The organism is Flavobacterium sp. YO64 (genome assembly GCF_004119505.1).
Lineage (GTDB): Bacteria > Bacteroidota > Bacteroidia > Flavobacteriales > Flavobacteriaceae > Flavobacterium > Flavobacterium oncorhynchi.
In genome coordinates this window covers 115,343-313,885 of record NZ_NRQV01000001.1, presented here as the reverse complement: position 1 = coordinate 313,885, position 198,543 = coordinate 115,343, and the positions used below count along the sequence as shown (strand labels likewise).

The window sequence follows — 198,543 nt, the reverse complement described above, 5'->3', positions numbered from 1 at the left end:
CTCCTTGTGCTCCAGTTTCTCCTTTTGGTCCTGTTAAATTAGAAGTGGTAAAAGTTGTACCATCAGTATAAGTAATTGTAAAAGTTCCGTTTCCATTATCAACTGTAGTTGTAATTCCTTTTCCATTACTTCCTGCTGCTCCTTGTGCTCCAGTTTCTCCTTTTGGTCCTGTTAAGTTTGAAGTGGTAAAAGTTGTGCCGTCAGTATAAGTAATTGTAAACGTTCCGTTTCCGTTATCAACTGTAGTTGTGATTCCTTTTCCTGCTGTTCCTTGAGGACCTTGCGCTCCTGTATCTCCTTTTATGGCCGCTAAGTAATCTGTAATAGTTGCTGTAGTATTATTAGTCGTTTCCTTCCAAATTTCAAAAGCTGATTTTCCATCAATACCATTTGTTCCAGCAATTCCCTGCGCTCCTATCAAGTTAGAAGTGGTAAAAGTTGATCCATCAGTATACGTAATTGTAAACGTTCCGTTTCCGTTATCAACTGTAGTTGTAATTCCTTTTCCTGCTGTTCCTTGTGGACCTTGCGCTCCTGTATCTCCTTTTATAGCTGCTAAATAATCGGTAATAGTTGCTGTTGTATTATTGGTTGTTTCCTTCCAAATTTCGAAAGCTGATTTTCCATCAACACCATTAGTTCCTGCAATACCTTGTGCACCTGTCAAGTTAGAAGTGGTAAAAGTTGAACCGTCAGTATACGTAATTGTAAACGTTCCGTTTCCATTATCAACTGTAGTTGTAATTCCTTTTCCTGTGTGCCTTGAGGTCCTTGCGCTCCTGTATCTCCTTTTATGGCCGCTAAATAATCGGTAATAGTTGCTGTTGTATTATTGGTCGTTTCCTTCCAAATTTCGAAGGCAGATTTTCCATCAACACCATTTGTTCCGGCAGCTCCTTGTACTCCTGTTAAGTTAGAGGTGGTAAAAGTTGATCCATCAGTATACGTAATTGTAAACGTTCCGTTTCCATTATCAACTGTAGTTGTAATTCCTTTTCCGTTAGTTCCTGCTGCACCAGTATCTCCTTTTACAGCCGCCAAATAATCTGTAATTGTTGCTGTATTATTTTTAGTTATTTCTTTCCAAATTTCATAGGCAGATTTTCCATCAACACCATTTTTACCGTTGGTTCCAGGAATTCCTTGAGGACCTGATGCCAAGTTTATTGTAACTGGCAGGCCTTTTTCATTTGTATAGGTAATGGTACCGTTTTTATTGTCTACCAAAGTTGTAATAGTCTCCGTATCAGCACTTCCCATACGGTACCATTTATCTGTATACCAATAATAGTAGCCTGGAACAATGTCACTGATTGTCTGCGTATTAAAAACCAAAAGACTGTTAACATTACCTCCTGCAATAGTCGTTTTGTCTTGTGTGCTGGTTAATGAAACTCTAGGTATAAGTATACCTTTATTTGTTGCCGAAACATCAAGCTGTGTTGAAGCGTTAGGAAGTGAAGTTCCAATACCTACTTGTGCATGACTCCAAAAACTCAATCCTAAAAGGAATAAAAAGTAATAATTTTTCATAAAAAATCTTTTAAAAACGATTAACCTTAATAAGAACTAATTCAAATGAAAAAATTGAACACTGCTAATTCTCATTTCACTGATCATAAATAGGTTGTTTTTTAAGATTTGGGGAACCTCTAAAAAATAAACTGATCTTACATCTATCTGGGGGCAAATGTAAAAGACTAAAAATCAAAAAATTGTAGAACCCTTAACCTTGCCTTGTAGAACTTTTTCTACAGAAAAAACACGCAAAAACAAGTAGTAATTGATAATTACAATGTTATAAACAAACACTCTTAAGAAACTAGATTTCTTAAAAAAGTCCATTACCATATACTGCTGTTTAATCGTTAAAAGCAGAATTTAAAAATCGTATTTTTTAGTGAAGACCTCCATAAATTGAAGGATAAATATTAGAACAAATAAATATTTGTTTGACTTTACAGCATTGCTTTCTAGCCCGCCATATTGTATGATGAAGTACAAATTAATTTGAAAGATTGTTTTGATCGATCTTCGATTGAAGCGTTTGGCGCTTTCTTTTTTAATGCTTCAATTCCTTTATCTCGAGAAAATCTATCTTTAAACATTTTACTTACTCCAATAATTTTTCCGTTGAAAGCCTTCAGATTAAAGTAAGTTTCATTGTTTCGAGATGTCTTTCTAAAAAACTTCACATTATCTTGCGAATTGCGTCTTACAGATTCAATTCCTTTAAAGCACATTAATTTTCTTGTATAAACTCCGCTGCTCAAAATAACCTTTCCTTTATTGTCTATAAAATCAAACTGAAATTCTCCATTTGTTTTTTTATTAATTACAAATTTTTCCATTTTAAAAACTAATCTTTTCTCTTTGTTGCTAATAAATTTAAATTGTAAATCACTTTTAATTAATCGTTAAAAATGATTTTAAAAGTTGTTCCTTTTCCTACCTGACTTTCAACTGTAACCCTTCCGTTCATTGATTCAATCTGGTTTTTTGTAATGTATAAGCCAATTCCATTTGCCTTTTCGTGCTTATGAAATGTTTTATACATCCCAAATAATAAATGACCGTATTTTTTAAGATCGATTCCCAAACCATTATCCTTTATCGTCAATACCTTTTTCTCATTTTCTATGAAAAAGTTAAATTCGATTACCAAAAATTTATCTGGATTCGCATATTTTATGGCGTTCGTACATAAATTTTGCAATACGCTTTCGAGATAAGCAGGATTAAAATTAATCACAGCATCTTCTGGGATATTGTTTATAATTGTCGCATTATTTCGATGGCTGTAAGCACTGACAATGTTAAGCACCCTGTTTAAATAAGTATTCAAATTCAAGGGTTCTACAGCAATTTCTGTATTATTTTGAATGTTGACGATTTGCGATAGATCTTCAATTGTTCGATTTAAATCATTTGAAACCATTCGCAGATACTTTATTGTTTCACGCTTCTCGGCAAAATTTTCTTCTAAATCAATCATATCCAGAAGCAGTTTAAAATTTCCTGCATGCGAATTCAGATTATGAGATGCTATGTGCGAAAAATTCAGCAGTCTGTCATTCTTTTCACTAAAAAGCTCCATTCTTTCCTGCAGCTCCAATTCTTTTCTTTTTTGCGATGAAATATCAGTATGTGTTCCAATTACTTTCAACGGTTTACCATTTTCATCACGCTGAATTACTTTACCTCTGTTTAAAATCCATTTGTAACTTCCATTTAAGGTCAATACACGATGAAAATTTTCATAAAAAGGCGTTTTGTTTTCAAAGTGATTATGTAAAGCCGTATAATATTTTTCGAGATCTTCTGGATGAATAATTTCATTCCATCGTTCTGGAGAATCCATATTTTCTGCAGATTCTAATTCAAGTATTCTTATAGACTGCGGCGAGTAAAAAACTGTATTCTCTTTAATATCCCAGTTCCAAACCCCAGAAGTCGAAGTTTCGAGAGCAAATTTGAAACGTTCCTCAGAAATTTTAAGTTTCGATTCTAATGTTTTTAACTCTGTTACATCAGCAATTCTTCCATATAAAACCAATGTTCCATCGCTGTTTGTTTCTTTTTTTGATGAAACCTTAAACCAGCACAAACCTTTCATAGGCAATTGCACTCTGAAAACCGAGTTCCATTTTTTTCCCTTTTTTAAAGAATCAATTAAAGACTTCCTTACTGAGTTCCTGTCCTCTTTATGAACTCTGTCATAAACAGAAAACATGGTATTGGTAAACAATTCATCAGGTAAAATTTCAAACATTCTATATGCAGAATCAGTAACAAAAGGCAAAGCACAATCATTTTGCGGCGAAATCGTCAGAACAAAAAGCGCATCTTCCATTTCATCAAACAATTTAGATTTCAACTCATTAATTGTTTTATTTTTTCTTGCTTTATAAAAGTCGAATTCCATGATCTAGTATTTAGTAGTTTATGACTAATAAAAACCTGATTACAGTTTCTTTTTAGTCAACAGTAAGGCATTTGGGTATTAAGTATGGTTTCTTCAAAATGAAGATTTAACTGATTTAATATTTGTGATCGTACATTTGAAGTATCAAGTAAGAAAACATCATCCAAATCAATCAATATATTTGATATTCGTTTATTAAAAGAACAAACAACCAGCGGAATTCCTTTTCCGTACACTCTTAAAAAATCAAGAAACTCTTCTTCTGTGTAAACAACAAATACAATTGCTGCATAAACATCTAATTCGTCATTTAAGCTCCTGAAATCTCTACAGATATCAAGCATCAAAACATCTTGAAATTTGCATTTTAAAAATTTTGAAAAACATTTTTGATTACCATATATAAGTGCTCTTTTCTTTATCATCATCATTACATTTTTACAATCAAATTTTTCTTAAAAAAAATCTAATCAAGTTAAAAACCGCATCCTATAACATCATAAAAAACTTCACAGCATAAAAAAAAATTGAAAGGAGAGATTTCTTGAATTCAATTACCACAACGAAATTCATTCAATTCATATCACACACACATTCTCTCTCCCCTAAATTCTTAGATCGTCAATTCTAATTTTCTTTAATTAAATGAACAACTCAATGTTGATCAAACGGCTGTTCTCCAAAAACAAAATTGACTTAAATGTTAAATTCCAAAAAACATAAACAATACTGCCAGCATCAAAAAAATCATTATTAAAAAACAGAAAATTGGGTGTAAATAATTTCAAAAAATACTTTTCAATATTGTCTTTTTTTATTCTCAAATTCTCTTATCTCTTCCTGACAATACAAAAATACTCCCAATAAAATCAATAGCTTATAGAATATTGACCACTCTCTTGTAGAATTATTTCTACAAGGAAAACACTTCTTAAATCGAAACTTTTCTGCAAAAAAAAACAGGGATTTAAAAATCCCTGTTTTTATTAATACTTTGTAATATCTAAATAATTGAATATTAGCTATTCGTCATAATACAATTGAAAAAACCGAATTAAATCAGCTAGATTATCAATCTCCAGCTTTTCAAAAATTCTGTTTTTAAAAGTACTTACTGTCGTTTTTTTTATGTTCAACAATTCTAAAATTTCTAGATTTCCGTATCCTTTTATTAGCAATTGTGCCACCTCAATTTCTCTATTCGACAAAAGATCCAGCGGATTTGTCGGCTTTTTAGTAATGTACGAATCTAGAATCCTGTCTTTAACATTCTGAGTAAGATATTTTCCAGAAAGCATCATCGAATTGATGGCATTTTTCATTTCCTCTTCAGAAGTTTCTTTATTTAAATAACCAGATGCTCCAGCATTTAGATATCGCATTGCATAAATATTTTCGTCATAAGCTGAAAATATTAAGATTTTAATATCAGGCTGAATTGCTTTTATTTCAGACAATACATTTATACTGTTACCATCTGGAAAGTTTACATCTAAAATCAATAAATCGATCTTAACTTCATTCAGTTTACTAAATATATCTTTAAAATTCCCCGCCATATAAATTGATGCATTTAAAAACAACTCTTTTATAATTAGAGAAACTCCTTGTCTAACCACACTATGATCATCGGCAATTAAAAAACTATAGCTATTTGATGATTTCATTTGTATTTGAATAAATTATTTTTTTAGTAGATTTGGTTCTTTACTTATCAACCATCGGTATGCAAAACACCTATCGACGATTTTTTTATTTGCCTTTTAAACTAAATTTAAAATCAAATTGAAACTAACTTTCGTCCCATTTCCTTGCTTGCTTTCAACATGTATTGCCCCGCCAAATAATTCAACAATTTCTTTACAAAGATTCAAACCTAAACCAACTCCTAAATCATTTACTTTTCCAGAAACTGTTCCTTGATAATAAAGTTCAAAAATATTCTTCAAATCATTTTCAGAAATTCCGCTTCCATTATCCTGAATCGCTACTTTTAAGTTAAGCTTTTTGTCTCCAGTTTTTTCAGCATCTATTGCAATCGCTATGAGTCCTTCTTTTGTAAATTTATTGGCGTTACCAATTATGTTATAAAAAAGCTGATGAATTTTTACTGCATCCGAAAAAACTTCATAATCAGCTAAATTTGATGAAACTGCAATTTTGTTTCCTTTGCTTTCAACTAACGATCCCATTGACGAAACAATCTGATTTATCTCTGTTTTTAACTGAAAATTATTATTGTTTAATTTCAGTAAACGATTTTCATCTTTAGAATACTCTAAAATTTGGTTCGCTAACAAAAGCAGCGAATTTGTTGTAAATTGAATAGATTGAAAAGTTTCTTTTATTTCGGCATCTTTTATCGAAGAACTGATCATTTTACTGTAAATAGAAATTCAACTCAGCGGAGATCTGATTTCATGACTGATCATTCCCATAATTCTATTTTTAAAGTTCAAACTTTCTTTAATTTGAGCTTGAGCAATTGTCAATCGTTTTTCATATTGAAATGCCATTCTAGTAAAGTAGAAAATGGTAATCGATATGATAAGCATTAAAACAATCAAGACTGCAAGTGTATAACTTCTGGCAATTTTATTCGAATCATACTGATTCTGCAGCTGTTTTTGAGTACTGTCCTGAAGAGCGCTTAATGACTTATTATAAACCGGCATTATTTCGCTCTCTAAAGCCAATAGTTTATTATTAAGCTCCGTTAATTTCGAATCTTGATTTTTTAAACTTTCAAAATGTTTTTTCAAATTTTTAAACTGCCCTTCGTAGTAGTTATTTGTTGTAGTAAACAAATTAGCGATTTGATCTTCAATACTGCCAGTGACTACTTTATCTTTGTACTTCATTGTAACAGTAACATTTAACTGTTCTTTCTGTACATCAGTTTTTCCAGCCAATGCCGCTCCTAGTCTTGAAAACAATCCTTTTTTAGAAACACTGTCGACTTTTGTATAAGTATCTGTTTTAATACTGTCTAAAATTTTCTTGTATTCAAACTTATTTAATTTGAACACGTTCGAAACACTATTTTTATCAGGATTATGCTGTAAACTAATAATAGAATCGATCTCCGATTTTAAAGTTTGAATATTCGATTCTGAATGTTTTTTCTCCAACAGAATTTTCTCAAACTCTTTATTGTTTTTAGTCAATAAACTCAAGCTGTCAAGCAATCGGCTTATTTCATTTAACGATGCAGTATACTGCTCTAAAGAAGCCTTATTCTTATTGGCCCTATAATTAGTAAAGTTTTTTTGAGAATTTAAAAACGAATTATTTATTTTGCTCGTGAAACTCGAAATCTTATTCATAGAATTCATAGAACTCAATGCTTTTGACATTTCAGATTCATTTGAAGTTTCATTGTTCCAAATAACAATGGCAATTATCTGCAGCAAAATAATACATACCAATAAAGTATAGTGAATTATTTTTCTATGTTTGAATTTTAGCTTTAATAAACTAAATGTATTATTCAAGGAATTCTTTCTAACCAAAATTTTAGATTTTAAAATGATAAAAAAATTAATGAGTTATAAAATCATTAACTCATAAAATTGTTTTAATACTAGGTTACTACAATACCATCATGAATGATGTACTACAACTTAAATAATTATTATTTTTTAGATCTTAAATCAGGACTTCCTATTTTAATTCTCAGACGACAATACTTATCTGTTAAATCAAAACCGCTTTATACAAAAAATAAAGTACAGCCTTGTAAAACCAGCATAAACTATTATCACCAATAAATATTTAAAAGATTTGGGGAGTCTTTTAATTGAAAAAATATGTCCTTAACAAGTTACATATTTTAATTCACTTTTTTTGAAAATATTTAATTTTTATTTTAAATCAACTGCGAAAGTAGTTTGATTTAATAAAATTCTACGTAGAACATTATCACAGTTATTGTAGAATTTGTTCTACAAAATTACTCATTTTTATGAATAGCTTTTTCATAAAAATCGATAAAAAAATGTTAAGCCCCAACAAACAATTATAGATCTTCTATAGAAAGAAGCGAACCAATAATTCTGTTATTCCAAAAAACTTGCCGCAGCAAAAAAAATGAAAAAAAATAACATTTCTCAAACATCAGCCCTAACAAACTGAATAAGTGATTTTTATTTTTCAAATTAATTTCATCTTCCAGCTTGTTTTGCTCTTAAATCCTCTTCAATTTTTACTGCCCATTTTTTGGAACCAACATTGTCTTTTAGTTTTGCCGAAAATTTTAAAAAATTAATGAAAATGAAAAGATTCATAATTACTTTCTTGTTTGCTTCTGCAATAACAACTGTAAGTGCTCAGACTAAAACTGAGAAAACAACGAAAAATGACTTCAATAAATGGTCTATTGAATTAGGAGGAGGATTTAATAAACCACAAAGACCTATGTCTGCAAACTATTTCACTTCTACACCAAGTCCTTATGTAGTAGATTTAGGAGTTAGATATATGTTTAATAACAAATTTGGTCTTAAAGCTGATTTTGGTTACAACAGTTTTACAGGAAAAAACAATTCTATAGATTTTGATACTAAATATTACAGAGCAGACATTCAGGCTGTAGCTAACTTAGGTCGTATCATGAATTTTGAAACATGGACTAACACGATTGGTTTACTTGGTCATGCTGGTTTTGGATTGGCACAATTAGAAGACGAAAATTCGGCTGTAAAAGACAGAATGGGTAACTTCATGGCTGGTATTACTGGTCAAATTAAATTATCAAACAGAGTTGCTTTAACTGGAGATTTTACAACTATCCTTAACGCATCTCAAAACGTAACTTTTGATGCTGCAACGCCTTCTAATTCTAGAGGTTTTTCAGGAATCATTTTTAACGGAACTGTTGGTGTAACGGTTTATTTAGGTAAAAATGAAAAACATGCTGACTGGGTAATCGATAACGGATCTGAGATTGATGAATTGAAACAAAGAATTACTGACATCGAAACTTCTATGCTGGATACAGACAAAGATGGTGTGCCGGATTATTTAGACGAAGAGCCAAACACAATTTCTGGTGTAATGGTTAACACTAAAGGAAAATCTATTGATGTAAACAACAACAATGTTCCTGACGAATTAGAAAGCTATTTATTAAAAACTTACGGAAGCAACACTGATAAATCGCCAATTTTAAACAACAATGAATTGGTTAAAAACTTAATCAACAGCAACTACGTTTGTACTTATTTTGATTTTGGAAAATCTACGCCAACAAATGTTTCTACAGAAGGTATCGATTTTATCTTAACTTATTTAAGAAACAATCCTACTGCTTCAGTTGACATTATTGGGCACGCAGACGAAATTGGTAAATCTGCTCACAATGATAAATTATCAACTGCAAGAGCAAACAATGTAAAAAACACATTGATAAAAGCTAATATTAATCCTTCAAGATTAAATGTTATTGGAGCTGGTGAAGACACTTCAGTAAACAAAGATTCTGATGGAGCTAGAAAACTAGTAAGAAGAGTTACTTTTAGAGTAAAATAATTTTAGGTATTCAATTTTAAAAAAGGGAATAGTCAAACAGACTGTTCCCTTTTTTTATTCTTATTTAAACCTCTATAAAAGCGGCAGTTAAACTCGTAGTTTTTAATCTGCACCTCCGTCAACACTATCAAAAGTTTCTCTTTCTTTAGGTCTTATGCTATATTTCATTGACACGACAGGTCCATAATAAACATCAAATTGAGTTCCGTTTGTGCGCAGCTGCATCTGTCCGATAACTCCAGCTAGAAAGTGCAGGTTTTTTGAAATCCCTGCTGTATAGTAAACTGACATTCTAAAAATATCAAAATTCTCGTTGGCATAATCTTTTGGTGCAAACTTAAGCATCAGCTCTGCATAGTAACCAATATTTGGCGCAACAAACAGCGGTTTTTCTTTCGTTTGGCGCAGAAAGTGATTCACTCCAAATCTTGCTCTTAATCGCGGAATTACTCGATGAACTCCGTTTCGGTCATCAAAAAATTTAGTTTCAAATCGCACTTGTTCAAAGATTGTTCCTTTTGGCATATTCTGCGAAAAAGTCCCCATTAATATAAGTCTTTGCTCTAGTGTTTCGTAGTTTCCTGCTTCTTCAACCTCATATTTTTGATTGTGCGCGTAACCAAGCCAAAATTTCATATTTTCAAAACCTGAATATACAATCCATGGTCTTACTACAACACGCTGCGTATATTCATACGGATTCTTGTTGGTATAAGCACCTTGCGTTACCAATTGAAAATCGGCTTGACCGCTTAAATGCCATTTATCATATATCGGAAAAGCAAAATCTCCCTCTGTAATCGATGCCGGAATAAATCCCATTGTATAAGGCGGCGGCGCAGGTTGTGCCCTTAAAGTTTGCATTGCAGCGACACTAAACAATAGAATAAACCCTTTTTTAATTAAATTCATAACTCTGATTTATTTTTAAGGTGCATATAAGTTCTACACAAAAACCTCAACTATTCGCAAATCATTTTCTACAAAAAAAGCCCTAACTATTCTAGATAAGGCTCTTTCATTATTTTAAAATAAATCTTACGACGTAAATAAATATGCTTGTTTCTAAATTTTCTATTTCTGTAACCAACTCCTAAATTCAGTTTTAAAAAAACAATCTATAATTGTTACAGCCATGATTCTCAAAATTAATAAAATCAAACAGCTAAACAGAAAATAAGATGTTTCAAGTTATAACTTGAAACCAGAAAAACTGGAAACAACAGAATAAAAAAAGCGGCAAATACAGTTCGTAAATTTTACAAAATTCTTCCAAAATTATACAATTGTTTATCCCTTAATATCTTCAACTTTGCAGTTAATTATGAAAAAAGCACTTCTCATACTTCTTTCGGTTTTTTATCTGGTAATGTCGTCAGGCTTTACCACGATCACTCATTTTTGTAAAGGAGTAAAGCAGGAAACAAGTCTTTTTTCGGGCGCGCATACAGGAAAAATATGTCCAAAATGTGCTGCAAAAAATTTACCAAAAAGCAAAAACTGCTGTAAACATAAAACACAGCTGAACCAAATTACTGAAAAAGCACACCAAAAAGTTGTTAAAGATGTTGCTTTTAAAACTTTAGATCTGCCAGTACCTGTTTCGATTCACGAGACAATACTTGGTCTTCTATTACCTAAAGTAAATAAACCACACTATTTTTTTAGTGCATTTATTCCTCTAAAGAGCAATCCTCTTTATATTTTTTACTGCGTTTACCGAATTTGATTTTTAGCAATTGAATAAACTGCAGCATTTTTCAAAGAAATGTTGTCAGATTTCTATTGTCTAATTTTTAAATACACATCATGAAAATGCAATGCTTTGCATTGATAGTGTTCAGTTTTGTCTCAGAAAATCTGCTTGCACAAACGGTAACATTATCTAATGCTCTTGAACGTTCGATTCAGAATTTTGAAAAAATAAAAGCTAAAGAAGCAGTTGTAAAAGCTGCCAAAGAAAATATCTCTTATCAAAAAAGCACTTATTTACCAGACTTTACGGTAATGGCGCAGCAAAGTTATGGTACTATAAATGCCATAAACGGGCCAATGTACAGTTTTGGAGGATTGGGCAGCGCTGCAACGTCTATGCCATTACCCGATCAAAACTGGAATGCCGCTTTTGGTTCTCTTTATCTCGCTAATATCAATTGGAATTTATTCACTTTTGGTAAAATTAAAAACCAAATAGGAATTGCCAAAGCCGATGAAAATAAGGCACAAAAAGATCTGGATCAGGTAAAATTCCAGCATCAAGTAAAAGTGGGTGCAGCATACTTAAACCTTCTCGCCGCCCAGCGTATTAAATACGTTCAAGAAAAAAATCTTGATCGTGCTCTAGTTGTAGAAACTACTACGCAAAGCCGTACTGAAAGCGGTTTACTTCCAGAAGTCGATTATTCGTTAGCCAAAGCTGAAGTTGCCAACACAAAGGCAGCAGTTATAAAAGCGTACGATATGGAACTCGACCAGTCTAAATCGCTGGCGGTAATGTTAGGCGAAGACTATCAAACTTATAAACTCGACAGCCTTTTTACAACTACAACACCTGTCTCACTTTTAGAATCGACTGTAGAACTTAGCAAACACCCCATATTAGAATGGCAGCAAAGCGCGATTTTAAAAAGTGAGAATCAAGAGAAACTGCAAACAGCTCTTGGTCTGCCAAGCATCTCTGCATTTGGAGTAATGCAAGGACGCGGCTCTGGTTTTGAATGGAATTATGTACAAGACAATTCGGCTTTTAATCGATCTTATCTTGATGCCGTGGGAATAGACCGCAGTAATTATCTTGTTGGAATAAACCTAAGCTGGAACCTGACAAATCTATACCGTCAGTCTTCTAAAAAACGGGAACAAAAATTCATAACGCAGTCTTTACAGAATGAATATGAATATATGAGTCAAGAATTAACAGCGCAGCAAAAATTGGCCAACGATAAGCTGAAAAATGCCTACGCCACTTTTGAGCAAAGTAAAACACAAGTTACTGCTGCTGCAGATGCCTATCGTCAACATTCGGCTTTGTATCAAAATGGACTTACCACTATTGTAGATTTAACGCAATCTTTCTACACATTGAACAGAGCAGAAATTGAATACGAAATTGCTCAAAACAATATTTGGCAGGCCTTATGGATTAAAGCTGCAGCTGCTGGCGACTTAAACATTTTACTCAACGAAATACAATAAACCCGAAAATTATGAACTTAATACGTTTTGCCTTGCGCAAGCCTATCTCTATTATGGTGATAGTGCTGGGGCTTTTATTCTTCGGGATTAAAGCTGCTAAAGAAATTAAAGTCGATATTTTACCCGACATGAATCTTCCTGTCGTATACATCGCCCATTCATTTAATGGTTATACGCCACAACAAATGGAAGGTTATTTTACAAAAATGTATGTAAACATGATGCTGTTTACAAGCGGAATCGAAAGTATTGAAACTAAAAACACTCAAGGACTTACCTTAATGAAAATTAATTTTTATGAAGGTACTGATATGGGACAGGCAATTGCCGAAATTAATGCACTTTCTAATCGTTCGCAGGTATTTTTACCGCCAGGTGCTCCGCCCCCATTTATTATTCGATTTGATGCCTCTTCACAGCCAGTTGGACAATTGGTTTTTAAAAGTAATTCGAAAACGAATAATGAACTGCAGGATATTGCCAATTTTACGGCACGACCATTTTTAATTAAGATTCCGGGATTAACAACGGCACCTCCATTTGGCGGAAGCCCGAGAACTATCGAAATTAACATTGATCCTAATAAACTGCGTACACATCAATTAACTCCTGAGCAAATTGTTGAATCGATCAGCAGGAATAATATCACATCGCCATCAGGAAATATTTATGTTAACGACATTAATTACTTAACGCCTACTAACAATACGATAAAAGAAGTAGCGGATTTTGGTAATATTCCAATTTTTAAAGGAGGAGTCGATAACGTTTACATTCGTGATGTAGCAACTGTAAAAGACGGTGCCGATATTACGACTGGTTATGCACTTATTAATGGCACAAGATCCGTATATATTAACATCGCAAAATCTGGAAATGCCTCGACTTGGGAAGTCGTAAAAAATCTTAAAAAAGCGATACCCGCCATTCAGAACAATTTACCAGATGATGTAACTATTTCCTATGAATTTGATCAATCTGTTTATGTAATTAATGCCGTAAAAAGTTTAATTACCGAAGGCGTTTTGGGTGCCGTGTTAACGGGATTAATGGTATTATTATTTTTAAATGACAAAAGAGCCGCGTTAATAGTGGTACTTACAATTCCAATTTCAATCATATCGGGAGTATTATTCCTAAAATTATTTGGACAAAGTATCAATATTATGTCATTATCTGGATTAGCATTAGCCATAGGTATTTTGGTTGATGAGAGTACGGTTACGATCGAAAATATCCATCAGCATTTAGCAATGGGAAAAACAAAATCCAAAGCAATCTTAGATGCTTGTAAAGAAATTGCATTTCCTAAACTATTGATTTTATTATGTATTCTTGCTGTATTTGCGCCAGCATTTATGATGACCGGCATACCAGGTTCCTTGTTTATGCCATTAGCATTGGCAATTGGTTTTTCGATGATATTCTCCTTTATTCTATCGCAGACATTTGTTCCTGTATTGGCAAACTGGTTAATGAAAAGCAATGAAAACCACACGCACAAAGAAGACAAATTTGATGGTTTTAAAAATCGTTTTGTAAAGTTCTTACAATCTATCATGCCAAAGCGAAAACCAATATTAATTGCAAGTTTCATTATTGCCGTGCTTAGTGTATTCTTAATGTACAACATTACAGGAAAAGATGTATTGCCAACCGTAAATTCAAGTCAGTTTCAAGTTCGTATAAAAGCCCCTGAAGGCACTCGAATTGAAAAAACAGAACTAAAAATAAAGCAAGTTTTAAAAGAACTCGAAACCGTTATTGGCAAAGAGCACATTAGCATTTCATCTGTGTTTATTGGACAACATCCGTCTTCGTTTGCAGTAAGTCCTATTTACTTATACAATGCAGGTCCGCACGAAGCATTAATGCAAATTGCACTAAAAGATTATGATGGAAATACCAATGCTTTAAAAGAAATCATCCGTAAACATATGAAAGAGAAAATGCCCGAATTGCATTTTTCTTTCGAACCAATAGAACTTACCGAAAAAATACTAAGTCAAGGAACCAATACGCCTATCGAAATTCGTTTTTCGGGAATGATGAAAAAGATGAACGTTATGTATGCCAATAAACTTTTGGCTAAACTAAAAGAAATTGACTATTTGCGAGATCAACAAATTCCGCAGTCTTTAAACTATCCTGCTTTTGATATTAATATTGATCGTGTAAGAGCTGCTCAATTAGGAATTGATGCGCAAGACATCGCGCGTTCGTTAGTTCCAATCACCGCCTCTTCTCGTTATACCAGCAAAAATATGTGGGTTGGCGGAATGATGGGAATCGCCTATGATGTGCAAGTACAAACGCCGCAAAATATTCTAAATACCAAAGATGAGCTAATGAATGTTCCGTTAGGAAAAAATTCAGACCGCCCAGTTCTTGGTGATGTTGCCACAATTACACCAACCAAAGTGTTGGGCGAAAGTTATAACCTTGGAACAATGGCTTACACTCCAGTAACAGCAAATATTCATGATGCAGATCTTGGCCGCGCTCAAAAAGATGTACAAGCTGCAATAGAATCTCTTGGAGAATTACCAAAAGGAGTAAATATTCAAGTATCTGGAATGGTTCCTGTACTTGATGAAACGATGAACAGTTTAGCAACAGGATTACTAATCGCCGTTATTGTTATCTTCTTAATGCTGACTGCCAATTTTCAATCTTTCAAAGTATCGTTGGTTATTTTAACAACAGTACCATTTGTAATTTTAGGTTCATTGCTTTTAATGAAACTTACGGGATCGACATTAAACCTGCAATCGTATATGGGAATCATTATGTCTGTGGGAGTATCAATTGCAAATGCAGTATTATTAATTAGTAATGCAGAATCGCTTCGTTTACAAAACGGCGATGCTCTAAGTTCAGCCATTCAGGCAGCATCATTACGTATTCGCCCTATTATCATGACAACATTAGCTATGATTGCAGGGATGCTTCCAATGGCAATTGGACATGGCGAAGGCGGTGACCAAGTTGCTCCTTTAGGAAGAGCTGTAATTGGAGGACTTATTGCCTCTTCATTTAGTGTATTGCTTCTGTTACCATTAGTATTTGTATGGATACAAAACAAAACATCTACACAATCCTCTTCACTAGATCCTGAAGACGAAAACAGCATTCATTATATAACATTAGAAAAATAAATCATGAAAATAGTATATTATATCTTAATAGGAATTGTATTTGCATCGTGCAATTCAACACCTCAAAAAGAAGAAAAAATGGCAGCAATGCCAATGATGATGCAAAGTTTTGAAACTATTTCTATAAAGAAAAGCAATCCATTAGTTCCCTTAAAACTTGCAGGCGAATTAATCTCTGATCGAGAAACTTCTATTTATGCAAAAGTCAATAGTTATGTAAAAAAGATGTCAGTAGATATTGGTTCAACAGTTACTGCGGGGCAAGTTATCATGGTTTTGGAAGCACCCGAAATTCAAGCACAATTGGCTGCTGCTAAATCAAAATGGAAAGCGCAGGAAGCTATATATATTGCAACAAAATCAAATTATGACAGAATGTTTAAGGCTAATGAAACAAAAGGTGCAATTGCAAAAGATGCATTAGATCAAATAACAGCTCGAAAACTATCTGATCAAGCACAACTCGAAGCCGCAAAATCAGCTTATCAGGAAATACAAGTCATGAACGATTATTTGATAATCAGAGCGCCGTTTAACGGAATTGTTGCGGAACGAAATGTAGATTTAGGTTCGTATGTAGGACCGATGGGTAAAGGTTCAGACAAACCTTTGTTAGTGATACAAGACAACAAAAAACTGCGTATTTCACTTTCTATACCAGAAGCCAATACACCGTATTTAAAATTGGGAGATTCTATACATTTTAAGATAAATTCTATTCCTAATAAAAAATATATGGCGAAAATTTCACGTAAATCGGGAGTTTTAGATTTCAAGCTTCGTTCTGAGAAAATTGAAGCCGATATTATGCAGGCTCATAAAGAGCTAAAACCATTAATGGTTGCAGAAGCAATGCTTCCGCTGCAGGCAAATGAAGCTACTTTTTTTGTACCCAAAACAGCATTGGTAGAAAGTAATACAGGCGTTTATGTAATTCGAATTGAAAACAGTCTGACTAAAAATATTCCCGTAACCAAAGGGCGTGCTTTAGCCGATCAAGTTGAAGTTTTTGGTGAACTAAATGAAGAAGATAAAATACTAATGAAAGCTACTGAAGAAATACTAGAAGGAACAAATATTAAAAAACAAAAAAATGAAAAGAGTAAATAAATACCTTATTATCGGAGCAATAGCTCTGGTAATCGCATCATGTCAAAAACAAGAGAAAAAACAAGAAACTATTGCGCAAAAAAGCATTGAACTACCTGTAAAAAAAACCTTTGCTGCACCAAAAGGAATTCATGTAACTAATGATGAAGTCTGCATGGTAAACAACATTCATATGGGCAAAAAACAAATGGAAGTTCCGTTTGAAGGAAAAATGTATTACGGCTGCTGCAATATGTGTGTAGAACGAATTTCAAACGAAGAAAGCGTTCGAACAGCCATAGATCCGCATACTGGTAAAAAAGTGGATAAAGCTTCCGCTTATATTATTTCGTTAAACGAAGAAGGAAATGTCGCTTATTTTGAATCAGAAGAAAGTTATCTGAATTTTATTAAATCCGGCAGTTAAACAAAATTGTTCTCAAATTTAAAAAAGCCTGTAAACTAAAAATCTACAGGCTTTTATTTAGTATTAATCGGCTGGTTTCAAATTGTCACCATCTTTAAAATGCAGTCTTCTAAAAACCAATCCAGATAAAATAGTTAAAGAACCTACCACTAGAAAAGTGTATCTAAATGCATTATGAATTTCGTTATGAATAAGTTTTACATCACCTTGAAAAATTTTAAGAACCAGCAATCCAAAAGCGATACCAAACCCAATCGCCAATTGCTGATTTACCGAAATTAATGAATTACCGCTGCTCGTATGATATTGCCTTAAATCGGCAATAGAAATAGAATTCATCGAAGTAAACTGTATCGAGTTAAAGAAACCCAATACCGCAATAATAGGAACATACCAATATATCGAAGTATGAACAGATGGAATAGCCATGCAACAAATTAAAACACCAATAATAAAAGTATTCACCATTAACGTTTTTCGATAACCAAATCGGTTCAAAATACCAATCACCGCCGATTTTCCAAACATGGCGGTCAGAGCCATAGGCGCCACAATCCATCCAGACACAACGGCCGATTGTCCGTAAGCAATCTGAATCATCATAGGTAATAATAACGGAACTGAGCTAATCCCTAAACGGGTAGCCAAATTACCAACTATACCTACTCGAAACGTTCGTACTTGAAATAAATTTAAAGGAAAAATAGGATTATTGTCTTTTGACGCATGGCGATAATACCAATACAACATTAAAAATCCCGACATTAATATTACTAAAACCGGCGAAACACGAACCGTATTACCAAATAATTCCAACGAAATAGACAATAAAAGTGAAGCTGCCGCAAAGATGAAAAAGCCTTTTAAATCAAAATCGATTATCTTAGATTTATAATTGGGCATATACTTCAAACTTAGAATAATTCCAATAAGTCCAAACGGAATATTTATCAAAAAAATCCAATGCCACGACAAATAATCAACCATATAACCTCCTACTAAAGGCCCTAAAACCGGTCCGATTAAAGCAGGGATTATGGCAAAGTTCATCGCCTTAAGTAATTCCTTTTTAGGAAATGTTTTAATGAGTGCCAGCTTTCCTACGGGTGTCATCAAACTTCCGCCGACACCTTGAACGATTCGCGCCAAGACTAAATGTGTCAAATTCTGAGAAAGAGAGCAAAACAAAGAACCAAGACTGAACAAAAACAAAGCAAAAATAAAAACCTTCTTCGTGCCAAATTTATCCGATAGAAAACCACTTACCGGCATAAAAAGTGCCAGTGTTAAAACATAACTGATAATTGCATTTTGCATATCGAGCGGAGACTCATGCAGATCTTTAGCAATAGAAGGCAGCGAAGTATTCAAAATTGTCGAATCCAGCATCTGCATAAAAATAGAAGTCGCTAAAATAATGGGTAACACCTTTTTTATCGCTTCATTATTCTGCTCTGTAGTTACTGTCATCATAGTTACTTTTAGGATTGAGCTCTTTTGTTTTATTCTTTCAGAAAAAAGTTTGACACCCAAACTTCTATTTCATCCTATGAATAAAGATACAAAAAACATTCTTGCCCATTGTAAACTACTTTTGTTTGCCACTTTATCTGCCACTAATTACACTAATTTTCACGAATTATTTTTATTTCACGCAGATTAAGCAGATTTAATTAGTGAAAATTAGTGTAATTCGTGGCAAAAAAAATCATTTTAATCCTTCAATCTGTGGCTGTATTTTCTCACGCAGATTTTCCAGATTAAGCAGATTTAATTCGTGGAAATTTGTGTAATTAGTGGCAAACAAAAATCCATTTTAATCTATTTTATCGACGGCTAACCTTTTATTTATTGATTTGTCTCCAAATTTTGGCACTAAAATCATCTTTATACATTAACCTGTTTGTCCTTGTTGGATTCACGCGATTGGTTAGAATAATCAAAAATCGGTTAGTATCACAATTCATAAAGAAAAAAGTTCCTGTAAAACCAGTATGTCCAAAATCATTCGCTTTAAAAAACTCATCCGGTTTTCGTTTATCAAAACCAATACCGCGATAGATTCCCGCTTTGGCAAGAGGAGAATCTGTAAATTCTTTTACCACTTTTGCTTTTAGGATTTGTTTTCCTTTATAGTTTCCATTGTTCATTAGCATTTTGCAGATAACAGCAATCGATTCTGCATTTGCAAACAAACCTGCATTTCCAGAAACACCGCTAAAAATAGCAGCCGCTTCATCATGAACATATCCTTTAATAGTGTCCTTTCTAAAAAAATTGTCTAGTTCAGTTGGCATTACATTTTCTATCGAAGTCCATTTGAGCGGATTATATCCAATTTTCGAAATGCCTAATTCTGTATAAATTTCATTTGTCAATTGATCCAGTTTCTTTCCTGTTTTTGCTTCGATCATTTGTTTTACCAAAAGCAAATTCAGATCACTGTAAACATATTTCCCTCTTGTATTAGTGTTTGCAACCGAAATTTGCTCGTAAACCGTTTTATAAAATTCAGGATTTAACCACATATTTTTATAAATCTGAATCCAATTTTCTTTAGGAACAAAAGAAAGATAATTCGAATCATAAACAATATTCTTGTTTACATACATTGTATCAAACAATTCGGGATAATTCTCTGATTTTTTATCGCTCAATAAAGGAGAACCGTCAGGCGTTGAAAGCAGACTTTGATAAAAAGTAATACTTGCTTTTAATCCTGAAGTATGCGTTAATAGTTCAAAAAGAGTTAAATCGGCAATGGCTGTATTTTTATAAAACGGAACAATGTTGCCTACTTGGTCTGTAAGCTTTATTTTATTTTCTCCAACCAAACGCATGGTAACAAGCGTTGCACCTAAAACTTTAGACATCGAAGCCAAATCGAAAACATCGTCCGTTTTTACTAATTGTTTTTTAGTATAATCATGGTAACCATAATTTTTGGATATCAGATTAAAATCTCCTGTACCTACAATAATTTGTGCTCCTGGAAAAAAACCTTTTTCAAGCGCATGAGTCATCATCGAATCAATGTAAACTTCGTTTCGTTCTACTTTTGCCGACTCAAATTTCTGTGCTTGTATCGTACTTAACGAAATAAGAAAAACAGCAATCAGTAATACATTTTTTCTCATTGTTTTATTTCTTTATAAATTCGATTGGAGCACTCTCCGTTTGCGTCTGACTTAAAGCGGAAACAGCATAAACATAATTTTCTAAATCAGCATTTGAAACCTCTAATTTTACGGCTGTTGTTACGTAATAAATATTCGCTGGATTAGAAAAATCGGTTATTTTTCCTTTTGGAAATTTATAAACCACATATTTCTTATCATTTATTCCTGCTTTCCATGTAAGCGTTGCATTATCTCCTTTTTGTGCAATCACAGCATTTGTCGGCACTTGCGGTTTTATTCTCGTAATCCTATTCGCTTCAGGCGTTAAAGCAATATACTTGTATTGTTTTTCGATAAGAGCATTTCTTAATGTATCTCCTTTTTTAAGAAATGAATTTGCTGTAAAATGCATCGAACCATCTATTTGAGGCATCGTGCGAATCATTTCAATCTGTTTTACAATTTGATCCGGACTTCTCCATTCTGGTTCTTTTGCCGTTTTTGAAATTTTATAATCGCCGTGACCTATATACACATTAGTTCCGTATTTGTGCGCTGCCCACCATTTTGCTAAAACTTCAAAATTAGCTCTGTCAAAACCAATGTGCCAATACAATTGCGGTGTAATATAATCTATCCAGTTTTCTTTCTGCCATTTCAAGATATCAGCATACAAATCGTCATAATTAGTAGCTCCTGCTCTGGTATCAGAACCATCTGAATCTTTTGCAATATTTCGCCAAACGCCAAAAGGTGAAATTCCGAATTCGACTTCAGGTTTATTAGCAATTATGGTATCTCGAATTTGTTTGATGATTAAATCGACGTTGTCTCTTCGCCAGTCGTCTTTATCTCTAAATTGTCGCGGTTCTTTTGCAAAAGCTTTTTCATCTGGGAACTCTTGTCCCTCGATTTTGTATGGATAAAAATAATCATCCATATGGATCGCTTGAATGTCATAATTTCGAACTATTTCACCGACTACCGAAGCAACAAAATCTCTGGTTTCTTTGTACCCTGGATTAAAATATCTTGATTTTCCATACGTCAAAAATAATTCTGGTTTCTTAAAATACAAATGAGTTTTAGCCAATACTTCTTTAACAGTATCTTTTTGCACACGATACGGATTTAGCCAGACATGAACATTCATCCCTCTTTTTCCAGCTTCATCAATCATCATTTGCAGCGGATCAAATCCTGGAGCAACGCCTTGAATTCCTGTTATCCAATGCGATGCCGGTTCTTTTGTCGACTTGTAATACGCATCGGCAGTTGGACGAATTTGAAAAATAACAGTATTCAAATTATTAGATCGTAAATTATCCAGAATGGTAATCATTTCAGATTTCATCTGCTTGTCTGACAATCCCGGTTTTGATGGCCAATCGATATTGTCTACGGTCGATATCCAAGCGGCACGCATTTCTCTTTTTGGTGATTCCTGACTGAAAAGTTTCGTTTGAAACAGTAGTATTAGGATTAGTAATTTTAGACTTTTCATAAATTATTATTTAAGATAGTTAGTGTATAATATTGTTGTTAGAAAAGGTTAACCGCAAAGATCGCAAAGAGTTACGCAATGTTCGCTAAATTATCTTTAATCTGTTTTTTTCTTTATCCTTTTTTTTCTCACGCAGATTCAGCAGATTTTAATTTGTGGAAATTCGTGTAATTAGTGGCAAACAAAAATCATTCTAATCCCTTTAATCAGTGGCTGTTTTTTTTACACAGATTTAGCTAGATTAATTCGTGGCTAAAAAACCTAACAGGTTTTGAAAACCTGTTAGGATAACCAACCAAAATATATGCGCTCTTTTTCATTTTACAACATCACAACACACAATCTCTTACTTAACTTTAATTTTTCTGATTGAAAAAATTATTAAAGAACAACAATTGAAACTTTAAAGAGTTTTCCCAATATTCTATATTATGCTGTCCTGGGCGTTCGATATAATCGTGATTTATTTTTAACTCCAGCATTTTTTTATTCAGTTCGCGATTTACATCAATAAAAAAATCATCTACACCGCAATCTATAATCAATTTCAAATGGTTGTCTTTTACCAAGTCAAGCATATTAGTAACCGTATTTTTATCCCAATTATCAGGAAATTCGGTTATAGAGCCAAGTCGCTTTTTGATATCCCACTTTTCGGGAAACGGGCGAAAATCTACACCGCCGCTCATACTTCCTGCTGCACCAAATACATCCTGATGTTTAAAAGACAAATACAAAGCTCCATGTCCGCCCATGCTTAAACCTGTTATGGCTCTAGCTTCGCGAGTTGCAACTGTTTTGTACTTTTTATCTATAAAAGGAATTAATTCATTGACAACATAAGTTTCGTATTTGAAAGCAGGATCTATCGGACTGTCAAAATACCAGCTTGAATAATTTCCATCAATGCCAATGGCAATAAAACCGTATTGATCAACTTGTTTACCAACTTCTTTAAAACTTTTTACCCAAGTAGCATAATTCCCGCTGTATCCATGAAGCAAGTACACGACTGGGAATTTCTTTTTGCTTTTTTTATATCCATCAGGAACAATTACACAGGTTTTTATGTTCTTATTCATCGATGCACTAAAAACCTGAATCGTATCAATTTTAGCCGCTTTTGCAGAAAAAAATACGAGTGTCAGAAGTAAAGTGCAGATTGCTTTTTTCATAAAATCTTGTTTTAAACTGTTAGAAGATCAAATTTGAAAAACTTATTTCAAACAATCTCTTAAAATTGTTATGGGATGCATTGCTTTTCTATTTGTCCCGTCAAAAATCTGGTGACGGCAGCTGGTTCCTGCAGCCGCAATTGCCGTTGTCGATTCCGTTGTTCTGATTTTTGGAAACAAAGTGTCTTCTCCCATTTGCATACTAATTTCGTAATGTTCTTTTTCATAACCAAATGAACCCGCCATTCCACAGCATCCTGAATTATAAATTGTAACCGAACTGTTTTTAGGTACATTCAGCATTGCAAAAGAAGCTTCAACGGTGCTTAATGACTTTTGATGACAATGTCCGTGAATCTTTATCGTTTTTGCTGTATCCGAAAATTGTCCAGAATGAATTTTTCCTTTTGTAATTTCTGCTTTAAAAAACTCTTCAACAGTAAAAACATTTTTAGACAGCCTTTCAGCACTTTCTTTATCTTTTGCCAATCGGAGATATTCATCTCTAAACGTCAATATTGCCGATGGTTCGATTCCGATTAACGGAATATCTTCAGATATTAAATCTTTGAAAATAGTCACATTTTTATTGGCAATTTCCTGCGCTTCTTCGAGAAAACCTTTTGATAAAAAGGCTCTTCCGCTTTCTTCGTGATCTATAATTATTACTTCGTAACCTAAAGCCGTCAATAATTCATAGGCATCGATACCTACAGAAACATCATAATAATTGGTAAACTCATCACAAAAAAGGTATAGTTTTCCGTTTTTAAAAGAATTATTTTCTGCTGCTTTTTTATTTTTTTCGTACCATTTTTTAAAAGTTTTGGGTGCCAAAAGCGGTACTTGTCTTTCAGGAGCAATTCCCATGCTTTTTTTAACCAAAGGTAAATTGGCAACAAAATTGGTCATTGATGGTGCAATACTTCCCAACTTATTCAATTTCGAGTTGAAAGCAAAAATTTTATTGCGAAAAGAAAATCCATTTGCTTTTTGATATTGGTATAAAAATTCGGCTTTTAAAGTTGCTACATCTACATTACTCGGGCATTCGCTGGCACAGGCTTTACAGCTCACGCACAACTCAAATACTTTATATAATTCTTCGTGGTCGAATTTATTTTCTTTTTCAGAATTGGTTAAATATTCTCTTAGTGCATTTGCTCTCGCACGAGTCGTATCTTTTTCATTTCGAGTAGCACGATAACTCGGACACAAAGTTCCTCCCGCCGAAGGTAATTTTCGACAGTCTCCAGAACCGTTGCACTTTTCGGCAGCACGTAAAATTCCTAAACTATCAGAGAAATCCTGAATGGTTTTAATTTCCGGTTCTACCCTTCCCGCTTCGAAACGAAGATTTTCATCCATTTTAGAAGCGTTTACAATTTTCCCAACGTTCAAAATGGTGTTAGGATCAAATGCTTTTTTTATTCGTTTCAGCAGTTCATAGTTTTTGTCACCAATCATAAAAGGCAGAAACTCGCCTCTTAAAATTCCGTCACCATGTTCACCGCTTAGCGAACCTTTATATCTTTTCACCAAATGAGCCACTTCTGTGGATATGTTTCTAAACTGGTGTAATCCTTCTTTTGTTTTTAAATTTATCTTCGGACGTAAATGCAATTCTCCCGCTCCAGCATGAGCGTAATAAATTGCGCTTTGCCCGTGTCTTTCCATCATCGCAGCAAAATCAGCAATATAATTTGGAAGATCACTAAGTTCAACTGCCGTATCTTCAATAGAATCGGCTGCTTTATCGTCGCCTACAATACTTCCTAAAAGTCCTAAACCTGCTTTTCGAACCTCATTTACTTTATCTATATCGGCTCCGTAAATTTTAGGTAATGCATATCCAAAGTTATTATCCTCAAGATCCTTAATCAAAGCATCGGCTTGTAATTCGGCATCTTCCATACTAATATGCGATCCTACTTCAAGCATAATAACTGCTTTTGGTTCTCCCACAATAAAAAATCGGTTTTTTGATTGTTCTCTATTCGTTTTGGTACAATCTAAAATCGTGTCATCCATCATTTCGCAAGTATATAAATGATGTTTCATTGCTGTAACTACCGCTTCTAAACTTTCATGAATGGTATGAAAATGTGCTACCACCATAATATTGTTTACTGGCGGCAAATCATCAACTTTTAAAGTAATTTCGGTTGTAAATGCCAAAGTTCCTTCGCTTCCGCAAAGTAATTTCCCTAAGTTGATTGTATCTTCTGTTCCTGAAAAAAGTTCTGATTTCAATAATGCATCAATTGCATAACCTGTATTTCTTCGGTGAATTTCAGGTTTTGGAAATTCTCTCTTAATTTCTTCCTGATTTTCTTTATTCGAAAGTTCCTTGTAAATGGTTTGGTAAATTTTATTTTCGAGCGAATCGCCTTTGGTCTTCTCTATAAATTCTGCCGAAGTCAAATCCTTAAAAACGGCAATACTTCCGTCACTTAAAACTGTTTTTAGCGCTACAATTTTATCGCGGGTAACGCCGTAACGAATTGAGGTTGTTCCTGATGAATTATTCCCCACCATTCCGCCAATCATGCATCGGTTTGTGGTTGAAGTGGTTGGACTAAAAAATAATCCGTGAGGTTTTAAATATAAATTCAATTCATCTCGAATTACTCCGGGCTGAACTGTTATGGTTTTCTTTTCGGCATCAAAAGCAACAATTCTAGTAAAATGCTTAGAAACGTCTACAATAATTCCGTTTCCAACGGTTTGACCCGCCAAAGAAGTTCCTGCGGTTCTTGGTGTTATTGAAATATTGTTTTGTGAAGCAAAGCGAATGATTTTTACAATATCTTCTTCCGTTTTAGGAATCGCAACGGCTTCAGGCATAATTCTATAAGCAGAAGCATCTGTTGCATACAGTTTCTTATGAAGATCATCATACAAAAGTGTGCCTTCTAGGGAATCGGATAATTGTTGTAATTGGAAAGAATCGGGCATTGAATGAGTTTTGTTTTTTAATACAAATGGCAAACTTTAATTTAACAAATATATACAAAAAACAAACCGATTTCATTATTTTGCGTGATTTAACAAAATAAAATCAAAATAACGCAACATAATGCATAAAAACCTAATCGAAAAGTTAGCTACAATATAAAAACGCCTGATTTTTTATATTCTTCCAACCTTGCATCTTCGGGATCCAATTCTGTTACGATAGTGTCTAATTGATTAAGATCGCAAACAACATGCGGCATTTTAGTATTTAATTTATTTGAAGAAAACATTGAAACAACTCTATCAGATGCTTCTATCATAGCTTTCTTAACAATTGAGATCTCATACCCAACTTCCGTAAGACCTTGTTTGATATTAATACTACTGGCGCCAATAAAACAAATGTCGGCTTTAATTTTAGACACAACTTGAATTACGTCCATACCAATTGTAACCATTGCGTTTTTTTGCATTTTACCGCCAATAAATATTAAATCAATATTTGGATGCTGTGACAATTGCATTGCGATTGGTAAACTGTATGTATAAATAGTCGCTTTTAAATCTGAAGGAATTAATTTTGCAAAAACCAAATTGGTACTTCCACCGCTCATTATAATAACTTGGTCATCATGCAATAATGACAATGCCTTAGTTACAATTTTTTTCTTTTCGTCTTCAGCAGAGATTGCAATATTAAAAAGATCAACAGATTTCTCTGTTACCTGAATAGCCCCGCCATACACCTTCTCCAGCTGTTTTTTACTATCCAATTCATTCAAATCTCTTCTAATTGTATCTTCTGACAAATCCAGAGCCAAAGCCAAATCTGTGGTGACAACTTTCTGTTCTTCAATGAGCTTGGTCATTATATATTTATGTCTCTCGGCTTTCAGCATATTTTGAAAATGTTAAAATTCAACACAAATATATCAAATATTTCAATTGTAGGAGGATGTTCCATAAAAAACCGCAATAGTTTGCATTTTACAGCTTAAAAAGTAAAAGCAGAAAAAATAAACACTTAAATTATGCGTTATTTTGCGGTATTTGAATAATTTTTTGAAAAAAAATACACAATCCCGCATTTATTTGAAAATATTTTCTAAATTTCGCCATTCTAACCAAAACAATTAAGCCAATATGAAAAAAAAGTATTTAGTTCTTTTACTTTTCTTTTTCGGAATACTCGCAGGTTATTCCCAAAATTCAACCGTAAAAGGTAAAGTCACAGATGGTAGTGGAAACTCATTACCGGGAGCAAACATTTTAGTGCAGGGATCTAAAGATCAAACTTCTACAGGATCTGATGGAACTTTTACGATAAAAGCACGTCAGGGTGATGTTCTTCAAGTGTCTTACATCGGTTTTAACAACAAAGAAGTTATTGTAAACGGAAATGATTTAAAAATTGTTATTTCTGAAAGTGCACAAACATTAAACAATGTAACAATTGTGGGTTCAATGGGTATTGTGCGCAATAAATCTTCTTTAGGATATGCTGTTCAGGAAGTAAAAGGTAAAGAAATTGCAGACACACAGCGTCCTAACTTTGCTACTGCATTACAAGGTCGTGTTGCAGGTTTAAATGTAACAAGTACTTCTGGTGCTCCGGGTGCTTCGGCAGCGATTCAGTTAAGAGGAGTAAATTCGCTTAGTGGAAGCAACTCTCCTTTATATGTTGTAGACGGATTACCGGTAAGCAACGAAACAATGGATCAAGCTTTGACTATTTCTAATGCTCCAAACAGAACGCAGGATTATACCAACAGAGGTGCAGATATCAACCCAGACGATATTGAATCTGTGGTTATCTTAAAAGGACCTGAGGCTGCAGCGCTTTATGGAATGCAGGCTGGAAATGGTGCAATCGTAATTACTACTAAAAAAGGTAAAAAAGGCGTTGGAAGACTTACTTATTCTACTAATACACGATTCGACAATTTATACCGTTTTCCAGAAACTCAAAAAGTATATCAAAGAGGTTCTGACGGTGTAAACAACCCAGACTATAGAAGACAATTTGGAACGGCTTACGAACCGGGAACTCAATTTTATAATAATGTTGAAAATTTCTTCAAAACTGCAGTTTCAACCAATCATAATCTTTCGTTTGAAGCAGGTACAGAAACTACTTCTTACCGATTATCTCTTTCAAACTTAGAGCAAGAAGGTGTTGTTCCGAATACAGGTTACAGCCGTTTGACTGCTAATTTAAATGCTACTGCAAAATTATCTTCAAAATTAAAATCTGAAGCTAGTTTTAGTTTTACAAAATCAGACAATCAAAAAGCAGCAAAAGGAGCTGGATCTGCTGTACAAATTCCAGGTGTAAGAGATGCAGGATATTTACTTTCGCTTTTAACATGGCCGGCAAATGATGACGCAAGCAATTATTTAAATACCGACGGAACGAGAAGAAAAATTACGACTGGTGTTTTAGATACCGAAACTGATAATCCGTTCTGGGATGTAAACAAAAACTTATCTGAAGATTTTAACAACCGTTTTGTTACCAATGTTGGATTAATTTACGACCCAACTTCTTGGCTTAACTTAACTGGCCGTGTGGGCTGGGATGTCAATTCTGCTCAAGGTTACAGAGCTATTCATCCAGAATCTGCTGCGGGAATTACTCCAGGAGGTTATATAGAATCATACTATTCTAATACTAGTAACTTAAACACTACTTTATTGGTTACTGCTAAAAAATCATTCGGAAAATTCAATACCAAACTTATGGTGGGTAATTCAGTCAATGATAATGATTTTAGAATTTTATCTACAACAGGAAGCCGTTTCTTTGATCCTAACTTCTACTCTATCAACAATACTGATGCTACAACGCAAAGATCTCAAGAGAGAATTATTCAAAGTAAAATTATTGGTTTCTTTTCTGAGGTGAGTTTAGATTATGACAAAACTGTTTATTTAACTTTAACTGGACGTGAAGACTGGACTTCTGTATTACCAGATCCGTTTTTCTATCCTTCTGTTTCAACAAGTTTTGTTTTCACAAACTTAAACGGATTGAAAAATAAAGAAACACTTTCTTATGGAAAATTAAGAGCTTCTTATGCAGAAGCAGCTAATATTCCTTCTCCTTATTCTGCACAACCCGTTTTCAATCCGCAATTAACTACAGACGGTGGTTATGCGTATGGTGTTACAGGAGCAAATGCGAATTTGAAACCTGAATTCCGTAAATCATTTGAATTGGGTACAGAATTAAAATTCTTTAACAACCGCGTTGGATTAGATGTTGCAGTTTACAGCACAAAAACAATTGATCCGATTCTAAGAAATATGCGTTTAAGCTACGGAACAGGATTCGTTGTAACTTCTGCAAACTTCGGAGATTTACAAAACCAAGGTTTAGAGATTACTTTAAACGCATCACCAATACAAAAAGATAATTTTTCTTGGAATGTAAGTGCTAACTTCAGCAAAACACGTTCTGAATTATTAAATCTTCCTTCTGTTATTTCTGAATATTATGTTTCAGACACTTGGCTTTACGGAAATGTCCGCGGCGGGGTAACAGTTGGAAATCCGTTAACGACTTTAACAGGAAATGATTATTTGAGAAATAATGCCGGCGAGCCTTTAATTGATCCAAATAGCGGTTATGCTTTAAAAGATCCAAACTTCAAAATTATTGGAGACAGAAATCCAGATTTTATGCTTGGATTACAAAATACGTTTACATACAAAGATCTTAGTTTATCATTCTTGTTAGACATTAGAAAAGGCGGCGATATTTATAATGCAACTGAATTCTATTTGTACCAAAACGGTTTATCTACTAAAACTTTAGATCGTGAACAAACAAGAATTGTAAAAGGTGTTTTAAGAGATGGTTTAGAAAACTCAGCCACTCCAACACAAAATAATATTCCGGTAAGACCAAGTGTTCAAAACGAATATTACAGAACGGGTGCTATCGACGCTGATTTTGTCGAAAAAGACATCAACTGGCTAAGAATGAGAGATATTACTTTAAGCTATAAAATGCCTTCTGAAATATTGAAAAAAACATTCATTAACGCACTTTCTCTTTATGTAACAATGACCGATGTTTTTATCATTACAAATTATACTGGAGCTGATCCTTCGGTTAATGGAACTAATGCTTCAACTGGAGGTGCTGGAGGAACAGGTTTTGACTTTGGAGTAGTTTCTACACCTAGAGGTTTGAACTTAGGATTAAAAATCGGACTTTAATTAATTGACCATGAAAAATATTAAAACATATATAGCCGCATTAGGTCTTGTAGCCACAATGATTTCTTGCAACGACTTAGAAGATATAAACGTAAATCCAAGTTTTCCTGTTGATGTTTCGGCACCAGCTTTACTGCCTCCAATCGAGCAGCAAATGGCTGTCGGATTACAATTTGACAACAGATGTTTAGGACGATACACTCAAAATTTCAGTACCGCTACGGCTGGTGCTGTAGGAAGTGAATGGGATCGTTTTGGATACCAATCAAATAGTGATACAGGTGGTGAAATCTGGAAAATGGCCTATTTTTCTATTGGTTTAAACTTAACCAAATTACAGGAAAAAGCAGTTTCAGAACAACGTCATGATATTACTGGTATTGCAAAAGTAATTAGAGCTTGGACTTGGCAGGTTGCAACAGATTATCATTCAGAATTAATTAATTTTGACCAAGTTTTTACTTCGCGTCTTTCTTTTGATTATGTTCCTCAGGAACAAGTATATGCTGAAGTGGTTCGTTTATTAAATGAAGGTTTAATAGATTTAAACCGCACTGACGGAAGTGTTTCTCAAACTTACACTGCTGGAGGAGATAAAATGTACGGCGGAGACCGCTCTAAATGGGTTAAGTTTGCTTACGGAGTTTTGGCTAGAAACTTAAACAATCAAATCAATAAAGCTTCGTACAACCCAGATAAAGTAATTGAGTACTGCGATAAATCATTGGCTTCTAATGCAGATAATGCTTTAATTAGATACAACGGAACAGTAGCTGCAGACATCAATTTTTACGGTCCTGGAAGAAATAACTTCAATACTTACCGTCAAACTGATTTTGCTGTGAGAACAATGGACGGAACTCTTTTTGGAGGCGCAAAAGATCCTAGAATCTCTAGAGTTTTAGCACCGTCTGTAGGTCAATCTGAATTAGCTCCGGCATCTTCCACAAATCCAGATCCGAGTAAATATACTTTTAATGGAAACCCGTTAAATACTACAGCTTCTACAGTTGCGACAAACGTAAGCAGAATTCCAAATATTTATGGAACGTATACTGCAGGAACTATTACAACTCCGGGAAGATATATTTTTAGAGATAAAGCGAATTTCCCTTTAATGACGTATTCAGAAATTCAATTTATTAAAGCTGAAGCTGCTTTTATAAAAGGAGACAAAGCTATGGCTTTAGATGCTTACAAGAAAGCAATTGACGCCAATATCGATTTTGTAAATTCAAATACTGTTGTAAGTACAATTTTCCCTATTACATCGACAATTACTGCTGCAGAAAAAACAGCATTTTTAACCAATGTAAATATTGTTCCAACGGCTGCAAACTTGACAATCAGCCAGATTATGCTTCAAAAATATGTAGCTTTATTTGGTTACGGAATGCTAGAAACTTGGACAGATTTGCGTAAATATCATTATAATCCAGATGTTTACAGAACAATGAATTTTACACCAAACGGAGGTTTATTTGTTGACAATAATGGAAATTTACCATACAGAGTTCGTCCGAGATTTAACTCAGAATATGTTTGGAATTTTGATGCTTTAAAAGCGATTGGAGCAGATAAGGTAGATTACCATACTCAAGAAATGTGGTTTTCTAAAAAGTAATTTCTTAAAAACTAAAAATCTATTAGATGAAAAATATATTTAACACCATAAAAAAGTCAATTATTCCAATTCTTGGAGTGCTTGCATTTACATCCTGCGGCGACGAAAACGACCAGACTCCCTATCAGAGTAAAGACGGAATTGCAAATGCTTCTAACGTAAAATTTATTCACGCAGCTGTTGGCCCAAATGGAACTAATTTTCAAATTAATTATTTTACAGGAACTGAAAAAATTTCGGCTGTAAGTTCTACAACCGGAGTGCAAATCGGCATGAGTTATGGCGCTCAATATCCAGTACCAATCAATTATGTTTTGATGAAACCGGGTACACAGCCTTTAAGCGTTTTGACGCCTGCAACTCCTGCAGTTAGCATTTTCAATGGAAATATTACAACTGAAACGGGGAAATATTATACGAGTTTCTTAGTATCAACACCGCCGTCTGTTACGCCGCCGGTATATTCTCTTTATCAATTAAATGATGATTTAGCTGTTGCTGATTTAGACAAGACTAAAGCCTATATTCGTTTTATAAATGTTATCAGCAATTCGGCACCAGCAGGTTATGATTTGGGATTAATTAAAGAAACATCAACTATTGGTGCAACGCCGGTTACCACAAAAGAAGTTTATACTTATAGAAATGTAACATTTAAGGGCGGTAACGAAAAATACATTGCTATTGAGCCGCAAGATCCAATAGACACAAGAGGGTATCAATTGCAGGTTCGTGTTGCAGGTTCTCCAACAAATGTTCCTGGAACAACTACAGGAACTACAATTGCGAATCTTGCCAATTCACCGGCAAATACTGCTTTTGTTCCTAGAGCGGGAAGAGTTTACACAATTTATTGCAGAGGAATTATCGGTGGATTACCATCTGCAACTTTAAATGCTCCATCTGTTACTTTCATAACAAATAAATAAGCTTAAAAATCGAACCACTTTTTGATTAAAGTGGTTCGATTTAATTATCCTATTTTGTTTTTTTTCCTTTATTAAGCGTAATTTTAATTGTAATTTAAACTTTTGTATTATGTTTCAATCCCTTAAAAAAATCACTTTTATTCTATTTTTAATCGTTTCGAATGCTTCGAATGCAAATTCATCAACAGGAACTATTAAAAATAAAATCAATGATATCAGTAATGAAATAAAAACAGGAGCTGATAATTTCGAAAAATATATTCCTTTATTAAAGGATAAAAAAGTTGGCATTGTTACCAATCAAACTGGTCTTTTATCGAACAAAAAACATGTAGTAGATTTTCTATTAGAGAAAAAAATAAACATTCAAACCATCTTTGCACCAGAACATGGCTTTAGAGGAACTGCTGATGCGGGAGAACACGTAGTTGACGGAAAAGATTCTAAAACGGGATTATCGATTATCTCTCTTTACGGAGACAATAAAAAACCTAAACCAGAACAATTATCTGGAATTGACGTCATGGTTTTTGACTTACAAGATGTAGGCGCGCGATTCTACACTTACATTTCATCTTTACATTATGTAATGGAGGCATGCGCTGAAAACAATGTTCCGCTTATAATTTTGGATCGACCAAATCCAAATGGCAGAATTGTAGACGGGCCTCTTTTAGAAAAAGAATTTACAAGTTTTGTAGGTATGCACCCTATTCCGCTGCTTCACGGAATGACTATTGGCGAATATGCAAAAATGATCAATGGAGAAAAATGGCTTAAAAATGCAGCGCAATGTAAACTAACCGTAATTCCTTGCGTTAATTATAACAGAAAAATGGATTATAGTTTATTGGCAAAACCATCTCCAAATTTGCCAAACGATCAATCTATAAATCTATATGCAAGTTTGTGTTTGTTTGAAGGAACAAATGTAAGCATGGGACGCGGAACGGAAAAACAATTTCAAATTTATGGCTCGCCTTATTTGACAAAAACAAATTTCAGTTTTACTCCAAAACCAAATTTTGGAGCCAAAGATCCTGTCTATAATGGCGTAGAATGTTTTGGCGAAGATTTGACATCTTATCCTAAATTACAACAATTGGAATTGAAATGGCTGCTTAAAGCATATCAAAATACCAGTGATAAAACTAAATTCTTTAATCCTTTTTTCACAAAACTAGCAGGAACTAAGAAATTACAACAACAAATTGAAAGCGGCGCTTCTGAAGATACTATCAGAAAAAGCTGGGTGAAGGACTTAGAAGCCTTCAAAAAAATGAGAACGAAATATCTGATCTACCAATAAATTTTAATGCAGTAAAGAAAAATTAAAAATTAAAAAAAATCAAAAATGTCAAAAGCAAATCCAGATACAGAAAGAGAATCTCTTTACTCAAATTTAGATAAAATGAGTACCAACGAACTGCTTTCAAATATAAATAATGAAGATAAAAAAGTAGCAGCTATTGTTGAAGAACAAATTCCGAACATTGAAAAATTAGTCGATGCAATTGTTACAAAAATGAAACTTGGCGGAAGACTTTTTTATATTGGAGCAGGAACGTCAGGGAGAATTGGAGTTTTAGATGCTTCTGAGTGTCCTCCTACTTTTGGAGTTCCAGACAATTGGATTATTGGTATTATCGCCGGTGGAGATTCTGCTATTAGAAAAGCAGTAGAAAATGCCGAAGACGATGTCGATCAAGCATGGAGAGATTTATCTGCTTATGATATTTCGAGTTTAGACGTAGTGATAGGAATTGCAGCTTCTGGAAATACTCCTTACGTTATTGGCGGATTGAAAAAAGCACGTGAAAACAAAATCATAACCGGCAGTATTTCTTGCAATAGCGGCAGCTTGATTTCTAAACAAGCAGATCATCCTATTGAACTAATTGTAGGACCAGAATTCTTAACAGGAAGTACTAGAATGAAAGCAGGAACTTCTCAAAAATTAGTCTTAAACATGATTTCAACATCAGTTATGATTAAACTAGGAAGAATTTACGGCAACAAAATGATCGACATGCAGTTGTCTAATAAAAAATTAGTTCAAAGAGGTGTAGAAATGATCGTTGAAGAACTGCAGATTGATGAAAAAACAGCTTCTGATTTATTAAAAAAACACAAAAGCGTAAGAGCGGTTTTATTAGCTCAGAATAAAAATCTGGAAATCTAATAACCAAACTATTCAAATCTTTTATAGATTTATACAACTAAAAGTTTAAACCTAAACCTAACAGCTTTTATAGTCTGTTGGGTTTAATCTAGAAAGCAGTACTGATTTTTAAACTTTAAGTCTCCCTATTCACAGAACCAAAACCACTAAAACTATAAAATGACACCAAGCACCATCCTCCTTCTTATTATCATTTATTTCGGAACATTATTCTATATCTCGCATAAAGTGAGCAAAAAAGACAGTGGAAATGATGCCTTTTTTACGGCTAATAAAAACTCAAAATGGTACTTAGTTGCTTTTGGAATGATTGGAACTGCTCTGTCAGGAGTAACTTTTATATCAGTTCCCGGAGAAGTTGGAGCAGTAAGCGGCGAGCAGTTTAAATATTTTCAGTTTGTATTGGGGAATGCAATAGGTTTTATAATAATTACAAAATTGTTATTACCGCTATATTACCGAATGAATTTAACCTCCATTTATGGCTATATTGAGCAAAGAATGGGCGTTTACAGCTACAAAACGGCAGCTTTAATTTTCTTGATAAGCAGAACCGTAAGCTCTGCTTTCAGACTTTATTTGGTTGTTATTGTATTGCAGCGATTTGTATTTGATTTTTATAATATTCCTTTTGCATTTACGGTATTCATCTCATTAATTCTTATTTTTTCGTATACCTATAGAGGCGGTTTAAAAACCATAATTATCACAGATACTTTACAAACATTTTTCTTGGTAACATCAGTTTTTCTTACCATTTATTTTATTTGCGACCGCATGGATTTAAGTGCCGTTGGAGCATTTGAAGAAGTTAAAAACAGTAACTACTCTAAAATATTCTTTTTTGATGATTTTATGGGAAGTAAATTCCATTTTATAAAACAAATAATAGGCGGAATGTTTGTGACTATTGCGATGGTTGGATTGGATCAGGATTTAATGCAAAAAAACCTGAGCTGTAAAAATATTGGTGAAGCACAAAAAAACATGTTTACGTTTACAGGAATCTTTGTTATCATCAACATTTTCTTTTTAAGCGTTGGAGCCTTGTTATATATTTATGCTGATAAAAATGGAATCGCAATTCCAACTGACTTAATTACAGGCAAACCAAGAACTGATTTACTTTTTCCTGAAATTGCACTGAATCATTTAGCTGTAGTTCCCGCTATTGTATTTTTACTTGGAATTATTGCTGCTACTTTTGCGACAACAGATTCAGCTCTGACTGCATTAACGACTTCTTTTTGTGTTGACTTTCTGGGAATGGACAAAGCCGAAAACAACAAAAAAAACACTGTAAGAACAAGACATTTAGTACATATTAGTTTTTCAATTCTGATTTTCTTTGTAATCATTATTTTCAATACTATCAATGACAGCTCAGTTGTTGGAATGATATTTAAAGTTGCCTCTTATACTTATGGCCCGCTATTAGGTCTATATGCTTTTGGATTGTTCCAAAAATCAAGACATGTAAATGATAAATTAGTTCCTGTACTATGCTTACTATCTCCTTTCTTCACGTATTTAATCAATGAAAATTCGAAATTATTATTTTCAGGATATGTGTTTGATAATGAATTAATAGTGATAAACGGATTAATAACTTATCTAGGATTATACCTGACAAGTTCACGAAGCAGCGAGAAAATATCTTTTTAAACTATATAAAAAGCAAGCCTAATTTGCTAAATAAAATATAAGCTCACCCATTGAAAATCATCTTTTAATGGGTAGAAGCTAATTAAAACCCATTCGTTCAAAACAAAATATATTATGAAAAATTACTTCATAAGAATCAGCCTATATGCCGCATTTCTTTTTTTGATTACCAATTGTGCTTCTAAAAAAAACACCGCAATTACAGCTGTAAAAACAGATATTCCTGTAAAAGACACAGTTGTTTACAAAGCTAAGCCTGTATCTGAGAAAAAAACTTTTTTTAAAGATTCTGATAAAGAAACGGCTTGGGTTGATAGTATTTACAATAAAATGTCGGCGAGAGAAAAAATAGGTCAGCTCTTTATGATTTCCGCTTATTCAAATAAAGATTCCCTGCATACAAAAGAAGTCAGTGCCTTAATTCAAGATTATAAAGTAGGAGGATTAATTTTTTTTCAGGGCGGACCCGTTCGTCAGGCAAAATTAACAAACTTGTATCAGTCAAAATCAAAAGTACCTCTATTCATTGCTATTGACGGCGAATGGGGATTGGGAATGCGTTTAGATTCAACTTATATTTATCCTTGGAACATGACTTTGGGAGCTATTCAGGATTTGAGTTTAATTGAGAATGTGGGACGAAATATGGCGAATGAAAACAAACGTATCGGAATTCATTTCAACTTTGCTCCTGTTCTAGACATTAATACCAATCCGAAAAATCCAATTATTGGCAACCGCTCTTTTGGCGAAGACAAAGTTAATGTAAGTAATAGAGCCATTGCTTTAATGAATGGTGTGCAAGGTCAAGGTGTTTTTTGCACAGGAAAACATTTTCCGGGACATGGCGATACATCTGTAGATTCTCACAAAGCATTACCTCTAATTGATTTTTCGAAAGAACGACTTGAATTGGTTGAATTATATCCGTACAAAAAAACTTTCGACGAAGGTTTAGTTTCTGTAATGGTGGCACATTTAAACATTCCAAGTTTAGAGCCGCAAACGAACATTCCCTCTTCGGCTTCTTATAACATTGTAACTAATCTGCTTCAAAAAGAATTAGGCTTCAACGGTTTGATTTTTACTGATGGTTTAGCAATGAAAGGCGCTACTGATTTTAAAGGTCCCGGCGATTTAGAAATAGCTGTTCTTCTTGCTGGAAATGATATTTTTCTGGGTCCTGACAATGTGCCCGAAGCTTTTCAGAAATTAGAAGAAGCTTATACTCAAGGTGTAATTACAGAAGAACGTTTAGCGCATTCGGTAAAAAAAATATTGCATTATAAATTTAAAGCCGGATTAAACAAGTACAAACCGATCGATATGAATAATATCAACGGTGATCTTAATCCAGTACAAAATGACGCTTTGCATTATAAACTTTACGAAAATGCGATTACGGTTTTAAAAAATGAAAAAGAAATTCTACCTATCAAAAACCTAGATCAAAAAATAGCGTATGTAAAACTAGGCGATGATGTTAACAGTACTTTTGTAACTACTTTAAAAAAATATACTGAAGTTACAGAAGTATCAAATACTAATATTGACAGTTTAAATCAAGAACTAAAAAATTACGATACTGTAATTATTGGTTTTCATAAACTAAATAAAACTTGGGAAAAGCAGAATTTCACAGATACTGAATTGCTTTGGTTACAAGAAATCGCTAAACACAACAAAGTAATTTTGGATATTTTCACAAAACCTTACTCGCTGTTACCTGTCACTAATTTTGATGATATTGAAGGATTAGTTGTTTCGTATCAAAACTCAGCTATAAGTCAAGTTGTTTCTGCAGAAATACTATTTGGTGCTGTCGATGCAAAAGGAAAACTGCCAGTATCTATTAATGATTCATTTAAGGTAAATGATGGCTTATCTACCGAAAAAATAAACCGTTTAGGCTTTACAACTCCAGAAAATGTGGGAATGAATTCTGCTGTTTTATCTAAAATAGATGCGATTGCCCAAAAAGCAATTGACGGAAAAATGACTCCCGGAATGCAAGTATTGGCTGCCCGAAAAGGAAAAGTTTTTTTTCAGAAATCATACGGTTATCAAACCTATGACAACCAAAAAAAGGTTACCAATTCAGATTTGTATGATGTTGCTTCCATTTCGAAAATGATTTCTACACTGCCAAATGTGATGCAATTGTATGATAAAAACAAAGTAACTTTAGATACTAAACTAAAAGATATGGTGCCGTTTTTTGCACATACAAATAAAGAAAACATCATTTTCAAAGATTTATTAACGCATTACGCAGGACTGCAGGCTTGGATTCCATTTTACAAAGCAACACTAGACAACGAAGGAAAACCCTCTGCAAAATACTATCGCAAAACAGCGGATTCTAATTTTTCGACAAAAGTTGCAGACAGTCTTTTTATTCGAAATGATTATCACGACACCATCATGAAAATCATTGCAAAAAGTCCAGTAGCCGCTAAAAAAGAATACAAATACAGTGATTTTACTTTTATAATTTTGAAAGAATATTTAGAAAAGAAAACACATAAAAAGCTTGAAGATCTAAGTAAAGAAAACTTTTTCAGTACACTTGGCATGAATAATACACTTTACAATCCGCTAAATAAATTTGATAAAAACAGCATCGCTCCTACTGAAATAGATACTTATTTTAGACATCAGCTTATTCAGGGATATGTCCACGATATGGCTGCCGCTATGGAAGGCGGAGTTGCTGGTCATGCAGGAATTTTTTCTAACGCTATGGATGTTGCCAAAATGATGCAGCTGTTTCTACAAAAAGGAAATTACGGCGGTAAACAGTATTTTTCTGAACAAACATTTGATGCTTTTAACACTTGTTATTATAAAGACAAAGGAATTCAGAGAGGTCTAGGTTTTGACAAAAGAGTTGGAAAAGGCGGACCAACTTGCAGTTGTGTTTCTGAGTCAAGTTTTGGTCATACCGGTTTTACTGGAAACATAGCTTGGGTTGACCCAGAAACAGAAATTGTTTATGTATTTTTATCCAATAGAACTTATCCAGAAGTTGTAAATGATGAGAATAAATTATCTAAAGGAAAAATCAGAGAAGATATTCAAAAGATAATTCAGGAAGCTGTTATCAAATAAGGAACATTTCTATTTAGTTAAACTAAAAAAAAAGATCATGAATACAAATTTAGAATCACTGTATGAAATAGCAAAAAAGCCATCCCGAATTATTATTGGGTTAATGTCTGGTACATCATTGGATGGTTTAGATGTGGCTTTATGTAAAATTTCTGGTTCTGGAGAAACTACTGAAGTTCAATTATTAGAATTTGACACAGTCGATTATTCAGAAGAAATAAAATCAGAAATCAGAAGCGTATTTGCAAAACCTACTATTGATTTTCAGAAACTAGTTTTATTAAATGAGTGGATCGGGATTCTTCATGCTAATATGATTCTTGATTGTTTAAATCGTTGGAAAATTCCAGCTTCAAAAGTTGATTTAGTAGCGTCGCATGGGCAAACCGTTTTTCATGCTCCAAAAATCCTGCATCAGTTAGAAAACTTTACAAACGGTACTTTACAAATTGGCGATGGAGATCATATCGCCGTAAAAACTGGAATCATAACTATTTCTGATTTTAGACAAAAACATATAGCTGCGGGCGGCGAAGGTGCACCGTTAGCTGTTTATGGAGATTATTTTTTGTTTAGTAAAAAAGGTGAAAATCGTATTATGCTTAATATGGGCGGTATTGCCAATTTTACTTTTTTACCTTCCAATCATAATCCCGAAGAGGTTTTTGTAACGGATACAGGAACAGGAAACACTTTAATTGATGCTTTTACCAGACTTTCATTCCCTGATAAAGCGTATGATAAAGATGCTGAAATTGCAAAAAAAGGAATTGTAAATCTATCTCTTTTAGAAGCTTTAAAAGCTGATGATTTTTTCCAAGCGCCTTTTCCAAAAACCACAGGACCAGAGCTTTTTAGTATTGAATATGTGAGAAACGCACAAACTAAAAGCGGTACAGAAAACATTTCTATTGAAGACTTATTAGCGACTTTAACGCGATTTAGTGCCGAAACGATAGCAGAAGCAATAAATTCGACAATCAGCAATACAACTTATCCAATAGAAAGTTTTACTATTTATATGTCCGGCGGAGGCGCTCATAATCCGTTGTTGACAGGCTGGCTGAAAGAACTGCTGTCTTGTACTTTTACTAATACTGATTCGCTGGGAATTTCGGGCGATGCAAAAGAAGCAATCTTATTTGCCATTTTAGCAAATGAAACCGTTTCTGGCGGAACCTCTGATTTTGGATCTCGCAAAAGAATTCCATCAGTATCAATGGGAAAAATCTCTTTTCCATCATAAAAAATACTCTAAAAGTCTACCGTATGAACACAAATATTAAAAACAATTTTGAACACAAATTTCACTAATTACCACTAATTTGTTTGTGAAATTAATTTCACAAACAAGATTAACCTATTAAAATTAGTGACAATTAGTGCAATAGTGTTACTTTTTATAATTGTGTCCACACAGCAGCTTTAAAAGTTCTCTTTTAAACAATAAACCAAACCAAAAACCAACCCAATGACAAAAGAACGTTTAACCTCACTGGATGTATTTAGAGGATTTACAATTTTATTAATGACTATTGTCAATAATCCTGGAAGCTGGGCTTCAATTTATCCGCCTTTAGAACATGCTGAATGGCACGGCTGCACTCCTACTGATTTAGTTTTTCCGTTTTTTGTTTTTATAATGGGAACTGCGATACCTTTTGCAATGCCAACAAAGCATTTTGATGCAGCTGTATTCAATAAAATTTTGGTTCGTTCTCTACGAATTTTCTGTTTGGGATTATCTCTAAACTTTTTCAGCAGAATACACTTATTTGATTTAGAAGGAATTCCATTATTACTCGTTCGATTAGCCATAACTTTTGCCGTTGCTTATGCTCTTTTAGGAAACTTTACTTTAAAGGTTAAAACCTATCTTGTTTTTGGAATTTTTACGTTGATGATTTTTCTAGCATACAGCAAATTAGAAGCTTTTGAAGATGTTAGAATTCCAGGCGTTCTTCAACGAATTGGTATTGTTTATTTCTTCGCTTCGTTATTGTATTTAAAAACAAATTTAAAATCACAGCTTTTAATTGTCGCTTCGATATTAGTGGGGTATTATATTTTAATGGCTTTTGTTCCCGTTCCCGGAATTGGCGCTGCCAATTTTGAAAAAGAAACTAATCTTGCAGGATGGTTAGATAATTTAGTTTTAAATGGGCATTTATGGAGCGTTTCTAAAACTTGGGATCCTGAAGGAATTTTAAGCACTCTGCCGGCTATTGGTACAGGAATACTTGGAATGTTTATTGGGCAGATTTTAAACTTACAAATTTCTAAAACTGAAATCATAAAGAAACTTGCCATTTCAGCAGTTGTTTTGTGGGCTCTTGGTTTACTTTGGAATATTATTTTCCCAATAAACAAATCGCTTTGGACAAGTTCATACGTCTTATATACGGCTGGAATTGCAACAATATGCTTAACCTTGCTGTATTATATTATAGATGTTGCCAATTATAAAAAATGGACAAAATTATTCTTGATCTGGGGCGTAAATCCAATGATTGTGTTTTACTTTTCGGGTGTGATTCCAAGAGTAATGAGTTCTATAAAAATGCAAAGCCCTGATGTAACTGGAGAAGAAATCAATCTTCAAACCTTAATTTACAAATTTTGGATTGTGCCTTGTTTTGAGAATCCATTGAATTCTTCACTGGCTTATGCCATCTCATATGCTATTTTCTGGTCATTGATTTTATGGGTTTTCTATAAAAAGAATTTGATTTTTAAGGTGTAAGAGTCTTTGTTTTTTGCCACGAATTTCACAAATTTCCACGAATTAAATTATTTAAATGAATAATCATTTACTTAATTAGAATAAAAAATTAGTGTCAATTCGTGAAATTAGTGGCAAAAACTTTTCACAAAACCCCATCTGAGACTAAAAAAAGTCCGTGTACTATTTTAAAAGAGCAAAATGAATTTGAAACAATTATTTACAGGATTTCTTATTTTAGGGTTTCTATTTTCTTGCTCATCCAATCTAAAAAAAGGGGATCACACGATTATATCCAACCACGATAAAATTGTCATACGATCCGATTTTAAAAAATATTTTGACAACTGCAATGTTGAAGGCTCAATTGCCATTTATGATAACAATAATCATACATGGTTTTTATCTGACACTATCGGCACCAAAAAAGAAACACTTCCTGCATCGACTTTCAAAATTATCAATCTGCTTATAGCATTAGAAACAAATACTATTTCCAGCGAAAATGACATCGTAAAATGGTTGGGAACTACAGATACTATAAAATATGGTTATCGCCCTGAGATTTACCATGACATAACAGTAAAAGAAGCTTTTGAAGTTTCTGCCGGCTGGGCATTTGTGGAGTTGGCAAAGAAAATTGGAAAGGATAATTACAAAAAATACTTATCATTGTGTCATTACGGAAATCTCGATCTGTCGCAAACGGATGCTGATTTTTGGAATTTTGGCAACTTTAAAATTTCACCCCTTAATCAAGTCGAATTTCTAAAAAATCTTTACGATGAAAAGCTTCCATTTTCGAAACGGAATATGCAAATTGTAAAAAAAGTAATGCTGACAGAACAAAACAGCGACTACACTATTTATTCAAAAACAGGCTGGACGAGAGAAAACGAAATCAATACCGGATGGTGGGTTGGCTATATTGTAAATAATAATGGTGCTTATTTTTTTGCAACACGTCTTTTGCAAGATCGAAAAATTAATAGTGCTTTCGGAAATTGCAGAAAAGATATAACGAAATCTGTTTTTAAGGATTTAAATATCGTTAAATAAATTCAGCTTTACAATCCGCCTAATTTCCTTTGTGAGTTTATAAATCTAAAAAAACAATGGTAATGAACACTCCCATTCCTGCAACTTTCGTCGTTGTTAATCAGCGCTGGAACTTGTGCTGCATTTCCTGTAAAATCGAATTGACTGTTATATATTGGGGGAAAACAGTTGGGGCAATAAAATTTTCTACGGTTACCACAGCAGTTCCTAACGCTGAAAAATAAGGCAGCAAAAACATCTCAATTTGCTGCATATACGAGGTTTTTCAAATTCGGATATTGCTTCGGCAAAACTACTCTAGAAAGAATTCATACTATAAAAATTGAGGGGGACAAATGGGGGACATTTTCATCTAGAAATCTAACAAAATCAATACATTCTGTTTTTAGGTTTAACAGACGATTCTTTTTTGTTATTTTTACGTTCCCAAAAACAAAAACCACAACTAAGAAAAAATGTTTTCAAAGAAAATCTACTGCATCATTTTAGTCTTTTTTTGCCTTTCTATTAAAAGCACAAAACGCTCCTATTCAAATTTCTTTTTCCGAAAATGAAATTAAAAATTATGAGGCAGTATTAAATCAGGAAAAATCTTTTGACAAAGATACACTGGCATTAAAAAATTTTTTAAAACCACTGTATCAAAATAAAAACTACAGCGTTTTTTATGAAGCATTACTTGCCAATGGATACAGCAATTTTTATAATACGGTAAATAAAAAAAGTGATTTTCATTATCAGAAGTCGATTAAAATGGCGGGGCTTTTAAAAGAACAAAGCATTGAAATTTGGACACAGCTTAATTATGTAAGCTATCTATATCATTACAGAGATTTCATAAAAATGACTCCGCTTCTTCTTAAAGTAATTGATAAGATTGAAAAACTGCCAGCCGAAAAAATAATCTTACCCGGTGAATCCTTCAAAAAAATTGGATGGATTATGCAAACGCTTGGTGATTATAAAGAGGCGGCATACTATTTAGATCTTGCCAAAAAAAATGCTCCTAAAAAAAGCATCGAATATGCTTCGATAACAAATGCTATTGGCATGAATTATCTGCATACTTCTGATCTTAAAAAAGCTCAATATTATTTTTTACAAACTGCCAAGTTAGCACAGGAAATTCAGGATCAAGTGCGCTATGCTAAAGCTTTGGGAGATCTCGCACTTGTAAAACAAAAACAAGGCGATTTTAAATCGGCAATTTCGTTAGTCAAAAAAGATATCGACATCTCAAAAGCTGAAAAAAGCTACCAGAATACGATGTACGCTTTCATTTTACTAGCAGAACTATATTTAGATGACAATGATTTTATTAAAGCAGATCAAGCTTTAAAAGAAGCTCAGAATATTATATACTCAAAAACCTATTTTGAAAAATCAGAACTTCAAATCATTCAACTTAAATTGAGAATCCTGCAGCATCAAAACAAAGCTGATGAAGAATTGATTTTAAGAAGACGAATGCTTGTTCTTGAAGATTCTCTTAAAAATAAAGATGGCGATATGGCTATCAACAAAGTAAACTGGATGATTCAAAAAGAAAAATTTCAGCAAAATATTAATCGTACCAATGAACAATACAAGAATGAAATTTCGATAAAAAATGTTTATGCTGTAATTATTATTCTTGCTCTTTCCTTATTAATTTTTCTTATTATTAATTTTAAAAAGCATTTAAAAAACAGACAGATTGAATATCGTGAAAAGGTCTTTTCGTTAAAAACAGAGAAAATAAAAAATGAGCAGAAATTATCCGAAGCAAAAGAAAATTTAGATGCGCATGCCGCTCATTTGAAAGAAAAAAACAATCAAATAAAAATTTTAAGATCTGAAATAAATCAAATTAAAAATTCGTCTAACAGCGATTCTGAAAAAGAAAATCTGAGCATTTTACTAGAATCACATTTGATGACAGAGGAAAACTGGAAAAATTTTAAAAGAGAATTTCAAAAAGTACATCCTGAGTTTCATCGTTTACTGGAAGAAGATTTTCCTGAAATTACAGATTCTAATAAGCGAATTTTATTACTGCAAAAACTAAATTTTAATAATACTGAAATCTCTGAATTATTAGGAATAACGCCTGATGCTGTAAAAAAATCGAAACAACGTCTTAAGAAAAAACTCGGTGACAAATTTAATATCCTTTTTGAGCATATCAGTTCTAAAATCTCATAAACGTATAATCTTGAATGGTATCTAATTTAAAATTCGAATATATTCTAAAAGTAAAAAGAGAACTTAATTTTTAACTGTACCTTTATAAAAAATTGCAAAAAATAGAACCTGCATACAAATTTGCATGAGCTTTTTTGCCCGTTAGAACTTTTTTTTTACATAACGAATTGATCAATGAAAAAAAGAGAAAAATTAGAAATCATCCGAAAACACTATCCTTATGCTTTAACTACTATTGATTATATCAATAAAGTAATTGATTATGTTGAAGAGAAACTAGATTTAGAACCTTCGCAAATTATATTGGCTGATAGTATTTGCAGTGATGATGTAAACAGCATTCAATATCCTGCAAGAGCTCTGGAGTTTTTAGGCCCTTTTAAAATGGGCGGTTTAGACGGTTTTCCATTTACGGGATTAAGCGGTATGGCTGCTTTTGCTAGTCATGTGCCTGATGATGGAGCTGTTTTTATTTATTACGGCCCTCATATTGGTATTTCTAAAGAAGGAGTTGTTGGAAAAATTAACCGCATCGGACAAACGGAGAAGTCGCTTTGCTGCGGCGCGGCGACCGGCGCTCTTAACAAATTAGCAGATAATAGCATAAAACTAGGAAATGTAACGGAATTGGATTATCAAATGAATATTATTGAGCAAATTTTATTCAAGCAAAAAGATAAAATTCTAAACTCCGAACTTCCATTGATCGAGGCAACCGAAGTGATCTATCAAGCTATAGACGATCGTATTCAAGAACTGATAGCTGCAACGAAATACAATTGTAAATACATCATTCTTGTTGGAGCTATTTTAATTAACAGCGACAGCGATATTGGTTCGTTTTCGGCGGCAAAAAGATTTGAAATTATCAATCTAAAAACGGGTTTGAGAGAAAACATTATCACGGTTTTAAATCCAGAATAATAAAAACAAACGCTGAACTTGTTTATTGAGTTGAAATAGCTGTTAATGTTATCTAAAATCAATATGAGTACCGTTTTTTAAAGTTATTTTTATAAAATGAATTGGAAAAATTACATCACTTTTTTTCGACATCTTAAACAGCTTTTGTTAGTTGTCAGTTTGGTGTATGCTTTTTCTAATTGTCAGATTAAAAAAACTATTCTGCATTTTACCGCGATTGATTCAATCGAATTTTCTCAAAAAACTCAAACTCAATTACCGCAGTTTGGATCTTGCAGCAGCGGTTTAGTTTATAAAAACACTTTTGTAAAAAAGGTTATTCCTGCACCGCAAATTCCAATTATACCTAGAACACTGTCGCTTTATTCTCCTGTAAATGAGAGTACTGTTTTTACTAAAATTCAAATTCGTCCTGCTTTTGAATTCGGCAAAAAATCTACGACTTATCCTCCTATGTTTATCGTATTTAAAAATCTAAAAATTGCGCTAAAAGCGAATTCAATTACAGCTTAAAAACAATTTTTAATTTTTAAATTTTTACTGCATGATACAGCAAAAGAAATCTTTTGACACTGCGTCTATGGCTACTTTATCGTTACGATTGGTAGTTGGCTGGACTTATTTTTCGGCATTTTGGAGACGTCTTATTTTAGAAAACAAATTAATACCTGAAGAAGCAGGTTACATTGGCGAGAAATTCAATCATTTTTTACCCAATTCGCTGGGTTTAAAACCCATAATCGAATATTTAGTTACGCATCCTGAGGCGTTATGGTACGCCATGGTAACTTTTACTATTGTTGAAGGAATTGTAGGTTTAGCATTAATTCTTGGTTTTTTCACTCGTTTAATGAGTATTGGAATATTTTTATTAGCATTCGGAATTCTGCTTGCTTCCGGCTGGATTGGAACAACTTGTTTAGACGAATGGCAAATAGGAATTTTAGGCTTGGCCGCAGGATTTACTTTATTTATAACCGGCAGTAACTATCTTTCGTTAGATTCTTATTTTATTTCAAGAAAGTTTCCTTTTACTAAAACAAAGTGGTTTAAATTTTTAGGTTCTGGACCTCTAAATTTAGCTGCATACAAACGACTTATTTTGGTAATCGTTGCTTTTATTGCAGGTCTTACTTTGTATACTAATCAATATTTTCATGGAGGCGTTTTTGGAACATTGCACAATAAATCGGTAAAACCAAAACTGGAAATCAGTAATTTTAAAATGCAGAATACAGAAATGAGTTTTGATGTTTATAGAGTTGAAGGCGTTGACGTTTACGGTTCTTTTTTAATTGGTATTTCGCTTCAAGATTCATCTGGAAAATATCTTTTACAATTGCACGGAGCCGATTTAGCAAAATTACCTGCCACGTTTATTGACAATCATTATGTTGCCAAAATAAAACCCGGCGCTCACAGCTTAATTATTCCGCTTGGTGCAAAAGCAACAATGCGTCTTCCGATCGATCGTAAAAAAACATCTGACAAAGAGCATTACACGTTGACTTTAACTGATATAAGCGGTCTAACTTGGAGTGCTAGTATTTAGTATTTATAAAAAAAGCTGTCCGAAATATAATTTCGGACAGCTTTTAAAAATAATATATTCTATAATTGATTATTACGCTTTATAAAGCATACTTGTGGCGCCTAATAAAGCTGCCTTCTCATTATCTGTAGAAATAGAAACTACGATTTCACTTCCAGCTTCTTTAATTTTTTGATTGAAAACAGGCAAAAAGAATTCGCTTGCGTTTGCAATTTTTCCTCCAATGATAAAGCTGTCGGCACCAAATTTTTCTAACCACGGAAGAACGATTTCTGCCAAGTCTTGTCCCATTTGTTCAAATACTTTTGCTGCCATTGTATCACCAGTTTTAGCCAAATTAAAAAGCTCTAAACCATTGTTTACTTTTTTTCCGCTTAAAGCGAAATAACCAGCCAAAAGTCCGCGAACTGAAACATAATCCTCAGCAATACCTTCTTTGTATGGAAGATCGTAAATTTCTCCCTCTTTTGGTACTGAATTACCTGTGCTAATTGATTCTCCTTTGTCTATAAAGCAAGCGCCTAGTCCTGTACCAAGTGTAATTGCCATTACTTTTTTAGAAAGATTTTCTGAGTCTTTAAAAACTTCTCCTTTTCCAAAACAAACAGCATCATTTTCAAAAAGAATCGGAAAATCACTAGAAAGATCTAGTTTGTCCTGAAACAAATCACGTACATTCAACCCATAAAAATGTTCGTACTTAGATTGGTCTTTTATCCAGCAAATTCCGTTTGTATAATCAAATGGCCCCGGCATACAAACTGCTAATCCTGAAGTTTTTTCTACTTTAGAATTTTTGAATGATGTACGAATTGCTTTTTCCCAAATAGTCATAACCTCTTCCACCGGCATATTAGAATCAAAAGATTCTTTGTGCACTGAAAAATCCATCACCTTCATATCTACTATATCAATTATTGCTGCGGTGATATGTGTGCCTCCTATATCTAAGCCAACGGCATACTCTTTATTCATTCTTGTTTTTTTGTTTTTGGAATTGAACCATTTAGGGGTTAACTAAATTTTAGTTTTGATTCTTTTTTACCATTAAGAGATTAAGTCAAACTACTTATTTTTCTTAATCTCTTGATGGCAAATTATTGTTTTAAATGTTTTTGTCTTTTAAAATTTGCGGGTAATGAATACTGGTATGTACAATCATTTCTCCAAAAAGTGTATTTGCCCAAGCAAACCATTTTCTAGTAAATTTTGCTACGTCGTCTTTATGAAAAGATTCGTGCATAAAACCAGTATCTGCATTTGTCTTGATTAAGTTGCTGATACATGCTTTTATTTCTTTTTCATCAACACTTGTAATGGCTCTCAAAACAATACTCATCGGCCAGATTGTATCGGTTCCTGTGTGCGGTCCGCCAATACCTTCACCAGCTTTTCCTTTATAGAAAAACGGATTATTCTCTGAAAGCACTACTTTTCTTGTGTTTAAATAAAGCGGACTGTCTGGTTCAATTGCGCCTAAATATGGTAATGATAATAATGACGGTACATTAGCGTCATCCATCATGTGGAAACTTCCGTATCCGTTTACTTCAAAAGCAATGATTTTTCCGAATTTTGGATGCTCGATAATTGCGTTTTCTTCTAATCCTTTCTGAACTTGCGCTTGCATTTCTTTTGCTTTGGCAACTAAATCTTTATCTAATAAGGCCGGCAAAGAGAAAATTTCCTGGAGGTATCCTAATACTTCGATTGCAAACATATTACTTGGAATTAAATATCCAAATAAAGTGCTGTCGTCACTTGGTCTAAAAGTCGAAACAATTAATCCGCATGGTTTTACTGGATAACCGTAACCTCCTAAAGGTACTCCATCTGTAGCCCAAGCTGTAACTCTTTGAAAATTGTATGGTCCTTTATCTGTCCAGCGCTGTTGTTCTTTAAACGTTTGTAAAACCAACAACATCGCTTCTTTCCATTTACTATCGAACAAACTTATATCTCCAGTTTCTTTCCAATAACCGTGTGCCAGTCTAATTGGGTAACATAAACTGTCAATTTCCCATTTGCGTTCATGAATTCCAGGCTGCATTTTGGTCATGTCATTTTTCCATTCGCTTACCTGATTGAAATCTTTATAAAAAGCATTTGCATAAGGATCTAATAAGATGCATTTTGTCTGACGATTGATTACTCCTTTTACCAACTCAGCCAATTTTTTATCTTCTTTTACAAACGGAATATATGGCCAAATTTGAGCTGTACTATCTCGTAACCACATGGCATCAATATCACCTGTAATTACATAAGTATCTGGTTTACCGTCGATGATTTCAAAATCGACAGTGGTATCTAATGTATTTGGAAAACAGTTTTCAAACAACCAAGCCAGTTCTGGATTAGCTATTTGTTTTTTGATCCTTACAATAGCGGCTTCAATAGCTTTACTTGTAAATTTTCGTTCGGCTACAGGAGGTCTTTTTGTAATAAAATCTTTTAATGCAAAATTGAAAGTATCCGATTGCATTCCGAAAGCATCTGTTTGGATGGCCAATAATCCTGCTGAAAATATCCCAGCGTTTTTTATGAATTTTCTACGTGATTGCATAATATTATTTTGAAGTTGAATAAGAATATGGAAAAGCGTTTGCTGAAGTTCCTCTTTGTAAATTTGGTGTATCGCTCATGTCAAAATTTAATTCGCCGCCTTTTAATACATCAAAATGATTGATATAATTTTTTGAGTAAGCTGCGTTGTTCCATTTTAAATCCTGAGCATATTTATTAGTTTCAGAATTTTTTGGTGCGTTAATCACCAATTCTTTTCCGTTTTCTAATTGTAATGTCAGTTTTTTAAATAATGGTGCTCCTAGAACATATTCTTCCGTTCCCGGGCAAACTGGATAGAATCCCATTGCAGAGAATACATACCAAGCCGATGTTTGTCCGTTATCCTCATCGCCGCAATATCCATCTGGCGTTGGTTTGTACATACGGTTCATTACTTCACGCGACCAATATTGTGTTTTCCAAGGTTCACCTGCATAATTATACAAATAAATCATGTGCTGAATTGGCTGATTTCCGTGAGCATATTGTCCCATATTCATAATCTGCATTTCACGAATTTCATGAATAACTGATCCGTAATAACTGTCGTCAAAAATTGGCGGTGTTGAAAATACTGCGTCTAATTTTGCCGTAAATTTCTTTTGTCCTCCCATTAAATCAATCAAACCTTGCACGTCATGAAAAACGCTCCAGCTGTAATGCCATGCATTTCCTTCGGTAAAAGCATCTCCCCATTTAAACGGATTGAAATCTTTAGGAAAACTTCCGTCTTTATTTCTACCGCTCATTAATCCGATTGATGGATTATAAAGATTTTTATAATTCATCATTCTTTTTTCGAATAAACTGATTTCTTTTTTAGGACGATTTAATGCTTTTGCTAATTTCCAAATAGTAAAGTCATCGTAAGCATATTCTAATGTTCTAGCTGCATTTTCATTGATTTTCACATCATAAGGCACATATCCTAAAGTGTTGTAATACTGTACGCCGCGTCTTCCAACAGCATCCATTGGTCCTTCGTTGTTAGCACCGTGTAATAAAGCTTCGTACAACTTGTTGATGTCATACCCTCGTAATCCTTTGATGTAAGCATCAGAAACTACAGAAGCTGAATTATTACCAACCATTACATTTCTAAAGCCTGGACTTGACCATTCTGGCAAGAAACCGCCTTCTTTATAATCGTTGATTAATGCTTCCTGCATTTCTTTGTTTATAGAAGGATAAACTAAATTCAATAATGGATATAAGGCACGGAACGTATCCCAAAAACCTGTTCCTGCATACATATAACCTGGTAAAACTTTACCATTGTACGGGCTGTAATGTACAATTTCTCCTTTTCCGTTTATTTCGTATTGTTTTTGTGGGAAGCATGCTGTACGGTATAAACAAGAATAGAATGTTTTTAATTGCTCGTCGCTTCCGCCTTCTGCAGTTAATTTTCCTAGAACTTTATTCCACTCTTTTTTAGATTCTGCTACAGTTTCTTTAAAAGAAGCAGTTCCTAATTCATTTTTCAAATTCAACTCAGCTTGTTCTTGACTGATAAAAGAAGAAGAAACTTTTACATTTACTATTTCTCCTTTTTTAGTTTTGAAACCTACAACTGCACCAACGTGATCGTCTTTTAATTCTAATTTGTCTTTTTCTAAAACTTTATCATGCCAAGTATAATTGGTTGTAAAAGGTTTGTCGAACTGCAGTACGAAATAGTTTTTAAAGTTCTCAGGAACTCCGCCGCTGTTGCGAGTGGTGTAACCAATAATTTTATTTTCTGATGGAATAATTTTAATGTAAGAACCTTTATCAAAAGCATCAATTACAATAGAAGATTGTTCATTTTCTGGAAATGTAATCTGAAAATGAGCTGCTCTTTCAGTAGCCGTAATTTCTGTTGTAACATCATAATCTGCAAGATAAACGCTGTAGTAATAAGGTTTAGAAACCTCGGCTTTATGACTGAACCAACTTCCTCTTTCGTCTTCTGCAAAAGTTAATTTTCCAGTAACCGGCATGATCGAAAACTGTCCGTAATCGTTCATCCAAGGCGAAGGCTGATGTGTTTGTTTAAATCCTCTAATTTTATCTGCTGTATAAATGTAAGCCCATCCGTCTCCCATTTTACCCGTTTGCGGAGTCCAGAAATTCATTCCCCAAGGTCTGCAGATTGCTGGATAGGTATTTCCGTTTGAAAGACTATGCAAAGATTGTGTACCCATTAACGGATTTACATATTCTACCGGATCTAATGCTTTAACCTGCGCATTTACAAAAATGCAGCATTGTAATACTCCTAAAAAAATTAAACTTTTTATTTTCATATTTTTATTTTTTTGCTTTATGCTTTAAGCTAAAAACTGTGGCTGAACTTCCTAGTTTCTTTAATCTAAATCTTGTTTGTCTAAACTTTGACAAAGCTGTCATAAATCTAATCCCGATAACTCTCGGAACTGAAATCTAAAATTAAAGCGGTCTGTCTGCTTTTTTAACTCCAAAAGTTGTCGATGGTTTACTTCCCATATACAATTTTAATTCTCCGCCTTTTACAATCATATCATGTGTGATATATGATTTTGTATATGGTTTTCCGTTAAACTCGGCTTTCTGAATATAGATATTGGTTTTGCTGTTATCAATCGCTTTTATTGCAAACGAAATTCCTTCTTTATGATGAATTACTGCTGAATTTACTAACGGACTTCCCATAACGTAAATTCCATTTGCAGGATTAACAGAATAGAATCCCATTGACGATAAAACATACCAAGCAGACATTTGTCCTAAATCTTCATTTCCGCACAATCCATCAGGTTTTGTAGAATAGAATTTCTCATCGATTTCACGGATTAATTTGGCTGTTTTCCAAGGTTGTCCAACATATGCATAAAGATATGGAATATGGTGGTTTGGCTCATTTCCTTGTGCATATTGACCGATTAAACCACTAATATCTGGAGATATTTCTTCGCCTTCTACTTTATCTGTTATTAAAAATAATGAATCTAATTTTTTAATAAATTTATCTTCACTTCCAAATAATTCGATTAAACCATAAGGGTCTTGAGGAACTAACCAAGTGTATTGCCATGCATTTCCTTCTACGTAATCGTCTTTTCTATGTGCTGATGAAAGCGGATTAAATGGTGTTCTCCAATTTCCATCTGTCAATTTACCTCTCATGAATGTAGTTTCTTTATCGAAATAAAGTTTGTACAAATTGGCTCTTTTTGAGAAATAGTTGTAATCTTCTGTTTTACCAAGATCTTTCGCCATTAACGCTACACAATAATCGTCGATCGCATATTCTAAAGCGTTTCCAACAGATTCTAACAATTTATCTGCAGGAATGTATTCTAGTTTTTGCACATAATCCATTCCTTCACGCGTTTGCATCGCTGTTTTTTTGATGGCTTCGTAGGCTAATGCAACGTCATAACCTCTATATCCTTTCATGTAAGCATCAACAATTACAGCAATCGAGTGATTTCCGTTCATTGTATTGGTTTCGTTACCCATTAAATGCCAAACTGGTAATCTGCCTTGCTGCTGATAAATCGCTAAAAATGATTTTACAATGTCGTTAATTTTTTCCTGTTGTGTAATAGTATACAATGGATGTAAACCACGGTAAGTATCCCAAAGTGAAAAAGTAGTGTAGTTTGTAAAGTTTGCTTTTTCGTATACTTTTTTGTCTGTTCCTCTATAATCTCCGTTTACATCATTGAATATTGAAGGTGCAAACATGGTATGATACAAAGCGGTGTAAAAAACTTTCATAGTTTTATCATCTGCTTTGATCTGAATTTTATTTAACGCTGCATTCCATTTTGAAGTTGCTTGTTTTGCTACAGCATTAAAGTCCCAATTTGGAATTTCGGCTTTTATATTGATAACTGCATTTTCATAGCTTACAGGCGAGATTCCAACTTTTACTAAAACTTCTTTATTTTTTAAAGTTGTAAAATCTAAAACTGCTTTCATTTTAAGACCTTCGCCTTCGTTTCCGCTTACAGAAGTTTTATCATCATACAATGCCATATTTGAAATTGGCTCAGAAAATTCAATTGCAAAAAAGACACGTTGATCTGCTGCCCATCCTGCTGAATATCTATATCCTACAAGTGTAGTTTCGTTTACTTTTTTGATAAACGTTTTTACGGGTTTATCCCATCCCACACCATCTGCAAGATCTAATAAAACGTGATTGTCTTGAGCAGTATTAAAAGTATATTTATGAAAACCTACTCTTTCGCTTGCTGTTAACTCTGCTTTAATTTTATATTTATCAAGCAGTACACTGTAATATCCTGCTTTGCTTACTTCATTATCATGAGAGAAATAAGAGCCGTAACCTGTTGCCATGTCTTCTTTTGTTCCTTTTGTCAAAGGCACTTTTCCTGATACTGGTAACAAAAGAATATCGTTTAAATCTCCAATTCCAGTTCCGCTTAAATGGGTATGTGTGAAACCTAAAATAGTATTACTAGCATAATTGTAACCACTGCACCAATCCCAGCCTTCAAAAACATTTACTGGCCCTAATTGCACAGCTCCAAAAGGAACATTGGCACCCACAAATACGTGACCGTGACCGGCAGAGCCAATAAACGGATTTACATATTGGGTATAATCTGAATTTGTTTGTTTTACCTTTTTTTCCTGTGAAATAGCAGGATTGGCAAAAAACAGGTTTAGAGCTAAAATACCGCTAAAAGCAATTTTGTTGTACTTTGTAAACATATTTTTTTATTTAGATTCTGAGGTTCTAAGGTTCTGAGATTCTAAGATTTGCTAATTAAACTTAGCACTTCAGAACCTTAGCTTCTTAGAAGCTTTTTATTTATACTTATTCAAAACATCATATAGAGAATAAACTTTCAGGACTGGCTTTGTTACTTTGCCTTCAAAAGAAATAATTCTTTCCTCACCTGCTTTTAAGTCTATATAATTATCGCTCCATTTTCCTGTATAGCCTTTTATAGAAACGTATACATACTTTGCGGCTTTTGAAGCTTTTAAAATCACTTTATTTCCTTTTACTTCCCAAGTTATTTTTGGGTCTTCCAATTTTAAATCAATTGGGCGAGTAAGATCAATTTCTGGTGTTTTATCATCTCTATACGCCTCTTTCATAGCGTACCAAGCTGCTTTTGGCTGTCTGTCATAATAATCCGTTACGCTCCAGCTTGCAACAGGCCAGCAATCATTAAGCTGCCAAACTAATGTTCCCATATTATAAGGCGCTTTTGAACGATGAATGCCTATAATATTTTTTAATGAATAGTATTGTAAGCATTGTGAGAGGTAAGTATAATCCTCAACATTCATTTTCTTTATTTTGTCTGAACTAATAAAGTAGCGATTTAAATACGAATCTAATTTCATGAATCCTTTGCCTGCTTTTTGATGTGCCTGCAAAATATCTGAATATAAATATCGATCTTCTGGTAATGTAAATTTTTCTATAGAAGAATAATTTGGCATAGCCTGCATTCCGTACTCGCTTACAAAACGTCCTGTTTTATTCTGCACCGCTTCAATATCTTCAAGTCCCCACCAAGTTCCCCAATAATGGCTGTCGCCTTCTGTTATACTTTTTGCTTTTGACCAGTGAAATAAAGGTGAAGAACTTAAGTATGGTCGTTTATTATCGACTTCTTTTACCCATTTTGGAATACTATCTTGAAACAAACGAACGTAGTCTTTCCATAATCTGGTCGAATCTTGTTTCGACATTTTCATGCTTTTTTGCCATCCCCAACTTTTAAAAGCTTCATCGATTTCATTATTCCCGCACCATAAAACTATGCTTTTGTGATGACGAAGACGTTTTACTTGATATTGAACTTCCTTTTTTACATTATCAAAAAAAGCATCATCACCCGGCACCATTGTTCCAGCGAACATAAAATCCTGCCAGACATAGATTCCGTTTTTATCGCATAAATCATAAAAATAATCGTCTTCATAAACCCCGCCTCCCCAAATACGCAGCATATTCATGTTGGCATCTTTGGCAAGTGCAATTACTTTTTCGTATTCTTTTTTGGTTACTCGCGACAGGAATGCATCTGATGGAATATAATTTGCCCCTTTCATATAAACGGGCTTGTCATCAATTTTAAAGTAAAATGATGTTCCTTTATCATCAGGCTGTTGTATCAATTCGATTTTGCGATCTAATACATATGGTTTCTCAGGAGTTTTTACATCATATGCTTCTAATCTTGGTGTTTTCCAAATTCCGCAAGTTGTGAATTTTGGCCCCCAATCCCATCCAAAATGGTATTGTGCTTTACGTACATAGGCACGAGGATTATCTGGAATTACAAACGGAAAATCTTTTTTGGCCAATGAATCAACAACATTTTGTGCTGATTTAAAAACGACTACTAAATCATTTTTTCCCGGCTTTAAATTCTTTTTTACGTCAACACGCCATTGACGAAACATATTGTCCGCTTTTAAAACTAACTGATTGTTTAAATAAACGGATGCATAAGTATCTAATCCGTCAAAAACTAATTCGGTATTTTTTTTATTTAAAGTTGCAGTGCTTATTTCAAAAGTGGTTTTGTACTCCCAATCTTTCTTTTCAATCCATTCCAGTTTTTTTTCATTATCTCTGTAAAATGGATCTGGTATTAATTTATTGTTGAGTAAATCGGTATGAACTTCACCGGGAACAGAAGTAGGATACCATTTTGTTGTTTTGGTTTCTCTGTACTGCCATCCTTTTTTTAATTCCATGTTTTGCGCCTTTGCCACAAATGAAAAATTTGCCAGACAAATACTCAAAACCCAATAAAAGTTCTTTTTAAACTCCATTATAACTCAATACTTAATTATTATGCTTTTGCAACTTAATTGTTGGCAGTTTGAGAAGGAAAACTACGTTTCCACAATTCTCCCTCTCTTTTGGGCTTTTAATACGGAATAACAGTAACTAACAAAATATTCTGAAAATCATTTTCCCTTTTACAGCTGCCAAGTTTTATCTTTAAATTGTTTATTTAAGATTTTCTATTACACTTCAATAATTAAAAAATTAAGATCACTCAATTGTATATTCTTTTTGAAAGTAATTCCATCTTTTTCAGCATAAGCTCTTTTGTCTTTTGCGAAAAAAAGGGTATTAAAACTATAGAACTAATTTTTGATACAAACCCTCTAATTTAATGAAAATTGAAATAGAAAATTAAAAATAAGCCGGGAGGTACTCATACTCCTCCCGAGCTTATTCAACTTAACTAACCAAAATTTTAAAACTACTTATCCCACCAAATTCTAGTTGTCATTAAATCCAACCCTTGGCGTTGTATTGCTTCTTTATAATTTGCATTATTAGTGATTAATTCTGACTGATCATAAATTAATCTTCTAGGAATTGTTCCTTTTGTTTCTCCTGTAGGATCATTAACTGGAACTAAAACTGGATATCCTGTTCTTCTGTATTCTGAAAATGCTTCAAAACCATTAAACAATAAAACAATCCATTTTTGAGTAATAATTTGTTCGATTTTTTGAGCTTCAGTTCCTGATGATTTAAAAGGGTGAGCTGTCATGTAATCGTTGTATTCTGTAAGAGTAACTGCTGGTACTTTGTCTCCAAAAATAGTCAGTATCTGCATTGCAGCTCTTACTCCATCTTCATAATGCTTTTGTGCTGATCCGTTTACATTCCATCCTTTTACAGCTGCTTCAGCCAAAATAAATTCTACTTCAGCATAAGACATAATCAATGTAGGAGCATCTAAACGTAATACTGTAGATGTATTAGGATCAGAGAAAAGTTTTTTGTCTCCGCCTGGAAATTCTCTTGCATCATTTGCAAGACCTTGCTGGCTTGCTGGAGAATTGTCTCCAGTTGCTTCAAGTTTTGCTAAAATTCTTAAACGTGGATCGTTATTGTTTTTCAAATTATCGATAAACGTTTTACTGAATTTTGTATTTGCATCTCCTTTATTCAAGTCATTTATAACCCATGAAGAAGTAATTGGATTTGTTTTAACTCCTTGTGGTCCTGAGTCATGTCTTAAAACTAAACTATCATCATTTGATGTAAAAACACCTTTAGCAACAGCTTTCTCTACATATTGTTGTGCTTTTGCAGGGTTCACTTTAGATAAACGCATTGCAACTCGTAACATCATTGAGTTAGCTAATTTTTTCCATTTAGCCACATCACTTTGATAAAACAAATCTGCATTGCCTACAAATGCTTTATTAGCATCTAAAGCGTCACCTGCTTCATCCAATTCTTTTAAAAGATCATTGTAGATTGCCTCTTGAGTATCATACTTTGGAGCATAAACTCCTCCGTTGTATCCTTTTCCAGCTTCAAAATATGGAATTTCACCATAAGTATCTGTTAACTTTTGAAACAAGAAAACTTTCATGATTCTTAAAGCCTGAATAGCATTAGCATTTTCTGGTGTATCTTTTATAACAGATAATAACTGGAAAATTTGATTTAATCCTTTACCATACGTTTCTCCAAAAAGTGCTCCTGAATATTCAGATGAATAGGTATATTTTGACCCTGAACCACTTAAGGATGAAAATTGCTGTACAATTTGTGCAGCATAAATATTGTTTCCTCTTGTATTAGAAAAGTCTTGTCCGTCAACATAAATCTCAGCAAGTGTAAACATAGATTTTACAGCTGGATCTGTCAAAGCATTTGGATTCTGATTCAATTCTTCGAATCCTTTGTCGCATGAAGCTAGTGTCATTGCACCAACAATTGCAACACAGAATATTTTTATAAATTTATTTTTCATCTTTCAATTTTCGTTATTAGAATTTAACATTAAGAGTTAAACCAAAATTTCTTGTCAATGGCATAGATGCTCTTTCAAGACCTTGTGCATTACTATTAGAGTAGTTAGACTCTGGATCAATGTTTGGCACTTTGTCATAAATTGTCCATAAGTTATGAGCAGAAAATGCTAAACTAACCGATTGAAATGGTGTTTTTGCAAGATTTGCTTTTGGAAAATTATAGCTGAAAGAAACTGCTCTCAACTTGATAAAATCAGCATCGTAAACAAAATTTGATGTCACTTCTGCATAACTTCTCCAGTAATCATATGCAGAAACTGTAGTATTTACAGGATTACCGTTAACATCTGTACCACTTACTGCAACTCCGCCTTCACGACCGCCAAGTGTTTGCTCAGTTAATCCGTAACGAGTTCCTAACTGGTTTGTTGCTGAGTAGATTTCTCCACCAAATTTAGCATCAACAAAAATCGAAAGTGTGAAATTTTTATAAGAGAAATCATTTGAGAATCCCATAGACAATGGTGCAACACCTTGTCCAGCATTAATTAAATCTCCTCTCATGAATCGGCCGTTTGTATCAAGTACAATGTTTCCTTTTGCATCTCTTAAATAATCATAAGCTTTGATTATTCCAAATGGCTGTCCTTTTTCTAAAACTACAGAAGCTTTTGAATCTCTGTTTCCTTCAAGTGTTTTTGTTGTAATTTTATCAGAAAGATTAAGTACTTCACTATCGTTGTAAGCAAAATTATATCCAACATTCCATGAAAAAGCTGGTGTTTTAATCGCTTTTACATTGATTGCAAATTCAACCCCTTTGTTCAGGATTTCTCCCACGTTGATTTTTGTTGTTCTATAACCAGATGCTTGAGAAATATCGGCATCAGTAATATCGTTAGTTGTTTTCTTGCTGTAGAAAGTCAAATCTGTACTCACTCTATTATTGAAGAATGTATTTTCGAAACCAAATTCGATTGTACTAACGTTGTAAGGTCTTAAACCTCTGTTTGGAACTGTATCTCCATTTACTCCTAAAATTGGCTGACCTAAAGAATCTGTTTGTCCATCAGGTGCAGAATACGTTAATGCTAAAGCATAAGCGTCTGGCAAAGCTCCACCAACATTACCCCAACCTGCTCTAATCTTACCGTAAGACATCCACTCTGGCAATTGAATAATTTCAGAATAAATTAAACTGGTACTTACAGATGGGTAAAAAGTACTATTACTTGATGGATCTAAAGTTGAAAACCAATCTTGACGACCTGTTAAACTAACATATAAGAAATCTTTATATCCTAAATCGGCAGAATAGAAAAGTGAGTTAACTTCGCTTTCAGAGAATAATTTTTCTGTTTTTTCAGGTTGTGTATTTCCGTAGAAATATTTGAATGGAACAATAAAATTATTTCCCTTCATTTTAATTCCGCTAAATCTGTTGTGTTGACGGTTAGCTCCAATGAAAGCATCTAATGAAAGGTTTTCTACTATATTACCTTTGTATCCTAAATAAGCAGAAGCATTATATTCTGTACGTCCTTCTACTCTGTTCTCTAATGCCCCTCCAGTCTTGTAGTTAATTCCTGTAGGTTCGATTTCAGTGTATTCGTAGTTAATATCATCCATACCAATAACACCTTTTGCGTAAATTTTATCTGTAATGTTATAATTTACTTTAGCAGAACCGATAAAACGTTTTCTAAGATCACTATTTAAATCTTCTTGCGTTGCAAAATATGGATTCGTTTGGTAAGTGTTTGATCCAAAATAATCAGCTTCACCTCCGTTTTCATCGTAACCATTACTTAACCATCTGATATCTGCTCCAGGATTTAAGAATGTTGTAGTATACGAAGCGTTTCTTGGAGAATCGTTCAAATAAGGTCTATTTTGGCTTTTCTCTGTAATATATTGTGCATTCGTTTCGATACTGATTTTTTTGTTCGGAGACGAGTTTAAACTTAAAGCCACGTTGTTTCTTCCAAAGTTTGTTCCTGGCAAAATAGACTCGTCTTTTGTATTTCCGAAAGACAATCTAAAATTAGTTGTTTCGTTTCCTCCAGAAATTGCTAAAGTATTACTGAAAGAATATCCCGTTCTGTAGAAGTTTTTTACGTTATTTTTCCCATTTGCTTGATATGGTCTAGTAGTTCCATCAAGTGCAATAGTTTGTTTTCCGTCATATTTATCTCCCCAAGCCAATACATATTTTTCTCTAAGCTCTGATAAACTGCCAAATCTTGAAGGAACTCCATTAACAGGCTCACCTGATCCGTATTGATCTTGCCAATCTAAAAGGCTTATAGGTGTATTGAATGTAGAGTTTGTACTAAAATCTACACCAAGACCAGTTCCGCTTTTTCCTTTTTTAGTAGTAATCAAGATAACACCATTAGATCCTCTGTACCCGTAAAGAGCAGAAGCCGCACTACCTTTAAGTACTGACATAGAAGCAATATCATCTGGATTGAAAGAAGACATACCATCTCCTTTATCAGCTCCACCCCACATACCAGCATTACCTTGCTGAGTGTTATCGATTGGAATACCATCTACAACATACAAAGGCTGGTTTGATCCAGAAGCAGAAGTTGCTCCACGAATTACAACACGGCTAGAACCTGATGGTCCAGAAACTGGTGCAGAAACGTTAACACCGGCAATTTTACCCTGTAATGCGTTTCCTAAGTTAATTTCTTTGTTTTTTGTTAGTTCTTCTCCTTTAAGTTCCCCAACAGCGTATCCTAAACTTTTCTTTTGTTTTTTAACTCCAAATGATGTTACAACAACATCTTTTAATTCTTGTACATTTTCTAATAATACAACTGATATTTTATTTTCACCTGGCTGAAGTACTATCGTTTTTGATGTAAAACCTATCGAAGATACATTTAAAGTAACTGCTCCTTCTGGAACATTCATTTTAAATCTACCTTCTGTATCTGTAATTGCACTAAACGGTTTTCCTTGAACCTCGATAGATGCAGCAATAACTCCTCTGTTTTGTGCATCTGCCACTACGCCTGTTATTAATCGATTTTGCGCCACAGCACCTAAGCTGCACAACAATACCATTCCTAACACTGCTAATATTCGTTTCATAAGCTTTTTTTTTGGTAATTGGTAATTTGTTTTGTTTTAACGTGATTGTTTTTAAATAATTAATAAAAATTTGAACTCAATTTTAATATTGCACTCATAAGCTCTACGCCCAACAAATACAATGCTTTAATAGCAACGTAAACATTCCTATAACTCTTAGCAATCGATATAGTAAACAGCTCAAAAAAATAACGCAATGATCGAATATTTTGACCTTAAATTACTAAAACGATTTAGTAAAATTCCTAAAAAAAAACGAATCGTTTTTTTCTTTTTTTATGATTATGCTCTTAAAAATTAAACTGATTCTCTAACAATCAATTCTCCTTTTTTGAGACTTTTTTCTATTTCAAATTTCTCCATATTGGTCATCTGACTCAATAACAACTGTATTGATTTGACCGCAATATCATTAATAGGCTGCGAAATAACTGTTATTTTTGGTGTATGAAGTTTAAAACTGTCATGATCATCAAAACTAATAACCGAAACATCCTCTGGTATTGTTTTCCCAACTTTTTTAAAAGCCTGTAAACCTGCAAGCCCCATATAGTTTGTTAAAAACAAAACGGCATCAATTTGCGGATTTTTTTCTAAAAAACTTACAATTGTAGCAACTCTGGTTTCTTCAGTGCTGTTATACTCCATATGAAGCACCAGCGAATCATTATAAAGACCAGCTTCTTTTAATGCATCTCGACATCCGTCTTCTCGTGATTTCATCTGAATCATTTCAGAAGTGATGTTGACAATAGCTATATTTTTACGGCCTTTATTGATCAAAAATTTTGCTGCAGAATTTGATGCCTCATAATTATCCATTACAACATGGCTCACATTTTGTCCTGCAAAATATCTGTCAATTAATACTACTGGCTTTTTCAATCTCAAAAGCAAATCAATACTGCTTTCAATATTTTGTGTTGGCGTAATAATAAACCCATCCACATTTGCCTGCAGTAAACTATGTATTAACTCCTCAGAACGTTCATCATTACCGCCTGTACTGCAATAAAAAACGCGATAATCAATATTTCTTGCTTCCTCTTCTATTACCCGCGCAAGATCAGCAAAAAACTGATTCGAAATATCCTCAACAATTAACCCGATAGATCTCGTTTTACCTGTTCTAAGACTTGTCGCTATCATACTTGGTCGATAATTAAGTTTTTCAGCAACTTGCTGTACTTTTTTAATCACCGCCGGGCTTATTCCCATCTTCTCTCCTTTATCATTAATAACAAAAGACACCGTAGATATAGAAACCTCAGCTTCTGTTGCAATATCCTTAATAGTTATTTTTTTCATTTAGAGAGTTAATTTTACATTAAGCTGTTATTAACGATATCACAAATATAACTAAAAATAGTTACTAAAACGATTTTGTAGATATTATTTTAAACAAATCATTATTTTAAAGCCAATAATAATCATATTTAACAGTAATTGTATGTGTTTTTAGCATTAATCGTTATTTTTAATCAGATAAAAACGGCATAATATTAATAGAATTCCCTTTTTATTAAGAATCTTTACTGAATTTATGAGCGGGCAATTTAACTCTTTTTTTTGGTTTGCAGTTATTTTAAATCAAATTAACACCTATAGTTTTACGAAATATAAACTTCTAAAATTGAAGCTTCTCCTTCTAACACATAATTACGCATTCCTGCAGGAATTAAAACCGTATCGCCTTTTTTATATTGATAGCTTACATTTTCATATCTAATCTCAAAAGCTCCTTCAATACACATATAAACTGTAAAAGTTTCTCCGTTTTTATTTCCTTCAATCTTACCGTCTAGCGGAATAATGTTTGTTGTAAAATAAGGACAATCTACAATTACATTCGATTGATTAGATACTGTTTCGTACTTTTTATGTGTATCTACTTTATTGTAATTGATTGCATCAAGTGCTAAATCAACATGTAATTCTCTTGTGTTTCCTTGAGCATCTTTTCGGTCAAAATCATACAAACGGTATGTAATATCAGATGTCTGTTGAATCTCTGCAACAACCAATCCCGCTCCAATTGCATGCACAGTTCCTGTTTCTAGAAAAAACACATCGCCTGCTTTTGCTTTTACATCGTCAAGAATCGAAACCAAAGTTTTATTATTTAGATTTTCCAAATATTCTTCTTTACTCGAATCTTCTTTAAAACCAACAATAATTCTTGCATCAGCATCAGCCTGCATAACATACCACATTTCGGTTTTACCAAAAGAGTTATGACGTTCTTTTGCTAATTTATCATTCGGATGTACTTGTATTGATAAATCTTCGCGTGCATCTAAATATTTAAAAAGCAACGGAAATTGATTGCCAAATCGAGCATAAACGTTTTTTCCTAAAATATCATTTGGAGACTTATCAATAAGTTCTGTCAATGATTTTCCTTTTAATTCTCCATTCGCCACCACACTTACATCACCTTCTACTGTAGACAATTCCCAGCTTTCTCCTGTAATAGAAGAAACAATAGGTTTATTAAGAACCGTTTTTAATTTTTCGCCTCCCCAAATTCTTTCTTTCAAAATTGGTTCAAACTGTAAAGGGTACATTTTTGTATTCATTTTTTATATTTTTTACTTTTTATTTTTTTTTCGCCACCAATTTACTTCGTCTATTCGCTGTCGCTCGAGTCACTAATTGTCACTAATTAATTTGTACTTAACTTAAATCTGCTTAATCTGCGCGGAATCTTTTTTTTGCCACAGATTAAAAGGATTAAAATGATTTTAAAAAATCTGCTCAATCTGCCAAATCTGCGTGATTTTTTTTTATGCCACAGATTAGAATGACTAAAAAATCCGTGTTTATCTGCGTTTTCGCGATAGCGAATCCGTGTCATCCGCGTGCCATTTCTCCAACTTTTCTACTTTATAGAAATTGCTGCACCGCCGCTTGATTCCAGTTTTTGTTTCAGTTTTGTTTTACTGTTTACTGTTACTTTTCGAATGTTGTACGATTGCGGATTAGTTTTATAATCTGCCGTTTTTCCATCTTCATAAATTGTTGCTGTAAAGTTTTTTCCTGCTGGAAGAAAACTAAAATCAATTAAAGCTGTACGCGAATTTTCATCTGTAATTGCACCCACAAACCACTCTTGCTTGCCTTTTGTTTTTCTAGCAATAGTAATATAATCACCCGGTTCAGCTTCTAAAATATAAGTTTCATCCCAATCTAAAGCGACATCTTTTATAAACTGAAAAGCATCGTTGAATTTTATATAATTTTCTGGTAAATCGGCAGCCATTTGCAACGGACTGTACATTGTAACATATAATGCCAATTGCTTAACAAGTGTTGTACTCAATTTGTTTTTCTTTTCTCCATAAACTGATAAATCACCTTGAAAAATTCCTGGAGTATAATCCATCGGCCCGCCCATTAATCTTGTAAAAGGCAAAATTGTAGTATGATCTGGATGAATTCCTTCCATCGATTCAAACTCAGTTCCACGAGCTGATTCTTGCGCAAACCAGTTTGGATAAGTACGGTGTAAACCTGTTGGACGAACGGCTTCATGTGAATCTACCATAATTTTATGCTTCGCCGCTTCTTTTGCAACATAAGTATAATGATTTACCATTTGCTGCCCGTCGTGATGTTCTCCTCTTGGAATAATCGGCCCCACATATCCTGTTTTTACAGCATTGTAATTGTTATCAACCATAAAAGCTAAAGCATCTTTCAACTGTCTTTCATATTCAGAAACTGATGATGTTGTTTCGTGATGCATAATGATTTTAACGTTTTTCTTCGCAGCATAATCGCTTAGTTCTTTCACATTAAAATCTGGATATGCTTTAGTAAAACTATAAATGTGTTCTTTTTTAAAAGCAGTATTATCTTCCCAGCCTTCGTTCCAGCCTTCTACCAAAACAGCATCAAAACCATTTGATGAAGCAAAATCTATATATTCTTTTACATGTTTAGTATTCGCTCCATGTGTATTATTTGGTTTTAGCTTAGAAAAATCCGTTTTCCCAATTACAACATCTTGATTGTCTGAATACGCCCAAGTAGATCCGCCTCCTGTAAAGTATTCCCACCAAACTCCAATATATTTTACTGGTTTAATCCAAGAAACATCATCAAAAGCACAAGGTTCATTTAGATTCAAAATCATCTTTGAAGATAAAATATTTCTAGCATCATCGCTTACAACAATAGTTCTCCATGGCGTGAAACTTCCTGTCTGAATATATCCTTTATTACCTACTGCATCAGGAACTAAATGTGAACTTAATGAATACGTTTTATCATTTACATTAAGACACATTGCTGGAAAGTTTTTTAGCGCTGCTTCATGAATATTGATGTAAAGTCCATCATTTGTCTTCATCATTAAAGGCGTTTGAGCTGCTAAATTTTTAATTGTTGTCTGCGCAGCTAATGGAACATGGGTTGCATCGTAAACCAAAGACTGCATTTCTGATATTTTTGAAGTTGAATAACTATATTCATTTGTATCATAATCACCCGGAATCCAGAATAATTTATGATCTCCTGTCAAATTAAATTCAGTTGTTTCTTCTTGAATAATAAAGTGGCGCAAATTGTCTTGCACCGGAAATTCATATCTAAAACCTAAACCATCATTAAATAAACGAAAGTAAATTGACATTTTTCGTTTGCTCTTTTCTTGTACAAGATCAACTTTTAATTCATTGTATTGATTTTGTATTTCTTTTTGCTCTCCTAAAACGGGTTTCCAAGTACTATTTTCTGACTGAAATTTGGTTTCGGCAACTTGAAAACCGCTATTCAACAAAATATCAGATTTTATGACAAAACCCATTTTACTTTCTTGAATTACTGCTTTTTGTTTAAAGTTTAAAGTATAAACCGGTGTTCCGTTTTGATCTAAATGAAATTTCATTGTTAGGTTACCATTTGGAGACTTAAGGTCTTGCGCAGTAACAAATCCGACTAAAAACAATATAAAGAAGCAGCTAAAAAATGTATTTTTCATAAGATAATTTGAGAGAGTAAAAATTCCTAAATCGATTTAGTAAAAATAATAAAATAAATTAAAAAGCAATACTTTGTAGAAAAAAATAAATATAATGGAATAAAAACGCGGTTTAAATTAAGAATAATCTTTCGCGTAAAAAGAGAAAAAGAAATGTAATGTATTGATTTCTATAAATTTTGAAGTCGGCGGTAATCTGTGGGAGAAATAGAAGAATGTTTTTTAAAAAAGCGTCCAAAAGCAGAAACTGAATTAAATCTAAGTCGATAAGCAATGTCGCTTATATTGATGGAAGGGTTTCCTAATAATACAACAGCTTCTTTTAATAAATGGGCATCGATAATTTCGTGTGGGGTTTTGTCTGCCGCTTTTTTTACAATCTGAATCAGATATTTGTTTGAAATGTGCAATTTTTGAGCATAATAACTTACTCCTTTATGCTGCGTTATATTATTCATAACGAGATTAAGAAACTGAAAATAAGTGTCTTTCGGATTATTAGCAATTGAAACTGTTTCAGGTGTTTCTTTTGGTAATAATTCTGCGGTTTCTAAAAGCAGATTGAATATAATGGTTCTGACAATTTCATCCTTAAATTTCAAATCGGCCTCAATTTTACTTTCAAGGTACTTCATCAATTTAATCAGCTTTTTGGCATCTTGTTCTTTCAATTGAATGAGTTCAAATGATCTGTCTTTAAAAAAAGCCAGTCTTTCGATAATAAAAGGATCAGATATGTATTTAAGCAGAAACTCCTTTTCAAAGAACAGCAATTTCATCCGAAAGTCTTCGCTGTTATTATGAAAAGCAATAATGGTTGCAGGCCTTGCGATTAACAAAGTAAATTGTTTGATATAATGCTGATGTCCGTCAATGGCAATATCGATATCTCCTTCGGTACAGATACACAACGAATAATAATCCATCCGAAAAGGCTTCTGAGGGTATTCCATTTGTTTTTTCCCCGAAGAAACATAATAGGGTAAATTGTTATCAACCTCAAAATAGGCCAATGTATCTCTTATTTTATCGTAAGGTTGATCCATCCTATATAAATGCTGCTTAAATATTGTTTTTGGAAAACTAATTTATGCATAAAAATAAGCATTTATAGGTATAATTCCTTATAAAATGTGCTCTTTTAATAATTAATTAAACTTAAATCATACAAAAATGGCGCTAAAGCAAAAGCCTTAACGCCATTTATTTGAATTATGATAGTATATACAATTATGTTTTAATCCCTAATTCCTCCTATCCAGTGTTTTAATTTATTTAATTGTTCATTAAAGAAGGATTCGTGTTCTTGCCCGTCATCAGCATTTTCAACAAGTAGATGTTCGTAGTAAGTTCCTTTTAGAAATTTTCTTAAAAGTCCTTCACCAACTATTGGTTCGTAATCATTTAATGATTGTGCAGCTTTAAGCAAATGACGAATATCGTATTGCAGCGGATTGATGTCTGGTACTTGTTTGTTCAGATTTAATAAGTCATAAACGGCGATTCTGGCTGTTCGCACAGAACTTTCCATTGTAAAAACAATATCATTATTGGTTTCTACAAATTGCCCAACTAATCCCAAATTGGTACAGCCTTCTGGCACTACTTGCGGACGATCTCCTTTTGCTCTCGGCATAAACATAGAAGTAATGTATGGCATATAAGAACTTCTAACAATGGTATTTTCTACAATATTGTCTAATTGATCGATGATTCCTAAATGATACGCTAATTCAGCTAAAATTTCATCTCCGGTACATTGCGGCATTGTTTTTTTGACGTAATCACCTTCTTTGTCCATAAAAAGAGCATACACCCAAATTACTAAAATATCATCTGGCTGGTCTGGAAAATGAGGTTGTCTGTTACAGGTAAAACTCATTAACCATTTTGAATCGCTGATAGTTACAATTCCTCCTGTTGCCGTTTTTCCTGAGTACGGATCGTTGACACAAAGTTCTTTTACTTTTTCTACAAAAGCAGAAGGTTTACAGGTAAGTGTAGCCGATTCCCAAGAAGATTTTGCAATGTTACCGCAGAATTTTTCAGGTTTCCCAAAAACAGGTGATTTAGCTGCTAGATTTTTCCATAATTTCCACCCGGCACTTTGTCCGCTGGTACTGTTGTCTAAACCTATAATTGGGGCATTTTTATTATCTCCATAAAAAGTATCTTCGGTCATTGAACCTGTTGTGGCAATTACATAATTGTCTTTACCTACTGGAATTCTTTCTTCTTTTCCATTTTTTTCGGTAATAATAGCTTCAACCACTTTACCTTCGGTATTGCTGTGAATATCTAAATCTTTAACGAGTGTGTTTAAATCGATCTGCACACCTTTACTCTGAAGAAATCTTCGAAGCGGCGTAATAAAGGTATCATATTGATTGTATTTTGGAAAAACAAGACACGAAAGATCTTTCATTCCGTCGATCGCATGCAGAAAACGGTGCATATACAATTTACATTCTAATAAACTGTGCCAGTTTTCGAATGCAAACATGGTACGCCAAAAGAACCAAAAATTACTTTCTAAGAAAGATTTGCTGAAATAATCCTCAATAGTTAAATCGTCTAGATCTTCTTTCTTTTTTAGGAGTAATTTTATAATTGCCAACTGGTCTTTTTTCTCTAATCCAAATTTGCTGAAATCTTTAATTTGTCCTTTATTATGTATCAATCTCGCTTTAGAATAATTAGGATCATTATCATTTACTAAACGATATTCGTCTAATACACTATACGGTTCAGGAAGTTCCAAAGCAGGAATATCTTGAAAAATATCCCAAAGATTTTCGTAAGTCATATCCATTTCACGTCCGCCGCGAATAATATAACCATCTGTAGTATTTCCAGCGCCATCAAGCGATCCGCCGTCTACGTGAAGCTGATCTAGAAAAATAATATTCTCACCCGGAACATGACCATCACGAATAAAATAATAAGCCGCTGCCATTCCTGCAATACCGCTTCCAACAATATAAATTTTACTGTCTTTATACGATTTTGAAGGAATTCCTTTGTTTCGCTGGTAGTTTCCAATTTGATCTGAAAAAGGCATCGTTTTTTCAGGTGTGTTAATTTGAACCTCTTTACTAGAGTCCGGTTTGTGGTTCACATTTCCATATTCTTGAGAACCATTAAGTAATTTATCGAATTTTGAAGTGGTAGAACTCATAACTAATCTATTTTTGATTTACCCAAAGTTAAGACTAGCCTGAAGATAATGTGCATCCCGAAACTCGCTATTACTATCCCCAAATTCTTACTTTGTAAAACGCACTATAATCTAATAATAACAATAAATTAAACCCGTTAGACGCAATTACTTTTAACACATAGTCCCGATAACTATCGGGACTATGTGTTAGATTATTATTTTTTACAATTACACTCAACGGGTTAAATTAGTATATAAAAACGTAGTACTGTCCTAAAACTCCTTATACATATTAAAAACTCTATTCGATAAAAAAATTAACCAAATCAACTTTTCTTAAAATTAGAAATTCCCGTATTCAGCCATTCTAAATAGTCATCAATATCAGGATTATAAGCTGAAGTTTCGTTTAGCTTTTCTCCTTCATTATTCACCAATACATAAAAAGGCTGTGCATTTGTTTTATATTTTATGGTTTGAAATTCACTCCATTTCTGACCAATATATTTTATTTTTTTACCAGTTAATTCAGAAACCTTTTGTTCATGTGAAGCTAATTCTCTTTTATCATCAACATATAAAGAAATCAAAACCAGATCGCCTTTTAGAATTTTCTGAACCTTATCGTCAGACCAAACGTTATCTTCCATCTTACGGCAATTTACGCAAGCATGTCCCGTAAAATCAATCATAACAGGCTTACCCATTTTTCTAGCATACTGCATTCCTAAATCATAATCTCTAAAAGCCATAATATCGTGAGGCCCCAGCTCAGCTCCTTCCGGCAGGTTTTCTGTTATTTCACGAGATTCGGAGTTACTTAATCCATTCGGAATTTCGCTATAATGCATTGGCGGCGGAAAACCACTGATCATTTTTAAAGGTGCACCCCAAATTCCAGGAATCAGATAAATAGTAAAAGCCAAAACCAAAACTCCTAATCCAAGTCTTCCAACACTAATATTCGAAACCGGACTATCATGAGGCAGCTGAATTTTTCCGAATAAATAAAAAGTTAATGTCCCGAAAATTGCTATCCAAATCGCTAAAAAAGTTTCTCTTTCCAGTAAATGCAATTGCAAAACTAAATCGGCATTCGACAAAAATTTAAACGCTAAAGCCATTTCCAGAAATCCCAAAAATACTTTAACTGAATTCAGCCAGCCGCCAGATTTTGGAAGTGAATTTAACCAACCTGGAAATGCTGCAAATAAGGTAAAGGGCAATGCCAAAGCCAGAGAAAAACCAAACATTCCAACAAAAGGTGCAATCCCTCCGCGCGAAGCAGCTTCAACAAGTAAAGTTCCAACAATTGGTCCCGTACAAGAAAAAGAGACAATCGCCAATGCCAAAGCCATGAATAAAATTCCAACAACTCCGCCTTTATCTGCCTGCGAATCTACTTTGTTTGCCCACGCATTTGGAAGCATAATTTCGAATGCTCCTAAAAACGAAAAAGCAAAAAACATTAAAAGCACAAAAAATATAAGGTTAAACCACACGTTCGTTGAAAGTGCATTTAAAGAATCTGCACCAAAAAACCAAGTTACAATTGCCCCTAAAAAAATATAAATAGCGATAATTGAAATTCCGTAAAAAACAGCTTTTCTAATACCCTGAGACTTAGTTTTACTTTGTTTGGTAAAAAAGCTTACCGTCATAGGAATCATTGGAAAAACACAAGGTGTTAACAAGGCCGCAAATCCAGAGAAAAAAGACAGTAAAAAAATCGACCATAAACTTCTTGATTCCGTTTCAGACTGTTGTTTTTTCAGCTCTTTTTTTGGCGTTTTTTCAACTTCTGTCTGAATTATTTCCTCTGTCTTTTCTTTTACAACAGTGGCAGAAGAATCAATCTCTGCTGTTTTAATTTCTTTCTTCGCATCACTTTCTATTAATGTTACTGCTTTCGCAGACGGACTAACGGTAAACTCCAGTTCGTCTGAACTTGGCGGAAGACAGTTTTCATCATTGCAAACCATAAATTCAACTTCTGCATTGATTTTGAAAGGCTTTGATGAAAGTATTTTAACTCGCTGTCTAAAAGTGGTTTCTTTTTCAAAAAACTTAATCAGCATTTTAAAAATCGGATCATTGATGGTTTTTCCTTTTTCTTCTTTTACGGCACCAATTAACTGAAATTCGGGTGCTTTTGTAAAGGCAAAACGAGTAGGAATCGGACCTCCGTCTGAAACTTCCTGACTGTATAAATGCCAGCCTGATTCGATTATTGCTTTTGCCTGCAACTCGTATTCCGTATCGGAAATTTTCTCGATACTGGTTTTCCATTTTAACGGATTATAAATTTGAGCCTGTGTTATTATTGAAAACAACAACAAAAGACTCCCTAAAAATATGTTCTTGTTCATGGTTATTTTTTTTAAAAAAAAGAGGGTTGAATAGCAAAAAACAACCCTCTTGACAATCCTCTATAACAACTAATTTGCTTACTAATTCAAAATAATAATTGATAGGGAAAACAATTAAACTCTATTATTAAAAAAACTGATGAAATTATTTTAATGGTTTGAAAACTACCTCCATACAATCAGCTTTTTCAAATACTGAATCTGCAAATTCCTGAATATCTTTAGCAGTAACAGCTTTCACTATGTCTTCGAAATTTTTAGGATCATTCATGTTGTAACCCTCTTCAAAATAATTAGAAAGCACCCTCATGCTGTAACTATTAAAGTTTTTACTGTCTTCTCTAGATTTCAAATAATTAATTCTAGTTTTCTCAATATCTTCAGCAGTGATTTCGCCTTTTTTGATTTTATCAATTTCCTTGTATACAATTGGAAGTAAATGTTCTACTTTGTCTGCATCACAATCAAAAGTAATTTCTACGCCTGCCATTGAAACAGGATCTTTTGCCAATTCTGCTTTAACATGGGCGCCATAAGTTCCGCCTTCTTTTTCGCGAAGGCTTTCAGTATAGCGTAAAGTCAGAATGTCGCCGAGATAAGAATTTAAAATTCTGTTTTTTTGTGAATATGGAATCTCTTTTAAGAAAGCAATATTAACCGAACTTTTAGGCGTTTCCATTTTTATAAAAACATCTCGGTCAATTTTCTTTGAAATCCATTTTGGATAATCTTTGCTGAACGTTTCTTTTCTTTTAATGCCCTTTATACTCGCAATATATTTTTCTAATAATGGCTTTAAAACTTCTGGTGCAATATCTCCCACAATGTAAAATTCAAAATTTGATACATCTGCAAAACGCTCGGTATAAATCTTTTTCATTTTATCAAAAGATAAATCATCGATATACTTTTGATCTAATGGACGAATTTTAGGATTGTTTTTTCCATAAACAATATTAGACATACTATCCTGCATTTTGGTATTAATGTCGTTTTCTCTATTTTTTAAAGAGTTTTGGAGTCTTTGCTTAAGAAGATCGTACATCTGAGCGTCGAATCTTGGCTGTACAAAACGCAAATGCACCAGTTCCATCATGGTTTCGATATCTTTCACATTAGCAGAACCAGTTACCTGCTCTTTTAACGAATTAATGGTAACAAAAGAATTCGCAATTTTTCCTTTTAAAACCTTCTCCAAATCTACACTAGAAAGGTCCCCAACTCCAGACATCATGGCCAAACTTGTTGAACGATAAGCAGAAGGTAAATCTTCTGTTTTATACAAAGACATACCACCCAAACTTTCTGCTACTAGATTAACTTGTTTCTTATTTTTATCAGCAAATTTATAACGCACTTTTACGCCATTACTCAATACAAAAGTAGTTGCGTCAATTGCAGAGGCTTTTTGTTCAGAAATAATTTTTCCGGGTTTTAAAACAATATCACCCATTAACGATTTTCCTTCAAATGTATCTACATAAGGTTGTAACGAAGCATCATTTTCTGCTTTCTCAATAATATCAAAAGCTTTTTCCTGATTCAGATTTTCTTCACCTTCTACACCTGTTAGGGTTACCACTCGATTTTGTTTAGTGTATAATTTTAAAATTTCTTCTTGAAGAATTTTACTGTCCAGATTTTTCAAAATGCTTTTTGTCATTTCAAATTCTGCTGCAGGATCAGCAATAACTTCGTGATTTAAATAATCATCTTTTACCATTCCGATTACTTGTTTATGCGAAATCTCATTTAGTTTTTCTAAATAGTTTTCATAACCAGAAATGGTTTCGGTAACTGCTCTCTCTATTTCTCCTTTTGAAAAACCAAATTTGTAAGCACGAACCCATTCGTTCATCACAGCCGTAAAAGCTTCTGCTTGTTTTCCTGGTTTTGGGCTTATACTTAAAACAAAAACATCATTTAAACGAGAATATTTTTGATATCCTATTTGCGCGCCTTTAAACGGGCATTCTTGTTTTTGAGCCATTTCTCCCAAACGGTTATTCAAAATAGAAAAAGCAATACTTCTTTGTGTTGATTTTTCTAAATCGGCATACGTTCCTGTTGGTTTTTCAGCATTATGACGAATCATGAAGCTGAAATTTGAAGCTGAAATTTCTTTATCTAAAGCCAATTTAAAAGTCGGTTCTACTCGTTCTGGAATGGCAATTTCAAAACGCTTTTTAGGATTTACCGGCGTCGGAATATCAGCAAAAAGCTTTTTTATTTTGGCTTCAATTTCGTCCGCATTAATATCCCCAACAATAGCTATTGCCTGTAAATCGGGACGATACCAATCTTTATAAAAATCTCTTAAAACTTGGTATTTAAAATTCTTTACAATATCCATATCTCCAATCGGCATACGGTCTGCATACAGCGAATTGTTGTAATAATATGGTGCTAATTGATTGTAAATTCTTGCTCTTGCGTTTTGTCTGGTACGCCATTCTTCAGTAATTACACCGCGTTCGGCATCGATTTCTTCATTGGTCAGAGACAAAAAGTTAGACCAATCGTGCAAAACCAATAAACAGGTATCAACAACACCTCCGTCTTTTGACGGAATGTTGTCTAAGTTGTAAACCGTTTCGTCTGTACTGGTGTAGGCATTGATATTTTTCCCGAAAACAGCACCTTGCTTTTGAAGTGTATTCAGAATGCCTTTTCCTTCAAAATTTTTGGTTCCGTTAAACGCCATATGTTCCAGAAAATGTGCCAAACCTTTCTGCTGATCGTTTTCTAAAATAGAACCTACATTTTGAATAATGTAATAACTTGCTGTATTTTTATTTACCTCAGTAGGGTAAATATAATACGTCATTCCGTTTGGTAAAACGCCCTTTTTTATTTTCTGATTGACTGCGATTGGATCTGTTGCTTTATAATTCTGTGCAAATGTCAAGCTTCCAATGAAAAGCAGTAAAACTGATATTTTTTTGGTGTACTTCATAAAGATTATGTATTAACTCTTCAATAATTTATCCAGTTGTTCTCTCAATTCAGGATTAGATGGACGCAAAGCATCGGCATTGATAATGTTTCCTTTTGTGTCAAATAACAAAAATCTCGGAATTGCATTTACATCGTAATTTTTAGCTACATCAGAACTAAAATCTTTATCTGCCATTAACTGAATTCCTTTTAATTGTTCTTTGGTAACAAAATCTTTCCATTTTTGTGCGTCTTTTGGTTTATCTAATGAAAGACTAACGAATACAATATTTTTTCCGTGATAATCTTCTTCAATTTTTTTCATGTGAGGAATCTCTGCTTTACAAGGTCCGCACCAAGTTGCCCATAAATCGATGTACACATATTTTCCTTTGAAATCAGAAAATGAAACTGGTTTATTATTAATATCATTATATGTAAAATCCAGTCCTTTCTGACCTACATTTTTATGAAGTACTTTTTCATATTCTAATAAAAATGATTTGCTTGTCGCAGAAATCATATAAGGTTTTATGCTTGGTGCAATTTTTTCATATTCTTCAATTTTCATTCTTGAATTTGCTACTACATCACGTAAATACACATCTTTTAGCGCAGGATCTGTAATATGATCTAATGTTTCAACAATATCTAAACGCTTTGGAACTGCTGCACCGCTTACACTTACATAAAAGAAATAATTCGACATTAAAGCAACTCCGTTATGTAATTTTAACAAATCTGGATCTGTAAACTTTTTATCTGTCTGCCAAGTTTTTATAACCGCCGGACGATCGTCTTTATCTGGAAATGCAGTTCTAGGCATTCTGAAAAAAGTATAAGTAGATTCTTCAACGTCTGTTGCTACTGCAAGTTTTAATAGCTTATTAAAATTAGCATCTTTTGTATTTATTGTTTTAGAAAATTCATTTGCTTTTGCAACACCTTTATCTAGCCAAGGATAAAAATCTACGTAAGTTACATTTCCTCCAAGTCTTGCAAATGGCGCAAATTCGTTATAAATTTCATTTGCTTTTTGAACCAAAACATTCTGACCCACATTTTTTCCACTCAAAACATAATGTTCTTTGTTAATAACCAAATTGATATCTAATTTTGGTTCTAAATACAAACGAATTAACTGATTTCTTGATTTAAATTGTCCATAATCAACATAATAAAAGCCAGCAGCTGAAACTGGTGTCATAAAGCCAAACTCCCCAAGCGGATTAACTTTTGCGGTAGCAGCAACGGCTGGCTTTCCATCTTCAACATTGTAAAGTGTAACTTCTTTCGCCTGAAAATCTGGAATCGAAATTGTTCCTTTAATTACAGCATATTCTGAAATACTGCCTGCAAAACTCATTTGAACCGTAATAAAGGTCAAAATGAAATAAAAAATGTGTTTTTTCATGATAGTTTATTTGTTTTTTGATTGTTTTTAAATTGAAATACGCATCGACTGATCACCTTGTTCGATAATCAGGTCTTTACTTTCTTTATTGTCTTTTAGTTTTTTAAGATTTTCTGGTTTCAATAAATCTTTGGCTTCAAAATCATTAATCTGAGTGATTTTTGCTCCAATTTTGATTTTCTTCAAGTCTTCATTTTGCTGGTCTATAATTCGTTTTACTATAAGATTCTGATTTTCGTCAAAATCCAAATTAAGTCCGGCGATATAAAATGAAGGTCTCTTTTTAAAGTTTTTATTTGGTTCTAAATAAACGGTCTTATGGAGTACATCAATTGTAAAATTGAAACGTTTTATTAAATCAATTCCCAAAGATCCATCGGCAAAAGCCCAGTTTTTATTAGCTTCGTCATATTCTTGAACTGCAATTGTTACTTCTGAAAAATTATTTCCGTTAATAACAACATTTGGTATTGCGCCGCCTACAATTTTAGTTTGTTTTCCTAAACTGTAATTAACAGATGTATATTCGGTTTTTAAACTGGCTTCCAGATTGTTTTTATGATTAAAAGGTCCGTACGCAATTAAGTCATAACCCGCGCCGGTATCAAAAGTAAAATTGCCTTCGACTGTTTTTTTTTCTTCAAATGTCAGATTCATTTGTACGACCGGAAGCCCCGATTTATAATCAAAAACTAATGGTTTTGCTTTTCCCCAATAATTGAAATTTCCAAAATTGTACAAATCAATTGTCATCGTATCAAAATTGACAGATGTGATATAATTGCGCAGTAAATTGGCGCCAAATAATCCATCATAAACGCCATGTTTTGGAAAAATAACAAGACCTTGATTTTTTAAAACCTGATCGCCAATGTAAATGGTATTGTCTGCGGAGTATTGTACTTGCTGACTTCCGCCAACCACAGATGCCGATTTGCTTTTTGTAACTACAACTCCTGCTTTATAAGCGCTGTCTGGATTTAAAGCCATTCCGTCTGCGCCTGTATCAAACAGCATTAAAAATTCACGATCGGCTTTATTTAACTTTATTTTTATGGCGATTCCGTTTTCTATAATTTCAAACGGAATGCTGGCCATTTTTTTTACCTCAGCATTTCGATCGACTCTGTATAATCCGTCAAAAAAAGTAACATAGCGTATTTTGTTTTCTTTATTGAAAACTATTTGTGTGGGTTTCTTTTCTTTTCCTTTGAAACAAAAATCAGCCGAAACAAAAGTTTCGTCTTTAATTGCGGCCGATTTTCCAATTTGGATAGAATCTAAAACAGGAAAAGCATTAAAAATAGTATTTAAATAAAATTCATTTGAAGATGAATCTCCAGCGCCTACTGTAAATTCGGGCGCCAGAAGATTTTTTATATCATTATAATTTTTATTTTGAAAGGCTTTTTCGAAAGATTCAATAGCTTTTTGAGCGCTGTTTTGAGCGCAAACTGAATATCCAAAAATCAATATCGAAAACAAGAATATTTTTTTCATTTCGAATTACTTTTGTAAAGTATAGGGATTAGTTACCACTTTTTCTACGCCAAAATCTTTCAATAAAATGCCTGAATATTTTGTGAATTCTTCTGATGTATACAGTTCTTTAGCATCATTTACTAATTCTGTAAACCCTTTCAAATCCTTCTTTTTTTCGTACTCTTTTTTCTTGCGTTGCAAAATGTTAAACACATGAGTATTAACACTCCATTTTCCGTAATCTTTAGCTAATTTTTTACTGCTCAAAAGAAATGGATCATCATATTGTTTACCAACTCTTAATCCAGTAATAATTACAAAAGAAACTTCTTCAGTAGCATCTTTAGATTTTAAATATGTATCGATTACTTCAAAAGGAACATTTCTTTTTCCATCTAAATAAGCTTGTTTGTAAAAATCTGGATAGTCTTTTTCTTGAATTTCTGTGCTGTATTTTTTGAAAACACCTTTTTTTGCAGCGTCTTTTGCATTTTGAAGCAAGGCTGTAAATTGCTCAACATTTTGAAAACCGCCGGCAATATCAATTACTTTTCCATCTGCATTCATAAATAAAAATGTTGGAAATCCGGTAACGCCGTATTTCATGCATAGTTTTTTACCAATTTCTTCTTTCAAAATATCCGATTTGAAAGTGACAAAATCTTTACTTAAAACAGCAGCTACTTTAGGATCTGGAAATACCTCTTTATCCATTTGTGCACACGGCATACAACCTGTAAAATACAAATCGACAAAGATTAATTTTTTCTCCGTTTGGGCTTGTTTTTTGGCTGATTCCCAACTTTCTTCAGTAGATTGTGCTTGTGCTTTTAAGGCAATAGTAGGACAGGCAAGCAGCAAAACTGCACTTGCGATTTTAAAAAAACGTTTCATAAAATGTAGTTTTTAGAAACCGAATGAAGAATGTTTTTTTGCTCTTCATTCGGCTTTGTTTAAGGTTTTTAGTTATCTACCACGGTATGCAACATCAACAATTTTGCATAAACCACTGTATGTATCTGTTAAAACTAAATCTCCATTTACTGGAGGAACAGTATATAATTCTAATTTACCAGTTGTTCCGTAACTTCCGACAACTAATTTTTTGTCTGCATTTCTTGCATAAGCATGAAAACCGATATAAGTTATCTCTTCTGATCCTTTGTTTATCATTAATTTGGCAGACTGAGTACCATTATCATATTCATAAACTTTACCTCCCACAGCATAAAATAAATATCCTGAATCCGGGCTTACAGCAAACTTGGTCGCTTTATCAAATTCTGGTGCGTTTAATATTTCTTTATAATAGCTTTGTACTAAAGTTCTTGAAAAACGAAGCAAATTATATTTCCCCGTTGAACGGTTTTTTAAAACCGCAAAACTTTCAAAACCATTAAAACCAGATGTGGTCATGTAAATTAAATCAGAATTGGTATTGTTCCAATCAAGAGTTGTAGTACTTTCAGCTACAGGAGGCATTGGAGAACAATTTCCTTTAGAATAACTAAAACGTACAAAACTGCGAGTATCATTATTGAAGAAAACCGGCATTCCACTCGCTCCACTATTTGTTGCAATAAAAGGTGCAGCATAAAAAGGCTTTGTTTCACTCTCCAATATGTTTTGAGGCAGACCATATTTTATATTGAAAGGGCGATAATAGTAATAAATATTTCCTTTACTATAAACAAAATTCTCTGAACCAGAGCCTGGAGTTTGCATAAAATCAACTCCAAAATCGGTTGGAAATGCGCCTCCCAAAGTCTCATAAGCAAAGTTTTGCGACTGAGTCCATCCAAAAGAATTTGGATCAAGTCTGGCAGTACCACTTTCAGTTGCGGTAACATATACTCCATATGCAGAAGAAGCAGTAGCGGCTCCAAAACAAGAAACTTCAACAGCTGAACCTGACAATTTTAAAGCTGAACCTGAAGCATCCAAAACATCTGTAATAATTCTTGGTTCAGGAATACCTGGTAATATTGAAACCATATCTAAACGTGCCTTTCCATCTACATTTCCAATTGCTAACCAGCCTTCGTAAATAGAAGATATTACATTTAACTCAAAAGGTTTTTGCTGCCAGGTAACACCAGTAACTTTATCTTTTACAAAATAATATACATCATATTTTCCTGAAGGTAATTTTAGAATCCCGTCTAAATCTTTTGTGGTGGCCAAAAGAATTACTGATGTTGGATCAGCTAAGATTTTAGAAGGACTAACTACAACCCATTCATAAGTATAACGATCCGGGTTATTGCCATCGTCTATAGTTGCATTTAAATTGGGTGTAATCTTGAAGTATTCACCTGAATAGGCCGTATACGCTTTTTCGACACCAGTTACTGCAATTTCATTAATTGCGTTATAATTGTAATTTCCTTCATCTTCTGAACAGCCATAGTTTAAAACCAACAGCAAGGACAGAAAAAACTGAATTTTTATATTTTTAAACATAATGTTCTATTTTTAAAATTTAAAGAATATTTTTATGGAAAGATCATTTCTTTTCCATCCTCTTCATAAATGGTATTACCTGCCGCTTTTTGATCGGCCAAGTAACGTTTCATAAAAGCCTGATAATATCCGAAATCAGCCAATCCTAAACCAGGACCTCCTAATTTCTGATTGAATATCTCTGGTTTTAAATCTATCAATTCGCACATTAAATAAAACTTTTTGGCAGTAAAAACTCCTAAAGCCGTTGCATACCATCCTGGTGGCTGTGTCAATTTATCATCTAATGATAATTTGAAAGTGATAAAGCTCATTGTCTTTCCAGTAATTTTATTTAGATGGCTCTTCATCTCAGTCTTGAACGAATCATTCTCTTCTAAATTCAAAATCAACAAGAAAGGTTTTTGTTTCATATCAGGAGTTCTGTGAACTTTTAAAGCTATAGTATCTAGCTCTTTTCCAGCCGAAATTTTTATAGTTTCTGGAAGTTCAAAATGAGTTCCTGCAATTGCTGTACTTTTTGGATCAACTGACACTTTTACATTTCGGTCTACATCACTCACTTTTCCCTGTACACGAATTGGTATTTTATAAATTACTTCGGTAAGTGACGCTTTTTCAAGGGCAAAACTATATCCCGCACTATCTGTAACGGTTTTCATTCCCTGAATTATCATACCGTATACAGAAGGTCCAAAATAAATACTATCCACACCCTCAAAGGTGTCAATTTCATCTCGATTGCATGAAGTAATTCCTAATAGGGATAAAACCACAACGCCTAAAATCAATATTTTTTTCATGTTTAGTATTTTTAATTTTGAAAGTTAATTTCAGCGTCTGGCAACGGTACTACATACTGCGCAGCTCCCATTGTTAAGTTTCCGCTTGTGGCTGAACCGTTTGGAATTGTAACACTATTTTGTCTTTTGTAATAAAAAAATAATTGTCCTTCACCTATAAATTCTTTCTTATATTCTTTTGTAACTTCGGTTGTTACGTTTACTGCAGCTCCTAAATTGGTTAAACCTCTATTAAAACGAAGAGTATTTAAAAAAGCAATTCCATCGGCCGGAACCAGAGCTGTTTCCGCAGCAATAAGATACATTTCTGAAAGTTTGAACATTGGAATCTGCAAACGGAAAAGACTTTTCTTTTCATCTACATCTTCATATTTAAAGAATGTTTTTTGTGTTTTTCCTCCCACAACAGGAACTTTCCAGCTTGGCAGACTTCTATAGTCATTATCATTGGATTCAAAAACAGCTGTTAATCTGCTTAATACTGGAGCATAGATTTGGCTGTCTTTTAAATTTGAATCGAACAAATCTCTTTGTTTTGTGTATAATGTGTAATCACTTAAAGCAAAGAAATTTTCAGAAGAAAAAGTTCGGTCCGGATTAGCAGCATTTGTAGCTTCCAGAAATGGAGTCCATGGAAAAAATGTATTTGATTTAGTAAAATTAATCACTTCATTTGCCACTGCAGAAGCACCTGCTTTATCTCCAGAATATAATAACACACGGGCTTTTAAACACTTCACAGCCAGATAATTCATTCTATTTCCTCTATTCATTGAGTAATATGGATTTGCATCAAAATCTGATGTTGCTTTAAATCTTCCTGTGGTCAAAACCGGATCTTTATGTAATAATACTAATGCTGCATCTAAATCTGCTAATATTTTTGTGATTACTTCTTGTGCAGGAATCAAAGGCTGGTTGGTTGTAATTGCTTTATCGTAATATGGTATTGCTAATACAGAAGGACTTACTTTGTAAATTGGTCCGTATAAACGCAGCATATCAAAATGAAGCATAGCACGAATTCCTAAAGCTTCTCCTTTTAAAAGATCCGCTTTATCCTGCGACACAATACCTGGGTGTTCTTCTATGCTTTCTATAAATTTGTTTGTATATAAAATAGTTTTAAACGCTTCTTGCCAAATACTAGAGAACAAAGCTTTAGGGCTGCTTTCTGTATAAGCATAAGAGGCTATTTTATTTTTATTATGCGAACTTGGCATATTGTACTGCTGCCCTAAAATTTCAACAGCATCCATAGTAAGCTGTTGTCCGTAAAGGTTATTATTTGCCAGACTCAAATAAAGCCCGTTATGCACATTCTGCATTCCGGCTTCATTTTCATAAATTTGAGATTCTAAAATTTTATCCTGAGGCACTACATCCAAAAAATCACTACAACTTGCCGCTGAAAAAGCAATCAGGATGGTTAATGCTATTTTATTTAAATACTGATTCATAATTATGGTATTAAAATGATACATTTAGACTTAAAGAAAAAATTCTTGAAAAAGGATATTCGATACCTCGCTCTGCTTTTATAGTAGAAACTCTAAAAAAGTCATTTGCATAAGCATTGAATCCTAAACCAGCTAATCCGTTCTTACTAAGCCAAGTTCTACTCGTTACACGATATCCTAAGCGAAGAGATTCTCCTGAGATATAATCATCTTTTTGAATGAAACGAGAAGAGATTGGAGTTTCATTCTTTAAACCAATAGCTTTAAATTGCGCTATTTGTCCTGGAGTAGTCCATCTGTCTGTAAAAGCTCTTGCATCTTGATTGTCGAATATATTATCACTGTTAATATTTTCAACTTTATCATATAAAGCGGTATTGAATCGCTCTGCACCAAAACTGTAACGGATGAATACGCCTAAACTGAAATTTTTGTAGTTAACACTTGTAGATACTACTCCTGTTGCAATTTCTCTGGAATTTCCCATTACAACCTCATCTTTTTTATCTAAAATAAAAGTTGCCTCCCCGTTTTTCTTTAAGAATACTTCTTTTCCTGTAGCTGGATCAATTCCTAATGACGGAACTGCCCAAAGATCATTTGAACTTGCTCCATCGTAAAACCTTGTTAAACTGCTTGTTTTTTGAGCCGCTTCATTTAACGAAGCAAGAGCATTATTAAAACCTCCTAATTCGTTTTCATTTGTTGTAGCTGTTAATCCTACTCCCCAATAAATATTTTCTTTTAAATTATTTATAATATTATAATTTGCTTTAAGTTCTAAACCGCGAGTTGTAATATGCCCAACATTTAAAGGATAGGCACTAACTCCTGTAGAAGCTGCAAGGTCTATAGCAACAATTTGTGGTGTAGTCTTGCGTTGGTAAGCATTAAATGTAAATGTTAACCTGTTTCTGTACATTGCCAAATCTATTCCTAAAGACAAATCTTTTGTTTTTTGCGCTTCTAAATCCGTATTTGCTAATTGAGAAACATTTAGCCCCGCTCCAAAAATATTGGTATTAGGATCATATAAATAAATATCATGAGAAGCATATCCTACAAGATTCTGATTTCCTGTTTGTCCGTAGTTAGCACGTAGTTTTAAGACATTTACAATATCTTCATTCATCTTAAACTCGTTGTTGATATTCCATCCAAAACCAATACCATAATAAGGAGAATACTTTTTATTGGTTCCAAAATTGGTTGCTCCTGAGATAGTTTGTGTTAAATCAACCAAATATTTTCTATCGTAAGCATAGTTTAACTGATTAGTAAGGTCAATGCTTCGAACCATTTCATTGTAAGTATTTGGCTTGGAATCTTTCTTAAACCCAAAAGCAAAAGTTGGATTACCGGCAACTCCTAAAGGGAATCCTGTTAACGTAGATCCATAAAAACCATTTTTTGTTTCTAAAGCAGAAGCTCTTAAAGTATAATTAACGGAGTGAACATTATTAAAAACATTTGAATAGGTACCTCCTATATTTGCATTCCATTTATTAGTCAAGTAATCTATTCTCTTGTAACTTCCTTTTTCAGTTGGAATCTTATCTATAAATTCAGTGTTATCCGGTGAGATAAATTCTGTTGTTGTTTCGTCTAATCTTGAAACTGATAATGCTGCTGTCGTTCTGATATGTGGCGTAATATCATAATTGATAGCAAAGTTGTTTGTAAAATTAAACTCTGTGCCTTTATCATAACTATTTAAAAGCATATTATACATAGGGTTTTCTTCCTGATTTACATAGTAATTCACAAGAGGATTTCCTACTGGTATATTAGTTCCATCTAAATAACGTGTTGGAACTCCATTTTCATTATATTTTTCATAATATGGACTTGCTTTTGCCCAAGTAGCAAAAGAGCCATAAGGAGATTTTTGATTATTACCACCAGATACAAAGAAGTTGTTATTGAAACTTATTTTTTTCTTTCTATAAGTTAAATTAGCATTATACCCCCAGGTATTATGCTCAGTACCTTTCATGGTTCCGCTAACAGTTTTATAATTTCCGGCAAGATTAAATCTAAATTCTTCAGATCCTCCACCTACACTTAAACTGTGTCCAGAAGTTATTCCCATCTGGATTGGTTCATTAAGCCAATAGGTATCTACACCGCGACGTACTGCAGCTAAACGCTTGTTATAAACATTTTGCCAGGCAATAGGCACATCATATGAACCATATCTAGTTGGAATATAAGCGCTAGAAAGTCTTTCGAATTCTAGTTTTTGCTCAGCATTCATTAAATTATAAACACTTAAATCAGCCAGCTCATAAGATGAATTGTACACGTAAGAAACCTGCAATTTACCAGCAATTGGTTTAATAGTTTCAATAACTACAACTCCATTTGCAGAGCGAGAACCGTATAATGCAGTAGAAGCGGCATCTTTAAGAAGAGTAATAGTAGCAATTCTGTTAATATCTAAATCGACAACCTGTTGCAATGTCGTTGGAAAACCATCCAAAATAAACAGCGGCTGATTTGGGTCTTCTTTAAATTGATCATTTACCTGATTTACAGATAAACTTGTTTGCCCTCTCACCTCAATAACCGGCAAAACATTCGGATTAGATCCCGCAATATTATTATTTAATACAATAAAAGACGGGTCTAAAGTTTTTAGAGCCTGAACCACATTTTGTGTCGAAACCTGTCTTAACTCTTCTCCTCTATAAATAGAAACTGCTCCCGTAATAAGTTCTTTTTTTCTTACCGTAACTCCAGTATTTACCACAACACCATCAAGTGCTTTAGTTTCCTGCACCAGTACAACGTTGATTACTTTTCTTTTTTGAACCTGAATAACATTTGATCTGTGACCAATATAACTAAACAGAATTTGTCCGTCCTCAGGAGCTGTAACTGTATATTTTCCGTCAAAATCGGTTTGTGTTCCAGATCCTGCTTTTGCTCCTTTTACCTGAATGTTAACTCCAGAAAGCGGTTCATTTTTCTCGTTGGTAACAACACCTTTTATTTCAATTAGTTTTGACTGAAAGACCACTACATTTTCTTTTGGTACTTTTCTAACTATAATGGTATTTCCATTTGAAAAACTAAAATCAAAATCTTTACTGGAAAAGGTGTTTTCTAAAAGGTCATTCACACGGATTTTTCCTTTTTTAAGATGTACTTTAGGCAATTTTTTAAATAAATCTTCCTGATAAATAAAAGTATAATCTGTCTGCTTTTTAATGATTTCAAAAACTTCATCTACAGACACTGTTTTATCAGCGGCAATTACAACTTTTGTGTTTTGTGAAAATAGATTTACGGGCGAAAAACCAAAAATTGTAGTACAAAATAAGAATACAAAAGTTCTCATAATGTTAATAATTAGCCCTTTTCTAAGATAGAAATAGGCACTGGTTAATTTAAATTTCATAAATTTACATGTTAATTGGTTGGTTGGTTATTAAAACTGATCAATGGATTGATACATAGAAAGGGATAAAGTGCTGTACGGTGAGAGGTCTGAACTTTAATCCCTTTTCTTTTTACTTGATAATAATCTTATCGTCTTTTTTCTCATAGGCATTAATAAAATTAATATTCTTAATTGTCGTTAATATGTCTTCTAGTTTTTGATTTTTATTTAAAACACCGTTAAATTTCACATTGCCAAGCGCTGGATCTGCAAATGCAATATCTACATCGTACCATCGCGACAGTACTTTTGCAATCTCCTTAAGCGGCATTCCTTTAAAAACAAACAAGCCTTTTCTCCAGGAAATTTCATTATACACATCGACCTGAGCAATAGCAATATGATCGTTGTTGTTACTAATTGTTGATTGCTCGTTTGGCGTTAAAATTTCTTTATTGTTTGAATTGCTTACGGCAACCTTACCTTTTACCAATGTGGTATAAATTGCGGCTTCGTCTTTGTAGGCTTTAATATTAAACTCGGTACCAATAACCTCAACATTTTGCATTTGAGTTTTTACTTTAAATTTGGAACCTTTATGTTTTGTACTTGGTGACACTTCAAAATAGGCTTCTCCATAAACCAGTTCTACTTGTCTGGTTTCTCCATCAACAAAAGCAACCGGATATCTTAATTGTGATTCTGAGTTTAACCAAACTTTTGTGCTGTCTGCCAGCTGTACAAAAAACTGTCCTCCTCTCGGAATCGTTAAAAAGTTATTTTTAATTCCTGCAGGTCTATTTTCTTTTGAATTGTAAACCAGTTTTTCTCCGTTACTTGAAGCATTTCCTTTATTGTAAGCTTTACCTTTTTCTAATGTAATTACTGAACCGTCTTCTAACGTCAAAGTTGCTTTATCACTTCCTATCAAAATTTCTTTGTGAGCCACAACAGGGGTTTCAATTTTGAGCGGATTGGTTTTATTGACAATTATCGAAATGGAAATCAGCAATAACAATGACGCTGCCATAGCAATAAACTTAAATCGGGTTGTAGTATAAAATGGTTTAAGCGGAATTGTTTTTGTTTCGTTCGACTGAATTGCTTCTTGAAGACGTATTCTCATTTTGTGCTCCAATTCGTCTTTAGAACCCAAAGAATCATCCCATTCTTTTGAAGTCTGGAAACTTTCGTAAAAACGCAGTAATTGTTTATTCTCCTCCCGATTAGTATCACCAGAAAGATATCTGTTTAATAACGTTAAGAATTCTTCTTTTTTCATTTTTTTTACTATTAATGCGGGAGTATATTAAGTAAGTATCTAAAAAGATATTTACCCCCTAGTCCAAATCGTATTTTTTTTATTTTTTTATCTTTTTAAGAAAAGTCTCGTTGTAAATAAGAAAATTCAACGGTTTAAACTTATAATTGGTAATCATTTCAGCTTTCTCCTAAAGATTTTTAGAAAGCCACAAAATCATTGCAACACTCAGAGTACTGCCCATTGACAAACGAATGGTATGAAGTGCTTTTGTTATATGATTTTCGACAGTTTTTGTAGAAATATTGAGGCGCTCAGCAATTTCTTTATGACTTAGCTGTTCTTCTCTGCTTAATTTATAAACCAATTGGCATTTTTCAGGAAGATTCTCAACTATAGAATTAATGTGATACACCAATTCGTCATGCATCAATTGGGTTTCTGGCGTGGTATATTGAAAACGTTTTTCTAAATCATCAAAAAGTTCGACATGAATTTTGTCTTTATTCCTTCTTATATGATTAAAAACCTGATATCGGGCACAGGCATACATATATCCTTTTAACGAAATATGAATTTCAAGTTTCTCGCGATTGTGCCAGATATTCATAAATATATCCTGAATAATATCCTCACACAATTCTCTATCCTTTAACACATTATAAGAAGATATAAACAAAGACTGCCAAAATTTATTGTACAGTTCAGTCAACGCAGTTTCATCCCCATTACGTAAGCGGTCTATTAAAATGACATCTTGATTTAGGTCTGGTTTTGACAATTGTTTATTAGTTTGAATAGGTAAGTTTCAGCAAACATAATAAAATATTTGAATATTTTTAATTTGTTATGAACCAAGAGCTTTTGTTATGTTTTTAACATTTATTTTTGATTTACACCAATTTTACATCTCTTCTAAAATAACCTAAAAATGCATGCCTCAAAATATAAATTTGTCAATCCTTTTGAAATAAAAAAAAGAATTTATTAAAAATTTTAGCAAAACATTAACAGATTTACCCTTAAAATAAAAATGTTAAATCTAATTTTCATGCAGCTAATTTCTTTAAAACTATAAAAACAAATTTGTTGTCATTTCTATTTTGTTTACAAAGCAAGAAAGTACAAAATACAGGATTAAAAAATAAATAGTACCTTATCCTACTTTTTCAAAACTGTATCTTCCTGCTATGACAACAGATATTTTAGAATTACACGATTGTATTGTTTTAATCGAACACTCGAATACCACAAAAACAATAGTTCAAAAATGCGAAATTGACGGTGATGCTCTAGGTTTTGCCTTTTATGGCTCCGGCAATGTCGAGTTGGAAATTAAACACAATAATCAGACAAAATATTTGGTAAACACAACAGGTTTGGCAATTTGCTTTTTTGGAAATCAAAAAGTAGAATTCTCTCATAAAATAGAACCTGATAAACCGCTGCAGTCTATTAGTATTTTTACCAAACTCAAAAATTTAAATTCCCTTCCGCAGGCAGAAAAAGAAATTTTCGAAAATCATTTACCACAGTTATTAAACCCTAAAGAACATTTTGTAAAAGGCCCATCGTTTTATATGACGCTCGAAATGCAATTGGCAGTTCAAAAAATATTTAATACTTCCTATACCGGAAATACACGTTTATTGTTTCTAAAAAGCCAGGTAAATGAACTTTTAGCCCATTTTTATGCACTTTTAGCTTCTGAGAAAAAATCGGAGTTGTCTGAAGTGGATAAAAACAAACTTTTTCACGCTAAAGAAATAGTCACCACCCATTATTCAACACCGCCGTCAATTACTCAATTGTCACAAATGGTGGGACTCAATAGTAATAAATTGAAAAAGAATTTTAAAGAGCTTTTTGGAATTCCAGTTTTTAAATATGTTCAGGAAGAGCGATTAAATAAAGCGTATGAATTACTCCGAGAAAGCGAAAAAACTGTTCAAGAATCAGCATGGGAAGTAGGTTATGAAAGTTTAAGTTCGTTTTCAAATGCCTTTCAGAAAAAATTCGGAATGCGCCCAAATGATGTAAAACACCAATTCTTTTCAAACAAATCATAATTCTTTTACAACAAATGATTCATTCTTAATCTAAGCAACTTTGTATCAGTATTCATTTAAAAAGATATTGATATGAAAAAGAAAATTTTAATTCTGGGTTCCAACGGAAAAACAGGACGCAGAGTTGCCGCAAGATTAGAAAATAATCCTGAAGTCGAAATTCGTTTAGGATCGCGAAACGAAAAAATTCCATTTGATTGGGAAAACTCACAAACATGGGAAAATGCCTTAAAAGATATTGATACCGTTTATATTACTTTTCAACCAGATTTGGCTGTGCCTTTTGCTGCAGAAGCGATAGAAAATTTCACCAAACTTGCCACAAAAAACGGTGTACAAAAAATAGTTTTACTATCTGGAAGAGGCGAAAAAGAAGCTCAGGTTTGCGAAGAAATCGTAAAGAAAAATGCCAAATATTGGACGATTATCCGTGCAAGCTGGTTTAATCAAAATTTTAGCGAAAGCTTTTTCTTAGATCCAATTCTTTATGGAATCGTTGCTTTACCAAGAGCCGAAGCGCTTGAACCTTTTACAGATGCCGATGATATTGCCGATGTCGTTACAACTGCGCTTTTGAATGACAGCCATAACGGAAAAACTTATGAACTAACTGGTCCAAGATTACTGACTTTTAAACAGGCCGTAAATGAAATTGCGGAAGCCAGCGGTAGAAACATAACTTTTCAAAGTTTATCGCTGGAAGAATATACTCAGATGTTAAGAGAATATCAGGTTCCTGAAGATCATATTTGGCTCGTAAATTACCTCTTTGAGCAAGTGTTAGACGGAAGAAATTCTAATATCACTCAAGATATTGAAAATGTACTTGGCCGAAAAGCAAAAGACTTCAGCACTTATGCAAAAGAAACTGCCAAGACTAGAATCTGGAATCCAAAAAACTAAGATCATGCGATTTTTTAGAGCCGTTTTTTCGGGAATTTTAGTTTGGATCGCAGTAAGTCTTTCCTTTTATGTATTAGAAAAAGTTTATTTTCTAGAACAGTCTTTTTTATGGCAGTCGATACTTACCATAGTTTTTATTGTATTTTTTGCCATTGGGGCTGCAAAATTTTATTATCTGAAAGAATGTAAAATGAGTGGTTTACAATTAGGAATTATAATGTCTGTCACAGCATTAATTCTAGATGTTTTTATAACAGTGCCATACGTTGAAATTCCAAACGGCAGGAGTTACGAAAGCTTTTTTACAAGTCCGGTTTTGTGGATCTTAGCTTTTACAAATGCTTTTACAGTTTATATTTGGAAAAAAAGACAAGACCTAAAAAAAACTCCTGTTTAGTGGTAGACAGGAGTTTTCAGAATTAAATATAAATAGTAGTTTGTGGAAAATATTAACCTCTGGTAAGCCATCCTTTTTTACGAGCGGTAATTATAGAATATGGAGCGATCCAAAATAATCCGAAGGTATAAAAAACGCTGTATGAATAAGCCCAAAATGATTCCGCCAAAGAATATCTTTTTGCATAGAACAACATTGAAAAGCTTGACACAATCAATATTCCTAAAAGCGTTGCACTGATAAACAATAAAGGATGCGTTGCTATAAAATAAAACATAAAAATCAAAAACGGATAGGTCATAATGATTCGCAATGTTTGATCTGTACACAATAATCTGGCTCCAAATTTAGATTCTTTTCTAAAATCTTTAAAAACATATTTCAGCATCATAATATTTTCACGAACATTACTTCTGCCCCATCTTATGAACATTTTATATAAACCTGTATAATCTTCTGGAACATTTGTAAGTACAATGGCATTTCGTTGAAACAATACATGTTTTCCTTGTTTTAAAATCATGTTTGTCATAGCGCGGTCTTCGCCAATGTCCGACGGTTGTCCCATAAAAGTTTGCTCAATCCATTCTGGCAGACATTCAAAAACTGCCGTACTGCGATATGCAGCCAAAGCTCCCGGTGTGCAAAGAACAGAACCCAGCATACTTTCGGCAGAACGCATAAACTCAAAACTCATTACAAAACTCACATTCAGCATTTTAGGCAAAATTGCTTTTTTATTATTCAAAACCTGAACATTTCCAGCAACTGCACCACATTTTTCATTGGTAACAAACGGACTTACTAAATTTCTTAAAGTATCTTTTTTAACAATCGAATCACTGTCGACAGTAACAAAAATCTCCCCTGTTCCCAAATTAAAACCACGGTAAAGTGCATGACGTTTTCCTTGATTTTTAGGCTGTTGAAAAATGGCTACACGATCACCTAATTTTACTTTTGCTTGTTGAATCCAATACCAAGTATCATCTTTGCTTCCGTCGTCAATTGCCAAAAGCTGCAATTTATGCTCAGGAAAATCACTATTGGCTAAACTCATCAAAGTATCGTAAACCAATTTACCTTCGTTGTATGCAGGCACAATTACCGTACAAGTTGGTAATAACTCATCAGATACTGATTCTACTGGTTTGTATTTCAAGTACAGAAATAAATTATAAAGAAATATACCGCCTTTAAAGACAAATAGAAATACGGTGATTCCTAAAAATATAAGTCCGCCAGTCGAATTTATTCTTTCAAAATGAAGCTGATCAAAATCAGGTTGAAACTGAAATACGAAAAAAGCTCCAGTAAGCATTAATAAAAAAGTCCCCACAAGAACCATAAATCCAAAAGGACTTGCAGGGCGTTCTATATGTTTTTTTGTTTTAGTATTGTTGCTTGTAAAAATTGAAGTGCTTATTTGTGCGTCTTTGCTTATATCGCTGCCAGCATAAAATTGCTTTGAAATAATTGATTCACTTTCCATGTCTTATTTGTTGTATTAATTCTGTTTATTGGCTTTTATTAAAATGATATTGATTTTGTGCATTTACTTAAATAAGCGCTAAAATTTATTTTTTATAAAAGATTGACATGTACCCAATTTACAAGCCGCGTGCCATAATGGCTTTTAGCTGAATTTTAAGATGTTACAAATTAGGATACAAAAATGAAGTGTGTATTTTTTTTACACATGTAAACACTTTACACAGTAATTGTGTACTGAAAGGGTCGAAAATAAAGGGAGTTTTTAATTACCAAAAGGTGTAATCTAAATGCTAAAACGAAAATTTTATTACAAAATTGCCTAGAATGCTTAGAAAAAAAATAAAGCATCGTTATAAAAATAAAAACGGAAATATCTTAAAAGTCATTTCCGTTTTTATTCAAATTCAAAATAAGTGATGTTATCTGGTATAAACCGTTATTTCACCAGTAGTTTTATCCTTCAATTTTAGTTCCTTATTAGTAAGGTTCATAATGTCGCTGGTTGTACTTAAATTACCAATAGTAATTGTTAAATCATTATGAGATCGTACATAAGTTCCGCTAGTTTCTGTTAAGGTGCATTCAGTACCTTCATAATCGCCTATAACTGCTGTATTACTTAATCTAAGTTCTAAATAATCTCTAGTACATCCTGCTGCATTTTCTGGAGCATCAATTAATACTTCCTCTCCACCAACAATTTTTCCCGTTTTGCTTAAGTTATATTTTCCTTGTATCGGAATTATTGTTTCTCCTTCATTATCATCACTGCTGCAAGAGACAGCGAACATTCCAAAACTTAAGGCTAATGCGAATATTATTTTTCTATTTTTCATGTCGACTTTTCGTTTAAAGTTATAGTGACTAAATTAAAAGTATATACTTACAAAAAGTTTCACGATTATAAGAATGATTTACATAAATCGCATTTTAGTTATGTTTTCAAAAACAAAAAAAACAGACTGCAAAAAAAGAGCTAAATACAATTTAATCATTTGATAATAATCACTTTACAATAAATTCACATTAGTTTTATTAATTTGATCAAAACTAAATATCATGAAATTCTTTAATCTAAATTTTCTAGTTTCATTCAAAGAATGGCTTTTTTTAAGAGCGATGCAGTCCTCTTTCCTTCATTAATAAATAGACTTTAAATAAAGGAAAATCCGATTGAATGAATAAAGTTGAAAACTCATTTCTAAACAAAAACCAATTTGGTGAAGATTTCTTGTGGGGTGTTTCTACCGCCGCTTTCCAAATTGAAGGCGCACACGATGCTGACGGAAAAGGTTCTTCTATTTGGGACGTTTTTACTTCTCAAAAAGGAAAAATAAAAAACGATCATCATGCCATAACCGCTTGCGATTTCTATAATTCGTACCAAACAGATATTGATTTAATTCGTGAATTAAACATTCCTAATTTTAGGTTTTCTATTTCGTGGCCCAGAATCATGCCCACTGGTGTTCATCCTGTAAACCAAGCTGGAATTGACTATTACAATAAAATTATAGATTCGCTGCTTGAATCTGGAATCGAACCTTGGATTACGCTTTATCACTGGGATTTACCACATGCTTTAGAAGTAAAAGGAGGCTGGACGAACCGAGAATCTGTTACTTGGTTTTCTGATTATGCGGCTGTTTGCGCTCATTATTTTGGAGATCGTGTAAAAAACTGGATGGTTATCAACGAACCCTCAGTGTTTACTGGAGCTGGATATTTTTTAGGTATTCACGCACCAGGGAAAAAAGGAATTTCTAATTACCTAAAAGCCATGCATCACGTAACACTCGCAACTGCTAAAGGTGCAAAAGTATTGCGAAATGCAATTCCTGACGCAAATATTGGAACTACTTTTTCCTGTACTCATATCGAACCTGCTACACAAAATGCTAAAGATATTGAAGCCGCGAAACGTGTAGATACTTTACTGAACAGAACTTTCATAGAGCCCATTTTAGGACTTGGTTATCCGCAGAAAGATCTTCCAGTGCTTAAAAAACTCAATAATTATATTCTGGAAGATGATTTAAACAATCTCGATTTTCATTTTGATTTTATTGGTCTTCAATGTTACACGCGCGAAGTTGTAAAATCGTCTTTATTGATTCCTTACATTGGTGCAGAATTAGTAAGCGCAGATAAACGAAATGTCATTTCAACCGAAATGGGTTGGGAAGTTTATCCGCCTGCATTGTATCATGTTCTAAAAAAGTTTAATGAATACAAAGGCATCAAAAAAATAATTATTACCGAAAATGGCGCTGCTTTTGCCGATACGGTCACTAACGGAAAAGTTTTTGATATTAAACGAACGCATTATATTCAAGATCATTTAGAACAAATCTTAAAAGCAAAAGAAGAAGGCTTAAATGTCGAAGGCTACTTTGTCTGGAGTTTAACAGATAACTTCGAATGGGCTGAAGGTTACAATGCCCGCTTTGGATTAATTCATGTGGATTTTAATACTCAAAAACGAACCATTAAAAACTCAGGTTTATGGTTTAAAGATTTTTTGTCGTAAACCTCATGTTCGAAAATAGAAAAAGCCTTTCACAATTAAATTGCGAAAGGCTTTTTCTATTTTAAACAAATTCAACGATTGATCTAATCTAAAAATTGTATTGCCTTTTTAAGATTCCAACATGAAGCTTACCATTCGCTTTTAAATGCGATACTACTCTAATATATTGCTCTTCGGGATATTTTATATCATAACTAAAAGTTGTATCTTTTGCTTTAATCTGAAGCAAATGTTTCCCTTCTTCTGATATTGGCAGTTCTACCGTTTCATAACCCGGAATTCCGCTTGCCGCTTTTAAGTTAATTTCCTGAACTTTCTCTTTATCCAGAAATATTTCCAGCTTTACGTTATCAAGTTTACTATTCGTAGGTTGTTCGAACGAAACAACATATTTTTTACAACCAAACATGCATAACACAATTAATACTAATAGAAGCTTTTTCATAAAAAGATGTTTTTAAATTAAGAGAGACTAGAAATTAAAATCTCTATTATTATTTTATAAATATAAATAATTTTATGACAATCGATCCGCTATAAAAACGAGTTTTACTTCTTTGAAAAAGAAAATTGCTAAAAGGGAAAAATCCAGAAAAATTATCGCTGAAAAAGCAAAAAAAATCACTTATTTTACTGGTTTTTATTAGGTTTACTGATTATTTTTTCTTATCTTTATAGTATAAATAACAGATCATATATGCCAAAAAACAAACAATTTACACGCCTTATTTACCCTTTAAAAAATTACATTTTTACGCATTTTACTCTTCAAAATGCTTTTCGATTTCCTTTAGAAAATATGCTGCCTAATCTTTCTTCTGCACAAAGTTCAAACTTGCGGAAAATAGCTCAGCGATTGCTCCCTTTTCAACCTTAATTTTTTTTTCTCGGATATATTTTCTGATTCATTTTTCTAGAAAATATAAACGTACAATTTAGAAAAGATTTCCCTTTTGGGAATGTTCTTTCGACGCCTCATTTTTATTATTCACCAAAATATTTTTTTATATGCCATTATTTTTGACTTCTACAAGTAAACTCTTATCCTCATTTTCAATTTTTGCTTCAACTCTATATTATTTCTGCATTTTTTAATCGTTCGAAACCAACTTTTATCGGACTTTTTGCATCTATAATATTATAGATTTATTTGAACTTAAATACCATTTAATAATTTAAACTAGACTTTCTATACTTTTTTCTGGGAATTCTCGGGAATCTCAGGAATACGCGGGAATTCTGGGAATCCCTTGCCAATAAAGGCTTTAAAGCGCCTTTACTTTGCACCAAGAAATTAGTTCAAGTTTTGTCTGCAGACTAAAACAATATTAAAAACTAGTTCTAATTACAGCGTGAAAAACTGTAAGACCAAGTTTATTCGGGAAGTATAAACAACGTCTTACTGTTCTCCACACTTTACTTCCCAAAACCTATATGGTACTGCCTTAAAAAATTCTGGATCAACTCCAGACGGCCCTACCTATGTCTAATTTCTAAAAATAAATCAAAATGAAAAAATTTATACTATTTATCGCTTTTGCGTTATTGTTCACTATATTTTCTTGTACTCCAGATGAGTACGAAACACAGCCAACTAAAAAAACAGAAAAAAAAGATGGCTTTGCTGCAGGACCTGGCGAAGATCTTCCTCCTGATGAGGCTGATGGTCCTGGTGATGGAGGAACAGGGACAACACCACCAAAACCTTAATAAAAATATATTTTTAGTATCTAATAAATTACTATTTTCGGGGAAAGTAAACTTATATGTTGCGGTCCCCGTTTTTTTATTTTATTATACTTCTTTTTCTTTTTTCCTGTCAGGAAAAAAAACCTCTTAATACTAATGTTGAAACTATAGAAAAAGAGGCTCTTAGCTTACGAAATAAAGCAATTGAAAATTACGGAAAACAAAACTTCAATACCTCCTTTTACGAGTTTAACAAATCCAAGCAACTTTATGAAACTTTAAAAGACAGTGCCAATATCGGGTATATACTCATTCAAATAGCTGTTATTCAACAAGTCAATGGAGATTATTATGGCAGTAAGGAGACCGTAACCGAAGCGTTACCTTTTGTTAAAAAGAACAACCAATATCTAGCTGAAATAAATAATAGATTAGGTATTGCTGACAAAGAACTTTCTCTTTATGATGATGCCATTCTTTACTACAAAGAAGCGGCTAATAGATGTCCAAGTCCTATTGGAAAACAAATGGCTTTAAATAATATTGCAGTTGTTTATATTCATCAAAAAAAATATGACAAAGCAATTGCTCTTTTGGAATTTCTTTTAAGAAAAAAAGTTTTAAATGAGAAAACCGAAGCTGTTAAGCTGTCCATAATTATTGACAATTTAGGCTATGCCCATTTTAAAAAAGGAATGACTGAAAAAGGACTCGATTTAATGAATGAAGCTCTCCAGTTAAGAAACAAAGTTAAGGATACTTACGGAAGTATTGAAAGTTATCTGCACCTTGCGGATTATTTTGCTAAAAAAGAAACGTCAAAATCAAATGAAAATGCACTTGCCGCTTATAATGCAGCTACAAAACTAAACAGTGTCGATGAAAGATTAGAGGCTCTCCAAATTCTAATTTCTAATAATCACAGTACTCAAAACAGCAAATACGTACAAAGATATTTTTCATTAAACGACAGCATTATTAAAGTCCGGAATAACTTTAAAAACAAGTTTGCAAAAATTAAATACGATGCCAAGAAGGAAAAAGATGAAAATGCAACACTTCGTTTAGAAAAAGCAGAAAACCAATTAGCGCTGCAAAAAGCAAAATATCTAAGAATTGGATTTGTAATACTTTTTATTTTTCTAGTCCTATTAATAGCGATCTTAATACGCTATTATAAAAATAAAAATAAAGCGATAGAATTTAAGACTTCCTATAATACCGAAACCCGAATTGCTAAAAAAATCCACGATGAATTGGCAAACGATGTATTTCATGTGATTGCTTTTGCGGAGTCTCAACCTTTATCTGCCGAAAGCACCAAAGAAAATCTGCTTCAAAAATTAGACGATATTTACGGACGTGTAAGAGGAATTTCTAAAGAAAATAACAAAATTGATACTGGAATAAATTTTACCAAAAGCATAAAAGAAATGCTTTCGATGTATAATACAAGCGCAACAAATATCATTGCTACTAACTTAGAGAATATAAACTGGGAAAGTATTGATGATGTAAAAAAAATCGCAATCAGCCGAGTTTTACAGGAATTAATGGTGAATATGAAAAAACACAGCAACGCAAGCTTGGTTGTAATAAAATTTGAAAATGATCCAAAATCAATTCTAATAAACTATACTGACAACGGTAAAGGCTGCGAGAAAACAAAGATTTCTAAAAATGGTCTCCAAAACGTAGAAAGCCGTATACTAGCAGTTAAAGGAACTATTAATTTTGAAACGGAGCCTGACAAAGGGTTTAAAGTCAAAATATCGATACCTAAATAAACTAAATAGTACTGTTTTATAAAAAGCCTTTCAGAATTTCTTCCGAAAGGCTTTTATCTTCAAAAAACAACTATTATAACCTTTTAAGCTTATAATGTTTCGTTTAAAACCGCAACCGCTTCTTTCCAGTTGTTCACTCTTAAGTGATGCGTTTGGTTTATATTGTGAAATGCCGTAAACATAATAGGTTTACCCATGCAGTAATCTAAATTTTTGCTATGATCGTCAATCAAATAATCTGTATTGATGATTCTTTTGCTGCCGCACAAAACAATGTTTTCCCATTTAATAAAAGGAAAATGTTCGCCAAGCCAAGCTACTTTTTCAGCAAGTGAAATTGGGAATTCAGTCGCAGCCGAAACTATAAAAATTTCAAAATTCTCTTGCAGCTTCTGCAAACTTTCAACAGCATCCGGCATAACAGGCAGGCTTCTAAAAAAGTTACCTTTATTTAAAATTCCGTGTAAAAGCTCTCTTCCTTTAAAAGCTTCTTCTTCACTTAATCCCTGAATTCCTTCTTTCGAAAGGTTCATTCCGTATTCTTTATTAAATTGTTCAATCATTTGTGATTCTATATCGGCAAGTACGCCATCCATGTCAACGGCAATAGTTTTCTTTTTCATAGTTTTAATTTTGCAGTAAAATTATGCAAAAATTGCAAAACTTTGCAATTTTTAACTTATTTTTGCAATATAAATTTGCAATCGATGAAAAAAGAAGAACGTCAAAAAGTAATTTTAGAATACTTATCAAAAGAGCATCGAGTTACTTTACAGGAACTTAGCGAGTATTTAAATGTATCCGAAGATACAATTAGACGAGACGTAAAAGAACTTTCGGATCAAGGTTTGTTAAAAGCAGTTCGAGGCGGTGCAGTTGCGCCGTCACCAATTCCGCTTCACTTTAGAAATAGAGAAAAACACGATCTTGAGAATAAAAAGATTATTGCAGAAAAAGCGCTTCCTCTGCTAAAAGACGGACAGGTTGTATTTATAGACGGAGGAACAACTTCGCTGGCCTTAGTGGCTAGTTTCCCTTATGATTTAAAGTTAACAGTTATAACAAATAGTTTTCCTGTTGCGGCATTGATTGAAGATTTGCCCAACATTGATTTGATTTTTGCAGGAGGAAAAATGTGCAAAACTTCTTTTGCAACTTCGAGTATTGAAACTATTGATTTCTTTCGGAATTTTAGAGCAGACGTCTTCATTTTAGGAATCTGCAGTATTCATCATGAACGGGGCATTACGGGAATTTTATACGATGATTCTATGCTGAAAAAAAATATGATTCAGAACTCCAACTTTGTTATCGCCTTAAGTTCTATTGAAAAAGTCGGAACTGCAGAATCGTATTTTGTGTGTCCAATTAAAGATATTAATGTTTTAGTAACCAATGTTTCCCCTGAAGAAGAATCTTTGAAAGCATACAAAAACGCAGGAGTTACTATTGTTTAAAACAAAAAAGCCTTTCAGAACGTCACTTCCGAAAGGCTTTTTCTCTACAAATTAACAGGCAATATTATTTCCATCCGCCGCCCAAGTCTCTGTAAACATGGACTGCAGCATTTAATTGTTCTTTTTTAGTATCTACCAATTCTAGTTTAGCTTCTAGTGCATCACGCTGTGTCATCAAAACTTCGAAATAATCTACTCTTGCCGACTTAAACAAATCGTTCGAAACATCTATTGAAGTATTTAAAGCGTCTACTTGTTTTGATTTAAGATCGTAACCTTTTTGAAGATTCTGAATTTTAGACAATTGATTTGAAACTTCTAAGTAAGCATTTAAAACCGTTCTATCATAATTGTATAACGCTTGAAGCTGTCTTGCATTTGCACTCGCAAATTCGGCTTTAATTGCATTTCTATTAATCAAAGGCGCAACAAGATCACCTGCCAATGAATATAAAAGCGATTCTGGCATGGTAAACAAATAAGAAGGCTTAAACGCATTTACTCCAATTGCCGCAGTAATATCCAAAGAAGGATAAAACTCAGCACGAGCTACTTTTACATCTAATTTTGAGGCAACCAATTCTAATTCTGCTTGCTTCACATCTGGACGATTTGCTAACAATTGCGATGGAATTCCAGAACTTACAGCAGCCGGCAATAAACTTAAGAAATTAGTATTGCTTGTTCTTTTAATTTCCTGCGGATATCTACCCAGCAAAAAGTTGATTTTGTTTTCAGATTCTTTTATCTGCTGCAAAATATCAAACTCCATACTTTGTGAAGTTAAAACCTCAGCTTCAAATTTCTTAACTCCTAACTCAGTTGCTCTTGCCGCCTGCTTTTGAATCTTTACAATTTCTAAAGCATTTGTCTGCAATTTTATCGTTTGTTTTACAATATCCAACTGATTATCTAAAGCCATTAATTCATAATAAGAATCGGCAACTTCAGCGATGAGGTTTGTAATTACAAAGTTTTTACCTTCAACGGTAGCTAAATATCTGTTTAAAGCTGCTTTTTTAGAATTACGCAGTTTTTTCCAAATATCTACTTCCCAGTTGGCATACGCCGAAATGGTAAAATCTCCAAGCGGATCCGGCATTTCTTTTCCTGGTTTAATTTCTGTCGAAGCATCACCGGCACCTTGACTGGTATATCTTCCCACTTTTTCTACTCCAGCTCCGGCGCGAACACCAACTGTTGGCAATAAAAGTCCTTTTTTTACTCGAATATCATTCTTTGCGATTTCGATTTCCTGTAAAGTAATATTTAACTCTTGATTGTTCTTCAGTGCAACATCAATTAAATCTACAAGATTCTGATCTTTAAAGTAATCTTTCCAAGCTAAAGCCGCTGTATTATTATTTGCATCTTGAGTTGAAGCTGTTGTTCCAAATGACTCAGGAACTGGCGTGCTTGTAGTTATTGCTGCCTCAGGCGCAGGGGCTTTACACCCTGCAACCGTAAGACAAATACCTAATGCAATACCGTATTGATATGATTTGAATTTATACATGATTGTTATCAATTTCTTCTGTTAATGGATTTTCTTCTTCATGTTTTACCAATTTGTGTTTCTCGGCAATTTTGGCAAAAATGAAATACAAGCCCGGAATTACAAATACACCGCAAATGGTTCCTATAAGCATACCACCAGCGGCGGCAGTACCAATTGTTCTGTTACCAATTCTACCTGGACCTGTTGCTAATGTAAGCGGCAATAATCCCGCAATAAATGCAAATGAGGTCATCAAAATTGGGCGGAACCTTGCTTTTGCACCTTCCATTGCAGCGTCTAAAACTGATTTACCTGCTGCGTGTCTTTGTATAGCAAACTCTACAATCAATACGGCATTTTTACCTAATAAACCAATAAGCATTACCATGGCAACTTGCGCATAAATATTATTCTCTAATCCTGTTAGTTTTAATAAAAGGAATGCTCCAAAAATACCTGCAGGTAATGAAAAAATCACTGACAACGGCAGAATAAAACTCTCATATTGAGCTGCTAATACTAAATAAACGAATCCTAAACAAATTAAGAATACCCAAATAGCTTGATTTCCTTGAGCAACCTCATCGGCAGAGATACCTGCCCAGTCAATATCATATCCTCTTGGCAGTTTTTCGGCAGCTACTTTTTGAATTACTTTAATCGCTGTACCAGAACTATAACCTGCAGCCGGAGAACCACTAATCTGAGTTGAGGTATACATATTATGACGTGTAATTTCCGAAAGTCCATACACTTTTTCTAATTTCATAAAAGCAGAAAATGGCACCATTTCATCACGATTATTTTTTACGTACAATTTTAAGATATCATCTGGCTGTGCACGATATTCTGGTGAAGCCTGAACAATAACTTTATAGTTAATACCAAATTTGATAAAACTGATTTCGTAATTACTTCCCACAAGTGTTGACAAGGTATTCATGGCGTTTTCGATAGAAACACCTTTTTGCTGTGCCAAGTCATTATCGACTTTCATCATGTATTGAGGGAAACTAGAACTATAAAAACTAAAGACGTTAGATAATTCTGGCTGCTTATTCAATTCAGCAACAAAATCATTGTTTACCTGCTCCATTTTTTTGTAATCTACAGAACCCGTTTTATCTAATAATCGAAGCTCAAATCCTCCGGCAGCACCATACCCTGGTACAGCAGGCGGTTGGAAAAATTCGATATTAGCTCCCGCAATATCTTTACATTTTTCCTCCATGTCATGCATAATCTCAACAACAGATTCTTTTCTGTCACTCCAGTCTTTCAAGTTAACCAAACACGTTCCTGAGTTGGCTCCTGTACCTTCAGACAAAATCTCATAACCTGCTAATGACGAAACTGATTTTACACCGTCGATATCTTCGGCAATTTTTTGAACTCTCTCTGCAATATTATTAGTTCTTTCTAAAGAGGAACCAGGCGGTGTCTGAATTACGGCATAAAACATTCCCTGATCTTCATTAGGAATAAATCCTGAAGGAACGGTGCTGCTTATAATCCATGTTCCGGCACAGAAAACAAGAAGTGCAACTATAGTAACCACTCTTCTGTTGACAATTTTACCTAATAGATTTTGATATTTGCCTTGTGCTAAATTGAATTTTTCGTTGAAAGCATCAATAAATCTATTTGCTGGTGTTTTCTTTTTAGGCTGTCCGTGATTATTTTTCAACATCATTGCACAAAGCGCTGGCGTCAATGTCAAAGCCACAATACCCGAAAGAATAATCGCAGTTGCCATAGTTACAGAGAATTGTCTGTAAAATATCCCAACAGGACCAGACATAAATGCAACTGGAATAAATACCGCAGCCATAAGGAAAGTAATAGCGATAATTGCTCCTGCAATCTCGTGCATTGCTTTTTTAGTCGCTTTAAATGCCGAAAGATGTTCCTCTTCCATCTTGGCGTGAACGGCCTCAATAACTACAATCGCATCATCGACGACGACTCCAATTGCTAATACTAAGGCAAATAATGTGATTAAATTCAATGAAATATCAAAGAATGTCATGAACACAAAAGTTCCTATTAACGATACAGGTACCGCAATTGCTGGAATAACTGTTGAACGCCAGTCTCCTAAGAAAAGGAAAACGACTAAACCTACCAGAATAAATGCTTCAACCAACGTATGAATTACTTTTTCGATAGAGGCATCTAAGAATTTAGAAACGTCATACGAAATTTCATAATCCATTCCTTTTGGAAATCTTGTTTTAATTTTTTCCAGCTTAGCTTTAACTTCTTCAATAACTTGATTGGCGTTACTTCCAAAAGATTGCTTTAATACAATAGCAGCAGATGGTTTTCCGTTCAAATTCGAATAAATATCGTACATCGAACTTCCAAATTCGACTTTGGCAACATCTTTTAATCTTAAAAGCTCTCCATTTGGATTTGCCTTTACTACAATGTTCTCATATTGTTCTTTAGTTGTAAAACGCCCAGAATATTTCAATACGTACTCAAATGCCTGAGAACGTTTACCAGAACTTTCGCCTGTTTTTCCAGGAGAAGCCTCCAAACTCTGACTTGATAATGCTTCCATTATCTCATCTGCAGAAATTTTATAGGCTAACATACGATCTGGTTTCAACCAAATACGCATTGCATATTCACGTGTTCCTAAGATATCTCCGGCACCAATACCATTTACCCTTTTTAATTCTGAAAGCACATTAATATCGGCATAGTTGTACAAGAACTTCATGTCGGTATTTTTATCTGTACTGTAAAGATTGACATACATCAACATACTTGGTACTTCACGAGTAATTTTAATACCCTCTCTAATTACTAAAGGAGGTAGTTTATTGGTAACTGAAGCTACACGGTTTTGAACGTTAATCGCCGCCTGATTTGGGTCTGTACCTAAATTAAATACTACCTTAATCGTAGCTTCACCATCATTTCCGGCATCTGAAGCCATATATTTCATTCCTGGAACTCCATTTAGAGCTCTTTCCAGCGGAATAACGACCGCTTTGACCATTAATTCACCATTAGATCCAGGATAATCTGCAGTAACATTCACCATTGGAGGTGAAATTGTAGGGAACTGAGTAATTGGTAAATTCAATACCGACAAAACCCCTAAAAAGACAATTATCAGCGATATTACTATCGACAGTACCGGTCTTTGAATAAACTTATTAAACATTGTATATCTTTTTTAATGATTAAACCTATTCTGCTTTTGTACGCAAATGATTTATTACTTCTTTAGGCGATTGGAATTCATACTTGATTTTGTCATTTTCTTTTACTTTTTGAACTCCTTCAAGCAAGATTTTATCATTTTCAGTTAGACCAGTTCTTACAACATACAAATCAGGAACTTCACCTGTAATAGTAATCTCTCTTGATGTCACTTTGTTATTCTTATCTACAACAAAGACATATTTTTTGTCCTGAATTTCGTAAGTAGCTTTTTGAGGAATTATTATGGCATTTTTAAGAGGCAGGAACATTTGAACTTGACCTGTTTCACCATTTCTAAGTAATTTTTCGGAATTTGGGAATCTTGCTCTAAAAGCGATATTTCCAGTTTCATTGTTAAATTCACTTTCAATTACCTCAACATTTCCTTTATATTTAAATGTTTCACCATTTGCCAAAACTAAATTTACTTTATTATCAGCACGGTCTTTAACGTTAGTTTGATACTGAAGGTATTCTGGCTCAGTAACATTGAAATAGGCAAACATTTGACTGTTGTCTGAAAGGCTTGTCAATAATTCGCCTTCGTCAATAAGACTTCCTAATTTTAAAGGAATTCTATCTATAGTTCCATCAAACGGAGCTCTGATTTCTGTAAATGATAAATGAAGTTTTGCTAGTGAAACCTCAGCTTTTGCTGATTGCAGTTTAGCCTGTGCAACACTTAACTCGTTTTTAGAAACGATATTTTTATCTGCTAAAAGCTTAGCATTCTGTAATTCAATTTCAGTTGATTTTTGTTCTGCCTGCGCTTTAAGCAATTCTGCCTGATACATATTTGGCATAATTCTAAACAACAACTGCCCTTTTTTTACAAATTGACCTTCATCAACATAAATGTTTTGTAAAAACCCTTTTTCCTGGGCGCGGATTTCGATATTTCGAACAGATTTAATCTGCGAAACATATTCTTTAGTAAACGAAGTGTCGATTCTAACGGGATTTGTAACCGTGAATTTTTCTGCTTCTTCTTTCTCTTCTTTTTTAGATGTACAGCTAGTTAAGCACACTAAGGCCATAAAGCCTGTGAACAAGATAATTCTTTTCATGATTTAGTTTGGAAATTAAGCGATTGAATGCTTGGAATAAAAATTCCTTTTGGATGATTAAATGCATCAGCCAGCCTTAGTCATAACTTAACTTTCATATAAGAAGAAGTAAAAAACAAATATACATCAACGAGATATGCAGATCACGACTAGGTAACCGATGTATACTTTAAAATCAAATTCTTAATACTCGTTGAGTAATATAGATAGGATTTGAATGCCCAAAGAGAGGCGTAGAAATTTTTAAACGATTGGAATCATTCGCAGCAGACTGATCTGAAAGTGCCAGATACAAAGTGTCTACCAAACTGTACGAAACAGCAAAAAACTTGTTCGTAAGTAAATTGGTATCATCATTCCCCAGAAGATCTTCTTCAAGATCAATATCAGCATCTTCAATTATTGAAGTTCCGCGATCTTGACTTGTAAATTTAACTCTGTGTTTCTGTTGAAGATGATGATGAGAAAAAGTATTAGCATTAAGATATTGGCCTCCGCCCAGCAGAAGCAAATTCATGAATACTAGAAATACTATTAACTTTCTCATTTGGGTGCGAAAGTAATAAAAGTATTAAAACAAAAAAAGAATTTTTAACAAGGTTTAACAGTTATATAAGACGAAAACGTTTTCATTCTTTTAATATTCAAGAATTTTATTAAAAAACTTACTTTAACAAATAACCAAAAATTTAGTTAACTACAAATCAATTACTTATAAAAATACATTAAAATATAATTTCCATTATTGTAAATTCTTGTCCGGCTTTCATAAAAGTTTTAAAAGTATCTTTCATTCCAAATTTCTCATAAAATGTTTTTTTATTACTTCTGGCATTGCACCAAACTTTCTTAATATTCTTCTCTTTTGCAAACTGCAGGATATATTTTAAAAGATGAGAAGCACTTCCTCTTCCTTGATATTCTTCTAAAGTTGCTAATTTTCGAAACTGCATTTCTTCTTCAATTATAAAACAAGAAACTATAGAAACCAATTTATTATTTGTAAAAACTCCAAAATGAAATCCTGAATTATCTTCTTCAAGCTGTACAAATTCAAAAGGTTGATCTGGCCACATTACATTGTGTCTAATATCCCAAGTTTCTGCAGCTGTAATTTCTCTAATTTCCATTGTTTGATTATTTGAGAAACAAATTTACATGAATTTTCAATTTCTATTCTTTCATCTAGAATAATACGTACTATTCTAATAATCAACAGAACTCATAAAAAAAGAAAGAAAAAACTTCTAGTATAATTAATTAATATCTACTTTTATAGTATCTAAAAACAAATAAAAACCAGTTATGAAAAAATTCATTTTAGCATTATTTTTATGCGTTAGTATGAACAGTTTTGCACAATTGATACAATTTGGACCTCAGGTTTCTTACAACATCACTTCTCCTATTTCAAGTGATTACAGCTCAAAAAGCTCAGGAACTGCAATGGGTGTTGCGGGATTTGCAAGAGTAAATTTACTGCTTTTTTATGGTCAGGGAGAACTAGGATACACACAATCTAAATTCAGCCTTTCGCAAACCGGAGTCAGCAGTACTGACTATGAACTATCTGGAACAGATGCCACTCTTATTGCGGGTTTTAAAATAGTTCCACTAGGAAAATTAGGGAATATTCGCATTTTTGCAGGTTACAACTGGAAAAATTATTCGAGCATTAAAACAAATAATAATCTTAATTTAATTGCAATCGAAAAAAACAACAGCAGTATTCTTGGCGGTGTTGGCGTTGATTTATGGAAACTTACTTTAGATTATCGCTATCTGGCAGGAATATCAGATCTTGATCCTTCTGGTGCAAGTTTAAAAACTGGTATTTCAAACTTTTCACTAGGGTTTAAATTTTTATAAAACAAAAAAAAGAGAATCCGGTATAATACTAGATTCTCTTTTTTTACTTTAATAAAGTATTGACTTATATTTTTGAAAAATACTTTTCTAAATTATTATCGGTAATTTTCTCAAAACCATTTTCGCTTTGATTCCCGATATTTACAACATGCAGTACTTTAGATTTTTCATCAACAGAGCAGCTCCAGATTGTGCCATCTGACAAAATAATTGCAGAGAATAAACAATCTGATTTATCTTTATTATAATAAACCAGATTCTCTTTTTTAACAAGCTTTTTTACTTTTGATTTACGATCTTGTTCAAAAAATAAAATTTCATTCTGATTTATTTCTACCAGCTCGTCAACAGTTTTGTTTTTAAAACTATTTTGAGCATCAAGTGTCCAACTTGGTTTATCGCCTGTCATGATCCAAGTTCCGTATGCCTTCTCTAAAATATTACTTCTAAGAATTTCTTTTAAAGTATCAATTCTTTTTAAAGACTCTTGTCCTATTTCATTTTCAGGCTTAAGCTTAGAAGCTATTGAAAACTGATCTAATGCATTTGGGTAATCTGAATTTTTCAAATAAGAAAGTGCCAGTTCATACTTATTTTTTTGAAATTTACATTTGGCATCATTTTGTGCTGCGTTTTTCATCGAAATAAGCAGAACGATTAAGAGTAATAATTTTTTCATTAATTTGGGGATGTAAGTTATTTTTTACTTTTTTACAAAAGTAACAATAAAAAGACATACTATAAATGATATTCTTCATTATTAACATATTTACCTCCTAAAAATAATGAATCCTAAGGTAGTTTTCCAAAATTACTTTGAAAACGAACTTAGAATCTCCATTGCTCTTACGGTATCTTTTTTATCAATAAAAATATGATCATGATAATACGCCGCAACAACATTACAGCTTATTTCATGTTCTGAAAGAGCATTAGAAAATGCTGCTGTCAATCCAATTGCTTCTAGCGAGGAATGAACAGAGAGCGTTATCCACGACATTACTACAGAATATTCTAAATTTAATTTTTCGGCATTTTCTTTTTTAAGAATCAGCGTAAAAGCCTCTTTCTCTTTAAAAAGCATTTCAATTTCATTTAGGTTTATATTCTCAACTTTTTCAATTTTACAAAAAACATAATCACCCAAGTTGTGTTCCGGTTTCATGTTTTTAAGCAGTTTCTGTAAATCTTTTTCTCCTGACATTTTAGTTTAGTTTTAAAGATTAATTATTTCAATAGTCGATCTATTTTTTCTTTTGTTTCTGGAAAATTTTTATCTAAAACGAGCACTTTTTTATAACTAGTTATTGCATTGTCTTTCTCGCCATTTGCAGCATAAAAATCTCCAAGTGAATCATAAACATTGGGGCTTTGCGGATAATTGACAGCATTAAGTTTAAATAAATATCCTGCTAATTCCATATCTTTTTTACCAAGCGACTGATATCCATAAGTATTAACCATGCTTTCTGGTACGCTTACTGTATAACCTAAATGCTTTGAAACTTCGGCAAAATGTTTCTCAATTTTAGTAAAAACAGTTTTGTTGAAATTGATTTGCTCGGGTATAGAAAGTTTTAATTGATTAAATTTAAATATAAAACGAATAGCATCGTAAGTTGCAATTAAAGGCACTGAACCATGATTGTCGTCGTTATAATATTTGTAGTCATAATTAAGATTGTTTTTTTTATTCTTATTTAAAAAATCATTAAAATCTAAAATCGATCTGATGTGCCTCGTAAAAACGGTAGTATCTCTTCTTACCTTTACGATATTCATGTTTTCATCCATTGTATTAGCCGCTGCCATAAACAGAGAAATATTCGACAAATTCTTAGTTTCTAATTTTTTTGCTGTTACTGCCAAAAATTTTTGATGATCCCACCACATACTTGGATCAATAGCCGCATACGAGTTGAATAGATTAGTATGATTGGTTAAAATATTTATAGCCGTTAACCCTCCAAATGAATGTCCTATTAAGGTTTTATAAGGTGCCGTTGGATATTTATTATCTATGTACGGAATCAACTCTTTTTCGAGAAATGCCGCAAAATTTTCTCCCCCGCCAGATTGTTCGCTTAAATTTTTAGGCACAAACGGAAGATCTACATCTGAATGTGTTGGAGTTAAATCACGATTTCGATTTGTATTTGTGATTCCCACAACAATCATTTCCGGACAATTTGTGTTGCCGTTAATCTCGCTTAACTGCTCAATTATTCCAACTGTTGAGGTAAAATGCGCATCGCCGTCAAGCAGATAAACAACGGGATATTTTTGTTTTGCAGATCCTGTTTTTTGAGCACTTCTAGGCAGATGTATCCAAATTTTTCTATTCTCATTCAAAACTTTAGAAAAAACACTATCAATTGTTCCAATTTCAATTTTCGTTTTGCTTTGAGAAAATCCAAAATTGGTCAGCATAAAAAGCACAAATACCACGATTTCTTTTTTCCTTAAGATATTCTGTAAACTTATTTTCATAATTGATTTTGTTTATTTTGAATAATAAAGATTTCATAAGAATAAAAAAAGCCGTCTTAAATTTAGAAAAGACGACTTGTTTTTATTTATTAATTAGCGGGCCAGCTATTATTTATTGGCGTTGCATCCATAAAAATGCCACCGTCTAGAGTAACTTTTTTAATTTGCTTTTTAGTATTAATCGTTATCCTTGCTGTCTTTTGATTTTTCTCCCAAACCGCAGGAGTTTGATGAAACGTTTCTGCTGTGTTATCTTCATAAATCACATTTACATCAAACGGAATAGCAAAACCTCCTGAATTTGTTATAGTAACAACATTTTTTGAAACTTCTTTTATCGAAATATCAATATAATTGTTTGTAAAAAACCAGTTATTGAAAAACCAATTCAAATTTTTTCCTGAACCAGTATTCATAGAATAAAAATAGTCCCACGGAATTGGATGTTTTCCGTTCCAAGTATCCATATAATGATGAAGCGATTTTTTAAATAAATCATCTCCAAGCAAATCCTTTAAAGCTAAATAAGATAGCGATGCTTTTCCGTATGAATTGTTTCCGTATCCTGCACCTGAAACTTGTGTAGACATTGAAATTATTGGCTGATCTTCTTCTGTCGATAAATCGGTAATGTATTTTTTTACTCTAAATCCTTTATAAAATTTATCCGCCTCTTCTTTTCCATGTTCGGCAATTTTAATCAAATATTCAAAAGTTGTAGCCCAGCCTTCATCCATAAAAGCATAACGCGTTTCGTTGATTCCCATAAAAAACGGAAAATAAGTATGCGCTACTTCATGGTCTTGAACCAATTGTGCTAATAAGGGATCACCCATATGCGAATCGTTACACATCATTGGGTACTCCATATCTGCAAAACCTTGAAAAGCTGTCATTTTAGAATATGGATATGGAATTCCAGGCCAATTATCTGAAAACCAATCTAAAGCAAACTGATTATTTTTAACCGAATTTACAAAATCAGTTCCAGTAATATTGTAAGCAGCTTGAACACTTGCACGGCGATTTGTTTTTTTATCAACCAAAACACTACTGGCATCCCATAAATAGTGATCACTTAAACCAAAACAAACATCAGTAATATTGTTTGCTTCAAATTTCCAAATATTCCAATCGTTTTGTTTCGTTACGATTCCGCTTTTCATTTCCTGCTCATTTGCTATATGCAAAATTTCATCTGTCACATATGATTTTTTCAAACGTGCGGCAAACTCAGGCTGTAAAACCTCATCAGGATTTAAGAAATCTCCAGTCGCATAAACCACATAATTTTTAGGCGCTTTTACCGAAAAAGTATAATCATTAAAGTCGTTATAAAATTCCTGACGATCTGTATGAGGTATTCTGTCCCAGCCATTATAATCATCAAAAACCGAAACTCGAGGATAGCTGTAAGCTGCAAAAAAAGTAGTTTCGTCAATTTGTCCTTCTCTTCCGCTTTCTTTTGATAAAGGATAATTCCAATCGATAGTAATGGTAACTTTAGATTTTGGTGCGATTGCTTTTTTTAGTTTTACATTCCCCACAGTTCCCCAATTTCTGGCATCTTCTTTATAAACTTCATTATCTACTTTTAAAGAAGTAATTGTTAATCCGCTGCTAAGAAAGTCATCGCTTACCTCACCTCCTCTGGGTGAAGTTGGTTTATGCAGATTATTTACAAATCGAATAACAAGATTATCTAATGATTTATCACTGTTATTGTCGTAAACAATAGTTTCTGTTCCGCTTACTAGTTTTGTTTTAGCATCTACAGTAATATCCATTGTATATTTTCCGTGATTCTGCCAATAGTTTTTTCCAGGCTTTCCGTCCATAGAACGAGTTCCATTTTCGTAAGCCTCTTTTATATTTCTAGGCATATAAAGTTCTTGTGCAAAGCCTGTTTGCATCAAAAACAAAAAAGCAATAAATGCAAAATGCAATAATCTTTTATTCATAAACTGGTTTTTGATTTGATAATTTAAATTGATTTATATAAGACCCATTTTTCAAAACAATGTTACAAAACTTTATAAAATTACAATTAAAAAACACATAGTACCAAAGCTATTTAGCTCTTATCTAATCTATTGAAAATAAAAACCGCCCAATTCTAAAAAGAAAAGGACGGTATCTACAATTAATATATAACCTTGATGCTACAAAATATAATCGGTATTTATAAAATTTGATTCTTTGCTGTTTAGCAATTCCTGCAGAATTTCATTGTTATAAGCGATATCTTTTGAAGCGACAAACGTACGAATGGAGAAAGAACGTAAAGCATCTGGAATACTTAAAGTACCCACAGCAGAATCTTTACGACCTGTAAAAGGGAATGCGTCTGGTCCTCTTTGACAAGAACTGTTGAGGTTTACTCTGCAAACTAAGTTTACTAAAGCATCAATAAGCGGCGCAAGAGTTTTAATATCTTTTCCGAACAAACTTACCTGCTGTCCGTAATTTGATTCAGCCATATCTTCTAAAGGTTCTTTAATATCTTTAAAAGAAATAATTGGAACTACTGGACCAAACTGTTCTTCATGGTACACACGCATTTTGCTGTTTACTGGATATAAAACAGCTGGAAAAATAAAATTATCTGCGTGTTTTCCTCCTTTTTCATTCAAGATCTCAGCTCCCTTATGAACAGCATCGTCGATTAATCCTTGAATGTAATGTGGTTTATCTGTTTCTGGAAGCGGTGTTAAAGCCACTCCTTTTTCCCATGGATTTCCAAATTGCAATGCATCTACCTTTTCAGAGAATCTTTTATTAAACTCTTCTCTAATTGATTCATGAACATATAAAACTTTTAATGCTGTACACCTTTGTCCGTTAAAAGATAAAGTTCCAGTAATACATTCTTGAATTGCCAAATCCAAATCGGCGTCAGGTAAAATAATAGCAGGATTTTTAGCTTCTAGACCTAAAATCAAACGCAGTCTATTTTTATTTGGATGCTGATCTTGCAAAGCAATTGCTGATTTACTATTTCCAATTAATGCTAAAACATCAATTTTACCCGATTTCATAATTGGAGAAGCTACTTCACGACCGCGACCATAAACGATATTGATAACGCCTTTTGGGAAACTGCTTCTGAAAGCTTCTAACAATGGCGAAATACATAAAACACCATGTTTAGCCGGTTTAAAAATTACCGTATTCCCCATAATTAAAGCCGGAATCAACAAGGAGAAAGTTTCGTTTAAAGGATAGTTGTAAGGTCCAAGACACAACACAACGCCAAGAGGTCCGCGGCGAATCATTGCATTTACACCTTGTACTTTTTCAAAATGCGAACTGCGTCCGTTTAATTCTTTGTAACTTGCTATAGTATCGTAAATATATTCAACCGTTCTGTCAAACTCTTTTTGAGAATCTCCCAATGATTTTCCAATTTCCCACATCAAGTACTTCACAACTTCTTCGCGGGTTTCTTTCATTTGTTTAACGAAATTCTCCATACACTTAATACGGTCAGCCACTTTCATGGTTGGCCATAAACCCTGTCCTTTATCATAAGCAGCATTTGCAGCTTTAACTACTTCTGCAGCTTCAGCTTCTCCCATAAATGGTATAGAACCCAATAAAGTAGGCGTATATTTTTCTGTAGAAGAAATCGTCGAAAACACAGGTGTGGTTTGTCCTGCCCAATGTTTTAATTCTCCATTTACAAGGTAAGTATCTTGATTTATAAGGGATTTAATTTCAAATTCTTCGGGTATTAAACTCATAATTTGGTTGTTTATTATTTGGTTATTAATAGCATTATAATGAAAAAAGAGGCTTTAATTGCCTCTTCTTCTCTTTTATGGTTGTATGGTTTCGCCTTCCCAATCTAGTATACCACCAAGCAGATTATAGGCATTTTCGATACCCAATTCGTTCATAATCTGACAAGCTTTGGCACTTCTAGCTCCAGAACGACAATACACATAGTAATTTTTGTTTTTATCTAATTCTTCAATTTCATAAATAAAACCCTGACCTTTATTGATATCAATGTTTAAAGCATTTTCAATATAGCCATCATTAAATTCGTCCTCAGTTCTTACGTCCAGTATAACTGCATTCTCGTCAGCAGCCAGCTGATTAACCCAATCTTCTTGTGATAAATTCATAATAAATGTGTTTTTGTAAAATTACGACGTTTCTACTCATGAAAAACGTACCAAATGCGATTTCGATTATTATTCTCAGAAAACGTTTTAGAGAAATTATTATAATCAGTGAAAGACAAATTTACTCACTATTTTTAAAAATATAACCTATAAAATCGATAGAAAATAGGATTTTTTCATTTAAGTAAAATACCTGTTAATTATAATTTTACAACAATTAATGCGAGCAGAATCCATTATCTTTGTAAAAAATTATAATTTTTAATTCGATTTTGACAATAATACCAGCCTGAAATTTCACAAATTCTCACGAATTAATTAGTGTGAATTTGTGAAATTCGCGGCAAAAAAACGATACAATGCAACATTCATTAAAAAATACCTTTCCTAATTTCTCCAGTGAACTTATTGCTACTATTGAAGAAAACGGAAGTCTTCAAGATTTTGAAGCCGGAACAATTTTGATGCGAACCGGACAGTACATTAAAAACACGGTTTTAATTACTAAAGGAAAAATCAAAATTTATCGTGAAGGCGAAGACGGCGGTGAGTTTTTAATGTATTATCTTCAACCTGGACAAGCCTGTGCGATCTCGATGATTTGTACAGCTAAAAGCGAAAAAAGCCAGATCATGGCAAAAGTAGTCGAAGACGTTTCTGTCATGATGATTCCGCTGCAAATGATGGACAAATGGATGATGGAACACAGATCTTGGTACGAATTTGTAATCGAAACTTATAGAAGCCGCTTTGAAGAAGTACTGGAAGTTGTCGACAACATTGCTTTCCGTTCTATGGATGAACGTTTAGAGTTTTACTTAAAAAGACATTCTGATGCCTGCGGCTGTTCACAAGTTAATCTTTCGCATCAGGAAATCGCAACAGAATTAAATACATCGCGAGAAGTTGTTTCAAGATTACTAAAAAAAATGGAACAGCGAGGTTTAGTCAAACTCAACCGAAATCAGATTGAACTTTTGAAATAAGTTTGCCACTAATTTCACGAATTTGATTTACTAAAACAATTGTCAGTTAGAGCGCGTCTCGAGGCTTCGGGAGAAAACCCGTAAAGCATTTCGACTTCGCTCAATGTGACAAACCTAACTTCAATTCTAAACACATAGAGACATAGTTACTTTGTCTTAATAATAGATTGAAATGAATAACACATTATTTACACAAAGTAACTATGTCTCGATCTGTTTAAATTTATATGCCCAGAAAAATCCTTTTAATCATAATAATCTGTGGCAAAAAATCACTTCTGTGATAAATGTTACTGTAGATCTCTAATTTCCGAGGCAACTTTGCATAAAAATAAATACAATGGAATATTTAGGCTATTTTGCTTCAATCATTATCGGAATTTCTCTGGGCTTAATTGGCGGCGGGGGTTCTATTTTGACTATTCCTATTTTAGTGTATTTGTTTAAAGTAAATCCAGAACAAGCAACTTCGTACTCTTTATTTATTGTTGGCTTAACCGCTTTATTCGGCAGTTACAGTCATTATAAAATGGGAAATCTAAAACTCAAATCGGCATTATATTTTGCAATACCTTCTGTAATTTCAATACTGATTATTCGTGAAGTCATTTTTCCTAAAATCGCTTCTACCCTATTTTCTATTGCTTCTTATTCTGTTTCAAAAGATTTTCTGATTATGATTGTCTTTTCGGTTTTGATGATAACAGCCGCGATTTCGATGATTCGAAAACCGCAGCCCGAAATAAAAACTGCAGAAACCAATTATCTGCAATTAAGCTTCATTGGCTTTTTGGTTGGAATCGTCACAGGATTTCTTGGAGCCGGCGGCGGATTTTTAATCATTCCTGCGCTTTTATTCTTTGCTAATTTACCAATGAAACAAGCCGTAGGAACTTCATTATTGATTATTACCATTAATTCTTCAATAGGTTTTGGAGGTGATTTATACATTGGAACTCCTATTGATTATACTTTTTTATTAGGTGTTTCGGCAATGGCACTTTTAGGGATGTTTATCGGAAGTCAGCTTTCTAAAAAAATAGATGGAACAAAATTAAAACCGCTTTTTGGCTGGTTTGTTCTCGTAATGGGGTTTTATATTATTACAAAAGAAGTTTTATTTTAATATGAATTTCTTTCATGCAGATTTTTAAAGATTTTCCAATTTAGTTTACTTGTAGAGATCTTTGCCAAAGTCTTGAATTTTGACAAAGATCAAATTAAAAAATCCGTTTATTTTAAACATAAACGGATTTCTTTTTAGGGTACTATATTCGTGATCGTATTTATCTTTAATTCAATACGGCTGTCAAAATTAAACGATTAAATCTCGCTGTTTACTTTTCTGTTCGCCACCAATGGTAATAATTATGTAATCCGTCATATTCAAATCCGCAACGTGGATACAACTGATTGCCTATATCATTTGTTTTTTCTGTTTCCAACATCAAACCGCAGGCATTTGTTTCTTCGCACCATTGTTTACTGCGGTCAATTAATGCAACAGATAATCCTTTACCACGATAATCAGGATGTACAAAAAGATCACTAAGCAGCCATTGCTTTTGCAATTTTGTATAGTGAAATAGTTTATAAAGCTGTACAAAGCCTACAGCTTTTCCGTTTGTGATCGCTAGAAAAATGTCTGATTCATTATTTAACAATCGCTCTTTTAGAAATGCTTTTCCTTTTTCTACATCAGATTCTTGACGGTAAAAAACACGATAAAGATTAAAAAGTTCTGCTGCTTCGTTGAGGTCTTCAAGACTTGCTTTTTTGATTTTGTAATCCATTATTATAAAATGTTTTAATTAAAAAAGCGAAAATATCTTAAAGATCAAACAACTTTATAGTCCAGTTTATTTAAAACATGGTCATCCAGCATTTGATTGAATCTCTTTTATCTTTCTGAACAAAATAACTTCATGTTTAAAATCAATTATTCTTTTCAATTTAAATAGTTTTTAGCGCTTTTTGGCTAAAGCCTGTCGCATATGAATAAAAAAAACCTCCAGTTAAAACTGAAGGCTATCCATATAATTAATTAGTGAAAATTTGTGTAATTTGTGGCAACAAAAAAATCAATGCTCTCCATATCCAATATCATCCATTTTCCCGCTAAAAACCTTATACTGAATAATAAAGTAAATGATAACTAAAAACAGTGCTATAAAAAACCAGCTCAATCCCGCATTTAATCCATATTCGTGAGCTGCAGTATTGTAAATTGTCAGCGAAGGATTTACATTATTTGTTGAAGGTAAAACATTCGGGAAAATGGAAACTGCTGTTGAAGCAAATCCTCCCAGTAAAAACAAGGTTGAAAACAGAAATCCGTGACCATCTTTTTTAAACGAGCGCACTTTAAACAATCCTAAAATTCCAACAAAAGTCAAAAGCGGAAAAAACCAAAGAATAGGATTTTCTATGAAATTATGAAACGGTTTAGGTTCTATAAAATGCCAAATTTGCAAAGAAATACAAACTAAAATCAAGAGTACAATATTCAGTTTAAAAACTACATTTTTAAGCTGTGGATTCAAAGCTGAATTTGTTTTATAAATAATCCAGTTCGCACCATGAATTGTTAGCGCCACAACGCTCACAATACCTAGAAAAAGTGTAAACCAATCTATAATTCCCAATTCACTTGCCTGCGGACTAAACGTTGGATTCCATAAAGGCAGAAAGAAAAAATGTGCTTCTTGTGTAGAAACACCGTTTTGCACCATTCCGAGATTTACGCCACGAACAATATTTCCTAAAGCAATCCCGAAGAAAAGCGCCAAAAGTAAACTTGCAATCCCAAAAGCTTTATCCCAAATTGTTTCCCACATTGGATGATGAATCTGCCCACGCATTTCAAGTCCGATTGCACGAAAAATCAAAAGCCACAAAATCATAATCAAAGGCAGATAAAATCCGCTGAAAGAAGAAGCATATAAAGTTGGGAAAGCAAAAAACAAAACACCTCCTGCCGCAATCAGCCAAACTTCATTAGCATCCCAAAACGGACCAATAGCACTTGTGATTGCTTTTTTATCTTTTTCTGTTTTTGCAAAAAATAAATGAATAATTCCTGCTCCAAAATCATAACCGTCTAAAACCAGATAAACAGCCAAAATTCCCATTAAAACTACGTACCAAAAAAATTCCATACTTATATATTTTCAGTTATGCCTTCTTGATGAGGGCCTTTATTGATAATTTTTCCAATCAAAAGCAGAAACAACATTCCAAGTAAAAGGTATAAACCAATAAAACCAAGCAATGTAAACAAGGTATTTCCTGATGAAACCGTTGGTGAAGCACCTGCTGCAGTTCGCATTAAATTGTAAACAAGCCAAGGCTGCCTTCCTAATTCGGCCGTGTACCAGCCTGTTGTATTAGCAATGTACGGAAATGGCATCATGAACATTAACGACCATAAAATCCATTTGGTTTCAAACAATTTTCCTCTGATTAACTGAAAAAGTGAAATCATCATTAAACCGATAAACACCGTTCCAAGTCCCACCATAATATGATATGCATAATATAATCCAGAAATATTAGTTGGATGTAAATCTTCTTCAAACTGATCCAAACCTTTTATTTCCTGCTCCCAATTTCCATAAGTCAGGAAACTTAAAATATTAGGAACCGCGATTTTGTTATCCAATTTTTTATCTTTTACATCGGGCTGACCTATTAAAACAATTTCAGAGCCTTTTTTCTCGGTATGAAAAATTCCTTCCATTGCAGCAAAAGTTACAGGTTGATACTTTACAACATTTTTTGCCAGTAAATCACCTGTTGGCATTGCAACGATTATACTCGAAATCAATCCGAAGATAACTCCCGTTTTCAAGAACAATTTCCCAAAAGAAACATTCTTTTTACTCAAAATATAAAAAGCTCCAATTCCAGCAACAACAAAAGAACTTGTTACCATAGAAGCTGCTTGATTGTGGAGATAAGAAGGCCAAAGCCACGGATTTAAAAACAAAGCTTGAAAATTATTAAGTACAAATTTTCCGTTTTCAAGAATTTCATAACCTACAGGATTCTGCATCCACGAATGTGTCGCAATAATTAAAAATCCGCTGGCCCAAGAACCAATGCAAATTAATAATCCAGTTACAAAATGCCATTTATGCCCAAGGAGTTTTTCGCCAAACAAAAATATACCTAGAAAAGAAGATTCTAAAAAGAATGAAAACATTCCTTCCATGGCAAGCGTCTGACCAATAATTCCTCCCGTTAATTCGGAGAATTTTGCCCAATTGGTTCCAAACTGAAACTCCATTGGAATTCCCGTTACAACACCCATTGCAAAATTGAGGGCGAAGATTTTCATCCAAAAATGGGTGGCGTGATTGTATTGTTCGTTTTTAGTTTTTAAATATTTCCATTTGAAGTACACAATGATCAAGGAAAGACCCATTGTAAGCTGCGGAAAAAGATAATGAAAAGTGATGGTGAAGGCAAATTGCATTCGGTCATAAAAGAGCATTTCTTCCATAAGTAGTAATTTGTTTATGAAGTTCCACAAATTTAACCATTACAACCCGAACAAAGCCTCTTAAAAAAAAGTTTATCTCCCAATATTAGTTAAACTTTTCAACAATTTAAAAGTATGAATTACACTTATGCTTTGTGATGAGTATGACTCTATTTGTCATTTCGACAAAGGAGAAATCACACTAGAATTTCTACAACGAATAGAAATATACGTTGCGGAATCTCGCGTGTGATTTCTCCCTTCGGTCGAAATGACAATATTGCGTATAAATTTATATGCTTAAACATAGCTCGTGGTTTCAACCACGGGAACGCAACGTAAGAAATATATAATCATGACCTGTTTCCTACGATTGAAACCGCAGGCTATATTTTATTCTTTTTTCAAAATTCTTTTTTCAAAATTCCTTTTTCAACACTTTCATTAATTAAACCTTCGGCATAATTCCATAAAGAAATTGAACCATTTTTAATTACACTTTTTTTCTCGTAAACCTTATCATAATTCACATCAAACTCTTTCCAAGTTCCGCCGTTATTAGATGTGTTCTGCAATAAAGGCTCTAATCTATCCATTGATCTTGCGAATTTCGCTTCGTTGGTTTCTCCAGCTTCAAATTCTTCCCAAATAGAAATTAATTCTTCTGCTTGACTTTTTGGAAGTAAACCAAAAATGCGATTCGCCGCCAATCGTTCCTCATCCGTATTATCATGACTTTTTACCGTATCATATATAAAAACATCACCTGCATCAATTTCTACAATATCATGTATCAAAACCATTTTTACCACTTTTAAAACATCAATTGGTTCATTTGAGTGTCCTGCCAAAACAATCGCCATTAAAGCTAAATGCCAGCTGTGTTCAGCATCATTTTCGCATCGATCGCTGTTGAATAGTTTTGTCTTGCGCTGAATGTATTTTACTTTATCAATTTCTTTTATAAAAGCAATTTGATCTAATAAGCCTGCTGTGTTCATATCAATAATTTTCGTAATTCCGTAAAATTACAAAATGCTTTCCTTAATTAAATTGGCTTTCACTGCATTTAATACTCAAATTTAATTTTAACTTTTTTCGCTAAAATCAAATTTCTGTAACATTAGTCACCCATTTTAAGAAAAAACTAGGTTACCTTTGTCTTCCCTATATTTTTAGAATTTATATCATGAAAATAGAACAAATTTACACCGGATGCCTTGCACAAGGTGCTTATTATATTACTTCAAACGGCGAAGCCGCGATTATTGACCCGTTACGAGAAATCCAGCCTTATTTGGATCGTCTTGAACGCGATCAAGTAAAATTAAAATACATTTTCGAAACGCATTTTCACGCCGATTTTGTTTCAGGACATATTGATTTAAGCAAAGAAACGAAAGCACCAATTGTTTATGGACCAAATGCTGCCTGCGAATTTGACTGCATTTCTGCAAAAGACGGTCAGGAATTCAAAGTTGGAAAAGTAACCATAAAAGTACTCCACACTCCAGGACATACTATGGAAAGTGCTACTTTTTTACTGATTGATGAGAACGGAAAAGATCACGCTATTTTTTCTGGCGACACTTTGTTTATAGGTGATGTTGGACGCCCTGATTTAGCTCAAAAAGCGGCAGGAATGACTCAAGATCAGCTAGCGGGAATTTTGTATCATTCGTTGAGAGATAAAATAATGACTTTGGCTGATGATGTAATTGTTTATCCAGCGCATGGTGCAGGAAGTGCCTGTGGAAAAAACATGAGCAAAGAAACAGTTTCGACTATTGGAAATCAAAAAGCAACCAATTATGCTTTGCGCGCCAATATGACCGAAGAAGAATTTATTAAAGAAGTCACTGATGGTTTATTGCCTCCTCCTGCTTATTTCAGCATGAATGTAGCAATGAACAAAGGCGGTTACGAAAGCTTTGAAACAGTTTTACATAACGGAATGAAAGCAATTAAAGTGGAGGAATTTGAGGCTGTTGCCGAAGAAACTGGAGCTTTGATTTTAGATACTCGCAAAAGCGGTGATTTTGCAAAAGGATTTATTCCACAGTCTATTAATATTGGAATCAATGGCGATTTTGCACCGTGGGTTGGAACTTTAATTGGCGATGTAAAACAACCTATTATATTGATAACCGAAGTAGGTCTTGAAGAAGAAACGGTTACACGTTTAAGCCGCGTAGGTTTCGATTCGATTATCGGACATTTAGAAGGCGGTTTTGAAGCTTGGCAGAAAGCTGGTTTTGAAATTGATACTGTAAACAGAATCTCAGCAGAACAATTTTCAAAAGAATTCAACATTAAAGAAGATAAAGTTATTGATGTTCGAAAGGAAACTGAATATGAAGCTGAACATATTGAAGATGCTTACAGCAAACCTCTTGCCTATATTAATGACTGGGTAAAAGACATTAACCCAAATGAACATTTTTATCTGCATTGTGCCGGCGGTTACCGCAGTATGATTGCGGCTTCTATATTGCAAGCACGTGGATTTAGAAATTTTTCTGAAATTGACGGCGGTTTTGGAGCCATCTCAAAAACTGAAGTTCCAAAATCAGATTTTGTTTGTCAGAGTAAAATATTAAAATAAATTTGAGGTACAGAGAGACAAAGGTTCAAAGGAACGAAGTTATTTCTTTGAATCTGAACCTTTGAACCTCTGCCCCTATGAACCTTTGAACCTTAAAAATATGTTAGAAATTTTAAAAGAACCTTGGCCTTGGTACGTTTCAGGCCCTTTGATTGGTTTAACTGTTCCTATTTTATTGATTATCGGAAATAAATCTTTTGGAATTAGTTCTTCGCTTCGTCATATTTGTGCGGCTTGTATTCCGGCAAATATTTCGTTTTTTAAATACGATTGGAAAAAAGAAAGCTGGAATTTATTCTTCGTTTTCGGAATTTTTCTTGGCGGAGTTATCGCAGCTAATTTCCTTTCAAATCCTAATCCTGTTCAAATTACTCCTGAACTTTCAGAACAATTAGCGACTTACGGAATCACAGATCATTCTGGTTTAGTTCCTGCTCAATTATTTTCTTGGGAAAGTTTATTAACCCTTCGCGGATTTATAATGATTGTAATAGGCGGATTTTTAGTTGGTTTTGGAACGCGTTACGCTGGCGGATGCACAAGCGGACACGCCATTATGGGAATTTCAAATTTACAATGGCCTTCATTAGTCGCAACAATCTGTTTTATGATTGGCGGTTTTGTAATGTCACTTTTGATTTTACCTTATATTCTTTCACTTTAAAATTTCAAAAATGAGCAATTTAGAAAATAAAAATACAGACACAGAAGGAATCAACGGAAGTCAAATAAAAGATTCAGGATTCGCAAATCTTAAATATCTTATTGTTGGAATTCTTTTTGGAATTGTATTCGTAAAAGCAGAAATCATCAGCTGGTTTCGTATTCAGGAAATGTTTCATTTGCAATCTTTCTTTATGTATGGCGTAATCGGAAGTGCTGTTGTTGTTGGTGTAATATCTGTTTTTATCATTAAAAAATTCAATATTAAAACCCTTCAAGGCGAGAAAATCGAAATTCAGCCAAAGACTTTCAGTAAAGGACAAATCTACGGCGGTTTATTATTTGGTTTTGGATGGGCAATTACTGGAGCTTGTCCTGGGCCGCTTTTCGCTCAAATTGGTACTGGTGCAACTGTAATTGCAGTAACCTTATTAAGCGCCATTGCTGGAACTTGGTTTTATGGTTTGATTAAAGACAAACTTCCTCATTAAATAAAATGCTTTCCACATATTATAAACCCGACAGATTTCTAAAATTTGTCGGGTTTACTTTTTTTCAGAACTTAGGTTCGCAGCTTCTTTAAAGACAAATTTTCTTATTAAGAGTATTTCTTCATTTTTGTTTCATTAAGTTTTATTAAGTTTACTATACAAGATTTAATCTTACAAAAAACGCCAATAAATCGATACTATATGAAACGCTCAGAACAATTGTCGAAATTAAAAAATACCCAACAGTGGGATGTAATTATAATTGGTGGTGGAGCAAGCGGTCTTGGTACTGCTCTTGATTCAGCAAGCAGAGGTTATAAAACAATTTTACTTGAAGCGGTCGATTTTGCCAAAGGAACTTCAAGCAGAAGCACCAAATTAGTTCACGGCGGAGTTCGCTATTTAGAGCAGGGAAATATCCATTTGGTTATAGAAGCTCTAAAAGAAAGAGGATTACTAGCAAAAAATGCTGGACATTTAGTTAAAAATCAATCTTTTGTAATCCCTAATTACAATTGGTGGGGCGGACTGTTTTATACTACTGGATTGACTATTTATGATTTATTGGCGGGACGATTAAGCTTAGGCCGATCAAAATATATTTCGAAGAAAAAAACAATCGAAATGCTGCCAACCGTAGAAGAAAAAGGTTTGGTAAATGGTGTTATTTACCATGACGGACAATTTGATGATTCTCGTTTGGCTATAAACATTGCTCAAACTGCAATAGAAAAAGGAGCTTGTCTTTTAAATTATTCTAAAGTTGTAAACTTATTAAAAGATGATAAAAACCAAATTATTGGTGTTGAAGCAATAGATCATGAAACTGGTAATCATTATGAAATAAAAGGTGCCGCAATTATTAATGCAACCGGTGTTTTTACAAATGCCATTATGAAACTGAACGATACAGTTTACAAGAAATATATTGTTCCAAGTCAGGGAATTCATCTTGTATTTGACAAATCATTTTTACCAAGCGATCACGCTTTGATGATTCCTAAAACAAGTGACGGACGAGTTTTATTTGCGGTACCCTGGCACAACAGAATTGTAGTGGGGACAACTGATACCTTAATTAGAAAACACAGTCTGGAACCTATTGCTCTTGAAAGCGAAATTGAATTTGTATTGGAAAATGCGCAGCGTTTTCTAGCCAAAAAACCAACAAGAGCTGACGTTTTATCTGTTTTTGCAGGCCTCAGACCTTTAGCTGCTCCTGAAGAGGAAGGAAAAAGTACCAAAGAAGTTTCTCGAAGTCATAAAATAATTGTTTCTGAAACCGGTTTAATAACAATTACCGGCGGCAAATGGACAACATACAGAAAAATTGCGGAAGACATTATAAATAAAGCGATAAAAAAAGGCAAATTACCTAATAAACCTTGTGTTACAGAACATCTTTCTATTCATGGAAATAAACCTACTACGACTTTAGAAAGAATGAATCATTTGTACATCTATGGTTCAGATGTCCCTGAAATACTAGAATTACAAAAAAACGAACCCGAGTTAAAAGAAAAACTCCATCCGGATCATGAATTTACAATGGCAGAAGTCGTTTGGGCAATTCGAAATGAAATGGCAAGAACCGTTGATGATATTTTAGCAAGACGTGTACGCTTATTATTCTTAGATGCAAGAGCAGCAATTGAGTCTTCAGAAAAAGTGGCAAGAATATTAGCAAAAGAACTCGGACATGATGAAGCTTGGATACACAAGGAGATTTCAAATTTTAAAGGAATTTCGAAAGGTTTTCTTTTAAAAGAATTTCAATAGACTTTTACTAACTTAAGAAAATATAAGTCATGCAAAATAAACTAATTCTGGCGCTTGATCAAGGAACAACTTCTTCTAGAGCTATAGTCTTTAATCATGGAGGAGAAATTGTAAGTATTTCGCAAAAAACTTTTAAGCAAATTTTTCCAAAACCCGGATGGGTTGAACATAACCCAAACGAAATTTGGTCTTCCCAAATTAGTGTAGCCGCAGAAGTAATTGCTAAAGTAGGAATTTCAGGCAGAGAAATAGCGGCAATTGGCATCACCAATCAGCGAGAAACCACTATTGTTTGGGACAGGGAAACCAGTGAACCTGTTTACAATGCTATTGTTTGGCAAGATCGCAGAACTGCAAAATATTGTGACAAACTAAAAGCACAAGGACATGCCGAAATGATTCAGACAAAAACCGGATTACTTCTGGATGCCTATTTTTCTGGAACTAAAGTAAAATGGATTTTAGATAACGTTCCAGGAGCACGAAAAAAAGCGGAAGAAGGAAAACTTTGTTTTGGAACTGTAGACACTTGGCTTATATGGAAATTAACCCGAAGTAAATTATTTATGACGGATGTTTCTAATGCCAGCAGAACTTTACTATTCAATATACACACTTTAGAATGGGACGATGAGTTATTAGAACTTTTTGATATACCAAGAGCTATGCTGCCTGAAGTAAAAGAAAGCAGTACCATTTATGGAGAGACCTCTACTACCCTATTTTCAACAAAAATTCCTATTGCCGGCGTTGCAGGAGATCAACAAGCAGCACTTTTTGGTCAGTTGTGTACAACTTCAGGAATGATAAAGAATACTTATGGAACAGGCTGTTTTGTGTTAATGAACACGGGGACAAAGCCTATTCGTTCCACAAACCATTTACTGACTACTGTTGCCTGGAAAATTAACGGCAAAACAACCTATGCTTTAGAAGGAAGTGTTTTTGTTGGAGGTGCAGCTGTACAATGGTTAAGAGATGGTGCAAAAATGATTAATACATCCGAAGAAATAGAAACTCTGGCAGCCAGTGTTCCTGATAACGGAGGTGTTTATTTTGTTCCAGCACTAACTGGTTTAGGAGCTCCGCATTGGGATCAATACGCTAGAGGTGCAATTTTTGGAATAACAAGAGGAACTACCAGTGCACATATTGCCCGAGCTACTTTAGAAGGAATTGCTTATCAAGTTAATGATTTACTAAAAGCTATGGAAGCAGATTATGGAGGAAAAGGAAAAGAATTAAGAGTCGATGGCGGTGCAGCAACCAATAATTTACTAATGCAATTTCAGTCAGACATTTATGGAAAAACCGTTACAAGACCAAAAACACTCGAAACTACAGCTTTGGGTGCCGCATATTTAGCTGGACTTGCCGTAGGATACTGGTCAAGCTTAGACGATCTAAAAGAACAATGGTCAATCGATCGGGTATTTTCTCCACAAATGCCAAAACCAGAAGTGAATAAATTGGTAAAAAACTGGAATAAGGCCATTGGACGTGCATCAGACTGGATTGAAGAATAAAATTAAAAAACAAAAATATGACTCCTTTTACAGCAGAAATTCTAGGCACAATGTTAATGATTTTACTAGGAAACGGCGTTGTTGCAAACGTTGTACTTAAAGACACAAAAGGAAATAATTCCGGCTGGATTGTTATCACCACCGCCTGGGCATTTGCTGTTTTTGTAGGGGTAACTGTTGCCGGACCAATTAGCGGCGCGCATTTAAATCCTATTGTTACGCTCGGTTTGGCTCTTATTGGCAAATTTAATTGGAATTTAGTCCCTTCTTATGTTCTGGCTCAAATGATTGGCGCAATGTCAGGAGCCTTTTTAGTCTGGTTATCTCATAAAGATCATTTTGCAGTAACAGAAGATGAAGGAACAAAACTCGCCTGTTTCTCGACAGCGCCAGCGATCAAAAATAATGTATCCAACTTAATCAGTGAGATAATTGCCACTTTCGTTTTAATTTTTACAATATTTTATATTGCAGGACCAAGTTTAAAAATTGCAGCCGATTCTAATGCCGCAATTGGTTTAGGAACAATTGGAGCACTTCCTGTAGCAATATTGGTATGGGTAATCGGCCTTTCTTTGGGAGGAACTACGGGTTACGCCATAAATCCGGCAAGAGATTTAGGCCCAAGAATTATGCACACTATATTACCTATAAAAGGAAGCAGCAATTGGGGATACGCCTGGATTCCAATTGTAGGACCAATAATTGGATCTAGTTTAGCTGTTGCTTTATACCTGTTTCTAAATTAATCATTCCTTTTAATTTAAACTCCTTCACACTTTGATATTCAAACCCGACAGGTTTAATTCCGAGGCTTCGGGACTGTTGGGTTTACTTTACATCACAACTTAAAAACTCTAAAAAATTAATCTTACCTCTTACCTTTAATTTTAAACAATCGTTAAATATCAATATAGCAACATTTTAAATTAAAATTTTACTCTATTTTTATACTAATTATATCGAGTTTGTGGACTTGTTATTTCGTTTTAATTCAATTAACAAAAAATTAACACAACATTTGTATATACAACTATTAAAAGTTATACATTTGTATATACAAATTATACACTTACGACTATGACAATTGAAGAGGTTATTAAGAGTACAGTTAAGATGGATAATGCGAAAAAAGTTATTCTGAATATCATGTACACACAGAATGTGATTCAGGATCATTTCAACGAGTTGATAAAACCGTATGATTTATCTGGAGAGCAATATAATGTGTTACGTATACTAAGAGGACAAAAAGGAAATCCTGCTAATATGTGTGTCATACAAGAACGCATGCTGGCAAAAACAAGTAACACAACACGATTAGTTGACAAATTACTGCTAAAGGAATTTGTTACTCGAAATGTCTGTCCGAACAATAGACGAAAAATTGAAGTTTCAATTACGCAGAAAGGATTAGACGTTTTAAAAGAATTAGATCCGAAAGTAGATGAGCACGAACGCGCATTTGCCGAGAATATAAATCCTGAAGAATTAGAATTATTAAATCAATTATTAGAAAAATACAGAACTCAACAAAATTAATATTATGAGCACATTATTAGACAATTTGAACTGGAGATATGCAACAAAAAAGTTTGATGCTACCAAAAAAATAGCTCCAGCAGATTTAAATACATTAAAAGAAGCTGTTAGATTAGCTGCTTCTTCATACGGATTACAACCTTTTAAAGTTGTACTTGTAGAAAACCCAGAAATTAGAGAAAAATTAAAAGCTGCGGCTTGGGGACAAACTCAAATCACAGATGCTTCTCATTTATTTGTTTTTGCAAATGACTTAAATGCAGGACCAGAATCTGTAGCTGCTTACATTAAAAACATCAGCGAAACAAGAGGTCTTCCAACTGAAGCTTTAGGCGGATTTGCAGATATGATGAACGGAGTGATCTCGAACTTATCTCAAGAGGCTAAAAACATCTGGACTTCAAAACAAACTTATATCGCCTTAGGAACTTTATTGGCTGCTGCTGCTGAATTAAAAATCGACGCAACACCAATGGAAGGTTTCAATCCAGCGCAATTCAATGAAATTTTAGGTTTCGATAAACTAGGTTTAAATGCTGCTGTTATCGCAACTGTAGGTTACAGACATGATGAGGACGAAGCTCAACATTACAAAAAAGTTAGAAAATCTCAAGAAGAGTTATTTATCACTATATAATTATTATTAATCCAAAATCAATTTTAACAACATGAAAAATTTAAAAACAATTGCAATAGCATTATTCGTAGCAGCGGCTAGTATTTCAGTAAATGCTCAAACTAAAAAAATCGATGTAAAAGCATCTACTATCAAATGGGTAGGTAAAAAAGTAACTGGAGAGCACTCTGGAACAGTAAACTTTAAAGAAGGAGCTGTAGTTTTCAAAGGAAAAAAATTAACTGGAGGAAGCTTTACAGTTGATATGACTTCATTAACTGCAACTGACTTAACTGGAGAATACCAAGGAAAATTAAACGGTCACTTGAAAGCTGACGATTTCTTTGGAACTGATAAATTCCCAACTGCAAAATTAGTTTTCAAAACTATCGGAGCTAAAGCAACTGACGTTTATACTGTAACTGCAGACTTAACTATTAAAGGAATTACTAAACCAGTAACTTTTGATATCACTGTAAAAGGAAACACTGCAACAACTGCATTTAAAGTTGACAGAACTAAATACGATATCAAATACAACTCTGGTAACTTCTTCGAAAACTTAGGAGACAAAACTATCAATGATGATTTCGAATTAGCTGTAGCTTTAAAATTCTAATTTAAGCCTTACTAATTCATCTATAAGAAAAACCCTAACAGATTGATTTTGTTAGGGTTTTATATTTTTAACTTTTCAAAAACATAACGTTCTTAATACTAGAATAACGCTTTCATAATAACTACAGCCGTTTTAATTAACATTCGGCTTCTACTTTTGAGCATCTTAAAAATCAAAAACTAGAAATCAAAATCGTAGTTATGAAAACAAAAATACATATTGTACTTTTTACGCTTCTAAACGCTTTTCTTCTTCAAGCGCAACAACAGCCAAAAGGAATTATTGGCAGCTCAAACTGGATGAACAACTGGACTAACTTTAAGCCAGCGAATACAGAATATAATGAAGCTACCAATATTATTGCAGGAAATATTGACAAGGACACCAAATTAGTAAAACGCAATACTTATCAATTAGTTGGAGTTGTTTATGTTACAAATAATGCCACTTTAACAATCGAACCTGGAACCGTTATTCGAGGAGATGATAAAACCTGCGGTACACTTGTAGTAACAAATGGAGCCAAAATTATGGCCGAAGGTCTTGAAACGGATCCTATCGTTTTTACATCAAACAAAGAAATTTCAGAAAGACGTCCAGGCGACTGGGGCGGAATTATCATTCTGGGTAAAGCACCAATAAATACGCTTGGCGGTGTTCACATTCTTCCTTTCAATTTAGAACCTATGTTAAATCACTATGGCGGTTCTGATGCCGAGGATAACTCTGGAATTTTAAAATATGTGCGTATCGAATATTCTGGTCGTAAATTAAGTGCTTTAAAAGAACTAAACGGACTTTCATTGGCTGGAGTTGGGCGAAAAACTACTTTAAGCAATATACAAATCAGCTATTCAAATGATGATTCTTTTGAATGTTATGGAGGTGATTTGAATCTAAACAATCTTATTTCTTATCGAACTACTGATGATGATTTTGATTTTACGCAAGGTGCACAAATCAACATTAATAACAGTATCGCAATTCGTCATCCGTTTTCATCAGACATTTCAGGATCAAGATGTTTTGAAGTTGATTCCTATGATAAAGTTGAAAATACCGATATGACAAAAAAGATGACAAAAATAAACGCAAACAATATTACCTTAGTCAATCTCGAAGAAAACAATCAAGGTTTAGTAAGAGAATCTATTTATGTGAGAGAAAATACGTTTTTCAATTTAAACAACAGTATTGTTTCTGGCTTCTCTCCTTTTGTTTTATTAGAAGGAAATATTGGAAACGGCGAAGTAAATTTGTCTAAACTAACATTTAAAAATCTAATTGTAAACAATTGCACGGGTGGAATTACAAGCGAATCTTCTGCCAGTAATTCGATAATTCAAAACTATTATAATACTGCTCAATTTAACATAGAATACACAAAATCTAAAAATACAGAGCTTTTTATGCTTCCAAATATTAAAAGTAATCCAGATTTTAGAGCAAACGTAAACAACACGCTGGCTATTGGAAATTAAGGTATTAAACAGGATTTGTATTTTAAAATTTAACAAATTTCTAAATTTAGAAAAGTTTTTTTTGAATTTTTATGTATTCTAATCCAAATTACATTTATATCTTTGTGACATCAAAATAAGAAAATGAAAACAATAATGAACAATACTTGGTGGTGGAAGAATTTACGTCAAACGTCGTGAACGAAGCTTCCTATGGTACTGTAAAACTATAAATATAAAAGGCTTGTCATCACGACAAGCCTTTTTTTTTGATAAAAACTTAAGCAAAAAACGAAATTAAAAACTATAAAACAACATACTTTGAAACCATTTATACTCAATACACATTATAAACAAATTCTGGCTGACACGATTACGCCGGTTAGTATTTATTTTAAAATAAGAGACAAATTCCCAAATAGTTTATTACTTGAAAGTAGTGATTATCACGGAAATGACAACAGTTTCTCTTACATCTGCTGCAACCCAATTGCAACAATTAAAATTGAAAACGAAATCATTTCAAAAACTTTTCCTGACGGGACAACAGAACAAATCTCTATTGATGCGACAACTAATATTCCAGAAGTAATTCAGGAGTTTTCAAGTCAATTTAAATCAGAAAAAAATGATTTTAAATTTATCAATAACGGTCTTTTTGGATATATTTCTTATGATGCTGTTCGTTATTTTGAGAAAGTTTCGATTGCAAAAAAAGACGATGCAACTGTAATTCCAGATGTTTTTTATGCCGTTTATCAAAATATAATTGCCATCAATCACTTTAAAAATGAAGCTTATATATTCTGCCACAGTGTTGATGGAAGAAATAACATTTCAGAAATTGAGCAATTGCTTCAATCTAGAAATATTGCTTCTTATAAATTTACTAAAGAAGGTGAAGGTTTCTCAAACTTAACCGATGAAGAATTTAAACATAATGTCGCTTTAGCTAAAAAACATTGTTTCCGCGGAGACGTTTTTCAATTGGTTTTATCACGTCGTTTTACACAAGGTTTTAAAGGTGATGAATTCAATGTTTATAGAGCCTTAAGAAGTATTAATCCATCTCCTTATTTATTCTTTTTTGATTATGGAGATTTCAAAATATTTGGCTCCTCACCAGAAGCACAAATTATCGTAAAAAACAGAAAAGCTGAAATTCATCCAATTGCAGGAACTTTTAAAAGAACTGGAAATGACGAGCGCGATGCACTTTTAGCCAAAGAACTTTCTGAAGATAAAAAAGAAAACAGCGAACACGTAATGTTAGTTGACTTGGCAAGAAACGATTTAAGCCGCAATGGTCATGATGTAAATGTAGAGAAGTACAGAGAAGTTCAGTTTTTCTCACACGTAATTCACTTGGTTTCAAAAGTTACTGGACATTTACATGACAAAGCTACTACAATGCAGGTTGTTGCTGATACTTTTCCTGCAGGAACTTTGAGCGGAGCACCAAAACACAGAGCGATGCAATTAATTGAAGATTACGAAAAAACCAACCGTAATTTTTATGGAGGCGCAATTGGCTTCATGGATTTTGAAGGCAATTTTAATCATGCCATTATGATTAGAACTTTCCTTAGCAAAAACCATCAATTGCATTGTCAGGCTGGCGCTGGAATTGTCGCTAGTTCTGACGAAGAAAGCGAAATGCAGGAAGTTTACAACAAACTAAGAGCTTTAAACACCGCTTTGGAGATGGCAGAGAAAATATAGCTCACAATACGTTTCCCGAGGTTGAAACCTCGGGCTATGTTTGAAAAACGATCATACAAAAGCTAAGTAAATATAGCCAGCGGTTTCAACCGCTGGAGACAAAGATTGACAAAACCATAAACTATAAACCATAAACAAAAAAACTATGAAAAAATTAATTCCATTTGCTGTTGCAGTTTTATTATTTACATCTTGTGAAACGAAAAAAGAATCAAATGCGATTCCGATAGCAGGAACTTGGCGTCTTATATCAGCAGAAACAACTGAAAAAGATTCTACGTTTTCTACTTTCAATTCAAAAACAAAAATGATTAAAATTATAAATGATACCCATTTTGCTTTTTTCAATCATGATTTAAATAATGGAAAAGACAGTACCGCACTATTTTTTGGCGGCGGCGGAAAGTACACCTTAAAAGACAGTACTTACACTGAAAACTTGGAATTTTTTAATAATAGAGAATGGGAAAACAACAAATTTGAATTTACAGTAAAAATCAAAAATGACACGTTGATTCAAAAAGGAATTGAAAAAGTAGAAAAATTAGGCGTTGATCGAATTATAGTCGAAAAATACGTTCGAGAAAAATAAGAAAATTTAGTTTCAAGTTTTCTTTGTTTCAAGTTTCAAGATAGTGAAACTTAGAACCTCAGAACCTTAGCAACTTAGAACCTCAAAAAAAATGAAAAAAATATTAGTTATAGACAATTACGATAGTTTCACTTATAATTTAGTGCACTATTTGGAAGATTTAAACTGCGAAGTAACCGTTTACAGAAATGATGAATTCGAAATTGAAGAAATCGCATCTTTTGATAAAATTTTACTTTCGCCGGGACCTGGAATTCCCGATGAAGCAGGTTTATTAAAAGCTGTAATTGAAAAATACGCGCCTGCAAAAAGCATTTTAGGCGTTTGCTTAGGGCAACAAGCAATTGGAGAAGTTTTTGGCGGAACACTTTCAAACCTTGACAAAGTATATCATGGTGTGGCTACAAATGTAAAAACAGTAGTTTCAGATGAAATTTTATTTGAAGGCTTAGGAAATGAATTTGAAGTTGGAAGATACCATTCATGGGTTGTTGACAGCAATCTGCCAGAAGTTCTTGAAGCTACTTCTATTGACGAAAATGGACAAATTATGTCGTTACGTCACAAAAAATTTGATGTAAGAGGCGTTCAGTTTCACCCAGAAAGCGTGCTGACACCAAAAGGTAAAAGGATTTTAGAGAATTGGATAAATAGTTAATTTTTTGTTTCATGTTTAAAGTTTCAAGTTAATGGAAGGTGAAACCTAAAACTTGAAACCAATAAAAACAAAAACTTAGCATCTCAGAACCTTAGCAACTTAGAATCTTAAAAAAAATGAAAACTATATTAAACAAATTAATCAATCACGAAGTGCTTACTAAAGAAGAAGCAAAAACCGTATTGATTAACATTTCAAGCGGTCAATACAATCCAAGTCAGATTTCGGCATTTTTGACCGTATTTATGATGCGAAGCATAACAATCGATGAACTTTCGGGTTTTCGTGAAGCTTTATTAGACTTGTGTATTCGCGTTGATTTATCGGCATACAATACCATCGATTTATGCGGAACGGGCGGTGACGGAAAAGACACTTTTAATATTTCGACTTTAGCTTCATTTGTTTCGGCAGGAGCTGGAATTAAAGTTGCCAAACATGGAAATTATGGTGTTTCATCAATTTCAGGATCAAGCAACGTAATGGAAAAAATGGGAATTAAATTTAGCAACGATCCTTCATTTTTAGAAAAATGCATCGATAAAGCTGGAATTTGTGTTTTGCATGCTCCCCTATTTCACCCAGCAATGAAAAATGTTGGACCAATTAGAAAAGAATTGGCCGTAAAAACATTCTTTAATATGTTAGGACCGATGGTAAATCCGTCATTCCCGCAAAATCAATTAGTTGGTGTTTTCAATTTAGAATTAGCTAGAATGTATGCCTATTTATATCAAAATACCAATGTGAATTTCACGATTTTACATTCGCTTGACGGCTACGACGAAATTTCTTTGACTGGCCCGACAAAAATTATAACAAGTCATATGGAAGGAATGTTGAATCCACAAGATTTTAACGTTCGCCTTTTATCACAAACCGAAATCGAGGGCGGAAAAACCATCGAAGAATCAGCCGAAATTTTCACGAATATTATTTCAGGAAAAGGAAACGAAGCTCAAAATAATGTGGTTTGTGCCAATGCTGCAATGGCAATTTCAACTGTTACAAAATGTTCTCCGCAAGAAGGATTTGAATTAGCAAAAGAAAGTTTATTGTCTGGAAAAGGGTTAACAGCATTAAAGACTTTACAAGAATTAAGCAAATAAGAAACAAACACAAATTTCACAAATTAGCACTAATAAAATTTACGCCTTTGTGACTTCGTGGCAAAACAACAACAATGAATATTTTAGATAAAATCATAATAGACAAAAAACGAGAAGTTATTCTGAAGAAATCAATTATTCCGGTTTCTCAATTGGAAGCTTCAGTATTTTTTGGAAAACAGACAATTTCTCTTAGACAAAAATTAAAAGAAAGCAATTCTGGAATTATTGCAGAACACAAACGTCGTTCTCCATCAAAATCAATTATAAATCAAAGCTTTACTGTCGAAGAAGTAGTTAAAGGATACGAAAACGCAGGAGCTTGTGGAATTTCTGTTTTAACAGACGGAAAATATTTTGGAGGTTCACTTGACGACTTACTTTTAGCAAGAGCGAGTGTGAATATTCCGCTTTTGCGAAAAGAATTTATTGTTGACGAATACCAAATTCTTGAAGCAAAAGCTCACGGAGCTGATTTGATTTTATTAATCGCGGCAGTTTTGACAAGAGAAGAAATAAAATCGCTGTCTGAATTTGCAAAAAAACTAGGATTAGAAGTTTTATTAGAAGTTCATAATCAGGAAGAATTAGAAAAATCGATCATGCCTAGTTTAGATATGATTGGCGTAAACAACAGAAATCTAAAAACATTCGAAGTAAGCTTAGATTTTAGCAAACAACTGGCATCGCAAATTCCTGATGATTTTGTAAAAGTTTCTGAAAGCGGAATTTCGTCAATCGAAGCCATTCAGGAATTAAAGCCTTACGGATATAAAGGTTTCTTAATTGGGGAAAACTTCATGAAAACTGACAACGCTGGAAAAGCGGCAACTGAATTTATTAATGAGCTAAACGTTTAAAAGTTTGCCACGAATTACACTAATTAGATTCTTACTTATTCGTGAAATTCGTGGCAAAAAATCAACACAAAGCTTTGCGAACTTTTTCGCATTTTAAACATAATAATAAAACTTAGCGCCCTTTGCGGTTAAAAAACACAACGAAATGAAACTCAAAATATGCGGTATGAAATACCCCGAAAACATTCTAGAAGTTGGAGCGCTCCTGCCCGATTATATGGGATTTATTTTCTGGGAAAAGTCCGCACGATATTTTAACGGAACCATTCCTGAGCTAATAAAAACAGTCAAAAAAGTGGGTGTTTTTGTCAATCAAAGTCAGGAAGAAATTCTAGAAAAAGTAAGAACATATAATTTACAAGCCGTTCAGTTACATGGAAATGAATCAATTGATTTTTTATCAGAACTGAAAAAACAACTGCCAAAAGAAATCGAAATCATAAAAGTATTTTCAGCTGATGAAAACTTCGATTTTGAAGTTATAAAACCTTTTGAAGCTGTCGCTGACTATTTTCTATTTGACACAAAAGGCAGACTTCCAGGCGGAAACGGAACAACATTCGACTGGACAATATTAAAAAAATATAATTCGGACAAGCCATTCTTTTTGAGCGGCGGAATCGGGATTAACGAATTAAAAGCCATCGAAGAAATTTCAAAAACAAATTTACCTATTTACGCTGTCGATGTAAATAGTAAATTTGAAATCGAACCGGGGCTTAAAAACAAAAATCTATTTAGCAATTTCAAACGAAAATTTGATGTTGCCAACTTTTAAAATTGGAATAAAATGAATTTTAACGTTAACGAAAAAGGATATTACGGAGAATTTGGCGGAGCTTATATTCCAGAAATGCTATATCCAAATGTAGAGGAATTACGCCAAAACTACTTAAAAATTACAAGTGAACCAGGTTTTAAAGCTGAGTTTGATAAACTTTTAAAAGATTATGTTGGCCGTCCTAGTCCGCTTTATTTTGCAAATCGTTTATCTGAAAAATACAACACCAAAATTTACTTAAAAAGAGAAGACTTAAATCATACTGGCGCTCATAAAGTAAATAATACGATTGGACAGATATTAGTTGCCAGACGTTTAGGCAAAAAAAGAATTATTGCCGAAACGGGAGCTGGTCAGCATGGAGTTGCAACAGCAACAGTTTGTGCTTTAATGGGAATGGAATGTATTGTTTACATGGGCGAAATAGACATCGCACGTCAAGCTCCAAACGTAGCTCGTATGAAAATGTTAGGCGCAGAAGTCCGTCCGGCACTTTCGGGTTCAAGAACTTTAAAAGATGCTACAAACGAAGCTATTCGTGATTGGATCAATAATCCGGTTGACACACATTATATTATTGGTTCAGCCATTGGACCTCATCCTTATCCAGATATGGTGACGCGTTTTCAAAGTGTAATTTCTGAGGAAATAAAATGGCAGTTAAAAGAAAAAGAAGGACGTGAAAATCCTGATTATGTAGTAGCTTGTATTGGCGGAGGAAGTAATGCAGCAGGAACATATTATCACTTTTTGCATGAACCAGAAGTAGGTATTATTGCCGTTGAAGCAGCCGGAAAAGGTGTTGACAGCGGTCACAGTGCTGCAACTAGTAAATTAGGAAAAGTGGGGGTTATTCATGGCTGTAAAACGCTTTTAATGCAAACTCCAGACGGACAAATTACGGAACCGTATTCTATTTCTGCAGGTTTAGATTATCCTGGCGTTGGCCCAATGCACGCACATCTAGCACAAACCGGACGCGGAGAATTTTTCTCTGTTACTGATGATGATGCTATGAATGCAGGTTTACAGCTGACAAAATTAGAAGGAATCATTCCTGCGATTGAAAGTGCGCATGCCTTTGCAGTTTTAGATCAAAAGAAATTTAAACCTACAGATATTGTAGTAATCAGTCTTTCAGGCCGCGGCGATAAAGATTTAGATAATTATATTGATTATTTTAAATTGTAATAAAAATCGTAATTTGGAGCGTTTTCCGAAACAACGGATTAAAACATATTTAACGCAGACAAGCAACGAGAAAAATAATAATTATGGAACAGTTATTCTCTTACGGAACATTACGTTCAAAAGAAATTCAGATGCGAGTTTTTAGAAAACTATTAACTGGCACTCCCGATCAGCTAAATGGCTACAAATTAAAAAGTCTCAAAATTGAAGAAGAATTTGGAATGGCAGATTATGTTGTCGCAATAGCAAGTGAAAGTCTTTCAGATGTTATTCATGGCGTTGTTTTTAATGTTACTCTGGCAGATTTAGCTAAAGTAGATTTATTTGAATCGAATGCTTACAAAAGGGTTAAAGTAACATTGAACTCTGGAATTTCTGCTTGGGTTTATACAGAAAACTAACAGTTGTAAAAACAGAAAATGATTCTAGCAGCTGCACAAACAAAACCAACTCAAGGAAATATTGATACTAATTTACAGGATCATTATCGCCTTATTGAAATGGCAGTTCAAAATGGAGCGCAATTAATCACTTTTCCCGAAATCTCGATTACTGGTAATGAAAGAGAAAAATGAAAATGATAACTGGACAAGCAAGATTGTAAAAATTTAAAACATATGCCGCAGATTACACAAATTTGAAAAGATTTTTTGCACGCTGATTTAGCAGATTAAATCAATTTAAATCTGCCTGAAATAATTTCAAAATAACCAGCAAAAATCTTTTATCCCGATTGCTTGCTATCTGGAGCGGCAGAAAAAACTAAAGATACCTAATAGGTTTTGAAAACCTTTTAGAATAAAACATAAAAAACAATGAACAGAATAACACAAAAATTACAAGAAGATAAAAAGATCCTTTCGATCTATTTTTCTGCTGGATATCCGAGCTTAAATGATACCGTGCAGATTATTCAGGATTTAGAAAAAAACGGCGTTGACTTAATCGAAATTGGGCTTCCGTTTAGCGATCCTTTAGCAGACGGACCAACGATTCAGGCAAGTTCGACACAAGCACTGCATAACGGAATGACAACTCAAATTCTTTTCGATCAGCTGCAAAACATCCGCGAAAGCGTAAAAATCCCGTTAATTATTATGGGATATTTTAATCCGATGTTACAATACGGCGTTGAAGCTTTTTGCAAAAAATGTGCTGAAATTGGAATTGACGGATTAATTATTCCGGATTTACCTGTTGATGTTTATGCTGATGAATACAAAGCAATTTTCGAAAAATACGGATTGCTTAACGTATTCTTGATTACACCACAAACTTCGGAAGAACGCATTCGCTTTATCGACAGCCTTTCAAACGGATTTATCTACATGGTGAGTTCTGCGAGTGTGACAGGATCTCAAACTGGTTTTGGAAATGTTCAGGAAAGTTATTTTGAAAGAATTGCAAACATGAATTTAAAAAACCCGCAAATCGTAGGTTTTGGAATTTCGAATAAAGAAACTTTCAATCAAGCTACTAAATATGCAAAAGGTGCTATCATTGGAAGTGCTTTTATCAAACATTTGAGTGAAAATGGAAGTGGGAAAATTACAGAGTTTGTTGGAGAGATTCGATAATTAGATTTTAAAAAATTAATGAAATATTTTAAAAGTTTCTTATTTATAATAGCTCTCTTTTTAAATATGAGTTGTGATTTCAGTTGGAAAGTTTCAGAACTTTTTGTTCAAAAAATTGAAAATTCCTCTAAAGTTATTTATAAATATGACGCTTGGGGAGGACGCGATTCATACAAATTTGGATATGCTATTCTAGATTCAACCGATGTATTTGATATTAATAATGTTGAATCATTACCTTTTCAATATTTTGAAAATATCCCGACAAAACAAAATATTTCTGGTGTTATCCCCGAAGAACTTGATGATCAAATAACTCCTAACAAAATCTTTATACCTTTAAAAGTTAAGGATAGTGAAGACAAAGGAATTAAAATTAGAGCTAAGATTTTTCAAAATGAAGGTTTTTCACTTAGAAATCAAGGTTACAAACAATATCAATTTGAGACATTTAAAGAATCTCGAGACAGTATTTTCTTTTATAATTTAAACGACATTAAGAGTTTAGAACCTGAACATTTGGATATTTTAAAATTCAAAAAGACAAATATTTTCATTAGGACTAAAACCTCAAATATTGTTTCTACCATATCAATTGAAGATTTAAAACTATCTCAAAAAAATGAAATTATTTCTAATATCCGATATGATCTAACACCTAAAAACAAAACTAAAATTGGATCATTTTCTAATACAGGGATTTTCAAACAAGTAAAGCTACCTAAAGATTAATTAAAATAGTAAGCCTGAAAAAAATAGAGTTTTCAGGCTTTTTTATTTTAACTAATTAAAGTCGATTTAACATAAATTACCGAAAACATTTTATGTTAATATTGTGTTAAAATAAAATTAAACAAGTGTTTAATTTAAACAAGTGTTTAATTTTGCATTCGATTAGAAACAACATCATGTCACACATCGAACTAAACGATAAAAAAATTCAGATTCTAAACGTTGCCGAAAGGTTGTTTTCTGAAAAAGGATTTGAGGGGACGTCAATACGGGATATTTCGAAAGAAGCAAAAATCAACATTGCAATGATTTCGTATTATTTTGGCTCCAAGGAAAGATTACTGGAATCTTTAATTATTTACAAAACTTCGGATTTAAAATTACAACTCGAAAATTTATTACAAGAAAATCTGGAACCGATTGAAAAAGTCAATAAATTAATCGAAATTTACATTAACAGAATCAGTTGTAACAAAGGGATTTTCAGAGTTTTACATTTTGAAATTAACGCAAAAAAAAGAGAAAAAAGTTTTATTGCATTTACAGAATTAAAAAAAGGGAATCTAAAATCTGTTGAGAGTATTATTACTCAAGGTCAGGAAAAAGGTGTTTTTAGAAAAGATGTAATCATTCCGCTAATTACGCCAACTATCATAGGAACGTATTTTCACTTTCATATGAATAAACCTTTCTTCGTAGAGTTACTGAACTTAAACACCGAAGCATTGTACAATGATTACATTAAAACCAGTCTCACAAAGCACATTCAACAAACTATAAAAGCGCTACTTGTTTATGAAAATTAGTCAATTAATGCTCTTTGGAGTATTCTTTATCGGAATATCTTCAATAGAAGCACAAGAAAAAACAAGTTTAACCTTAGACGAAGCCGTAAAAATGGCTTGGGAAAAAAGCAACGAAGTTACGCTTGCCAATACTAAGGTAAACACAAAAAAACACGAGCTTACAGCCGTAAAAAACAATCAATATCCTGATTTAAAAGTTTCTGGTCAATATCAGCGTCTTACAAAAGCATCTATTGAAATGCCTAATCAGGATAAAAGTGCTTCTTTAGCATCTCCTGATCGTGCAATGCTTGGAATGGCAAATTTGAGTTTACCTATTTTTGCAGGATTCAAAATTCAAAGCAGTATTGATGCTTACGATAACTTGTATGAAGCGGAAACTGCCAATGCAGCAAAAACTAAAGAAGATGTTGCATTAAGAGTAATCACGTATTACACGGCATTATACAAAGCTCAAAAAACACTTGATGTTTTAAATGAGAATCAAAAAAGTGCTAAACAGCGTGTTACTGATTTTATAGAATTGGAGAAAAACGGAATTATTCCGAGAAACGATTTGTTGAAAGCACAGTTATTAGTTTCAAAAACACAGTTATCTATTGATGAAGCTACAAACAACTTAAACAACATCAATTTTTATCTGACTACTTTATTGAAATTAGCTCCTGAAACAAAACTTCAAGTTAATGAAGATGATTTCTTTAATTTAAAAACAAACAATGCACCAACATCTGATGCAATTGCTTTGGAGAGCAGAAAAGATCTTGAGGCTGTTCGCTTACAGCAAAAAGCTTCTGAAGCAAGTATTAAAGTAGCAAAAGCTGGATATTATCCTTCTATTTCTTTACTTGGAGGTTACACTGCTTTTGATCTTAAAGATATAGTAACGGTAAAATATGCTATGAACTTTGGTTTAGGTTTATCGTATGATTTATCGGGGATCTTAAAAAACAGCGCACACGTTAAAGAAGCTGAAAGCAGAGCTCTAGAAGTAAAAAACACTGAAGCTATTATGACTGATCGTATTAAGGTTGAAGTTCAAAAATCTATCGAAGATTATGATTTAGCCATTAATCAAAGTGTAGTTTATAATGAAGCATTACAGCAGGCTGCTGAAAATTACAGACTTGTAAAAGATAAGTTCGACAATGGTTTGGCTGATACTAATGATTTGGTTGAAGCCGATGTTGAACAACTAAGCGCCAAAATAAATACTGCTGTTTCTAAAGCGGCAATTATTCAAAAATATTACGAATTACTTTCAGTATCAGGACAATTATCACAATCATTCAATCTTTCTAAAATATAATCGACAGCTCTCATGGAAAAGAAAAAGACAAATAAAAAATTCATCATCATACTAACCGTATTGGTTTTAGTGGGCGGAACGTATGGAATATCAAAATATATTCACTCACAAGCTCACGAAGAAACAGATGATGCTCAAATCGAGAAAAAAATGAACCCGATTATTCCGAGAGTTTCAGGATATATCAGTAAAGTTTATGTGAAAGATAATGATTATGTGAAAAAAGGAGATACTTTATTTACTATCGATAAGAGAGACTATCAATTAAAAATTGACGAAGCAAACGCTGCTTTGTTAGGAGCTGAAGGACAATACGAAGCTGCAAAAGCTGATATTGGAAGTGCATATGCAAGTATTTCTGTTTCTGATGCCAACATGAAATCGGCAAGCGGTTCTATTGAAAGTGCGAAAATTAGATTGAGACAACTTACAAACGATTATAACCGTTATAATAATTTGTATAAAACACATACTATTACAAAACAACAATATGAGCAAGCTTTGACTGCAAAAGAAGAAGCAGAAAATCAAGTACGTGTTTTACAACAACAACAAAGAGCAAGTTCTTACCAAAAATCGGTAATTGAATCAAAATCTAAAGCTTCTGATAAACAAACAGAAGTTGCTGCTGCAAACATCAAAAAAGCAAAAACGATGCTTGATGTTGCTCACTTAAACCTTTCTTATACAGTAGTTACTGCAGCAATTGACGGTCAAGTTTCAAAAGTTGATATTCAGCCGGGACAATTGGTACAACCTGGACAATCCTTGTTTTACATTATCAATAATAACGAAGCTTGGGTTGTAGCAAACTTTAAAGAAACACAATTAAACAAAATGATTGTAGGTCAAAAAGTAAGTTTAAAAGTTGATGCTTACCCTAACTATGAGTTTAAAGGTACAGTAACTTCATTCTCTCCTGCGACAGGATCTCGTTTTTCATTATTACCTCCTGATAATGCTACAGGAAACTTCGTAAAAACAATTCAGAGATTACCAGTAAAAATTAGTTTAGATGAATCAAACGATCCTGAAAAAGTAAAACTTTTAAGACCAGGAATGAATGTTGACGTAGACGTACATTTAAAATAAAACATGGCAGGAGCAGTACAAGCAGACGACGATTTAGTAGAATACGGTTATAGACGTGTTATCATTACGATTACGGCAGTACTTTGTGCACTGTTGGAAATTGTTGATACGACGATTGTAAACGTAGCGCTGACAGACATGCGCGGAAGTCTTGGTGCTACCTTGACTGATGTGGCATGGGTAATTACAGCATACGCAATTGCGAATGTTATTGTAATACCGATGACAAGCTGGCTATCACAGCAATTTGGAAGACGTAATTATTTTGTGGCTTCCATTATAATATTTACGGTCTGTTCTTTTTTGTGTGGTAATGCCACCAATATTTGGGAACTTGTAGCCTTCCGATTCGTACAAGGTATGGGTGGAGGAGCATTACTAGTAACAGCCCAAACGATTATTACCGAAAGTTACCCAGTTGCAAAACGCGGAATGGCACAAGCTATTTACGGAATGGGTGTAATTGTTGGTCCTACTCTTGGACCGCCTTTGGGAGGTTATTTGGTAGATAATTATTCTTGGCCGTATATTTTCTATATCAATATTCCATTAGGGATTATCGCGACTATTTTGGCTTTAACTTTTGTGAGAAGTCCGAAATATGGCGAAAAATTGAAAGCTAATCAGGTTGACTGGTGGGGAATTATTTTGTTGAGTGCCTTTATTGGTTCTTTACAATTCGTACTAGAACACGGACAGCAAGACGATTGGTTTAACGATCCACTTATTGTAACTTTAAGTGTTGTTACAGTTCTTGGATTAATATTATTTATTTGGAGAGAGCTAACCTATAAATATCCAATCGTAAACTTAAGTGTTTTAAAAGATGGGAATTTAAGAATTGGAACTGTAATGTGTTTTATTCTTGGTTTCGGTTTATACGGATCAACTTTAATTATCCCAATTTACACGCAGTCAATTTTAGGATGGACAGCTACTGATGCAGGATTATTATTAATTCCAGGATCTATTACCACAGCGCTAATGATGCCATTTGTGGGTAATATGATTCAGAAAGGTGTACCGCAAGGTTATATGGTGGGAGTTGGATTCTTTATTTTCTTCTTGTTTACCTTTATGATGTACAGCCGTATGACTCCAGACACAGGTGTTGAACATATGTACTGGCCTTTAATCTTAAGAGGAATTGGTTTAGGATTACTTTTCGTTCCTATTACAACACTTTCACTTTCGACTTTAAAAGGAAAACAAATTGGTGAAGGAGCTGCATTTACTGGAATGATGCGTCAGTTAGGCGGATCTTTTGGTATTGCAATTATTACCACTTTCATCACGCGATTCAGTCAAACACACAGAGTAGATCTAATTAACAACTTAGATCCTGCAAAATATGATGTGCAGCAACGTATTGCAGGAATGCAGCACGCTTTTATGGCAAAAGGATACAGCGCAGATGTTGCCTTAAAGAAAGCTTATCAAGCTATAGAATATTCAGTAATGAAACAAAGTACCGTAATGGCTTACATGGATATCTTCTTGTATCTTGGAATCATGTTTTTATGTTGCATACCGATTATTCTCTTTATCAAAAAAGGGAAGAACAAAATTAGTGCAGCCGACGCAATGCATTAATAATAATAATTTTATAATACGCAGAAACGCCGAATTCATCATTTAGAATTCGGCGTTTGTTTTTTTAATTTAACCGCAAAGTACGCAAAGAATTTATTTCAAAGAGATGATAAAACGCGAAGTTCGCAAAGCTTTGTGTTCTTTGCGGTTAAAAACTTAGACTCTTAGTTACTTAGAACCTAAGCACCTTAAGAAAAACTACCTTGTAAAAACCAAGTGATTCCCTTTAGAAAGATTAGCATCAAACTGATATCCTTCATAATTAAATCCTTTCAAGTCCTCGATAGTTTCAGCATTGGTGTCAATTATATAACGCACCATCATACCTCTTGCCTTTTTTGCAAAGAAACTGATCATTTTTAATTTTCCATCTTTATAATCTTTAAAGTCTGGTGTAATTACAGGAACTTTCAACGCTTTTACATCAACTGCAGAGAAGTATTCATTACTCGCTAAATTCACGAACAACTCGTCTTTTTTCAATTCTTTATTTAAAGCTTTTGTAACCACAGGTTTCCAAAACTCATGAAGGTTTTTATATTCACCAACCGGCATTTTTGTTCCCATTTCTAAACGATATGCCTGCATTAAATCAAGAGGTTTTAAAAGTCCGTAAAGTCCAGATAAGATTCTTAATTTATCTTGAAGCACCTCAAGTTTTTCTAATGGAATTGTATAAGCGTCTAAACCTGTGTAAACATCTCCGTCAAAAGTATAAACTGCCGGACGTGCATTTTCAGGCGTAAAAGGCGTTTTCCATTCTTGATTTCGTTTCCAGTTTAAATCGGCAAGTTTGCTTGAAATTGACATTAACTCAGACAATTCAGCCGGCTTTTTTTGTTTTACAACTTTATGAACCACTCTTGCTTCTTTTAAAAATGATGGTTCTGTATATTGAGATGTTGGTAATTCTTTTTCGAAATTCAGTGATTTCGCTGGAGATATAACAATTTTCATGTGAGCTTTTTTGTATGATTCAAAAATACAAATTGAAATTTTAAAAATTAGAAATTGTAATTGATTTGTTTTATTGGGGTATAGTTTTTTTTCGCCACGAATTACACTAATTTCCAAGTTTTTTTTTTGAGCCACAGATTACAGGATTAAAAGGATTAAAAAAATCTGTGTAAATCTTTTTAATCTGTGGCAAAAAATCTTCACAACCTGCGTAAAAGAAAAATAATTCGTGGAAATTAGTGTAATTAGCGGCAAACCTTTCCCAATTCATAAAAATCCACTCTGCAAAATGTGAAATTGTTCAAAAAAGTGAGCGATAGATTGTAATAGGCATTTTCTATGTTGTAAATTTGCATGCGTTTCATTTCTTAGAAATTTGAAATGTGTTTTTATTCAAAAATTAGTGAATTCGTGGCTATACAAACAAATTATAAAACAGCTTTACAAAATAAAATTTTCGATATTATCTCGAAAGCTTCTCAGGAACTAAATGTTGACAGTTATGTTATTGGCGGTTTTGTTAGAGATTTACTTTTAAATCGAGGTTCTAAAAAAGATATTGATGTTGTAGCTGTTGGCAGCGGAATCGAATTGGCTTTAAAAGTTTCTGAATTACTTCCTAACAAACCAAAAGTTCAGGTTTTTAAAACGTATGGAACTGCAATGTTACGTTTTGAAGATACTGATATTGAATTTGTCGGCGCTCGAAAAGAATCTTATAATTTCGACAGCCGAAATCCAATTGTAGAAAACGGAACGCTTCAGGATGACCAAAACCGTCGTGATTTTACGATCAATGCATTGGCTTTGTCTTTAAACGAAAACAATTTTGGAGATCTTTTAGACCCTTTTGACGGTTTGAAAGATTTAGAAAATAAAACGATAAAAACTCCACTGGATCCAGACATTACTTATTCTGATGATCCGCTTCGAATGCTTCGTGCAATTCGTTTTGCTACACAATTGAATTTTGAGATTGAAGAAAATTCATTGAATGCAATTACTAAAAATGCTGATCGTATTAAAATTATTTCGGGTGAGAGAATTGTTGACGAATTGAATAAAATTCTTTCGACAGATAAACCTTCAACTGGATTTTTACTTTTATACAAAACGGGACTTTTAGATTTGATTTTACCTGAACTAACGGCGCTGAATCAGGTTGAAGAAATAGAAGGTCATACACATAAAAACAACTTTTATCACACGCTTGAAGTGGTTGATAATATTTGTCCAAATACAGATGATGTCTGGCTGCGCTGGTCGGCATTATTACATGATATTGGAAAAGCGCCAACAAAACGTTTCAGCAAAAAGCAAGGCTGGACTTTTCATGGACATGAGTTTTTGGGCGGAAAAATGGCAAAGAAAATCTTTGAACGACTTCATATGCCATTGAATCATAAAATGAAATTTGTTCAAAAAATGGTTATTATGAGTTCGCGTCCAATTGTTTTGGCGCAGGATATTGTTACCGACAGTGCAGTTCGTCGTTTGGTTTTTGACGCCGGCGAAGATGTCGAAAATTTAATGACTTTATGTGAGGCTGATATTACAACCAAAAATCCATCGAAATTCAAGAAATATCATAAAAACTTTGAAATCGTTCGCAAGAAAATTGTAGAAGTGGAAGAGCGCGATCATGTTCGTAATTTTCAACCACCAATTTCAGGTGAAGAAATTATGGCAATTTTCAATTTACAGCCATCACGTGAAATTGGAGTTCTGAAAGAAGCAGTGAAAGAAGCAATTTTAGAAGGCGACATTCCGAATGAATATCAAGCAGCTTACGATTTTGTAATTAAAAGAGCCGAAAAAATGGGCTTAAAAAAAGTATAAGAATAAGTATTTTATAAAATGAAAAAAGAGAATAAATCAGTAATCATTTGGTTACTATCAGGTTGTGTTTTATTGTTTTTAATGGTTGTTGTGGGCGGAATTACCCGTTTGACAAATTCAGGTTTATCAATGACCGATTGGCATTTGGTAACCGATACTTTCCCGCCTTTAACAGATGCAAAATGGAATGAGGCTTTTGAGCAGTACAAGAAGTTTCCTGAGTATCAAAAGATCAATATTCACAATGATTTTCAGCTTTCAGATTATAAGTTTATTTATTTCTGGGAATGGTTTCACCGTTTCATCGGTCGTATTATTGGTTTAGTATTTTTTGTTCCTTTTGTTTATTTCTTAATCAAAAAGAAATTAGATACAGCAACGATCAAAAAGTGTATCGTACTTTTGGCAATGGGCGGTTTTCAAGGTTTTCTAGGATGGTTTATGGTTAGAAGCGGTTTAATTGACAATCCAGATGTAAGTCATTTTAGACTTTCACTGCATTTAACTTTTGCTTTTATAACTTTTGCTTATACACTTTGGGTAGCGCTGGATTTGATTTATCCTGAAAGAAATATCAACAAAATATTACCATTACGAACTATTGCACGTTATGCATTGGCCGCTTTATTAATTCAAATTATTTATGGCGGGTTTGTTGCTGGATTAAATGCAGGATTAATTCATAATCACTGGCCTTTAATGAGTGACGGAGAATTTATGCACGAATCAGTTCTTATTGAACAATCAAGTTTAATAAAAAATTTAATTGAGGGTAAAAGCGGCGTTCAGTTTGTACACAGAACTTTTGCTTACGTAGTAGTTGCGATTATACTTTTCCTATATTTTAGAAGTAAAAAATATACGCTTACTAATACACAATCAAACGGAATTAAAACTTTGGTGGTTTTTGTATTTATACAGTTTCTGCTAGGAGTTTTCACTTTATTATACAGTGTACCTTTGGCTTTAGGATTAATTCATCAGATTATGGCATTTTTCCTTTTAAGTGCTATGACTTTTACATTGCATCGATTGAGTAAATAAATTCGAAATATACACACAAAAAAAGCTGTCTCAAAAGGACAGCTTTTTTGCTGTATAGATTATTGACAAATTTATTCTTCGATAAACCCCAGCGGGGTAAAATATTTATAGAGGTACAATTCGATAAATAATAAAGCTCCAGAGGAGCGACATATATTAAGAATGTAGAAAAAACATGTCGCTCCTCCGGAGCTTTATATTGTAAACATTTATTCTTTGTTATAAATATTTAGCTTCTCTGAAGCTTACAAAAAAAGCTGTCCTTTTAAGACAACCTCTTTTTTGCGACATAGATTTTAATTAAATGAATTAAAATCAGCTGAATTTCTATATTTTGATTTAGATTTTATCCAAGCCAAGCTTTAAAATCTTGTACTTTTTCTCGGCTTACTATTACCTCATCTTCCTTGTAAGTTGGTAAAATAACTTTCAAACGAGAATTTGTATATACCTGAATTTCTTTAATTGCCTGCAGCGGTACAATAAATTTTCTACTTACGCGAAAGAAATCTTTTTTATCTAATTCCTGTTCTAAAATTTCTAAAGTCGAATCGATTAAGTAGTTTCGATTATCAAAGGTATGTATATAGGTTCCTTTATTTTCACTAAAAAAACATTCAATTTCTTCGGTTGTTATTACTTTTAAGTGCTGTCCTATTTTAACGGTAAATCTTTTTTTGAAACTCTTTTCAAAAGGATTTGACAGCATTTGACGTATTTGCTCAAAGTCTAGCTGCAAATTATGATTTCCCTCATCAGCTTTACGCATTCGCGCTTTATACTTTACTACTGCGGCTTCTAAATCATCTTCATCTATTGGTTTTAAAAGATAATCAATACTATTTAGTTTAAAAGCTTTCAAAGCATACTCATCATAAGCTGTTGTAAAAATTATGGCGCTTTGAATATTTATTTTTTCAAAAATCTCAAACGATAAACCATCTGATAACTGAATATCCAGAAAAATCAAATCTGGATGTTGATTATTTGTAAACCAATGAAGTGATTCTTCTACAGAATGCAGCATTGTTTTTACAGTTATGTCTAATTTTTCAAGTTTTCGCTGCAATAAACGTGCAGCTGGTTTTTCGTCTTCTATAATTAATGTGGTCATTTAATACAATACAAGGTTTAAAATATACAAGTTAAAATTACTCCCATTTTTTCTTATTCTGAGCTTCTTTTTCCATATATTTTTGGATTTTTCTATCTTCCCAATCTTTATTAAAAAAAATATCCGGGCCAAAAACAGTAAAAGCATGAATGGCTAAAGCAATCCCCCAATAAAATGCGGTTGAATAAACTTCCCAATCTCGAAAGCCTCTAATTTCAATACGATTGCCTATAAAACCATTATTCAAATTTGAAATAATGATAATAATATTTACTATAATGTAAACCTTAAGATGCGAATAAAATCCTTTTATTCTTCTTACCTTTCTATAGGCAGCGTTAAAGTTTTCATCTGTACTAAATTCATCTCCGTATTCTTCATACATACGTCTTCTAAATCGTCCCATTTTATTTTGATTTAAAAATTATTGCCATTTACTTTTATTCCATTTTTCCTTTTCCATGAACTCTTTGATTTTTCTTTCTTCCCAGTCTTTTCCTAAAGCCGGAAATACTTCAAAAACCCTTAATCCATGAAAAATTACTCCAATTCCCCACCACAACAAAGGCCAAAAAAACCATAAATATTCTGGTGATGTGTATAAATTAACGAAAATCAAAATTGCATTTACAAATATATAAGATGCCAAGTTTCCATAAAATCCTTTAATATCTCCGACTTTCTTTTTAGCCAAAAAATATCTATCCTCTTCGCTGTATTTCATTTCCATGATTACTCCCATTTTTGTTTTTTTTCTCTTTTTTCTAAAATACTTTCCATTTTACGTTTCTCCCATTTATCTCCAAAAATTTTAGCAGAGACAAATAAATCAATCGCTGAACCAAAAAATACGGTTGACCAAAGAATCATTACAACTCCATTTAAAAATTTAGTCGGAAACCCATTCAAAGGCAGTTTATAATACTCTTTTAAAACAAAAAGTACCAGCGCTATAATGTAAAAAAATGAATGAACATAAAATGATTTAAGCTTTACAACCTTTTTGCTGGCCAACTGCTGTAATTCATATTCTTCTTGATCACTATTATAATTCGTTTTCATCTTTAGTTTGAAGTTTTTTGGTTTTTCTCTTTTTCTAAAATCTCTTGAATCTTTCGTTCTTCCCATTCTTTATTAAAAAACGGCGAGTATCCAAAAACTTTCAATCCATGAAAAACCACTCCTATCCCCCAGCCTCCAATACACCAAATGAACCATAAATATTCTGGCGAAGTCACAAGGTTGATAACAACTAAAACTATGGTTACGAAAATAAAAACAGCTAAATGCTCATAAAATCCTCTAATTTCTTTTACTTTTTTTTGAGCCTGGTAATAGCGTTCTGCTTCTGTATAATTTGGCTTCATGATTATTTCCAAGTTTGCTTGTTTTTTTCTTTCTCTAAAATCTCTCTAATCTTTCTTTCCTCCCAACCTGTACTATAACCATATACCTTAAAAGCATGCATTACAACCCCAAATCCCCAGCCTAAAGCTGAAAACCAAAACCATTGAAATCCTGGTGAATATCTTAAATTAACAAAAGCTAATATTGGAATTACACAGCAATATGAAATTACATTTCCGTAAAACCCTTTTAATTCTTCTACTCTTTTTTTAGCTCTAAAATAAGCTTTAGTTTCATCGTTATAATCTGCATTTGTTTCCATAACGTTAATTTGTTTTGTTAAAATTGGAATCTTAACCGTGAAATTTTTCTCGTCTTGTTCGATCATCACATTTCTGTTGGTCACAATTGCATATCGATTTACAATATTCTGTAATCCAACTCCCTGCCTGTCCTGAAGGACTTCTTTTTTCTGAAGATCGTTTTGAATGGCTAAGTAATCTCCATCAATAAAAATTCGAATATGAAGCGGTTTTTGCTCACTTACTACATTATGTTTTACTGTATTTTCGAGTAAAAGCTGTAATGAAAGCGGAACTACTTTTGCATCCGGATTTATGTTCTCGACTGGTAATTCGTAGAATAAACTATTCTCAAAACGCATTTTCAACAGATTCATATAGGTTTTTGCAAATGATAACTCATCTTCTACAGAAACCAATTCTTTATCTTTCTGCTCTAAAACGTAGCGGTAAATTTTTGACAACGAAGTCGTAAAACGCTGTGCATTATCAGGATTCTCTTCGATCAAGGAACTTAAAACATTTAAGCTGTTAAAAAGAAAATGCGGATCGATCTGATTTTTTAAACTCTCAAATTGTGCATTTGCCGTTCCTGCAATAATTTTTTGCTGCGTTATTTCAATTTTAGAAGCTTGTTTCCATTTTACCATAAAACTTCTGGCTTGCATGAAAGTAGAAACTCCAAGTGATAAAACAATATAAAAAACGTGATTCCAAATCATTCTATCGCCAAAAAACTGATCTATAGGAAGCTTCTGAACGACAACAAAAATGATATAATTAATTCCTAACACTGCAGGAACTGTATATAAAACAGTTACTAAAATTCCGTAATATACTCTTAAATTAGTCTGCTCCAGCCAATCCCATTTTCGATCTAAGAGAACGCTTATAAAACCATTTCCAAAACCAAGTCCAAACGAATAAAGACAGCTTAAAAGAAATGTTAGTACAACATTTTTCAGATTTAAATCAGTACCTAACAGAGCGCAGAATATTACTGTAAAGATCATAGAAATCTTGAAACACACTATGGTTCCACTTTTCAAATCAGCAAATGCATTTCTATGGTCTTTCATTATAATTAACTTAATTTATTACTATTTTTTATTTACACGTTTTTTGAATTTCCAACGCTCTTTCTAAACCCCATTTAGGAGAAAAAGGCGTTTCAGGCTTAAAAGTACCAAAAAGTTCGATAGATCTGTTAACTTGTTCGCAAAGTGGTTTTGTATCAACCCCTGTCCATTTCGCTCCTCCCAACTGATAATCAGCCTCACCGAAAACAGCTCTCGGATTGTTTGGATCTAGTGCTTTAGCAGTTGCATAAGCTTCCATTACTTTAGCCGAATATTTCATTCCGTTTGTCATTGGATCAGACGCTACATAAGCTGTGTAAATTAAAGCCTGCATTACGTACAACTCCGAATTGTTTAGATCTTTTAACATTTCAGCATCAACAGCATCTTGCGCTTTTGTCAATAACAAATCAATTTTTGTTTTATCTTTTTCACTAAAAGCCGATGTCGTGTTAATTAAAGCTACATAATAATTAGGCAGATAACTATTTTTTTCGGCCGCTGCAATTCTTTCAAACAATGCCGAAGCATCCGCATTTTTTCCTTCTTTCCAAAGCCCGAAAGCTTTTGTCATTCCTTGTTCAAACTGTGTTTGTGCAGATAATAAGCTGCAGATAAATAATGTGATAATGGTAATAATCTTGGTCATGATTTCTTTTTTTTAGTTAATACGGTTCTAAATTTTTGTTGATGATTAAAACTCTTTTTTAAAGGCATCGAGATTAAGAACTTTAAAGTAACAAAGGTTTCTTTTTTATTACTACAATTTATAAAACTCTGAACCTTTGTCACTTTATGTCTTTGTCCCTTGTTAATTGTACTCCAAAAGTATGTTGGATTTTACTGTTTTAAAATTAAATGATACTGAGTTGTTGATTTTTGCTGCTGAATTGTTTCTTATTAAGATTCTGAGGTTCTGAGATGCTAAGGTTCTAAGTTTTTCTACTTAGCATCTCAGAACCTTAGTACCTTAGTACCTACAAGTTCTTCAACTGATTCTCATTTTTATTTTGGCTAATCGTCCAAAAGAAACCTAAAAAGAAAAATCGATCTGCGGTTGGCACTACGGCTTGTCTTTGATATACTCCGTTTGGATCTGGTAATTTTGCATAATCATATCCAAAAACATTCTGTGTTCCTAAAACGTTCGAAACAGAAAAATAAAGGATTTTTTGTGTTGTTAATATATAAGCCCAGTTGAAACTCAGACTATTATATGACTTTGTTTTTCCGCTCATAAATTGTGTCTGATTTGGGTCGTTATATGGACGTCCTGAACTATAATTATTTGTAAAACCTATTTGCGATTTCCAATCTGTAATAAAATATTTTGTTACTACAGATAAAGTATGATTTGCAATAAAACTTGGCACAGCCATTGTTGGAAAATTCTTGTATTGTCGCTCAGAATCAATATAAGAATACGAAATCCAATATTCTAAGTTTTTGTACAAATTACTGTCTCTCCAATATAATTCTAAACCTTTTGCATAACCTGAACCGTTATTATTGAAGACTGAATTGTATTTAATATCTTTTGTATCGTATTGAACTAAATTTCTATAATCTTTATAATAAAGATCTGCTCTAAAAATCTGTCCCGGTTTTGTAAATTGATAGTTTAAAATATAATGACTTGCTTTTTCGCTTTCAAACTGATGGTATTTTGAGTATTTAATATAATCTACAACCGGTGTCTGCGAAAAATCTCCGTAAGCAAATGAAAGCTGGCTGGTTTTTGAAAACTTGTAGGCTATTGAAGCTCTTGGCGCAATATTATTTTCATTTAATAAACTGTTGTTCGAATATCTTAAACCAACTTTCATTGCTAACCTTTTAGAAAATAAAATATCTCCTTCTGTATAAGCTGCAAAGATGTTTGAATCATATCCGTTTGTAACATCGATTGAAATATTATCATTAAAATTTTCATCGAATTTTGTAATGAAATAATCCGCTCCAAAAGATACTTTAAAGTAATTCGAAACTTTTTTACCAAACTTCAATTTCAATTGTGCCGCATTTTCATTAGCATTGATATCATTTATATCGTATTTTGTTTTGTTTTTACTGTATCCGTAGCTTATTCCTGTTGTTAACTGCCATCCAGTTCCAAAAGTTCCTTTGTAAGAAGAATTCAAATAAAAATTATTGTTATTCAAATCTGTTCTGATAGGATTCTCGAAATTGATATTTTTCTGATTCAAATCAAATTTCTCAGAATCAAAAGCGGCATAAAGCTTAAAGATTCCGTTTGTAAAATTATATCTGTAAACCGTTTCACCTCCAAGAGACTGATACGGATTATTCCAATCTACATTTTGAGGAATCACCGCTTGATATGGGGCTAAGTTTATGTAAGCCATGTTTACACTCAACGAGCTTTTTTTCATTTTTTGAGTATGTCCTAAACTCAGACCTACAGTCATTAAACCAATATCTGTTTTGTTATGATCTACCTCATCCTGTGTATTTAAAAGTAAAACACTCGATAATGCTTCGCCATATTCTGCAGAATAACCTCCAGTCGAAAAAGAAATTCCACTAAACAAAAAAGGAGAAAATCGGCTTCGAGTTGGCAAATTATTTGTTGTCGCTCCATAAGGCTGCGCAACTCTAATTCCGTCTACAAAAGTCTGTGTTTCGTTTGCTTCTCCACCACGAACGAACAAACGCCCGTCTTCACCCACAGATTGTGTTCCTGGTAAAGTCTGCAAAGCCGCAATTATATTTCCAGCTGAACCAGCTGTTGTTACAATATCTAAAGGTTTTAAAACCGAAACTCTCGCTTTATCTCCAGATTCTAAAGTTCCTGCTGTGATTACAACAGCATCAAGTGTATTTATATTTTCTCTAAGTTTAACCGTTTGCTCTTTATAATTAGTAACATCAATTTCTTTCTTGTAGGTTTCAAAAAGCAAAAAACTCACTACAAGAAATTGATTTCCAGTCGCACTTGTTTCAAAAGAAAACTCACCCGCTGCAGAACTTGTTGCTCCATCGTATGTTCCGTCTAGGTAAATATTAGCGCCTTGAACCGGTCTTCCTTTTTGGTCAAGCACTTTTCCAGAAATCGTATTTTGAGCGAAAATAAAAATAGTAAAAAGTAAAAACGTAATTGTAAAAAATAACTTGGTTTTCATAACATTGGTTTTTGTTGAAGCAAATGTATTTTAACATTCAGCGTTAAAAAATATATAATAACTGAACTGTAGAAATTTATGACTGAGTTGTAATTTACTTTATTTGTATATTAGCTTTGAATTGCAAAACTATCAATTATGTCAGAAAGCAAGAGAATTTCAAATCTATATCAATCCATTTATAATGGAAATCCATGGCTGGAGGTTACTTTAGCACGTACTTTAGAAAATGTAAGTGCTGAACAGGCTTATAAGAAAACAAATCCTAATTTAAACACGATTTGGGAAATTGTAAATCACCTGATACAATGGAGAAGAAACATTTTAAAACGCGTTCAGGGAGAAACGATCATCACGCCGGATCATAATTATTTTGTTCCCGTTTTAGATCCGTCTGAAGCCGCTTGGGAGCAGTCACTTCAAAATTTGGCTAAATCACAAGAATCATGGAATTCCTTTTTTGAAGATTTCGACGATGCTGATCTGGCAAAAATATATGCGGCGAACAATCACACGTTCTACGAACATATACACGGCATAATTCAGCATGATGTTTATCATTTAGGGCAGATTGTTATTTTGAAAAAACTTCTTTAAAAATAGTGTTATGAAAAACTCTTTCTTTTTATTCGCTTTCTTACTAATAAATGTAATTGGATTCGCTCAGGAAACGGAAGTTAAATTTGATGAAAATTTAGCCAAATCGTTGAAAGCAGATGAATATGGAATGAAAAAATATGTTTTCTGTTTATTGAAATCTGGAACAAACCAAACGGCTTCAAAAGAAGAAACCAAAAAACTGTTTGAGGGTCATATGGCAAATATCAACAAACTAGCCAAAGAAGGAAAACTGGTTGTTGCCGGTCCTTTTATGAAAAATGATCGAAATTATCGCGGTATTTATATTTTTAATGTAGAAACTGTTGACGAAGCAAAAGCTCTTGTTGCAACAGATCCTGCCATAAAAGCCAATTTGCTTGAAGCTGAATTAACGCCATGGTATTCGAGTGCGGCTTTGCAGGAAACAGTAAAAATTCACGAAAAAATTGCCAAGACAAAAATGTAATCTCTTTATATGAAAACAGAAAAAGAAAAAATGATTGCGGGAGAATATTACTTACCAGGAGATCCTGTTTTAGTAAAAGACCGCCGAAAAGCAAAAATCTTATTGCATACATTGAATGTAAAAGAATACCGTTTGACCAAAAAAGCAAAAGAAATTTTAAAAGAGTTAATTCCTAATTCTGGCAGTAATTTTTATATCGAACCTCCTTTTCATTGCGATTATGGATACAACATAACTTGTGGTGACAATGTTTATTTCAATGTTAATTGTGTCGTTCTTGATAGTTGTCCAGTAAATATTGGATCAAATGTTTTTTTCGCACCAAATGTTCAAATCTACACAGCAACTCATCCGCTTGATGCAGAATTGAGAAAATCTTTAGAAAATGCAGAGCCAATTACAATTGGCGACGATTGCTGGATTGGCGGAAACTCTGTTATTTGTCCCGGTGTAACAATTGGTAAAGGCTGTGTTATTGGCGCGGGATCTGTTGTTGCAAAAGATATTCCTGATAATTCTCTTGCAGTTGGAAATCCTGCTAAAGTAATTCGAAAATTAAATCAAGAACCTCAACAAAAAAACTAATGCTTACCTTAAACAAAATCCATCATATTGCCATTTTATGCTCGGATTATCAAAAATCTAAAATTTTTTATACCGAAGTTTTAGGACTTACTATTATTAGAGAAATCTATCGCGAAGAACGCCAATCATACAAACTTGATTTGGCATTAAATGGCATTTATGTAGTGGAATTATTCTCTTTTCCAAATCCGCCGCAGCGTCCATCGAGACCAGAGGCAGTTGGTTTACGACACTTGGCATTTGAAGTAATTAATTTAGAAGAAACTATTGCTTTCTTAACTTCAAAAAACATAGAAGCAGAACCTATCAGAATAGATGAAACAACTGAAAAACGTTTTACTTTTATTGCTGATCCTGATTTATTGCCAATTGAGTTTTATGAGAGATAGAAACTAAGGTTCAAAGGTACAGAGCCTCAAAGGAACAAAGGTTCTTCTCATTTTTTTTATTTTATAGAACGGCTTGAAATAGGAATCTTTGAACCTTTGCTACTTTGTACCTTTGCCCCTAAACAAGCGATATACAAAGAAAAACACACTGAAAGAATTTTCTTGTTTATATACATTTTAACACACTATATTGAAGATTTTCTATTAAAAACCGATTTTGATGCTTAATTTTGTAATCCGCATAAAAAAGCTGCGACTTACTTCTGATGAACAAAACGGCGAAAATCAAAAAAAATCATCAATTTATTAAATTCCGAAAATTAGTTATTGTATCTGTTTTAATTGGCTTTCTATCAGCCTTTTTAGGAATTTCACTTAAAAAAATCACTGAATATTACGAGGAAATCTTCTTTCATGAAGTTTCGGTTCATCCAATATTCTATATTATTTTTCCAGTTTTCGGATTGTCTGTAATTTATTTCCTGAGACAATATCTCTTTAAGAAAAAAGAAAATAAAGGAATCAAAGAAGTTTTTGAAAGTACAAAAACTAAAAAGAATCTTCCTTCTTATAAAATTCCATCACATTTTATAAACGGATTAATAACTGTTATTTTCGGCGGATCAACAGGAATAGAGGTTTCTACAGTTGTAGCTACAGCGACAATTGGATCTGTTGCTCATGAAAAAGAAAATGTCTTCCGTCAATACAAAACGGAATTAATTTGCGCAGGTGTCGCAGCTGGTGTTACTGCTCTTTTCAGCAGTCCAATTGCAGGAATTCTGTTTGCTTTTGAAGTTATTTCAAGAAAAGTAACACGTGCATTTATTATTTCAAATGTAATTGCTGTTTCTATTGCATTTGGTTTACTTTCAATTTTAAAAGAAGAACCTTTATTTGCCGTTTCTATTACAACTTGGCATCTAAAAGCGATTCCGTATTTTATTCTTTTAGGAATTTTAGCCGGAATGAATTCTGTGTATTTAACACGATGTGTATTGTTTTTTAAATCTCAATTTGGAAAAATAGGTACGCATTATTATAAAATCCTTATTGGCTCTGTGGTTTTAAGCATTTCATTATTTGCTTTCCCTCAATTGTATGGAGAAGGCTATCATGCCATAAAAGGTATTTTTGGAAACTCGGCAGAAATCCCTTTAACCCTGACATTAGCTTTAACATTTATTGGTATTTTAATTCTTAAACCAATCGTTACCTCTATCACATTGGCTTCTGGCGGAGACGGTGGCGTTTTTGCACCAAGTCTTTTTATCGGTGCCTTTTTAGGATTATTGCTTGCATCGGTTTTAAACACCTTTTTCAATCTGCATGTAATTCCAGTAAACTTTATGATTATTGGTATGGCTGCGGTATTAAGCGCAAGTATTCATGCCCCTTTTACAGCAATATTTTTAGTATGCGGTTTAACAAACGATTATACGTTGTTTTTACCAATTCTTGTAGTGTGTCTAATTTCTAAATACACCGCAAAAATGATTTATCCTCATACTGTTTATACTTATGCCCCAAGTTTAACAAAATAACAATCCAGAAACCAACTCACAAATCTCACAGATTTAAATACTAATCTTTAACCCTTTCTTAGTAAAATACACAAACATTAAATAATTATGCCCACTCCAAGAATTAAAAGAAGCTATCGCAAAACTCGTTATATTCTTTATAAAGAAACTTTAATTGACTATAAAGAACATTTTTGGTCATTTCTCGGATCATTTGTTGGGATTGGGATTTTAGCTTATGTACAATCGATACATTTTACAGGAAATGATGCTGTTTACTTGATTGGTTCTTTTGGAGCTTCGAGCGTTTTGGTTTACGGAATTATTCAAAGTCCATTTTCTCAGCCAAGGAATTTAGTTGGCGGACACGTAATTTCGGCTTTTATAGGCGTTACAGTTCATAAACTAGCACCAGACATTATTTGGATTGCAGCACCTTTGGCAGTTTCGCTGGCAATAATTTTCATGCAGATTACTAAAACTCTGCACCCGCCAGGAGGTGCAACAGCTCTGATTGCTATTATTGGTTCAGACAAAATTAAAGCTTTAGGTTATTTTTATGTGGTTTCGCCGGTTCTTGTGGGAACACTTATTTTACTTTTGACTGCTCTCCTTTTTAATAATATGACATCAAGCAGAAGTTATCCCAGCCACAGCACATACCACAAACATTATCATAAAATCAAAAAGAGATTAACTGGTAAGCAGTAATTGCTTCAACTGTTCCAGTAATGTTTACATGAACTTGCAGCTATAATTTTAGGAATCATTGAAAACTAAAAGATTCTGAAAATTCAGCACATTCACAAAACAAACTAAATCACAGGAAAACAACAGTTTAAAATCTTTTCAACAAATCGTAATTCACAATTCGTATTTTGTTTTTTATATTTTACCTTTGACCTCTCAATAAAAACAAAGATTATGGTTTATAAATTTAGAGTAATTCTAGACGCCGAAGAAGATATTTTTAGAGACATTGCTATTCTTGAAGAAGATACTCTTGAAGATTTACACAATGCAATCTTCAACGCTTTTGGTTTTGACGGAATGGAAGTAGCTTCGTTCTACACCTGCGATGAAACTTGGAATCAAGAAGATGAAATTCCGCTTTTTGATACTGGCGACGTTCCTGGTGAGCAAAGAACTATGGGCGATTATCCATTATCTTCTATCTTAGATAAAGAAAACACCAAAATCATTTATGTTTACGATTTCATTCATATGTGGACTTTCTTAGTTGAATTGGCTGCTATTGAAGATCAATCTGTTGGAGCTGTTTACCCAGAAACTTTATTTTCTCATGGAGAAATGCCTGATGATTCTGGCGAGAAAAATTTTGAAGCTGATATGCATGACGATATCTACGGCGAATTTGAAGACGATCTAGACGAAGACGATCTAGATATGTTTGAAGGCGATGACAGCTTTGAAGATTTTGGATTTGAGGAGAATTGGAATTAGTTTTTTTTTTGAGGTTCAAAGGTACAGAGAGGCAAAGGCACAAAGGTTTTCTTTAAAATTTTGCAATTTTAATTTGTAAGTTTTTTATTATTTCCACACTTAATTCTTAATTGTAAAAATGAAAACTTTTAGAGATCTTTTAATCTAGCAAAAATCTATGAATTTGGTAACTGAAATTTACCAAATAACAAATTCATTCCCTAAAGAAGAAATTTATGGTTTATCTTCACAAATTAGAAGATGCTCCATTTCAATACCAAGTAATATTGCTGAGGGATACGGCAGAGATGGAAATAATGATTATTTGAGGTTTTTAAACATCTCAATTTCATCATTGTTTGAAATGCAGACTCAACTTGAAATTTCATTCAATTTAAAATATATAACCGAGCACCAATTCAATAAAGTAAATGGAGAAAGCAGAGAAATAGAACGAATGTTAAGTTCTTTTATCAGAAAAATAAAAGATAGAAACTAACCTTTGTTCCTTTGAACCTTTGCTTCTCTGAACCTAAATAAATACATGATCAACTTATTCAACACTCACATCGAGACGCTTTCGATACACCGCGTAGGAAACAAAAGCCGTAACGAAGCTATTTTTTTATCAGAACAGCCCTTTAATTTAAATGACGAAATTGTGCCTTTGATAAAAGAGTATTTCTTTAAACCTTTTAGAGAAAAGGAAGAAAACTATTATCAGTTTGCGCACGAAGTAGATTTGGATTATAATGACATGTTTAAGTATGCTTCTGAAATTTTTGACAATCCAGCTAATGTTCAGGAGATTTCAAAAAAAATCACAAAACATTTATACGAGCAGTCTAACCATCCGCATATTAAAAACGGAGAGGTTTATGTTACGTACTTAACCAACTTAAGTATCGATAATAATGTAGTTGATGCTATTGGAATTTTTAAAAGTGAGTTACAGGCTGACTTTTTACAATTTGAAGAAAAAGACAGCAATCTTGAAATGATTTTACAGCAAGGTATCAACTTGAGTAAATTAGACAAAGGATGTTTGATTTTTAATTATAAAAAAGAAGAAGGATATAAAATTCTAACTGTAGACAGCAACCGTTATGATGCACGTTATTGGTTAGAGCACTTTTTATCTGTTGATGCTTTTGAAGATGAAAACTTCATCACTAAAAAGTACTTGAAATTCTGCCAAAACTTCGCAAAAGATGTTGTTTTACCAGCAGAAGACAAAAAAGAAGAAGTTATGTTTATGAACCGTTCAGTGAATTATTTCGCTAAAAACGATCAGTTTGAAGAACAAAATTTCTTGAATGAAGTACTTGATAATCCAGACTTAATTCCTGAATTCAAAAACTATAAAGTTGATAAAGGAGAAAAATACAGCATCGAAGATGTAACCTCATTCCCAATTGCAAATGCAGCAGTTTCTGACGCCAGAAAATCGATTAAAAACGTTATTAATCTAGATACACATATTCAGATTAAAATGGATTTTATCAATCCTGAAAGTGCAGAGAAATTTGTTGAAAAAGGTTGGGATGAAGAAAAACAAATGTATTACTACTTAGTATACTTCAATAAAGAAGAAAAAAGCTAAGAGTTATTCATTTTCTATTACTTACTTAAAACGAAAAACGGCAGTTGCAATTTGTAACTGCCGTTTTTTATTGGTCGTTTTACGCTATAAAAGTTTTACTTTTCAAAATATCAATTAAACTCGATAGCACTATAAGCGAAAGAAATCGTAAAATGCAAAAGATTCTTAATTTATGCTTAATTTTGCATACTAAAACCAAAACAGATGGATCGTCTTTTACACAACGAAAGTCCTTTCGAAACGATAATCTCATTTCATAAGCTGATTGAATCTTTTGAAGAAATTGCTTTATCTGATGTTGATTATCGATCTAATTACGCTAAAGCCATTTTAAAAGAGGTTGAAGCATATCCGGAATTTAGAACCGGAATTCACGACTACTCTATTATTAAAAATAACGAAGGTTTAATCAAAAATCTAGTTGCTGATTTATTCCCAACTGCACTTACGCATAATGAGATAAAGGCTATTACAATTCCTTTTCAAAACGTTTCATTCAATTATACCGAACGCTTCAAGAAAATTTTACGAAATGCCGGCGACGAATTTTATATGGAAATTCGTGATTTTGATGAACATCAATTTTACATCAACAATTGTTGTTTGATTTTAGGCGATTATTACAAACAAAATCTCGATTTCAACAGACCATTTTTCTATGATATTCCAGACGAAAACGGAATAGAAAAGCATTATAGAATTTTGTATAATGCCGATTTTATGGAAATTACTCCAACAGAAAAAGCAATACATTTAACACAGGACGATATCGATCTTCTTATTGATAATTATAATGATATTGATTTATGGAAATCTAAATTCCCTAAAGGAAGCTGGACTCTTAAAGGTTTTGGTATTGTTTCTTTGTTTGATGCAACGACTGAAAGCGCGATTTCGAACCTAAAAAGTAATTTATTAAAACCCGAAACAACAAGAGTTGCTTCGACAGAAATAATTGAAAACATTTTTAAATCGATCTTTAAAATTTCGAATTTAAAAGTGGGGTTTATAATCTATAATCCTGAAGAAGAAAAATTCATCAGACCAATAAAATTTGACAATCAGCTTACCAGTTTTTTATTAAAATCAGATCAGGAAGTAGATTGTAAAAATGCTTTTTTTGGATGTTCTTTTGAAAATTTATTAGACAAAAAAGAACCGCTTGTTATTTCTAATGTTAAAAAATTCATCGAAGATTCTTCAAACAAAAAACTTGGTGAACATCTTTTAAAACAAGGAATTCAAAGCTGTGTTTTTGCTCCGGTCATAAAAGACGGTCATTTATTGGGTGTAGTCGAACTAGTTTCTGAAAATGCAAGAGAACTAAACAGCGTAAACGCTACAAAACTGGAATTAGTTTTGCCGTACTTAACAGATACAATTGATCGCTATAATACCGATATGCAGCATCAGGTTGAAGCCATTATTCAGCGTGAGTATACAACAATTCACCCAAGTGTTTATTGGAAATTCAAGAAAGAATCTCAAAATTACTTTCAAAATATAAATCATACAAAAGACTATATTTTTAAAGAAATTGTGTTTAAAAATGTATTCCCGTTATACGGACAAATTGATATTAAAAGTTCATCTGAACATCGAAATGAAACTGTAAAAATAGATCTTCAAAATCAGCTTACAGCATTATTAGAAATTTTTAATAATCAAAAACCTAATTCGAATTTGGTTCTTTTGGAACAGAGAAAATTTGAATTAGAATCGCTTCGAGACGAGTTAGAATTTCCTTTGAAAGCAGATACTGAACAACATATTCAGCGCTATATCGAAGAAGAAATTCATCCGATATTGAAAAACACAAAGGACAATGCTAAAAATGTAAAATTGGAAGAATTGTACTTTGAAACTCTGGACGAAAAAACAGGAATGTTTTATCAGGAAAGAAAGAAGTTCGACAATGCCATGTCGATTATCAATAAAAGATTAGCTTCTGTTCTAGATAAAAAACAAATCGAGGCACAGCAAATTTATCCGCATTATTATGAGCGTTTTAAAACTGACGGTGTAGAACATAACTTATATATTGGAGCTTCGATTGCACCAACAAAACCGTTTGATATAATGTATCTGCATAATTTGCGTTTGTGGCAGCTACAAACGTTATGTGAAATGGAATTGGCGCATCATCAGTTAAAAGAATCATTGCCATACGAATTAGATGTTACTTCGTTGATCTTGGTATTTAGTTCTCCGCTTTCAATACGTTTTAGAATGGATGAAAAACGTTTTGATGTTGACGGAACTTATAATGCCAGATATGAGGTTGTTAAAAAACGAATCGACAAAGCAAATATTAAAGGAACTAACGAACGTATTACTGAAAAAGAAAAAATAACAATCGTGTATTCGCAAAACGGCGAAGAAGCTGAGTATTTAAAATATATTAAATACCTGCAGCACACGAAAGTTCTTGAGCCAGCAATCGAACAATTTGAAGTCGAAGATCTTCAAGGCGTTTCGGGTTTAAGAGCTATTCGAGTAAAAGTGATTAATAATACTTCGAATTCAGAGGTAAAAAAAATAACCTATCAGGATTTATTAGATGAGCTCAACTAAATTAGTTGAGCTTTTTCTTTGACTAATATTGAACCGCAGATCAAACGTTTAAATATGTACTTAAAATTAAATCGATTTAAAAGCGATTACAAACGCAATTACCGTAATAATTATTCCTACCATGAAAAAATTGTAGGCAATACGCAGTAAGTTGTATTTTCGCTGTAAAACCAATCCTAGATAATATAGATCTTTGATCATTGTTGAATACAAATAATCACGATCTTTCATCATTTCATTCATGGCCCAGTCATAATCTTCAAGAGGCATTTTATAAAAATTCCCAAAAAACATTAAATTCACTTTTTTCTCTTCAACATCTGCACGTGTAAAAAAACCAGAGGTTACTTTTGGACGCGTAGAAAGTATCGCAAAAATAATTGTAACCACACTTGAAATCAACATAATGAATGTGGGCAATACCAAATGTGCATTTTTTGGACTGTCTAATTTTGGAATAATAGACGAAAGTGCAATCGAAATAATAATAGCATTAACAGATAACAGAATATTAGCTTTACTATCGGCAATACCGCTTAAACGTGTGTGATTTCCAAGAGTAACACGAAATAACGTATCGATACCGCGATCTGGTTTTTCGAGTTTTTCTTTCTTTTTATTCTCCTCCTCTATTGCTTCGGCGGCTTTTAATTCTTGTTTATCTATTTTTTTTCGAATAAGAACTAAATTTTTCTCTTTAAGCGGCTGCCATTTTCTAAGTGCATAATCCGTGTAAAAACGGTGTTTATTCAATAAAAAATTCAAATTCTCTTTAGCCCATTCTGCATTTGTGAACGATATTTTTCCAGTATTTTTAAGTTCTAAACGCAGCAACTCGCAAGTTGTCACGTATTCTGTTCCCATAAGATGTGCATAATCTGCATCTTTAATAATTTTTTCTAAATGCGTTTTAGGAACGTATTCTTTCTGTGTTGCCAAAATCAAATCGCCAACAGCTGCGATAAACTCTTCCGATTGTCCTTTTTCTTTCAAAAAAGCAGTTGCAATTTTCACACTCTCTTTCTCATGATTATCATAACCATGTACATAACCTGTATCGTGAAACCAAGCCGCAATTATAAGAACTTCTTTATCACTATCACTTACTTCTTCTTTCTTACATAGTTCTTTAACTGCAGTAACAACAGTTAATGTATGGTTAAAATTATGGTAAGAATATAAATTAGAAAGTTTATCTTTGAGTAAATTACTGACGAAATCTTCGGATTGATCTATTAGATTCATAAAGAATATTTTTATACCACTAAATTATGAAATTGTTTTTGGAAAATCATTTCATTGCTAAGATTAAAAACTATTTATTAGCAATTACCACTCTTATATTAATCAGCTCTTGCGCAACGCATAAACCTCAATACGGAAAAAATGTAAGCGCCAACGAAACAGAAAACGCAACTGATACCATAAAAATTGCCCAAACATTTTATCTTGTTGGAGATGCTGGAAATGCTGATGAAAAACAAGCACAACAAACACTGGAACTTTTACATCAAAAATTAAAAAAAGCCGGTAAAAAATCAACTTTACTGTTTTTAGGAGACAATATTTATCCAAAAGGTTTTCCGAGTGATAAAAACCCTGATGATAAAGCACTTGCAGAAACCAAACTTACCAATCAATTAAAACTAACTAAGGGATTTAAGGGAAAAACTATTTTCATTCCTGGCAATCACGATTGGTACAGCGGTATAAAAGGTTTAGAACGACAAGCTGATTTTGTAACTAATTATTTAAATGACAAAAAAGCTTTTTTACCAAGAAAATCATGCCCTATTGAAGGCGTAAAAATTGACAGCACTACAACGTTAGTAACTGTCGATAGTGAATGGTTTCTTGAAAACTGGGACGATCATCCAACTATCAACGACAATTGTTCTATAAAAACAAGAGAAGATTTTTTTGATGAGCTGGAAAGTATTTTAAATAAAAATCAAGAAAAAACAGTTGTTCTTGCAATTCACCATCCTTTATTGAGCAATGGAACACACGGCGGACAATTCTCTATGGAAAAACAATTATTTCCTCTTGAGAATAAAATTCCGCTTCCAATTATTGGATCTTTTATTAATTTACTTCGAAAAACATCTGGTGTAAGTCCACAGGATATTCAAAATAAGCAATATACCATTTACACCAAAAGAATTAAAACGCTGTTACAGAAGCAGAAAAATGTTATTGTTGTTTCTGGACACGATCACAACCTGCAATACATCAGTAAAGAAAATATTCAGCAGATTATCAGTGGAGCCGGATCAAAATCTGAAGCTGCCAGAGCTGTAAATCCTTATGATTTCTCGTATGGAGGAAATGGTTACGCAACTTTAACCTTGTTTAAAAGCGGCGATGCTAAAGTTTCTTTTTATGGAAATGAAAACAATAAAGAAAAACTCCTTTTTGAGCGCGAAATAATCAAAGCTAAAGAAATTAACTGGGCGGCAGATATTCCGAATAACTTCCCTCCAAAAATTACGACTTCGATCTATCCGCCGAAAATGACTGAAAAAAGTTTCTTTCATAAATTCTTGTTCGGACAACACTATAGAAAATATTACAGTATGCCAATCGAAGTAAAAACGGCTACAGTAGATACTTTAATGGGAGGATTAAAACCTATTCGAGAAGGCGGCGGTCATCAATCTGTTTCCCTTAGAATGTCAGATCCAAAAGGCCGAGAATATGTAATGCGTGCCATGAAAAAAAGTGCTACAGCATTTTTACAGTCAGTTGCTTTTAAAGATCAATATGTTGTAAACGATTTTGCTGATACATACGCAGAGAATTTCCTATTAGATTTTTATACTACATCTCACCCGTATACAAGCTTCGCTGTTGGCAATTTATCAGATAAAATAGGATTATCGCACACCAATCCTGTTTTATACTATATTCCTAGACAAAATGGCTTAAAAGAATTTAATGCAAGTTTTGGTGATGGATTATATATGGTAGAAGAAAGACCTGCTGATAATCATATTGATGCTAAAAACTTCGGAAATCCAAGTGATATAATAAGCACTGGCGATATGATGGCTAATCTTCATAAAGATGAAAAATATACTGTTGATGAAAAAGAATATATAAAAGCACGTTTGTTTGATATGCTGATTGGCGACTGGGACAGACACAGTGACCAATGGCGTTGGGGCGAACACAAAAAAAACGGAAAAATAATTTATAAACCAATTCCGAGAGATCGTGATCAGGCATTTGTAAAATATGACGGAACCTTACTTTCGCTTTTAATGAATATTCCTGCATTGCGCCATATGCGTACTTTTAAAAGTTCAATCGACAATGTAAAATGGCTTAACAGAGAACCTTATCCTTTAGATTTAGCATTTTTAAAAACGGCTGAAGAAAAAGACTGGATTGAGCAGGCAAAATTTATTCAAGAAAATTTATCTGACAGTGATATTGATAATGCTTTTAAAAATTTACCAAAAGAGGTTCAGGATGAGACGATTGAAGAAATTAAGCAAAAGCTAAAAAGCAGAAAAAAAGAACTTCAAAAATATGCAATACGCTATTCTGATGTTTTAAGTAAAACAATTATGATTGCGGGAACTGATAAAAAAGACAAATTTGTTTTGAATCACATTGCCAAAAACAAAATTGAACTTCAGGTTATCAGAATGAAGAAAGATGGCGACGAATTACAATACACAAAAATGATAAGTGATGCTAAAACCAAAAATTTATGGATTTATGGTTTAGATGACAATGATGTTTTTGAAGTAAAAGGCGATCATAAATCGAACGTTAAAATTCGTTTAATTGGCGGTCAAAATAATGATGTTTATAATATCGAAAATGGTCGAAAAGTTATTGTTTACGATTTCAAATCAAAAGAAAACACATATAACTTAGACTCAAAAACCCAAACTCAGTTAACTGACGATTACGATGTTAACTTATACAATTACGAAAAACCAAAATACAATGTAATTTCTGGCCTGCCAAATATTGGATATAATCCTGATGACGGTGTAAAATTAGGTTTTAATGTAAATTACACCGTAAACAATTTTAAACAAAATCCTTATACACAAAAACATGTATTAAATGGTTTTTACTATTTTGCTACCGGCGGTTTAGAATTTAATTATGCGGCACATTTCCCTGGATTACTGGGTAAATGGGTTATTGATGTTGAATCGCAGTACACTACTCCAAATTTTGCCATGAACTATTTTGGATATGGAAACGAAAGTCAGAACAATGACGAGGAATTCGGAATGGATTACAACAGAGTCCGTATTCGAAAATTTAATGTATCAGGTGCTATTAGACACGTTGGACGATACGGAAGTGAATTCAGTTTTCAGCCTATTTTTCAGAAAATGACAGTTGAAGAAACTGAAAACAGATATATTGATATTCCAAACATCGTAAACCCAATGGTATTTGACAGCCAGACATTTGGAGGTTTGAAGGTGAAATATCAATTTAAAAATTCTGATTTTGCAGCAAAACCAACTTTAGGTATGGCGTTTATGATTGCCGCTACTTGGACAACAAATTTGAGTGACACGAAACAAAATTTCCCAACATTGGAAAGTTTTTTAGGCTTTACTCATAAAATCGATCATAACGGAAAACTAGTTTTAGCCACATATTTAAAAGGAAAAGCAATACTTAATAACAATTATGAGTTTTATCAAGGCGCTGCTTTAGGAGGCGACACTGATTTAAGAGGCTATAGAAACGATCGCTTTTTAGGTAATTCGTATTTCTCTCAAAGCTCTGATCTTCGATTAAGTCTTGGTAAAATCGAACGTACGGTTGCTCCTTTGACTTACGGAATTTTAGGCGGCTTTGATTACGGAAGAATCTGGCTTGATGGCGAAAATTCAAGAAAATGGCATCAGGATTACGGCGGCGGTCTTTGGCTGAATGCAATCAATGTTTTAACAGCTAGAATCTCTTATTTTAAATCTCCTGACGAAGTAGGAAGAGTAATTTTTGGGGCTGCATATAGTTTCTAAAAGGCACTAAGGTTCTGAGATGCTAAGGTGCTAAGGTTTTCCCTAGATACCTATAAAAAACAGCCACGAATTCACGAATTAACTATGATTAAAATTGGTGAATTCGTGGCTGACTTTTTAAATATAATTCGTTGAAATGTATCTCAGAAATTCAAATTATTTTAGTTTAAATTCATAAACATTACCTCCCGTCTTGTTCGCTTTTTCATCGGCAATAAGCAAAGTATTGTTGTCTTTAAAAACAACAGCCTCTTTTTGAGAAAAATGATTGAGTTCAATTTCAGTCTGAGTTCCTTTATGAAATAAATCTCCCTTAAAATCCTTAAATAAGACAATCTTATCATGGCTTAATAAAACCACTTTTTTTCCGTCAGGACTAATTGTTGCGCTGGTTAGCACACAATGATTATAGTTATCGCAAGTTTTAAACTCTCCTATTTTAACTGCTTTTTGAGTTCCTTCTGCATTTTTTATTTTATAGATAAAAGCAGTTCCGTCAAAACCTTTGCTTCGATTTTTGGTAAAAAGATAAAAGTAACCGTCGTGTTCAAAAAAACCTTCAACATCATAAAACATTTCTTTTTTCTTTGGAGGAAATTCAGTTTGTTCTGGATAAGAAAATGAAATTTTATATTCGGCAGAAGCCACATCTTTATCCAATTGAGTTTTATCTACTTTATAAATGCATAAATCTTTACGTTCGTTATCGTTATTTCCAAAATCTCCAATATAAAGATTGCCTTTTTTATCTTTGGTTATGTCTTCCCAATCCACATTTACCGCATTTGAAATCGTAATTGTTTTAGCCAATTTTCCTTCGGCATTTAATGCATAAACTGCATTTTTGTTTCCGCTGTCTTCTAAAGTATAAAGCAAATTTGTCTCAGGAAAATAAGTTATTCCCGAAACTTCTTTTAACTTTTTTGGAAGTGAATAAAGCGTTTTTAAATCACTATTTGATTGTTGCTGACACGCTAATAAAACAATAGAAGCGGCTACTAAAAAAGACTTTTTCATAAGATTGTTTTTTTTTGAACCATATAAGTAATATGAGAGAATTTAAGTTTTGCTTTGTGAATATAGCTTGAATTGATTTTTTAAAATCATATAACGAAACTCAAATTTTGCCTTTATGAACTTATATAACTTATATGGTTTATCCTTTTAAACTAAGTTTGTATTTTTAAAATTACGGGTTATAAATTCGAACGCGGCATGCATAATATGCCCCATTGATTTAGCATTTTTAAATTTCATATCGTTTGTATATCGATACAATTCCATTTTCAATTGATTCAAATGTTCTTCGGTCGAAATGGTATCGTGACACATTATATTCAGTAATTTATGTATTCTCGTTTCGGCTGAATGTATACGTTTTGCCAAAATCGCTCTTTCTTCATCTTTGTATTGAATAATGGATCGATCTTCTAATTTCTCCTTTATGAGCTGTATCATTGGATAATTTTCTTTAAAAAACTGCGGGCGATACACTTTAAAATTTCCTTCATAACATTGCTGATCAAAATCGATTGGGCGGATTTTATAAACTACTTGATCAAAATCGTGAATAGGGACAATTACATAATTATAAGCACGCATATCGCCTAAAAGTCTAATCATACAACGTTCATTAAACTTTACAAACTCCTTTGCAATCTGAGATTTTTCGGTTTCTGTACAATTGTGCAATAAAGTATCCATAAAAACATCACCTGGAATACCTATAATGTGTTCTTCGATTAAAGTGTCTTTGTAGACCAAAAAGTTAATTTTATCAGGCGAAAGAATATCTTCCAATTCAAGTCCGTAAATCCTCGAAGCATCTGCTTTTTTAATATAAAAATGAACATAATTGTCGTTCAGAATGTTTCGCACCTTAATTCTAAACGGTTTTGAATTTCCAAAAGTACAATAGTCAATTGCATCAATATTTAGAAACTGAATAATATCACTATTTCCATCAGAATGTAAAAGCGAATAAATTTTCTTTAGGTTCAAATCGATTTCATTTCTTTCGAACTCGCTGTAATAAACTCGAATCCACAAAGTATCCGTTTCATTTTTATCATATACATTGACCGAGCCGGAAAAACGCAATAAGTCATCATAGAACACAGATACTTTCGAAATTCGTTCGTATCGTTCTAAATAACTTAATAATGGACGTGTTAAAGGATAAGTAGGTTTCTTTAACACCATTAAAGGTTCGCTCATTTTGAATATCTTTATTACAAATTTACACGAATAAGATGATAAAAATAAATTTGGCGTAACAATATCCCACTTGCTTCGTCTTACTAAAAAACTAAAACCACAATTAACTTGGAAACCATATTAACTATCGAGAATCTAAGCAAAAGATACGGACGCATTAATGCGCTTCAAAATGTATCTTTTAGCATTAAAAAAGGACATGTTTACGGAATTTTAGGTCCAAACGGAAGCGGAAAATCAACCACTTTAGGCATCGTTTTGAATGTTGTAAATAAAACTTCGGGCGATTACAAATGGTTTGACGGTAAAGTGCAAACGCACGAAGCTTTAAAAAAGGTTGGCGCTATTATAGAACGTCCTAACTTTTACCCGTACATGACTGCCGAAGAAAACCTGAAACTGGTTTGCAAAATAAAAAGCATTGATTATTCTAAAATAAATGAAAAACTGACTCTTGTGGGTTTAACCGAAAGAAAAGACAGCAAATTCAGTACTTTTTCTTTAGGAATGAAGCAACGCCTTGCAATTGCATCGGCACTATTAAATGATCCCGAAATTCTAATTTTAGATGAACCTACAAATGGTTTAGATCCGCAGGGAATTCATCAAATTAGAGATATTATTAAAGAAATTGCATCGCACGGAACAACCATTTTACTGGCTTCGCATTTACTAGACGAAGTCGAAAAAGTTTGCTCGCACGTTGTTGTTCTGCGCAAAGGCGAAATTTTGTATTCAGGTTCAGTTGATGGCATGTCTGCTAATGAAAGTTTCTTCGAATTACAGGCAAATGATAATTTAGCTTTAAAATCAGTTCTAACAGAGCATCCTGCTGTAGATAAAATAAAAGAATCAGATGGAAAAATTTTGGTACATCTAAAATCCGATTTATCCGCTTCTGAACTGAATTTGTATTTGTTCTCTAAAAATATTGCTTTGAGCCATTTGGTAAAACGCAAAAATAGTTTAGAAGCACAATTTTTAGAACTAACTCAAAAAGCCACCATCAAAAATAACTAAGCCATGAACAGACTTGTCTCTATAGAATTACAAAAAATCTGGAAAAATAAAGCCAGCAAGATTCTTACTTTAACTTATTTTATCCTTCTTTCATTTATAGCATTAATTGCATCTATAAAATTTGACCTAGGTGTTTTTAAATTTCATTTGGCCGAAATGGGAATCTTTAACTTTCCTTTTATCTGGCATTTTAACACCTATATCGCAGCATGGCTGAAATTTTTTCTAGCTATTGTAATTGTTTCAATGATGGCAAATGAATACAGCTACGGTACATTAAAACAAAATTTAATTGATGGTTTAAGCAAAAAAGAATTTATTCTATCCAAGTTTCTTACGGTTGTACTTTTTGCATTATGCTCTACCATTTTTGTTTTTGTAATGAGTTTACTGCTTGGATTAAGCTTTTCTTCGTACACTGAATTTGATGTCATTTTCATGGATTTAGACTATTTGCTTGCCTTTTTTGTAAAACTGGTTGGTTTCTTTTCTTTCTGTTTGTTTTTAGGAATCTTGGTAAAACGATCTGCATTTGCTTTGGGATTTTTATTAGTTTGGAGTATCCTTGAAGGCATTGCAAAAGGTTTATTAGTTTTCAAAATATTTCCTGAAAGTACGACAGGATATACTATAATGAAGTTTTTCCCGCTGGAAGCGATGTCAAATTTAATTATAGAACCCTTTTCAAGACTTTCGGTTATTAAAAATATCGGAGCTCAAATGGGCGTAAATGATGTCAAGGATTACAGCGTAAGTTATACTACGATATTAATTGTTTTAATCTGGACTTTCTTGTTTATTTACTTTTCTTACAAACTATTAAAAAATCGAGATTTATAGTATATTTGTTATACTATGATTCCAGCAAAACGTTTTTTATTTATTCTATTTTTATGCTGTTTGTCCGCAAAGATAAATGCGCAGGTTATAACTATTGACGATACAAAAACACCAACACAGTTAATTGAAGATATTTTAGTTAATAGTTCTTGTGCCAATGCCTCAAATTCAACAGGTCGCGGCGATAATTTTAGACCTGGGAAACAGAGTTTTGCTTATTTTAATAGTAACGGAAGCAGTTTTCCTTTTAGAGAAGGAATCGTTTTGGCAACTTCAACAGCTCAAAGCGCAATCGGTCCCTTTGTTAGTAATCCAAATGACGGTTCTGATGATAGTGTTTCATGGGGTCGTGACACCGATCTCGATCAAACACTTGGTATTAATTCAATGAATACAACGGTGCTGGAATTTGATTTTATTGCTAACACAAGTTCCTTGAGCTTTAATTATATTTTTGCTTCTAACGAATATCAATATGATTTTCCATGCCGATATTCTGATGGATTTGCTTTTTTAATCAAAGAAGTTGGAACTGCTGATCCTTATAAAAATTTAGCTGTAATACCTAATACAAATACGCCGGTTTCTTCTGTAAATATTCATCCAAAAATTGACCCCGGATCAAGTGTTGGAGGCATTAGTTATCCTGGTTGTGCAGCTTCAAATGAAAGTTACTTTAACGGACGAAATACAAATACAAGTCCAATAAATTTTGCTGGACAAACTATCGTAATGACCGCTAGCAGCACAGTAACTGCTGGAAAAAAATATCACGTAAAACTTGTAATCGGCGATGCTGACGTTAGATACCAAACTTCAGCAATTTTTCTTGAAGCAGGAAGTTTTGCTTCAAAAATAGTTCTTGGAGAAGATCGTACAATTGCAAATAACAATCCTGCTTGTTTTGGAGAAAGAATTACTTTAGACAGCAAACTATCAGCTGTAGATTATACTTTTAAATGGTATAAAAAAGACAATCCTTCTGTTACACTAAGTACAAATCCAACTTATGAAGTTACAGACGCAGGAAATTATGCAGTTGAAGCCACTGTAATAAGTACAATGTGCATATTATCGGGAGAGATAAAAATAGACTATGCTTTAGAAATCCAATCAACAGATACCTCTTTACTACAATGTGATGATAATACGGACGGGATTTCGATTTTTGATTTAAGCAAAGTAAACAATATTATAAAAAATAATGTTGCTTCGATTTTAAATGAAGGCTTTTATGAAACACTGACTGATGCTCAGAACAAAACAAATAAAATCGCATCTCCAAATCGATATATTAATAATGCCCCAAATCAAATTGTTTACGCCCGCCTTGAAAATCAATTTGGATGCTCTAAAATTGCTCAAGTAACTTTAGAAATTGCAAATACATCTATTACTGACCCAAATCCGATAAGTACTTGCGACCAAGATCAAACTCAAGATGGATTGTATCAATTTGATTTGAATAATGAGGTTACACCACAGCTTGGTCTTACAACTGGATTAACTGTTAATTACTATGCAACCGCAAATGATGCTGTAACAGAAACAAATCAGTTACCAAATATTTTCAGAAACACAACTGCATTCAATCAAACTATTTATGGCAGAGTTGTAAACGGACCAGATTGTTACGATATTATTCCAGTTCCTCTTGTCGTAAACACATTTGACCCGCCAAATTTTGAGAATGAATCTGTTTTTCTATGTAAAAATAGTGATGTAACACTAACTGTTGATTCTGGTTTTAGCAGTTACTCTTGGAATACTGCACCTGGAAATCCCACAAATTCATTAACTGTTACTGCTCCGGGAGATTACGTCGTAACTGTAACAAATGCAAATGGCTGTAAAAAAACTAAAACCTTCAAAGTTATTTTATCAGAACCTGCAACATTGACAGGATCGACTGTAAAAGATTTTTCAGGGAACGATAATTCAGTTTTGTTAGAATATACTGGAGTTGGAGACTACGAATTTTCATTAGACGGTCTTACGTTTCAAGATGATCCGTTATTTATCAGAGTAGCAGCCGGCACTTATAATGCTGTTGCCAGAGACAAAAATGGCTGTGGATTATCAAACAATATTACCATATATGTACTTGATTATCCAAGATTTTTCACACCAAACGGAGACGGATATAATGATTTATGGTTTATCAATGACATCGAACATCTTCCAAATTTTAAAATTTATGTTTTTGATCGCTACGGAAAATTACTGAAAGAAATGAATCAAAACAGCATTGGCTGGAATGGTATTTTTAATGGCCAGCAGCTTCCCTCTGATGATTATTGGTTTACTTTGACCTTTGTAAATGGTAAAAGCGTAAAAGGCCATTTTAGTTTAAAAAGATAAAGCACGCAAATCTGATACCTAAATTTCAAATTCGAATTGCATAAAATTCAAATTTAAACCATAAAGAAAATCCCAAACTCCATAATGGAATTTGGGATTTTTTATATTGAAATTTAAAATTACTAAACTTTAAATCTTTTTCTATCAGTTTCAGTCAAATAGATTTTTCTTAGACGAATAGATTTTGGTGTAACCTCTACATACTCATCTTTTTGAATGTACTCTAAAGCTTCTTCAAGAGAGAAAATAATCGGAGGGATAATTCTAGCTTTTTCATCAGCTCCAGATGAACGAACGTTAGATTGTTTTTTCTCTTTAGTTACATTCACACACATATCATCACTACGAGAGTTTTCTCCAATTACCTGACCTTCGTAAATTTCAGCATTTGGTTCAACAAAAAACTTACCACGATCTTGTAATTTATCGATAGAATAAGGAATAGCTTTTCCTTTTTCCATAGAAATCAATGAACCTTTGTTACGTCCAGAAATTTCTCCTTTGTAAGGCTCATATCCAATGAAACGGTGTGACATAATAGCTTCACCAGCTGTAGCTGTAAGCAATTGATTTCTTAAACCAATAATTCCACGTGATGGAATATTAAATTTAATGATCATACGCTCACCTTTAGTCTCCATACTTAACATTTCACCTTTACGAACTGTTACGAATTCAACTGCTCTACCTGAAAGGTTTTCTGGTAAATCGATTGTTAATTCTTCAATTGGCTCACATTTTTTACCATCGATTTCTTTGATGATTACTTGCGGCTGACCAATTTGTAACTCATAACCTTCTCTTCTCATTGTTTCAATAAGAACAGATAAGTGAAGTACACCACGACCAAAAACCATAAATTTATCTGCAGAATCAGTTTCACCTAACTTCATCGCTAAGTTTTTCTCTAATTCTTTTGTCAATCTTTCTCTAATATGACGAGAAGTTACAAATTTACCTTCTTTACCAAAGAAAGGTGAGTCATTAATTGTAAACAACATACTCATTGTAGGCTCATCAATAGCAATAGAAGCTAAACCTTCAGGGTTTTCGTTATCAGCGATAGTATCACCAATTTCAAAACCATCAATACCAACTACGGCACAAATATCACCAGCAATTACTTCAGCTACTTTTTTACGTCCAAGACCTTCAAAAGTATGTAATTCTTTGATTCTTGATTTCGTAACAGTACCGTCTCTCTTTACTAAAGAGATTGCCATACCTTCTTTCAAAATACCTCTTTCTAAACGACCAATAGCGATACGCCCAGTAAAAGCAGAGAAATCTAAAGATGTAATTAACATTTGTGGAGTACCTTCAGAAACTTTAGGAGCTGGTACATTAGCAATAACCATGTCTAATAAAGGCTCGATGTTTTCTGTTTGGTTTTTCCAATCGTCAGACATCCAGTTGTTTTTAGCAGAACCATAAACAGTTGGAAAGTCTAACTGTTCTTCTGTAGCACCTAATTCAAACATTAAGTCAAAAACTTTTTCATGAACTTCTTCAGGAGTACAGTTTTCTTTATCAACTTTATTGATAACTACACAAGGCTTCAAACCTAAATCAATAGCTTTTTGTAATACAAAACGAGTTTGCGGCATAGGACCTTCAAAGGCATCCACTAATAAACATACACCATCGGCCATGTTCAATACACGTTCTACTTCACCTCCAAAATCCGCGTGGCCAGGAGTATCGATAATATTGATTTTTGTTCCTTTGTACTGAACAGAAACGTTTTTAGAAGTAATAGTAATACCTCTCTCACGCTCTAAATCGTTATTATCAAGAATTAAATCACCTGTGTTTTCGTTGTCACGAAATAATTGACAGTGATACATAATTTTATCAACCAAAGTGGTCTTACCGTGATCGACGTGGGCAATAATTGCAATATTTCTAATAGATTCCATTTGTGTTTTTTAATGGGTGCAAAAGTACACTTTATTTTCTAAAAAAAAACGTTTCTGTGATAGTTTGCGTATATACAAGTAATTAGTTCATTAAATCAATGTTAAATTAGGCATCAAAATGAACTTTACTTATTGTTTAGTTATGGTTAATTTAACTATATTTGAGTAATGAAAAGTAAAACTCTCCTAATTACTCTTGTTTACGTTATCATATCACTAATTATGGCAACAGTGTGCCATAATCTACTCATTAAATACTTTTTTCAGTCAAAATATTCTTATTTATTTTATTTAAAGGATATTTTTCTTATTCTGACTACAGGACTTATTTTCAAATACATACTCACCAAAAATGAAAATAGAAATATTTCAATTTTTAAGAAACTAAAAAAAACAAACGAAGAAATTAAAGAATCCAACGAAAAATATGACATCGTTGCAAAAGCAACAAGTGATACTATTTGGGATTGGAAAATACAAGAAGACCGAATAAATTGGAACAAAGGAATCGAGAGCGTTTTTGGATACAACCCTGAAGAAGTTGGAAAAACTTCAAAGTGGTGGTTTGACAAAATTCACCCAGAAGACAGCATTAGAATGTCTATTAAATTATACTCTTTTATTGAGCAAAAAACAGAAAAATGGCAGGATCAATACCGTTTTAGATGCGCCGATGGAAGCTACAAGTATGTTTTAGACAGAGGCTTTTTACTAAAAGATGAAAACGGAAGGGCTATCAGAATGATTGGTGCAATACAAGATATTACCAAACAAAAAGAAGAAGAACAGCGATTAAAACTACTAGAAACCGTAATCACACAATCTAAAGATTCAATTTTAATTACTGAAGCCAATTCTGTCGATCGTAAAATACCAAAAATAGTTTATGTTAACCCAGCTTTCTCTCAAATGTCTGGCTATGGATCAAATGAAATAATCGGAAAATCTCCAAATATCTTCAAAGGACCAAAATCTGACTCAGATGAACTAAAAAAACTCTTAAGAGCCATCAAAAATGAAGAAGAATGTTTGATAGAAACAATTAGTTACACTAAGAAAAAAGAAGAATACTGGGTACGTTTCTCTATGATCCCAATTTTTAATAACGAAGGTTTGATATCACACTGGATTTCTATCCAAAGGGATATTACTGACGAAAAGACATTGGAAACTGAAAAAGAACATTTAATTCGCGAACTAACACAAAACAATAAAGACCTAAAACAATTCTCATACATCACATCACATAATTTACGAGCTCCATTATCTAACTTAATTGGACTTTTAAATCTTATCGAAGATATTCCTATTGAGAATACTGAACTGCAAGAGATTTTAGGAGGTTTTACAAAATCAACTCATTTATTAAATGAAACAATTAATGATTTAGTAAAAGTCATAATCATAAAAGACAATCCTTCTATGCAAAAAGAAGAAGTTTCGTTAAAAGAAGTTTTTGAAAATGTTTTCAGCCAGCTTTCTTTTCAAATTGAACTACACAAACCAATTATTAAATTAAAATTCGAAAAAGTCCCTTTATTAAACACAAACAAGGCTTATATTGAAAGCATTTTACTCAACCTGCTTACAAACTCAATAAAATACAAGTCCGAAAACCGTAAATTAAAAATATCAATAACTGCCGAACAAATTGATCAACAAGTTACACTAACCTTTAAAGACAACGGAATTGGAATAGATCTAGACCGAAATCGCGATAAAGTTTTTGGTCTTTATCAGAGATTCCACAATTACCCAGACAGCAAAGGACTAGGCTTATATCTTGTAAAATCTCAAGTAGAAACCATGGGCGGAACGATTAGTATTGAGAGCGAAGTCAATAAAGGCACAACATTTACGATAACATTTAAAAACTAAACACCATGCTTGAGCAAATTTTATGCATTGACGACGACCCTATTACATTAATGCTATGCAAAAAAGTAATTTCAAGATCATCATTTTCACATGAAATTATCACTGCTCAAAATGGTGAAGAAGCACTACTCCATTTCAATACCTTAAAATACACCAATAATAAAAATAAGGTAAACAAAAAACCAGAGCTGATTTTTTTAGATTTAAACATGCCAGTTATGAGTGGATGGGAATTTCTAGATCATTTCATTTCAGCCGACTATAAAGAATTCAACAGCGCAAAAGTCATTGTATTATCTTCTACAATTGATCCTGACGATTTAGCCAAAGCAAAAAAATACCCTATAATAATAGATTTTCTTTCAAAACCAATTACGCTGGCCATGTTAGAATATCTCAAAAAGAAAATAGACATCGACTAAAAACCAGACATTACCAACTCCTAAAATCGAACAAAAGATATAATTAGAGAATATTAAATTCAAAACTCACCTAAAACTGAATTTAAGATTTTCATTTTTAAACAACAAAAAAGTCCTCTTTTAGAGGACTTTTTTTAATATTTAGGAAATTGTAATTAATTACAATTTAGCAACATGTTTCGTTAATTTAGACTTCAAGTTAGAAGCTTTATTATCATGAATGATGTTCTTTTTAGCTAATTTATCAATCATAGAAATTACAGTTGATAATTTTGCAGTAGCATCAGATTTATCAGTAGCTAATCTTAATGCTTTAATAGCGTTACGAGTAGTTTTGTGTTGATATCTGTTAAGAACTCTTCTTTTTTCGTTACTTCTGATTCTTTTTAATGCTGACTTATGATTTGCCATTTTGTTTTAATTTTTAGATGTAATAATTATTATAAGTACTAGTTAAAAAAGAAAAACCTCCCACAATTGCAAAACAATCACTTTGGTTTTAACTAATAAAACAAAAACCGAGACACCAATTTTCATTTTACAAAACTTATTCACAACTAATTTTTGTAGTCTGTAAGGGAATCGAACCCCTGTTACCAGGACGAAAGCCTGGAGTCCTAACCCCTAGACGAACAGACCAATTTTCCTCTAAGTTTTCTTCAATTTATATAAAATTGAATTGTAGTCCGTGGGGGAATCGAACCCCCCTTACCAGGATGAAAACCTGGCGTCCTAACCGATAGACGAACGGACCAATACATCAAGTTAAATAACTTATTCGCAGAAAAAAAAGTAGTCCGTGGGGGAATCGAACCCCCCTTACCAGGATGAAAACCTGGCGTCCTAACCGATAGACGAACGGACCATGTATTTCTCTAATGCGGATGCAAAGATACATCTATTTTTTAGCTGTACAATAGCTGATGCAAAAAAATTTATTTTTTTTAATATGCCTTAGCAAAAAGCACTCTTTTTGAAGATGGATTCCCAGTAAACACACAGGCTCCAGCCTCTTCAACAGCATCTAAAGGAATGCATCGAATAGTCGCTTTTGTCAAATCTTTTATCTTCTCTTCGGTTGCAGCAGTACCATCCCAATGAGCAGAAATAAACCCACCTTTTCCTTCTAAAACTTCTTTAAATTCCTCAAAACTATTCACTTCCGTAACATGCGTGTTACGATACTCTAATGCTTTGTTAAATAAATCCGTTTGAATCTGCTCTAATAAATCATGTACATAATTTACGATTCCCTCAGCAGAAACAACCTCTTTTGTCAAAGTATCACGTCTGGCAACTTCAAAAGTTCCGTTTTCTAAATCTTTAGGACCAACTGCAATTCTTACCGGAACACCTTTCAACTCCCACTCTGCAAATTTAAATCCAGGTTTTTGAGTTGTTCTGTCATCATATTTCACAGAAATCTTAAGCTTTCTTAATTTAGCTGTTAACTCATTAACCGCTGTTGTAATTTCAGCCAGCTGCTCATCTGTTTTATGAATTGGAACAATCACCACTTGTATTGGCGCTAAATTAGGAGGAAGCACTAATCCTTGATCATCTGAATGCGTCATAACCAAAGCTCCCATCAAACGAGTAGAAACCCCCCAAGAAGTTCCCCATACATGTTCTTGCTTTCCTTCGGCATTTGCAAACTTCACATCAAAAGCTTTCGCAAAATTCTGCCCCAAAAAGTGAGAAGTTCCAGCCTGCAAAGCTTTTCCATCCTGCATCAATGCTTCTATACAATACGTTTCATCTGCACCGGCAAAACGTTCTGTTTCGGTTTTAAAACCTTTTACAACTGGAATTGCCATGAAGTTTTCAGCAAAATCAGCATAAACATTCATCATTTTCTCAGATTCTTCTAAAGCTTCTTCTTTTGTTGCATGAGCGGTATGCCCTTCCTGCCACAAAAATTCAGCAGTTCTTAAAAACAAACGCGTACGCATTTCCCATCGAACTACATTTGCCCACTGATTAATTAACAATGGTAAATCTCTATAAGATTGCACCCATCCTTTATATGTAGACCAAATAATTGCTTCACTTGTAGGACGAACAATAAGTTCTTCCTCCAGTTTAGCATTTGGATCAACCATTAATTTCCCTGGTTTATCAGGATCATTCTTTAATCTATAGTGTGTAACAATAGCACATTCTTTTGCAAATCCTTCTGCATTTTTTTCCTCAGCCTCAAACATGCTTTTTGGAACAAACAAAGGAAAGTAAGCATTTTGATGTCCTGTCTCTTTAAACATTCGATCTAACTCAGCCTGCATTTTTTCCCAAATCGCATAACCATACGGTTTAATTACCATACAGCCTCTAACTCCTGAATTTTCAGCTAGATCCGCTTTCACAACCAGCTCGTTATACCATTTCGAATAATCTTCTGATCTTGTAGTGAGGTTCTTACTCATATTATATAGTTTGGCACAAATTTTGTTTTAATTATTTTAACTAAATAGTTTGACAAAACTAACTATTTTTGTAATGTGCAACAATAAAAAACACCACAGATATGAAAACTTATATTACTCTACGTCAAAACTCAAGTCATTTTTACTTAATTGGACTATTGAGTTTTCTGCTTGCGTCATGTGGTTCTTACCAAAACACATCTTATAATGATAATGACGGAGTCTATGGTAATTCCAATACTAGATACGTTCAAACAAACACATCTAACGCAAACAACCAATACAAAGATTATTTCAGATCTCTTCAAGACGACAACCAGCCTACAGAAATTTTTACAGATGTAGACAACTACGGAAACTACTCTCAAAACGACAGTACACAAGTTGCCACAAACGCTTATCCAGCATGGGGAAGCAGTCCATCTGAAGTTTCTGTAAATATATATTCTGACCCAACATGGTCAATGGGATTTGGTTTTGGTTTTGGATACCCATACTATGGCGGATATTGGGGATACCCAGGTTACGCTTGGGGCTACCCAGGATACTGGGGACCAGGATGGGGCTATCCTGGATGGGGCTATCCTGGATATTGGGGACCACGTTATTACGGAAACTATTCTTATAATTACGGAAGAAGAGGTTCCGCAGCATACTACGGAAGCGGCAGAAACTATAGCTCAAACAGAAATTTTGCCTCTGGAAGAAACTACTCTTCAAACAGAAATTATACTGACAGAAGTTTCAACAACCGAAGCTATAGCAACAGAAGCTATACAACAGATAGAAACTACACGAACAGAACAAACAGCTATTCTGACTACAGAAGAAGTTCTAATGCAAACGGCAGAAACTACACAACAAGCCCAACGTTCACAAACAGAAGAAGCACGACACAAGGACAAAGTAACAGCTACGATTATTCAAACAGAAGATCAAGCTCCACAACTAATAGAAGCTACAACAACACCAATAGCAGCCCATCTAGAACTTACTCTCCTAGCCCATCGCGTTCAATGAACAGCGGCGGCGGAAGCATGAGATCATCTGGCGGCGGCGGTGGCGGAAGATCTTACGGTGGAGGCGGAGGAGGAAGAAGATAACCTTCCTCTCCCTTTTACCAATCTAAAATCACACAAAAACGTACCAAAATGAAAAAAATACTCTTCCTATTAATTACAGGACTAACTGTCAGCATCTCACATTCTCAGGAAGTTTCTGATGCTTTACGCTTTTCGCAAGACAACTTAACAGGAACAGCGAGATTTAGAGCAATGAGCGGAGCATTTGGAGCTTTAGGCGGGGATTTATCCTCAATTAGCGTAAATCCTGCAGGATCTGCGATTTTCATAAACAATCAAATGGGAGTAACTTTTAGTAATCAGAATATTAAAAATAATTCTAATTACTTTGGAACTCAAACTTCAGACAAAGACAATTCATTCATCCTAAATCAAGTGGGTGCCATCTTTGTTTTTAATGACAGAAATCCAAACAACAATTGGAAAAAAATTGCGATAGGAGCAACCTACGAAAACACCAACAACTTCAACAACAATGTTTTCTCAGCTGGAACAAATCCAACTAATTCTATAGACAACTACTTCCTTACTTATGCAAATGGAATTCCATTAGGAGACATTACTGGAATACCATATAAAAATCAGTTTTATGATGAGCAGCAAGCTTATTTTGGATACTATGGTTTTGTCATAAACCCAGTAAATCCACTAGACAAAAACAACACTCAATACACTTCTAATATTCCTGCAGGCGGAAACTACTATCACGAAAATGAAATTTACGCCAGAGGATATAACAGTAAATTAAGCTTTAACATTTCAACCTCTTATAAAGATCGTATTTATTTTGGAGCAAATTTAAATGCTCATATTACTGATTACAGAAGATCAAGCAGTTTCTATGAAGACAATTCAAACCCATTAGAACCTTCTGAAACCATTTCTAATCTACGTTTTAACAACGAACTTTACACTTACGGAAATGGATTCTCTTTTCAACTTGGTGCAATTGCCAAAGTAACAGACTCTTTCAGACTTGGATTAGCTTACGAATCAAACACTTGGTACGAACTTTACGACGAAGTTTCTCAAAGCCTTCACACTACTACACAAGCCGCAAATGGACCTGAGAAATATGCAGACATAAACCCTAATATTATTAATGTTTACGAGTCGTACACTTTGCAAACCCCTGGAAAAACAACTTTTAGTGCAGCGTATATATTTGGAAAATCAGGCTTAATCAGCGTTGATTATGCTATTAAAGATTATGGAAACGCAAAATACAAACCTACTAACGATCCAGGTTTTAGAGGTGTAAACAACGACATCAGCAATCAGCTGACTAATAATGGAGAATTAAGAATTGGAGCAGAATACAAAATAAACCAATTGAGTTTAAGAGGCGGATACAGATACGAAGGAAGCCCTTATAAAAACAAAACTACAATTGGAGATTTAAACAGTTATTCTGGAGGATTAGGTTATAATTTTGGAGGTACAAAATTAGACTTAGCCTATTCTTACGCTGAAAGAAAATCAAACCAAGGTTTCTTTAGCAAAGGTTTTACTGATGGTGCCAATATTACATCAAAACTCAACAATGTTACATTGACTTTATTATTTGAATTGTAATTTGAAGAAAAAACAAACAATAAAACTTCCGTCAGGTTCTTGCTTGACGGATTTTTTTTTACTCCCAAAAAAAGAAGCTTGTTTCGAGGCGAAAAAACACAGCAAACAACACAATTTACATCACAAAAAACACCTAAATAGAATCGAAACAAGTGCTGTTTGAATAAAAAAGTGTAATTTTGCACTCCAATTTATAAAAGTATGAGAACCAAGTCTTTAAAAAAGAACAAAATTAACGTAATCACTCTTGGGTGTTCAAAAAATGTATATGATAGTGAAGTGCTTATGGGACAACTTCGTGCAAACGGCAAAGAAGTTACTCACGAAGCCACTAAAGATGAAGGAAACATTATTGTAATTAACACTTGCGGGTTTATTGATAATGCAAAAGCAGAATCAGTTAATATGATTTTGGAATATGCTGACAAAAAAGACAAAGGTTTAGTTGATAAAGTTTTTGTGACTGGATGTTTATCTGAACGCTATAGACCAGACTTAGAAAAAGAAATCCCAAATGTAGATCAATACTTTGGCACAACTGAATTACCTCAGCTGTTAAAAGCTTTAGGAGCCGATTATAAACATGAATTATTAGGCGAAAGATTAACGACAACTCCTAAAAATTATGCTTATTTAAAAATTGCCGAAGGCTGCGACAGGCCTTGCAGTTTTTGCGCAATTCCATTAATGCGTGGATCACATATTTCACAACCAATTGAAAAATTAGTTAAAGAAGCACAAGGTTTAGCAAAAAACGGCGTTAAAGAATTAATACTAATAGCACAAGACTTAACTTATTACGGTTTAGACCTTTATAAAAAGAGAAATCTTGCCGAATTATTAGAAGAATTGGCGAAAGTTGAAGGCATTGAATGGATTCGTCTGCATTATGCTTATCCTACCGGTTTCCCGATGGATGTTTTGGAATTAATGAAACGCGAACCTAAAATTTGTAATTACATTGATATTCCATTACAGCATATTTCAGATTCTATTTTAAAATCAATGCGTCGTGGTACAACACAAGCCAAAACGACACAATTATTAAAAGATTTTAGAGCCGCAGTTCCCGGAATGGCAATCAGAACCACTTTAATTGTTGGATATCCAGGTGAAACTCAAGAAGATTTTGAAATTTTGAAAGATTTTGTTCAGGAAATGAAATTTGACAGAATGGGATGTTTTGCTTATTCTCATGAAGAAAACACACATGCTTACTTGCTTGAAGATAATGTTCCAGATGACGTGAAACAAGCAAGAGCCAATGAAATTATGGAATTACAGTCGCAAATTTCATGGGATTTAAATCAAGAAAAAGTAGGACAAATATATAAATGTATTATTGACAGAAAAGAAGGCGCACATTTTGTAGGAAGAACCGAATTTGACAGCCCTGATGTTGACAATGAAGTTTTAATAGATGCCTCTAAACATTATGTAAAAACAGGAGAATTTGTTAATATACGTATAATTGAAGCTACAGAATTTGATTTATACGGAGAACCTGCTTAAATTTACCTAAATAACTATCATTTTTTGATAAAAACTTTTTATATGAAAGCTACACAATCTTTATTTCTTTTGGTTTTCACCATATTCTGCTTTAACTCTGTTTCAGCTCAATACGGAAACGGCTATGGAAATGGTTACGGAAACGGTTATGGAAATGGTTACGGACGAGGCGGCGGAATGGGCATGGACAGAAGCATGATGCAAGGACCACAAAGCACGCCAAGCAAACCTAAAGAAGTTCCTGTAGAAGAAACTGCTTCATTAATTGTTGAACAAATGAAACCAGCTGTTAACTTAGATGAATTGCAGGTAATTGCAATAACTAATGTTTTGGCTGACAGTATGAGAGAACAAGGTATTCTTTTAAAAAATGAAAGCAGCAGTCAAGAAGCAAAAATTGAACAAATAAAAGCTCTAAGAGAAAGTACAAATAAAAAAATAAGTGCTTTTTTAAATCCTGATCAAGTTACAAAGTACACAACTTTCATGGAGAACTTTAAAGAAATTAAGAAACCTTCTAAATCAAAAAAGAAAAAAGACTCAAAAGATAACAAAGAAAAAGAAGAAGAAAAACCTGTAGAAAAAGCGCAAGAATAATTGCTCAAACTTCATCCTAAAATGTAACTAACCATGGCAAAAAAACATTTTTGTTATCTATTTTTAGCAATTATAATTACTTCTTGCTCAACAAATCCTTACAAGAATACCGAAAAAGCTTATGATCAACAGCTTAAAACCCTGGAAAATCAAATCACAAGCAAAGAACCTCAATCTATTCCGCCAATAACACCAGTAATTATTGATACCTCTTATGCTGCTCAACTAGGCATTATTAAAGATACTTTATCAAAAACGGGATCTACGGCTTTACAAAATGGAATAAATACAGAATGGGTTGGTACGGTAAACTTTAACTTAAGAAAACCAAGCTTTATTATTATTCATCACACTGCTCAAGATTCACTTCAGCAAACGATTAATACTTTTACTAAAGTTAAAACGCAAGTCAGCGCGCACTATATCATTTCTGAAAACGGAAAAGTAGTTCAAATGCTAAACGATTATCTAAGAGCTTGGCATGCAGGAAATGCTACTTGGGGAAAAAATACTGATTTGAATTCAACTTCTATCGGAATTGAACTTGACAACAATGGATTTAAACCGTTTACCGAAGCTCAAATTAGCAGCTTAGTTGCTCTTTTAACCAAGCTTAAAAAATATTACAATATTCCAACTCAAAACATATTAGGACATGCCGATATTGCTCCTGGCAGAAAACAAGACCCAAGTGCTTTATTTCCTTGGAAAACTTTAGCCGAAAAAGGTTTTGGAATTTGGCCGGATGTAGTATTAGAAGAAGCTCCTTTTGACTTTAAAATAGAGCCTGCACTTAGAATAATAGGATATAACACTAAAAATCTTTCGGCAGCTATTATGGCGTTTAAACTGCATTACATTCAAACTGATGTGACTGCCACTTTAGACCGAAAAACAATAGACACTATTTATTCGATTTATAAAAAACAAGTTCAATAAATAGTATTCACAAAATACAAAAAGTGCATTTCTACAATTTTAGAAATGCGCTTTTTTTGTTCCTTTTCGTTCCCAAAATCTGCTAGTGCAAACACCAATTATGAAAACTTAAAAAACCTGTTTAAATACAGATTAGAAATCCTCACACTACGGTATTTCCTTAATTACCTATAACTAACATACTACGGTAAAAACACCAAATAAAGCGAGTAAGTCTTTTTTTATCTGCAGCGAAAGAGAAAGACGTTCAAATAAAAAAGCTGCCAAAACATTAATATGTTTCGACAGCTCCAAAAAAAAAAAAATATCAATCTTTATCTCTAGAAAGAGTATGTTGTAGCCAGAAGAGCATAGAATGATCCGCCGGTTGGAGCAGCATCTTTATCTAAAAATATGTCCTCTGATGCGGCATCGTATCTTATCTCTGGAATAATAGTTAATTTCCCAACTTTATAATTTAAAGAAGCTGTATTAGCAAAAACATTTGATCCAGTTAGAGTTCCTAAACTTGGAGCGGCACTTTTTGCGTCAAAATATTCCATTCTATAAGCTAAAAGTAATGATGGAGAAAATGCATAATTTGCATAACCTACTAAAGAAAACCACTCACCATCATCTACACTTGAAATATCATTTTTAGTTTTAGCGTAAGTCGCATTAAATCCAAGTCCAAAGCTGTCGCTTATTGCTTTTGACGCAACAAAATCAAACTGCGTTTTATTCTCTAAAGAAGATGGATTACTGCTCCCAGAAGTGAAATTTAAATAAGCGCTTCCCGTTTCACCAATATATCCTAATTGACCTATATATGTTTTTTGAGTAGAACCCGCATCCATAGCCGATTTAAAATCAGTAGGATTTGTGATACCAAACATCGCTGTAAACTTTCCTGAAGTATATTGTGCTTTTACTCCAGTATTAAAAAATGGACCATAAGAAAAAGCATAAGACATACTGTAGTTTTTATTATCGACAGCATCTAAAACTTCGTATCCAATATGAGTTCCAAAACTACCCGCTACAACTTTAAATTTATCTGTGATTTGATAGGTAAAAAACAATTGTTTTATCAAAAATTTTGCTGTTATATCTTTATCAGTTGTTTCATTATAGGAGAACTCTCCTGCTCTTTTTCCAAATCCTAAGTCTACAAAAACAGAAGCTTTTCCAAATGTATGCCCCGCCTCTATCGACGCCATTCCTAATTCAAACGAATCCTGTGAGTTGGTAAAGCTCGTTAATCCGTTCATTTGTTTCGAAAAATCATATTTATAGTAAGCATCTGCAGACCCTCCCCAAGTTGTTGCCGGCGAAGTTTTCGTTTCATCATCTTGGGCAAAAGCAAAAGAACTCGTTAACGTCGCGGCTAAAATGTAAAATACTTTTTTCATGTGTTAATTGGTTTTTAGTTATTAATTGATTTTGGTTAGTTAATCTTTTATATATCTATTTAATAGTATAAGTCATTTTTAAAACCCTGAATCTGCCCCTAAAACCTCCTCATTTTCATTAGCGAATTTATTAACTTTTGCATGAGTAGAACAATTGAAAACTACTTTTTTGGCTTTTTAAACGAAGAATTACGGATTACAAAAATTAAAACATCAATAATCATTATTTGACATTTATATGGTTTTGTTTTTAAAAAATCAACAACTCTATTTCACAAAAATCAATACAAAAACAAGGGTAAAAATAAAAATCAACAACAATAAAACACATAAAACAACCATTTTTAGAACATAAAAACAATTACACCCATTAAAAAATAGGGTGTACAAAAAATAACTACAAACACCAATAAAACATATTTTTTCATAAAACAACAGAATTTGTCAAAAACAAATCGTAAAAATTCCTACAAAAACAAAATCCCTGAATATTTTAAAGAAGGTCGCTTTTTAAACGACCAATCGCCTTTAAAAAACAAAAAACCTGTCCAAAATTTGAACAGGTTTCAAAGCCACAAAAAAACGATTCTATTCTTAACTCTTATACCTTATTTAAATTTTACGCACTTTTATTCCATACTCTTTGTCTCTCGAAAAAACAGAAACAGCTTTAAAAGAATAGTATTCAAAAACTTTTACATTAATAATGAGGATACAATTAAGTATCACAGATTATACTTATACAAATAACCAAAAACGCACTGCTATTGCAGTGCGTTTTACTTTTATCTAAATTAGATATTGTTCTATGCTAATATCTTTTCAATGGCATTCAATTCATCAGAGGTAAACTCCAATTTTTGCAAACAATCTATATTATTGTTTAATTGCTTTACTGAACTCGCGCCAATCAAAACAGAAGTAATTCGTTTATCTTTTTGCAGCCAAGCCAATGCCATCTGCGCCAAAGATTGATTTCTGTTTTTAGCAATTTCATTTAATTGAATCAATTTTTGAATGCGTTCTTGTGTAACCTCATCTTCCTTCAAATGTCCGTTTGGATTATGTGCTCTAGAATTTTCTGGGATTCCGCTTAAATATTTATCCGTTAAAAGTCCTTGTGCCAAAGGTGAAAATGCGATGCAGCCCACTCCTTTCTCCTCTAAAACATCCAACAAACCATTTTCTACCCAGCGTTCTAACATAGAGTATTTTGCTTGATGAATTAAACAGGGCGTCCCTAATTGCTTTAAAACATCAACCGCTGCACGAGTTTGCTCTGCCGAATAATTACTGATTCCAACATAAAGTGCTTTCCCGCTTCTTACCGCATAATCCAATGCCATCATTGTTTCTTCAATCGGCGTTTCAGGATCAGGGCGATGCGAATAAAAAATATCCACATAATCTACCTTCATTCTTTTTAGACTTTGATCTAAACTTGACAGCAAATATTTTCTAGATCCCCAATCGCCATAAGGTCCATCCCACATTGTATAACCTGCTTTTGTTGAAATTATAATTTCATCACGTAAATTTCCCTGAAAATTATGCCATAAAATTTTACCAAAATTTGTTTCAGCAGAACCTGGAACCGGGCCATAATTATTAGCCAAATCATAATGTGTAATTCCTTTATCAAAAGCTTCTACAGCAATACTTTCTGCATTTTCAAAATTATCTACTGAGCCAAAGTTATGCCATAATCCTAAAGAAATTTCAGGCAGTAATAAACCGCTTTTTCCGCATCTGTTGTATTTCATTATCTAAAATTGAGATTAAATATTCTACCAAATAACCCTAAAAAGATTTAATAGCCTTTTAGGTTTAACCATCGAAAGATACTTATTTTTTTATTTCGACTCAAAAAACAAACCCGACAGATTTATAAAAACTATCGGGTTTGTTTTATCTCTAAGAATTAAAATCTTCTTAATGCATATCATGAATTCTCTTTAATTTGAAAGAAAAATAAATATAAAAAATTCCAAGAGCAATAAAAGCAAAAGCTGTCCAATATACTAATGAAAGTCCTGCAAAAACTGGATTCCATAATAATACAAACGAAAATATAGTTCCGAGTATTCCTAGAATCAAAAGATTCCCCCAATCAGAAACTGCATAACTCTTTAAATTAAAAGCAATAACGATAGCCATTATAGAGCGAAATAGAATTACAAAACCTACATAAAGCGGCAGTAAAGTAATTGAGATCAGCGGATTAATAACCAGCAATATTCCCACTACTAAACCTATAATCCCTGATGCTAATGTCCATCCCCAATTGTCGATTTTCTTTCTGTTTGAAAGAGCAAAAATGATTTCAAAAATTCCGCTTCCTAAAAACGAAACACTAAAGAGAAACGCAAGAGTTAAATAAGCTGCCAACGGCGTCATAAAAGACCAAATTCCTATTCCAACAAACAGTAATCCTACTAACAGCGGAATATACCAGTAATCAATAGCTTTTTTTACTTTTTTAAATAAAGAATTTTCCATAAGTATACTTTTAAAATCGTGCCTACTCTATAAAGTTTTCAGCTTACCTTTAAAATCAACGTCATAAAAACCGCTTCTCAGCTCTCCTTACATCGCTGTATTTCAAAGATATAAATAAAAACTTACACTTACGTATTCTTCATTGTCCGTTTCAACTTGATCGTGTCGGGTAAAACACAAAATGACTTAAAGGAGCAAAAAAACTTTAAAAATTCCTTCTACTCTGTTATAAAACAAGAAGCTGGCAGATTTGCTTTATTAAACAGATCAGATTGTATTATATTTCCCCAAGCAAATCTGACTTTTAGAGGATTATCAACTTTCTTGCATATCAAAACAACTTGACTGTTTTTAATTGATGCTTCGGCAAAATAAAAAACTCCATCAGCTCCTGCAACTTCAAATTGTTTAGAATTTTTATTCTTAAAATACAATCCTTCAGCATAGTCAAAAGAAACTTCAACTGCATTTTTCTCCATTTTAATTTCTTTGTAAAGCGGCCCATTAACTAAACTTAAATTGATTTTATAGGTTTCAGTCAAAGCTAAATTTGCCAAACGGATTCCAACTTCTTTTTTATTTTTTGGATGAATGTCAGTAATATCTGAAATGTCCGAAGTCAGAACCATTCCAGTTTTCGGAACTTCCTTCAAAATTTTTCTTTGAGAATTTCTAACTATTACATTCGAAAAATTATTTGCACCTGCTTTAAAAGGAGCGATTTGTACGAAGTAAAAAGGAAATTCGTCATTCCATTTCTTTCTCCACGAAGCGATCAAAGCTGATAATGTCTTATCATAAACTAACGAACCAACATTTGATTCTCCTTGATACCAAAGCGTGCCCGCAATTTTAAATCCTGCAAAAGGATGAATCATTGCATTATAAGCACGTCCTGGCAAATGTGGATCGTATTCTTGCTTATTTAATTTCTTGGCACTTTCCAACAAAACAGGATTATTTTGTACAACTTCTTCTGGCATCCAAATCTCTGCAGGAGTTCCTCCCCAATTTGAAGAAATCAATCCGATTGGAACATTTTTTAAATCTTCCTGCAAACGTTTGGCAAAGAAATAACCAATGGCACTAAAATTTCTCATGGTTTCTGGAGTCGATTCTACCCAATTCCCATATAAAGTCTGTTGCGGAGTTACAGCTGTTAATTTTGGAACGGTATAAAAACGAATATGTGAATTTGAAGCATTCTTCGCTTCTTCTTCACCATTATCTATTCCCCATTCAACAGACATTTCCATGTTTGATTGTCCTGCGCAAAGCCAAACTTCTCCAATCAAAATATTTTTTAAAACAACTTCATTAAACCCTTTTATTACAATTGCAAAAGGTCCACCAGCTTCAGGTGTTTTAATGTAAAACTCCCACTTTGCCTCATTATCAGCAACAGTTTTATACTCTTGATTATCCCAACTCGAAACCAATTTGATTTCCTCATTCGGATTTGCCCAACCCCACATTTTCACTTTTGAGCTGCGCTGTAAAACCATATTATCACCAAAAAAAATTGGAAGTGTAACGTTTGCCATCATAGTATTGGAAATCAACAGAAAGAAAACAAACTTAAATATATTATTTTTTATTAGCCCCCTTTTTTGCTAAACATAATTTATTTGTTAAAACACAAATGTGATTGCTAAAATTTTTTGAAACAATGTGTCTAAAATATCCTAAACTAATAAAAACAGATGCTTTAACACACTAAAAAAGACCTACAAAAACAGTTAATTCTTACAATTAATAAGCATCATTCTTTTGATTTACAACTTTTAGAACCTATCTTTATCGATTAAATATTTTCTTCTCATAAAAAAATGAAATCGTATCTCCTTACAGCTTTAATATCTTTTGTTTTATTTTCTTCTTTCACTTTAAAAAAGAACGAACAACAAAGTGCTTTTTCTAATCCAAAAATACAAACCGAAATTAACCGAGATTCTCTTATCGAATATGCTAAGAAAAGCTTAGGCATACCGTACAAATATGCCAGCAATGATCCAAAAAAAGGATTTGATTGTTCTGGTTTTGTAGGTTATGTTTTTAAAAACTTCGGTATGACTTTACCAAGAAGTTCTGGTGGTTACAAAAATTTAGGAAAAGATTTAAAGCCTGAAGAATTTAAAGTTGGTGATGTTCTAGTTTTTTATGGTTACAAAAATAAAACTGTAGTTGGCCACGTTGGAATAATATGTGAAGCAAACGGAATGCAGTCTAAATTTATTCATGCTTCATCTGGAAAAGCACAAAAAGTTACCATTACCGCTTTGGATACGGAACATTATACAAAGCGTTTCTATAAATGTATTGATGTCTTGAATAAATAATTTTTACTGCAAATCACACGAATTTATAAGCAAAAATTTAGTTTTAAATCGTGTAATTCACAGGTAGAACTTTTACATTTATTCTTCTGTCAGTAGTTTTATCAAACTTTCATCTCTTTGATAAATATCTTTATAAAAATTCATGTTCCCTTCGCGATCAACCCAAGCTGTAAAATAGCCAATGTAAACAGGTATTTTATTTTTTAACGTGTACCAGCTTTCTTTACCAGCATGCATGGCTTTGTCAATTCTTGCAGGTGTCCACGAGGGATCTTGCTTTAATAATTCAATTGCCAGTTCACGAGGTTTGGCGACACGCACACATCCATGGCTGAAAGCTCTGCTTTCTCTTTCGAATAAACTTTTTGAAGGTGTATCATGCAGATAAATATTACTAGAATTCGGAAATAAAAACTTCACTAAACCTAATGAATTATTTTTTCCTGGAAGCTGACGAACAGCACCATTATTCCATTCTAAATTTTTCTGTTTTAAATAATTTTTATTCTTTGCCATTCCTGGTTTTATCTCTTTATTGATAATGCTTGTGGGAACATTCCAATACGGACTAAAAACAATATTATTCATCATTCCACTGAAAATAACCGTTTTTGTCATCGCTTTTCCTACTACTACCGCCGATGTAAACGCAATTTTACCATCCCGAATTAAATACAATTTAAACTCTGGAATATTTACTTCTAGATATTCTTTACCTTTTTCTAATTCAGGATCAATCCAGCGGCAGCGCTCCATATTCGCAATTATTGTTTTAATTCTATCAGATACAGGAACATTCATTTCATCAATATGTTCACGTAAGATTATATTTTTGGGAGACAATCCATGATGCAACTCGTAGCTTTTAATCGATTTCATTAAAACCGAATCACATACTGCACTTTTGGAATCCTCTTTAATATCTTTTGTAATATAAAGTCTTTCTCTAATCTGGGCTATAACATCAGACGAATCTCCTAATTTTAGATTTTTATAACTATCATCTATGTCAATAGTTTTCCAACCGCCTTTTTTTTCAATTTCTCTGTATTCACGAAGAACATCGCGAAGTTTATAATACTGGCTGAACATTTTACTCTTTCGATCATCGTTTATAGTAGATTTTTGAAAAATCGAATCAGAGAAAACTTGATAATTCATTTTTTTTCGAGGAAGAAGCCATTCTAAAGATCTAGTCGTTTTTTCGTCAAAACCACGATATACTTTTTCTCCATAATAAAAGTACAAATTGGTAATCATCAAGTCAGTATTTACTTGCGACAACTTGTTATCTGCATTACCTTCAAAAATAAAATTGATTTCTTTGTATGGAAAATTGGCTTTTAAACCTTCATTATCTAAACCTTTATATTTGTTATACAAAGTATTCCCAAACTCTACCACACCTTTGTTATCAAGCCATAATTGTGTCGATTCCTTCTTTTTATATAAAGAAAGAACCTCCTCTTGAAAATTCTTTAATTTCGGATAGGCTTCGTAAAAATCAGCAATAGCAGTACTGTCGATAGTAAGTTTAAGCTCAGGAACAACTGCTTTCGCTGTTTTGGTTTGATTTTCTTCTTTTTTATCCGTTTTAGAATTACACGAAACCACAACTGCAAGAAGTATAACAGCAATAAAAGAATACCAAATTTTCATACTATTTTTTGTATAAAAATAGAAAAGTTTTACTGAAAACAAACCAATTACAAAAAAATAAAATTTCATTCTTTTTAATGCTGTTTTTATAAAAAAAGCAACAAAATTAAAAACAAAAAAACTCCAAATACATTATGTATTTGGAGTATCCACTTTATATAACTAACCTCTAAAAATAAACTTATTTAAATAACAGTTCCTTTTAATGTAAGTACTTTTGGTGTTGTTTCAGCACTTGTAGTTACAGTAACTGTTTTTGTAAATCCGCCTTTGTTTGCAGCATTATAAGTTGCAGTAACTTTTGCAGATTTACCAGGTAAAATTGGCTCTTTTGTATAATCAGTTGCTGTACAACCGCATGAACCTTTTACATCTGTAATTACTACAGCTGTTTTTCCTGTATTTTTAAACTCATAAACGATCGCTTTTGGAGTACCTTGAGGTATTTGTCCAACATCTATCGTTTCAGCCTTCCAAACAATTGTTGAAGCTGCTTCAATTACTGTTGTTTCAGAAACTAATGATTGTACTGGTGCAATAGCTGAAAAAGACATTAAGCCTAAAGCCAAAGCAAGCATAGAAATTTTAATGATTCTCATAGTCAAATATTTTAAATGGTTTATAGTTCTAATTTTATATTCCAAAAGTAATCCAGACAAAAACAAATCGCTGTTAACCAGTTTCAAATCTTTGTTAATGACTTGTTAATCCCTTATTTTAGTCTTAAAAATGATTAATATTACACTTTTAAAATGCCTTTTTCTTGAAAATTAATAGACTTAACAGTATCATCCTCCTCGGATTAATTGCCATTATAAGCATTTTGGTAGCGCAATTGCTTTGGACAAAAGAAGCTTTTACATTAGAACAAAAAAAGCTTAGCCAGAAAGCCCATATTGCACTTCTTGAAGTTGCCAGAAAATTATATGAAGGAAAAGATCGCGAGCCATCTTGTCAAAATCCTGTTCGAAAAGTTTCAAACGATTATTACATTGTAAACATCGACAATGAGTTTGAACCCGATATTTTAGAATTTTATTTAAGATCAGAATTCAAAAAGATGAACAT

159 protein-coding genes, 3 tRNA genes and 1 pseudogene (1 of these 163 running past the window's edge) are annotated in these 198,543 nt (G+C 33.2%); 81 read left to right on the top strand and 82 right to left on the bottom strand.

The features are described 5' to 3' along the window. The 9 genes and pseudogenes from BOW57_RS01365 to BOW57_RS20940 all read right to left on the bottom strand — a co-directional run. Nucleotides 1–667, bottom strand: a pseudogene (locus BOW57_RS01365) (hypothetical protein); the annotation flags it as partial. Beyond that, nucleotides 664–1,533, bottom strand: coding sequence for a hypothetical protein (locus tag BOW57_RS01360; RefSeq protein ID WP_129052776.1), 870 nt, complete (start codon nt 1,531–1,533; stop codon nt 664–666). The pseudogene BOW57_RS01365 and the gene BOW57_RS01360, both read right to left, overlap by 4 nt. Before the next feature lie 440 nt (nt 1,534–1,973). Beyond that, a complete protein-coding gene (locus BOW57_RS01355) occupies nt 1,974–2,351 on the bottom strand; it encodes a YegP family protein (RefSeq protein WP_089054783.1) in 378 nt (125 codons plus the stop codon). Between the two features lie 59 nt (nt 2,352–2,410). Beyond that, a complete protein-coding gene (locus tag BOW57_RS01350; protein WP_129052775.1) occupies nt 2,411–3,925 on the bottom strand; it encodes a PAS domain-containing protein in 1,515 nt (504 codons plus the stop codon). Between the two features lie 56 nt (nt 3,926–3,981). Continuing rightward, nucleotides 3,982–4,350: a hypothetical protein gene (locus tag BOW57_RS01345; RefSeq protein ID WP_089054781.1), complete on the bottom strand. Its 369-nt coding sequence runs from the start codon at nt 4,348–4,350 to the stop codon at nt 3,982–3,984. Nucleotides 4,351–4,947: 597 nt separating this feature from the next. Further along, nucleotides 4,948–5,592, bottom strand: coding sequence for a response regulator transcription factor (locus BOW57_RS01340; RefSeq protein WP_089054780.1), 645 nt, complete (start codon nt 5,590–5,592; stop codon nt 4,948–4,950). A 96-nt stretch (nt 5,593–5,688) separates the two neighbouring features. After that, nucleotides 5,689–6,303 carry a HAMP domain-containing sensor histidine kinase gene (locus BOW57_RS01335; protein ID WP_129052774.1) on the bottom strand — a complete coding sequence of 205 codons (615 nt, stop codon included), beginning with the start codon at nt 6,301–6,303 and terminating at the stop codon, nt 5,689–5,691. A gap of 18 nt (nt 6,304–6,321) precedes the next feature. Next, nucleotides 6,322–7,419 (bottom strand): hypothetical protein, encoded by a 1,098-nt coding sequence (locus tag BOW57_RS01330; RefSeq protein WP_129052773.1) that lies wholly within the window; start codon nt 7,417–7,419, stop codon nt 6,322–6,324. Nucleotides 7,420–8,088: 669 nt separating this feature from the next. Continuing rightward, a complete protein-coding gene (locus BOW57_RS20940; protein ID WP_256371859.1) occupies nt 8,089–8,211 on the bottom strand; it encodes a hypothetical protein in 123 nt (40 codons plus the stop codon). Here BOW57_RS20940 and BOW57_RS01325 point away from each other — a divergent pair. Next, entirely contained in the window at nt 8,198–9,454 is a 1,257-nt protein-coding gene (locus BOW57_RS01325; protein WP_129052772.1) for an OmpA family protein, read from the top strand. The genes BOW57_RS20940 and BOW57_RS01325 overlap by 14 nt on opposite strands. A 102-nt stretch (nt 9,455–9,556) precedes the next feature. Here BOW57_RS01325 and BOW57_RS01320 read toward each other — a convergent pair whose 3' ends face one another. Beyond that, the gene (locus tag BOW57_RS01320; protein ID WP_129052771.1) at nt 9,557–10,366 is read right to left on the bottom strand and encodes a DUF2490 domain-containing protein; all 810 of its coding nucleotides are present in this window, start codon (nt 10,364–10,366) and stop codon (nt 9,557–9,559) included. Between the two features lie 412 nt (nt 10,367–10,778). On the opposite strand from BOW57_RS01320, the gene BOW57_RS01315 reads away from it, so the two are divergent. From BOW57_RS01315 to BOW57_RS01295, 5 genes are all read left to right on the top strand, one after another. Next, nucleotides 10,779–11,183, top strand: coding sequence for a hypothetical protein (locus tag BOW57_RS01315; RefSeq protein WP_129052770.1), 405 nt, complete (start codon nt 10,779–10,781; stop codon nt 11,181–11,183). A gap of 80 nt (nt 11,184–11,263) precedes the next feature. Beyond that, nucleotides 11,264–12,649: a TolC family protein gene (locus BOW57_RS01310; protein WP_129052769.1), complete on the top strand. Its 1,386-nt coding sequence runs from the start codon at nt 11,264–11,266 to the stop codon at nt 12,647–12,649. Nucleotides 12,650–12,660: 11 nt separating this feature from the next. Further along, complete coding sequence (locus tag BOW57_RS01305) at nt 12,661–15,807, top strand: efflux RND transporter permease subunit (protein ID WP_129052768.1); 3,147 nt, start codon at nt 12,661–12,663, stop codon at nt 15,805–15,807. A gap of 3 nt (nt 15,808–15,810) precedes the next feature. Beyond that, on the top strand, nt 15,811–16,917 hold the full coding sequence (locus BOW57_RS01300; protein WP_129052767.1) for an efflux RND transporter periplasmic adaptor subunit: 1,107 nt from the start codon (nt 15,811–15,813) through the stop codon (nt 16,915–16,917). After that, nucleotides 16,901–17,323 (top strand): hypothetical protein, encoded by a 423-nt coding sequence (locus BOW57_RS01295; RefSeq protein ID WP_129052766.1) that lies wholly within the window; start codon nt 16,901–16,903, stop codon nt 17,321–17,323. The genes BOW57_RS01300 and BOW57_RS01295 overlap by 17 nt, the downstream gene beginning before the upstream one ends. Before the next feature lie 63 nt (nt 17,324–17,386). On the opposite strand, the gene BOW57_RS01290 is transcribed toward BOW57_RS01295, so the two are convergent. The 6 genes from BOW57_RS01290 to BOW57_RS01265 all read right to left on the bottom strand — a co-directional run bounded on the left by BOW57_RS01290 (nt 17,387) and on the right by BOW57_RS01265 (nt 26,978). Next, nucleotides 17,387–18,796: an MFS transporter gene (locus BOW57_RS01290; RefSeq protein ID WP_241687361.1), complete on the bottom strand. Its 1,410-nt coding sequence runs from the start codon at nt 18,794–18,796 to the stop codon at nt 17,387–17,389. A 371-nt stretch (nt 18,797–19,167) separates the two neighbouring features. Further along, nucleotides 19,168–20,460, bottom strand: a complete 1,293-nt coding sequence (locus BOW57_RS01285) for a serine hydrolase (protein WP_129052765.1) — start codon at nt 20,458–20,460, stop codon at nt 19,168–19,170. A 4-nt stretch (nt 20,461–20,464) separates the two neighbouring features. Further along, nucleotides 20,465–21,946: a glycoside hydrolase family 10 protein gene (locus tag BOW57_RS01280; protein WP_129052764.1), complete on the bottom strand. Its 1,482-nt coding sequence runs from the start codon at nt 21,944–21,946 to the stop codon at nt 20,465–20,467. A 356-nt stretch (nt 21,947–22,302) separates the two neighbouring features. Then, nucleotides 22,303–23,121: an alpha/beta hydrolase family protein gene (locus BOW57_RS01275; protein WP_129052763.1), complete on the bottom strand. Its 819-nt coding sequence runs from the start codon at nt 23,119–23,121 to the stop codon at nt 22,303–22,305. A 42-nt stretch (nt 23,122–23,163) separates the two neighbouring features. After that, nucleotides 23,164–26,079, bottom strand: a complete 2,916-nt coding sequence (locus tag BOW57_RS01270; RefSeq protein ID WP_129052762.1) for an FAD-binding and (Fe-S)-binding domain-containing protein — start codon at nt 26,077–26,079, stop codon at nt 23,164–23,166. Nucleotides 26,080–26,228: 149 nt separating this feature from the next. Next, nucleotides 26,229–26,978: a DeoR/GlpR family DNA-binding transcription regulator gene (locus tag BOW57_RS01265; RefSeq protein ID WP_129022747.1), complete on the bottom strand. Its 750-nt coding sequence runs from the start codon at nt 26,976–26,978 to the stop codon at nt 26,229–26,231. A gap of 244 nt (nt 26,979–27,222) precedes the next feature. On the opposite strand from BOW57_RS01265, the gene BOW57_RS01260 reads away from it, so the two are divergent. The 15 genes from BOW57_RS01260 to BOW57_RS01195 all read left to right on the top strand — a co-directional run bounded on the left by BOW57_RS01260 (nt 27,223) and on the right by BOW57_RS01195 (nt 48,255). After that, complete coding sequence (locus BOW57_RS01260; RefSeq protein ID WP_129052761.1) at nt 27,223–30,303, top strand: SusC/RagA family TonB-linked outer membrane protein; 3,081 nt, start codon at nt 27,223–27,225, stop codon at nt 30,301–30,303. A gap of 10 nt (nt 30,304–30,313) precedes the next feature. Beyond that, complete coding sequence (locus BOW57_RS01255; protein ID WP_129052760.1) at nt 30,314–31,927, top strand: SusD/RagB family nutrient-binding outer membrane lipoprotein; 1,614 nt, start codon at nt 30,314–30,316, stop codon at nt 31,925–31,927. A 26-nt stretch (nt 31,928–31,953) separates the two neighbouring features. Further along, entirely contained in the window at nt 31,954–32,856 is a 903-nt protein-coding gene (locus BOW57_RS01250; protein WP_089053077.1) for a DUF4397 domain-containing protein, read from the top strand. A gap of 109 nt (nt 32,857–32,965) precedes the next feature. Then, nucleotides 32,966–34,165, top strand: coding sequence for an exo-beta-N-acetylmuramidase NamZ domain-containing protein (locus BOW57_RS01245; protein WP_129052759.1), 1,200 nt, complete (start codon nt 32,966–32,968; stop codon nt 34,163–34,165). Nucleotides 34,166–34,210: 45 nt separating this feature from the next. Continuing rightward, nucleotides 34,211–35,038, top strand: coding sequence for an N-acetylmuramic acid 6-phosphate etherase (gene murQ, locus BOW57_RS01240; protein ID WP_089053075.1), 828 nt, complete (start codon nt 34,211–34,213; stop codon nt 35,036–35,038). A 159-nt stretch (nt 35,039–35,197) separates the two neighbouring features. After that, nucleotides 35,198–36,703, top strand: a complete 1,506-nt coding sequence (locus BOW57_RS01235; protein ID WP_129052758.1) for a sodium:solute symporter — start codon at nt 35,198–35,200, stop codon at nt 36,701–36,703. Between the two features lie 114 nt (nt 36,704–36,817). Further along, nucleotides 36,818–39,814 carry a glycoside hydrolase family 3 N-terminal domain-containing protein gene (locus tag BOW57_RS01230; RefSeq protein WP_129052757.1) on the top strand — a complete coding sequence of 999 codons (2,997 nt, stop codon included), beginning with the start codon at nt 36,818–36,820 and terminating at the stop codon, nt 39,812–39,814. A 37-nt stretch (nt 39,815–39,851) separates the two neighbouring features. Beyond that, on the top strand, nt 39,852–41,060 hold the full coding sequence (locus BOW57_RS01225; RefSeq protein WP_129052756.1) for an anhydro-N-acetylmuramic acid kinase: 1,209 nt from the start codon (nt 39,852–39,854) through the stop codon (nt 41,058–41,060). A 225-nt stretch (nt 41,061–41,285) separates the two neighbouring features. Then, complete coding sequence (locus tag BOW57_RS01220; RefSeq protein WP_129052755.1) at nt 41,286–42,557, top strand: acyltransferase family protein; 1,272 nt, start codon at nt 41,286–41,288, stop codon at nt 42,555–42,557. A 180-nt stretch (nt 42,558–42,737) separates the two neighbouring features. Next, nucleotides 42,738–43,595: a class D beta-lactamase gene (locus BOW57_RS01215; RefSeq protein ID WP_129052754.1), complete on the top strand. Its 858-nt coding sequence runs from the start codon at nt 42,738–42,740 to the stop codon at nt 43,593–43,595. Between the two features lie 62 nt (nt 43,596–43,657). Then, a complete protein-coding gene (locus BOW57_RS20550) occupies nt 43,658–43,819 on the top strand; it encodes a hypothetical protein (protein ID WP_164973654.1) in 162 nt (53 codons plus the stop codon). Between the two features lie 529 nt (nt 43,820–44,348). After that, nucleotides 44,349–45,779: a tetratricopeptide repeat protein gene (locus BOW57_RS01210; protein WP_129052753.1), complete on the top strand. Its 1,431-nt coding sequence runs from the start codon at nt 44,349–44,351 to the stop codon at nt 45,777–45,779. A 174-nt stretch (nt 45,780–45,953) separates the two neighbouring features. After that, the gene (locus tag BOW57_RS01205; protein ID WP_129052752.1) at nt 45,954–46,703 is read left to right on the top strand and encodes a hypothetical protein; all 750 of its coding nucleotides are present in this window, start codon (nt 45,954–45,956) and stop codon (nt 46,701–46,703) included. Between the two features lie 96 nt (nt 46,704–46,799). Continuing rightward, entirely contained in the window at nt 46,800–47,216 is a 417-nt protein-coding gene (locus BOW57_RS01200) for a hypothetical protein (protein ID WP_129052751.1), read from the top strand. Nucleotides 47,217–47,247: 31 nt separating this feature from the next. Continuing rightward, nucleotides 47,248–48,255 (top strand): TQO small subunit DoxD, encoded by a 1,008-nt coding sequence (locus tag BOW57_RS01195; protein WP_129052750.1) that lies wholly within the window; start codon nt 47,248–47,250, stop codon nt 48,253–48,255. A 72-nt stretch (nt 48,256–48,327) separates the two neighbouring features. Here the strand turns inward: BOW57_RS01195 and BOW57_RS01190 are convergent, their stop codons facing one another. The 23 genes from BOW57_RS01190 to BOW57_RS01080 form a co-directional block, all read right to left on the bottom strand. After that, nucleotides 48,328–49,230, bottom strand: a complete 903-nt coding sequence (locus tag BOW57_RS01190; protein ID WP_129052749.1) for an ROK family protein — start codon at nt 49,228–49,230, stop codon at nt 48,328–48,330. A 130-nt stretch (nt 49,231–49,360) separates the two neighbouring features. Continuing rightward, entirely contained in the window at nt 49,361–50,821 is a 1,461-nt protein-coding gene (locus BOW57_RS01185) for a glycoside hydrolase family 125 protein (RefSeq protein ID WP_089053064.1), read from the bottom strand. A 4-nt stretch (nt 50,822–50,825) separates the two neighbouring features. Further along, entirely contained in the window at nt 50,826–53,111 is a 2,286-nt protein-coding gene (locus BOW57_RS01180) for a GH92 family glycosyl hydrolase (RefSeq protein WP_129052748.1), read from the bottom strand. 142 nt (nt 53,112–53,253) lie between these two features. Next, nucleotides 53,254–55,530 carry a GH92 family glycosyl hydrolase gene (locus BOW57_RS01175; protein WP_129052747.1) on the bottom strand — a complete coding sequence of 759 codons (2,277 nt, stop codon included), beginning with the start codon at nt 55,528–55,530 and terminating at the stop codon, nt 53,254–53,256. A gap of 96 nt (nt 55,531–55,626) precedes the next feature. Beyond that, the gene (locus BOW57_RS01170) at nt 55,627–57,540 is read right to left on the bottom strand and encodes a glycoside hydrolase family 2 protein (protein ID WP_241687360.1); all 1,914 of its coding nucleotides are present in this window, start codon (nt 57,538–57,540) and stop codon (nt 55,627–55,629) included. Nucleotides 57,541–58,058: 518 nt separating this feature from the next. Then, complete coding sequence (locus tag BOW57_RS01165) at nt 58,059–59,573, bottom strand: SusD/RagB family nutrient-binding outer membrane lipoprotein (RefSeq protein ID WP_129022766.1); 1,515 nt, start codon at nt 59,571–59,573, stop codon at nt 58,059–58,061. A 16-nt stretch (nt 59,574–59,589) separates the two neighbouring features. After that, the gene (locus BOW57_RS01160; protein ID WP_241687359.1) at nt 59,590–62,679 is read right to left on the bottom strand and encodes a SusC/RagA family TonB-linked outer membrane protein; all 3,090 of its coding nucleotides are present in this window, start codon (nt 62,677–62,679) and stop codon (nt 59,590–59,592) included. A 297-nt stretch (nt 62,680–62,976) separates the two neighbouring features. Beyond that, nucleotides 62,977–63,987, bottom strand: coding sequence for a LacI family DNA-binding transcriptional regulator (locus BOW57_RS01155; protein ID WP_129052745.1), 1,011 nt, complete (start codon nt 63,985–63,987; stop codon nt 62,977–62,979). Between the two features lie 302 nt (nt 63,988–64,289). Next, nucleotides 64,290–65,258, bottom strand: coding sequence for a type I phosphomannose isomerase catalytic subunit (locus BOW57_RS01150; RefSeq protein WP_129022768.1), 969 nt, complete (start codon nt 65,256–65,258; stop codon nt 64,290–64,292). 302 nt (nt 65,259–65,560) lie between these two features. Then, on the bottom strand, nt 65,561–67,663 hold the full coding sequence (locus BOW57_RS01145) for a glycoside hydrolase family 97 protein (protein ID WP_129052744.1): 2,103 nt from the start codon (nt 67,661–67,663) through the stop codon (nt 65,561–65,563). Nucleotides 67,664–67,833: 170 nt separating this feature from the next. Further along, complete coding sequence (locus BOW57_RS01140) at nt 67,834–68,709, bottom strand: AraC family transcriptional regulator (RefSeq protein WP_129052743.1); 876 nt, start codon at nt 68,707–68,709, stop codon at nt 67,834–67,836. 191 nt (nt 68,710–68,900) lie between these two features. After that, nucleotides 68,901–70,841, bottom strand: coding sequence for an oleate hydratase (locus tag BOW57_RS01135; protein WP_129052742.1), 1,941 nt, complete (start codon nt 70,839–70,841; stop codon nt 68,901–68,903). 308 nt (nt 70,842–71,149) lie between these two features. Next, nucleotides 71,150–73,192, bottom strand: coding sequence for a thioredoxin family protein (locus BOW57_RS01130; RefSeq protein WP_129052741.1), 2,043 nt, complete (start codon nt 73,190–73,192; stop codon nt 71,150–71,152). Nucleotides 73,193–73,337: 145 nt separating this feature from the next. Beyond that, nucleotides 73,338–76,148, bottom strand: a complete 2,811-nt coding sequence (locus tag BOW57_RS01125) for a pitrilysin family protein (RefSeq protein ID WP_129052740.1) — start codon at nt 76,146–76,148, stop codon at nt 73,338–73,340. A 12-nt stretch (nt 76,149–76,160) separates the two neighbouring features. Then, nucleotides 76,161–77,543 (bottom strand): TlpA disulfide reductase family protein, encoded by a 1,383-nt coding sequence (locus BOW57_RS20810; protein WP_241687358.1) that lies wholly within the window; start codon nt 77,541–77,543, stop codon nt 76,161–76,163. 27 nt (nt 77,544–77,570) lie between these two features. Further along, on the bottom strand, nt 77,571–79,043 hold the full coding sequence (locus BOW57_RS01115) for an aspartyl protease family protein (protein ID WP_129052739.1): 1,473 nt from the start codon (nt 79,041–79,043) through the stop codon (nt 77,571–77,573). Between the two features lie 6 nt (nt 79,044–79,049). Then, nucleotides 79,050–79,919 (bottom strand): thioredoxin fold domain-containing protein, encoded by an 870-nt coding sequence (locus BOW57_RS01110; RefSeq protein WP_129052738.1) that lies wholly within the window; start codon nt 79,917–79,919, stop codon nt 79,050–79,052. A gap of 72 nt (nt 79,920–79,991) precedes the next feature. After that, entirely contained in the window at nt 79,992–81,488 is a 1,497-nt protein-coding gene (locus BOW57_RS01105) for a PKD-like family lipoprotein (RefSeq protein WP_129052737.1), read from the bottom strand. A gap of 32 nt (nt 81,489–81,520) precedes the next feature. Continuing rightward, on the bottom strand, nt 81,521–82,291 hold the full coding sequence (locus BOW57_RS01100) for a DUF4843 domain-containing protein (protein ID WP_129052736.1): 771 nt from the start codon (nt 82,289–82,291) through the stop codon (nt 81,521–81,523). Nucleotides 82,292–82,302: 11 nt separating this feature from the next. Next, nucleotides 82,303–83,751 carry a RagB/SusD family nutrient uptake outer membrane protein gene (locus BOW57_RS01095; protein ID WP_164973653.1) on the bottom strand — a complete coding sequence of 483 codons (1,449 nt, stop codon included), beginning with the start codon at nt 83,749–83,751 and terminating at the stop codon, nt 82,303–82,305. Nucleotides 83,752–83,761: 10 nt separating this feature from the next. Beyond that, nucleotides 83,762–87,154, bottom strand: coding sequence for a SusC/RagA family TonB-linked outer membrane protein (locus BOW57_RS01090; RefSeq protein WP_129052734.1), 3,393 nt, complete (start codon nt 87,152–87,154; stop codon nt 83,762–83,764). A gap of 112 nt (nt 87,155–87,266) precedes the next feature. Then, nucleotides 87,267–88,418, bottom strand: coding sequence for a FecR family protein (locus tag BOW57_RS01085; RefSeq protein ID WP_129052733.1), 1,152 nt, complete (start codon nt 88,416–88,418; stop codon nt 87,267–87,269). Nucleotides 88,419–88,587: 169 nt separating this feature from the next. Next, the gene (locus BOW57_RS01080; RefSeq protein WP_164973652.1) at nt 88,588–89,178 is read right to left on the bottom strand and encodes an RNA polymerase sigma-70 factor; all 591 of its coding nucleotides are present in this window, start codon (nt 89,176–89,178) and stop codon (nt 88,588–88,590) included. A gap of 409 nt (nt 89,179–89,587) precedes the next feature. On the opposite strand from BOW57_RS01080, the gene BOW57_RS01075 reads away from it, so the two are divergent. The 3 genes from BOW57_RS01075 (at nt 89,588) to BOW57_RS01065 (ending at nt 91,766) form a co-directional block, all read left to right on the top strand. Beyond that, nucleotides 89,588–90,466 (top strand): AraC family transcriptional regulator, encoded by an 879-nt coding sequence (locus BOW57_RS01075; protein ID WP_129052731.1) that lies wholly within the window; start codon nt 89,588–89,590, stop codon nt 90,464–90,466. Between the two features lie 72 nt (nt 90,467–90,538). Further along, on the top strand, nt 90,539–91,369 hold the full coding sequence (locus tag BOW57_RS01070) for an NmrA family transcriptional regulator (RefSeq protein WP_129052730.1): 831 nt from the start codon (nt 90,539–90,541) through the stop codon (nt 91,367–91,369). Between the two features lie 4 nt (nt 91,370–91,373). After that, the gene (locus tag BOW57_RS01065) at nt 91,374–91,766 is read left to right on the top strand and encodes a DUF5367 family protein (RefSeq protein WP_129052729.1); all 393 of its coding nucleotides are present in this window, start codon (nt 91,374–91,376) and stop codon (nt 91,764–91,766) included. 52 nt (nt 91,767–91,818) lie between these two features. On the opposite strand, the gene BOW57_RS01060 is transcribed toward BOW57_RS01065, so the two are convergent. Both BOW57_RS01060 and BOW57_RS01055 read right to left on the bottom strand, forming a co-directional pair. Continuing rightward, a complete protein-coding gene (locus BOW57_RS01060; protein WP_129052728.1) occupies nt 91,819–93,258 on the bottom strand; it encodes a glycosyltransferase family 2 protein in 1,440 nt (479 codons plus the stop codon). Nucleotides 93,259–93,679: 421 nt separating this feature from the next. Continuing rightward, nucleotides 93,680–94,096 carry a lipocalin family protein gene (locus BOW57_RS01055; RefSeq protein ID WP_129052727.1) on the bottom strand — a complete coding sequence of 139 codons (417 nt, stop codon included), beginning with the start codon at nt 94,094–94,096 and terminating at the stop codon, nt 93,680–93,682. A 341-nt stretch (nt 94,097–94,437) separates the two neighbouring features. Here BOW57_RS01055 and BOW57_RS01050 point away from each other — a divergent pair, with 341 nt between their 5' ends. Continuing rightward, nucleotides 94,438–95,790, top strand: coding sequence for a GH1 family beta-glucosidase (locus BOW57_RS01050; protein WP_129052726.1), 1,353 nt, complete (start codon nt 94,438–94,440; stop codon nt 95,788–95,790). Nucleotides 95,791–95,878: 88 nt separating this feature from the next. On the opposite strand, the gene BOW57_RS01045 is transcribed toward BOW57_RS01050, so the two are convergent. Beyond that, nucleotides 95,879–96,235, bottom strand: a complete 357-nt coding sequence (locus BOW57_RS01045) for a hypothetical protein (RefSeq protein ID WP_129052725.1) — start codon at nt 96,233–96,235, stop codon at nt 95,879–95,881. A gap of 1,064 nt (nt 96,236–97,299) precedes the next feature. On the opposite strand from BOW57_RS01045, the gene BOW57_RS01040 reads away from it, so the two are divergent. Next, a complete protein-coding gene (locus tag BOW57_RS01040; RefSeq protein ID WP_089053035.1) occupies nt 97,300–97,500 on the top strand; it encodes a hypothetical protein in 201 nt (66 codons plus the stop codon). 56 nt (nt 97,501–97,556) lie between these two features. Continuing rightward, nucleotides 97,557–99,266 (top strand): tetratricopeptide repeat-containing sensor histidine kinase, encoded by a 1,710-nt coding sequence (locus tag BOW57_RS01035; protein WP_129052724.1) that lies wholly within the window; start codon nt 97,557–97,559, stop codon nt 99,264–99,266. 89 nt (nt 99,267–99,355) lie between these two features. Here BOW57_RS01035 and BOW57_RS01030 read toward each other — a convergent pair whose 3' ends face one another. Continuing rightward, nucleotides 99,356–99,889, bottom strand: a complete 534-nt coding sequence (locus BOW57_RS01030; protein ID WP_089053033.1) for a 5'(3')-deoxyribonucleotidase — start codon at nt 99,887–99,889, stop codon at nt 99,356–99,358. An 84-nt stretch (nt 99,890–99,973) separates the two neighbouring features. Here BOW57_RS01030 and BOW57_RS01025 point away from each other — a divergent pair, with 84 nt between their 5' ends. Beyond that, nucleotides 99,974–100,723, top strand: a complete 750-nt coding sequence (locus BOW57_RS01025) for a DeoR/GlpR family DNA-binding transcription regulator (RefSeq protein ID WP_089053032.1) — start codon at nt 99,974–99,976, stop codon at nt 100,721–100,723. Between the two features lie 64 nt (nt 100,724–100,787). On the opposite strand, the gene BOW57_RS01020 is transcribed toward BOW57_RS01025, so the two are convergent. The 5 genes from BOW57_RS01020 to BOW57_RS01000 all read right to left on the bottom strand — a co-directional run bounded on the left by BOW57_RS01020 (nt 100,788) and on the right by BOW57_RS01000 (nt 107,637). Then, the gene (locus tag BOW57_RS01020; protein WP_129052723.1) at nt 100,788–102,239 is read right to left on the bottom strand and encodes a TolC family protein; all 1,452 of its coding nucleotides are present in this window, start codon (nt 102,237–102,239) and stop codon (nt 100,788–100,790) included. After that, the gene (locus BOW57_RS01015; protein ID WP_129052722.1) at nt 102,232–105,399 is read right to left on the bottom strand and encodes an efflux RND transporter permease subunit; all 3,168 of its coding nucleotides are present in this window, start codon (nt 105,397–105,399) and stop codon (nt 102,232–102,234) included. The genes BOW57_RS01020 and BOW57_RS01015 overlap by 8 nt, the downstream gene beginning before the upstream one ends. Before the next feature lie 25 nt (nt 105,400–105,424). Continuing rightward, nucleotides 105,425–106,507 carry an efflux RND transporter periplasmic adaptor subunit gene (locus tag BOW57_RS01010; protein ID WP_129052721.1) on the bottom strand — a complete coding sequence of 361 codons (1,083 nt, stop codon included), beginning with the start codon at nt 106,505–106,507 and terminating at the stop codon, nt 105,425–105,427. Between the two features lie 175 nt (nt 106,508–106,682). Then, nucleotides 106,683–107,054 (bottom strand): hypothetical protein, encoded by a 372-nt coding sequence (locus BOW57_RS01005; RefSeq protein ID WP_089053024.1) that lies wholly within the window; start codon nt 107,052–107,054, stop codon nt 106,683–106,685. A 178-nt stretch (nt 107,055–107,232) separates the two neighbouring features. Then, nucleotides 107,233–107,637: a GNAT family N-acetyltransferase gene (locus BOW57_RS01000; protein WP_129052720.1), complete on the bottom strand. Its 405-nt coding sequence runs from the start codon at nt 107,635–107,637 to the stop codon at nt 107,233–107,235. Nucleotides 107,638–107,812: 175 nt separating this feature from the next. Here BOW57_RS01000 and BOW57_RS00995 point away from each other — a divergent pair, with 175 nt between their 5' ends. Beyond that, entirely contained in the window at nt 107,813–108,376 is a 564-nt protein-coding gene (locus tag BOW57_RS00995) for an outer membrane beta-barrel protein (protein WP_129052719.1), read from the top strand. Between the two features lie 64 nt (nt 108,377–108,440). Here the strand turns inward: BOW57_RS00995 and BOW57_RS00990 are convergent, their stop codons facing one another. From BOW57_RS00990 to BOW57_RS00965, 6 genes are all read right to left on the bottom strand, one after another. Next, nucleotides 108,441–109,055 carry a hypothetical protein gene (locus tag BOW57_RS00990; RefSeq protein WP_129052718.1) on the bottom strand — a complete coding sequence of 205 codons (615 nt, stop codon included), beginning with the start codon at nt 109,053–109,055 and terminating at the stop codon, nt 108,441–108,443. 132 nt (nt 109,056–109,187) lie between these two features. After that, nucleotides 109,188–109,580 carry an ACT domain-containing protein gene (locus tag BOW57_RS00985; protein WP_089058598.1) on the bottom strand — a complete coding sequence of 131 codons (393 nt, stop codon included), beginning with the start codon at nt 109,578–109,580 and terminating at the stop codon, nt 109,188–109,190. Nucleotides 109,581–109,603: 23 nt separating this feature from the next. Beyond that, nucleotides 109,604–110,866 carry an alpha/beta hydrolase-fold protein gene (locus BOW57_RS00980; RefSeq protein WP_129052717.1) on the bottom strand — a complete coding sequence of 421 codons (1,263 nt, stop codon included), beginning with the start codon at nt 110,864–110,866 and terminating at the stop codon, nt 109,604–109,606. Nucleotides 110,867–110,955: 89 nt separating this feature from the next. Next, on the bottom strand, nt 110,956–112,827 hold the full coding sequence (locus BOW57_RS00975; protein WP_129052716.1) for a M1 family metallopeptidase: 1,872 nt from the start codon (nt 112,825–112,827) through the stop codon (nt 110,956–110,958). 201 nt (nt 112,828–113,028) lie between these two features. Then, entirely contained in the window at nt 113,029–114,609 is a 1,581-nt protein-coding gene (locus BOW57_RS00970) for an NADP-dependent glyceraldehyde-3-phosphate dehydrogenase (protein WP_129052715.1), read from the bottom strand. Between the two features lie 75 nt (nt 114,610–114,684). After that, on the bottom strand, nt 114,685–114,996 hold the full coding sequence (locus BOW57_RS00965) for a rhodanese-like domain-containing protein (protein ID WP_129052714.1): 312 nt from the start codon (nt 114,994–114,996) through the stop codon (nt 114,685–114,687). Between the two features lie 359 nt (nt 114,997–115,355). On the opposite strand from BOW57_RS00965, the gene BOW57_RS00960 reads away from it, so the two are divergent. Both BOW57_RS00960 and BOW57_RS00955 read left to right on the top strand, forming a co-directional pair. Beyond that, nucleotides 115,356–115,982 (top strand): Crp/Fnr family transcriptional regulator, encoded by a 627-nt coding sequence (locus BOW57_RS00960; RefSeq protein WP_089053017.1) that lies wholly within the window; start codon nt 115,356–115,358, stop codon nt 115,980–115,982. Between the two features lie 340 nt (nt 115,983–116,322). Continuing rightward, nucleotides 116,323–117,108: a sulfite exporter TauE/SafE family protein gene (locus tag BOW57_RS00955; RefSeq protein ID WP_089053016.1), complete on the top strand. Its 786-nt coding sequence runs from the start codon at nt 116,323–116,325 to the stop codon at nt 117,106–117,108. 211 nt (nt 117,109–117,319) lie between these two features. Here the strand turns inward: BOW57_RS00955 and BOW57_RS00950 are convergent, their stop codons facing one another. From BOW57_RS00950 to BOW57_RS00935, 4 genes are all read right to left on the bottom strand, one after another. After that, entirely contained in the window at nt 117,320–117,775 is a 456-nt protein-coding gene (locus tag BOW57_RS00950; RefSeq protein WP_129052713.1) for a GNAT family N-acetyltransferase, read from the bottom strand. 288 nt (nt 117,776–118,063) lie between these two features. Next, nucleotides 118,064–119,140, bottom strand: coding sequence for a cytochrome d ubiquinol oxidase subunit II (gene cydB / locus BOW57_RS00945; RefSeq protein WP_129052712.1), 1,077 nt, complete (start codon nt 119,138–119,140; stop codon nt 118,064–118,066). A 2-nt stretch (nt 119,141–119,142) separates the two neighbouring features. Beyond that, on the bottom strand, nt 119,143–120,486 hold the full coding sequence (locus BOW57_RS00940) for a cytochrome ubiquinol oxidase subunit I (protein ID WP_089053013.1): 1,344 nt from the start codon (nt 120,484–120,486) through the stop codon (nt 119,143–119,145). 383 nt (nt 120,487–120,869) lie between these two features. Continuing rightward, nucleotides 120,870–121,466 (bottom strand): HD family hydrolase, encoded by a 597-nt coding sequence (locus tag BOW57_RS00935; RefSeq protein ID WP_129052711.1) that lies wholly within the window; start codon nt 121,464–121,466, stop codon nt 120,870–120,872. 188 nt (nt 121,467–121,654) lie between these two features. Between BOW57_RS00935 and BOW57_RS00930 the strand changes: the two genes are divergently transcribed. The 25 genes from BOW57_RS00930 (at nt 121,655) to BOW57_RS00810 (ending at nt 145,788) form a co-directional block, all read left to right on the top strand. Next, nucleotides 121,655–123,070, top strand: a complete 1,416-nt coding sequence (locus BOW57_RS00930; RefSeq protein WP_129052710.1) for a rhodanese-like domain-containing protein — start codon at nt 121,655–121,657, stop codon at nt 123,068–123,070. A 100-nt stretch (nt 123,071–123,170) separates the two neighbouring features. Next, a complete protein-coding gene (locus BOW57_RS00925; RefSeq protein WP_129052709.1) occupies nt 123,171–123,734 on the top strand; it encodes a YeeE/YedE family protein in 564 nt (187 codons plus the stop codon). Between the two features lie 10 nt (nt 123,735–123,744). Beyond that, a complete protein-coding gene (locus BOW57_RS00920; protein ID WP_129024289.1) occupies nt 123,745–124,224 on the top strand; it encodes a DUF6691 family protein in 480 nt (159 codons plus the stop codon). A gap of 201 nt (nt 124,225–124,425) precedes the next feature. Then, nucleotides 124,426–126,003 carry a glycerol-3-phosphate dehydrogenase/oxidase gene (locus BOW57_RS00915; RefSeq protein WP_129052708.1) on the top strand — a complete coding sequence of 526 codons (1,578 nt, stop codon included), beginning with the start codon at nt 124,426–124,428 and terminating at the stop codon, nt 126,001–126,003. Nucleotides 126,004–126,032: 29 nt separating this feature from the next. Next, nucleotides 126,033–127,529 (top strand): glycerol kinase GlpK, encoded by a 1,497-nt coding sequence (glpK, locus tag BOW57_RS00910; RefSeq protein WP_089053007.1) that lies wholly within the window; start codon nt 126,033–126,035, stop codon nt 127,527–127,529. Nucleotides 127,530–127,546: 17 nt separating this feature from the next. Next, nucleotides 127,547–128,278, top strand: a complete 732-nt coding sequence (locus BOW57_RS00905; RefSeq protein WP_129052707.1) for an MIP/aquaporin family protein — start codon at nt 127,547–127,549, stop codon at nt 128,276–128,278. Between the two features lie 331 nt (nt 128,279–128,609). Next, nucleotides 128,610–129,071 carry a MarR family winged helix-turn-helix transcriptional regulator gene (locus BOW57_RS00900; protein ID WP_089053005.1) on the top strand — a complete coding sequence of 154 codons (462 nt, stop codon included), beginning with the start codon at nt 128,610–128,612 and terminating at the stop codon, nt 129,069–129,071. A gap of 4 nt (nt 129,072–129,075) precedes the next feature. Further along, nucleotides 129,076–129,708, top strand: a complete 633-nt coding sequence (locus BOW57_RS00895; protein ID WP_089053004.1) for an NAD(P)H-dependent oxidoreductase — start codon at nt 129,076–129,078, stop codon at nt 129,706–129,708. A 31-nt stretch (nt 129,709–129,739) separates the two neighbouring features. Next, complete coding sequence (locus BOW57_RS00890; RefSeq protein WP_089053003.1) at nt 129,740–130,306, top strand: YceI family protein; 567 nt, start codon at nt 129,740–129,742, stop codon at nt 130,304–130,306. Nucleotides 130,307–130,506: 200 nt separating this feature from the next. Next, nucleotides 130,507–131,787 (top strand): hypothetical protein, encoded by a 1,281-nt coding sequence (locus BOW57_RS00885; protein ID WP_129052706.1) that lies wholly within the window; start codon nt 130,507–130,509, stop codon nt 131,785–131,787. A 300-nt stretch (nt 131,788–132,087) separates the two neighbouring features. After that, nucleotides 132,088–133,488, top strand: a complete 1,401-nt coding sequence (locus BOW57_RS00880; protein ID WP_089053001.1) for an anthranilate synthase component I family protein — start codon at nt 132,088–132,090, stop codon at nt 133,486–133,488. A gap of 145 nt (nt 133,489–133,633) precedes the next feature. Beyond that, nucleotides 133,634–134,080, top strand: coding sequence for a hypothetical protein (locus BOW57_RS00875; protein ID WP_129052705.1), 447 nt, complete (start codon nt 133,634–133,636; stop codon nt 134,078–134,080). A 91-nt stretch (nt 134,081–134,171) separates the two neighbouring features. Next, nucleotides 134,172–134,738: an aminodeoxychorismate/anthranilate synthase component II gene (locus tag BOW57_RS00870; protein ID WP_129052704.1), complete on the top strand. Its 567-nt coding sequence runs from the start codon at nt 134,172–134,174 to the stop codon at nt 134,736–134,738. A gap of 116 nt (nt 134,739–134,854) precedes the next feature. Continuing rightward, nucleotides 134,855–135,847 (top strand): anthranilate phosphoribosyltransferase, encoded by a 993-nt coding sequence (gene trpD, locus BOW57_RS00865; protein ID WP_129052703.1) that lies wholly within the window; start codon nt 134,855–134,857, stop codon nt 135,845–135,847. A 74-nt stretch (nt 135,848–135,921) separates the two neighbouring features. Next, entirely contained in the window at nt 135,922–136,707 is a 786-nt protein-coding gene (gene trpC, locus BOW57_RS00860; RefSeq protein WP_129052702.1) for an indole-3-glycerol phosphate synthase TrpC, read from the top strand. A 145-nt stretch (nt 136,708–136,852) separates the two neighbouring features. Then, complete coding sequence (locus BOW57_RS00855) at nt 136,853–137,485, top strand: phosphoribosylanthranilate isomerase (RefSeq protein ID WP_129052701.1); 633 nt, start codon at nt 136,853–136,855, stop codon at nt 137,483–137,485. Nucleotides 137,486–137,497: 12 nt separating this feature from the next. Continuing rightward, on the top strand, nt 137,498–138,679 hold the full coding sequence (gene trpB / locus BOW57_RS00850) for a tryptophan synthase subunit beta (protein WP_089056181.1): 1,182 nt from the start codon (nt 137,498–137,500) through the stop codon (nt 138,677–138,679). 83 nt (nt 138,680–138,762) lie between these two features. Beyond that, entirely contained in the window at nt 138,763–139,080 is a 318-nt protein-coding gene (locus BOW57_RS00845; RefSeq protein WP_089052994.1) for a gamma-glutamylcyclotransferase family protein, read from the top strand. Nucleotides 139,081–139,098: 18 nt separating this feature from the next. Continuing rightward, nucleotides 139,099–139,254: a nitrilase-related carbon-nitrogen hydrolase gene (locus tag BOW57_RS00840; protein WP_241687357.1), complete on the top strand. Its 156-nt coding sequence runs from the start codon at nt 139,099–139,101 to the stop codon at nt 139,252–139,254. 240 nt (nt 139,255–139,494) lie between these two features. Next, a complete protein-coding gene (gene trpA / locus BOW57_RS00835) occupies nt 139,495–140,256 on the top strand; it encodes a tryptophan synthase subunit alpha (protein ID WP_129052700.1) in 762 nt (253 codons plus the stop codon). Nucleotides 140,257–140,274: 18 nt separating this feature from the next. Next, on the top strand, nt 140,275–140,988 hold the full coding sequence (locus BOW57_RS00830; RefSeq protein ID WP_129052699.1) for a hypothetical protein: 714 nt from the start codon (nt 140,275–140,277) through the stop codon (nt 140,986–140,988). A 176-nt stretch (nt 140,989–141,164) separates the two neighbouring features. Beyond that, a complete protein-coding gene (locus BOW57_RS00825) occupies nt 141,165–141,794 on the top strand; it encodes a TetR/AcrR family transcriptional regulator (protein ID WP_089052992.1) in 630 nt (209 codons plus the stop codon). Beyond that, nucleotides 141,784–143,103 (top strand): TolC family protein, encoded by a 1,320-nt coding sequence (locus tag BOW57_RS00820; protein ID WP_129052698.1) that lies wholly within the window; start codon nt 141,784–141,786, stop codon nt 143,101–143,103. Before BOW57_RS00825 ends, BOW57_RS00820 begins: the two co-directional genes overlap by 11 nt. 12 nt (nt 143,104–143,115) lie before the next feature. Further along, the gene (locus BOW57_RS00815; protein WP_089052990.1) at nt 143,116–144,195 is read left to right on the top strand and encodes an HlyD family secretion protein; all 1,080 of its coding nucleotides are present in this window, start codon (nt 143,116–143,118) and stop codon (nt 144,193–144,195) included. Between the two features lie 3 nt (nt 144,196–144,198). Further along, the gene (locus BOW57_RS00810; protein ID WP_129052697.1) at nt 144,199–145,788 is read left to right on the top strand and encodes an MDR family MFS transporter; all 1,590 of its coding nucleotides are present in this window, start codon (nt 144,199–144,201) and stop codon (nt 145,786–145,788) included. A 198-nt stretch (nt 145,789–145,986) separates the two neighbouring features. Here the strand turns inward: BOW57_RS00810 and yaaA are convergent, their stop codons facing one another. After that, a complete protein-coding gene (gene yaaA / locus BOW57_RS00805) occupies nt 145,987–146,745 on the bottom strand; it encodes a peroxide stress protein YaaA (protein ID WP_129052696.1) in 759 nt (252 codons plus the stop codon). A gap of 381 nt (nt 146,746–147,126) precedes the next feature. Between yaaA and BOW57_RS00800 the strand changes: the two genes are divergently transcribed. Further along, nucleotides 147,127–148,584 (top strand): CCA tRNA nucleotidyltransferase, encoded by a 1,458-nt coding sequence (locus BOW57_RS00800; protein ID WP_129024270.1) that lies wholly within the window; start codon nt 147,127–147,129, stop codon nt 148,582–148,584. Between the two features lie 18 nt (nt 148,585–148,602). Further along, complete coding sequence (locus tag BOW57_RS00795) at nt 148,603–149,628, top strand: COX15/CtaA family protein (RefSeq protein ID WP_089056190.1); 1,026 nt, start codon at nt 148,603–148,605, stop codon at nt 149,626–149,628. 346 nt (nt 149,629–149,974) lie between these two features. On the opposite strand, the gene BOW57_RS00790 is transcribed toward BOW57_RS00795, so the two are convergent. From BOW57_RS00790 to BOW57_RS00755, 8 genes are all read right to left on the bottom strand, one after another. Continuing rightward, nucleotides 149,975–150,742 (bottom strand): LytTR family DNA-binding domain-containing protein, encoded by a 768-nt coding sequence (locus BOW57_RS00790; RefSeq protein ID WP_129052695.1) that lies wholly within the window; start codon nt 150,740–150,742, stop codon nt 149,975–149,977. A gap of 37 nt (nt 150,743–150,779) precedes the next feature. Next, nucleotides 150,780–151,148: a 2TM domain-containing protein gene (locus BOW57_RS00785; RefSeq protein ID WP_089052985.1), complete on the bottom strand. Its 369-nt coding sequence runs from the start codon at nt 151,146–151,148 to the stop codon at nt 150,780–150,782. A gap of 18 nt (nt 151,149–151,166) precedes the next feature. Further along, nucleotides 151,167–151,484: a 2TM domain-containing protein gene (locus tag BOW57_RS00780; protein WP_129052694.1), complete on the bottom strand. Its 318-nt coding sequence runs from the start codon at nt 151,482–151,484 to the stop codon at nt 151,167–151,169. Beyond that, nucleotides 151,475–151,804, bottom strand: coding sequence for a 2TM domain-containing protein (locus tag BOW57_RS00775; protein WP_129052693.1), 330 nt, complete (start codon nt 151,802–151,804; stop codon nt 151,475–151,477). Before BOW57_RS00775 ends, BOW57_RS00780 begins: the two co-directional genes overlap by 10 nt. 2 nt (nt 151,805–151,806) lie before the next feature. Continuing rightward, complete coding sequence (locus tag BOW57_RS00770) at nt 151,807–152,109, bottom strand: 2TM domain-containing protein (protein WP_129052692.1); 303 nt, start codon at nt 152,107–152,109, stop codon at nt 151,807–151,809. A gap of 2 nt (nt 152,110–152,111) precedes the next feature. Beyond that, nucleotides 152,112–153,470, bottom strand: a complete 1,359-nt coding sequence (locus tag BOW57_RS00765) for a histidine kinase (protein ID WP_129052691.1) — start codon at nt 153,468–153,470, stop codon at nt 152,112–152,114. A 28-nt stretch (nt 153,471–153,498) separates the two neighbouring features. Next, entirely contained in the window at nt 153,499–154,119 is a 621-nt protein-coding gene (locus BOW57_RS00760; protein WP_129024263.1) for a hypothetical protein, read from the bottom strand. A gap of 328 nt (nt 154,120–154,447) precedes the next feature. Beyond that, complete coding sequence (locus tag BOW57_RS00755) at nt 154,448–156,613, bottom strand: TonB-dependent receptor (RefSeq protein ID WP_129052690.1); 2,166 nt, start codon at nt 156,611–156,613, stop codon at nt 154,448–154,450. A 138-nt stretch (nt 156,614–156,751) separates the two neighbouring features. Between BOW57_RS00755 and BOW57_RS00750 the strand changes: the two genes are divergently transcribed. The 10 genes from BOW57_RS00750 to BOW57_RS00705 all read left to right on the top strand — a co-directional run bounded on the left by BOW57_RS00750 (nt 156,752) and on the right by BOW57_RS00705 (nt 165,796). Beyond that, nucleotides 156,752–157,210 (top strand): DinB family protein, encoded by a 459-nt coding sequence (locus BOW57_RS00750; RefSeq protein WP_089052978.1) that lies wholly within the window; start codon nt 156,752–156,754, stop codon nt 157,208–157,210. Between the two features lie 10 nt (nt 157,211–157,220). Next, on the top strand, nt 157,221–157,679 hold the full coding sequence (locus BOW57_RS00745; RefSeq protein WP_129052689.1) for a YciI family protein: 459 nt from the start codon (nt 157,221–157,223) through the stop codon (nt 157,677–157,679). Between the two features lie 9 nt (nt 157,680–157,688). Next, entirely contained in the window at nt 157,689–158,264 is a 576-nt protein-coding gene (locus BOW57_RS00740) for a sugar O-acetyltransferase (RefSeq protein WP_089052976.1), read from the top strand. After that, complete coding sequence (locus tag BOW57_RS00735; protein ID WP_129052688.1) at nt 158,264–158,653, top strand: VOC family protein; 390 nt, start codon at nt 158,264–158,266, stop codon at nt 158,651–158,653. The genes BOW57_RS00740 and BOW57_RS00735 overlap by 1 nt, the downstream gene beginning before the upstream one ends. Before the next feature lie 266 nt (nt 158,654–158,919). Next, the gene (locus BOW57_RS00730) at nt 158,920–160,197 is read left to right on the top strand and encodes a chloride channel protein (protein ID WP_129052687.1); all 1,278 of its coding nucleotides are present in this window, start codon (nt 158,920–158,922) and stop codon (nt 160,195–160,197) included. A gap of 87 nt (nt 160,198–160,284) precedes the next feature. Next, nucleotides 160,285–160,887, top strand: a complete 603-nt coding sequence (locus tag BOW57_RS00725; protein WP_089052973.1) for an HPP family protein — start codon at nt 160,285–160,287, stop codon at nt 160,885–160,887. A gap of 213 nt (nt 160,888–161,100) precedes the next feature. Beyond that, nucleotides 161,101–161,640: a hypothetical protein gene (locus BOW57_RS00720; RefSeq protein ID WP_089052972.1), complete on the top strand. Its 540-nt coding sequence runs from the start codon at nt 161,101–161,103 to the stop codon at nt 161,638–161,640. Between the two features lie 157 nt (nt 161,641–161,797). Next, nucleotides 161,798–162,118, top strand: a complete 321-nt coding sequence (locus tag BOW57_RS00715; RefSeq protein ID WP_129052686.1) for a four helix bundle protein — start codon at nt 161,798–161,800, stop codon at nt 162,116–162,118. A 45-nt stretch (nt 162,119–162,163) separates the two neighbouring features. Beyond that, nucleotides 162,164–163,222 (top strand): nucleoid-associated protein, encoded by a 1,059-nt coding sequence (locus BOW57_RS00710; RefSeq protein ID WP_129052685.1) that lies wholly within the window; start codon nt 162,164–162,166, stop codon nt 163,220–163,222. Between the two features lie 204 nt (nt 163,223–163,426). Next, nucleotides 163,427–165,796 carry a GAF domain-containing protein gene (locus tag BOW57_RS00705; RefSeq protein WP_129052684.1) on the top strand — a complete coding sequence of 790 codons (2,370 nt, stop codon included), beginning with the start codon at nt 163,427–163,429 and terminating at the stop codon, nt 165,794–165,796. Nucleotides 165,797–165,862: 66 nt separating this feature from the next. On the opposite strand, the gene BOW57_RS00700 is transcribed toward BOW57_RS00705, so the two are convergent. Next, a complete protein-coding gene (locus tag BOW57_RS00700) occupies nt 165,863–167,041 on the bottom strand; it encodes a Pycsar system effector family protein (RefSeq protein ID WP_129052683.1) in 1,179 nt (392 codons plus the stop codon). Between the two features lie 26 nt (nt 167,042–167,067). Here BOW57_RS00700 and BOW57_RS00695 point away from each other — a divergent pair, with 26 nt between their 5' ends. Continuing rightward, nucleotides 167,068–170,802: a metallophosphoesterase gene (locus tag BOW57_RS00695; protein WP_129052682.1), complete on the top strand. Its 3,735-nt coding sequence runs from the start codon at nt 167,068–167,070 to the stop codon at nt 170,800–170,802. Nucleotides 170,803–170,958: 156 nt separating this feature from the next. Here BOW57_RS00695 and BOW57_RS00690 read toward each other — a convergent pair whose 3' ends face one another. Continuing rightward, nucleotides 170,959–171,819, bottom strand: coding sequence for an SdiA-regulated domain-containing protein (locus tag BOW57_RS00690; protein ID WP_129052681.1), 861 nt, complete (start codon nt 171,817–171,819; stop codon nt 170,959–170,961). Nucleotides 171,820–171,966: 147 nt separating this feature from the next. Continuing rightward, nucleotides 171,967–173,019, bottom strand: coding sequence for a hypothetical protein (locus BOW57_RS00685; RefSeq protein WP_089052965.1), 1,053 nt, complete (start codon nt 173,017–173,019; stop codon nt 171,967–171,969). Between the two features lie 108 nt (nt 173,020–173,127). Between BOW57_RS00685 and BOW57_RS00680 the strand changes: the two genes are divergently transcribed. Genes BOW57_RS00680 through BOW57_RS00670 form a run of 3 tightly spaced genes read left to right on the top strand, consistent with a single transcriptional unit; the run spans nt 173,128 to nt 177,240 of the window. Then, entirely contained in the window at nt 173,128–174,039 is a 912-nt protein-coding gene (locus tag BOW57_RS00680; protein ID WP_089052964.1) for an ABC transporter ATP-binding protein, read from the top strand. A gap of 3 nt (nt 174,040–174,042) precedes the next feature. Next, on the top strand, nt 174,043–174,879 hold the full coding sequence (locus BOW57_RS00675; protein ID WP_089052963.1) for an ABC transporter permease: 837 nt from the start codon (nt 174,043–174,045) through the stop codon (nt 174,877–174,879). Between the two features lie 15 nt (nt 174,880–174,894). Next, nucleotides 174,895–177,240, top strand: coding sequence for a T9SS type B sorting domain-containing protein (locus BOW57_RS00670; protein ID WP_129052680.1), 2,346 nt, complete (start codon nt 174,895–174,897; stop codon nt 177,238–177,240). Nucleotides 177,241–177,362: 122 nt separating this feature from the next. On the opposite strand, the gene typA is transcribed toward BOW57_RS00670, so the two are convergent. After that, the gene (gene typA, locus BOW57_RS00665; RefSeq protein WP_089052960.1) at nt 177,363–179,159 is read right to left on the bottom strand and encodes a translational GTPase TypA; all 1,797 of its coding nucleotides are present in this window, start codon (nt 179,157–179,159) and stop codon (nt 177,363–177,365) included. Between the two features lie 222 nt (nt 179,160–179,381). On the opposite strand from typA, the gene BOW57_RS00660 reads away from it, so the two are divergent. After that, complete coding sequence (locus BOW57_RS00660; protein WP_241687356.1) at nt 179,382–181,037, top strand: PAS domain-containing protein; 1,656 nt, start codon at nt 179,382–179,384, stop codon at nt 181,035–181,037. Between the two features lie 5 nt (nt 181,038–181,042). Continuing rightward, on the top strand, nt 181,043–181,459 hold the full coding sequence (locus BOW57_RS00655; protein ID WP_089052958.1) for a response regulator: 417 nt from the start codon (nt 181,043–181,045) through the stop codon (nt 181,457–181,459). Between the two features lie 159 nt (nt 181,460–181,618). Here BOW57_RS00655 and rpsT read toward each other — a convergent pair whose 3' ends face one another. From rpsT to proS, 5 genes are all read right to left on the bottom strand, one after another. After that, a complete protein-coding gene (rpsT, locus tag BOW57_RS00650; protein ID WP_089052957.1) occupies nt 181,619–181,870 on the bottom strand; it encodes a 30S ribosomal protein S20 in 252 nt (83 codons plus the stop codon). A gap of 156 nt (nt 181,871–182,026) precedes the next feature. Then, a tRNA-Glu gene (locus tag BOW57_RS00645) sits at nt 182,027–182,098 on the bottom strand. Nucleotides 182,099–182,141: 43 nt separating this feature from the next. Further along, nucleotides 182,142–182,213, bottom strand: a tRNA-Glu gene (locus BOW57_RS00640). A gap of 39 nt (nt 182,214–182,252) precedes the next feature. Further along, nucleotides 182,253–182,324, bottom strand: a tRNA-Glu gene (locus BOW57_RS00635). Between the two features lie 79 nt (nt 182,325–182,403). After that, entirely contained in the window at nt 182,404–183,882 is a 1,479-nt protein-coding gene (proS, locus tag BOW57_RS00630; RefSeq protein WP_129052679.1) for a proline--tRNA ligase, read from the bottom strand. Between the two features lie 101 nt (nt 183,883–183,983). Between proS and BOW57_RS00625 the strand changes: the two genes are divergently transcribed. The 5 genes from BOW57_RS00625 (at nt 183,984) to BOW57_RS00605 (ending at nt 189,587) form a co-directional block, all read left to right on the top strand. After that, a complete protein-coding gene (locus BOW57_RS00625; RefSeq protein ID WP_129052678.1) occupies nt 183,984–184,985 on the top strand; it encodes a hypothetical protein in 1,002 nt (333 codons plus the stop codon). Nucleotides 184,986–185,033: 48 nt separating this feature from the next. Continuing rightward, a complete protein-coding gene (locus tag BOW57_RS00620) occupies nt 185,034–186,539 on the top strand; it encodes an OmpP1/FadL family transporter (protein WP_129052677.1) in 1,506 nt (501 codons plus the stop codon). 201 nt (nt 186,540–186,740) lie between these two features. Continuing rightward, nucleotides 186,741–188,051: a 30S ribosomal protein S12 methylthiotransferase RimO gene (gene rimO, locus BOW57_RS00615; RefSeq protein ID WP_129052676.1), complete on the top strand. Its 1,311-nt coding sequence runs from the start codon at nt 186,741–186,743 to the stop codon at nt 188,049–188,051. 42 nt (nt 188,052–188,093) lie between these two features. Next, on the top strand, nt 188,094–188,648 hold the full coding sequence (locus BOW57_RS00610; protein ID WP_129052675.1) for a hypothetical protein: 555 nt from the start codon (nt 188,094–188,096) through the stop codon (nt 188,646–188,648). Nucleotides 188,649–188,681: 33 nt separating this feature from the next. Then, entirely contained in the window at nt 188,682–189,587 is a 906-nt protein-coding gene (locus BOW57_RS00605; protein ID WP_129052674.1) for an N-acetylmuramoyl-L-alanine amidase, read from the top strand. Between the two features lie 320 nt (nt 189,588–189,907). Here the strand turns inward: BOW57_RS00605 and BOW57_RS00600 are convergent, their stop codons facing one another. The 4 genes from BOW57_RS00600 to BOW57_RS00585 all read right to left on the bottom strand — a co-directional run bounded on the left by BOW57_RS00600 (nt 189,908) and on the right by BOW57_RS00585 (nt 195,024). After that, nucleotides 189,908–190,978 (bottom strand): outer membrane beta-barrel protein, encoded by a 1,071-nt coding sequence (locus BOW57_RS00600; protein ID WP_129052673.1) that lies wholly within the window; start codon nt 190,976–190,978, stop codon nt 189,908–189,910. 806 nt (nt 190,979–191,784) lie between these two features. Further along, on the bottom strand, nt 191,785–192,741 hold the full coding sequence (locus BOW57_RS00595) for an aldo/keto reductase (RefSeq protein WP_129052672.1): 957 nt from the start codon (nt 192,739–192,741) through the stop codon (nt 191,785–191,787). A 169-nt stretch (nt 192,742–192,910) separates the two neighbouring features. Next, nucleotides 192,911–193,477: an HdeD family acid-resistance protein gene (locus BOW57_RS00590; protein WP_089052948.1), complete on the bottom strand. Its 567-nt coding sequence runs from the start codon at nt 193,475–193,477 to the stop codon at nt 192,911–192,913. A gap of 218 nt (nt 193,478–193,695) precedes the next feature. Continuing rightward, a complete protein-coding gene (locus BOW57_RS00585) occupies nt 193,696–195,024 on the bottom strand; it encodes a sialate O-acetylesterase (protein WP_241687355.1) in 1,329 nt (442 codons plus the stop codon). A 282-nt stretch (nt 195,025–195,306) separates the two neighbouring features. Here BOW57_RS00585 and BOW57_RS00580 point away from each other — a divergent pair, with 282 nt between their 5' ends. Beyond that, on the top strand, nt 195,307–195,816 hold the full coding sequence (locus tag BOW57_RS00580; protein WP_129052670.1) for a C40 family peptidase: 510 nt from the start codon (nt 195,307–195,309) through the stop codon (nt 195,814–195,816). Nucleotides 195,817–195,894: 78 nt separating this feature from the next. Here the strand turns inward: BOW57_RS00580 and BOW57_RS00575 are convergent, their stop codons facing one another. Together BOW57_RS00575 and BOW57_RS00570 are read right to left on the bottom strand one after the other, a co-directional pair. Then, nucleotides 195,895–197,475, bottom strand: a complete 1,581-nt coding sequence (locus BOW57_RS00575) for a murein L,D-transpeptidase (RefSeq protein WP_129052669.1) — start codon at nt 197,473–197,475, stop codon at nt 195,895–195,897. A 185-nt stretch (nt 197,476–197,660) separates the two neighbouring features. Next, nucleotides 197,661–198,074, bottom strand: coding sequence for a DUF1573 domain-containing protein (locus BOW57_RS00570; protein ID WP_129022965.1), 414 nt, complete (start codon nt 198,072–198,074; stop codon nt 197,661–197,663). Between the two features lie 164 nt (nt 198,075–198,238). On the opposite strand from BOW57_RS00570, the gene BOW57_RS21025 reads away from it, so the two are divergent. Further along, nucleotides 198,239–198,543 carry the start of a hypothetical protein gene (locus BOW57_RS21025; protein ID WP_371413494.1) on the top strand. It continues 418 nt past the right edge of the window, so the window shows 305 of its 723 coding nt (coding positions 1–305); its start codon is at nt 198,239–198,241; its stop codon lies off the right edge, out of view.

Excerpts from the sequence above, each read along its gene's own strand:
- BOW57_RS01360 (WP_129052776.1), bottom strand. The coding sequence starts at position 1,533 with ATGAAAAATTATTACTTTTTATTCCTTTTAGGATTGAGTTTTTGGAGT.
- BOW57_RS01355 (WP_089054783.1), bottom strand. The coding sequence starts at position 2,351 with ATGGAAAAATTTGTAATTAATAAAAAAACAAATGGAGAATTTCAGTTT.
- BOW57_RS01350 (WP_129052775.1), bottom strand. The coding sequence starts at position 3,925 with ATGGAATTCGACTTTTATAAAGCAAGAAAAAATAAAACAATTAATGAG.
- BOW57_RS01345 (WP_089054781.1), bottom strand. The coding sequence starts at position 4,350 with ATGATAAAGAAAAGAGCACTTATATATGGTAATCAAAAATGTTTTTCA.
- BOW57_RS01340 (WP_089054780.1), bottom strand. The coding sequence starts at position 5,592 with ATGAAATCATCAAATAGCTATAGTTTTTTAATTGCCGATGATCATAGT.
- BOW57_RS01335 (WP_129052774.1), bottom strand. The coding sequence starts at position 6,303 with ATGATCAGTTCTTCGATAAAAGATGCCGAAATAAAAGAAACTTTTCAA.
- BOW57_RS01325 (WP_129052772.1), top strand. The coding sequence starts at position 8,198 with ATGAAAAGATTCATAATTACTTTCTTGTTTGCTTCTGCAATAACAACT.
- BOW57_RS20940 (WP_256371859.1), bottom strand. The coding sequence starts at position 8,211 with ATGAATCTTTTCATTTTCATTAATTTTTTAAAATTTTCGGCAAAACTA.
- BOW57_RS01320 (WP_129052771.1), bottom strand. The coding sequence starts at position 10,366 with ATGAATTTAATTAAAAAAGGGTTTATTCTATTGTTTAGTGTCGCTGCA.
- BOW57_RS01315 (WP_129052770.1), top strand. The coding sequence starts at position 10,779 with ATGAAAAAAGCACTTCTCATACTTCTTTCGGTTTTTTATCTGGTAATG.
- BOW57_RS01310 (WP_129052769.1), top strand. The coding sequence starts at position 11,264 with ATGAAAATGCAATGCTTTGCATTGATAGTGTTCAGTTTTGTCTCAGAA.
- BOW57_RS01305 (WP_129052768.1), top strand. The coding sequence starts at position 12,661 with ATGAACTTAATACGTTTTGCCTTGCGCAAGCCTATCTCTATTATGGTG.
- BOW57_RS01300 (WP_129052767.1), top strand. The coding sequence starts at position 15,811 with ATGAAAATAGTATATTATATCTTAATAGGAATTGTATTTGCATCGTGC.
- BOW57_RS01295 (WP_129052766.1), top strand. The coding sequence starts at position 16,901 with ATGAAAAGAGTAAATAAATACCTTATTATCGGAGCAATAGCTCTGGTA.
- BOW57_RS01290 (WP_241687361.1), bottom strand. The coding sequence starts at position 18,796 with ATGATGACAGTAACTACAGAGCAGAATAATGAAGCGATAAAAAAGGTG.
- BOW57_RS01285 (WP_129052765.1), bottom strand. The coding sequence starts at position 20,460 with ATGAGAAAAAATGTATTACTGATTGCTGTTTTTCTTATTTCGTTAAGT.
- BOW57_RS01280 (WP_129052764.1), bottom strand. The coding sequence starts at position 21,946 with ATGAAAAGTCTAAAATTACTAATCCTAATACTACTGTTTCAAACGAAA.
- BOW57_RS01275 (WP_129052763.1), bottom strand. The coding sequence starts at position 23,121 with ATGAAAAAAGCAATCTGCACTTTACTTCTGACACTCGTATTTTTTTCT.
- BOW57_RS01270 (WP_129052762.1), bottom strand. The coding sequence starts at position 26,079 with ATGCCCGATTCTTTCCAATTACAACAATTATCCGATTCCCTAGAAGGC.
- BOW57_RS01265 (WP_129022747.1), bottom strand. The coding sequence starts at position 26,978 with ATGCTGAAAGCCGAGAGACATAAATATATAATGACCAAGCTCATTGAA.
- BOW57_RS01260 (WP_129052761.1), top strand. The coding sequence starts at position 27,223 with ATGAAAAAAAAGTATTTAGTTCTTTTACTTTTCTTTTTCGGAATACTC.
- BOW57_RS01255 (WP_129052760.1), top strand. The coding sequence starts at position 30,314 with ATGAAAAATATTAAAACATATATAGCCGCATTAGGTCTTGTAGCCACA.
- BOW57_RS01250 (WP_089053077.1), top strand. The coding sequence starts at position 31,954 with ATGAAAAATATATTTAACACCATAAAAAAGTCAATTATTCCAATTCTT.
- BOW57_RS01245 (WP_129052759.1), top strand. The coding sequence starts at position 32,966 with ATGTTTCAATCCCTTAAAAAAATCACTTTTATTCTATTTTTAATCGTT.
- murQ (WP_089053075.1), top strand. The coding sequence starts at position 34,211 with ATGTCAAAAGCAAATCCAGATACAGAAAGAGAATCTCTTTACTCAAAT.
- BOW57_RS01235 (WP_129052758.1), top strand. The coding sequence starts at position 35,198 with ATGACACCAAGCACCATCCTCCTTCTTATTATCATTTATTTCGGAACA.
- BOW57_RS01230 (WP_129052757.1), top strand. The coding sequence starts at position 36,818 with ATGAAAAATTACTTCATAAGAATCAGCCTATATGCCGCATTTCTTTTT.
- BOW57_RS01225 (WP_129052756.1), top strand. The coding sequence starts at position 39,852 with ATGAATACAAATTTAGAATCACTGTATGAAATAGCAAAAAAGCCATCC.
- BOW57_RS01220 (WP_129052755.1), top strand. The coding sequence starts at position 41,286 with ATGACAAAAGAACGTTTAACCTCACTGGATGTATTTAGAGGATTTACA.
- BOW57_RS01215 (WP_129052754.1), top strand. The coding sequence starts at position 42,738 with ATGAATTTGAAACAATTATTTACAGGATTTCTTATTTTAGGGTTTCTA.
- BOW57_RS20550 (WP_164973654.1), top strand. The coding sequence starts at position 43,658 with ATGAACACTCCCATTCCTGCAACTTTCGTCGTTGTTAATCAGCGCTGG.
- BOW57_RS01210 (WP_129052753.1), top strand. The coding sequence starts at position 44,349 with ATGGCGGGGCTTTTAAAAGAACAAAGCATTGAAATTTGGACACAGCTT.
- BOW57_RS01205 (WP_129052752.1), top strand. The coding sequence starts at position 45,954 with ATGAAAAAAAGAGAAAAATTAGAAATCATCCGAAAACACTATCCTTAT.
- BOW57_RS01200 (WP_129052751.1), top strand. The coding sequence starts at position 46,800 with ATGAATTGGAAAAATTACATCACTTTTTTTCGACATCTTAAACAGCTT.
- BOW57_RS01195 (WP_129052750.1), top strand. The coding sequence starts at position 47,248 with ATGATACAGCAAAAGAAATCTTTTGACACTGCGTCTATGGCTACTTTA.
- BOW57_RS01190 (WP_129052749.1), bottom strand. The coding sequence starts at position 49,230 with ATGAATAAAGAGTATGCCGTTGGCTTAGATATAGGAGGCACACATATC.
- BOW57_RS01185 (WP_089053064.1), bottom strand. The coding sequence starts at position 50,821 with ATGCAATCACGTAGAAAATTCATAAAAAACGCTGGGATATTTTCAGCA.
- BOW57_RS01180 (WP_129052748.1), bottom strand. The coding sequence starts at position 53,111 with ATGAAAATAAAAAGTTTAATTTTTTTAGGAGTATTACAATGCTGCATT.
- BOW57_RS01175 (WP_129052747.1), bottom strand. The coding sequence starts at position 55,530 with ATGTTTACAAAGTACAACAAAATTGCTTTTAGCGGTATTTTAGCTCTA.
- BOW57_RS01170 (WP_241687360.1), bottom strand. The coding sequence starts at position 57,540 with ATGGAATTAAAAAAAGGATGGCAGTACAGAGAAACCAAAACAACAAAA.
- BOW57_RS01165 (WP_129022766.1), bottom strand. The coding sequence starts at position 59,573 with ATGAAAAATAAATTTATAAAAATATTCTGTGTTGCAATTGTTGGTGCA.
- BOW57_RS01160 (WP_241687359.1), bottom strand. The coding sequence starts at position 62,679 with ATGAAACGAATATTAGCAGTGTTAGGAATGGTATTGTTGTGCAGCTTA.
- BOW57_RS01155 (WP_129052745.1), bottom strand. The coding sequence starts at position 63,987 with ATGAAAAAAATAACTATTAAGGATATTGCAACAGAAGCTGAGGTTTCT.
- BOW57_RS01150 (WP_129022768.1), bottom strand. The coding sequence starts at position 65,258 with ATGAATACAAAAATGTACCCTTTACAGTTTGAACCAATTTTGAAAGAA.
- BOW57_RS01145 (WP_129052744.1), bottom strand. The coding sequence starts at position 67,663 with ATGAAAAATACATTTTTTAGCTGCTTCTTTATATTGTTTTTAGTCGGA.
- BOW57_RS01140 (WP_129052743.1), bottom strand. The coding sequence starts at position 68,709 with ATGGATCAACCTTACGATAAAATAAGAGATACATTGGCCTATTTTGAG.
- BOW57_RS01135 (WP_129052742.1), bottom strand. The coding sequence starts at position 70,841 with ATGAGTTCTACCACTTCAAAATTCGATAAATTACTTAATGGTTCTCAA.
- BOW57_RS01130 (WP_129052741.1), bottom strand. The coding sequence starts at position 73,192 with ATGAACAAGAACATATTTTTAGGGAGTCTTTTGTTGTTGTTTTCAATA.
- BOW57_RS01125 (WP_129052740.1), bottom strand. The coding sequence starts at position 76,148 with ATGAAGTACACCAAAAAAATATCAGTTTTACTGCTTTTCATTGGAAGC.
- BOW57_RS20810 (WP_241687358.1), bottom strand. The coding sequence starts at position 77,543 with ATGAAAAAACACATTTTTTATTTCATTTTGACCTTTATTACGGTTCAA.
- BOW57_RS01115 (WP_129052739.1), bottom strand. The coding sequence starts at position 79,043 with ATGAAAAAAATATTCTTGTTTTCGATATTGATTTTTGGATATTCAGTT.
- BOW57_RS01110 (WP_129052738.1), bottom strand. The coding sequence starts at position 79,919 with ATGAAACGTTTTTTTAAAATCGCAAGTGCAGTTTTGCTGCTTGCCTGT.
- BOW57_RS01105 (WP_129052737.1), bottom strand. The coding sequence starts at position 81,488 with ATGTTTAAAAATATAAAAATTCAGTTTTTTCTGTCCTTGCTGTTGGTT.
- BOW57_RS01100 (WP_129052736.1), bottom strand. The coding sequence starts at position 82,291 with ATGAAAAAAATATTGATTTTAGGCGTTGTGGTTTTATCCCTATTAGGA.
- BOW57_RS01095 (WP_164973653.1), bottom strand. The coding sequence starts at position 83,751 with ATGAATCAGTATTTAAATAAAATAGCATTAACCATCCTGATTGCTTTT.
- BOW57_RS01090 (WP_129052734.1), bottom strand. The coding sequence starts at position 87,154 with ATGAAATTTAAATTAACCAGTGCCTATTTCTATCTTAGAAAAGGGCTA.
- BOW57_RS01085 (WP_129052733.1), bottom strand. The coding sequence starts at position 88,418 with ATGAAAAAAGAAGAATTCTTAACGTTATTAAACAGATATCTTTCTGGT.
- BOW57_RS01075 (WP_129052731.1), top strand. The coding sequence starts at position 89,588 with ATGACAACAGATATTTTAGAATTACACGATTGTATTGTTTTAATCGAA.
- BOW57_RS01070 (WP_129052730.1), top strand. The coding sequence starts at position 90,539 with ATGAAAAAGAAAATTTTAATTCTGGGTTCCAACGGAAAAACAGGACGC.
- BOW57_RS01065 (WP_129052729.1), top strand. The coding sequence starts at position 91,374 with ATGCGATTTTTTAGAGCCGTTTTTTCGGGAATTTTAGTTTGGATCGCA.
- BOW57_RS01060 (WP_129052728.1), bottom strand. The coding sequence starts at position 93,258 with ATGGAAAGTGAATCAATTATTTCAAAGCAATTTTATGCTGGCAGCGAT.
- BOW57_RS01055 (WP_129052727.1), bottom strand. The coding sequence starts at position 94,096 with ATGAAAAATAGAAAAATAATATTCGCATTAGCCTTAAGTTTTGGAATG.
- BOW57_RS01050 (WP_129052726.1), top strand. The coding sequence starts at position 94,438 with ATGAATAAAGTTGAAAACTCATTTCTAAACAAAAACCAATTTGGTGAA.
- BOW57_RS01045 (WP_129052725.1), bottom strand. The coding sequence starts at position 96,235 with ATGAAAAAGCTTCTATTAGTATTAATTGTGTTATGCATGTTTGGTTGT.
- BOW57_RS01040 (WP_089053035.1), top strand. The coding sequence starts at position 97,300 with ATGAAAAAATTTATACTATTTATCGCTTTTGCGTTATTGTTCACTATA.
- BOW57_RS01035 (WP_129052724.1), top strand. The coding sequence starts at position 97,557 with ATGTTGCGGTCCCCGTTTTTTTATTTTATTATACTTCTTTTTCTTTTT.
- BOW57_RS01030 (WP_089053033.1), bottom strand. The coding sequence starts at position 99,889 with ATGAAAAAGAAAACTATTGCCGTTGACATGGATGGCGTACTTGCCGAT.
- BOW57_RS01025 (WP_089053032.1), top strand. The coding sequence starts at position 99,974 with ATGAAAAAAGAAGAACGTCAAAAAGTAATTTTAGAATACTTATCAAAA.
- BOW57_RS01020 (WP_129052723.1), bottom strand. The coding sequence starts at position 102,239 with ATGTATAAATTCAAATCATATCAATACGGTATTGCATTAGGTATTTGT.
- BOW57_RS01015 (WP_129052722.1), bottom strand. The coding sequence starts at position 105,399 with ATGTTTAATAAGTTTATTCAAAGACCGGTACTGTCGATAGTAATATCG.
- BOW57_RS01010 (WP_129052721.1), bottom strand. The coding sequence starts at position 106,507 with ATGAAAAGAATTATCTTGTTCACAGGCTTTATGGCCTTAGTGTGCTTA.
- BOW57_RS01005 (WP_089053024.1), bottom strand. The coding sequence starts at position 107,054 with ATGAGAAAGTTAATAGTATTTCTAGTATTCATGAATTTGCTTCTGCTG.
- BOW57_RS01000 (WP_129052720.1), bottom strand. The coding sequence starts at position 107,637 with ATGGAAATTAGAGAAATTACAGCTGCAGAAACTTGGGATATTAGACAC.
- BOW57_RS00995 (WP_129052719.1), top strand. The coding sequence starts at position 107,813 with ATGAAAAAATTCATTTTAGCATTATTTTTATGCGTTAGTATGAACAGT.
- BOW57_RS00990 (WP_129052718.1), bottom strand. The coding sequence starts at position 109,055 with ATGAAAAAATTATTACTCTTAATCGTTCTGCTTATTTCGATGAAAAAC.
- BOW57_RS00985 (WP_089058598.1), bottom strand. The coding sequence starts at position 109,580 with ATGTCAGGAGAAAAAGATTTACAGAAACTGCTTAAAAACATGAAACCG.
- BOW57_RS00980 (WP_129052717.1), bottom strand. The coding sequence starts at position 110,866 with ATGAAAATAAGTTTACAGAATATCTTAAGGAAAAAAGAAATCGTGGTA.
- BOW57_RS00975 (WP_129052716.1), bottom strand. The coding sequence starts at position 112,827 with ATGAATAAAAGATTATTGCATTTTGCATTTATTGCTTTTTTGTTTTTG.
- BOW57_RS00970 (WP_129052715.1), bottom strand. The coding sequence starts at position 114,609 with ATGAGTTTAATACCCGAAGAATTTGAAATTAAATCCCTTATAAATCAA.
- BOW57_RS00965 (WP_129052714.1), bottom strand. The coding sequence starts at position 114,996 with ATGAATTTATCACAAGAAGATTGGGTTAATCAGCTGGCTGCTGACGAG.
- BOW57_RS00960 (WP_089053017.1), top strand. The coding sequence starts at position 115,356 with ATGCAACATTCATTAAAAAATACCTTTCCTAATTTCTCCAGTGAACTT.
- BOW57_RS00955 (WP_089053016.1), top strand. The coding sequence starts at position 116,323 with ATGGAATATTTAGGCTATTTTGCTTCAATCATTATCGGAATTTCTCTG.
- BOW57_RS00950 (WP_129052713.1), bottom strand. The coding sequence starts at position 117,775 with ATGGATTACAAAATCAAAAAAGCAAGTCTTGAAGACCTCAACGAAGCA.
- cydB (WP_129052712.1), bottom strand. The coding sequence starts at position 119,140 with ATGGAATTTTTTTGGTACGTAGTTTTAATGGGAATTTTGGCTGTTTAT.
- BOW57_RS00940 (WP_089053013.1), bottom strand. The coding sequence starts at position 120,486 with ATGGAAGAAATGCTCTTTTATGACCGAATGCAATTTGCCTTCACCATC.
- BOW57_RS00935 (WP_129052711.1), bottom strand. The coding sequence starts at position 121,466 with ATGAACACAGCAGGCTTATTAGATCAAATTGCTTTTATAAAAGAAATT.
- BOW57_RS00930 (WP_129052710.1), top strand. The coding sequence starts at position 121,655 with ATGAAAATAGAACAAATTTACACCGGATGCCTTGCACAAGGTGCTTAT.
- BOW57_RS00925 (WP_129052709.1), top strand. The coding sequence starts at position 123,171 with ATGTTAGAAATTTTAAAAGAACCTTGGCCTTGGTACGTTTCAGGCCCT.
- BOW57_RS00920 (WP_129024289.1), top strand. The coding sequence starts at position 123,745 with ATGAGCAATTTAGAAAATAAAAATACAGACACAGAAGGAATCAACGGA.
- BOW57_RS00915 (WP_129052708.1), top strand. The coding sequence starts at position 124,426 with ATGAAACGCTCAGAACAATTGTCGAAATTAAAAAATACCCAACAGTGG.
- glpK (WP_089053007.1), top strand. The coding sequence starts at position 126,033 with ATGCAAAATAAACTAATTCTGGCGCTTGATCAAGGAACAACTTCTTCT.
- BOW57_RS00905 (WP_129052707.1), top strand. The coding sequence starts at position 127,547 with ATGACTCCTTTTACAGCAGAAATTCTAGGCACAATGTTAATGATTTTA.
- BOW57_RS00900 (WP_089053005.1), top strand. The coding sequence starts at position 128,610 with ATGACAATTGAAGAGGTTATTAAGAGTACAGTTAAGATGGATAATGCG.
- BOW57_RS00895 (WP_089053004.1), top strand. The coding sequence starts at position 129,076 with ATGAGCACATTATTAGACAATTTGAACTGGAGATATGCAACAAAAAAG.
- BOW57_RS00890 (WP_089053003.1), top strand. The coding sequence starts at position 129,740 with ATGAAAAATTTAAAAACAATTGCAATAGCATTATTCGTAGCAGCGGCT.
- BOW57_RS00885 (WP_129052706.1), top strand. The coding sequence starts at position 130,507 with ATGAAAACAAAAATACATATTGTACTTTTTACGCTTCTAAACGCTTTT.
- BOW57_RS00875 (WP_129052705.1), top strand. The coding sequence starts at position 133,634 with ATGAAAAAATTAATTCCATTTGCTGTTGCAGTTTTATTATTTACATCT.
- BOW57_RS00870 (WP_129052704.1), top strand. The coding sequence starts at position 134,172 with ATGAAAAAAATATTAGTTATAGACAATTACGATAGTTTCACTTATAAT.
- trpD (WP_129052703.1), top strand. The coding sequence starts at position 134,855 with ATGAAAACTATATTAAACAAATTAATCAATCACGAAGTGCTTACTAAA.
- trpC (WP_129052702.1), top strand. The coding sequence starts at position 135,922 with ATGAATATTTTAGATAAAATCATAATAGACAAAAAACGAGAAGTTATT.
- BOW57_RS00855 (WP_129052701.1), top strand. The coding sequence starts at position 136,853 with ATGAAACTCAAAATATGCGGTATGAAATACCCCGAAAACATTCTAGAA.
- trpB (WP_089056181.1), top strand. The coding sequence starts at position 137,498 with ATGAATTTTAACGTTAACGAAAAAGGATATTACGGAGAATTTGGCGGA.
- BOW57_RS00845 (WP_089052994.1), top strand. The coding sequence starts at position 138,763 with ATGGAACAGTTATTCTCTTACGGAACATTACGTTCAAAAGAAATTCAG.
- BOW57_RS00840 (WP_241687357.1), top strand. The coding sequence starts at position 139,099 with ATGATTCTAGCAGCTGCACAAACAAAACCAACTCAAGGAAATATTGAT.
- trpA (WP_129052700.1), top strand. The coding sequence starts at position 139,495 with ATGAACAGAATAACACAAAAATTACAAGAAGATAAAAAGATCCTTTCG.
- BOW57_RS00830 (WP_129052699.1), top strand. The coding sequence starts at position 140,275 with ATGAAATATTTTAAAAGTTTCTTATTTATAATAGCTCTCTTTTTAAAT.
- BOW57_RS00825 (WP_089052992.1), top strand. The coding sequence starts at position 141,165 with ATGTCACACATCGAACTAAACGATAAAAAAATTCAGATTCTAAACGTT.
- BOW57_RS00820 (WP_129052698.1), top strand. The coding sequence starts at position 141,784 with ATGAAAATTAGTCAATTAATGCTCTTTGGAGTATTCTTTATCGGAATA.
- BOW57_RS00815 (WP_089052990.1), top strand. The coding sequence starts at position 143,116 with ATGGAAAAGAAAAAGACAAATAAAAAATTCATCATCATACTAACCGTA.
- BOW57_RS00810 (WP_129052697.1), top strand. The coding sequence starts at position 144,199 with ATGGCAGGAGCAGTACAAGCAGACGACGATTTAGTAGAATACGGTTAT.
- yaaA (WP_129052696.1), bottom strand. The coding sequence starts at position 146,745 with ATGAAAATTGTTATATCTCCAGCGAAATCACTGAATTTCGAAAAAGAA.
- BOW57_RS00800 (WP_129024270.1), top strand. The coding sequence starts at position 147,127 with ATGTGTTTTTATTCAAAAATTAGTGAATTCGTGGCTATACAAACAAAT.
- BOW57_RS00795 (WP_089056190.1), top strand. The coding sequence starts at position 148,603 with ATGAAAAAAGAGAATAAATCAGTAATCATTTGGTTACTATCAGGTTGT.
- BOW57_RS00790 (WP_129052695.1), bottom strand. The coding sequence starts at position 150,742 with ATGACCACATTAATTATAGAAGACGAAAAACCAGCTGCACGTTTATTG.
- BOW57_RS00785 (WP_089052985.1), bottom strand. The coding sequence starts at position 151,148 with ATGGGACGATTTAGAAGACGTATGTATGAAGAATACGGAGATGAATTT.
- BOW57_RS00780 (WP_129052694.1), bottom strand. The coding sequence starts at position 151,484 with ATGGGAGTAATCATGGAAATGAAATACAGCGAAGAGGATAGATATTTT.
- BOW57_RS00775 (WP_129052693.1), bottom strand. The coding sequence starts at position 151,804 with ATGAAAACGAATTATAATAGTGATCAAGAAGAATATGAATTACAGCAG.
- BOW57_RS00770 (WP_129052692.1), bottom strand. The coding sequence starts at position 152,109 with ATGAAGCCAAATTATACAGAAGCAGAACGCTATTACCAGGCTCAAAAA.
- BOW57_RS00765 (WP_129052691.1), bottom strand. The coding sequence starts at position 153,470 with ATGAAAGACCATAGAAATGCATTTGCTGATTTGAAAAGTGGAACCATA.
- BOW57_RS00760 (WP_129024263.1), bottom strand. The coding sequence starts at position 154,119 with ATGACCAAGATTATTACCATTATCACATTATTTATCTGCAGCTTATTA.
- BOW57_RS00755 (WP_129052690.1), bottom strand. The coding sequence starts at position 156,613 with ATGAAAACCAAGTTATTTTTTACAATTACGTTTTTACTTTTTACTATT.
- BOW57_RS00750 (WP_089052978.1), top strand. The coding sequence starts at position 156,752 with ATGTCAGAAAGCAAGAGAATTTCAAATCTATATCAATCCATTTATAAT.
- BOW57_RS00745 (WP_129052689.1), top strand. The coding sequence starts at position 157,221 with ATGAAAAACTCTTTCTTTTTATTCGCTTTCTTACTAATAAATGTAATT.
- BOW57_RS00740 (WP_089052976.1), top strand. The coding sequence starts at position 157,689 with ATGAAAACAGAAAAAGAAAAAATGATTGCGGGAGAATATTACTTACCA.
- BOW57_RS00735 (WP_129052688.1), top strand. The coding sequence starts at position 158,264 with ATGCTTACCTTAAACAAAATCCATCATATTGCCATTTTATGCTCGGAT.
- BOW57_RS00730 (WP_129052687.1), top strand. The coding sequence starts at position 158,920 with ATGAACAAAACGGCGAAAATCAAAAAAAATCATCAATTTATTAAATTC.
- BOW57_RS00725 (WP_089052973.1), top strand. The coding sequence starts at position 160,285 with ATGCCCACTCCAAGAATTAAAAGAAGCTATCGCAAAACTCGTTATATT.
- BOW57_RS00720 (WP_089052972.1), top strand. The coding sequence starts at position 161,101 with ATGGTTTATAAATTTAGAGTAATTCTAGACGCCGAAGAAGATATTTTT.
- BOW57_RS00715 (WP_129052686.1), top strand. The coding sequence starts at position 161,798 with ATGAATTTGGTAACTGAAATTTACCAAATAACAAATTCATTCCCTAAA.
- BOW57_RS00710 (WP_129052685.1), top strand. The coding sequence starts at position 162,164 with ATGATCAACTTATTCAACACTCACATCGAGACGCTTTCGATACACCGC.
- BOW57_RS00705 (WP_129052684.1), top strand. The coding sequence starts at position 163,427 with ATGGATCGTCTTTTACACAACGAAAGTCCTTTCGAAACGATAATCTCA.
- BOW57_RS00700 (WP_129052683.1), bottom strand. The coding sequence starts at position 167,041 with ATGAATCTAATAGATCAATCCGAAGATTTCGTCAGTAATTTACTCAAA.
- BOW57_RS00695 (WP_129052682.1), top strand. The coding sequence starts at position 167,068 with ATGAAATTGTTTTTGGAAAATCATTTCATTGCTAAGATTAAAAACTAT.
- BOW57_RS00690 (WP_129052681.1), bottom strand. The coding sequence starts at position 171,819 with ATGAAAAAGTCTTTTTTAGTAGCCGCTTCTATTGTTTTATTAGCGTGT.
- BOW57_RS00685 (WP_089052965.1), bottom strand. The coding sequence starts at position 173,019 with ATGAGCGAACCTTTAATGGTGTTAAAGAAACCTACTTATCCTTTAACA.
- BOW57_RS00675 (WP_089052963.1), top strand. The coding sequence starts at position 174,043 with ATGAACAGACTTGTCTCTATAGAATTACAAAAAATCTGGAAAAATAAA.
- BOW57_RS00670 (WP_129052680.1), top strand. The coding sequence starts at position 174,895 with ATGATTCCAGCAAAACGTTTTTTATTTATTCTATTTTTATGCTGTTTG.
- typA (WP_089052960.1), bottom strand. The coding sequence starts at position 179,159 with ATGGAATCTATTAGAAATATTGCAATTATTGCCCACGTCGATCACGGT.
- BOW57_RS00660 (WP_241687356.1), top strand. The coding sequence starts at position 179,382 with ATGGCAACAGTGTGCCATAATCTACTCATTAAATACTTTTTTCAGTCA.
- BOW57_RS00655 (WP_089052958.1), top strand. The coding sequence starts at position 181,043 with ATGCTTGAGCAAATTTTATGCATTGACGACGACCCTATTACATTAATG.
- rpsT (WP_089052957.1), bottom strand. The coding sequence starts at position 181,870 with ATGGCAAATCATAAGTCAGCATTAAAAAGAATCAGAAGTAACGAAAAA.
- proS (WP_129052679.1), bottom strand. The coding sequence starts at position 183,882 with ATGAGTAAGAACCTCACTACAAGATCAGAAGATTATTCGAAATGGTAT.
- BOW57_RS00625 (WP_129052678.1), top strand. The coding sequence starts at position 183,984 with ATGAAAACTTATATTACTCTACGTCAAAACTCAAGTCATTTTTACTTA.
- BOW57_RS00620 (WP_129052677.1), top strand. The coding sequence starts at position 185,034 with ATGAAAAAAATACTCTTCCTATTAATTACAGGACTAACTGTCAGCATC.
- rimO (WP_129052676.1), top strand. The coding sequence starts at position 186,741 with ATGAGAACCAAGTCTTTAAAAAAGAACAAAATTAACGTAATCACTCTT.
- BOW57_RS00610 (WP_129052675.1), top strand. The coding sequence starts at position 188,094 with ATGAAAGCTACACAATCTTTATTTCTTTTGGTTTTCACCATATTCTGC.
- BOW57_RS00605 (WP_129052674.1), top strand. The coding sequence starts at position 188,682 with ATGGCAAAAAAACATTTTTGTTATCTATTTTTAGCAATTATAATTACT.
- BOW57_RS00600 (WP_129052673.1), bottom strand. The coding sequence starts at position 190,978 with ATGAAAAAAGTATTTTACATTTTAGCCGCGACGTTAACGAGTTCTTTT.
- BOW57_RS00595 (WP_129052672.1), bottom strand. The coding sequence starts at position 192,741 with ATGAAATACAACAGATGCGGAAAAAGCGGTTTATTACTGCCTGAAATT.
- BOW57_RS00590 (WP_089052948.1), bottom strand. The coding sequence starts at position 193,477 with ATGGAAAATTCTTTATTTAAAAAAGTAAAAAAAGCTATTGATTACTGG.
- BOW57_RS00585 (WP_241687355.1), bottom strand. The coding sequence starts at position 195,024 with ATGATGGCAAACGTTACACTTCCAATTTTTTTTGGTGATAATATGGTT.
- BOW57_RS00580 (WP_129052670.1), top strand. The coding sequence starts at position 195,307 with ATGAAATCGTATCTCCTTACAGCTTTAATATCTTTTGTTTTATTTTCT.
- BOW57_RS00575 (WP_129052669.1), bottom strand. The coding sequence starts at position 197,475 with ATGAAAATTTGGTATTCTTTTATTGCTGTTATACTTCTTGCAGTTGTG.
- BOW57_RS00570 (WP_129022965.1), bottom strand. The coding sequence starts at position 198,074 with ATGAGAATCATTAAAATTTCTATGCTTGCTTTGGCTTTAGGCTTAATG.